The sequence below is a fragment of the Pantoea sp. B270 genome (assembly GCF_018726825.1).
Taxonomy (GTDB): Bacteria; Pseudomonadota; Gammaproteobacteria; order Enterobacterales; family Enterobacteriaceae; genus Pantoea; species Pantoea dispersa.
Genome location: NZ_JAHCSX010000003.1, coordinates 402,385 through 632,130 on the forward strand (window position 1 = coordinate 402,385; position 229,746 = coordinate 632,130).

General features: G+C 57.4%; 203 protein-coding genes, 4 tRNA genes, 1 other RNA gene, 3 pseudogenes and 1 riboswitch (1 of these 212 only partly in view). Of the genes and pseudogenes, 94 read left to right on the plus strand and 117 right to left on the minus strand.

Annotated features, from left to right (window positions below; translation table 11 throughout):
- Nucleotides 1-55 precede the first annotated feature (55 nt).
- The 4 genes from pepA (at nt 56) to KOL70_RS21350 (ending at nt 5,792) form a co-directional block, all read left to right on the plus strand.
- The gene (gene pepA, locus KOL70_RS21335; protein ID WP_021506719.1) at nt 56-1,567 is read left to right on the plus strand and encodes a leucyl aminopeptidase; all 1,512 of its coding nucleotides are present in this window, start codon (nt 56-58) and stop codon (nt 1,565-1,567) included.
- Nucleotides 1,568-1,902: 335 nt separating this feature from the next.
- Nucleotides 1,903-2,361: a DNA polymerase III subunit chi gene (locus KOL70_RS21340; protein ID WP_058757215.1), complete on the plus strand. Its 459-nt coding sequence runs from the start codon at nt 1,903-1,905 to the stop codon at nt 2,359-2,361.
- Nucleotides 2,362-2,366: 5 nt separating this feature from the next.
- On the plus strand, nt 2,367-5,222 hold the full coding sequence (locus tag KOL70_RS21345) for a valine--tRNA ligase (RefSeq protein ID WP_058757216.1): 2,856 nt from the start codon (nt 2,367-2,369) through the stop codon (nt 5,220-5,222).
- 63 nt (nt 5,223-5,285) lie between these two features.
- Nucleotides 5,286-5,792 (plus strand): GNAT family N-acetyltransferase, encoded by a 507-nt coding sequence (locus KOL70_RS21350; RefSeq protein WP_370586218.1) that lies wholly within the window; start codon nt 5,286-5,288, stop codon nt 5,790-5,792.
- A 12-nt stretch (nt 5,793-5,804) separates the two neighbouring features.
- Here the strand turns inward: KOL70_RS21350 and KOL70_RS21355 are convergent, their stop codons facing one another.
- The 3 genes from KOL70_RS21355 to KOL70_RS21365 all read right to left on the minus strand — a co-directional run bounded on the left by KOL70_RS21355 (nt 5,805) and on the right by KOL70_RS21365 (nt 11,875).
- Entirely contained in the window at nt 5,805-7,235 is a 1,431-nt protein-coding gene (locus KOL70_RS21355) for a PLP-dependent aminotransferase family protein (protein WP_058757217.1), read from the minus strand.
- A 287-nt stretch (nt 7,236-7,522) separates the two neighbouring features.
- On the minus strand, nt 7,523-9,613 hold the full coding sequence (locus tag KOL70_RS21360) for a bifunctional diguanylate cyclase/phosphodiesterase (RefSeq protein WP_215481552.1): 2,091 nt from the start codon (nt 9,611-9,613) through the stop codon (nt 7,523-7,525).
- A gap of 162 nt (nt 9,614-9,775) precedes the next feature.
- Complete coding sequence (locus KOL70_RS21365; protein WP_215481553.1) at nt 9,776-11,875, minus strand: bifunctional diguanylate cyclase/phosphodiesterase; 2,100 nt, start codon at nt 11,873-11,875, stop codon at nt 9,776-9,778.
- Nucleotides 11,876-12,422: 547 nt separating this feature from the next.
- Between KOL70_RS21365 and KOL70_RS21370 the strand changes: the two genes are divergently transcribed.
- Genes KOL70_RS21370 through KOL70_RS21390 form a run of 5 tightly spaced genes read left to right on the plus strand, consistent with a single transcriptional unit; the run spans nt 12,423 to nt 17,631 of the window.
- Nucleotides 12,423-12,992: a spore coat protein U domain-containing protein gene (locus KOL70_RS21370; RefSeq protein WP_021509578.1), complete on the plus strand. Its 570-nt coding sequence runs from the start codon at nt 12,423-12,425 to the stop codon at nt 12,990-12,992.
- 22 nt (nt 12,993-13,014) lie between these two features.
- Nucleotides 13,015-13,518, plus strand: coding sequence for a spore coat U domain-containing protein (locus KOL70_RS21375; protein ID WP_021509579.1), 504 nt, complete (start codon nt 13,015-13,017; stop codon nt 13,516-13,518).
- 23 nt (nt 13,519-13,541) lie between these two features.
- Nucleotides 13,542-14,240: a molecular chaperone gene (locus KOL70_RS21380; RefSeq protein ID WP_215481554.1), complete on the plus strand. Its 699-nt coding sequence runs from the start codon at nt 13,542-13,544 to the stop codon at nt 14,238-14,240.
- Nucleotides 14,240-16,672 (plus strand): fimbria/pilus outer membrane usher protein, encoded by a 2,433-nt coding sequence (locus KOL70_RS21385; RefSeq protein WP_215481555.1) that lies wholly within the window; start codon nt 14,240-14,242, stop codon nt 16,670-16,672. The genes KOL70_RS21380 and KOL70_RS21385 overlap by 1 nt, the downstream gene beginning before the upstream one ends.
- A complete protein-coding gene (locus KOL70_RS21390) occupies nt 16,669-17,631 on the plus strand; it encodes a spore coat U domain-containing protein (RefSeq protein WP_215481556.1) in 963 nt (320 codons plus the stop codon). Before KOL70_RS21385 ends, KOL70_RS21390 begins: the two co-directional genes overlap by 4 nt.
- Nucleotides 17,632-18,579: 948 nt before the next feature.
- Here the strand turns inward: KOL70_RS21390 and KOL70_RS21395 are convergent.
- Nucleotides 18,580-19,902 carry an MFS transporter gene (locus tag KOL70_RS21395; RefSeq protein ID WP_021509584.1) on the minus strand — a complete coding sequence of 441 codons (1,323 nt, stop codon included), beginning with the start codon at nt 19,900-19,902 and terminating at the stop codon, nt 18,580-18,582.
- A gap of 401 nt (nt 19,903-20,303) precedes the next feature.
- Here KOL70_RS21395 and KOL70_RS21400 point away from each other — a divergent pair, with 401 nt between their 5' ends.
- The 5 genes from KOL70_RS21400 to KOL70_RS21420 all read left to right on the plus strand — a co-directional run bounded on the left by KOL70_RS21400 (nt 20,304) and on the right by KOL70_RS21420 (nt 30,133).
- The gene (locus tag KOL70_RS21400) at nt 20,304-22,148 is read left to right on the plus strand and encodes an Ig-like domain-containing protein (RefSeq protein ID WP_216864149.1); all 1,845 of its coding nucleotides are present in this window, start codon (nt 20,304-20,306) and stop codon (nt 22,146-22,148) included.
- A gap of 193 nt (nt 22,149-22,341) precedes the next feature.
- Entirely contained in the window at nt 22,342-25,761 is a 3,420-nt protein-coding gene (locus KOL70_RS21405; protein ID WP_215481557.1) for an Ig-like domain-containing protein, read from the plus strand.
- A gap of 12 nt (nt 25,762-25,773) precedes the next feature.
- Entirely contained in the window at nt 25,774-27,579 is a 1,806-nt protein-coding gene (locus tag KOL70_RS21410) for an Ig-like domain-containing protein (RefSeq protein ID WP_215481558.1), read from the plus strand.
- A gap of 196 nt (nt 27,580-27,775) precedes the next feature.
- Nucleotides 27,776-29,971, plus strand: coding sequence for an Ig-like domain-containing protein (locus KOL70_RS21415; RefSeq protein WP_215481559.1), 2,196 nt, complete (start codon nt 27,776-27,778; stop codon nt 29,969-29,971).
- 6 nt (nt 29,972-29,977) lie between these two features.
- The gene (locus KOL70_RS21420) at nt 29,978-30,133 is read left to right on the plus strand and encodes a hypothetical protein (protein WP_215481560.1); all 156 of its coding nucleotides are present in this window, start codon (nt 29,978-29,980) and stop codon (nt 30,131-30,133) included.
- Nucleotides 30,134-30,245: 112 nt separating this feature from the next.
- On the opposite strand, the gene exbD is transcribed toward KOL70_RS21420, so the two are convergent.
- The gene (gene exbD, locus KOL70_RS21425) at nt 30,246-30,668 is read right to left on the minus strand and encodes a TonB system transport protein ExbD (protein WP_021509588.1); all 423 of its coding nucleotides are present in this window, start codon (nt 30,666-30,668) and stop codon (nt 30,246-30,248) included.
- Nucleotides 30,669-30,673: 5 nt separating this feature from the next.
- Nucleotides 30,674-31,402, minus strand: coding sequence for a tol-pal system-associated acyl-CoA thioesterase (gene exbB, locus KOL70_RS21430; RefSeq protein ID WP_031280126.1), 729 nt, complete (start codon nt 31,400-31,402; stop codon nt 30,674-30,676).
- 701 nt (nt 31,403-32,103) lie between these two features.
- Between exbB and metC the strand changes: the two genes are divergently transcribed.
- Together metC and KOL70_RS21440 are read left to right on the plus strand one after the other, a co-directional pair.
- Nucleotides 32,104-33,294: a cystathionine beta-lyase gene (gene metC / locus KOL70_RS21435; RefSeq protein WP_021509590.1), complete on the plus strand. Its 1,191-nt coding sequence runs from the start codon at nt 32,104-32,106 to the stop codon at nt 33,292-33,294.
- A 105-nt stretch (nt 33,295-33,399) separates the two neighbouring features.
- Nucleotides 33,400-34,059 carry a DedA family protein gene (locus tag KOL70_RS21440; RefSeq protein WP_021509591.1) on the plus strand — a complete coding sequence of 220 codons (660 nt, stop codon included), beginning with the start codon at nt 33,400-33,402 and terminating at the stop codon, nt 34,057-34,059.
- A gap of 21 nt (nt 34,060-34,080) precedes the next feature.
- On the opposite strand, the gene KOL70_RS21445 is transcribed toward KOL70_RS21440, so the two are convergent.
- Nucleotides 34,081-34,998 (minus strand): AraC family transcriptional regulator, encoded by a 918-nt coding sequence (locus KOL70_RS21445; protein WP_058771382.1) that lies wholly within the window; start codon nt 34,996-34,998, stop codon nt 34,081-34,083.
- Between the two features lie 205 nt (nt 34,999-35,203).
- Here KOL70_RS21445 and dkgA point away from each other — a divergent pair, with 205 nt between their 5' ends.
- Nucleotides 35,204-36,031, plus strand: coding sequence for a 2,5-didehydrogluconate reductase DkgA (gene dkgA / locus KOL70_RS21450; protein WP_021509593.1), 828 nt, complete (start codon nt 35,204-35,206; stop codon nt 36,029-36,031).
- A 422-nt stretch (nt 36,032-36,453) separates the two neighbouring features.
- Here the strand turns inward: dkgA and ftsP are convergent, their stop codons facing one another.
- The 3 genes from ftsP to parC form a co-directional block, all read right to left on the minus strand.
- A complete protein-coding gene (gene ftsP / locus KOL70_RS21455; RefSeq protein WP_031280127.1) occupies nt 36,454-37,881 on the minus strand; it encodes a cell division protein FtsP in 1,428 nt (475 codons plus the stop codon).
- 267 nt (nt 37,882-38,148) lie between these two features.
- Nucleotides 38,149-38,886 (minus strand): 1-acylglycerol-3-phosphate O-acyltransferase, encoded by a 738-nt coding sequence (locus KOL70_RS21460; RefSeq protein ID WP_215481561.1) that lies wholly within the window; start codon nt 38,884-38,886, stop codon nt 38,149-38,151.
- A gap of 38 nt (nt 38,887-38,924) precedes the next feature.
- The gene (gene parC, locus KOL70_RS21465) at nt 38,925-41,198 is read right to left on the minus strand and encodes a DNA topoisomerase IV subunit A (protein WP_021509596.1); all 2,274 of its coding nucleotides are present in this window, start codon (nt 41,196-41,198) and stop codon (nt 38,925-38,927) included.
- A 408-nt stretch (nt 41,199-41,606) separates the two neighbouring features.
- Between parC and KOL70_RS21470 the strand changes: the two genes are divergently transcribed.
- The 6 genes from KOL70_RS21470 to KOL70_RS21495 all read left to right on the plus strand — a co-directional run bounded on the left by KOL70_RS21470 (nt 41,607) and on the right by KOL70_RS21495 (nt 46,920).
- Nucleotides 41,607-43,166: a transcription antiterminator gene (locus KOL70_RS21470; RefSeq protein WP_031280128.1), complete on the plus strand. Its 1,560-nt coding sequence runs from the start codon at nt 41,607-41,609 to the stop codon at nt 43,164-43,166.
- A 17-nt stretch (nt 43,167-43,183) separates the two neighbouring features.
- Entirely contained in the window at nt 43,184-43,654 is a 471-nt protein-coding gene (locus KOL70_RS21475; RefSeq protein WP_010618474.1) for a PTS sugar transporter subunit IIA, read from the plus strand.
- A 23-nt stretch (nt 43,655-43,677) separates the two neighbouring features.
- On the plus strand, nt 43,678-43,992 hold the full coding sequence (locus KOL70_RS21480; RefSeq protein ID WP_021313325.1) for a PTS fructose transporter subunit IIB: 315 nt from the start codon (nt 43,678-43,680) through the stop codon (nt 43,990-43,992).
- Nucleotides 43,993-44,003: 11 nt separating this feature from the next.
- Nucleotides 44,004-45,095 carry a PTS fructose transporter subunit IIC gene (locus KOL70_RS21485; RefSeq protein ID WP_021509598.1) on the plus strand — a complete coding sequence of 364 codons (1,092 nt, stop codon included), beginning with the start codon at nt 44,004-44,006 and terminating at the stop codon, nt 45,093-45,095.
- A gap of 9 nt (nt 45,096-45,104) precedes the next feature.
- A complete protein-coding gene (locus KOL70_RS21490) occupies nt 45,105-45,956 on the plus strand; it encodes a class II fructose-bisphosphate aldolase (protein ID WP_021509599.1) in 852 nt (283 codons plus the stop codon).
- 100 nt (nt 45,957-46,056) lie between these two features.
- Complete coding sequence (locus tag KOL70_RS21495) at nt 46,057-46,920, plus strand: ketose-bisphosphate aldolase (RefSeq protein ID WP_021509600.1); 864 nt, start codon at nt 46,057-46,059, stop codon at nt 46,918-46,920.
- A 169-nt stretch (nt 46,921-47,089) separates the two neighbouring features.
- On the opposite strand, the gene KOL70_RS21500 is transcribed toward KOL70_RS21495, so the two are convergent.
- Nucleotides 47,090-47,854 carry a transporter substrate-binding domain-containing protein gene (locus tag KOL70_RS21500; protein ID WP_031280129.1) on the minus strand — a complete coding sequence of 255 codons (765 nt, stop codon included), beginning with the start codon at nt 47,852-47,854 and terminating at the stop codon, nt 47,090-47,092.
- A 162-nt stretch (nt 47,855-48,016) separates the two neighbouring features.
- Here KOL70_RS21500 and KOL70_RS21505 point away from each other — a divergent pair, with 162 nt between their 5' ends.
- Both KOL70_RS21505 and KOL70_RS21510 read left to right on the plus strand, forming a co-directional pair.
- Nucleotides 48,017-48,598 (plus strand): NAD(P)H-dependent oxidoreductase, encoded by a 582-nt coding sequence (locus tag KOL70_RS21505; RefSeq protein ID WP_010618479.1) that lies wholly within the window; start codon nt 48,017-48,019, stop codon nt 48,596-48,598.
- Between the two features lie 36 nt (nt 48,599-48,634).
- Nucleotides 48,635-48,943: a putative quinol monooxygenase gene (locus tag KOL70_RS21510; protein ID WP_021509602.1), complete on the plus strand. Its 309-nt coding sequence runs from the start codon at nt 48,635-48,637 to the stop codon at nt 48,941-48,943.
- A 72-nt stretch (nt 48,944-49,015) separates the two neighbouring features.
- On the opposite strand, the gene KOL70_RS21515 is transcribed toward KOL70_RS21510, so the two are convergent.
- From KOL70_RS21515 to nudF, 9 genes are all read right to left on the minus strand, one after another.
- Nucleotides 49,016-52,144: an Ig-like domain-containing protein gene (locus KOL70_RS21515; protein ID WP_215481562.1), complete on the minus strand. Its 3,129-nt coding sequence runs from the start codon at nt 52,142-52,144 to the stop codon at nt 49,016-49,018.
- A gap of 205 nt (nt 52,145-52,349) precedes the next feature.
- Nucleotides 52,350-53,228, minus strand: coding sequence for an OmpA family protein (locus KOL70_RS21520; protein ID WP_216864150.1), 879 nt, complete (start codon nt 53,226-53,228; stop codon nt 52,350-52,352).
- 47 nt (nt 53,229-53,275) lie between these two features.
- The gene (locus tag KOL70_RS21525; protein WP_215481563.1) at nt 53,276-55,399 is read right to left on the minus strand and encodes an Ig-like domain-containing protein; all 2,124 of its coding nucleotides are present in this window, start codon (nt 55,397-55,399) and stop codon (nt 53,276-53,278) included.
- 258 nt (nt 55,400-55,657) lie between these two features.
- Entirely contained in the window at nt 55,658-56,557 is a 900-nt protein-coding gene (locus KOL70_RS21530) for a LysR substrate-binding domain-containing protein (RefSeq protein WP_058776526.1), read from the minus strand.
- Nucleotides 56,558-56,828: 271 nt separating this feature from the next.
- Nucleotides 56,829-58,724 (minus strand): DNA topoisomerase IV subunit B, encoded by a 1,896-nt coding sequence (gene parE / locus KOL70_RS21535; RefSeq protein WP_211725064.1) that lies wholly within the window; start codon nt 58,722-58,724, stop codon nt 56,829-56,831.
- 46 nt (nt 58,725-58,770) lie between these two features.
- On the minus strand, nt 58,771-59,352 hold the full coding sequence (gene yqiA / locus KOL70_RS21540; protein WP_215481564.1) for an esterase YqiA: 582 nt from the start codon (nt 59,350-59,352) through the stop codon (nt 58,771-58,773).
- A 3-nt stretch (nt 59,353-59,355) separates the two neighbouring features.
- The gene (cpdA, locus tag KOL70_RS21545; protein WP_031280131.1) at nt 59,356-60,183 is read right to left on the minus strand and encodes a 3',5'-cyclic-AMP phosphodiesterase; all 828 of its coding nucleotides are present in this window, start codon (nt 60,181-60,183) and stop codon (nt 59,356-59,358) included.
- Between the two features lie 64 nt (nt 60,184-60,247).
- Nucleotides 60,248-60,673 (minus strand): DUF1249 family protein, encoded by a 426-nt coding sequence (locus KOL70_RS21550; RefSeq protein WP_021509611.1) that lies wholly within the window; start codon nt 60,671-60,673, stop codon nt 60,248-60,250.
- On the minus strand, nt 60,670-61,305 hold the full coding sequence (gene nudF / locus KOL70_RS21555) for an ADP-ribose diphosphatase (RefSeq protein WP_021509612.1): 636 nt from the start codon (nt 61,303-61,305) through the stop codon (nt 60,670-60,672). The genes KOL70_RS21550 and nudF overlap by 4 nt, the downstream gene beginning before the upstream one ends.
- Nucleotides 61,306-61,518: 213 nt before the next feature.
- Between nudF and tolC the strand changes: the two genes are divergently transcribed.
- From tolC to KOL70_RS21570, 3 genes are all read left to right on the plus strand, one after another.
- Nucleotides 61,519-62,991, plus strand: coding sequence for an outer membrane channel protein TolC (tolC, locus tag KOL70_RS21560; RefSeq protein ID WP_058776524.1), 1,473 nt, complete (start codon nt 61,519-61,521; stop codon nt 62,989-62,991).
- Between the two features lie 141 nt (nt 62,992-63,132).
- Entirely contained in the window at nt 63,133-63,807 is a 675-nt protein-coding gene (locus KOL70_RS21565; RefSeq protein ID WP_021509614.1) for a DUF1190 family protein, read from the plus strand.
- Nucleotides 63,808-63,815: 8 nt separating this feature from the next.
- A complete protein-coding gene (locus tag KOL70_RS21570) occupies nt 63,816-64,979 on the plus strand; it encodes a glutathionylspermidine synthase family protein (RefSeq protein WP_215481565.1) in 1,164 nt (387 codons plus the stop codon).
- 35 nt (nt 64,980-65,014) lie between these two features.
- On the opposite strand, the gene ygiD is transcribed toward KOL70_RS21570, so the two are convergent.
- Entirely contained in the window at nt 65,015-65,785 is a 771-nt protein-coding gene (gene ygiD / locus KOL70_RS21575; RefSeq protein WP_371824682.1) for a 4,5-DOPA dioxygenase extradiol, read from the minus strand.
- 210 nt (nt 65,786-65,995) lie between these two features.
- Here ygiD and zupT point away from each other — a divergent pair, with 210 nt between their 5' ends.
- Together zupT and KOL70_RS21585 are read left to right on the plus strand one after the other, a co-directional pair.
- Nucleotides 65,996-66,763 (plus strand): zinc transporter ZupT, encoded by a 768-nt coding sequence (zupT, locus tag KOL70_RS21580; RefSeq protein WP_021509618.1) that lies wholly within the window; start codon nt 65,996-65,998, stop codon nt 66,761-66,763.
- Between the two features lie 144 nt (nt 66,764-66,907).
- Nucleotides 66,908-67,291, plus strand: coding sequence for a cell wall hydrolase (locus KOL70_RS21585; protein ID WP_021509619.1), 384 nt, complete (start codon nt 66,908-66,910; stop codon nt 67,289-67,291).
- Nucleotides 67,292-67,344: 53 nt separating this feature from the next.
- Here the strand turns inward: KOL70_RS21585 and ribB are convergent, their stop codons facing one another.
- A complete protein-coding gene (gene ribB / locus KOL70_RS21590; protein ID WP_010618704.1) occupies nt 67,345-68,001 on the minus strand; it encodes a 3,4-dihydroxy-2-butanone-4-phosphate synthase in 657 nt (218 codons plus the stop codon).
- Between the two features lie 109 nt (nt 68,002-68,110).
- Nucleotides 68,111-68,260, minus strand: a riboswitch (FMN riboswitch).
- Nucleotides 68,261-68,431: 171 nt separating this feature from the next.
- On the opposite strand from ribB, the gene KOL70_RS21595 reads away from it, so the two are divergent.
- Complete coding sequence (locus KOL70_RS21595) at nt 68,432-68,737, plus strand: accessory factor UbiK family protein (protein WP_010618705.1); 306 nt, start codon at nt 68,432-68,434, stop codon at nt 68,735-68,737.
- A gap of 39 nt (nt 68,738-68,776) precedes the next feature.
- Here KOL70_RS21595 and hldE read toward each other — a convergent pair whose 3' ends face one another.
- The 3 genes from hldE to KOL70_RS21610 all read right to left on the minus strand — a co-directional run bounded on the left by hldE (nt 68,777) and on the right by KOL70_RS21610 (nt 74,471).
- Nucleotides 68,777-70,201, minus strand: coding sequence for a bifunctional D-glycero-beta-D-manno-heptose-7-phosphate kinase/D-glycero-beta-D-manno-heptose 1-phosphate adenylyltransferase HldE (hldE, locus tag KOL70_RS21600; RefSeq protein ID WP_021509620.1), 1,425 nt, complete (start codon nt 70,199-70,201; stop codon nt 68,777-68,779).
- Between the two features lie 67 nt (nt 70,202-70,268).
- Complete coding sequence (gene glnE / locus KOL70_RS21605; protein WP_215481567.1) at nt 70,269-73,127, minus strand: bifunctional [glutamate--ammonia ligase]-adenylyl-L-tyrosine phosphorylase/[glutamate--ammonia-ligase] adenylyltransferase; 2,859 nt, start codon at nt 73,125-73,127, stop codon at nt 70,269-70,271.
- 33 nt (nt 73,128-73,160) lie between these two features.
- On the minus strand, nt 73,161-74,471 hold the full coding sequence (locus KOL70_RS21610; RefSeq protein WP_215481568.1) for an inorganic triphosphatase: 1,311 nt from the start codon (nt 74,469-74,471) through the stop codon (nt 73,161-73,163).
- Nucleotides 74,472-74,676: 205 nt separating this feature from the next.
- On the opposite strand from KOL70_RS21610, the gene KOL70_RS21615 reads away from it, so the two are divergent.
- Both KOL70_RS21615 and KOL70_RS21620 read left to right on the plus strand, forming a co-directional pair.
- A complete protein-coding gene (locus tag KOL70_RS21615) occupies nt 74,677-75,300 on the plus strand; it encodes a TIGR04211 family SH3 domain-containing protein (RefSeq protein ID WP_215481569.1) in 624 nt (207 codons plus the stop codon).
- Between the two features lie 141 nt (nt 75,301-75,441).
- Entirely contained in the window at nt 75,442-76,674 is a 1,233-nt protein-coding gene (locus KOL70_RS21620; RefSeq protein ID WP_021509623.1) for a multifunctional CCA addition/repair protein, read from the plus strand.
- Nucleotides 76,675-76,692: 18 nt separating this feature from the next.
- Here the strand turns inward: KOL70_RS21620 and bacA are convergent, their stop codons facing one another.
- Together bacA and folB are read right to left on the minus strand one after the other, a co-directional pair.
- Nucleotides 76,693-77,511, minus strand: a complete 819-nt coding sequence (gene bacA / locus KOL70_RS21625) for an undecaprenyl-diphosphate phosphatase (RefSeq protein WP_031280132.1) — start codon at nt 77,509-77,511, stop codon at nt 76,693-76,695.
- Between the two features lie 191 nt (nt 77,512-77,702).
- A complete protein-coding gene (folB, locus tag KOL70_RS21630; protein WP_021509625.1) occupies nt 77,703-78,062 on the minus strand; it encodes a bifunctional dihydroneopterin aldolase/7,8-dihydroneopterin epimerase in 360 nt (119 codons plus the stop codon).
- Between the two features lie 107 nt (nt 78,063-78,169).
- Between folB and plsY the strand changes: the two genes are divergently transcribed.
- Entirely contained in the window at nt 78,170-78,769 is a 600-nt protein-coding gene (plsY, locus tag KOL70_RS21635; RefSeq protein WP_021509626.1) for a glycerol-3-phosphate 1-O-acyltransferase PlsY, read from the plus strand.
- Between the two features lie 30 nt (nt 78,770-78,799).
- On the opposite strand, the gene tsaD is transcribed toward plsY, so the two are convergent.
- Nucleotides 78,800-79,813 (minus strand): tRNA (adenosine(37)-N6)-threonylcarbamoyltransferase complex transferase subunit TsaD, encoded by a 1,014-nt coding sequence (gene tsaD, locus KOL70_RS21640; RefSeq protein ID WP_031280133.1) that lies wholly within the window; start codon nt 79,811-79,813, stop codon nt 78,800-78,802.
- A 281-nt stretch (nt 79,814-80,094) separates the two neighbouring features.
- Between tsaD and rpsU the strand changes: the two genes are divergently transcribed.
- The 3 genes from rpsU to rpoD all read left to right on the plus strand — a co-directional run bounded on the left by rpsU (nt 80,095) and on the right by rpoD (nt 84,398).
- Nucleotides 80,095-80,310, plus strand: a complete 216-nt coding sequence (rpsU, locus tag KOL70_RS21645; RefSeq protein WP_001144069.1) for a 30S ribosomal protein S21 — start codon at nt 80,095-80,097, stop codon at nt 80,308-80,310.
- Between the two features lie 119 nt (nt 80,311-80,429).
- On the plus strand, nt 80,430-82,175 hold the full coding sequence (dnaG, locus tag KOL70_RS21650) for a DNA primase (protein WP_021509629.1): 1,746 nt from the start codon (nt 80,430-80,432) through the stop codon (nt 82,173-82,175).
- 378 nt (nt 82,176-82,553) lie between these two features.
- Entirely contained in the window at nt 82,554-84,398 is a 1,845-nt protein-coding gene (gene rpoD / locus KOL70_RS21655) for an RNA polymerase sigma factor RpoD (protein WP_058759769.1), read from the plus strand.
- A 48-nt stretch (nt 84,399-84,446) separates the two neighbouring features.
- Here rpoD and KOL70_RS21660 read toward each other — a convergent pair whose 3' ends face one another.
- The 3 genes from KOL70_RS21660 to KOL70_RS21670 all read right to left on the minus strand — a co-directional run bounded on the left by KOL70_RS21660 (nt 84,447) and on the right by KOL70_RS21670 (nt 86,393).
- Nucleotides 84,447-85,205 carry a substrate-binding domain-containing protein gene (locus KOL70_RS21660; protein WP_215481570.1) on the minus strand — a complete coding sequence of 253 codons (759 nt, stop codon included), beginning with the start codon at nt 85,203-85,205 and terminating at the stop codon, nt 84,447-84,449.
- Between the two features lie 88 nt (nt 85,206-85,293).
- A complete protein-coding gene (mug, locus tag KOL70_RS21665) occupies nt 85,294-85,809 on the minus strand; it encodes a G/U mismatch-specific DNA glycosylase (protein WP_152390417.1) in 516 nt (171 codons plus the stop codon).
- Complete coding sequence (locus KOL70_RS21670) at nt 85,806-86,393, minus strand: TetR/AcrR family transcriptional regulator (protein WP_021509633.1); 588 nt, start codon at nt 86,391-86,393, stop codon at nt 85,806-85,808. Before KOL70_RS21670 ends, mug begins: the two co-directional genes overlap by 4 nt.
- 134 nt (nt 86,394-86,527) lie before the next feature.
- Between KOL70_RS21670 and KOL70_RS21675 the strand changes: the two genes are divergently transcribed.
- Both KOL70_RS21675 and KOL70_RS21680 read left to right on the plus strand, forming a co-directional pair.
- Nucleotides 86,528-87,310, plus strand: a complete 783-nt coding sequence (locus tag KOL70_RS21675; protein WP_215481571.1) for an SDR family oxidoreductase — start codon at nt 86,528-86,530, stop codon at nt 87,308-87,310.
- Between the two features lie 199 nt (nt 87,311-87,509).
- A tRNA-Ile gene (locus KOL70_RS21680) sits at nt 87,510-87,585 on the plus strand.
- A gap of 521 nt (nt 87,586-88,106) precedes the next feature.
- Here KOL70_RS21680 and KOL70_RS21685 read toward each other — a convergent pair.
- Both KOL70_RS21685 and KOL70_RS21690 read right to left on the minus strand, forming a co-directional pair.
- Nucleotides 88,107-88,325: an ogr/Delta-like zinc finger family protein gene (locus KOL70_RS21685; RefSeq protein ID WP_166720171.1), complete on the minus strand. Its 219-nt coding sequence runs from the start codon at nt 88,323-88,325 to the stop codon at nt 88,107-88,109.
- Between the two features lie 67 nt (nt 88,326-88,392).
- Nucleotides 88,393-88,863, minus strand: a pseudogene (locus tag KOL70_RS21690) (contractile injection system protein, VgrG/Pvc8 family); the annotation flags it as partial.
- Between the two features lie 278 nt (nt 88,864-89,141).
- Between KOL70_RS21690 and KOL70_RS21695 the strand changes: the two are divergent.
- On the plus strand, nt 89,142-89,435 hold the full coding sequence (locus KOL70_RS21695; RefSeq protein ID WP_215481572.1) for a hypothetical protein: 294 nt from the start codon (nt 89,142-89,144) through the stop codon (nt 89,433-89,435).
- Between the two features lie 462 nt (nt 89,436-89,897).
- On the opposite strand, the gene KOL70_RS21700 is transcribed toward KOL70_RS21695, so the two are convergent.
- Complete coding sequence (locus KOL70_RS21700; protein ID WP_215481573.1) at nt 89,898-90,524, minus strand: recombinase family protein; 627 nt, start codon at nt 90,522-90,524, stop codon at nt 89,898-89,900.
- A gap of 60 nt (nt 90,525-90,584) precedes the next feature.
- Between KOL70_RS21700 and KOL70_RS21705 the strand changes: the two genes are divergently transcribed.
- Nucleotides 90,585-91,094, plus strand: a complete 510-nt coding sequence (locus tag KOL70_RS21705; RefSeq protein WP_215481574.1) for a phage tail protein — start codon at nt 90,585-90,587, stop codon at nt 91,092-91,094.
- Nucleotides 91,094-91,684, plus strand: a complete 591-nt coding sequence (locus tag KOL70_RS21710; protein ID WP_215481575.1) for a tail fiber assembly protein — start codon at nt 91,094-91,096, stop codon at nt 91,682-91,684. Before KOL70_RS21705 ends, KOL70_RS21710 begins: the two co-directional genes overlap by 1 nt.
- A 31-nt stretch (nt 91,685-91,715) precedes the next feature.
- On the opposite strand, the gene KOL70_RS21715 is transcribed toward KOL70_RS21710, so the two are convergent.
- From KOL70_RS21715 to KOL70_RS21740, 6 genes and pseudogenes are all read right to left on the minus strand, one after another.
- Nucleotides 91,716-92,108 carry a tail fiber assembly protein gene (locus KOL70_RS21715; protein WP_215481576.1) on the minus strand — a complete coding sequence of 131 codons (393 nt, stop codon included), beginning with the start codon at nt 92,106-92,108 and terminating at the stop codon, nt 91,716-91,718.
- Complete coding sequence (locus KOL70_RS21720; protein ID WP_215481577.1) at nt 92,108-93,340, minus strand: phage tail protein; 1,233 nt, start codon at nt 93,338-93,340, stop codon at nt 92,108-92,110. The genes KOL70_RS21715 and KOL70_RS21720 overlap by 1 nt, the downstream gene beginning before the upstream one ends.
- On the minus strand, nt 93,337-93,948 hold the full coding sequence (locus KOL70_RS21725) for a phage tail protein I (RefSeq protein ID WP_215481578.1): 612 nt from the start codon (nt 93,946-93,948) through the stop codon (nt 93,337-93,339). The genes KOL70_RS21720 and KOL70_RS21725 overlap by 4 nt, the downstream gene beginning before the upstream one ends.
- Nucleotides 93,945-94,457 (minus strand): annotated as a pseudogene (locus tag KOL70_RS21730) (baseplate J/gp47 family protein); the annotation flags it as partial. The pseudogene KOL70_RS21730 and the gene KOL70_RS21725, both read right to left, overlap by 4 nt.
- Complete coding sequence (locus KOL70_RS21735) at nt 94,426-95,439, minus strand: phage major capsid protein, P2 family (RefSeq protein ID WP_215481579.1); 1,014 nt, start codon at nt 95,437-95,439, stop codon at nt 94,426-94,428. The pseudogene KOL70_RS21730 and the gene KOL70_RS21735, both read right to left, overlap by 32 nt.
- Nucleotides 95,440-95,456: 17 nt before the next feature.
- Nucleotides 95,457-96,311: a GPO family capsid scaffolding protein gene (locus tag KOL70_RS21740; RefSeq protein WP_215481580.1), complete on the minus strand. Its 855-nt coding sequence runs from the start codon at nt 96,309-96,311 to the stop codon at nt 95,457-95,459.
- 143 nt (nt 96,312-96,454) lie between these two features.
- On the opposite strand from KOL70_RS21740, the gene KOL70_RS21745 reads away from it, so the two are divergent.
- Nucleotides 96,455-98,221: a terminase ATPase subunit family protein gene (locus tag KOL70_RS21745; protein ID WP_215481581.1), complete on the plus strand. Its 1,767-nt coding sequence runs from the start codon at nt 96,455-96,457 to the stop codon at nt 98,219-98,221.
- The gene (locus tag KOL70_RS21750) at nt 98,222-99,256 is read left to right on the plus strand and encodes a phage portal protein (protein ID WP_215481582.1); all 1,035 of its coding nucleotides are present in this window, start codon (nt 98,222-98,224) and stop codon (nt 99,254-99,256) included. It begins immediately after the preceding gene.
- 60 nt (nt 99,257-99,316) lie between these two features.
- On the opposite strand, the gene KOL70_RS21755 is transcribed toward KOL70_RS21750, so the two are convergent.
- The 11 genes and pseudogenes from KOL70_RS21755 to KOL70_RS21805 form a co-directional block, all read right to left on the minus strand.
- Complete coding sequence (locus tag KOL70_RS21755; protein ID WP_215481583.1) at nt 99,317-101,509, minus strand: S8 family peptidase; 2,193 nt, start codon at nt 101,507-101,509, stop codon at nt 99,317-99,319.
- A complete protein-coding gene (locus KOL70_RS21760; protein WP_215481584.1) occupies nt 101,502-102,584 on the minus strand; it encodes an AAA family ATPase in 1,083 nt (360 codons plus the stop codon). The genes KOL70_RS21755 and KOL70_RS21760 overlap by 8 nt, the downstream gene beginning before the upstream one ends.
- Before the next feature lie 361 nt (nt 102,585-102,945).
- The gene (locus KOL70_RS21765) at nt 102,946-103,134 is read right to left on the minus strand and encodes a hypothetical protein (protein WP_215481585.1); all 189 of its coding nucleotides are present in this window, start codon (nt 103,132-103,134) and stop codon (nt 102,946-102,948) included.
- 101 nt (nt 103,135-103,235) lie between these two features.
- Nucleotides 103,236-105,245 (minus strand): annotated as a pseudogene (locus KOL70_RS21770) (replication endonuclease).
- Complete coding sequence (locus tag KOL70_RS21775; RefSeq protein WP_215481586.1) at nt 105,238-105,555, minus strand: DUF5405 family protein; 318 nt, start codon at nt 105,553-105,555, stop codon at nt 105,238-105,240. The pseudogene KOL70_RS21770 and the gene KOL70_RS21775 overlap by 8 nt, the downstream one beginning before the upstream one ends.
- Nucleotides 105,552-105,779: a TraR/DksA family transcriptional regulator gene (locus KOL70_RS21780; RefSeq protein ID WP_215481587.1), complete on the minus strand. Its 228-nt coding sequence runs from the start codon at nt 105,777-105,779 to the stop codon at nt 105,552-105,554. The genes KOL70_RS21775 and KOL70_RS21780 overlap by 4 nt, the downstream gene beginning before the upstream one ends.
- On the minus strand, nt 105,779-106,009 hold the full coding sequence (locus tag KOL70_RS21785) for a DUF2732 family protein (protein ID WP_215481588.1): 231 nt from the start codon (nt 106,007-106,009) through the stop codon (nt 105,779-105,781). Before KOL70_RS21785 ends, KOL70_RS21780 begins: the two co-directional genes overlap by 1 nt.
- A 68-nt stretch (nt 106,010-106,077) precedes the next feature.
- Nucleotides 106,078-106,416, minus strand: coding sequence for a DUF5347 family protein (locus tag KOL70_RS21790; protein WP_215481589.1), 339 nt, complete (start codon nt 106,414-106,416; stop codon nt 106,078-106,080).
- A complete protein-coding gene (locus KOL70_RS21795; protein ID WP_215481590.1) occupies nt 106,380-106,571 on the minus strand; it encodes a phage filamentation protein Fil family protein in 192 nt (63 codons plus the stop codon). Before KOL70_RS21795 ends, KOL70_RS21790 begins: the two co-directional genes overlap by 37 nt.
- Before the next feature lie 2 nt (nt 106,572-106,573).
- The gene (locus tag KOL70_RS21800; protein WP_215481591.1) at nt 106,574-107,083 is read right to left on the minus strand and encodes a phage regulatory CII family protein; all 510 of its coding nucleotides are present in this window, start codon (nt 107,081-107,083) and stop codon (nt 106,574-106,576) included.
- Nucleotides 107,084-107,117: 34 nt separating this feature from the next.
- Nucleotides 107,118-107,354, minus strand: coding sequence for a hypothetical protein (locus KOL70_RS21805; RefSeq protein ID WP_061720369.1), 237 nt, complete (start codon nt 107,352-107,354; stop codon nt 107,118-107,120).
- Between the two features lie 90 nt (nt 107,355-107,444).
- Between KOL70_RS21805 and KOL70_RS21810 the strand changes: the two genes are divergently transcribed.
- From KOL70_RS21810 to KOL70_RS21840, 7 genes are all read left to right on the plus strand, one after another.
- Nucleotides 107,445-108,065, plus strand: a complete 621-nt coding sequence (locus KOL70_RS21810) for a phage repressor protein CI (RefSeq protein WP_215481592.1) — start codon at nt 107,445-107,447, stop codon at nt 108,063-108,065.
- Between the two features lie 8 nt (nt 108,066-108,073).
- Complete coding sequence (locus tag KOL70_RS21815) at nt 108,074-109,087, plus strand: tyrosine-type recombinase/integrase (RefSeq protein ID WP_215481593.1); 1,014 nt, start codon at nt 108,074-108,076, stop codon at nt 109,085-109,087.
- A 108-nt stretch (nt 109,088-109,195) separates the two neighbouring features.
- The gene (locus KOL70_RS21820) at nt 109,196-110,302 is read left to right on the plus strand and encodes an AAA family ATPase (RefSeq protein WP_215481594.1); all 1,107 of its coding nucleotides are present in this window, start codon (nt 109,196-109,198) and stop codon (nt 110,300-110,302) included.
- A gap of 2 nt (nt 110,303-110,304) precedes the next feature.
- Entirely contained in the window at nt 110,305-111,048 is a 744-nt protein-coding gene (locus KOL70_RS21825) for a DUF4435 domain-containing protein (RefSeq protein ID WP_215481595.1), read from the plus strand.
- Nucleotides 111,049-111,745: 697 nt separating this feature from the next.
- On the plus strand, nt 111,746-113,050 hold the full coding sequence (gene yjjJ, locus KOL70_RS21830; protein WP_215481596.1) for a type II toxin-antitoxin system HipA family toxin YjjJ: 1,305 nt from the start codon (nt 111,746-111,748) through the stop codon (nt 113,048-113,050).
- Nucleotides 113,051-113,177: 127 nt separating this feature from the next.
- A complete protein-coding gene (locus tag KOL70_RS21835) occupies nt 113,178-113,711 on the plus strand; it encodes a TetR/AcrR family transcriptional regulator (protein ID WP_215481597.1) in 534 nt (177 codons plus the stop codon).
- Nucleotides 113,708-114,853, plus strand: coding sequence for an MFS transporter (locus KOL70_RS21840; RefSeq protein ID WP_215481598.1), 1,146 nt, complete (start codon nt 113,708-113,710; stop codon nt 114,851-114,853). The genes KOL70_RS21835 and KOL70_RS21840 overlap by 4 nt, the downstream gene beginning before the upstream one ends.
- Here the strand turns inward: KOL70_RS21840 and KOL70_RS21845 are convergent.
- From KOL70_RS21845 to KOL70_RS21855, 3 genes are read right to left on the minus strand one after another with little or no spacing between them, the layout of a single operon-like run.
- Entirely contained in the window at nt 114,850-116,697 is a 1,848-nt protein-coding gene (locus KOL70_RS21845; protein WP_215481599.1) for a TolC family protein, read from the minus strand. The genes KOL70_RS21840 and KOL70_RS21845 overlap by 4 nt on opposite strands.
- Nucleotides 116,698-116,702: 5 nt before the next feature.
- Nucleotides 116,703-117,944 carry an HlyD family type I secretion periplasmic adaptor subunit gene (locus KOL70_RS21850; protein ID WP_215481600.1) on the minus strand — a complete coding sequence of 414 codons (1,242 nt, stop codon included), beginning with the start codon at nt 117,942-117,944 and terminating at the stop codon, nt 116,703-116,705.
- Nucleotides 117,941-120,253: a type I secretion system permease/ATPase gene (locus tag KOL70_RS21855; RefSeq protein ID WP_021509682.1), complete on the minus strand. Its 2,313-nt coding sequence runs from the start codon at nt 120,251-120,253 to the stop codon at nt 117,941-117,943. Before KOL70_RS21855 ends, KOL70_RS21850 begins: the two co-directional genes overlap by 4 nt.
- Before the next feature lie 269 nt (nt 120,254-120,522).
- On the opposite strand from KOL70_RS21855, the gene ddlA reads away from it, so the two are divergent.
- A complete protein-coding gene (ddlA, locus tag KOL70_RS21860) occupies nt 120,523-121,617 on the plus strand; it encodes a D-alanine--D-alanine ligase (RefSeq protein ID WP_021509683.1) in 1,095 nt (364 codons plus the stop codon).
- Between the two features lie 16 nt (nt 121,618-121,633).
- Here ddlA and KOL70_RS21865 read toward each other — a convergent pair whose 3' ends face one another.
- The 4 genes from KOL70_RS21865 to KOL70_RS21880 form a co-directional block, all read right to left on the minus strand.
- Nucleotides 121,634-123,058, minus strand: coding sequence for a GGDEF domain-containing protein (locus KOL70_RS21865; protein ID WP_058771312.1), 1,425 nt, complete (start codon nt 123,056-123,058; stop codon nt 121,634-121,636).
- Between the two features lie 292 nt (nt 123,059-123,350).
- A complete protein-coding gene (locus KOL70_RS21870; RefSeq protein WP_136545726.1) occupies nt 123,351-124,820 on the minus strand; it encodes a SulP family inorganic anion transporter in 1,470 nt (489 codons plus the stop codon).
- Between the two features lie 2 nt (nt 124,821-124,822).
- Nucleotides 124,823-125,464, minus strand: a complete 642-nt coding sequence (locus tag KOL70_RS21875) for a carbonic anhydrase (RefSeq protein WP_104188443.1) — start codon at nt 125,462-125,464, stop codon at nt 124,823-124,825.
- Nucleotides 125,465-126,044: 580 nt separating this feature from the next.
- Nucleotides 126,045-126,854 (minus strand): 5'-nucleotidase, lipoprotein e(P4) family, encoded by an 810-nt coding sequence (locus KOL70_RS21880; protein ID WP_058771313.1) that lies wholly within the window; start codon nt 126,852-126,854, stop codon nt 126,045-126,047.
- Between the two features lie 109 nt (nt 126,855-126,963).
- On the opposite strand from KOL70_RS21880, the gene KOL70_RS21885 reads away from it, so the two are divergent.
- Nucleotides 126,964-127,674 (plus strand): polyphenol oxidase family protein, encoded by a 711-nt coding sequence (locus KOL70_RS21885; RefSeq protein ID WP_058776402.1) that lies wholly within the window; start codon nt 126,964-126,966, stop codon nt 127,672-127,674.
- Between the two features lie 31 nt (nt 127,675-127,705).
- On the opposite strand, the gene KOL70_RS21890 is transcribed toward KOL70_RS21885, so the two are convergent.
- The 4 genes from KOL70_RS21890 to KOL70_RS21905 all read right to left on the minus strand — a co-directional run bounded on the left by KOL70_RS21890 (nt 127,706) and on the right by KOL70_RS21905 (nt 131,781).
- Nucleotides 127,706-129,025: a gluconate:H+ symporter gene (locus tag KOL70_RS21890; RefSeq protein ID WP_058771315.1), complete on the minus strand. Its 1,320-nt coding sequence runs from the start codon at nt 129,023-129,025 to the stop codon at nt 127,706-127,708.
- 79 nt (nt 129,026-129,104) lie between these two features.
- Complete coding sequence (idnO, locus tag KOL70_RS21895) at nt 129,105-129,869, minus strand: gluconate 5-dehydrogenase (protein WP_211725558.1); 765 nt, start codon at nt 129,867-129,869, stop codon at nt 129,105-129,107.
- A 9-nt stretch (nt 129,870-129,878) separates the two neighbouring features.
- Nucleotides 129,879-130,910 carry an L-idonate 5-dehydrogenase gene (gene idnD, locus KOL70_RS21900; RefSeq protein ID WP_211725559.1) on the minus strand — a complete coding sequence of 344 codons (1,032 nt, stop codon included), beginning with the start codon at nt 130,908-130,910 and terminating at the stop codon, nt 129,879-129,881.
- 169 nt (nt 130,911-131,079) lie between these two features.
- Nucleotides 131,080-131,781: a response regulator transcription factor gene (locus KOL70_RS21905; RefSeq protein ID WP_058759838.1), complete on the minus strand. Its 702-nt coding sequence runs from the start codon at nt 131,779-131,781 to the stop codon at nt 131,080-131,082.
- 499 nt (nt 131,782-132,280) lie between these two features.
- On the opposite strand from KOL70_RS21905, the gene KOL70_RS21910 reads away from it, so the two are divergent.
- From KOL70_RS21910 to KOL70_RS21920, 3 genes are all read left to right on the plus strand, one after another.
- Nucleotides 132,281-135,958: an ATP-binding protein gene (locus KOL70_RS21910; RefSeq protein WP_215481601.1), complete on the plus strand. Its 3,678-nt coding sequence runs from the start codon at nt 132,281-132,283 to the stop codon at nt 135,956-135,958.
- 99 nt (nt 135,959-136,057) lie between these two features.
- Nucleotides 136,058-136,681, plus strand: a complete 624-nt coding sequence (locus KOL70_RS21915; RefSeq protein WP_021509694.1) for a response regulator transcription factor — start codon at nt 136,058-136,060, stop codon at nt 136,679-136,681.
- A gap of 318 nt (nt 136,682-136,999) precedes the next feature.
- Nucleotides 137,000-139,006: an NADPH-dependent 2,4-dienoyl-CoA reductase gene (locus KOL70_RS21920; RefSeq protein ID WP_215481602.1), complete on the plus strand. Its 2,007-nt coding sequence runs from the start codon at nt 137,000-137,002 to the stop codon at nt 139,004-139,006.
- Here the strand turns inward: KOL70_RS21920 and rlmG are convergent, their stop codons facing one another.
- Nucleotides 139,007-140,125, minus strand: coding sequence for a 23S rRNA (guanine(1835)-N(2))-methyltransferase RlmG (gene rlmG / locus KOL70_RS21925; RefSeq protein ID WP_058771320.1), 1,119 nt, complete (start codon nt 140,123-140,125; stop codon nt 139,007-139,009).
- An 81-nt stretch (nt 140,126-140,206) separates the two neighbouring features.
- On the opposite strand from rlmG, the gene KOL70_RS21930 reads away from it, so the two are divergent.
- Nucleotides 140,207-140,707: a M48 family metallopeptidase gene (locus tag KOL70_RS21930; protein ID WP_021509697.1), complete on the plus strand. Its 501-nt coding sequence runs from the start codon at nt 140,207-140,209 to the stop codon at nt 140,705-140,707.
- Here the strand turns inward: KOL70_RS21930 and KOL70_RS21935 are convergent.
- Nucleotides 140,704-142,392 carry a chloride channel protein gene (locus tag KOL70_RS21935; protein WP_215481603.1) on the minus strand — a complete coding sequence of 563 codons (1,689 nt, stop codon included), beginning with the start codon at nt 142,390-142,392 and terminating at the stop codon, nt 140,704-140,706. The two genes, KOL70_RS21930 and KOL70_RS21935, sit on opposite strands and share 4 nt — an antisense overlap.
- A gap of 137 nt (nt 142,393-142,529) precedes the next feature.
- Here KOL70_RS21935 and KOL70_RS21940 point away from each other — a divergent pair, with 137 nt between their 5' ends.
- The 3 genes from KOL70_RS21940 to sstT all read left to right on the plus strand — a co-directional run bounded on the left by KOL70_RS21940 (nt 142,530) and on the right by sstT (nt 146,206).
- Nucleotides 142,530-143,516: a Gfo/Idh/MocA family protein gene (locus KOL70_RS21940; RefSeq protein ID WP_058776398.1), complete on the plus strand. Its 987-nt coding sequence runs from the start codon at nt 142,530-142,532 to the stop codon at nt 143,514-143,516.
- A gap of 254 nt (nt 143,517-143,770) precedes the next feature.
- Nucleotides 143,771-144,742 carry a TerC family protein gene (locus tag KOL70_RS21945; RefSeq protein ID WP_021509700.1) on the plus strand — a complete coding sequence of 324 codons (972 nt, stop codon included), beginning with the start codon at nt 143,771-143,773 and terminating at the stop codon, nt 144,740-144,742.
- A 228-nt stretch (nt 144,743-144,970) separates the two neighbouring features.
- Complete coding sequence (sstT, locus tag KOL70_RS21950) at nt 144,971-146,206, plus strand: serine/threonine transporter SstT (RefSeq protein ID WP_031280144.1); 1,236 nt, start codon at nt 144,971-144,973, stop codon at nt 146,204-146,206.
- A gap of 46 nt (nt 146,207-146,252) precedes the next feature.
- Here the strand turns inward: sstT and KOL70_RS21955 are convergent, their stop codons facing one another.
- Together KOL70_RS21955 and KOL70_RS21960 are read right to left on the minus strand one after the other, a co-directional pair.
- Nucleotides 146,253-147,743: a UxaA family hydrolase gene (locus tag KOL70_RS21955; RefSeq protein ID WP_215481604.1), complete on the minus strand. Its 1,491-nt coding sequence runs from the start codon at nt 147,741-147,743 to the stop codon at nt 146,253-146,255.
- 4 nt (nt 147,744-147,747) lie between these two features.
- Nucleotides 147,748-149,196: a tagaturonate reductase gene (locus KOL70_RS21960; protein ID WP_215481605.1), complete on the minus strand. Its 1,449-nt coding sequence runs from the start codon at nt 149,194-149,196 to the stop codon at nt 147,748-147,750.
- 298 nt (nt 149,197-149,494) lie between these two features.
- Here KOL70_RS21960 and exuR point away from each other — a divergent pair, with 298 nt between their 5' ends.
- From exuR to KOL70_RS22005, 9 genes are all read left to right on the plus strand, one after another.
- Nucleotides 149,495-150,247 (plus strand): transcriptional regulator ExuR, encoded by a 753-nt coding sequence (exuR, locus tag KOL70_RS21965; RefSeq protein ID WP_058759846.1) that lies wholly within the window; start codon nt 149,495-149,497, stop codon nt 150,245-150,247.
- 335 nt (nt 150,248-150,582) lie between these two features.
- Nucleotides 150,583-151,257, plus strand: a complete 675-nt coding sequence (locus KOL70_RS21970) for a DedA family protein (RefSeq protein WP_021509705.1) — start codon at nt 150,583-150,585, stop codon at nt 151,255-151,257.
- Entirely contained in the window at nt 151,257-151,625 is a 369-nt protein-coding gene (gene mzrA, locus KOL70_RS21975) for an EnvZ/OmpR regulon moderator MzrA (protein ID WP_031280145.1), read from the plus strand. The genes KOL70_RS21970 and mzrA overlap by 1 nt, the downstream gene beginning before the upstream one ends.
- Nucleotides 151,626-151,798: 173 nt before the next feature.
- A complete protein-coding gene (locus tag KOL70_RS21980) occupies nt 151,799-152,173 on the plus strand; it encodes a DUF1090 domain-containing protein (protein WP_136546454.1) in 375 nt (124 codons plus the stop codon).
- A gap of 34 nt (nt 152,174-152,207) precedes the next feature.
- On the plus strand, nt 152,208-152,513 hold the full coding sequence (locus tag KOL70_RS21985; protein WP_021509708.1) for a YqjD family protein: 306 nt from the start codon (nt 152,208-152,210) through the stop codon (nt 152,511-152,513).
- Nucleotide 152,514: 1 nt separating this feature from the next.
- Complete coding sequence (locus KOL70_RS21990; RefSeq protein WP_021312955.1) at nt 152,515-152,910, plus strand: phage holin family protein; 396 nt, start codon at nt 152,515-152,517, stop codon at nt 152,908-152,910.
- Nucleotides 152,907-153,251 carry a YqjK-like family protein gene (locus tag KOL70_RS21995; protein WP_254185903.1) on the plus strand — a complete coding sequence of 115 codons (345 nt, stop codon included), beginning with the start codon at nt 152,907-152,909 and terminating at the stop codon, nt 153,249-153,251. Before KOL70_RS21990 ends, KOL70_RS21995 begins: the two co-directional genes overlap by 4 nt.
- A 145-nt stretch (nt 153,252-153,396) precedes the next feature.
- Entirely contained in the window at nt 153,397-153,807 is a 411-nt protein-coding gene (locus KOL70_RS22000) for a DoxX family protein (RefSeq protein WP_010618799.1), read from the plus strand.
- Between the two features lie 80 nt (nt 153,808-153,887).
- Entirely contained in the window at nt 153,888-154,862 is a 975-nt protein-coding gene (locus tag KOL70_RS22005; RefSeq protein WP_215481606.1) for a glutathione S-transferase family protein, read from the plus strand.
- 74 nt (nt 154,863-154,936) lie between these two features.
- Here the strand turns inward: KOL70_RS22005 and mdtI are convergent, their stop codons facing one another.
- From mdtI to rsmI, 4 genes are all read right to left on the minus strand, one after another.
- On the minus strand, nt 154,937-155,266 hold the full coding sequence (gene mdtI, locus KOL70_RS22010) for a multidrug/spermidine efflux SMR transporter subunit MdtI (protein ID WP_021509711.1): 330 nt from the start codon (nt 155,264-155,266) through the stop codon (nt 154,937-154,939).
- A complete protein-coding gene (mdtJ, locus tag KOL70_RS22015) occupies nt 155,253-155,603 on the minus strand; it encodes a multidrug/spermidine efflux SMR transporter subunit MdtJ (RefSeq protein WP_215481607.1) in 351 nt (116 codons plus the stop codon). The genes mdtI and mdtJ overlap by 14 nt, the downstream gene beginning before the upstream one ends.
- 558 nt (nt 155,604-156,161) lie before the next feature.
- An RNA gene (gene rnpB, locus KOL70_RS22020) (RNase P RNA component class A) lies at nt 156,162-156,538 on the minus strand.
- 33 nt (nt 156,539-156,571) lie between these two features.
- Entirely contained in the window at nt 156,572-157,435 is an 864-nt protein-coding gene (rsmI, locus tag KOL70_RS22025) for a 16S rRNA (cytidine(1402)-2'-O)-methyltransferase (RefSeq protein ID WP_058759850.1), read from the minus strand.
- A gap of 62 nt (nt 157,436-157,497) precedes the next feature.
- Between rsmI and KOL70_RS22030 the strand changes: the two genes are divergently transcribed.
- From KOL70_RS22030 to dolP, 4 genes are read left to right on the plus strand one after another with little or no spacing between them, the layout of a single operon-like run.
- Nucleotides 157,498-159,543, plus strand: coding sequence for a penicillin-binding protein activator (locus KOL70_RS22030; RefSeq protein WP_215481608.1), 2,046 nt, complete (start codon nt 157,498-157,500; stop codon nt 159,541-159,543).
- Nucleotides 159,501-159,896: a YraN family protein gene (locus KOL70_RS22035; protein ID WP_021509715.1), complete on the plus strand. Its 396-nt coding sequence runs from the start codon at nt 159,501-159,503 to the stop codon at nt 159,894-159,896. The genes KOL70_RS22030 and KOL70_RS22035 overlap by 43 nt, the downstream gene beginning before the upstream one ends.
- A gap of 14 nt (nt 159,897-159,910) precedes the next feature.
- Entirely contained in the window at nt 159,911-160,498 is a 588-nt protein-coding gene (gene diaA, locus KOL70_RS22040) for a DnaA initiator-associating protein DiaA (RefSeq protein WP_021509716.1), read from the plus strand.
- Nucleotides 160,499-160,512: 14 nt separating this feature from the next.
- Nucleotides 160,513-161,085: a division/outer membrane stress-associated lipid-binding lipoprotein gene (dolP, locus tag KOL70_RS22045; protein ID WP_021509717.1), complete on the plus strand. Its 573-nt coding sequence runs from the start codon at nt 160,513-160,515 to the stop codon at nt 161,083-161,085.
- 30 nt (nt 161,086-161,115) lie between these two features.
- Here dolP and KOL70_RS22050 read toward each other — a convergent pair whose 3' ends face one another.
- Entirely contained in the window at nt 161,116-161,817 is a 702-nt protein-coding gene (locus tag KOL70_RS22050; RefSeq protein ID WP_031280148.1) for a pirin family protein, read from the minus strand.
- Between the two features lie 129 nt (nt 161,818-161,946).
- Between KOL70_RS22050 and KOL70_RS22055 the strand changes: the two genes are divergently transcribed.
- Nucleotides 161,947-162,846, plus strand: a complete 900-nt coding sequence (locus tag KOL70_RS22055; RefSeq protein ID WP_021509719.1) for a LysR family transcriptional regulator — start codon at nt 161,947-161,949, stop codon at nt 162,844-162,846.
- Nucleotides 162,847-163,052: 206 nt separating this feature from the next.
- Here the strand turns inward: KOL70_RS22055 and KOL70_RS22060 are convergent, their stop codons facing one another.
- The 11 genes from KOL70_RS22060 to pmbA all read right to left on the minus strand — a co-directional run bounded on the left by KOL70_RS22060 (nt 163,053) and on the right by pmbA (nt 172,591).
- On the minus strand, nt 163,053-164,963 hold the full coding sequence (locus tag KOL70_RS22060) for a transcription antiterminator (protein WP_058781130.1): 1,911 nt from the start codon (nt 164,961-164,963) through the stop codon (nt 163,053-163,055).
- Nucleotides 164,964-164,987: 24 nt separating this feature from the next.
- Entirely contained in the window at nt 164,988-165,725 is a 738-nt protein-coding gene (locus KOL70_RS22065; RefSeq protein WP_021509721.1) for a KDGP aldolase family protein, read from the minus strand.
- Nucleotides 165,722-166,843 (minus strand): DgaE family pyridoxal phosphate-dependent ammonia lyase, encoded by a 1,122-nt coding sequence (locus tag KOL70_RS22070; RefSeq protein ID WP_058781129.1) that lies wholly within the window; start codon nt 166,841-166,843, stop codon nt 165,722-165,724. The genes KOL70_RS22065 and KOL70_RS22070 overlap by 4 nt, the downstream gene beginning before the upstream one ends.
- Nucleotides 166,827-167,960 carry an amidohydrolase/deacetylase family metallohydrolase gene (locus KOL70_RS22075; RefSeq protein ID WP_215481609.1) on the minus strand — a complete coding sequence of 378 codons (1,134 nt, stop codon included), beginning with the start codon at nt 167,958-167,960 and terminating at the stop codon, nt 166,827-166,829. Before KOL70_RS22075 ends, KOL70_RS22070 begins: the two co-directional genes overlap by 17 nt.
- 92 nt (nt 167,961-168,052) lie before the next feature.
- On the minus strand, nt 168,053-168,700 hold the full coding sequence (locus tag KOL70_RS22080; protein WP_021509724.1) for a DUF4310 family protein: 648 nt from the start codon (nt 168,698-168,700) through the stop codon (nt 168,053-168,055).
- Between the two features lie 12 nt (nt 168,701-168,712).
- Complete coding sequence (locus tag KOL70_RS22085; RefSeq protein WP_021509725.1) at nt 168,713-169,489, minus strand: DUF4311 domain-containing protein; 777 nt, start codon at nt 169,487-169,489, stop codon at nt 168,713-168,715.
- 25 nt (nt 169,490-169,514) lie between these two features.
- The gene (locus tag KOL70_RS22090) at nt 169,515-169,811 is read right to left on the minus strand and encodes a DUF4312 family protein (RefSeq protein ID WP_021509726.1); all 297 of its coding nucleotides are present in this window, start codon (nt 169,809-169,811) and stop codon (nt 169,515-169,517) included.
- A 2-nt stretch (nt 169,812-169,813) separates the two neighbouring features.
- Nucleotides 169,814-170,170 carry an SFCGS family glycine-rich protein gene (locus KOL70_RS22095; RefSeq protein ID WP_021509727.1) on the minus strand — a complete coding sequence of 119 codons (357 nt, stop codon included), beginning with the start codon at nt 170,168-170,170 and terminating at the stop codon, nt 169,814-169,816.
- A gap of 19 nt (nt 170,171-170,189) precedes the next feature.
- Complete coding sequence (locus tag KOL70_RS22100; protein ID WP_010617110.1) at nt 170,190-170,528, minus strand: glycine dehydrogenase; 339 nt, start codon at nt 170,526-170,528, stop codon at nt 170,190-170,192.
- Nucleotides 170,529-170,791: 263 nt separating this feature from the next.
- Nucleotides 170,792-171,178, minus strand: coding sequence for a cytochrome b562 (cybC, locus tag KOL70_RS22105; protein ID WP_021509728.1), 387 nt, complete (start codon nt 171,176-171,178; stop codon nt 170,792-170,794).
- 72 nt (nt 171,179-171,250) lie between these two features.
- Nucleotides 171,251-172,591 carry a metalloprotease PmbA gene (pmbA, locus tag KOL70_RS22110; RefSeq protein ID WP_058775743.1) on the minus strand — a complete coding sequence of 447 codons (1,341 nt, stop codon included), beginning with the start codon at nt 172,589-172,591 and terminating at the stop codon, nt 171,251-171,253.
- A gap of 115 nt (nt 172,592-172,706) precedes the next feature.
- Here pmbA and yjgA point away from each other — a divergent pair, with 115 nt between their 5' ends.
- Entirely contained in the window at nt 172,707-173,249 is a 543-nt protein-coding gene (yjgA, locus tag KOL70_RS22115) for a ribosome biogenesis factor YjgA (protein WP_058759857.1), read from the plus strand.
- A 216-nt stretch (nt 173,250-173,465) separates the two neighbouring features.
- Here the strand turns inward: yjgA and mpl are convergent, their stop codons facing one another.
- Complete coding sequence (gene mpl / locus KOL70_RS22120; RefSeq protein ID WP_215481610.1) at nt 173,466-174,821, minus strand: UDP-N-acetylmuramate:L-alanyl-gamma-D-glutamyl-meso-diaminopimelate ligase; 1,356 nt, start codon at nt 174,819-174,821, stop codon at nt 173,466-173,468.
- 168 nt (nt 174,822-174,989) lie between these two features.
- Here mpl and fbp point away from each other — a divergent pair, with 168 nt between their 5' ends.
- Nucleotides 174,990-175,997, plus strand: coding sequence for a class 1 fructose-bisphosphatase (fbp, locus tag KOL70_RS22125; RefSeq protein ID WP_021509731.1), 1,008 nt, complete (start codon nt 174,990-174,992; stop codon nt 175,995-175,997).
- 212 nt (nt 175,998-176,209) lie between these two features.
- On the opposite strand, the gene KOL70_RS22130 is transcribed toward fbp, so the two are convergent.
- Nucleotides 176,210-177,769 (minus strand): methyl-accepting chemotaxis protein, encoded by a 1,560-nt coding sequence (locus KOL70_RS22130; RefSeq protein ID WP_058759892.1) that lies wholly within the window; start codon nt 177,767-177,769, stop codon nt 176,210-176,212.
- 172 nt (nt 177,770-177,941) lie between these two features.
- Between KOL70_RS22130 and KOL70_RS22135 the strand changes: the two genes are divergently transcribed.
- The 3 genes from KOL70_RS22135 (at nt 177,942) to ppa (ending at nt 179,503) form a co-directional block, all read left to right on the plus strand.
- A complete protein-coding gene (locus KOL70_RS22135; protein WP_215481611.1) occupies nt 177,942-178,355 on the plus strand; it encodes a lysozyme inhibitor LprI family protein in 414 nt (137 codons plus the stop codon).
- Between the two features lie 67 nt (nt 178,356-178,422).
- Entirely contained in the window at nt 178,423-178,872 is a 450-nt protein-coding gene (locus KOL70_RS22140) for a DUF441 domain-containing protein (protein ID WP_021509736.1), read from the plus strand.
- Between the two features lie 100 nt (nt 178,873-178,972).
- Nucleotides 178,973-179,503 carry an inorganic diphosphatase gene (ppa, locus tag KOL70_RS22145; protein ID WP_021509737.1) on the plus strand — a complete coding sequence of 177 codons (531 nt, stop codon included), beginning with the start codon at nt 178,973-178,975 and terminating at the stop codon, nt 179,501-179,503.
- An 80-nt stretch (nt 179,504-179,583) separates the two neighbouring features.
- On the opposite strand, the gene KOL70_RS22150 is transcribed toward ppa, so the two are convergent.
- Genes KOL70_RS22150 through KOL70_RS22160 form a run of 3 tightly spaced genes read right to left on the minus strand, consistent with a single transcriptional unit; the run spans nt 179,584 to nt 185,446 of the window.
- Nucleotides 179,584-179,937: a gamma-glutamylcyclotransferase gene (locus KOL70_RS22150; protein ID WP_031280151.1), complete on the minus strand. Its 354-nt coding sequence runs from the start codon at nt 179,935-179,937 to the stop codon at nt 179,584-179,586.
- A gap of 2 nt (nt 179,938-179,939) precedes the next feature.
- The gene (locus tag KOL70_RS22155) at nt 179,940-183,710 is read right to left on the minus strand and encodes a translocation/assembly module TamB domain-containing protein (RefSeq protein ID WP_215481612.1); all 3,771 of its coding nucleotides are present in this window, start codon (nt 183,708-183,710) and stop codon (nt 179,940-179,942) included.
- A complete protein-coding gene (locus KOL70_RS22160; RefSeq protein WP_031280152.1) occupies nt 183,707-185,446 on the minus strand; it encodes an autotransporter assembly complex family protein in 1,740 nt (579 codons plus the stop codon). The genes KOL70_RS22155 and KOL70_RS22160 overlap by 4 nt, the downstream gene beginning before the upstream one ends.
- A gap of 454 nt (nt 185,447-185,900) precedes the next feature.
- Between KOL70_RS22160 and KOL70_RS22165 the strand changes: the two genes are divergently transcribed.
- Nucleotides 185,901-187,244 (plus strand): hemolysin family protein, encoded by a 1,344-nt coding sequence (locus tag KOL70_RS22165; protein ID WP_021509741.1) that lies wholly within the window; start codon nt 185,901-185,903, stop codon nt 187,242-187,244.
- Between the two features lie 56 nt (nt 187,245-187,300).
- Here KOL70_RS22165 and KOL70_RS22170 read toward each other — a convergent pair whose 3' ends face one another.
- A complete protein-coding gene (locus tag KOL70_RS22170; protein ID WP_031280153.1) occupies nt 187,301-187,507 on the minus strand; it encodes a DUF1107 domain-containing protein in 207 nt (68 codons plus the stop codon).
- Between the two features lie 313 nt (nt 187,508-187,820).
- On the opposite strand from KOL70_RS22170, the gene KOL70_RS22175 reads away from it, so the two are divergent.
- A complete protein-coding gene (locus KOL70_RS22175) occupies nt 187,821-188,378 on the plus strand; it encodes a YtfJ family protein (RefSeq protein ID WP_058759862.1) in 558 nt (185 codons plus the stop codon).
- A gap of 31 nt (nt 188,379-188,409) precedes the next feature.
- Here the strand turns inward: KOL70_RS22175 and cysQ are convergent, their stop codons facing one another.
- The gene (gene cysQ / locus KOL70_RS22180) at nt 188,410-189,156 is read right to left on the minus strand and encodes a 3'(2'),5'-bisphosphate nucleotidase CysQ (RefSeq protein WP_021509744.1); all 747 of its coding nucleotides are present in this window, start codon (nt 189,154-189,156) and stop codon (nt 188,410-188,412) included.
- Nucleotides 189,157-189,436: 280 nt separating this feature from the next.
- On the opposite strand from cysQ, the gene KOL70_RS22185 reads away from it, so the two are divergent.
- Nucleotides 189,437-191,395: a bifunctional 2',3'-cyclic-nucleotide 2'-phosphodiesterase/3'-nucleotidase gene (locus tag KOL70_RS22185; protein ID WP_104188203.1), complete on the plus strand. Its 1,959-nt coding sequence runs from the start codon at nt 189,437-189,439 to the stop codon at nt 191,393-191,395.
- Between the two features lie 35 nt (nt 191,396-191,430).
- Here KOL70_RS22185 and fklB read toward each other — a convergent pair whose 3' ends face one another.
- Entirely contained in the window at nt 191,431-192,051 is a 621-nt protein-coding gene (gene fklB, locus KOL70_RS22190; RefSeq protein ID WP_021509746.1) for an FKBP-type peptidyl-prolyl cis-trans isomerase, read from the minus strand.
- Between the two features lie 184 nt (nt 192,052-192,235).
- Here fklB and KOL70_RS22195 point away from each other — a divergent pair, with 184 nt between their 5' ends.
- A complete protein-coding gene (locus KOL70_RS22195; protein WP_150360361.1) occupies nt 192,236-192,895 on the plus strand; it encodes an OapA family protein in 660 nt (219 codons plus the stop codon).
- Nucleotides 192,896-192,950: 55 nt separating this feature from the next.
- On the opposite strand, the gene rplI is transcribed toward KOL70_RS22195, so the two are convergent.
- Genes rplI through rpsF form a run of 4 tightly spaced genes read right to left on the minus strand, consistent with a single transcriptional unit; the run spans nt 192,951 to nt 194,391 of the window.
- Entirely contained in the window at nt 192,951-193,400 is a 450-nt protein-coding gene (rplI, locus tag KOL70_RS22200; RefSeq protein WP_021509748.1) for a 50S ribosomal protein L9, read from the minus strand.
- A 39-nt stretch (nt 193,401-193,439) separates the two neighbouring features.
- Nucleotides 193,440-193,667 (minus strand): 30S ribosomal protein S18, encoded by a 228-nt coding sequence (rpsR, locus tag KOL70_RS22205; RefSeq protein WP_000135199.1) that lies wholly within the window; start codon nt 193,665-193,667, stop codon nt 193,440-193,442.
- Between the two features lie 4 nt (nt 193,668-193,671).
- Nucleotides 193,672-193,989 carry a primosomal replication protein N gene (priB, locus tag KOL70_RS22210; RefSeq protein ID WP_031280155.1) on the minus strand — a complete coding sequence of 106 codons (318 nt, stop codon included), beginning with the start codon at nt 193,987-193,989 and terminating at the stop codon, nt 193,672-193,674.
- A 6-nt stretch (nt 193,990-193,995) separates the two neighbouring features.
- A complete protein-coding gene (rpsF, locus tag KOL70_RS22215) occupies nt 193,996-194,391 on the minus strand; it encodes a 30S ribosomal protein S6 (RefSeq protein ID WP_021509750.1) in 396 nt (131 codons plus the stop codon).
- A gap of 386 nt (nt 194,392-194,777) precedes the next feature.
- Between rpsF and KOL70_RS22220 the strand changes: the two genes are divergently transcribed.
- A complete protein-coding gene (locus KOL70_RS22220; protein ID WP_021509751.1) occupies nt 194,778-194,984 on the plus strand; it encodes a hypothetical protein in 207 nt (68 codons plus the stop codon).
- A gap of 51 nt (nt 194,985-195,035) precedes the next feature.
- Here KOL70_RS22220 and yjfP read toward each other — a convergent pair whose 3' ends face one another.
- Entirely contained in the window at nt 195,036-195,785 is a 750-nt protein-coding gene (yjfP, locus tag KOL70_RS22225) for an esterase (protein ID WP_021509752.1), read from the minus strand.
- A gap of 159 nt (nt 195,786-195,944) precedes the next feature.
- Here yjfP and KOL70_RS22230 point away from each other — a divergent pair, with 159 nt between their 5' ends.
- Complete coding sequence (locus tag KOL70_RS22230; protein ID WP_215481613.1) at nt 195,945-197,876, plus strand: methyl-accepting chemotaxis protein; 1,932 nt, start codon at nt 195,945-195,947, stop codon at nt 197,874-197,876.
- Between the two features lie 55 nt (nt 197,877-197,931).
- Nucleotides 197,932-198,258 (plus strand): biofilm peroxide resistance protein BsmA, encoded by a 327-nt coding sequence (gene bsmA, locus KOL70_RS22235; protein ID WP_215481614.1) that lies wholly within the window; start codon nt 197,932-197,934, stop codon nt 198,256-198,258.
- Here the strand turns inward: bsmA and KOL70_RS22240 are convergent.
- The 15 genes from KOL70_RS22240 to nnr all read right to left on the minus strand — a co-directional run bounded on the left by KOL70_RS22240 (nt 198,232) and on the right by nnr (nt 216,252).
- Nucleotides 198,232-199,860 carry an isovaleryl-CoA dehydrogenase gene (locus tag KOL70_RS22240; RefSeq protein WP_058771338.1) on the minus strand — a complete coding sequence of 543 codons (1,629 nt, stop codon included), beginning with the start codon at nt 199,858-199,860 and terminating at the stop codon, nt 198,232-198,234. The genes bsmA and KOL70_RS22240 overlap by 27 nt on opposite strands.
- Before the next feature lie 95 nt (nt 199,861-199,955).
- On the minus strand, nt 199,956-200,690 hold the full coding sequence (gene rlmB, locus KOL70_RS22245) for a 23S rRNA (guanosine(2251)-2'-O)-methyltransferase RlmB (protein ID WP_021509756.1): 735 nt from the start codon (nt 200,688-200,690) through the stop codon (nt 199,956-199,958).
- Between the two features lie 138 nt (nt 200,691-200,828).
- Entirely contained in the window at nt 200,829-203,267 is a 2,439-nt protein-coding gene (gene rnr, locus KOL70_RS22250; RefSeq protein ID WP_058771339.1) for a ribonuclease R, read from the minus strand.
- A 16-nt stretch (nt 203,268-203,283) separates the two neighbouring features.
- Nucleotides 203,284-203,727 (minus strand): nitric oxide-sensing transcriptional repressor NsrR, encoded by a 444-nt coding sequence (gene nsrR / locus KOL70_RS22255; RefSeq protein WP_021509758.1) that lies wholly within the window; start codon nt 203,725-203,727, stop codon nt 203,284-203,286.
- A 195-nt stretch (nt 203,728-203,922) separates the two neighbouring features.
- Nucleotides 203,923-205,221, minus strand: a complete 1,299-nt coding sequence (locus KOL70_RS22260; protein ID WP_058759868.1) for an adenylosuccinate synthase — start codon at nt 205,219-205,221, stop codon at nt 203,923-203,925.
- Nucleotides 205,222-205,396: 175 nt separating this feature from the next.
- On the minus strand, nt 205,397-205,597 hold the full coding sequence (locus KOL70_RS22265; protein ID WP_031280157.1) for a DUF2065 family protein: 201 nt from the start codon (nt 205,595-205,597) through the stop codon (nt 205,397-205,399).
- A 57-nt stretch (nt 205,598-205,654) separates the two neighbouring features.
- The gene (gene hflC / locus KOL70_RS22270; RefSeq protein WP_021509761.1) at nt 205,655-206,659 is read right to left on the minus strand and encodes a protease modulator HflC; all 1,005 of its coding nucleotides are present in this window, start codon (nt 206,657-206,659) and stop codon (nt 205,655-205,657) included.
- A 3-nt stretch (nt 206,660-206,662) separates the two neighbouring features.
- The gene (gene hflK, locus KOL70_RS22275) at nt 206,663-207,898 is read right to left on the minus strand and encodes an FtsH protease activity modulator HflK (protein WP_021509762.1); all 1,236 of its coding nucleotides are present in this window, start codon (nt 207,896-207,898) and stop codon (nt 206,663-206,665) included.
- 79 nt (nt 207,899-207,977) lie between these two features.
- Nucleotides 207,978-209,258 carry a ribosome rescue GTPase HflX gene (gene hflX / locus KOL70_RS22280; RefSeq protein WP_021509763.1) on the minus strand — a complete coding sequence of 427 codons (1,281 nt, stop codon included), beginning with the start codon at nt 209,256-209,258 and terminating at the stop codon, nt 207,978-207,980.
- Between the two features lie 80 nt (nt 209,259-209,338).
- On the minus strand, nt 209,339-209,653 hold the full coding sequence (gene hfq / locus KOL70_RS22285) for an RNA chaperone Hfq (RefSeq protein WP_010618006.1): 315 nt from the start codon (nt 209,651-209,653) through the stop codon (nt 209,339-209,341).
- 110 nt (nt 209,654-209,763) lie between these two features.
- Complete coding sequence (gene miaA, locus KOL70_RS22290; RefSeq protein WP_031280158.1) at nt 209,764-210,705, minus strand: tRNA (adenosine(37)-N6)-dimethylallyltransferase MiaA; 942 nt, start codon at nt 210,703-210,705, stop codon at nt 209,764-209,766.
- Complete coding sequence (gene mutL / locus KOL70_RS22295; protein WP_215481615.1) at nt 210,698-212,557, minus strand: DNA mismatch repair endonuclease MutL; 1,860 nt, start codon at nt 212,555-212,557, stop codon at nt 210,698-210,700. Before mutL ends, miaA begins: the two co-directional genes overlap by 8 nt.
- A 42-nt stretch (nt 212,558-212,599) precedes the next feature.
- The gene (gene amiB, locus KOL70_RS22300; protein WP_371824683.1) at nt 212,600-214,255 is read right to left on the minus strand and encodes an N-acetylmuramoyl-L-alanine amidase AmiB; all 1,656 of its coding nucleotides are present in this window, start codon (nt 214,253-214,255) and stop codon (nt 212,600-212,602) included.
- The gene (tsaE, locus tag KOL70_RS22305; RefSeq protein WP_059012451.1) at nt 214,255-214,731 is read right to left on the minus strand and encodes a tRNA (adenosine(37)-N6)-threonylcarbamoyltransferase complex ATPase subunit type 1 TsaE; all 477 of its coding nucleotides are present in this window, start codon (nt 214,729-214,731) and stop codon (nt 214,255-214,257) included. The genes amiB and tsaE overlap by 1 nt, the downstream gene beginning before the upstream one ends.
- Before the next feature lie 3 nt (nt 214,732-214,734).
- Nucleotides 214,735-216,252 (minus strand): bifunctional ADP-dependent NAD(P)H-hydrate dehydratase/NAD(P)H-hydrate epimerase, encoded by a 1,518-nt coding sequence (gene nnr, locus KOL70_RS22310; protein ID WP_072217103.1) that lies wholly within the window; start codon nt 216,250-216,252, stop codon nt 214,735-214,737.
- On the opposite strand from nnr, the gene queG reads away from it, so the two are divergent.
- On the plus strand, nt 216,251-217,390 hold the full coding sequence (gene queG / locus KOL70_RS22315; RefSeq protein ID WP_058775751.1) for a tRNA epoxyqueuosine(34) reductase QueG: 1,140 nt from the start codon (nt 216,251-216,253) through the stop codon (nt 217,388-217,390). The two genes, nnr and queG, sit on opposite strands and share 2 nt — an antisense overlap.
- A 431-nt stretch (nt 217,391-217,821) precedes the next feature.
- Here queG and KOL70_RS22320 read toward each other — a convergent pair.
- From KOL70_RS22320 to orn, 4 genes are all read right to left on the minus strand, one after another.
- A tRNA-Gly gene (locus tag KOL70_RS22320) sits at nt 217,822-217,897 on the minus strand.
- A 199-nt stretch (nt 217,898-218,096) separates the two neighbouring features.
- Nucleotides 218,097-218,172: transfer RNA gene (locus tag KOL70_RS22325), tRNA-Gly, on the minus strand.
- Nucleotides 218,173-218,263: 91 nt separating this feature from the next.
- Nucleotides 218,264-218,339, minus strand: a tRNA-Gly gene (locus KOL70_RS22330).
- Nucleotides 218,340-218,575: 236 nt separating this feature from the next.
- A complete protein-coding gene (orn, locus tag KOL70_RS22335; protein WP_058759872.1) occupies nt 218,576-219,124 on the minus strand; it encodes an oligoribonuclease in 549 nt (182 codons plus the stop codon).
- A 102-nt stretch (nt 219,125-219,226) separates the two neighbouring features.
- Between orn and rsgA the strand changes: the two genes are divergently transcribed.
- The 3 genes from rsgA (at nt 219,227) to mscM (ending at nt 224,619) form a co-directional block, all read left to right on the plus strand.
- Nucleotides 219,227-220,276, plus strand: coding sequence for a small ribosomal subunit biogenesis GTPase RsgA (rsgA, locus tag KOL70_RS22340; RefSeq protein WP_031279822.1), 1,050 nt, complete (start codon nt 219,227-219,229; stop codon nt 220,274-220,276).
- A 93-nt stretch (nt 220,277-220,369) separates the two neighbouring features.
- A complete protein-coding gene (gene asd / locus KOL70_RS22345; protein WP_021508134.1) occupies nt 220,370-221,266 on the plus strand; it encodes an archaetidylserine decarboxylase in 897 nt (298 codons plus the stop codon).
- 17 nt (nt 221,267-221,283) lie between these two features.
- Complete coding sequence (gene mscM, locus KOL70_RS22350; RefSeq protein WP_215481616.1) at nt 221,284-224,619, plus strand: miniconductance mechanosensitive channel MscM; 3,336 nt, start codon at nt 221,284-221,286, stop codon at nt 224,617-224,619.
- Nucleotides 224,620-224,665: 46 nt separating this feature from the next.
- Here mscM and mdh read toward each other — a convergent pair whose 3' ends face one another.
- Nucleotides 224,666-225,601 carry a malate dehydrogenase gene (mdh, locus tag KOL70_RS22355; RefSeq protein ID WP_132464060.1) on the minus strand — a complete coding sequence of 312 codons (936 nt, stop codon included), beginning with the start codon at nt 225,599-225,601 and terminating at the stop codon, nt 224,666-224,668.
- Between the two features lie 420 nt (nt 225,602-226,021).
- On the opposite strand from mdh, the gene argR reads away from it, so the two are divergent.
- From argR to yhcN (KOL70_RS22375), 4 genes are all read left to right on the plus strand, one after another.
- Nucleotides 226,022-226,492 (plus strand): transcriptional regulator ArgR, encoded by a 471-nt coding sequence (gene argR, locus KOL70_RS22360; protein ID WP_021508137.1) that lies wholly within the window; start codon nt 226,022-226,024, stop codon nt 226,490-226,492.
- Nucleotides 226,493-226,984: 492 nt separating this feature from the next.
- The gene (yhcN, locus tag KOL70_RS22365) at nt 226,985-227,248 is read left to right on the plus strand and encodes a peroxide/acid stress response protein YhcN (RefSeq protein ID WP_021508138.1); all 264 of its coding nucleotides are present in this window, start codon (nt 226,985-226,987) and stop codon (nt 227,246-227,248) included.
- 90 nt (nt 227,249-227,338) lie between these two features.
- Nucleotides 227,339-227,605 carry a YdgH/BhsA/McbA-like domain containing protein gene (locus KOL70_RS22370; protein WP_021508139.1) on the plus strand — a complete coding sequence of 89 codons (267 nt, stop codon included), beginning with the start codon at nt 227,339-227,341 and terminating at the stop codon, nt 227,603-227,605.
- A 103-nt stretch (nt 227,606-227,708) separates the two neighbouring features.
- Nucleotides 227,709-227,975 (plus strand): peroxide/acid stress response protein YhcN, encoded by a 267-nt coding sequence (gene yhcN, locus KOL70_RS22375; RefSeq protein ID WP_021508140.1) that lies wholly within the window; start codon nt 227,709-227,711, stop codon nt 227,973-227,975.
- Between the two features lie 59 nt (nt 227,976-228,034).
- Here the strand turns inward: yhcN (KOL70_RS22375) and KOL70_RS22380 are convergent, their stop codons facing one another.
- On the minus strand, nt 228,035-228,304 hold the full coding sequence (locus KOL70_RS22380; protein ID WP_021508141.1) for a hypothetical protein: 270 nt from the start codon (nt 228,302-228,304) through the stop codon (nt 228,035-228,037).
- Between the two features lie 15 nt (nt 228,305-228,319).
- Nucleotides 228,320-229,746, minus strand: the 3' portion of a protein-coding gene (locus KOL70_RS22385) for an NAD-dependent succinate-semialdehyde dehydrogenase (protein WP_215481617.1). It continues 28 nt past the right edge of the window; only the last 1,427 of its 1,455 coding nucleotides appear in the window; the start codon falls outside the window, past its right edge; it ends in the stop codon at nt 228,320-228,322.

The window sequence follows — 229,746 nt, forward strand, 5'->3', positions numbered from 1 at the left end:
CGCGCTACATTCTAACGACAGCTAAGGCCGTTGTCTTTAAGATTCAGGAGAGTGCATGGAGTTCAGTGTAAAAAGCGGTAGCCCGGAAAAACAGCGCAGCGCCTGCATTGTGGTTGGCGTTTTCGAACCGCGTCGTCTGTCACCGATTGCCGAGCAGCTGGATAAGATCAGCGATGGCTACATCAGCGCGCTGCTGCGCCGCGGTGAGCTGGAGGGCAAAGTGGGCCAGACGCTGCTGCTGCACCATGTGCCAAATATTCTGTCCGAACGTATCCTGCTGATCGGCTGTGGTAAAGAGCGTGAGCTGGATGAGCGCCAGTACAAACAGGTGATTCAGAAAACCATCAATACCCTGAACGACACCGGTTCAATGGAAGCGGTGTGCTTCCTGACCGAATTGCACGTTAAAGGGCGCAATACCTACTGGAAAGTGCGCCAGGCGGTAGAAACCTCTAAAGAGGCGCTGTACAACTTCGACCAGCTGAAAAGCAACAAAGTTGAGCCGCGCCGTCCGCTGCGCAAGCTGGTGTTCAACGTGCCGACCCGCCGTGAGCTGACCAGCGGTGAGCGCGCTATTCAGCACGGTCTGGCCGTTGCCGCCGGCGTCAAAGCGGCGAAAGACCTGAGCAATATGCCGCCGAATATTTGTAACGCCGCGTATCTGGCATCGCAGGCACGTCAGCTGGCCGATGCGTACAGCAAAAACGTTACCACCCGCGTGATTGGCGAACAGCAGATGAAAGAGCTGGGCATGAACGCCTATCTGGCGGTCGGTGCCGGTTCGCACAATGAGTCGCTGATGTCGGTGATTGAGTACAAAGGCAGCAGCGACGCCGATGCGCGCCCTATCGTGCTGGTAGGTAAAGGGCTGACCTTTGACTCCGGCGGCATCTCCATCAAACCTGCCGAGGCGATGGATGAGATGAAATATGACATGTGCGGCGCGGCGTCGGTGTACGGCGTGATGCGCATGGTGGCGGAGCTGAATCTGCCGCTGAACGTGGTCGGCGTGCTGGTGGGCTGTGAAAACATGCCGGACGGGCGCGCGATGCGTCCGGGCGACGTGCTGACCACCATGTCCGGCCAGACGGTTGAAGTGCTGAATACCGATGCCGAGGGCCGTCTGGTGCTGTGCGATGCGCTGACCTACGTTGAGCGCTTCGATCCGGAAGTGGTGATTGACGTCGCTACCCTGACCGGCGCCTGCGTGATCGCGCTGGGCCATCACGTCAGCGGGTTGATGTCGAACCACAATCCGCTGGCGCACGAGCTGATCAGCGCATCAGAGCAGTCGGGCGACCGCGCTTGGCGTCTGCCGATGGCCGATGAGTATCAGGAGCAACTGGAATCTAACTTTGCCGATATGGCCAACATCGGTGGCCGTCCGGGCGGCGCAATTACCGCCGCCTGCTTCCTGGCACGCTTTGCGCGCAAATTTAACTGGGCGCATTTGGATATCGCCGGCACCGCCTGGCGCTCCGGTAAAGCCAAAGGCGCGACCGGCCGTCCGGTGCCGCTGCTGTCGCAGTTCCTGCTGAACCGCGCTGGCCTGAACGGCGACGATTAAGAGCCGGGGCGAATGCTGCAACGGTGCGTATGGATGCGTTTGGTACCCTGCGGCCATTGAAACGGTGCGCATGAATGCGCACCCTACGGGTGTGATGGTGCGTATAAATGCGTTAAATACCGTGCGGCCATTGGAACGGTGCGCATGAATGCGCACCCTACGGGTGTAATGATACGTATCACTGCGCACCCTACGGTGTAGGGTCGCCGTTCACGGCGACCTGATTATCAGCCGCACGGTTTACAGGGTCGCCATTGATGGCGACCTTATTATTGGACGCCGCAATCTTACTGTCGCACAATGCGCCCCACTGTCATTGATGGAAATAACCTGCCATGAAAAACGCCACCTTCTTCGTCATGGAGTCTGAAAGCGCCAGCGACGGCTTAAGCGCCATCGAAGCGCTGGTGTGCGAGTTGGCCGCCAGCCGCTGGCGAGACGGTAAGCGCATCCTGATTGCCTGCGAAGATGAACAGCAGGCCAATCGGCTGGATGAAGCACTGTGGCAGCGTCCGGCCAACGCCTTTGTGCCGCACAACCTGGCCGGCGAAGGCCCGCGCTATGGCGCGCCGGTTGAGCTGGCCTGGCCGCAGCGACGCGGCAGTGCGCCGCGCGATCTGCTGATCAGCCTGCTACCGCAGTTCGCAGATTTTGCTACCGGTTTCCATGAAGTGATAGACTTCGTACCTTATGAAGAATCCCTGAAACAACTGGCGCGCGACCGCTATAAAGCGTATCGCAGCGTTGGTTTCCAATTGAATACGGCGACGCCACCCCCGCCGCAAACGACATAGCAGATATGGAAAAGACATATAACCCGCAAGATATCGAGCAGCCGCTCTACGAGCACTGGGAACAGCAGGGCTACTTCAAACCGAATGGCGATACCAGCCAGGAAAGCTTTTGCATCATGATCCCGCCGCCGAACGTCACCGGTAGCTTGCATATGGGTCACGCCTTCCAGCAAACCATCATGGATACCATGATCCGCTACCAGCGCATGCAGGGTAAAAACACCCTGTGGCAGGCAGGTACGGACCACGCCGGTATCGCCACGCAGATGGTGGTTGAGCGCAAGATCGCCGCTGAAGAGGGCAAAACGCGTCAGGATTACGGTCGTGACGCCTTTATCGAAAAAATCTGGCAGTGGAAGGCTGAATCCGGCGGCACCATCACCCGCCAGATGCGTCGCCTTGGCAACTCGGTTGACTGGGAGCGCGAGCGCTTCACCATGGATGAAGGCCTGTCCAACGCGGTGAAAGAAGTCTTCGTCCGTCTGTACAAAGAAAACCTGATCTACCGTGGCAAGCGCCTGGTGAACTGGGATCCGAAACTGCGCACGGCGATCTCTGACCTCGAAGTGGAAAACCGCGAGAGCAAAGGCTCAATGTGGCACATTCGCTATCCGCTGGCGGACGGCGTGAAAACTGCCGAAGGCAAAGATTACCTGGTGGTGGCCACTACCCGTCCGGAAACCCTGCTGGGCGATACCGGCGTGGCGGTCAACCCGGAAGATCCACGTTATAAAGATCTGATCGGCAAAGAGGTGATCCTGCCGCTGGTGAACCGTCGTATTCCGATCGTCGGCGACGAACACGCCGATATGGAGAAAGGCACCGGCTGCGTGAAGATCACCCCGGCGCACGACTTCAACGACTACGAAGTGGGCCGTCGTCACAAGCTGCCGATGATCAACATCCTGACCTTTGATGGCGACATCCGCGAGCGTGCGGAAGTGTTCGACACCAACGGTGAAGTCAGCGATGCCTGTTCCGATGAAATTCCGCCGCAGTTCCAGAAGATGGAGCGTTTTGCCGCGCGTAAAGCGATTGTCGCCGCCGTTGACGAGCTCGGCCTGCTCGACGAAATCAAACCACACGATCTGACGGTGCCGTACGGCGACCGCGGCGGCGTGGTGATCGAGCCGATGCTGACCGATCAGTGGTACGTGCGCACGGCCCCGCTGGCGAAAGTCGCGGTGGAAGCGGTAGAAAACGGCGACATTCAGTTTGTGCCGAAGCAGTACGAAAACATGTACTTCTCGTGGATGCGCGACATCCAGGACTGGTGCATCTCGCGTCAGCTGTGGTGGGGCCACCGCATTCCGGCCTGGTACGATAACAACGGTAACGTCTATGTTGGCCGCAGCGAAGAAGAAGTGCGTCAGGAAAACAATCTGGCCGCCGACGTGACGCTGCGCCAGGATGACGACGTGCTCGACACCTGGTTCTCTTCCGGCCTGTGGACATTCTCTACGCTGGGCTGGCCGGAGAACACCGAAGCGCTGCGCACCTTCCATCCTACCAGCGTGCTGGTGAGCGGCTTCGACATCATCTTCTTCTGGATTGCGCGCATGATCATGCTGACCATGCACTTCATCAAAGATGAGAACGGCAAGCCGCAGGTACCGTTTAAAACCGTCTACATGACCGGTTTGATCCGCGATGAAGAAGGCCAGAAGATGTCCAAGTCGAAAGGCAACGTCATCGATCCGCTGGATATGGTGGACGGTATTTCGCTGGAAGATCTGCTGGAGAAACGCACCGGCAATATGATGCAGCCGCAGCTGGCTGAGAAGATTCGCAAACGCACCGAGAAGCAGTTCCCGGACGGTATCGTGCCTTCCGGCACCGATGCGCTGCGCTTCACCCTCGCCGCGCTGGCGTCCACCGGTCGTGACATCAACTGGGATATGAAGCGCCTGGAAGGCTACCGCAACTTCTGTAACAAGCTGTGGAACGCAAGCCGCTTCGTGCTGATGAACACCGAAGATCAGGATTGCGGCCAGAACGGCGGCGAGCTGAAGCTGTCGCTGGCGGATCGCTGGATCCTGACGGAATTCAACAGCACCGTGAAAGCGTACCGCGAAGCGCTGGATAGCTATCGCTTTGATATCGCAGCTAACATTCTGTACGACTTCACCTGGAACCAGTTCTGTGACTGGTACCTGGAGCTGACCAAGCCGGTGATGAACAGCGGCAGCGAAGCGGAGCTGCGCGGCACGCGCAACACGCTGGTGACGGTGCTGGAAGCGTTGCTGCGCCTGGCACATCCGATCATCCCATTCATTACCGAGACCATCTGGCAGCGCGTGAAAGTGCTGAAGAACATCGATCACGATACCATCATGCTGCAGCCGTTCCCGCAGTATGACGCGGCGAAGGAAGACGCGGAAGCGAAGGCCGATATCGAGTGGATGAAGCAGGCGATTGTGGCGGTGCGTAATATCCGTGCCGAAATGAACATCGCGCCAAGCAAGCCGCTCGACGTGCTGCTGCGCGACTGCTCGCCGGCGGCGCAGCGTCGTGTTGAAGAGAACCGCAACTTCCTGTCGCGCCTGGCGCGTCTGGAAAGCCTGACCATTCTGCCAGCCGGCGAGAAAGGTCCGGTCTCGGTAACCAAGATTGTTGATGGCGCGGAGCTGCTGATCCCGATGGCAGATCTGGTCAACAAGGAAGCCGAGCTGGAGCGTCTGGCGAAAGAGCTGGTGAAGCTGGATGTCGAGATCGAGAAGATTCAGACCAAACTGGCTAACGAAGGCTTTGTATCGCGCGCACCGGAAGCGGTGGTAGCGAAAGAGCGCGAGCGCGTAGCCGAGCTGGAGCAATCAAAAGCAAAACTGATTGAACAGCAGGGCGTGATTGCGGCATTGTAAGCGCTTCAGTCCTGACGCTTAATCGAAGCCGGGCACTGCCCGGCTTTTTTCTATCGGAAGATTATGATGACCACCGCCACGCCACTTAACCTGCAGGTGCGCCCGATTGTCGCCGCAGATAATCCGCGGATTGCGCAGGTGATCCGCGATGTCTCCGCCGAGTTCGGCCTGACGGCGGATAAAGGTTATACCGTGTCCGACCCGCAGCTCGATCGGTTGTTTGAACTTTACAGTGCGGCAGACAGCGCTTACTGGATCGTGGAGCATGAAGGTCAGGTGGTCGGCGGCGGCGGCGTGGCGCCACTGGCCTGCAGCGCACCGGATATCTGTGAGTTGCAGAAGATGTATTTCCTGCCGTCGGTGCGCGGACTGGGGTTAGCGCGCGAACTGGCGCTGCGCGCAATGGATTTTGCCCGCCAGCGCGGGTTCCGGCGCTGCTACCTGGAGACCACCGGCAGCCTGACGCGTGCCATTAAACTCTATCAGTCGCTGGGCTTTGAACAGATTGCGGACGCGATGGGCTGTACCGGCCACGTGGATTGCGAAGTGAGAATGCTGCGGGTGTTGTGAGGGAAAAACCACTCACTTCTCTACCGCAACGCCCTGCGCCAGCTGACCAATTAACGCCCCCAGCGTCTCTACCGCCGCCTCGGCGCGTGCATCCCATGGCCAGGCGGTGTTGAAACGGAAGCAGTGGCTGAAACTCTCGCTGCTGGAAAACAGCTGGCCCGGCGCAATACTGATGCCCTGCTGTAGCGCCAGATGATACAGCTGCGTGGCGTTAATCTGCTCCGGCAAGGTAATCCACAAAAAGTAGCCACCGGGCGTATCGCTGATATGCGCCTCGGCAGGCAGCACGCGGCGCAGCGCCTGCTGTGCCAGCTGTTTGCGCTTCGCCAGCGTCTGACGCAGCTTTTTCAGATGCGTATCGTAGCTGCGGGTGCTGAGAAAATCCGCCAGCGCCAGCTGCATCGGCGCGCTGGTCGAGAGCGTACTCATCATCTGAATACGCTGCACGCGCTGCGCGTAGCGCCCCGCCGCGACCCAGCCCACGCGAAAACCCGCCACCAGATTTTTCGAAAAGCTGCCGCAGTGCAGCACGTAACCCTCGCGGTCGAACGCTCTGGCCGGCAACGGCTTATCGTGGCCGTGATACAGGTCGCTATAAACATCATCCTCTATCATCGCCACCTGATAACGCGTCAGCAGTGCCACCAGCTGCTGTTTGCGCTCGGCGCTAAGCGTGAAGCCGAGCGGATTCTGCCGGTTGGTCATCAGCCAGCAGGCTTTCACCGGCCAGCGCTGCAGCGCCTGCTCCAGCTCATCCAGATCGATGCCCTGCTCCACATCGCTGGCAATAGCAATCGCGTTCAGCTTAAGCCGTTCAATCGCCTGCAACGCGCCGTAAAATGAAGGGTTTTCGATCACCACCCAGTCGCCCGGTTCGGTCACCGCCTGCAGGCTGAGATTCAGCGCTTCCATTGCACCGTTAGTAATGACGATGTCATCCGGCGACAGCGTAATGCCCTGCTGCGCATAACGCTGGGCGAGGATTTTTCGCAGCGCTTCATTACCGGGCGGCAGATTATTCAGGGCATCGGTGGGTTTAAGATTGTGCGAGACCTTCACCAGCGAGCGCATCAGCTGGCGCTGGGGAAACAGTTCCGGATCGGGGAAGGCAGAACCAAACGGCATGATGGCCGGATCGCGCGTCGCCTGCAGCACATCAAACACGAAGCTGTTGGTATCGGCCTGGTCGGTTTTAGCGATTGCCTGCGTCGGCAAACGCGGACGGCTCTCCGCCGCGCGCGGTGCCACGTAGTAGCCCGACTGCGGCTTCGACACAATCCAGCCCTGGCTCTCCAGCACCTCGTAAGCGTGCATCACCGTCATCAGGCTTAACCCGCTCTGCTCCGCCTGCTGGCGCAGCGACGGCAGCTTTTCACCCGGCGGCCAGATGCGTGCTTCGATTTGCGTACGTAGCTGATCTACCAGCTGCTGGTATTTGGCCATGGCGCCTCCGCTGCGGAAATGTCGCGCGCCAGTTTACATGGATTGGTTCGGAGAGGATATCGCGTCCTCAGAGACATTCAGAACTGATGTTGCATCGTACGACTGGAAGCTGAGCGAAGGTGTCGGGGATGCTGCGGCTTTTTTGTTGGGTGGGGTGTGGTCTGGCCCTCACCCCGGCCCTCTCCCGCACGCGGGAGAGGGAGAAAAGACACACAGCGTGCACGTGGGAGAGAGAAAAGACATACCGCACGCGGGAGAGAGGAGCTCCTGGCGGCAGAAACCAGCCCCTACTCCGCCGTCAGCGCCGCGGGTTTGTCTTTAACAAAATCCGGTAACTCGCTGATGCGCTCTGGCGGTAGCGGTTTGCCCAGCAGGAAACCCTGCAGGGTGTCGCAGCCGAGCCCGGTGAGGAAAGCCTGCTGATCCTGGGTTTCCACGCCTTCGGCCACCACTTTGAGATCCAGCGATTGCGCCAGCGCGACGATGGCGGAGACGATGGTGGCATCTTCCGACTTGGCCTGCAGCTCGTTAACAAAGGCACGGTCGATTTTCAGCTCGCTGGCCGGTAAGCGCTTGAGATACAGCAGGCTGGAGTAGCCGGTGCCGAAGTCATCAATTGAGGCTTTTACCCCCATGCTGGTCAGCTCGGTGAGGATGCGCACGCTCTCTTCCGGATCGCGCATCGCCGTGGTTTCGGTGACTTCCAGCGTCAGCAACTCCGCCGGGATCTGGTGCTGTTCCAGCGCCTGCGTCACGGTGTCGACCAGGTTGCACTGCTCAAACTGCAAGGCAGAGAGGTTCACCGCCACCGACCAGTGCGGATGGCCCTGCTGGTGCCAGATGTGCAGCTGGCGACAGGCCTCGTTGATCACCCAGTTGCCGATATTAATGATCATGCCGGTCTTCTCGGCGATGGGTAAAAACTTGTCCGGCGTCAGCAGGCCGCGCGTCGGGTGCTGCCAGCGCAGCAACGCTTCGAAGCCAATGATCGGCCCGCTCGGCGCACAGTACTTAGGCTGATAGAACAGACGCAGTTCGTTGCTATCCAGCGCCTGCCACAGATCGTTATTAAGCTGCAGCTGCGACTGCGCCAGCGTGTTCATGGACGGCTGGAAGAAGTTATAGCCGTTACGGCCGTTGTTTTTGGTGTGGTACATCGCGGCGTCGGCGTTAAACATCAGCTCGCGCTCATCCTTGCCGTCACCAGGATAAACGGCGATGCCGATACTCAGCGACACCATCAGCTCGTAGCGTGACACGCTAAACGGGCGATCCACGGCTTTTACCAGCGCATCCGCCACCGCTGCGGCATCATTGGGATCGCCGATCTCAATCAGCAGCACAAACTCGTCACCGCCCAGCCGCGCCAGCGTGTAGTGCCCTTTCATCTGGTCGGTCATGCGTTCGGTTACCGCAATCAGCAGGTTATCGCCGACGTGGTGACCAAAGGCATCGTTGACCGCTTTGAAACCGTCGAGATCCATAAACATCAGCGCAAAGTGCGAGCGCTCGCGGTTGGCCTTGTTGATCGCCTGCTCGAGGCGATCTTCCAGCAGGATGCGGTTCGGCAGTCGCGTCAGGTTATCGTGCAGCGCCAGCTGCGCCAGCTCGCGGTTGGCCTCTGCCAGCGAGCGCGCGAGGATCGAGGTGCGCGCCTGCATACGCGCGTCGAGCATCGAAACCAGCAGCGTAATACCGAGAATCGCCAGCGTCACCACCGTGACCAGCATCGCCAGCCAGTCGCTGTTCACACCGTGATGGGTGGCGTGACTGTGCATCGGGAAGTTCGCCGCTGCCATGCCGGTATAGTGCATACCGGCAATGGCACAGCCCATCACCACGGCCGCCCCGACGCGCAGTAGCGTAACGCGGCCATGTCCTTCGCGCAGGTTGAACGCCAGCCACAGCGCGGCACCGGAAGCCACCAGCGCAATCAGCACCGAAACCGCAATCCAGCCCCAGTTCCAGCTGATGCCCGGCTCAAACATCAGCGCCGCCATGCCGGTGTAGTGCATCGCCACCACGCCGGAACCCAGTACCAGCGCGCCGCCCAGCAGCCGTCGCCACGGCAAGTCGCCGGACGAGCACACCAGCCATAGGGCAAAGATGGAGGCGAGAATCGCCACCACCATTGAGGCGGCGGTGAGCAGCGGATCGTAGCTCATCACCATATCCAGGCTCATCGACAGCATGCCGATAAAGTGCATGGCCCAGATGCCCACGCCCATGGCGAAACCGCCGCCCAGCAGCCAGACCAGCGCCACCCGTCCGGTGGAGGAAGCGACGCGCCCCGCCATATCCAGCGCGGTAAACGAGGCCAGCATCGCTACCAGTATCGAAACGATAACGGTAAACGCATCGTACGAAGTCACTAACATAGTGATTTCCCATATAAAAAAGCTGTGTTAAGTCAGCTGTGGTGTTGTTGAAATGAAAAAGAAAATGTTGGTTTTATAATTGAAATTATCGGCAGACCGGCTGCCGATATGAGTCACTGAACGATGAAAGCTTCCGATGTGAAGGAGAACAAAAATTGCTGGTCAGGCGCCGGTGAGCGGCAGCACGTTATCAGGAAAGTGCGGCGCAATCTGCGTTGATGCAGTGAATTCGCCGATGCGCTCCGCCGGCGTTGGTTTCCCCAGCAGATACCCCTGCAGCGTGTCAAAGCCGAGACCGGTCAGCAGGCGCTGCTGCTCTTCGGTCTCCACGCCCTCCGCCACCATGCGCAGGTTAAGGCTTTGCGCCAGCGTCAGCATGGCGGTCACCACGGTTGCATCCTCACTGTCGGCACGCAGGCTGTTAATAAAGGCGCGATCAATCTTTAGTTCGCTGGCCTCAAGATGCTTGAGATGCAGCAGATTGGCGTAGCCAATGCCAAAGTTGTCGATGGCCACTTTGACGCCAAGCCGCTGCAGTTCGGCGATGCGCTGCTGGCTGAACTGCGGATCTCGCATGGCGATGTTTTCCGTGATTTCCAGCATCAGCGCGCCTTCCGGCAGCTGGTAGCGCTGCAGCGTCTGGCGCAGCGTGTCGATCAGATCGCGCTGATGAAACTGCAGTGCGGACAGGTTAACCGAGACGCTCCAGTCGCGGTTGCCCTCGTCCTGCCACTGCCGCAGCTGGCGGCAGGCTTCGTTGATCACCCAGTTGCCGAGCGCCACAATCTGGCCAGTTTTCTCGGCGCGCGCCAGAAACATATCCGGCATCAGCAAGCCGCGGCGCGGATGCTGCCAGCGCAGTAACGCCTCAAAACCCATCAGAATGGTCCCGCCCGCGCGAAACTTCGGCTGGTAGAACAGGCGCATCTCCTGGCACTCCAGCGCGTTCCATAAATCGTTGGCCAGCGCCAGCTGATGCTGCGCCACCGCGCTCATCACCGGTTCAAACAGGCTCCAGCCGTTACGCCCGCTGTGCTTGGTGTGGTACATGGCCGAGTCCGCGTTGAACATCATCTCCTGCGGGCTGCGGCCATGCTGCGGGAAGATCACAATACCGATGCTGAGCGAGACGCGCAGCGAGTAACGATCCAGCTCAAACGGTGCATCAATGCTGTGCACCAGCCGCTGCGCCAGCGCTTCAGCCTGCGTTGCCGCGTACTGCGGACACAGCATGACAAACTCATCGCCGCCGAGGCGCGCCAGCAAAATGTCCGCTTCCAGCTGGGTGCGCAGCCGTTCCGCCACGGCAACCAGCAAACGATCGCCGACGTGATGCCCCCAGGTATCGTTCACCGCTTTGAAGCCGTCGAGATCCATAAACATCAGGGCAAAGGGCTGGTCATACAGCGTCGCGTGTTTGATTTGCGTGCTGAGCTGCTGGTCCAGCATGACGCGATTGGGCAGTGCAGTGAGATTATCGTGCAGCGCCAGCTGGCGCAGCTCGCTGTTGGCGCGCCGCAGCCGGGCGGCAAGACGCGCCGCGCGCAGCTGGGCGTCCAGCATCGAGATCAGCAGCGTCAGACCGAGAATGGTGAGCGTGATGATGGTTACCCACACCGCCAGCCCCTCCTGCCCCATGCCGTGGTGCTGCATGCTGCCGGGCGCGCTGAACTGCGCGGCCGCCATGCCGGTGTAGTGCATGCCGGCAATCGCCACCCCCATCGCCAGCGCCGCGCAGGCGCGCATCAGCAGCAGGCTCTCGCCATGGCGCAGATGGAATGCCAGCCACAGCGCGGCACCGGATGCGCCGTAGGCAATCAGTACCGACAACGCCACCAGGCGCAAATCCCAGTGAATGGCGGGTTCGATCAGCAGCGCCAGCATGCCGAGATAGTGCATGGCAACCACGCCGCTGCCGAGGATCACCGTGCCACGCAGCAGCCGGCGGCGCGTCAGATGGCTGCCCTGCAGGCCCTGCGCAAAGGCGAAGATGCTGGTGAGAATTGCCATCAGCAGCGAGAAGGCGGTGAGCGGAATGTCATAGCGCATGGTCATCGGCATCATCATCGCCAGCATGCCAATGAAGTGCATCGCCCAGATGCCAATGCCCATCGCCGTACCGCCGGCCACCAGCCACAGTTTCGCCAGCAGGCCGCGCGACACGGCGACGCGCCCGGCGGTATCCAGCGCCGTAAACGCCGCGATAAACGCCACAATCAGCGAAACGGAAACCAGAACGCTATCCCAGGTAACCAGCAACATGTGCGCTCCTCAACTCAACCCGCGGCGGCGCAGGTGCGGTATCGTCAATTAACAACAGAAAAAGTGGAAACATCAATGAGAGGCAGCTAATGACCACCCGCGCTGTGGCGACACGAAAACAGATCCATAAATAACTGGAGGTATTGCACGGCTATTTTTTATTCTCATCGTCTGTCGCGGCCGGGAAAAGTAATGATATCTGATTAATGCATGAACATAGCATTGAACCTGAAGTCGCGGTAGAGGGGGAAAACACTTGCCGTTTGGTTTTTTTAACGGGCCGCCAGCCCTTGTTATGACTGCGTTATCGGCGAAAAGGGAGAATTGATTAGCGAAAATTCTCCGGTGCGTTGTACAAGCGGCAAAAGGGTGTTCTATAGTAAATAAAACTGATATAAATCACTAACTCAGCCTTTAAGAATTTTCTTAGGTGGCAGGGCATTAAGTTCGTTTGCCGATCGCGGCGTCTTGTTATTTACGGGTTCGTTTCATTAATAAATCACCAGGCGAAAAAGCACTGACCTTGGATAATCAGTAAGGATTGATTATGAAACTCAAGCTTTTTCTTTTGGCTACCAGCCTGAGCGCCGCGCTCGCCCCTGCAACGGTTTTTGCTGCCACCACAACGGGAACCATCAATGCCACATTGACGCTCACCACCGGCTGTCTGGTGAACGGTCAGTCCGCCACCAGCGGGGTTAACTTCGGTACCCTGAACTTCGGTAGCAGCGCTGCAACCTTTGATACCTTAAACGCCACCCTGGTGGGTGCATCCGGGAACGGCATTTTTGTCCGCTGCACCACCGGCCAGACCTTCAATGTGCAGGTCACCAGCAGTAATCCGGCACCGGCCACCATTTACGGTACGGTGAGCGGCCAGCCGCGTTACCTGATCCTCGGCTCCAACAATACGCAGGGCATTGCTTACACGCTGTACAGCGACGCCGCGTTTACCACCGCCATCGCCAACAACACCAACATTGCCGCCAGCGGCACCACCGATCCGACGCTCGGCACCAACTATGCCATTTACGGTCGGGTAGTCGGCGGCGGCTTTAACCCACTGATTCCGGCCGGTACCTACACCGATACCATTAACGTGGCGGTGAACTACTGACGCCAGCGGTGGGGTAAGAAGGATGGTCTGGCTGCTGCGCGCTGGCAGCCTGGCCCTGCTGATAGGGAGCGTCCCGGCCTGGAGTTTGCCGACGGCCACCTTCCAGGTCTCTGCGTCAGTGGTGGCAGGCTGCGTGATTTCCGGTACCAATACCGGCGTGTTTGGCACGCTGAATTTTGGTACCCAGTCGGGCGTGGCGAGCAGCAGCGTCAGCGCCAGCTACGTGCAAAGCACCACCCTCACCCTCGCCTGCACGCCGGGTACCGCCCTCAGCATGAGCATCAATGGCGGCAGCAATTACACCAGCAGCCGCAATCTCAAACACACCAGTAACACCGATACCGTGGCCTACAGCCTGTATACCAACGCAGCGCACACCACGGCGATTCCGGTTAACTCGCCGGTGGCGCTGAGTTACAGCAACGCCAATAACATCGTGCTGCCGATTTATGGCCTGTTAACCCTGCCCGGCCCGACGCGCGCCGGGACCTATACCGATACGTTAACCGTCACCCTGAGCTGGTGACGGCAGCATAAAAAGGATGAAAGATGATAAGCCTGCGCGCCCTGCTTCTGTGGTTTCTTCTGGCCCTGTCGCCCGCCAGCTTCGCGGCCAACTCGCTGATGATCTGGCCGATCGATCCCGCCATCAATCCGCAGGAAAAAGCCAGTGAACTGTGGCTGGAGAATCGCGGTAACGCCACCACCATCATGCAGGTGCGCATCTTCAACTGGCAGCAGATTGACGGCCAGGAGCAGTATCAAACGCAGCAGCAGGTGGTCGCCAGCCCGCCGATGGTGCGGCTGGAGCCGGGGCAGAAGCAGCTGGTGCGTCTGATTCGCCAGAGCGCGCCGCCCGCGGGCGTGGAGCAAGCCTATCGCGTGGTGCTGGATGAGATCCCGACGCCGCGCTCGCCGGGCGAGAATCAGGCCGGGCTGACGTTTCAGATGCGCTACTCGGTGCCGCTGTTTGTCTATGGCGATGGCCTGACGCGCGATAGCGCCAAAGCCGATCTCAGCTGGCGTCAGGTCAGCCGCGACGGCAAACGCTGGCTGGAGCTGACCAATCGCGGCAACGGCCACGCGCGCCTGAGCAACGTCACCGTCGGCGGTCGCGCGCTCGGCAACGGCCTGTTTGGCTATGTGCTGGCTAACAGCAGCCACCGCTGGCCGCTGAACAGCCCTGTGAGCGGTGAACTCGCGGCCGAGGTGAATAAAACTCACTGGCGCAGCGCTGCCGCGCGCTGATGAAACTGACGCCGCCTCCCTGCGCGCTGGCGGTGACCAGCGTGCTGTGTTTTTCCCCGCTGAGCAGCGCAGAGACTTTCTCTGAGCTGCCACCGCCGCCTGCCGTCAGCCACAGCGCCAGCGGCCAGCAATACATGCTGGAACTGGTGGTGAACCAGCGCGAACGGGGCGAGATTGTGCCGGTCGAGCGGCGCGACGGTGAGTTCTGGCTGCGCAGCGGCGATCTGCAGCGCGCCGGCATTCCGGCGGCGAAGCTGGCTGGCGAACAGGTCGCTCCCGGTCAGTTGGGGGAGGTTAAAGTGGAATACGATGAACGCCGTCAGCGCCTGCTGCTGACGGTACCGCCCGCCTGGCTGCCAGAGCAGACGCTCGGTCAGCCGCAAAACGGTCCGCGCTATCCCGGCCAGGCCAGCAACGGCGCGCTGCTCAACTACGACTTCTACGCTACGCGCACCGACAACGCCGGTTCGCGCCTCTCCAGCTGGAACGAGCTGCGCCTGTTCGGTCCGGCCGGCCAGTTCTCCAGTAACGGTGTCTATATTCAGCAGCTTGCGGGCGATACCAGCGGCCAGCAGCAGGGTTACATTCGCTACGACACCTGGTACAGCAACGAGAACGAGAACGCCGCGCTGAGCTGGCGCGCCGGCGATCTGATTACGGATGCGCTGGGCTGGAGCAACAGCGTGCGCCTTGGCGGCGTGCAGATCGCGCGTGACTTCAGCGTGCGACCGGATCTGGTCACCTACCCGCTGCCGGCCTTTAGCGGCCAGGCGGCGGTGCCGTCGTCAGTCGATCTGTTTATCAATGGCTATCGCAGCGCGCAGGCCAACGTTCAGCCGGGGCCGTGGTCGCTGACCAATGTGCCGTTCGTTAACGGGGCGGGCGATGCGGTGATCACCACCACCGACGCGGTCGGTCGTCAGGTGACGACAACGCTGCCGTTCTACGTCTCCAGCAGCCTGTTGAAAACCGGCCTGTCCGATTACGCCTTCTCCGCCGGGGCGATTCGCGAGAACTACGGCATCAAAAACTTTGATTACGGCGCAGCGGCGGCCAGCGGATCCTATCGTTACGGCCTGCGCGACTGGCTGACGCTGGAATCGCATGCCGAAGGCAGCAGCGACGTGGCGATGGGCGGTGCCGGCGCGCTGGTGAAGCTGGGCAGCCTGGGCGTCATCAACGCCGCGCTGGCGCAGAGCCAGCTGGACGGCAGGCCCGGCACCCAGTACAGCTGGGGTTACCAGTACAACAACAGCTGGTTCAGCCTCGGCACCCAGCACACGCTGCGCAGCGCGGATTTCGGCAACCTGGCGCTGGTCGGCAGCCGCGGCGACAGCGCCAATACCAGCTATTCGCTCGCCAGACGCAGCGCGCAGTACACCGCCAGCCTGTCGCTCAGCCAGTACGGCAGCCTCGGTCTGGCGTATCTGGACATCGCCGGCGGCAGCGGCGATCGCACCCGCCTGTGGAATTTATCGTGGAGTAAAAACCTGTGGGGCAACAGCAGTCTGTACATCTCCGCCAGCCGCGACCAGCAACAGGGCGACTGGAGCGGCGCGATTTCGCTGGTGATTCCGTTTGGCGAACAGAGCAGCGCATCGATCAGCGTCGAGCGCGATCAGCAGGGACAAAGCAATCAGCGCCTGTACGTGTCGCGCGCCATGCCGAGCGACGGCGGTTTTGCTTACGATGCGTCATGGGCGCATCAGGGCGGCGACAGCGGCGATTATCGTCAGGGCAGCCTGCGCTATCGCAACAACAAGATCGATACTTCCGCTGGCTTTTACGGCGACGATGACAACACCACGCAGTGGGCTGATTTCACCGGCTCGCTGGTGCTGATGGACAACCATGTGTTCGCCGCCAACAACATCAACGATGCCTTTGTGGTAGTGAAAACCCGCTATCCGGACGTGACGGTGCGCTACGAAAACCAGACGATGGGCCGCACCGATGACGCTGGCTATTTGCTAGTGCCGTCCATCAGCAGCTATTACGGCGCGAAGTACGATATCGATACCCTCGATCTGCCGGCTGACATGACCGCGCCGAGAGTGGAGCAGCGCTTCGCGGTGAAGCGCAAAAGTGGCTATCTGCTGAATTTCCCGGTGGAGCGCCTGCGCGCCGCCAGCGTGATCCTGCACGACAGCAACGGCCAGCCGCTGCCGGTCTCCAGCCAGGTGTTGCGCCGCGATCGCGCCACCGAATATGTCGGCTGGGACGGCCTCGTGTGGATGGAAGATCTCAGCGCCAGCAACCCGATGCGCGTGGTGACGCCGGACGGCCGCCAGTGCGAGACCACGCTGGCTATTGCTGAGGGGCAGCCTAAAGCGCTGCAGACTTACGGTCCACTCACATGCCCGCTGCCACCTGCCGCGCCCGGTATGGCAGTGAATGCCGCCAACAACTCACAGTCAGGGATCTCGCCATGAGGAAATTTCTGTTCTTGCTGCTGTGGCTGCTGCCGGCCAGCAGCTACGCGCTCTGTTCGCTTTCGGCCCCCAGCGCCAGCTTTGGCACGCAAACCACGTTTTACGTGCAGTCGACGGCGGTCAATACTTCCAGTAACACCAACGTTAACTGCGGCACCGGCACGCTCAACCTGCTGGGCAGCGATTACGTCGCCTATGCGTTTACCACCGCCAACTACCTGAGCGGCACGCGCGCCACCATGAAGGCATCGGCCAGCGGCACCGATAACGTGCCGATTCAGCTGTGCATCGACAGCGCTTGTGCCACCGAACTGCGCCAGGGCGGCAGCTATCGCTGGAACTCTTCCGCGCTGCTGGCGCTCGGCAACAGCCTCAATTTTGTCATTCCACTCTATTTCCGCACCGTGCCTGGCCAGGTGATTGCCGCCGGCAGTTACACCACCACCATCACGCTGACGGTGAGTTATAATGTGTGTGCCGGGTTAAATGTGGCCGGCGTGTGCGTCGGCACGGTGCAGAGCAGCAGCGGGACGGCGATGCCGATCACCGTGAATATGGTCATCACCAACGACTGCACCACGATTACGGCGCCGAACGTCAGCTTCGGCAGTGCACCGCTGGTCGGTAGTTTTTCTACTGTGCAGCAGACGATTAACGTGGTGTGTTCAAAGGGCAGCACGTATACGGTGGGACTGAGTAATGGCAGCTATTACAGCGGCACCACGCGCCAGATGGCGAGCGGCACTAACCGGCTGGCGTACGATATCTATAAAGGCACCACCAACACCAATCGCTGGGGCCCGAGCGGCAGCGACCGCTGGAGCAGCGCGACCTCGACATCGCTCAACGCGGATACCGTGACGCGCAACTTTACCTATACGGCGCAGATTCTGACTACGCAGAATACGCCCGCAGCGGGCAATTACAGCGATAGCGTGGTGGTGGATGTGGCGTTTTAGCGGGTGGGTAAGGAGTGGGTGATTCCCTCATCCCCCGCCTTCTCCCGCCAGCGGGAGAAGGGGCCGATCGCGCGGGCGTTGAGGTGAAGTGCAGGTCTGTGAAACCGCACCGAACGGTTCCCTCTCCCGCGTGCGGGAGAGGGTCAGGGTGAGGGCCAGCGCGCAGAGCAGGAGCATGCTTGCCCCCTCATCCCCCGCCTTCTCCCGCCAGCGGGAGAAGGGACCGATTGAGCGGGGGTTGAGGTAAAGCGCAGGTCTGCAAACCGCACTGAACGGTTCCCTCTCCCGCGTGCGGGAGAGGGTCAGTGTGAGGGCCAGCGCGCAGAGCAGGAGCAGGCTTGCCCCCTCATCCCCCGCCTTCTCCCGCCAGCGGGAGAAGGAGCCGACCGGGTGGATGTTTAGGTGAAGCGCAGGTTTGCGAAACCGCACCGAGCGGTTCCCTCTCCCGCGTGCGGGAGAGGGTCAGGGTGAGGGCCAGCGCGCAGAGCAGGAGCAGGCTTGCCCCCTCATCCCCCGCCTTCTCCCGCCAGCGGGAGAAGGGGCCGAACGAGCGGGTGTTGAGGTGAAGTGCAGGTTGGTGAAACCGCACCGAGCGGTTCCCTTTCCCGCGTGCGGGAGAGGGTTAGGGTGAGGGCCAGCGCGCAGAGCAGGAGCAGGCTTGCCCCCTCATCCCCCGCCTTCTCCCGCCAGCGGGAGAAGGAGCCGACCGGGTGGATGTTTAGGTGAAGCGCAGGTTTGCGAAACCGCACCGAGCGGTTCCCTCTCCCGCGTGCGGGAGAGGGTCAGGGTGAGGGCCAGCGGGAGAAGGAGCCAACCAAGCGAGTGTTGAGGTGAAGTGCAGGTCTGCAAACCCGCACCGAGCGGTTCCCTCTCCCGCGTGCGGGAGAGGGTTAGGGTGAGGGCAAGTGGGAGAAAGTTAAAGTGAGGCCCAGCGCATACCAACTCGAACTACAGCGACGCGCCCACTACCGTTGCGCTGTGCCGCGCCTGGTACTGTTTCACCATGCGGCCAATCAGCAGCGTGCCCACCAGGCCGCACACTGCGGCAAACGACAGCCAGACGCCCGGCATCGCTTTATCGCCTGTAGCATGAATCAGATAGCTCGAAATCGCCGGCGTAAAACCACCAAACAGCGCGGTCGCCAGGCTGTAGGCCAGCGAAAAGCCCGAAGCGCGCACTTCAGCCGGCATGATCTCCGCCAGATATACCACCATCGCGCCGTTATAGCTGGCGTACAGGAACGATAACCACAGCTCCGCTTCCACCAGGTGCGCAAAGGTCGGCGATCCCACCAGCCCGTGCAGCACCGGCCAGGTTGTCAGGATCATCAACACGGTAAAGGTAATCAGCAGCGGCCGCCGCCCAACGCGGTCCGACAGCGCGCCCATCACCGGCAGCCAGAACAGGTTAGAGATGCCGACAAACAGCGTAACGAGGAAGCTCTGCTTGTCACTCATCATCAGCACGGTTTTACCAAAGGTCGGGGTGAACGCGGTAATCATGTAGAACATCACCGTGGTGGTGACCACCATCAGCATGCCGGCCAGCACCAGCGCCCAGTTCTGTCCCACGGAACGCACAATCTGGCCCATCGACGGGTGCGATTTGCGCTGGCTGAAGGCTTCGGTCTCTTCCAGCATGCGGCGAATCCAGAACAGGAACGGCACAATCAGACAACCGACCACAAACGGAATACGCCAGCCCCATTCGGTCACCGCGTCCTTCGCCAGCAGATGATTAAGCCCCAGCCCCAGCAGCGCGGCAAAGATTACCGCTACCTGCTGACTGCCCGACTGCCAGCTGACGTAAAAGCCTTTACGGCCTTTGGGAGCCACTTCAGACAGATAAACCGAGACGCCGCCCAGCTCCACGCCCGCCGAGAAACCCTGCAGCAGGCGACCCAGCAGAATCAGAATCGGAGCCGCCGCGCCCAGCGTGGCGTAGCCTGGTACCAGCGCGATAGTCAGCGTACCGAGCGCCATCAGGCCGAGCGTCAGCAGCAGCCCTTTACGCCGGCCGTGATGGTCAATGTAGGCCCCCAGTATAATCGCCCCGAGCGGACGCATCAGGAAGCCGGCGCCAAAGGTCATCAGCGTCAGCATCAGCGAGGCAAACGGATCGTCGCCCGGGAAAAAGGTTTTTGCAATGGCGGTGGCGTAGTAGCCAAACACCATAAAATCGTACATCTCAAGGAAGTTACCGCTGGTAACGCTAAAGATGGTTTTGGCACCGCCCTGCGATGACTTTTGTAAAGCGTGACTTGAGCTCATATCGTCCTTCCTGGTTTTTCTCCTGTTTTAGCCTGCCGGCGCGTGAATAGATGTGATCCTGTTCACCATTGCACTTTACAAAAGTACAAACAAAGGTAACAAATAGTTAACACGGCCGGTCCGATCAGCTTATGAGGAAAGTTAATAATTCTGGGCTTTCCAGGTGACAGGTGCAGCACAGACTATCGACTTTACTAGTGACATAAATTCAGCGATATCAAACCTCAACAAGCAATATCATGAGCCATATCCCACTCTTTTTAATGCGCTTTTCATTAGCAGAACTTATTAAGATCAGTCTTAGAAACGAGACGATTCTGGTACATGCCGCCATCCCCTCCCCCGTTATGCTGGGCAGGTAACGGTAATCACGCCGTTGATGATTTTGGTGGAGAATACTTATGCTAACACCTCTCAGCTTTGACCCCTTTTCATCCATTAATACCTTGCGAGTGGGCACACCTTATCCGCTGCTGAGCGGCAGCCTGCCGGCGCAGGCCGGTGAAATCATTGAATTCATTATCAACGATCACCGCTACAGCACGCCGATTGCCGCCGACGGCAGCTGGTCATTTCAGCCGCCGTTCTCGCTGAGCGAAGGCAGCCACGACATGGTGGCGTGCATCGGCGACAGCGGTGAGCCGCATCCGTTCTCTGTTGACGTCGCACTCTCGGTGCCGGACAAACCGGCGATCACCGCGCTGTTTGACGACGTCGGCAGCGAAACCGGCCCGGTCGGGCGCGGTCACACCATTGATGACACCACACCCAAAGTGCAGGGCTATGCGCTGCCGGGCAGCACGGTGCGGCTGTACGATCACGACAGGCTGATTGGCAGCACCGTGGCCAGTAAAAGCGGCGAATGGTCGCTGGAGCCGCTGCTGGGCGCGGGCGGGCATCAGCTAACCGTCACCGCGACCGACGAGTTTGGCCGCGTCAGCGAACCCTCTAACCACTTCGACGTCACCGTGGTTGAGAGCGGACCGGTGCCGCCGACCATCAGCTACGCGATTGACGATGTCGGCACCGTACAGGGCCAGCTCGCCAGCGGTTCCACCACCGACGACTTCTCGCCGCTGATCGTGGGCCGCGCGGAGCCGAACAGCATCGTTTATCTGTTCGCGCAGAACGATCACGGCGGCATCGGCTATAAAGGCAGCGTTAAAACCGATGCCAACGGCGACTGGGTAATTCAGTCACGCGCGATGATCAGCGGTGACGGCATCTACACCTTCTATGCCTCCTACGAGAACAGCAAAGACGACTACCGCCCGGATTTCAGCCTTAATATGTCGGCGCTGGAGAATCTGCGTCCGGCTATCGACTGTGCGCGTGACGATACCGGCGCCCATACCGGCCAGGTGTACCATCGCGGCACCACCGACGATAAAACGCCGGTGCTGGAAGGTCGCGGTGCGCCGGGCAGCATCGTTGAGATTGAGTACAACCTGAGTAACAGCGGCTGGCACAGCGCGGGCAGCGTGACGGTCGATGCGCAGGGCAACTGGCAGTTCGCCGGCTTCGAACTGACCTATTTTGGCGAATGGGGTTTCCGCTCGCGCGGCGTGGCCGATGGTAAAGCCAGCGCGTGGAGCGATAAGTTTGAACTGCTGGTGATCCCCGGCGCGCCGCTGGAACCGACTATCGACTACGCCTGGGACAACGCGGGCCCGCTGCAGGGGCCGGTTTATCAGCACGACTCAACCGATGACACCACGCCAACGCTGCACGGCAGCGGCACGCCGGGCCAGGTGATTGAGATCGAATATGGCGTGCAGGGTGAAGGCTTGCGCCACGCCGGCAGCGTGCTGGTCGATGCCGACGGCAAGTGGAGCTTCACCTCGCCGTATCTGCATCAGCCTGGCGTGTGGGAATATCAGGCGCGCGCCTCGACCGGTGAGATGAAGAGCAACTGGAGCAGCAAATTCGTGCTCGACGTCAGCCCTGACGCCGCGTTCGATCAGCAGGCGCAGGATGAAGCCCAGCCGGACGCGCTGACGCTGCACCAGTTACTGAGCGAAGGCGGCAAAGGCCTGTTCATTGAGGATGACAGCACCCAGCTGCTGGTGAACGGCAAGCCGGGCGACAGCGTACAGCTGCAGGATATCCTGCCGGCAGGCGAAGCGGTCGATGGCTGGACGCAGCAGACCGGCACCCTGACCATCGCCGGTACGCAATACCACGTCTGGAGTCACGGCGACGCCGAACTACTGGTGCAGGACGGCGTGCAATTACAACTGGTGTAACCCCCGATGCCGTGCGCGTAGCACGGCATCACCCTGCCCTCTTTTCCCGGCTTTTCACCCGTTCGGACTTTTCTCCCTTCGGGACAGGTCTCATACAGCGTTTTACGTCATCTATTACAAAATGCGCACTTTATAACAAGGCGCAGCGGGCTTTGCTGCAATAAACCCAACGTAAAACACAGGAATAATCTCCATGGATCTGTTTGATTTTAAAGAGGTGAAGTACCTCGAGCGCGACACCAACACCCCAACGTTTTTCGGTAAAATCGATTCAGAAGTGGGTAAAGGCGGCCAGGTAATGATTACGCTTGGCGACAGGAATTTCTTTGTCGACATCAACCCGCAGGACGGCAGCTGGAAGTGGACGCCACCGGAAGCGCTGACCGACGGCGAATACAGCCTCTCCTTTATGACCATCGATACCGCCGGTAACCTCAGTACGCCGTCACAGCGCACGCTGATCGTTGACACCACGCCGCCGGCCGCACCGACGCTGCTCAACCTGTACGACGATCAGGGCGCCATTACCGGCAGCTTTGACGCCGGTAAAATGACCGATGACCGCCGCCCGACCCTGACCGGTATCGCCGAAAAAGGCACCGTGGTGTATCTGAAAGAGGGCAACACCGTGATCGGCAGCGCCAAAGCTGACGAGAAAACCGGTCTGTGGACCCTGGAGCCGACGGTGGATCTGGCGGATGGTCGTCACAACCTGACGCTGGTGGCTGCGGAAACCTTCGCCGGTAAGGTGCGTGAGGGCAAAGTATCCGATGAGTTTAACATTACCATCGGAAAAGACGGCGACGTGCCGAGCGATCCGGGCGGCGTGGCCAAAATCATTGAGGCTATCGATAATGCTGGCAGCCTGACCGGCTCACTGAAAAGCGGCGGCATCACCGATGACACCACGCCAGAGCTGCGCGGCAGCGCGCCGGAAGGCAGCGTGGTGCGCATTCAGTACCGCAACGATAAAGGTGAATGGATCGATGGCGGCAATGCGGTAATGAACGGCACCAGCTGGAGCTGGACGCCAAACCCGGCGCTGGGTGCCGGTAACTGGGAATTCCGCGCCAACGCCGGCAGCGGCTGGACCGACGAATTTAAGCTGGATATCGATCTCGCACCGGCGGCAAAAACGGAAATCACTCACGCTTACGATGACTTTGGCCCGTTCACCGGCACGCTGGGCAACGGCGCGATTACCGATGACCGTACGCCAAACCTGCACGGCCGCGCCGAATCTAACAGCCTGGTATATATTCACTATCGCAACGTGCTGGGCGCATGGGAACTGCTGGACAGCGTGACTGCCGGCGCCGATGGCCGCTGGGAGTATGAGACTGACCGCCTTTCTCCAGGGACGTATGAGTTCCAGGCGGGAACGTCTGGCACACGTGATACGAACGGTAAACCGTTTGGGCTGCAGATTGTGGCGCCGGGCAGCGTCGCCCCAGAAATATCTATGGCCTGGGATGATGTGGGCAAAATCACCGGTGAGGTGAAATCGGGCGGGCTGACCAATGATACTCAGCCGGAGCTGCGCGGCAGTGCCGAGGCGAATGCGGTTGTGCAGGTTGAGTACTCACGCGACGGCAAAACCTGGCATAGCGGGTCAACGGTTGCGGATGCGAATGGTCGCTGGTCGTTTACGCCCAAGGAAGAGCTGGAATATGGTAACTGGGATTTCAGGGCGAAAACCACTAATGGCAATAGCTACAGTGCAAATTATTCGTTAAATATTATTGACAGTGAAACCATTACTCATGTTTACAACTTTGAAGACATTACCCCTGTCAATATCACGAAAAATGTGAATTACGGAAATCTGACATTTATCTATAAAAAGCATGATAATGTCACTACAGCAATAGAAGATCATGAGCGCTGGGGCGGGTTTTTCGTCATCCGAAAAGATAGCAATGTTAATGAATTTGTCCAGAAAGTAAATTTCCAGGAGAAAATAAATTACTTTGAACTCACCGCGCTTGATTGGGAAAGTACCAAGTCATATATCAGTTTCTTTGATGAGAATGGGAAAGAACTTGGACGAGTTTATCCCCATGGTGAAAGAAGTAATACCAGAGAGATATTGCAATTTAGTTCGGGCAACTCAGAGATCAGCTATGCTGAGATTCATATTATAGGTTCACTTACTGCGTATGGTATTGATAACATTATTACTCAAAGATACTCTAATATAAATGTTAGCGATCTCAACCATGGGTTCGAAACTTTCGACACGCTTACAGCAGGTAAAAAGTATGCACTGAACAAAGATGAAACAATAGGTAGTGGACTGATATTTAGAACCTTTTCAGGCTCTGAAGCAGAAGTGTATGAAAATGCAGCAATAAATAGTCATAACTCATTGTATTTAAAAAACAACTCTCATTATCAAATTGATTTCGATAAAACCGATAAGATATCCTTTGATTACAATCATATATTCCATCCTGAGCGTCATAAAATAAAAATATTTTCCACAACAGGAGAATTACTATTCGAAGGTCCATTGAAAGCCACAGATAACACATATGAAAAATTCGAATATATAGCTCAGCCCGGAAAAATGATATCAAAAATTGACTTCATTGTCGGAGATGACTCCGGACCTGAAAATACTAATGATGGAGGGTTCACCATTGATCACATTGCCTGGGGCCTCAATATTGGCTCTGGCCTGGAGTCATTTGACAAATACGACATTGACTTCAAATTCGACATGACGCGGGTTAACGTTTTACTGGGTGGCGTCAGTTTTTCTGGAAAAGCGCATGAGGGTGTAGTTTCAAATATAGGAGCCTCCAGAGTTTTTAATGGCCATGGTGAACATCGTGCATTTGTATTAGGCGATAACTCCACTTACACGTATGACTTTGGCAGCACAGAAAAGATCGAGTTTGCGCTAAGCACTGTTCACTCAGCCAATCAGCATGAGATTATTGTTTATTCAACTACCGGCGAAATTCTCTACCGTGAAATGATTGCACCCGTAGGTTACCGTACTAATACAGCTCCTGACACCTATCAGTTTATTGCACCACCGGGTAAAAAGATCGGTCATATCGATTTGGTGCTGGGCCAGGAAACCACAACGGATGACAATGATGCCGGCTTTACCATTGATGACATCAAGTGGGGCGAATACGTTCATCCGGAGGTCAACACCAACGGCGGCAAACTGTATCTGTTTGACGAAAACGACCTCTATGACCCGATCCAGGTTTTCGACGCCGATAATCAGCTCTATCAGCTGCTGGTCAACAGCGAAGATCAGACGGTGATTTTTGCCGACCAGGTGGAGGACGGCAGCAAAACCAGCGTGATTCAGATGGACAACGCCGGCAATAACGCCCTGACGCTGAGCCTGCAGGATGTGCTCAGGCACGGCAGTGAGAACCTGGCGATTGATGATGCCACTAAGCAAATTATCGTCAACGGCAATCAGGGCGATACCGTGCGCCTCGAAGACATCCTGCCGGAGGGCAGTGAGCAAAACGGCTGGGCCGAGCAGGCTGGAACCGTGACCATTGCCGGCACCCAGTACCACGTCTGGAGCAACGGCGACGCTGAGCTGCTGGTGCAGGACGGCGTGAAAACCGAGCTGGTGTAAGGGAGAGCCATCATGAACCAGATTCTTAACGCCACTTACCGCTACACCGACGACCCGCGCCGCGGCTACAGCGGCACCAGTCCGCAGGCGCGCAACGGCTTTGCGGAAATCGTCATCGACGGCAACAAGCCGTACACAGTCATTGTCGGCCCGGACGGCCGCTGGAGCTGGACGCCGCCCGCCGACTGGACACCAGGCGAACACGTCGTGTCGGTGCGCATGATTGATGCCGCCGGCAACATCGGTGACCCCGCCCAGTTCATTCAGGTGGTCGACTACACGGCGCCGGACGCGCCGCGCCTGCTCAATATGTACGATGACCAGGGCGACATCACCGGCAGCTTCGACGCCGGACGCATGACCGACGACCGCCGCCCGACCCTGACCGGCGTCGCGGAAAAGGGCACCGTGGTGTACCTCAAAGAGGGCGACACGGTGATTGGCAGCGCGCAGGCCGACGCCATCACCGGTATCTGGACGCTGGAGCCGGACGCCGACCTGAGCGACGGCACCCATCAGCTGACGCTGGTGGCGGTCGAAACCTTCAACGGCAAGCTGCGCGAGGGCGAACCGTCTGCGCCGTTTGAGCTGCTGATTGGCCGCGACGGCGCTGCCGCCACGGTGATTTCCCACGCGGTGGATGATGCCGGCCCGGTCACCGGTTCGCTGCTGAGCGGCGCGCTCACCGACGACGCCACGCCGCAGCTGCACGGCAGCGCCCCGGCGGGCAGCACGGTTTTCGTGCAGTACCGTAACGCCAGCGGCGAATGGGTCGACGGCGGCGCGGCGCAGATGGACGGCTCCCGCTGGAGCTGGACGCCACCGGCTGAGCTGGAAGCGGGCAGCTGGGAGTTTCGCGCCGGTCAGGAAGGCAGCTGGAGCGACAGCTTTACGCTCGACATCGCCTTCGCCGGCAGCGACGCGCTGCACGCCACGCTGACCCACGCCACTGACGACTTTGGCCCGGTCACCGGCACGCTGCTGAGCGGCGCGCTCACCGATGACACCACGCCAACCCTTAGCGGGCGCGGCGAAGCCAACAGCACCGTGGTGGTGCGCTACGGTGCCTTCGGCGAGTTCACCCATTCAGCAGTGGTAACGGTGGGCGCGGACAGCAACTGGAGCTTCACGCCGCCGGCGCTGGAGTACGGCGTCTGGTCGTTTGCCGCGCAGGCGCAGGGCGACAGCCAGTGGAGCGATACGTTTGAGCTGGTCCTGATGCCGGGCGGCCAGCACACGCCAGAAATCCTCCGCGTGTATGACGACGTGGCGCTGTATATCGGCGAAGTCAGCAACGGCGGCATCACTAATGACCGCCAGCCGGAGCTGAGCGGCGTCGCCGAGGCCAACAGCGTGCTCAACGTCTACGACGGCAGCACGCTGATCGGCAGCGTGCAGGTCGGCGCAGACGGCAACTGGCGCTTTATCACGCCAGAGCTCAGCGATGACTCGCACAGCCTCAGCGTCAGCTACGGCGCTTACGACGCTGGCCTGCCGGCGTACAGCATCGTCGTGGACGCCACGCCGCCGGGCGAGGTGGAAATCAACGCGCTCGCCCCGCTCGGCCTGACGCTCAGTGACGTGGTGGAAGCCGGTCAGCAGGGCCTGTTCATTGACGACGGCAAAACCCAGATGCGGGTCAGCGGCCAGGCTGGCGACAGCGTGCAGCTCAGCGACATCCTGCCGGAAGGCGAAACGGTCAGTGGCTGGACGCAGCATGCCGGCACCGTCACCATCGCTGGCAGCCAGTACCACGTGTTCAGCCACGGCGACGCGGAACTGCTGGTGCAGGACGGCGTGAAAATCGAGCTGGTGTAATCCCCCGATGCCGTGCGCGCAGCACGGCATAATCCTGCCCTTTACCCCTGTTTTTAATCCGTTCGGATTTTTCTCCCTTCGGGACGTATCTCATACGGCGTGTTACATCATCTATTACAAAATGCGCTCTCTGTAACAAGGCGCAGCGGCCCTCGCTGCGGTGGACCCGACGTAAAAAAACACAGGAATAATCTCCATGGAACTGTTCAATTATGAAGAGGTGAAATACCTCGAGCGCGACACCAACACCCCCACGTTTTTTGGCTATGCAAATTCAGAAATCGGTAAGGGCGGCACCATGCTGATTACCGTCGGCAAAGAGACCTTTACGGTAGATATCGACCCTGCCAACGGCTACTGGAGCTGGACACCTGCAACGCCGCTGGAGGATGGTTACTACAACATGTCTTTCCAGTCGGTTGATAAGGCCGGCAACGTCAGTACGCCCAGTCTGCGTACGCTGATTGTTGATACCACGCCGCCAGCAGCGCCGACGCTGCTGAACATGTACGACGATCAGGGTGACATCACCGGCAGCTTCGATTCTGGCAAGATGACCGACGACCGCCGCCCCACCCTGACCGGTATCGCGGAAAAAGGCGTGATTGTTTATCTGAAAGAAGGCAATACGGTTATCGGCAGCGCGAAGGCGGATGAAAATACCGGGATGTGGAAGATCGAGCCGGAGGTTGACCTTACCGACGGCCAGCATGATTTGACGCTGGTGGCGAATGAAACCTTTGCCGGTAAGGTGCGCGAGGGTGAGGTTTCGGATGCTTTTAGTATCATCATCGGAAAAGATGGCTCAACCCCGCCCGATCCCGGCGCCATTCTGGAAATCACTCACGCAATAGATAATGTCGGCAATGCAACTGGCGAATTGAAAAGTGGCGGACTGACTGATGACACCACACCAGAGCTTTGCGGTAACGCACCAGCAGGTAGCACGGTGAGAATCCAGTATCGAAATGATAAAGGCGAATGGATCGATGCAGGCAACGCAGTGATGGACGGTAGCCGCTGGGGCTGGACACCGAATCCGGCGCTGAGTGCAGGTACCTGGGAGTTCCGAGCCAATGATAGTAGCGGCTGGACTGACGAGTTCATACTTAATATTGATCTATCGGCATCAACTCGCACTGAGATTACTCATGCTTACGATGATTTTGGTCCGTCTACCGGTATGCTCGGTTCTGGTGCGATTACAGACGATACTACTCCTACTTTATACGGCCGTGCCGAAGCTAATAATATTGTCTATATACACTACCGCAACCTAACCGGCATGTGGGACTTATTGGGTAGCGTAATAACTAAAGCAGATGGAACATGGACTTATGAAAGTAAAAATTTGACAGAAGGCCTTTATGAATTCCAGTCAGGGACTTCCGCCACATATACTCCCTCTGGTAAAACCTTCGAATTGCAGATTATAACATCTGGCACAATAGTGCCGAAAATTATATCTGTTTGGGATGATGAGGGAACATCAACAGGCATAATCCGTAATGGCGGGGAAACCGATGACCGAACTCCCACTCTTTCTGGCGTTGCGGAAGCAAACAGTACTGTGGTTATCAAATATACAGACGGTAAGGACACATTTACAGTTTCTGTCTTCTCAAACGACAAAGGCGACTGGAATTATACCCCTCCACCGCTTAAATTCGGCTCGTGGGCGTTTACGGTCTCGACGATAGATAGCGATAAAACCAGCGATAGCTATGTTATAAATATACAGCAATACAATTACGTTAATAGCGGTTGTAATTTTGAGGGTTTACCATCATCTTTAGGAAGCCACATACCTAAACCTTATCCTAGTGTAGGGGTTGGCAGTCAATTTAACTTATACAGCAAATATAATTTCAAAAGTGATTTTGCTATGAAGCCTTTAGCCGGAGTTGTACAACTATCAAACCACTATTATTATGTCGGCAATCAAGCTTACACGGGCAATAATCTTATAATGAGAGAAAACTCTAAAGCAGAGTTCACTGTCCCACCATCGAAAATTTTAGAATTGAACGTTATAGGTGGAAATAAAGGCTATTACATAATAAATTTTTATGACAAAGATAATAACATCATACATTCAGAAAAAGTTTCCGTACCAGAAGGGGTATTGCACCATAAGTTCTCTATCGATGAAGGGTTATTTACTAAGTTTGATATTGAGGTGCGTGACTTAGGAGGATTGTATTTAGATAATTTTATATGGCAAAAAGCCGTTCCGATTGTTAATACAACGATTAATCAGATTGATGAACAACATGACGATGCCATCAATAGTTTATTACAAATTGATCCAGATGAAATCCTTGAGCAAGGACAACAGGATCAGTTTATCGATGATGGTAAGACGCAGTTAATGATTGATAATCATGCCTGAGAAACAGTGCAGCTTAGCGACATCCTGCCGGAAGGCGAAGCGGTCAGCGGCTGGACGCAGCAAACCGGCACCGTGACCATCGCTGGCAACCAGTACCATGTGTTCAGCCACGGCGACGCGGAACTGCTGGTGCAGGACGGCGTAACGGTGAATCTGGTTTAACCGCAGTTTGCCACCGCATAATGACATGGCGGCCTGCTCGGGCCGCCATAATAAAAAAGGTCGTCATGAATGACGACCCTACAGATATGGTGCTGGTATTACGCCGGTGAAACTATTTCTTCACCGTCTCCATGCCCATCAAACCAATCTTCAGATAACCCGCTTCACGCAGCTGATCCATCACCGACATCAGCGTTTCATAATCGACTGATTTATCCGCCTGGAAGAAGATGGTGGTCTCTTTGTTACCTTCGGTTTGCGCAGTGAGCGCGTTCACCAGCGTCTCTTTGGTCACCGCATCGTTACCGATGTAGATCTGTTTATCCGCTTTGATCGACAGATAAACCGGCTTCTCCGGACGCGGCTGCGGCGCGCTGGTGGAGGCAGGCAGATTGACGCGTACATCCACCGTGGCGAGCGGCGCAGCGACCATGAAGATGATCAGCAGCACCAGCATGACATCGATAAACGGCGTCACGTTGATTTCGTGCATTTCGCCATCGCCGACCGCATCATCGTTTAAACGCATCGCCATAATACTTATCCTACGCGCAGTTTCTGGGCCGCCGCCGGACGGTTAACTTCTTTTGCGGTATCGACGTTGCCGAGGTCCAGATCGCGGCTCTGCAGCAGCAGCACCTGCGCCGCCACGTCGCCCAGTGAGGCTTTGTAGCTGGCGATCATGCGGGCGAAGACGTTGTAGATCACCACCGCCGGGATTGCCGCCACCAGGCCAATCGCTGTCGCCAGCAGCGCTTCCGCGATGCCCGGTGCCACCACCGCGAGGTTGGTGGTCTGGGTTTTCGCGATACCGATAAAGCTGTTCATGATGCCCCACACGGTGCCGAACAGACCGATAAATGGCGCGACGGAACCGATGGTGGCGAGGAAGCCGTTACCGCGACCGGCGTGGCGGCTGAAGCCCGCGACGCGACGCTCAAGGCGGAAGCTGGTGCGCTCTTTGATGCCGTCGAGGTCTTCGCTGCCGGCAGAGAGTTCCAGTTCGTTACGCGTGTCGGCGAGCAGCACGGCGCTGTGGCTGTTGGCTTTGAAGTTTTCGGCAGCGCGATACGCGTCATTCAGTGAGCGCGCTTCGCCCAGCGCCAGCTGTTCGCGCTTCAGGCGACGTTTCGCCCCGCTCAGCTCCGCGTATTTGCCAAAGAAAATCGCCCAGGTAACGACCGAGGCCAGCAACAGGCCGATCATCACAATTTTTACCACGATATCGGCATGCTGATACATGCCCCAAACGGAGAGGTCCGTTTGCATCAAGTCACTGGCTACCACGCTGCGTCTCCGACTTCTGTTGCACCGTTCACGATTGAAGCGCGGATCATAGCAAAAAAACCGACCGAAGTGATAGTGGTTCTCATTACTATTTACAAAGCTGTAACCCGCTGAATTGATACGGCGCAATGTTTAGCGCGATAAATCGCGCCGCTACGGTTTGGTGCGGTCTTTGGGATGGAACAGCAGGCACGGTTGCGCGATGAATTGTGCGGCTACGGTTCGGTGCGGTTTGCGGAATGGAGCAGCAGGCACGATTGCGCGATAAATCGCGCCGCTACGGTTGGGTGCGGCTTGCGGAATGGAGCAACAGGCACGGTTGCGCGATAAATCGCGCCGCTACGGTTTGGTGCGGTTTGCGGAATGGAGCAACAGGCACGGTTGCGCGATGAATCGCGCCGCTACGGTTGGGTGCGGTCTGTGGGATGGAGCAACAGGCACGGTTGCGCGATAAATCGCGCCGCTACGATGCGGTGCGACTTGTGGCATTAAGCAAAAATACCGCACGGGTTGTAGCGGCGCAATTTATTGCGCTTTGTTTTTCCGCCGCGTAATAAAAGCCGCAATCAGCCTCTTTCCGCGATTGTGCTGGCGTCACTCTGATATTCGGCAAACGGGCTCAACCCCGCGCCGCGATTCGTGGTAAGTTGAATGCTTTGTGAGACGTGTCAGGAAAGGCAGTGATGGCAACGAAAAAAATTGATACCCGGCTTGTCACCGCGGGACGCAGCAAACGTTACACTCAGGGCTCGGTTAACAGCGTCATTCAGCGCGCATCCTCACTGGTTTTTGACTCCGTCGCGGACAAACAACGCGCCACCGCCGGACGCGCCAGCGGTGAACTGTTTTATGGCCGGCGCGGCACCCTCACCCATTTTTCCTTCCAGGATGCGATGACCGAACTGGAAGGCGGCGCCGGCTGCGTGCTCTATCCGTGCGGTGCGGCCGCGGTCGCCAATGCCATCCTCGCGTTTGTCACCAGCGGCGATCACATTCTGGTCAGCGGCGCGGTGTACGAACCCACCCAGGATTTCTGCACCAAAATTCTCGCGAAGCTTAACGTCACTACCACCTGGTTCGATCACTGCATCGGCAGTGAAATCGGCGAACTGGTGCAGCCGAACACCCGCGTGGTGTTCCTCGAATCACCAGCTTCCATCACCATGGAAGTGCAGGATATTCCGGCGATTGTCGCGGCGGTGCGCGCCAAAGCACCAGACGCGGTGATCATGATTGATAATACCTGGGCGGCGGGCGTGCTGTTTAACGCGCTGGAGCATGGTATCGACATTTCTATCCAGGCCGGCACTAAATACATCATCGGCCACAGCGATGCGATGATCGGCACTGCGGTCGCCAACGAACGCTGCTGGGCGCAGCTGCGCGAAAACTCCTACCTGATGGGCCAGATGGTGGATGCAGACACCGCGTACATGGCCAGCCGCGGCCTGCGCACGCTGGCTACGCGTCTGCGTCAGCACGAAGAGAGCGGCCTGCGCGTGGCCGAGTGGCTGGCGGCGCAGCCGGAAGTGGCGCGCGTCAACCATCCGGCGCTGGCGCAGTGCAAAGGCCACGAGTTCTGGCGGCGCGACTTCAGCGGCAGCAGCGGGCTGTTCTCATTCATCCTGCATGAAAAACTCACCCCGGCGCAGCTGGCAAATTATCTCGATCGCTTCCACCATTTCAGTATGGCCTACTCGTGGGGCGGCTTTGAATCGCTGATTCTGGCGAACCAGCCGGAAGAGCTGGCAGCAATTCGTCCGGCGGGCGGCGTGGATTTTGACGGCACGCTGGTGCGTCTGCATATCGGGCTCGAGCACGTTGACGATCTGCTGGATGACCTGAAAGCCGGTTTTGCCCGCCTGAAAGCGTAAAAAGATAAACCAAACTTAAACCATCCGGTGCGGCGTAGCGGAGATCAACGATTACGCTGTCCCGGACGGTTAAAATACAAGCCTTGTGACTCGATGGGATAGCTGATGGGTGTTTTACATGAGATTGTCCAGGCGCTGTGGCATCAGGATTTTGCCGCGCTGGCCAATCCGGATGTAGTGTGGATTGTCTACGGCGTGATGTTTCTGACGCTGTTCCTGGAAAACGGTTTGCTGCCTGCCTCGTTCCTGCCCGGCGACAGCCTGCTGCTGCTGGCAGGTGCGATGATCGCCAAAGGCGTGATGGATTTTGTGCCGACCATGGTGATTCTGACCACCGCCGCCAGCCTCGGCTGCTGGCTAAGCTATCTGCAGGGGCGCTGGCTTGGTAATACTAAAATCGTCAAAAGCTGGCTGATGCATTTGCCAGCGCAGTACCATCAGCGCGCCTGGCACCTGTTCAACCGCCACGGCCTGATGGCACTGCTGGTTGGCCGCTTTCTGGCCTTCGTGCGCACGCTGCTGCCGACCATGGCGGGCATTTCGGGTTTGCAGAACGGGCGTTTTCAGTTCTTCAACTGGCTGAGCGGCGCGCTGTGGGTCGGAATTGTGGTAGCGATGGGCTACGGCATCAGCCAGGTGCCGTTTATCAAGCGCCACGAAGATCAGGTGATGGCGATCCTGATGGTGCTGCCTATTGTGCTGCTGTTTCTCGGCCTCGGCGGCAGCATTGTGGTGATCTGGAAAAAGCGGCGCCAGAAAGCCTGACCTCTGTGAAGCGCCGCCGTTTCAGGCGGCGTCAAACGGCTGCAGCGCCCCGGTCTGGCGCGCGCGGCTCGCCTCTTCTCCCGGCGTCACGCCAAAGTACCGTTTAAACTCCCGCGAAAACTGTGACGGGCTTTCATAGCCGACGCGCACGGCGGCGGCGCTGGCCTTCAGCCCATCCTGCAGCATCATTAATCGCGCCTGATGCAGACGGTAACGCTTGAGATACTGCAGCGGCGAGGTCTGGGTCACCGCCTTAAAATTATGGTGAAACGCCGAGACGCTCATGTTGACCTCTGCCGCCAGCATTTCCACGCTCAGGCTTTCAGCAAAGTGGTTCTCAATGCGGCGCAGCGCCCGGGCCACCTGGCTGAACTGCGTCTGGCGATTCACCAGCGACAGCAGCGCGCCGCCAATCGGCCCGGTCAGTACGTAATAGATGATTTCACGCACCAGCTGCGGGCCGAGCACGCGGGCGTCACGCGGTTTATCCATCACATCCAGCAGCCGTTCTGCGGCGCACAGCATCTCCTCGCTCAGGAACGCAGAGTGAATGCCGGAGGTTTGCGGCTGCGGCTGAAACTGCTCGTCATCGCCAATGCTTAACAGCAGATCCTGCAAACTGGCCGGATCCACGGTGAGACTCATGCCGGCCAGCGGCTGCTGCGGCGTGGCGTCAGTTTCGCACTCCACCGGCAGCGTGACCGTGAGCATCAGATATTTGGTGGCGTCGTAGCGAAACACCGTGCTGCCGAGGTAGCCGGTTTTGTGTCCCTGAAACAGGATCACGATGCCCGCCGGATACAACATCGGCGTGCGCGGCAGCGGTTCCTCAGCGTAGATCAACCGTACGTTTTCCACCGCACACAGCGGCTTTTGTGGCTCGCGCATCAGTGTGATCACGCGCTGGGCCAGCTGGCGGCAAAGGGCATCGTTCGGCATGGCACTCTCTCGGGCAGCAAAAAACGCAGTGTGCCGCATTGCTGCATAAAGCTCCAGATGGCTGGAGAATCAGGCAAGATTTTTGCAGGATTGCACCGGGCGAAAGTGCCGTTCGGTTGCCACAATGATCCTCAGGTCAGGTTTGTTGACTAGACTTAAGCACATCGTTTCTACGGTAAGTCACTGCAACCGAAAAGGAGTCACTATGGCAGAGCAACCCCGGATTAAACTGCACGACGGCAACATGATGCCGCAACTCGGCCTTGGCGTCTGGCAGGCCAGCATTGATGAAGCGCGCAATGCGGTGCTGGAAGCGCTGAAGGTCGGTTATCGCTCCATCGATACCGCCGCCGCGTATAAAAATGAAGAGGCGATTGGCCAGGCGCTGCAGGAAACCGACGTGGCGCGCGATGAGATCTTTATCACCACCAAACTGTGGAATGATGACCAGCAGAATGTTGAACAGGCGATGGAGACCAGCCTGAAGAAGCTGCAGCTGGAGCAAGTGGATCTCTATCTGATGCACTGGCCGTGCCCGCAGAAAGATCACTACGTGGATGCGTGGAAGAAAATGGTGGAACTGCAGCAGCAGGGCCTGGCGAAAAGTATCGGCGTGTGTAACTTCCATGAGGCGCACCTCAAGCGGCTGATTGATGAAACCGGCGTGTCGCCGGTGGTAAATCAGATTGAACTGCATCCGATGCTGCAGCAACGCACGCTGCATGCATGGAACGCGCTGCATCAGATTCAGACCGAGTCGTGGAGCCCGCTGGCGCAGGGCGGCGAAGGCGTGTTTGATCAGGAGATCATTCGCGAGCTGGCGAAGAAGTACAGTAAGACGCCGGCGCAGATTGTGATTCGCTGGCATCTGGACAGCGGCCTGGTAGTGATTCCGAAATCGGTGACGCCGGCGCGCATTCAGGAGAACTTCCAGGTGTTTGATTTCCGGCTGGATAAGTCAGAAGTGAGCGAGATCGCGAAGCTGGATAAAGGCAAGCGGCTGGGACCGGATCCGGAAGAGTTTAATGGGTGACGTGTGACGAGGGTGTCGTGGATGAGTGGTGCGGTTTGCCCCCTCACCCCGGCCCTCTCCCGCACGCGGGAGAGGGAGATGTCCGCGCAAATCTGAAGCGGTGTGCCAGTGGGTAACACTGTGCGACCAGGCACCCTCACCCCGGCCCTCTCCCGCACGCGGGAGAGGGAGTTGTCCGCGCAAATCTAAAGCGGTATGCCAGTGTGTAATACTGTGCAACCAAGTCCCCCTCACCCCGGCCCTCTCCCGCATGCGGGAGAGGGAGGTGTCCGCGCAAATCTGAAGCGGTGTGCCAGTGGGGAATATTGCACAAAACGGTCCCCTCTCCCGCTGGCGGGAGAGGGTTAGGGTGAGGGAACAGCAACGCTCCTCGTCCCCGGTTCTCTCCCGCGCGGGTTAGGGTGAGGGAAAAGAAACGCACCTCACCCGACCGGATTCACCACCATCTGCCCTGCCGTGCCGCGATCGGCGAGCTCCAGCGTCTGGCTATAATAGACAAACGGGAAATGCTCTGACGAACTCTGCGGGAAACTCACCAGCAGTTCGACATCGCCGTCCACCCAGACCGTATCTTTCCAGCCGCGATCTTCTCCCATCGACTGCGCGCCGTTGACGCTCTTAATCAGGAACATCACGCCCTGAATATGCAGCGACTGCGGTCGGTCGGCGTGAATGATCCAGCGCTCAAAGGTGCCCTGCTGCACCGTCGTATCGATGCGATTCATGTCCCACAGCACACCGTTAATCCCCGGCGTGCCGTCGCCGAGGCGGAATTCACGCGTGCGCACCGCCACGCCATCGAGAATCTGATCCGCCAGCAGGCGCATCGGCAGGTTGTCGGTCACCAGCGGCAGCAGGCCGGTTGGACGCAGCGTTAGCACCAGCGTATTGGTCAGAATCGATGAGGGCTCAAACAGCCCGCGCAGACGATCCATAATGCCTGCCGCCGTGCCTGCGGTGATCGACACTTCATCGCCCTGCGACATGTCCACCAGCACTTCGCGACGTTCACCCGGCGCGAGCGACAGCGTTTGCACCGCTACCGGCGCGGGCAGGAAGCCCTGATCGCTGGCGATCACCGTAAACGGCCGGTTGTCGCTAAAGCTGAGATCGAAACGGCGTGCATTGGCCGCATTCAGCAGGCGCAAACGCACCCAGCCGCGCGACACTTCGACATACGGGTTTTGCACGCCGTTAACCAGCAGCGTATCGCCGAGAAACCCGCCGTCCGACGGTGGGTTATAAACCGGCGTGGCAAAGTTATCGAGGCGCTTGTCCTGAATAATCAGCGGAAAATCATCGACGCCGTAATGCTTCGGCAGCGGCAGCGCTTTGCTGATGTCATCTTCGATCAGCCACATGCCTGCCAGGCCGTTATAGACGTGCGGCGCCATGCGATTCGGCGTGTTGGCGTGATACCACAGCGTGGCTGCGCCCTGACGAATCGGCAGCACCGGTGCCCAGTCTACGCCAGCGGACATCATGCGCGGCGCACCGCCCATCAGCGCGCCCGGCACCTGCAAACCGCTGACTGTCATCGCCACCGGTTCATTTAGGCGGTTGCTGTAGATCAGTTTGACATCATCGCCGCTGTAAACGCGCACCGTCGGGCCAAGGTACAGGCCGTTAATGCCCCATACCGGCACTTTGTTGCTGTTGCCGTTGAAGGACCAGTGGCTGCGCTGCAGCGTAAGGAACAGCGGCTGACCGCGGCGTGATTCGATCAGCGGCGGCACCGGCAAAGGCACATCGCCCAGTGGCGCGGCGGCGCGGGCGGCGTAAGGCATAACGCTGGAAGCCAGCGCCATACCGGCAGAAAGCTGAATAAACTGACGTCTGCTGCAAGACATAAAACTTCAGACCTTTTGAGCGTGGCGTGAAGACGCCGTGTCCATGTTGTTATTTTTAATCGTGTTGTGAAGCGCCCGACTGGCGCGGCTGTGTGTCCGGGTCAGGTCAATGCGCATCCGGGACCCGGTGCGCATGAATGCGCACCCTACAAGCGGCGGGGCCCGGTGCGCATGAATGCGCATCCTACAAATGGCGGGATCCGCAGCAAATCAATGCACCCGACAGATCGAGCCATTGCGCGCTGCGGGTGAGCCATTTTTTGCCGGCTAGATTTTACCGTTTTTTTCGCGTTCGGCGACTTCAGCGTTCAACTCTTCCAGCTTAGCAGACATTAATTCACGGCAGTGGGTCGCCAGTTTACGTACCGACGTGGTTTCAAACTGCGTGGTATCCACTGGCGGCAGCATTTCCACGATCACTAAGCCATTGTTCCAGCGATTCAGTTTGATTTTGCCGTGGGTGTTAGAGACCACCACCGGGATGATCGGCACGCCCGCCGCCACCGCCGCATGGAACGCACCGGTCTTGAACGGCAGCAGACCGCGTCCGCGACTGCGCGTCCCTTCCGGGAACATCCAGAAGGAAATTTTCTTCTTTTTGAACTGCGCCACCAGCTCGCCGATGGTGCCGTGCGCTTTGGCGCGGTTATCGCGGTCGATCAGCAGGTTACCGGTCAGCCAGTAAAGCTGGCCGAAGAACGGGATCCACAGCAGGCTTTTCTTGCCCACCGTGACCGTGGTCGGCTGCACGATATTGGCAGCGGTGATCATGTCGTAGTTGTTCTGATGGTTAGCGATGTAAATCGCGTTGCCGTAGCTTTCGGCATTCGCCGGTTTACGCAGTTCGACTTTGACGCCAAACACCGTCGACAGACGACCAAACATGTGACCAAAGGTCGCCACGTGGCGCGGATTACGCGGTGAAAACAGACACCAGATGCTGCCAAACACACAAACCAGAATCGAATAAATCACAACGATCAACGTGCGTAAAATTAGTAACATAGCTTCCTCAAATGTGGCAGTCCTTCGCCTTTTCAGTCTTACTCTTCGCTATTCGCGTCACTTTTTGGCCGCGCTGGCGCATTCACTTCCACGCTATCGATCCGCTGCAGTCCGCGCGATACGCTACCGCGACGGCCGCGCTCAGCACGCACTTTCTGCAGATCTTCATCACGCATGATCAGCTTACGCTTGCCGACATAGATAGTGATGGAACTGCCCGGCGGCAGAATCAGCAGCCACTGCAGCTTGTCCACGCCCGCGGCGGCGTCCGCGGACGGAATCGAGATAATTTTGTTGCCCTTGCCTTTCGACATCTGGGGCAGATCGGCCACCGGGAACATCAGCATCCGCCCCGCCTGGGTGATGGCCAGCAACATGTCGTCGCCAGAGTGCACCGCCAGCGGCGTCATCACTTTGGCGTTTTCCGGCAGCGTCAGCAGCGCTTTACCGGCGCGGTTGCGCGACACCAGATCGGCAAAGGTACAGATGAAGCCGTAGCCGGCATCGGAGGCCATCAGCAGCTTCTGATCGTCCGCTTCCATCAGCACCTGCTCAATCACCGCGCCCGGCGGTGGCGTCAGCTTACCGGTGAGCGGCTCGCCCTGCCCGCGCGCCGACGGCAGCGAGGTCGGATCCAGCGTATAGCTGCGGCCGGTGGAGTCAATAAACGCCACCGGCTGGTTGCTCTTGCCGCGCGCGGCGGCACGGTAGCTGTCACCCGCTTTGTAGCTTAATCCCGCCGGATCGATATCGTGACCTTTGGCGCTGCGCACCCAGCCCATCTGCGACAGCACAATGGTGACCGGCTCAGCGCTCACCAGCTCGTTCTCGCTCAGCGCTTTCGCTTCTTCACGTTCATGCAGCGGCGAGCGGCGATCGTCGCCGTAGGTCTGGCTATCGGCCAGCAGTTCTTTCTTCAGCAGGTTACTCATTTTGCGATCAGAGGCGAGGATCGCCTGCAGCTGATCGCGCTCTTTTTCCAGCTCGGCCTGTTCACCGCGAATCTTCATCTCTTCCAGTTTGGCGAGATGGCGCAGTTTCAGCTCCAGAATCGCTTCGGCCTGGGTTTCGCTGATGTCAAAGCGCGACATCAGCACCGGCTTCGGCTCATCCTCGCTGCGGATGATGTGAATCACCTCATCAATATTGAGGAACGCCACCAGCAAACCTTCGAGGATATGCAGACGACGCAGCACGCGTTCCAGGCGATGATTGAGACGGCGTGTCACGGTATCGCGGCGGTACACCAGCCATTCCGAAAGGATCTCCAGCAGGTTTTTCACCGCCGGACGGTTATCCAGCCCGATCATGTTGAGGTTAACGCGGTAGCTCTTCTCCAGATCGGTAGTGGCAAACAGGTGGTTCATTACCTGATCGAGATCCACCCGATTGGAGCGCGGCACAATCACCAGCCGCGTCGGGTTTTCGTGATCCGATTCATCGCGCAGATCCTCCACCATCGGCAGCTTTTTATTGCGCATCTGGCTGGCGATCTGCTCCAGCACGCGCGCACCCGACACCTGATGCGGCAGCGCGGTGATCACCACCTCGCCATCCTCTTTTTTCCACACCGCACGCTGGCGGATTGAACCACGGCCGTTCTGGTAGATCTTGCGGATCTCGTCGCGTGGCGTGATGATCTCGGCTTCGGTCGGGAAGTCCGGCCCCTGCACGATCTCCAGCAGCTCATCCAGCGTGGTGTTGGGTTTGTCGATCAGGCGCACCGCGGCTTCGGCCACTTCGCGCAGGTTGTGCGGCGGAATGTCGGTCGCCATACCCACGGCGATGCCGGTGGTGCCGTTGAGCAGGATGTTCGGCAGGCGCGCCGGCAGCATTTTCGGCTCCTGCAGCGTGCCGTCGAAGTTCGGGATGTAATCCACCGTGCCCTGCCCCAGCTCGCTGAGCAGCACTTCGGCATATTTCGACAGGCGCGATTCTGTGTAACGCATCGCGGCAAAGGATTTCGGATCGTCCGGCGCACCCCAGTTGCCCTGACCATCCACCAGCGGATAACGGTAGGAGAACGGCTGCGCCATCAGCACCATGGCTTCATAGCAGGCGCTGTCGCCGTGCGGATGGTATTTACCCAGCACGTCACCCACGGTACGCGCCGATTTCTTGAATTTTGCGCTGGCGTTAAGCCCCAGCTCGGACATGGCATAAACAATGCGGCGCTGCACCGGCTTGAGACCGTCACCGATGTACGGCAGCGCACGGTCCATGATCACGTACATGGAGTAGTTCAGGTACGCGTTTTCAGTAAACTTGTGCAGGGCAAGACGCTCTGCGCCATCCTGTGTCATTTCACTCATTAAGCTGGCATCCTCACTTCGTGGCCCGCAACGGCGGGTCATCCGGCGGTCATTTGGCGAGGATAGTACCTTATTCGCGGGATTTAGTCACAGGGAAGCCGTTGAGGACAGAAAGAATCTCCCGGCTTTAAATAACGTGACGCCGGTTGAAAAAATAAAAAGGATTGAGAGCATCATCACACTTATTTAGCGCATTATTGTGTGAGCAGACTCGCATTTAATTTCCCGTCAACGCGGTGTATTAATGCTGTCCGCCTGACGGGACAACATTTAGTATTGTTGCTGCCGCCATCCTTTTCTAAATTCATACTCCATACGACACACCTTTTTCGCGACGGCTTGCTGGCAATGAAATAAATGCCACAAGGAAAAATCCCATTAGGTTTTACCAAAATAAAGGGTGACCGAATGCAAATACTGACTTCGCGACAACACCGGTTAGTGAAATTGCTGTTGCAACAGGCGGCGCCGCAGCCGATTGGTCAGCTGGCGTTACAGCTCGGCGTCTCCGGGAAGACCATTCAGCGCGACCTGCAGTGGCTGGAGAGCTGGCTCAGCAACTGGGCGCTGACGCTGGAGAAAACCCCTGGCCGCGGCGTGCGGCTGCGGGTTGAGGATATGCAGCAGCGTTTGCAGCTGGAGCAGCAGCTGAACGGCGATGAGGCCGGCGACGCGCTCAGCCATAACAGCCGGCGGATAAAAATCGCCTCCCAGCTCCTGAGCGATGCGCCGCGCGCCACGTCAATCAGCAAGCTGTCCGAGCGCTACTTTATCAGCCACGCCTCGATTGTGAACGACCTGAAAGTGATTGAAGAGTGGCTGCAGCCGCTGGGGTTAACGCTGCAGCGCGGCCCGGGCGGCACGCACATAGAGGGCCATGAGCAGGCGCTGCGTCAGGCGATGGTGTCGCTGATCAACGATGTGATACAGCAACAGGTCGCCGGTACGCCGCTGCTGCCGCGGCTCGATCCCGGCAGCCAGCAGGCGCTGGTGCACTATTTTGGCGAAGAGGATGTGGCTTTTGTGCAGACGCTGCTGCAACAGATGGAGCAGCAGCTGAGTTATCCGCTGGGCGATGCCTGGTATCTCAATCTGTGCACGCACATCCTGATCATGATGCACCGCATGGCGCAGGGCAACACGCTGGCGCTGGACATTCTCACCACCGCGCACGATCTGGATCAGTCGATTCTCACCATTGCCCGGCAGATGGTAGTGCGCATTGAGCAGCGCATCGGCTGTGCGTTGCCGGCCGATGAAGTCGGTTTTATTTATCAATATATCGTCTCCTCCGGCATTGTGGTGGAAGAGCGTGGCGATCAGGTGACGCTGCATAATCAATTTTCCACTGCCGAGTCGGTTAAAATAACCTGCGAATTAATTGATCGTTTCTCGGCGTTTATTCAGCAGGATTTATCTCAGGACCGTTTATTATTTGACGGTTTACTGGTGCATATAAAGCCATTATTAAACCGGCTTAAATATCATATTCATATTCGCAATCCGCTGCTGGATGATATTAAACAGGATATGAAAGAGATATTTTCTCTGACTCAGCAGGCAATGCAACTGACCGCGCGCACCTACGCTCTGTCGCCGGTGGCTGAGGATGAGATTGGTTATCTGTGCGTCCATTTCCAGGCGGCACTGGAGCGGCAGATCGCCCACAAACGCATCCTGGTGGTGTGCTCCAGCGGCGTGGGCACCTCGCACCTGCTGAAGAGCCGCATATTACGCGCCTTTCCGGACTGGGAAATTGCTGGCGTGGTGTCAGCCAGCAATCAGGCGGCGTTTTGTCAGCACCACGCGGTGGATTTGGTGATCACCACCATCCACCTCGACGCCGGTGCCATTCCGGCCGTGTATGTCAGCGCTTTTTTTAATGATGACGATATCCGGCGGGTCACTGACGCCATGATTGGCAGCCAGCTGCCCAACGGCACGCCCTGCGCGTTGGCCGCACACTGATTGAATGAGGAGCAACCATGGACATTTCCCGCATTCTGACGCCGCGCCGCGTTAACCTGGCGCTCAGCGCCACCAGTAAAGAAGAGGCGATCAACGAACTCACCGATCTGCTGGTGAGCGACGGCGCCATCAGCGATCGCGCCGCGTTTATTGCCGATGTCTGGCTGCGTGAAGCGGAAGGCTCGACCGGCTTCGAAAACCATATCGCGATTCCGCACGGCAAATCGTCGGCGGTTAAACAAACTACGCTCGCCATCGGCCGCACCCAGCAGGACATTCCGTGGGAAACGCTGGATGGCAGCCAGGTGCGCTGCATCATCCTGTTCGCCGTGCGGCTGGAAGATCAGAACACCACCCATATTCGCCTGTTGTCGCAGGTGGCCAGCGCGCTGGCCGATGATGAGGTGATAGCCCGACTGCTGGCGGAGAATGACCCCGGCAATATCATCCGGCTGTTTAGTCAGTACGCCGAAACCGACCTCTGTTAACACCCAACACCTTGAGGTGCCACATGAATATCGTCTGTGTAGCGGCCTGCACCGCAGGCATCGCGCATACCTACATTGCGCGCGAAAAACTGATTAAGGGGGCTCACGCGCTGGGCCACACCATCCACGTCGAAACCCAGGGCACCATCGGCACTGAAACGCCGCTGACGCGTGAGCAGATTGACGCCGCTGACGTGGTGATCCTCGCGGTTGACGTCAAGATCAACGGCGAAGAGCGCTTTCAGGGCAAACCCATCGTGCGAGTGAAAACCGAAGTGGTGATCAAGTCACCGGTGAAATTCCTCGAAAAAGTGGCGGATTCACTGGCGCGCGCCTGAGGAGATCGATCATGAGCGATCACAAACGTCAGTACGGCCAGGAGATCAAAGGCCACCTGCTTACCGGCATCTCATGGATGATCCCGCTGATCGTCGCCGCCGGCATCTGCATTGCGCTCGGCCAGGTGATTGGCGGGCCGGACGTCGGCAAGCAGACCGGCAGCATTGCGTGGATGCTGAACCAGATCGGCGGCTGGGGCATGGGGCTGATTGTGCCGCTGATCAGCGCCGCCATCGCCTACTCAATTGCCGATCGTCCCGGCTTTGCGCCTGGCCTGATCGTCGGCTTTATCTGTGGCCAGATCGGCACCGGCTTTATCGGCGGGATTCTGGGCGGTTTCCTCGTCGGCTATATCGTGCTGCTGCTACGCCGGGTGATCAGGCTGCCGCAGTCGATGCAGGGGCTAATGCCGATCATGGTACTGCCGCTGCTCAGCACCATCATCGCCGGGCTGCTGATGATGACCTTTATCGGCCAGCCGATCGTCTGGCTGCAAAAGACGCTGATTCATCTGCTGGAGTCCATGCAGGGCGGCTCCAAATTCGTGATGGGCGCCATCCTCGGCGCGATGGCCACCTTCGACTTTGGCGGGCCGATCAATAAAACCATGTCGCTGTTCGCCGACGGCATGCTGGTCGACGGCATTTACGGTCCGGAAGCGGTGAAATTTGTCGGCTCCATCATTCCGCCGTTCGGCATCACCCTCTCTTATCTGCTGACGCGCCACAAATACACCAAAGCAGAGAAAGAGGCGCTGAAAGCCGCCTTCCCGATGGGCATCTGCATGATTACCGAAGGTGTGATTCCGATTGCGGCACGCGACCTGCTGCGCGTGGTGGCCAGCTGCGTGGTGGCCTCAGCGCTGGCCGGCGGACTGATTATGGTGTGGGGCGTGGAAGCGCCGGTGCCGCACGGTGGCATGTTCGTGGTGCCGCTGTTCACCAAACCGTGGCTGTTCTGCCTGGCGCTCGGCATTGGCACCGTGGTGTGCGGCGTGATGCTGTCGGTGATGAAAAAACCGGTCACGCAGCAGGATGAAGAGTTCGATGACGTGGAAGCACCCGGCGTCCGCGATGAAGAGATCAAATTCACTCTGGAATAAGGAGCCCGCATGTTTGCCATGATGAATGACCTGATTCAGGACGCCTACCAGCACAAGTACGCGGTGCTGGCGATCAACTGCTTCAACCTCGAAACCGCCCGCGCGGCGATTCAGGCGGCGGAACAGCAGCGCGCGCCGCTGATCCTCAACGTGTATCAGGGACACAGCGCGCATTTTCCGCCGGCGGTGGCGGCGCCGCTGGTACAGGCGCTGGCCGCTCAGGCCGCAGTGCCGGTAGCGCTGGCGCTCGACCACGGCAAAGCTTTTCCGCTGATTGGTCAGGCGTTTCGCGCCGGCTTTACCGGGCTGATGATTGACGCATCGGCCGAACCGCTGGCGGACAATATTCGTCAGACCGCAGCGGTAGTAAAGATGGCGCATACCGCTGGCGTGTGCGTTGAAGGCGAGCTGGGGCATATCGCCGATGCGCCCACATATGAACTGGCCGATGCCGCCGTGAAAATGACGCGGGTAGAAGACGTGCTGCCGTTTATTGAGCAGACCGGCATCGATCTGCTGGCGATTTCGGTCGGTACCGCGCACGGGCTTTATCCGCCGGGCGTAAAGCCGAAGATCGACTTCGAGCGACTGCAGCAGCTGCACGCGGTGACGACGCGGCCGCTGGCGCTGCACGGCGGCTCGGGCACCCCGGCGGAGGATATACGCCGCGTCAGCGCCTGTGGCGTCGCCAAGATCAACGTCGGCGCTGCGGTGTTCGACGCCGGTAAGCACGCGGTGCAGCAGGCGCTGCGCCAGCATCCGCAGGCCGAGCTGGCAGATGTGCTGGCGCTGATGGAATCCGCCTGTCGCGAAGTGGTTATTGAATATCTGAGCTGGTCAGGGTCGGCAAACCGCTACTGACGCCCCGATCGCAGCGCAATCTCCACCGGTTTCTTTTTATCCCTCATCGGGTCGGCGCGTGCGCCGGCTCTGGTAAAACTCACGCTAAGGAAACATAAACATGTTGATTTCAATGAAAGAGATGCTGGCCCCGACCCGTGAACATCGCTTCGCCATCGGCGCATTTAACGTCGCTGACAGCTGCTTTATCCGGGCCGTGGTGGAAGAAGCCGAAGCCACTAATACGCCCGCCATTATTTCTATCCATCCGAGCGAACTGGAATTTGTCACTGATGAATTTTTTGGCTACGTGCGCGAGCGCACCTTAAAAAGCCGCGTGCCGTTTACTATTCACCTCGATCACGGCGCTTCGATTGCGCAGGTGCTGCGCGCTATTCAGTGCGGCTTTACCTCGGTGATGATTGACGGCTCGCTGCTGCCGTACGAAGAGAATGTGGCGCTGACCAAAGAGGTGGTGAAGCTGGCGCACGCGGTGGGCGTGTCGGTGGAAGGCGAGCTCGGCACCATCGGCGATACCGGCACCACGGTGGAAGGCGGCGTGAGCAAGGTGATCTACACCGAACCGGCGCAGGCGGAAGATTTTGTGCAGCGCACCGGCGTCGATACGCTGGCGGTGGCGATTGGCACCGCGCACGGTATCTATCCCAAAGATATGAAACCGGAGCTGCAGATGCACATTCTGAAGGATATCTCTCAACGCGTAGATATTCCGCTGGTGCTGCACGGCGGTTCGGCCAATCCGGACGCGGAGATTGCCGAGGCGGTGACGCTGGGCGTGGGCAAGATCAATATCTCCAGCGACATGAAGTTCGCCTATTTCGCCAGACTGCGCGAGATCCTCGCGCGGGAGAGCTGGTGGGATCCGAATGTGATTTATCCGGACGCCATCGCCGCCGCGAAAGCGGTGATTCGCTACAAGATGAATCTGTTTGGCGGGCTAGGTAAAGCCGGGTTGTATCGTTGATTTCAAAATAATAAATAGGGCCGCTACGCAAGTGCAGGATGTCAGTTGCACATGCCGTAGCGGCGCGATTTATCACACGTATTCACCCGCCGCACTGCTGCTGATTGCGCAATAAATTGCGCCGCTACGGGACGGTAACGCCTGTCGTAATACCCTTTATCGCTAACGATTACTTCACTACGCCCAGCCACTGTCTGGCGATCTGCGCATATTCGCCGGTGGCAGTGCTGAGGTGCAGCCACTGATCGACATACAGCTTCCAGCTCATATCATCACGCGGGATCATGTAAGCCTTCTCGCCATACTGCATCGGCTGTTGCGGATTGATGGCACACAGCGACGGATAGTGCTGCTGCTGGAACAGCGCTTCGGAAGCATCGGTAATCATTACGTCGGCTTTGTTATTCATCAGCTGCTGGAAAATGCCGGTATTCTCCGCCAGTTGCAGGCTGGCCTGCGGCAGATGACTGTGCACAAACGCTTCGTTGGTGCCACCGGCCGGCTCGATTACCCGCACCTGCGGCTGGTTGATCTGCTCAACCGTCTGGTACTTCGCTTTATCCGCGCAGCGCACCAGCGGAATCTTGCCATCGACGCCCAGCGGCTGGGCGAACCAGGCGATCTGCTGGCGCTTAAGCGTCACGGAGACACCGCCCAGCGCGATATCACACTGCTTCGCCACGAAATCCTCGCTCAGGGTTTTCCACGTGGTTGGTACCCACTGCACCTTTGCGCCGAGGCTGGCGGCCAGCGACTGCGCCATGCTGATATCCAGCCCTTCATACTGGCCGTCGCTGTGCAAAAAGGTGTAAGGCTTGTAATCGCCGGTGGTGCAGACCTTCAGGATTTTGCTCTGGCGAACTTCATCAAGGTGGGATTGCGCCTGAGCCGCGCCGGCCATCAGAAGTAAAGCACTCAGTATCACAGTTTTCATGGTGTGTTCTTTTTAAGTGGATGTTGGTTTGCGTGCGGATTGTTGCATAAGTGACGGCATTATTGCTTTAAGAGCAAAAGTCTTGTGATCAATCACGCATTTTTTTGCCCCGCGCGCGCGCGTAGAGTGGGCGGCATCTACGAGAAACGGAGCGAATTATCCATGAGCAAGATTTTGATTATTGACGGCGGCAAGACCTTTGCCCATTCCAAAGGCGAACTGAACCATACCCTGACCGAGGTGGCGGCCAGCCAGCTGCGCGATCTGGGCCATGAGGTTCAGGTGACCGTTGCCGATAGCGACTACAACGTGGCAGACGAAGTGCAGAAATATCTCGACAGCGACGTGGTGATTTATCAGATGCCGGGCTGGTGGATGGGCGAGCCGTGGACGGTGAAAAAGTACATCGATGAGGTGTTTACTCTGGGCCACGGTGCGTTGTACGCCAGCGATGGCCGTTCGCGCAGCGATGCCAGCAAAAAATACGGTTCCGGTGGCCTGATTCAGGGCAAAAAATACATGCTGTCGCTGACCTGGAACGCGCCGCTGGAAGCCTTTACCGATCCCGACCAGTTCTTTGAAGGCGTCGGCGTGGATGGCCTGTACCTGCACTTCCATAAAGCCAATCAGTTCCTCGGTATGGAAAGTCTGCCGACCTTTATCTGTAACGACGTGATTAAACAGCCGGACGTGCCGCGTGATATCGCACGTTATCGGACTCATCTCAGCCAGATCTTTGCTTAACTGTAAGCACACCGGGAAAAAACAGAAGGAAGCGTTATGTTAACTGTGGTTGCAGAAATTTGCGTTAAGCCGGGCCGCCGTCAGCAGGTACTGGAGGCGATTAATAAACTGATCCCTGTCGTGCTGGAAGAAGAGGGTTGCCATCAGTACGATGCGCTGGTCGATCACCAGGCGCAGGTGCCGTGGAAGCAGAACTCGCCAGACTCGATCTTTATGCTTGAGCAGTGGGAATCGCTGCGCCATCTGGAGCAGCATCAGCAGATGCCGCACATGGATGCGCACCGCGCCACCATCAAAGATGACGTGGTGGACGTGAAAATTCTGGTGCTGGAACCGACCGCCTGATTTTCTCCGATACAGGCATTAAAAAAGCCCCGGTTTTGCGACCGGGGCTTTTGTTTAGCAGCTAATCAATGATCAGTGCTGTTCGTTGTGCAGGTTCTGCACCAGCAGTTCCGCATCACCGTTGCTGTAGACGTTGTACTCGGTGCCGCCGACGGTGACGGTACCGGTCGCCTGCTGCCAGGAGCTGGCATCTTCACCGGCTGGCAGGATGTCTTCCAGCGTCAGCGCCTCGCCCTGTTTAGCGTTCACTACCAGCTGTGACTTGCCGTTGTCGATGAACAGTGAATCCTGACCCTGCGTCATGATGTCGTTCAGCGACATGCTCATCAGCCCTTCTACATCCGTGGCACCCGCAGCGAAGATCGAGTTGATCTCTGGCGGCGGCGGCGGGGTGACGTCGACGTTGGTCTTAACGGTATGGTCGATGACCAGTTCGTTTCCGGCTGCATCGCGAACCGTGACGTTAAAGGCATAATCGCCTTCTGCCAGTTTGTCTGACTCATAGCGCCACACGCCGTTTTCTACCACGGTAGAACCGATCAGCTGGGTACGCGCTTCGTCGCCCCAAATCATCACGATAGTACCGTCTTCTGAGCCCTTACCTCTGAAGATCAGCGTGTCATCGTTGGTGTCCGGCCGTACAGGAATTTCAGTGCCGGTTTTATCAGCGAAGACGCCTTCGAAGTTAGCCTTGTCGCCGCCTTCTACTGGCACCGGCTTAGTGGTATCAACGTCAAAGTTGATGGCGGCTTCTTTATCGCCTTTCACACCGGACTGGCTCACTGGCTGTACTTCAACTTTATGGTTGCCCTCGCCCAGTTCTGGCAGCTCATAGCTCCACTCGCCGTTTACGACGTCAACCACGATCGGCTCCAGATCGTCGATGTAAATGATGACCTGCGACAGATCCGGTGACGTGCCCTTCAGCGTTGGCTGTTTGTCATCGGTGACCGTGCCATTTTCGATCTCACCCTGGATAGGACCGACGTTATCCTCCAGTATGTACGAGCCTTCCATTGAGCCTGGCTTTTTGGTGTCGATGATCAGATCGATAGGATCGGATGGCTGCGATTCGTTGCCGGCCGGATCGGTGATCTCGATGATAACCTGATAGTTACCGTCATCGATTGGGTTCTCAGGTTTCACTTCCCACTTGCCATCTTCGCCCACGATACCGGTACCAATCACCACCGGATTACCTTTACCGTCATCAATGATGACTTCCACTTTGTCGCCCGGGTTACCGCCTTCGCCGCCGAAACCTGGACGGTTGTCATCAATGGGCTTACCTGGTTCAACCGGACCGGTGTTATCACCTTCGTTATCGACAATCGTTGGTGGTTGCGGCTGATCCGGAGGCGTAATATCGATAATAACGTTGATTGGATCTGAGGTCGGTGACTCTTTGCCGGTGGATGGATCTTTAGCGATCAGTTCAATATCGTGTGAACCTTCTGCCAGCTCTGGTAATTCAATTTCCCATTTACCATCTTTAACGACAGTTGAAGCCACCGGCTCTTTTTCGCCGTCAACAATCACGTAAATGATGTCGCCGTCGTTGCCTTCACCGCGCAGCACTGGCGTGGTGTCGTTAGTTGAATCGCCTGGCTGCAGCACGCGCTCTTCATCACCGTTGTTGGCGACCATCTCATCCACTACCGGTGCCGGCAGGATATTGCTGTCGATAACCAGTTTGAACGGATCGGTTTTCTCAGAAACGGTGCCGCCTTTGCTGATGGAATCCACAACCAGCGAGTGCTCACCTTCACCCAGCTCAACGTCCAGTTTCCACTCACCGCGATTGTCCGCCTTGGTAGAACCGATCAGTTTGTCGCCGTCCCATACGCGCACAATCACGCCAGCATCTGCTTTACCCGACAGGGTTGGGGTTTTGTCATCGGTGATGTCACCTGACTTCAGCGGACCGGTAACGCGTCCTTCATTATCCAACACCTCGCTGAGTGATGGCGTGCCCGGCACAGAGGAATCCAGCGTCAGCGCGAAGTTGTCAGAACGCGGGCTCTCGGCGCCGAAGCGGTCAGTGTAGCTGGCGCTAAACACGTGGGTGCCATCGGTGGTCAGTTCCGGCGTGAAGCTCCAGCGGCCATCGGCACCGGCTTTTACGCTGCCAATCACGTTGGAGCGAATATCGTAGATTTTTACCAGGCTGTCCGGCTGAGCAACACCGTACAAAGTTGGGGTTTTGTCATTGGTGTAGTTGCCTGGCGTCAGATAGCTATCCGCGCTGCCTTCATTATCGATCACGCGCATAATCTGCGGCGCTTCTGGTGCAGAGGTGTCGATATTGCGGATAAGCTGAGTTGATGGTCCCCAGCTACCCGCACGGTCCAGATAACGAATGCCAGCAACGTGCAAACCCTCTTTCATTTCCGGCGAGTCAAACTGCCATTTGCCGCTGGCATCAGCACGGGTAGTGTAAACTGTATCATCAATAACGATCTGTACTAATGCATTGGGTTCAGCATTATCAGCACTTAACGAGATAATGTTTTTATTGATGGTTTTAATGGCTTTACCCGGAAACGGATCCGCGTCCATAGTGGTTGATTCTGCTGGCGTTACAGATACGGCTTCGTTCACCGCCTGAGTGACCACACCGTCAGCAATCGTCAGGTTGAAAGCATCAGAGATCGGGCTTTCATGACCAACTGTATCCTTCGCCATCACGGTCAGTTGGTGCTCGCCGTCTGCCAGCTCCGGCGTGATGCTCCATGCGCCCATTTTGTCTGCTACCACTGAACCGATCTCTTTACCGTTATCGTACAGGGTAACAATGGTGCCAGGCTCTGCCACACCAGACAGCGCCGGCGTTTTATCGCTGGTGGCTTCAGCCGGCGTCAGGTAGTGATCTTCCGCCGCAGCGTCATCAATCACGCGCCAGATTTCCGGTTTTGCCGGAGGCGTCGTATCCATATCAAGAATGAAGATACGCGGTGGGCTCGGGTTAGTCGCTTTATCAATCGATACCAGCTGAATGACATGGGTGCCGTCTAACCAGCTGGTTTTCGGGTCGAATGACCATTTACCGTCCTCGCTGATATCAACCATGTGCACTTCACCATCGATTGTAATCTCCAGCTTTCCGCCGTTGGCACCTCTTACTTCTTTATCAATCCATTTATAAAACTGATCTTTGGTCGAGATAACGCTCGCGCTCTCTGCTGCTGTAATATTAGCCATGATGTGTATTCCTTTTGCGTTAAATAATGTTTCGGGATTTCCAGCCGAATACAGGCTTAATTTCGCTTCTTATGCCTGAAGACAATACGAGAAACGTCTTAATCGATTAAGTTATATGAACCATTAATAACTTTATCGAGGCACAACGCCTCACACCTCATCAATATGAGATGTGAGAATGCGTTGCTAAAGTAATTAAATCAGATCACTTATTTTCTACACTGATAATAACCCGGCGCTCGCTGGCATAGCATGCTTTCTGCTCCTGCAGGCTGCCTGAACAGTTAGTATCAACCTGAGACTCACCCATGCTCTGCGCGGTGATATTGGCCGCATTTATTCCCTGAGCAATCAGCAGTGCTTTCACCGCCTCAGCGCGACGCTGGCCCAGCGCCATATTGCTGCTGTCGCTGCCAATCGGATCGGTAAAGCCGGTGACGATGATGTGGCGTTGAGCAGCATTTTCCTTTTTCAGCATGCTGGCAAAACTGCTGAGTGCTTCGCGCCCCTGTGCGGAGATGTCGTTGCTGTTGGCGCTGCCGAAACGGAACAGCAGGTCAGATGAAAACGCATAGTTATCATAAGCTTCAGTCGTTCCTTCCTGACAGCGCTGCACCGACGATGCGCGCGACAGCAGATGAGCCTGACGTTTGGTGCTCAGTAATTCCTGCTGTGCCTGCTGCTGGCTGACCACCAGCGGACGACCGCTGTCATCGAGGTTAGCGCGAATGTAGTAGGTTTTACCGGCAGCCAGTTTATCAGTCCACGATTGCGCGCGTTTACCCTGATAATCTGGCGCGTCGTTGACATAACTGCCCAGCGAATGCGTTCCCGGCGCAACACAAAACACCGTATAGCCACCGGCCAGTAACGACGTATGGAATTCACCGTCGACATAAATATTCGCCGGTTTTTCCCCGGTTAATGAAGCCGGACGATAATAAACCACCCGCGCCTGCTCTGCCGATACCGGCGATAAACTACGCCATGCGGCACCAAATGAATTTTGCGCCTGGGTTGAAAAAGTCGTTAATACTGGCGTACACACCAGTGAAGCTAAAAGTAATTTTTTTGCAATTTTCATTTAAGTTTCACAGGTGCAAAAAATTGCACCTGTATGCTCCAGATAAATTAGAATTGTTCGATTTCGTTCTGTAAGAACAGCGCATCTGATTGGGAATTATTTTCAGCTATCACACCACTCTGGCTTTCCTGATTATTCCAGTCATTAAACGCATCGTTATTAAGCTGCAGTAATTCCGCATTAATCGGTTGCGGCTGATCGTCGGCCTCATTGAACAGCTCATGATTGTCCAGCGAAAGCAGAGCGGAAATATCAAGACCGGCCAGCTCAAGCGCATTAATCTCCGGCGGCGGCGGTGGAATGGTGTCGACTTCCACTTCATAAATGTCCGTTTTGCCGGTCACTTCGCCATCGCTGGAGAACACGCCGCGCAGTTGATAAACATCATCCGCCAGATCCGGCGTCGTCAGCTCCCATTTGCCGTCAGCCCCAATCGTGGTAGTGAAGCTGTAGCTGTTCTCGAGACCGACAATGTAGATGGTTACCAGTTCGCCCGGCACGCCTTTACCGGCCACAATGATGCTCGGATCGTTCATCGCGCCGCCGTTTTCGATTGGCGTACGCACGCCGGCGTCGTTGTTGTCTTTAAAGATATGCTCAATCATGCCAGAAACCGGAACGTCCGGATCGGGCAGGCCGTCGACAGGATCAGGATCGCCCGGCTCTTGCGTGTCGCCTTCAAACCCAATCGTGACCTTTTCTGAGGCCGGCGATTCGTTACCGGCCGGATCGCGCACCACGATTTCCAGCTCGTGCTCGCCCGGTTTCAGATTGTTTTCTGGCGTGAAGGTCCACTTGCCGTCTTCTACAATCACCGAACCAATGGGCTTGCCGTTGTCGATAATGACCACGATATCGCCATCTTCACCGGTACCTTCCAGCGTCGGACGCAGATCTTTTGTGGTGGAACCGTCTTCCAGCGGATTACCTTCGCTGTCTTTAATCACACCGATGCCCGGATTTTCCGGCGCCACGGTGTCCACATCAACGATGAACGGATCGGATGGCAGTGATTTGTTACCCACCTGATCGACCACCACGATGCTCAGCTCGTGTCGCCCATCCTGTAGCGCCGGAGCCGTAAAGGTCCAGTTACCCTCGGCGTCCACCTTTGCGGTGCCCAGCTTCACGCCATCGTTCCAGATTTCTACCGTCGAGCCCGCTTCAGCTTTACCGGTCAGCGTTGGCGTATTGTCTTTCGTCACGCCGCCTTTTTCGATCAGCACCGGCGGATCCTGCATATCGTCCATCACGCTGCCAATAGTGCCTTTGGCTGGCGCCGTCAGATCGATGATGAATTCCCACGGATCGCTCTCTTCACCCACCACGCCATCGGCGTTACGCTCGGCGGTAACGATGCTGTGATTGCCTGCAGCCAGCGGTTTTTCCGGCGTAAAGGTCCAGTTACCCTCGTCATCCACCAGCACTTCACCCAGCAGCGTCTCACCATCCCATATTTCAATGGTATTGCCCGGCGTACCGGTGCCGTTGAAGGTAGGCATGGTGTCGTCGGTGCGGCCGCCGTTTGCTACCGAACCGGTTACGTCGCCGATATCATCAATCACATCGCTGATCGTGGGCTTGCTGATATCGCCGCCGCCGCTGCCACCGCCGCCTTCACCTTTGCCGCTGTGGCTGCCGTCGTTATTGTCGTAGTGGTGTTTCGCCGCGACATAGCCGAGGCCTGCCGCTGCCGCGATAGCCGCCAGGCCACCCAGTGCAATCAGCGCCGGCGACCATTCAAAGCCGCTGGCCAGTGCGTAGCCGGAATTATCATCAACGCTGCCTTCACCCAGCGCCAGCGCTGTGGTTTCGCCGTCGGCCAGCGCGGCCGCTTCGTGGTCGGCATTGCCGTCCGTCGCGACGTAAGCGTGCATTTCGCCGTCTTCCGCTTTACCCACTAAGGTGCCGGATTTAGCGAAGAAATCTTCGATAATCAGATCCGGCTTGCTGGCGTCTGAGCCTTCCAGCATCACCAGCAGGTTTTTCCCTGCGCGTTTAACGGTGATGTTTTCAGGCGCGGTGCCGTCCTGGTTCTGCGTCAGCAGATATTTACCGTTGGTAATTGCCTGAATCTTCACTGCTTTGCCGTCTTTACCGGCGCGCAGCACTTCCGCTTTGGTTATGGTTTTCTTATCGATAACCGCCACACTTACGGGTGAAACGTTCATGATTCTTCCTTCCGTCGATTAATTTTGACTGCGCGTTTGCAGGCAAGCGCCGCAATCTCCCTGGCTCTGCCCACGGGTGGGCTCAAAGTTGCGACATAATCCGGAAAGAGATAAATCCGAGACATAAGAAATGTCCCGTTAGGAAAAAATTCTTAAATGGGCGGCCGAAAGATAGCTAAATCATTAACCGATTGAATTAAAGCGTTTTTATCGATGAGGGCAGAACATAACAGGAAAGGTTATTCAAACAGAACAGGACTATAACAGATGATTTTCCTGAATTTTTTCCCGTAAAAAATCCAGAAAACAGGTGATGCGGGAACTGAGCGACTGGTTGCGATAGTACACCGCGTGAATCGGCAGGCGCAGTTCGCGCGTGTCATTTTCCAGCACCTGCACCAGCCGGCCGCTGGCGCGATCCTCGCGGCTGACAAAATCCGATAGCCGCACAATGCCCTGGCCGGCCAGCGCCAGCTGGCGCAGGGTTTCGCCGCTCGACGCGCACAGCGTGGGTTTGATGCGCAAAAACTCGCCTTCACGCTGCCATACCGGCCAGACATTGTGCGCGTCCAGCTGGCTGAATCCCAGCAGCTGGTGCGTCAGCAGATCTTCCACGCTCTGTGGCGCGCCGGCTTTTTCCAGATAGGCCGGACTGGCCAGCAGGCGAATCGCGCTGCTGCCCAGCACGCGGGCGCGCAGCGTCGAATCGCGCAGTTCACCAATGCGAATAGCGATATCGGTTTGCTGCTCAAGCAGGTCGATAACAATGTCATCGGTGTTCAGCTCCAGCTGAATTTGCGGATAGCGCGCGCAAAATTCGGCAACCAGCGGCACGATAACATGCAGGGTAAATGGCGTATTGGCGTTGACGCGCAACCGTCCGGAAGGAATGTCGCGCCGCTGCGCGATATGCTCTTCGGCCTGCTCCACCGACGCGAGGATTTGCCGCGCGTGATCGAGAAAAATCAGCCCCTCTTCGGTCAGCGCCAGGCGACGCGTGGTGCGGTGCAGCAACGTGGTTTGCAGTTTGCTTTCGAGGCGGCTCAGCGCCCGGCTGATGCCGGAGCTGGTTTGATCCAGCTGTTCCGCTGCGGCGGTAATCGAACCGGTGTCCACCACCGCGACCCAGGCGCGTAACTCTTCCAGTGTGATTTTCACTCTTCCTACCTCAGCGCATTGCTACTTCGAGACCGGCCTTAGCCTCGTTCTCACGGCTGCTGAGGTAGATTGCTCCACGTTCAGCAGCGGCAGGATACCACAATGCAGCAAAACGCAGGGATTATCGCTGACCCGGGTCAGCAGGCGGCCTGGTTGTGCTGCGCACAGCGCGGTTTTTATTAACGGGCATGCGGCGATGGGACAGTTCGGGACGGGCAGCGATGGCACGGTTGCAGGCATAAAAAAGGGACGCCGCAGCGTCCCGTTTGCATCACACTTCGAGGTCGGCGAGGTCGCCTTTTTCCTGTAGCCAGTTGCGGCGGTCTTCCGAGCGTTTCTTCGCCAGCAGCATGTCCATCATCCGTAACGTCTGCTCGACGTCTTCTTCGTCGACCGTCAGTTGCACCAGACGACGGGTGTTAGGATCGAGCGTGGTTTCGCGCAGCTGCAGCGGGTTCATCTCACCCAGACCTTTAAAGCGCTGCACGTTCGGCTTGCCTTTTTTCCGCTTCAGCTGCTCCAGCACACCCTCTTTTTCGTCTTCATCAAGCGCGTAATACACCTCTTTACCGAGGTCGATGCGGTACAGCGGCGGCATCGCCACATAGACGTGGCCCTGCTGCACCAGCGAGCGGAAGTGCCTCACAAACAGCGCGCACAGCAGCGTGGCAATGTGCAGGCCGTCGGAGTCGGCATCCGCGAGGATACAGATTTTGCCGTAGCGCAGCTGGCTGAGATCTTCACTGTCCGGATCGATACCGATCGCCACCGAAATATCGTGCACTTCCTGCGACGCCAGCACTTCGTCCGACGACACTTCCCAGGTGTTGAGGATCTTGCCTTTCAGCGGCATGATCGCCTGATATTCGCGGTCGCGCGCCTGCTTGGCGGAGCCGCCCGCAGAATCCCCTTCCACCAGGAACAGCTCGGTTTTACTCAGATCCTGCGCGGTACAGTCGGCCAGCTTGCCCGGCAGCGCCGGTCCGCTGGTCAGCTTTTTACGCACCACCTTTTTCGCCGCGCGCATACGACGCTGTGCGCTGGAGATCGCCAGCTCGGCCAGCATTTCGGCAGCCTGCACGTTCTGGTTGAGCCACAGGCTGAAGGCATCTTTCACTACCGCTGAGACAAACGCCGCGCACTGGCGTGAGGAGAGACGCTCTTTGGTCTGTCCGGCAAACTGCGGATCCTGCATTTTAACCGACAGCACGTAGGCGCAGCGATCCCAGATATCCTCCGCCGACAGCTTCACGCCGCGCGGCAGAATATTGCGGTATTCACAGAATTCGCGCATCGCGTCGAGCAAGCCCTGACGCAGGCCGTTAACGTGCGTTCCGCCCTGCATGGTTGGGATCAGGTTGACGTAGCTTTCGGTCAGCAGCTCTCCGCCCTCCGGCAGCCACAGCAGCGCCCAGTCGACCGCCTCCACATCACCGGCAAAGCTGCCGACAAACGGTTTTTCCGGCAGCGTTGGCAGGCCGTTCACCGCTTCGCTCAGGTAATCCGTCAGGCCATCCTGATACAGCCAGGTTTGCTCGGTATCGTTCACCTTGTCTTTAAAGACAATTTCAACGCCCGGGCACAGCACCGCTTTGGCTTTCAGCAGATGCTTGAGGCGGGAGACCGAGAAGCGCGGGCTGTCGAAGAAGCTTTCGTCTGGCCAGAAGTGAACGCTGGTGCCGGTGTTACGTTTGCCTACCGTACCAATCACCGCCAGATCCTGCACTTTATCGCCGTTTTCGAAGGCGATCTGGTAAATCTCACCGTTGCGACGCACCGTGACTTCCACACGCTTCGACAGGGCGTTCACCACCGAAATCCCCACGCCGTGCAGGCCGCCGGAGAACTGGTAGTTTTTGTTGGAGAATTTACCGCCGGCGTGCAGGCGACAGAGAATCAGTTCGACCGCTGGCACGCCCTCTTCCGGGTGGATATCGACGGGCATACCACGGCCATCATCGATCACTTCCAGCGACTGATCGGCGTGCAGGATGACTTCCACGCGTTTGGCGTGACCGGCCAGCGCCTCATCGACGCTGTTATCGATCACTTCCTGGCCCAGATGGTTAGGGCGTGTGGTATCGGTGTACATGCCCGGACGGCGACGTACCGGTTCGAGGCCGGTTAAAACCTCAATGGCGTCAGCATTATAGCTAGATTGGCTCATCGTAACAGTCTGATTAGCAATAGGAAAATGGGCCCATCCCGCAGCATCAGGGAGTATTCAGTCCCAGAAAATCAATCATCTGCGCAAAATGGCGTTCGAATCCGATATAGGCATGATTGCCGCCCTCTTCTACCGTCTGACGGCACGCGCTGTAGTAATCCAGCGCCTGGCGATAGTCGAGCACTTCATCGCCGGTTTGTTGCAGCAGCCAGAGTAGATCGGGCGCTTCCAGAGGGTCAATCTGCATCACTTTCAGATCGTAAATGTGGCGAGACTCTAACACATATTGCTGGCCGGTGTAGGGATTCCGGTTTTCACCCAGATAATCCACCAGCAGTTCAAACGGCCGCACCGCCGGATTCACCACCACCGCCGGCAGCATGAAACACTGCGACAGCCAGGTGGCAAAATAGCCACCGAGCGATGACCCCACCAGCCCGAGCGGTTCCCCGGCATACTGCATCACCATCTCTTCCAGCAGCGCGGCAGCCTCAGCGGGAAAAGTCGGCAACTGCGGCACCAGCACCTCAATGTGCGGATGCTGCGCCTGACACCACTGCTGTAACTGCGTCGCTTTAGCCGACTGCGGTGAGCTGTTGAATCCGTGCAGATAAATCAGCGCCGCCATGGTTTAGTAGCCCTCGGAATCCAGATCCGGACGGAATAGATCGCTCTGCAGACGATTCACTTCGGTGTGCAGCGTGCCATCCGCCTGCAGCGTCAGCCAGCGCCAGCCGGGCGCCACGGTATCAATGGTGAAGTTGGTGCAGTGCGGTTTAAACTGGACGCAGGTCGAAGGCGATGCCAGTACGCGGCGGCCGTGCCAGTCGAGATCCAGCTCCTGATGAATGTGGCCGCACACCAGGTGGCGCGCCAGCGGGAAGTTTTGCAGCACCGCATCCAGCTGATGCGGATTGCGCAGGCTGTGCTGGTCAAGCCAGGTACAGCCAGAGGCCAGCGGATGATGGTGCAGCAGCACCAGCGTGTAGCGATCGGGGAACTGACGCAGCGTGCGGTCCAGCCACTCCAGCTGATAGTCGCTCAGCATGCCGTGCGGCACGCCAAAAACCTGGCTGTCCAGCAGCACCAGCTGCCAGTGCTCGCCGAGCAGCACATGCTTGTCCGCGGCGATGCCGGCCTGCGCCAGCGTATCCACCATCGCCGGCTGAAAATCGTGATTGCCCGGCAGCCAGACGCACGGCTTCGGCAGACGCGCAATGCCCGCAACAAAATGCTGATAAGCTTCGACGGTGTGATCCTGGGCGAGATCGCCAGTGGCGATAATCAGATCGTAATCGCGCTGTTGCGCCGCGATGGCGTCCAGCACCGCATCAAAACTCGACCAGGTATTCACTCCAAGCAGCGATTGATGTTTTCCCGCGAAAAGATGGGTATCCGTAATTTGTAAAATCCTGATATCGGACCCATTTGCCGCAGGAAGAGTTAGCAGGCTATCCAAAGCGTTTCCTTTCTCTCCACGCTATCGTTGCGTTATATACCCGTGCGGATTCAGGGTATCGCTATCAGCACACCGGCACGGCCATCGCGCCGTGCGCCAGGCAGTACCGCAACCAGTCGGCAAGGAACTGGTTAATCTGATGTTTTTCATCGCGCTGATGCAATTTTTTATTAGGATAATCATAGCGCGCTTTGAAGCGATAGATCTGCTGAGTGGAACACACTTCAGCCACCATCGCATCATGGTAGAGCCGCACCGACATGGACGGCAGGCTCCAGTAGCTCACTGCGGGTGCCACCTGGCGGATCTCCACCAGCGTGGTATAGCGCGTCGACTCTTCAATAGTCAGCTGATAACTGGCGCCGTTCACCTGATACATCACCGACGCACCTGCCTCGTCACTGCGCGGCAGCAGGCGGCGCAGCTGAGCGAAATTGGTTTCGCACAGACGCATCATTTCGGGGAAATCAGGGGTATAGCGCTGTTTCATGTTGGCTTCCACTCTTCTCTTAGTTTCTCATGGTGCAACGCCAGCCATTGCAGAGCGATGACAGATGCCGCGTTATCAATAATCCCCTCTTCCACCCAGCGATAAGCCTGTTCGCGGCTTACCACATGCACAAGAATATCCTCATTCTCTTCCTCCAGCCCGTGATTTCCCTCTGCCTGGCTGGCATCCACTTCGCCCACCAGCACCGACAAACGCTCAGAGGTTCCGCCGGGGCTGGCTAAGTAATTCACTATCGGTTTGACGCGGCCAACCTTGAGGCCAGCCTCTTCGACCGCTTCACGACGCACCACATCTTCCGGCGTTTCACCCGGTTCAATGATGCCGGCCACCATCTCCAGCAGCCAGGGCGTGGCGCTGGAATCATAGGCCGGGATGCGGATCTGTTCGATCAGCACTACTTCGTCGCGCAGGGGATCATAGGGTAGCAGCACGGCAGCGTGTCCGCGCTCAAAAACTTCGCGCACCACTTCACCGCTCATGTCGCCATTGAAACGGCGGTGGCGGAAGCGGTAACTGACGATGGAAAAAAAACCATCGTAGCGAGTATCGCGTGCAATAATTTCTACATCGTTTTTTGTGAAAGTCACAGGGGATTTTTTTTCACCCGCCATCATCTGGTTCCTTATGCAGATTGGGATGGAGCGAAGAAAAGCCAACCCTTGTGCTCCGTCCGAGTGGTTCTTTCTGAATTATTTACGTAAATTAGGGGGAGAAGGCACGTTCAGCCAACTTATCTCTGACGCCGCCTCTGTAGAATCGGCGATTATTTTTTGGCTTACCTGCAGCACACTCTCTGTGCATTTGCTGCAACACAAGGAATGCAAATGAAAAAACTGCTCCCACTTTTTATTGGACTGAGCCTGGGCGGTTTCAGCCTTGCCAGCCAGGCAGAAAACCTGTTGCAGGTCTACCAGCAGGCGCGCCTCAGCAACCCGGATCTGCGTGCTTCAGCCGCCGATCGCGACGCTGCTTTTGAGAAAATTAACGAAGCGCGTAGCCCGTTGCTGCCGCAGTTGGGTCTGGGTGCAGATTATACCTATAACAGCGGCTATCGCGACAACAGCGGTCTCCATTCCAACACGACCAGCGCCTCGCTGCAATTAACGCAGACGATTTTCGACATGTCGAAATGGCGTGCGCTGACGCTGCAGGAAAAAACGGCCGGCATTCAGGACGTTACTTATCAGGTAGCGCAGCAGGATCTGATCCTGAACACCGCAACCGCCTATTTCAACGTGCTGAAGGCCATTGATACGCTTTCTTACACTGAAGCGCAGAAACAGTCGATCTACCGCGAGCTGGATCAGACCACTCAGCGTTTTAACGTCGGTCTGGTGGCCATCACCGATGTGCAGAACGCCCGTGCTCAATACGACAGCGTGCTGGCCAACGAAGTGACCGCGCGTAACGACCTGGATAACGCGGTGGAATCGCTGCGTCAGATCACCGGTATGGATTATCTGTCGCTGGCGTCACTGAATATCGATCGTTTCAAAACGGCGCGTCCGGAAGCGGTGTCCAGTCTGCTGAAACAGGCTGAGAGCCGTAACCTCAACCTGCTGTCTGCCCGTTTGAGCCAGGACCTGGCGCGTGAGCAGATTCGCTCCGCCGAGTCTGGCCACATGCCGACGCTGGATCTGACCGCTTCTACCGGTCTGTCGAACAGCAAATACGGCGGCAGCCGCGCTAATCAGAGCGCCGGTACCACTGATTCAATCACCGGCTCCAACCAGGTTGGCCTGAGCTTCTCACTGCCTCTGTACAGCGGCGGTTCAGTGACCTCGCAGGTGAAACAGGCGCAGTATAACTTTGTCGCCGCCAGCGAGCAGCTGGAAGGCGCGCATCGTAGCGCGATCCAGACCGTTCGTTCTTCGTTCAATAACGTGAACGCTTCGATCAGCAGCATCGACGCTTACAAACAGTCGGTTATCTCGGCGCAGAGCTCATTAGATGCCTCGGAAGCCGGTTATCAGGTGGGTACGCGTACCATCGTTGATGTGTTAGACGCGACCACCACGCTGTTTAACGCTAAACAGCAGCTGTCGAATGCGCGTTACAGCTACCTGATCAACCAGCTGAACATCAAATATGCGCTGGGCACGCTGAACGAGCAGGATCTGCAGCAGCTGAACAGCACGCTGGGCAAAGAAGTGACGACCTCGCCAGAAGTGGTCGCGCCGGAAAACAGCCAGCAGGCCGCGCGCGTGGATAACGGCCCGAAAGCGACCTCCGCTTCCGCCGCCGCTCAGGCCCGTCCGGCCGCGGCACGTAACAGTGCCAATCCTTTCGCTAATTAAGCCTTCAAGGGGCCGCTTGCGGCCCCTTTCGCATTCAAACGTATAACAACGTAAAGATCCCCTTGCCACCCGGCTTCCCGCTTCATTTTCCACCACTCATCACCTATCCTAAGCCCCACCTTTGGGCACAGGATGAAGATAATGAAACGGACAAAAAATATTCGTCATGCCGCTTTCCGTAAAAGCTGGCAGGCACGCCATTTAACGCCGGTCGCACTGGCGGTCACCGCCGTGTTTATGCTGGCAGGCTGCGAACAGAGCGATGAAACGGTTTCGATGTACCAGAACGCCGATGATTGTGCGAAAGCCAATCCGGGCCAGAGCGCCCAGTGCACCACCGCTTACAACAACGCGCTGAAAGAGGCTGAACGCACCGCGCCAAAATACGCCACGCGTGAAGATTGCGTCGCGGAATTCGGTGAAAACCAGTGTCAGCAAACCCCGGCACAGGCGGGCGTCGGTACCACGGCGAACAACGCTGAAGCGCAGCAGAGCGGCAGCTTCTGGATGCCTCTGATGGCCGGTTACATGATGGGTCGTCTGATGGGCGGCGGTGCCGGCTTTGCGCAGCAGCCGCTGTTCTCGCCAAAAACCCCTAACAGCCCTGCTAACGGCCAGTTTGTTGATGCTTCCGGTAAGAACTACGGTGCGGCCACCTCGGGCCGGACGGTAAACGTGCCGAAAACCGCGCTGGCGCCGAAACCGGCCACTACGTCCACCATCACCCGTGGCGGCTTTGGTGAGACGGTAGCCAAACAGAACACCATGCAGCGCAGCAGTGCCACCAGCACCGGCAGCCGCTCGCTGGGAGGCTAAGCCCGCGCATGCAACGTATTGCTATCAGCGAACGTCCGAACTGGCGCGAAAAGGCGACCGAGTACGGCTTTCAGTTTCACACCATGTATGGCGAACCCTACTGGTGCGAAGACGCTTATTACCAGTTTACGCTGGCGCAAATTGAACAGCTGGAAGCGGCCACCGCTGAACTGCACCAGATGTGCCTGCAGGCGGTCGAAAAAGTGGTGAACAGCGAAGCGCTGCTCACCCGTTTCTGCATTCCGAAACACACCTGGGATTTTGTGCGCGAATCCTGGCAGCAGCGTCAGCCGTCGCTCTATTCACGTCTCGATCTGGCGTGGGATGGCACAGGCGAGATCAAGCTGCTGGAGAACAACGCCGATACGCCAACCTCGCTGTACGAAGCGGCGTTTTTCCAATGGATCTGGCTGGAGGATCAGCTCAACGCCGGCAACCTGCCGCAGGGCAGCGATCAATTCAACAGCCTGCAGGAGCAGTTGATTGAGCGCTTCGCCACGCTGCACCAGCAGCACGGTTTTAACTGGCTGCACTTTGCCTGCTGTCGCGATACGGAAGAGGATCGCGCCACGGTACAGTATCTGCAGGATTGCGCCACTGAAGCCGGTCTGCCGAGTGAATTTCTCTACATTGATGAGATCGGGCTGGGCGAAAAAGGTCAGTTTACCGATCAGCACGATCAGGTGATCAGCAACCTGTTCAAGCTCTATCCGTGGGAATTCATGCTGCGCGAGATGTTCTCGACCAAGCTGGCCGATGCCGGCGTGCGCTGGCTGGAGCCGGCGTGGAAAAGCATTATCTCCAACAAAGCGCTGTTACCGCTGTTGTGGGAGATGTTCCCCAACCATCCTAACCTGCTGCCCGCCTGGTTTGCCGATGATGCCAGCGCGCCGCAGATGGAAAAATATGTGGTGAAACCGCTGTTTTCCCGCGAAGGTGCCAATATCACCATCGTGGAAAACGGTCAGGAAATCGCGCGCGCCGACGGCCCTTATGGCGAAGAGGGTATGATCGTCCAGCAGTTCTGGCCGCTGCCGAAATTTGGCGACAGCTACACGCTGATTGGCAGCTGGCTGATTGACGATCAGCCTGCCGGTATCGGTCTGCGGGAGGATCGAGCGCTGATCACGCAGGATCTGTCACGTTTCTATCCGCACACCTTTATTGAGTAACGCACGTGCCGCCCGGTCTGCGGGCGGCACAGGTGTCAGCCAACCTGCACTGACAGCATACTGATCGAACCCATCTCCATGCCTTCCACCGGGATGCTCACCGCCTCACCTTCAGCTCGCGCGCCGAGAATATACAGCAGCGGCAGATAATGCTCCGGCGTCGGGTTAGCCAGCTGCGCGCCTTCATGCTGCTGATAATTCACCAGCGGATGCTGCGTCGCCTCACCCTCGTAGCCCAGATTATCGCGCACAAACTGGTTGAAGCTCTCCGCCCACGGATAAGCGCTTTCCGCGCCCTGCCAGCGAATCATGCGCAGGTTATGCACCACGTTGCCGCTGGCCACCAGCATCACGCCTTCGTCACGCAGCGCCGCCAGTTTACGTCCCAGCGCAAAATGCCACGCCACCGGCTGGGTGCCATCAATACTGAGCTGAATCAGCGGAATGTCCGCCTGTGGATACATCTTCGCCAGCACGCCCCACGAGCCGTGATCAAAGCCCCACTGCTGATCGGCCTGCACTGCTACCGGCGCCAGCAGATCGATAACGCGCTGTGCCAGCGCAGGCGAACCCGGCGCCGGATAGCGTACGTCGAACAGCGCCTGCGGGAAGCCACCAAAATCATGGATGGTGCGCGGATTGCTCATCGCAGTCACCGCCGTGCCGCGCGTGTACCAGTGCGCCGAGATGGCGAGAATAGCGCGCGGACGCGGCAGGGTTTCGCCCAGCTGTTGCCATACGCGGGTATAGCGGTTGTCTTCTAATACGTTCATCGGGCTGCCGTGGCCGAGAAACAGAGCGGGCATGCGGGTCATTATTCATCCTCTGGCGTCGGGATCGCGTTAATGACTGTCACGATACGCGCTTTCGCCAGGGGAAAAACGCTGATAAGCGTGATGATGTTTATCAGCAAATTTGAACAAGATTTTGCCGACATAACTTTACGCTAAATAACTCGATATTTTATGGGGTTAACTATATTGTAACTGGTAATCATTATCATTAAGGAGCCCATCATGTCAGTACCTTTGCTGCTAACCATCCTGGCTGGCGGTGCCACTTTCGTCGGCGCGATTTTTGGCGTGCTCGGTCAGAAGCCGTCGAACCGCGTACTGGCCTTTGCGCTCGGCTTTGCCGCCGGCATCATGTTGCTGATTTCCCTGATGGAGATGCTGCCTGCCGCGCTGCATGCGGAAGGCATGTCGCCGGTGCTTGGCTACGGCATGTTCATGCTCGGCTTACTGGGTTATTTCGCCATGGATCGCCTGCTGCCGCACCAGCATCCGCAGGATCTGATGGCGGTCAATCGCCGCCCCACTAACCTGAAACGTACCGCGATCCTGCTGACGCTCGGTATCAGCCTGCATAACTTTCCCGAAGGCATTGCCACCTTTGTCACCGCCAGCAGCGATATGGAGCTGGGGCTGGGCATCGCACTGGCCGTCGCGATCCACAATATTCCGGAAGGGCTGGCGGTGGCCGGACCGATGTACGCCGCCACCGGCTCGAAAGCCAAAGCGCTGTTCTGGGCCTGCCTGTCCGGCATGGCGGAGATTCTTGGTGGCATCATCGCCTTTCTGCTGCTGGGGCCGGCGGTCTCACCGGTGATGATTGCGGCGATTATGGCGGCGGTGGCGGGCATTATGGTGGCGCTGTCCGTGGATGAACTGATGCCGCTGGCGCGCGAAATCGACCCGCATAACAATCCCAGCTACGGCGTACTGTGCGGCATGACGGTGATGGGCCTGAGCCTGACGTTGCTGCAAACCAGCGGGGTAGGCTGACGCGAGATTCGTCTCATTCATCACCACTTAGACCTTAACTATCAAAGAGTTAGTCTTGTTAAGGCGTAGTCGAGACGGGTCTTGTTAACACCCGACGGCGGGCTCATTACACTCCACGCGACTCTTAGAAAGCAGTGGAGTGTTATGTTAATTCAGGGAGCCATTTTATGCCTGGCGATGAATATCTATCATGAAGCGCGCGGCGAACCGGTGAAGGGACAAATTGCTGTCGGCACTGTCACCATGAACCGGGCTAACTGGGACGTCAAAGAGATCTGTCCGGTGGTGTACGCACCCAAACAGTTCTCCTGGACGTCTCTGCACAAACATCCCCATCGCCATCCGCCGCAGCATGACAAAAGCTGGCAGCGCGCGCAGCGCCTGGCCCAGCGGATTGTCGAGGGTAAGCTGGCGGATGTGACAAAGGGCGCGACCTTCTTTCATGCACACAGCGCCAGACCCGCGTGGCGCCACGCCTTCCAGCGTACCGTGGTGATAGGCAATCACGTTTTTTACGCCAGCCGTTAATCATAAAAAAAGGCCGGATGCATCACATCCGGCCTTATTTATTTCACGTCGGCTTAGCTGGCCTGACGGGTTTCATGCTGGCGGCGCCAGGCCACCAGGTCTTCAATGGTCACCACCGGCATGGCGTGCTGCTTCGCAAACGCAATCACTTCCGGCGCGTGCGCCATGCTGCCGTCATCATTGGTCAGTTCGCACAGCACACCCGCAGGTTTGAAGCCCGCCAGCGTCACCAGATCGAGCGTCGCTTCGGTGTGGCCGCCGCGCGCCAGCACGCCGCCGTCGCGCGCGCGCAGCGGGAATACGTGGCCGGGACGATTCAGATCGGACGGTTTAGCGTCATCGGCAATCGCCGCCCGGATGGTGGTAATACGGTCGGAGGCCGATACGCCGGTCGTCACGCCGCTGGCCGCTTCAATAGTCACGGTGAAACCGGTGCCGTAAGAGCTGGTGTTGTTCTCTACCATCATCGGCAGATCCAGCTGCTGGCGGCGCGCTTCGTTAATGCACAGGCAGACAATGCCGCTGCCGTGACGAATGCTCAGCGCCATCTGTTCCACGGTCATGGTTTCGGCGGCGAAGATCATATCGCCTTCGTTTTCGCGATTTTCATCGTCCAGCACCATCACGCCGCGCCCGTTGCGCAGCGCATCGATGGCGCGTTCTACACGCTGTTCCGGCGTGCCAAATTCAGAAAGAAGCGTCTGATTCATGGTAAAAAAACCTTATTAATAAAATATGAGTTACCAGAACCAGGGCGAGCTTAGGAGTGCGTAGAAAACACATGGCAATAACGTGACGCGGGCGCAGCCCGGCTGATGTCGTTACCCTCTCCCATCCGGACTTTAACCGTCGGCCCCGGAATTACACCGGATCTGCTGACCTTTCACTGTACAGCGAAAGCGCTCGCGGGCTTTCAGCCGAAGCTGATTTACCGCCGGTGGGGAATTTCGCCCCGCCCTGAGAATAAGCGAAATTACTATAGCGCCAATCACCTGGTCGGGCAATCAACAAAAGTGCAAATGCTTTTGCACTTCATGCGTTGCGGATTTCGGGTTTAACCTTTTCGTTTCTGGCATTACACTTAATGCTTGATGAGTCGGAACACGCGCTGTTATCAGCCACCGTAACCAGGAAACAACCATGATCGACACGAAAAAAATTGAACAACTGGCGCGCCAGGTGCACGAAGCGATGCCAAAAGGTATTCGCGACTTTGGCGACGATGTGGAAAAGAAAATTCGTCAGGTATTGCAGGCGCAGTTAACCCGCATGGATCTGGTTAATCGTGAAGAGTTTGACGTGCAGACCCAGGTTTTGCTGCGCACGCGTGAAAAACTGGCGGCGCTGGAGCAGCGTCTGGCGAAGCTGGAGAGTGAAAGTCCGGCGGCCCCGGCTCCGGCGGTGATCACGCCAGATCCGGCAGGCAAAATCGATACGCCTCAGTAAGGTTTACGCGGCGGGAGTTCGCTCCCGCCGGCTACGTGTTTACTGATTGCGAATGGTTTTGATGATGTTGGTGGTGGAGATACCGTCTTCAAAGTTGAGCACACGCACGTCACCGCCGTTGGCCCACACCTCTTTACTGCCCGCGATATCTTCCGGCTTATAATCACCGCCTTTCACCAGCAGATCCGGCAGCACTTCGGCAATCAGCCGCTGTGGCGTATCCTCTTCAAACAGCACCACCCAGTCTACGGCCTCCAGCGCACCCAGCACGATCATGCGGTTTTCCTGCGGGTTCACCGGGCGGGTTTCGCCCTTAAGACGTTTGGTGGAAGCATCGCTGTTGACCGCCACGATCAGGCGATCGCCCAGTTTGCGCGCGTTGGCCAGATAAGAGACATGGCCGGCATGCAGAATGTCGAACACGCCGTTGGTCATCACTACTTTCTCACCGCGCTGGCGCGCCTGCGCCACCGCCACTTTTAGCTCGGCTTCGGTCATTACGCCAAAGCCGCTGTCCGGCCGCGCGTGGATCGCATTCTCCAGCTCCACGGTACTGACGGTTGAAGTCCCGAGCTTGCCGACCACCACGCCAGCCGCAGCATTGGCGAGGAAGCAGGCATCTTCCAGACTTTCACCGGCAGCCAGCACTGCGGCCAGCACGCCGATCACCGTATCGCCGGCACCGGTCACGTCATACACCTCCTGCGCCTGAGTGGGCAGATGCAGCGGCGCTTTGCCCGGCTGCAGCAGGGTCATCCCATTTTCCGAACGCGTCACCAGCAGCGCGGAGAGATCGTAATCGGCAATCAGCTGCATACCGCGGCTGACAATCTCCTCTTCGCTTTTGCACTTGCCGACCACCGCTTCGAACTCGGACAGGTTGGGCGTCAGCAGCGTCGCGCCGCGATAGCGTTCAAAATCGGTACCTTTCGGGTCGATCAGTACCGGCACCTGCGCCGCACGCGCCAGCTGAATCATGGTCTGCACGCTGCTCAGCGCGCCTTTGGCATAATCAGACAGCACCAGCGCGCCCGCCTGTGCCAGCGACTGACGCAGGCGATCGTGAATCGGCTGCGGATCGACCTGCTCAAAGCCCTCTTCAAAGTCGAGGCGAATCAGCTGCTGGTTGCGCGACAGCACGCGCAGTTTGGTGATGGTCGGATGGCTGTCGAGGGCGACAAAATCGCACTCAACCTTCACCTGCGCCAGCGTTTCGCGCAGCACGCGCGCAGCGTCATCTGCACCGGTCAGGCCGATAAGGCGCGAGTCCGCACCGAGTGCAGCGATATTCATCGCCACGTTGGCCGCGCCGCCCGGACGCTCTTCAATGGTATCCACTTTAACCACCGGCACCGGGGCTTCCGGTGAGATCCGGCTGGTCGGGCCGTACCAGTAGCGGTCTAACATCACATCGCCGACAACCAGCACAGCGGCCTTGCCAAACGCGGGCAGTGTTACTTTCATGCAGAGACTCCAGACTTCAACGTTCAGTCAAAATAATGCGCGGATAATAGCATAGAAGCCGCCAGGCTCACTGCTCCGTGTCATCCGCGTCGCTCGCGGCCAGCCAACGCTGCCAGCTGGCGTGCACCACGGCGCGTTCGTCAGCGAACGATGCCGGATCGACATGACCCGGCAGTTCCTGCAGCGCCAGATGGTGCAGCGCATCGCGCAGCGTGACGTAAGCGTACGTCAGCGCCTGCGCTTCCTCATCAGCCATGATGCCGTGGCGCGCCATCAGTTCGAAAATGCGCACGTTATCCGACCAGCGCGTCAGCGCCGGCTGGCTGGCGGCGTAACCTAAGACCAGATACTGCGCAATGAATTCAATATCGGTGATACCGCCCTCATCGGTTTTAATCTCCCAGCGGCCTTTGTGCTTGTTACTGAGGTGCGCGCGCATTTTTTCACGCATTTCGCGCACCTCGGTTTGCAGCTTCGCGCCTTCACGCGGCAGGCACAAAATACCACGCCGGATCGCATCGAAGCGCTCACACAGCGCCGGTTCGCCAAACACGATGCGCGCGCGCACCAGCGCCTGATGTTCCCACGTCCAGGCCTCATGGCGCTGGTAGTCGTCAAAGGCAGCAAAAGTGCTGACCAGCATCCCGGCCGCGCCAGAGGGGCGCAGGCGCGCATCCACCTCATACAAAATGCCGGACGAGGTGCGGGTGCTGAACAGATGCATGACGCGCTGGGCGAGACGCAGGTAAAACTGGCGCCCGTCGATAACGCGTTCACCGTCGGTTTCGGCATCGTCCGGACAGTCATGCAGAAACACCAGATCGAGATCCGAGCTGTAACCCAGTTCCCAGCCGCCCAGTTTGCCGTAGCCGACCACGGCAAAGCCGCGCTCGCTGTCGCTGGTGAGGTGCGAAGGACGGCCATAGCGCTGCACCATCATCTGCCACGCCTGCTGCACCACCGATTCAATGATCGCTTCCGCCAGCCAGGTTAAGTGATCGCTCACTTTCATCACCGGCAGGGTTCCGGCGATGTCGGCGGCGGCGATACGCAGATGCTGTGCCTGCTTGAACTGGCGCAGCGCTTCCAGCTGCTGCTCTTCATCATCGGTGGGAATGCGCAGCAGATACTGGCGCAGTTCGTCACGATAGGCATCGGTGGCGGTGGGCTGATACAGCGTGGCCGGATCGAGCAGTTCATCCAACAGCAGCGGATAGCGCGCCAGCTGGCTGGCAATCATCGGCGAAGCGCCACACAGGCGAATCAGATGGCGCAGCGCGCCGTGATACTCGGTCAGCAACTCGAGATAGGTGCTGCGCGTTAATACGCCAAGCAGCAGCGGCGTCAGGCGTGCCAGCACCACATCGGCGTCGTCACGCGCGCACACTTCGCTTAGCAGGCGCGGCATTAATTGATCGAGCGCCAGCCGGCCGCGCGGGCCGATGGTGCGGCGACTGACATCCTGACGGAAATCATTCAGCGCCCGATACAGCGCATGGCGCTGTTCCGCCTGCAGCTGCGGTACCACCGGCAGCAAATCGCTCTCTTCCAGCGCGTCCTGCCACAGGCTGGCGAACTCCGCCAGCTGCGGCTGATCGTCGACATCCGGCGCATCATCGCCTATCAGCTCGTCAAAAATGTGGCGCACGCCGGCCATGTGCTGTTCCAGCTGTGCCAGCAGCGTCGCCCAGTCCGCCATGCCCATCGCCCAGGCCAGGCGCTGGCGGTCGAGCGGATTTTCCGGCAGCGTCTGCGTCTGTTCATCGTTGATGCTCTGCAGCAGATTCTCCAGCCGGCGTAAAAACAGGTAGGCGGCGCGCAGATGGTCAACCTGCTCCGGCGTTAATAGCGCCAGCTCACCAATGGCCTGTAGCGTCGGCAGCAGCGAACGCAGCTGAAGTGAGCGCTCACGTCCACCACGAATCAGCTGGAACACCTGAACGATGAATTCGGTTTCGCGAATGCCGCCGGCGCCGAGTTTGATGTTGTCCTTCAGGCCGCGCCGCCGTACTTCGCGGGCAATCATGCCTTTCATGTTACGCAGCGACTGGATCACGCTGAAATCGATGTAGCGGCGATAGACAAACGGGCGCAGCATTTGCTGCAGCTCCTGGCTCCAGTGGCCGCCGTCGTCGCCCATCAGGCGCGCTTTCACCATCGCGTAGCGCTCCCAGTCACGGCCCTGCTCCTGATAGTAATCCTCCAGCGCGGCAAAGCTCAGCACCAGCGGGCCGCTGTCGCCGAACGGGCGCAGGCGCATATCCACGCGATAAACAAAGCCATCGACGGTAGGTTGATCCAGCACCTTAATCAGCCGCTGCCCCATGCGGGTAAAGAACTGCGCGTTGTCGAGCTCGCGCCGGCCGCCGTGGGTGACGCCGTTTTCCGGCCAGGCAAAGATCAGGTCAATATCAGAAGAGAAGTTGAGTTCACCGCCGCCCAGCTTGCCCATACCCAGAATCAGCATCGGCTGGGCTTCGCCGGCGGCGTTGCACGGCGTGCCGAAATCGCGGCAGCAATCCTGCCACACCCAGTCGCGCGCGGCGGTAATCAGCACTTCCGCCAGCGTGCTGAGCTGCGTCAGGCTCTGCCCGGTGCTGGCCTGCTCCAGCGCCTGCATCCACGCGATACGCACCAGCATATGGCGGCGGAACAGGCGCAGTTCGCGCATCAGGGAGGCTTCGTTATCCACCGGCTGCAACGCCGCTGCCAGCCAGGCCGCATAGTGCTGCCACTCTTCGGGCTGCGGCGGTTGCTGCTGCAGCTGTTGCCACCACGCCGGATGCTGCTGCAGGTTGTCTACGATAAAGTCACTAAAGGTCAGTGCGCCAGCCTGCTGCGGCGTGATCGCCGTCAGCGGCAGGCCCAGACGTTCTGCCACGCTGGCGAGCTGCGCCTGCATCAGCGTCGGTAACGGTAACGACATCTTCCCTCCCTGATGATTGATGGTGCCGTAGCCTTAGCGTTTCGCACCGTTATTCAGCCAGAACGGCGGTTGACGGATCGCTAGATTGACCAGCTGAATCAGACCGCGCTCCTGTTTTTCACGAATGGCGTGCTGCAACTCCTGCCAGCTCGCCAGCCACTGGCTGACCTCTTCAGCCGGATACGCCCCCGCCAGCAGATGCACCGCCAGCAACTGGCGGTTCAGGCGCGTGGCTTTGTCCTGAAATTCATTAAACAGCTGCACGTCGACGAAGGTTTCACGCAGATCCGCGCCGATGCGCCCCAGCATGATGTCGCTGAAGCGTTTAAACGATCCCTGCAGCTTACTTTTGCTCTTCTCGTCCAGCCACGGCTGCCACTGCGACTCCACCAGCCAGTGAGTAAGTGCTAACTGGGCTTCGACCGAGGTCGGTGAGAAGCAGACGGTTTCCGCGCTGGTCTCGCTGTCCGCCAGCAGCTCTTCCAGTCGGGTCAGCTTCTGACGCAGTTCGCTATTGGCCTTGCGTGGCACCAGCGTGCCAAACAGGGAAAACGCCTGACGCAGCGTTTCCAGCGCTTCAATTACCCGTGCCCGGGCGTCTTCGTTACCGCGCAGCCAGACCTCTTCGTGGTACTGCCAGTGGCCGAGCGCCGCGCTCATGGCATGAACCATGCCCTGCTCCACCGTGGCTTTGGCGGCAATTTTCTGCAGCGGCAGCGCGCGCAATGGTCGCGGCGCGTTGCCCTGCGCCAGCTGATAACCGCGTGCCGCTTTGCTCAGGCTGCCAAGGCGCAGGCCGCCCGTAGCGATCAGCGCGCTGGCGAAGGTCAGCATATTGCTGCGCGCTCCACGCTTAAGCTCCAGCTCCACTTCATACAGCGGCTCGCTCAGCTCCCCTGCGGCAACGCTGCCGCAATCGAAAGCCACTTCAATTTCGCTGTCGCCAACGCTCACCAGCCAGGTTTCACGCTGGAAATGGGTGCTGAACAGCGGCTGCAAACGCGGCTGAAGCGCGGCAATATCGGTCCCCTGCGGCCAGATCTCTGCCGGCAGGCGGGCAATGTCCAGCTGCGGTTCGCTGAGGTCGACATTGTATTCCGGACGCTGATGCAGGCCGCCCAGCGTTTTGCCGGCGGTTTTCAGCGTCATTTCATAGCGCTGATCCACGCCGCGAATCCGCAGGCCCATATCCCAGCGGCGCAGCTGGTTGTCATCGGTTTCGTAATAGATGTTGGTCAGCTCACGCGCGGCGTGGTGCTGATGTGGCCAGGCGGCAAGCGTCTGCACCAGTTTTTCGGCGGCTTGCGGGGTGGCAATGAACTTTAATTCGATTTCGATGGTCATAATTTTTTATTCAATACGCTGCTGGCACTTACGAGTTTAATCTGGCGAAGAGTAATGCACCGCAAGCCTGCTGTCTCTGCTTTCTTGTGCTTTTACGACCCTTTTCGCACCGCATTGAGACCAGGATAGTTCTCATTCAGATTTATGCGAAGCGACTCCAGACTGTGCCGGTAAATTTACGCCCATCATGAAAAAACGATATCGAATGAAAAAAATCACACTTGCCGCTCTCTCTTTGCTGGCTTTCAGCGCCATCGCACCGGCCCACGCGGCCGATGAAAAACGTTATATCTCCGACGAATTATCCACCTGGGTACGCAGCGGCCCTGGCGATCAGTATCGCCTGGTTGGCAAGCTGAATGCCGGGGAAGAAGTCATACTGCTGCAAACCAATAATGACTCGCAGTACGCGCAAATCCGCGATGCAGAAGGCAAAACTAACTGGATTCCGCTGTCGCAGCTCAGTGCCTCTCCCAGCCTGCGCACCCGCGTGCCGCAGCTGGAGCAGCAGGTCAAAGAGCTGACCGACAAACTGGCGAACATTGATAACAGCTGGAATCAGCGTACGTCAGAGATGCAGAACAAGGTGGCCAACAGCGACGGCACCATCAACGGCCTGAAAGAAGAGAACCAGAAACTGCGCAACGAACTGATTGTGGCGCAGAAGAAGGTCAGCGCCGCTAACGTTCAGCTGGATGACAAACAGCGCACCATCATCATGCAGTGGTTTATGTATGGCGGCGGCGTGCTCGGCGTCGGTCTGCTGCTCGGTCTGCTGCTGCCGCACATGGTGCCGCGCCGCAAGAAAAACGATCGCTGGATGAATTAAAGCCGCCACGCCATTTGTGGTTTGCCTGGAGGGGATCGTAAGATGCCCCTTTTGGCATGCCCGCTTTTTCGCCAAAGTATGCAACAATAACGTAACAAGCGTGCGCGGCACGCAAAAGTGGATTGCCTCTGGAGTGGTTGAGTGAAGACGTTTCTGGTCGGTGGCGCAGTGCGTGATGCCTTACTGCGTTTGCCGGTAAAAGATAGAGATTGGGTGGTGGTGGGCGCAACGCCCGACAGCATGCTGGCGCAGGGCTATCAGCAGGTGGGCCGGGATTTTCCGGTTTTTTTACATCCTGAAAGCCGCGAAGAGTATGCGCTGGCGCGCACCGAACGCAAAAGCGGCAACGGTTATACCGGCTTCGTGACCCAGTTCGCGCCGGACGTGACGCTGGAGCAGGATTTACAGCGTCGCGATCTGACCATCAATGCCATCGCGCAGGCCGCTGACGGCACGCTGATCGACCCTTATCATGGCCAGCAGGATTTGCAGCAGCGCACCCTGCGTCACGTGTCGGCAGCCTTTAATGAAGATCCGCTGCGCGTGCTGCGCGTGGCGCGTTTTGCTGCCCGTTTCGCCCATCTCAATTTCCGCGTGGCACCTGAAACCCAGGCGCTGATGCGCGAGATGGCGCACAGCGGTGAACTGGCGCACCTCACCGCAGAGCGGGTGTGGAAAGAGACGGAAAAAGCGCTGCTGACGCGCAATCCACAGGTCTATTTCCAGCTGCTGCGCGACTGCGATGCATTGCAGGTGCTGTTCCCGGAAATCGACAACCTGTACGGCATTCCGGCCCCCGTTAAGTGGCATCCGGAGATCGATACCGGCGTCCACGCGCTGATGACGCTGACCATGGCCGCAGCGCTCTCCGACCAGCTTGACGTGCGTTTCGCCACGCTGTTCCACGATGTGGGTAAAGCGCTGACGCCACCAGAGAAGTGGCCGAGCCATCATGGCCACGGCCCGGCCGGTGTACCGATTGTTGAAGCGCTGTGCCAGCGGCTGCGTGTGCCGAATCAGGTGCGCGACCTGGCCCTGGTGGTGACGGAGTTTCACGATGTGGTGCACACCATTGAACGCCAGCCGGCTGACGCGCTGGTGGCGCTGTTTGACCGCATCGACGCCTGGCGCAAGCCCGATCGCGTGGAAAAGATGGCATTGACCAGCGAAGCCGATGCACGCGGGCGTACGACGCTGGAGAGCATGGCTTATCCGCAGGGCGATTATCTGCGGCGCGCGTTTGCGCTGGCGCAGGCGGTGCCCACCAAAGCGGTGGTCGAGGCCGGTTTCACAGGCGCGGCGGTGCGGGAAGAGCTGACGCGTCGGCGCGTGCTGGCGTTGCAGGAAGGGTTAATCGACGCGCGGCCAGCGTAACCGGCCGCGCCTCGCGCATTACATAAAGATGGCGTAAACCGCTGCCGCGACGATAAAGCGGTAGATGGCAAACGACACAAACGAGATACGTTTGATCAGCTCAAGGAACACTTTGATCGCCAGCAGCGCGACAATAAAGGCGGTCACGAAGCCCACGGCAAACATCGGGAAATCCTGCATCGTCAGGAAGCCCATGCTCTTGTAGAGATCGAGTCCGGTAGCACCGATCATCATCGGTACCGCGAGGATGAAGGAAAACTCGGACGCCGCATAGCGGCTGACGCCCATCAGCATACCGCCGGAGATGGTGGCACCGGAACGCGAGAAGCCCGGCCACAGCGCCAGACACTGGAAGCAGCCAATCATAAACGCCTGGCGATAGGTGATGTCATCAATGCCCACCGCTTTCGGCTGCTTTGGCTTGAGATATTCCGCCGCCAGCAGCAGCACGCCGCCCACCACCAGCGCGTACATTACGTTGATCGGGTTAAACAGGGTTTTAATCTGGTCATGCAGCACCAGGCCAATCACCACCGCCGGCACCATACCCAGCAGGATGTGAATCAGCGTCAGTTTTCCGCTGCCGACGCCTTCGTGGCGCTCCTGGCCGAAGTGAATGCCGATCAGGCCAAACAGCCGGCGCCAGAACATCACGACTACGGCGAGGATTGAGCCCAGCTGGATCACCACTTCAAAGGTTTCCGCCTTCTCACCCTCGAACCCCAGCAAATGGCCAACAATAATCATGTGGCCTGTGGATGAGACCGGCAGGAACTCCGTAAGGCCTTCCACAACCCCCAGGATTGCAGCTACCCATAGCTGATGAATGTCTGCCATCAAATTTTACCCTCTATCCGTTTTAAACAGTAAAAAGGCGGTCGCGCACCGCTACCGCCTGAAATTATGCCTGCACCTTGCTGAAGGAAACCTTAAGGATTTCGGTCACTTCCCCTTCATCAGCGCAGCGGCCTCCACTGAGACACACCATAATTTGGTTTGGTTTCATTGTGATGGCAATCACGCAGGATTTATTTAGGAATAGTCCCGCGCTCAATTCTCACGCCCACGCTCGCCGCCTGGGCGACAGCCCCCGGTTTACCTACCTTCACGCGTACGCCAGGCGTTTTGAAACGATTCATCAACAGATCGGCGATTTCTTCCGCCACCCGTTCGACCAGCGCAAAACGCTGCCCCTGCAGATGACTGAGGATCGCTTCGGTGACATCGGCGTAGCTCAGACAGTGGTTCACATCGTCGCTCACCGCCGCCTGACGGTTGTCCCACGCCATTTCGACATCGAGCACCAGCTTCTGCTGCATGCCCTGTTCCCAGTCGTAAACGCCAATGGTGGTGAACACGGTGAGTTGTTCTATAAATACGATATCCATGATGTCACTCTCTGTTTTTGGCTTAGCCGGATACCACTTCCGGCGGATTATGCGTATTATCCACGCTTATCGAGAACAAAACGACCCAAAAGGAACGGTACGAAGCTATGAGTGCTATCGCGCTTGGTATGATTATTTTCGCGTATCTTTGCGGCTCGATTTCCAGTGCGATCCTGGTTTGTAAACTCGCTGGTTTACCCGATCCCCGCAGCGCAGGCTCTGGCAATCCAGGCGCCACCAACGTGTTACGTATTGGCGGTAAAGCCGCCGCTGCTGCGGTACTGATTTTCGACGTGGCGAAGGGAATGGTGCCGGTATGGATCGCCTGGTGGCTGCACGTCACGCCGATGTATCTTGGTCTCACGGCCATCGCCGCCTGCCTCGGCCATATCTATCCGGTGTTTTTCCGCTTTCGCGGCGGCAAAGGTGTGGCCACCGCGTTTGGGGCCATCGCGCCGATTGGCTGGGATTTGACCGGCCTGATGACCGGCACCTGGCTGCTGACGGTGCTGCTCAGCGGCTACTCATCGCTGGGCGCGATCGTCAGCGCGTTAATTGCCCCGTTTTATGTCTGGTGGTTTAAGCCGCAGTTCACCTTCCCGGTGTCGATGCTGTCATGCCTGATTTTGCTGCGCCATCACGACAATATTCAGCGCCTGTGGCGCGGTCAGGAAAACCGCGTGTGGAAGCGTAAAAAGAAGAAATAAAAAAACCGGCGCGCAGCCGGTTTTTTATCATCAGATGGCCGGTAATTCCGCCAGCGGCCAGCGTGGCCGCACGCTGACGCCCAGCTCACCGCGCGTGCCGCCTTTCAGCCGCACCATGCCGGCATAGGCAATCATCGCGCCGTTGTCGGTGCAGAACTCCGGACGGGCATAAAACACCTCGCCGCCGCGCGCGCTCATCATGGTTGCCATGCGTTCGCGCAGCGTGCGGTTGGCGCTCACGCCGCCGGCAATCACCAGGCGTTTGAAGCCGGTCTGCTCCAGCGCACGCTTGCATTTGATCATCAGCGTATCCACTACCGCATCTTCAAAGGCGCGGGCGATATCGGCACGCGCCTGTTCATCACCGTCGTGTTCGCGAATGGTATTCGCCGCGAAGGTTTTCAGGCCGGAGAAGCTGAAGTCCAGCCCCGGACGATCGGTCATCGGACGCGGGAACTTAAAGCGATCCGGCGTGCCCTGCTGTGCCATGCGCGACAGCATCGGGCCGCCCGGATAATCCAGCCCCAGCAGCTTGGCGGTTTTATCGAACGCTTCCCCGGCGGCATCGTCAATCGATTCACCCAGCAGCGTATATTCACCAATGCCGGTGACGCTGATAAGCTGCGTGTGGCCGCCGGAGACCAGCAGTGCCACGAACGGGAATGCCGGTGGGTTGTCTTCCAGCATCGGCGCCAGCAGATGGCCTTCCATGTGATGCACCGGCACCGCCGGCACGTTCCAGGCGAACGCCAGCGCGCGACCAATGGTGGCGCCAACCAGCAGCGCACCGACCAGGCCGGGACCGGCGGTGTACGCCACGGCGTCAATCTCTCCGGCCTGTAAGCCCGCCTGTTTCAGCGCGGCCTGGATCAGCGGCACGGTTTTCCGCACGTGATCGCGCGAGGCCAGTTCCGGCACCACGCCACCGTAATCGGCATGTAATTTCACCTGGCTATATAATTGATTCGCCAGCAGACCGGACGCATCGTCATAAATCGCGATGCCGGTTTCATCGCAGGACGTTTCAATACCCAGAACTCGCATAGCTTTATCACCCTCTTCTTGCGGCGCGCAGTGTAGCACAGGCCGGCTGACGCCTGCGCCCTTCCGCACGTGAAAAAGTGTTTTTCTGTCGCGCAAAGAGTGCGCTATACTCCACGGCCTGAAAAAACCGGCAGCCGCACAGGCAAACGCTCCTGTTGGTTCTAAATTGTCCATGGTGCTTTACAAGCCAGCCGCGCCTGGAGTAAAATGCTGCACCATTTTGAAAAGTGCTGGCGCCGCAGTCAGCAGCAAAAACCGAATTTTATCGAGGTGAGAGTTACATGCCGGTAATTAAAGTACGTGAAAACGAGCCATTCGACGTAGCACTGCGTCGCTTCAAGCGTTCCTGCGAGAAAGCAGGCGTTCTGGCTGAAGTTCGTCGTCGTGAGTTCTATGAAAAACCAACGACTGAACGTAAGCGCGCTAAAGCGTCTGCTGTTAAGCGTCACGCCAAGAAACTGGCTCGCGAAAACGCACGCCGCACTCGTCTGTACTAATTTCTTTTCGGAAGTTCGCTTCCGCCGCGTGTTAAACGCAGACAGAGTCAAGTAAGAGGCCGTGCTTTCCGAAAGGAAGCGCGGCTTGTTGCCGTTTATGAGCTGAAAAACCGGGGCTTATGGCTGGACGAATTCCACGCGTATTTATCAATGATTTACTTGCCCGCACGGACATCGTGGATCTTATCGATGCCCGCGTTAAGCTGAAAAAGCAGGGTAAGAACTATCACGCGTGCTGTCCTTTCCATAACGAAAAAACCCCCTCTTTCACCGTAAGCGGTGAAAAGCAGTTCTACTACTGCTTTGGCTGTGGTGCCAAAGGCAACGCCATCGACTTCCTGATGAATCACGATCGCCTGGATTTCGTCGAAAGCGTTGAGGAGCTTGCCACGCAGCACGGCTTAGAAGTGCCGTACGAAGCGGGCAACGGTCCGAGCCCGATGGAGCGTCACCAGCGCCAGAGCCTGTATCAGCTGCTGGAAGGTTTAGACAGCTTTTATCAGCAGAGCCTGCGCAATCCGCAGGCGAAATCAGCACAACAGTATCTCGCCACACGCGGGCTGAGCCAGCAGGTGATCGATCACTTTGCTATTGGCTATGCGCCAGCCGGCTGGGACAACGTGCTGAAGCGTTTCGGTCAGCAGAAAGAAGATCGTGAATCGCTGATGGAAGCGGGCATGCTGGTCAGCAATGACAGCGGTCGTACCTACGATCGTTTCCGCGATCGCGTGATGTTTCCGATTCGCGACAAGCGCGGACGCGTGATTGGTTTTGGTGGCCGCGTGCTGGGCAACGATACGCCCAAGTACCTGAACTCACCGGAAACACCGATTTTCCATAAAGGCCGCCAGTTATACGGCCTGTATGAAGCGCAAAAAAATCATCCGCAACCGGCACGTCTGCTGGTGGTGGAAGGCTATATGGACGTGGTTGCGCTGGCGCAGTTCGGCATTGATTATGCTGTCGCCTCGCTGGGCACCTCGACCACAGCGGAACATATCCAGCTTTTGTTCCGCTCGACCGATAACGTGATCTGCTGCTACGACGGCGACCGCGCCGGTCGTGAAGCCGCATGGCGTGCACTGGAAACCGCATTGCCTTACATGAATGACGGTCGTCAGCTACGCTTTATGTTTTTGCCCGACGGCGAAGACCCGGATACCCTGGTGCGTAAAGAGGGCAAAGCAGCGTTCGAAGCACGGATGGAGCAGGCTATGCCGCTCTCCACGTTTCTGTTCGACAGCCTGATGCCGCAGGTGGATCTGAGTACGCGCGACGGCCGTACCAAGCTGGCGACGCTGGCGCTGCCGCTGATCAGCCAGATTCCGGGTGAAACGCTGCGGATTTATATGCGTCAGACGCTGGGTAATAAACTCGGCATTCTGGACGATAACCAGTTAGACAAGCTGATGCCGAAGCAGGCGGAAAGCGGTACCGCGCCGGTGGCGCCGCCGATGAAACGCACCACCATGCGCGTGCTGATTGCGTTGCTGGTGCAGAATCCGCAATTTGCCGCCATCGTGCCTGCGCTGGACGGGCTGGAGCAGTCTAAATTAGCGGGATTGCCGCTGTTTGTGGAGTTAGTCCGCCGTTGTACTGAGAATCCTGGCCTGACCACCGGACAGCTACTAGAGTTATATCGCGGGACAGAATTTAGCCAGCCCCTTGAAACACTGGCCACCTGGAACCACATGATCGTAGATGACGAAGCGGAAGAAGTGTTCCAGGACTCGCTGGCAAGCATCTATGATGCTGCGCTGGAGCAGCGCCTCGAAGCACTGATTGCGCGCGACCGGACGGAAGGCCTGAGCGCCGCCGAACGCCGTGAATTCTGGGCATTAAGCCAGGCATTAGCCAAAAAATAAGATTTTACCGGGTCAGAATGATGAAGGCTGATAACGCCGCCGTTCTTGCCTGATGTTTCTGGTTTATGGACGCTGTAAGCGAAGCCGGAAGCAATGCATAAATACCAGAGGCGTTAACGTCGCTGTCAGTTTCAAGGCTGCCAGCGCGCAGCAACCGGAGCGTACTGGCGTACGTGAGGATTGGAAGCACTGCCAGCATTGAAAATGGCAAGTAAGTTAGCGCCGGACAGAATATTAAGCGGCTTAAGTGCCGATTTACGATGGGCCAAAGCCCTGGCCGCGTTGAAGGCAGCGGCAAAAATACAACGCCTTCACTGTTATAGTTGGCTCGCTGCCGACCGACACCAATCTAATTAACAGAAGTGTGGATACCGTCTTATGGAGCAAAACCCGCAGTCACAGCTTAAGCTGCTTGTCACCCGTGGTAAGGAGCAGGGCTATCTGACCTATGCTGAGGTCAATGACCATCTGCCGGAAGATATCGTCGACTCCGATCAGATCGAAGACATCATCCAAATGATCAACGATATGGGTATTCAGGTGGTGGAAGAAGCCCCTGATGCCGATGATCTGATGCTGAATGAAAACAGCACCGATACTGACGAAGATGCCGCGGAAGCTGCCGCTCAGGTATTATCCAGCGTTGAATCTGAAATTGGCCGTACCACCGACCCGGTACGCATGTACATGCGTGAAATGGGTACCGTTGAACTGCTGACGCGTGAAGGCGAAATCGACATCGCCAAGCGTATCGAAGACGGTATCAACCAGGTGCAATGCTCTGTCGCCGAATACCCGGAAGCAATCACCTACCTGCTCGATCAGTACGATCGCGTTGAAGCGGGCGAGTCACGCCTGTCTGACCTGATCACCGGTTTCGTCGATCCGAACGCCGAGGAAGATCTGGCGCCAACCGCGACCCACGTCGGTTCTGAGCTGTCAGAAGAAGACCGCGACGACGACGAAGAGGAAGACGAAGAGAGCGACGACGACAGCTCCGACGACGATAACTCTATCGATCCGGAACTGGCGCGCGAGAAGTTTAACGACCTGCGTACGCAGTACGAAACTACGCGCAACGTGATCAAAGCCAAAGGCCGCAGCCATGCGGACGCCGTGGCCGAGATTAATAATCTCTCTGAAGTGTTCAAACAGTTCCGCCTGGTACCGAAGCAGTTCGATTACCTGGTGAACAACATGCGTGAAATGATGGAGCGCGTGCGCACGCAAGAGCGCCTGATCATGAAGCTGTGTGTTGAACTGTGCAAAATGCCGAAGAAAAACTTCATCACCCTGTTTACCGGTAATGAAACCAGTGAGAGCTGGTTCAAAGCGGCACTGGCCATGAATAAGCCGTGGTCAGAAAAACTGCAGGAAGTGGAAGAAGATGTCATGCGTTCGCTGCAGAAACTGCTGCAGATCGAAGAAGAGACCGGCCTGACCATTGAGCAGGTGAAAGACATCAACCGTCGGATGTCGATCGGCGAAGCCAAAGCGCGTCGTGCGAAGAAAGAGATGGTTGAGGCTAACCTGCGTCTGGTGATCTCCATCGCCAAGAAGTACACCAACCGTGGCCTGCAGTTCCTCGACCTGATTCAGGAAGGCAACATCGGTCTGATGAAAGCGGTGGATAAGTTTGAATATCGCCGTGGCTATAAGTTCTCAACTTACGCCACCTGGTGGATCCGTCAGGCTATCACCCGTTCCATCGCCGACCAGGCGCGTACCATCCGTATTCCGGTGCATATGATTGAGACCATTAACAAACTCAACCGTATTTCGCGCCAGATGCTGCAGGAGATGGGCCGCGAGCCAACGCCGGAAGAGCTGGCTGAGCGCATGCTGATGCCGGAAGATAAAATCCGTAAGGTGCTGAAAATCGCTAAAGAGCCGATCTCCATGGAGACGCCGATTGGTGATGATGAAGATTCGCATCTGGGCGACTTTATCGAAGACACTACGCTGGAGCTGCCGCTGGATTCCGCGACCTCGGAAAGCCTGCGTTCTGCCACCCACGATGTGCTGGCTGGCCTGACCGCGCGTGAAGCCAAAGTCCTGCGTATGCGTTTCGGTATCGATATGAACACCGACCACACGCTGGAAGAGGTGGGCAAACAGTTTGACGTAACGCGTGAGCGTATCCGTCAGATTGAAGCCAAAGCGCTGCGTAAACTGCGCCATCCGAGCCGCTCGGAAGTGCTGCGTAGCTTCCTCGACGATTAATCGTCCTGGTCAGTAAAAACCCCGGCTAGCCGGGGTTTTTTATTGTCTTCAGTATGGCGTCAGCCCTTTCTCCTGCATCACGCTGCGCGCCTTGTCGCTCTGCAGGTATTTCACGAACTTCGCCGCGGCCTGCTGCTGGCTGCTGCGCGTGATCACCGCACCGTACAGCGTATCCTGCTGTGCCGCCGGCGGAATCAGTCCCACGATAGTAATGCCTTTCACCGCCTTCAGCTCGCTGTTCTGCTGGAAGCCCAGCTCGGCTTTGCCCTGCGCGACCGCCTCACCCACCGGCGTGGCCGGAATCACGGTGATTTTCGCCGCCGTTTTCGGGCCCAGTTGCAGCTTATCCAGCATCTTGCTCTGAATATACTTGCCGCTGGCGCTGTCAGACACAGCGATACTTGAGGCAGAGGTCAGCACCTGTTTGAACTTCGCGACGGTACTGATATCCGGCGGCGTGGTGCCCTGCTTCACCGCCATGGCGATGTAAGAGTGCGCCAGCACCTGATGGCTGGCGCTATCCACCCATTTCGCCTGCTCCAGCGGCTTGATGGCGTAATCCACCATCACCAGCACATCCGCGCTTTCATGGCGTTTGAGGCGATTCGGAATCGCCTGTGGCGTATCACCCATCGACGGCGCCGCTTCCAGCTCAATGCTGTCACCGCTCTGCTGCTGATAATCCTGCTTCAGGCTTTCAATCACCGGGTACATACCGCCGGAACTGAATACCTTCAGCGTTGCGGCCTGGACGCCCGGTTGCGCCGCCAGCAGCAGTGCCGCCAGAACCATGGTGCGTTGCTTCATCTCCCTGCTCCTTTTTTTGCGTGGAGCATCCGGTTTAGCCAGAAACAAAACGATGAACAACGTTATTACCTGATGAAACAGAGCCAGCTCACGCCTTATTCTGTAACCAATCATGAAGCTGGCGATAAGCGGCGACCATCTCCTCCAGCGAAGCGCGGTTTAATCCGCTGGGATTAGGTAGCACCCATAAGCGGGTTTCGCCCAGCAACTGCGGCTGCTCGCCCCACGCCACGTTGCGCTGACGAAATGCCTTCTGAAACGCATCCTTACCCAGCACCGCCAGCGCGCGCGGCTGATAGCGCAGCACCTTTTCCTGCAGACGCGCGCCGCCGTCACGCAGCTCCGCGCCCGCCAGCTCGCTGGCCTGAATGGTGGGGCGCTCAACCAGCATGGTGATTCCGCAGCCGGTCTCCAGCAGCCGCTGTTCCTGCTCCGGCAGCAACTGCTCGCGGGTAAATCCGGCCTGATGAATCACCTTCCAGAAGCGGTTGCCGGGATGCGCAAAGTGAAAGCCGGTATGCGCCGAGGATTTGCCCGGATTGATGCCGCAAAACAGCACCTGCAAATCGGGCGCGATGATGTCGCGGATGTCGTGATCGCTCATGCTGTCACCAGCCCGGCGCGCAGTTTGACTGCCTGACGCGTCACCTCCAGCATCTGGCGCGCTTCCGCCTCGTCAGTACAGGCGCGCGCCAGCGCCAGCGCACCGACCATTTCGGCCTGCATGCTGCTGGCGATGCTCTCCGCCTGCGCATGTCCCAGCTGCTGCAGCGCCTGTACCAGCTGACGCCGCACCGCTTCGCGCTTCGCTGAAAACAGCGCCCGCGCATCCGGCGGTAAATGCGCCACTTCGCTGACCAGCGCCGGTATCGGGCAGCCCTCGCCCGGCGCGCCACAGTGCTGGTCCGACAGATAGCGGTCGATCCACTGGTTCAGCCGTTCGGCCGGATCCTCAATCGCCAGCACGGCGGCAAAACGCTGCGCCGAGTCGGCAAACATCTCGCTAATCACCGCTTCGACCAGCGCTTCACGCGAGGCAAAGTGCGCATAAAACCCACCGTGCGTCAGGCCAACGCGCTTCATCAGCGCTGCCACGCCAATGCCTTCGGTGCCGCATTCGCGCATCACTACCGCCGCTTCTTCCAGAATGCGCTGCCGCGTGCGCGCCTTATGGCTTAGCTTTTCCATCGGTTGTTACCCTGCTCATCGTTAATGGCAATCAGTGTAATTATTACGATCGTCATATTCCAGCTTGACGATGGATATGATGGTCGTCATATTATCAGCACCAATATGACGACCATCATACAGAGGGCTTTTCCATGTCACACCAACTGGCTTTAATCACCGGCGCCTCCAGCGGTATCGGCGCAACTTACGCTAAACAGCTGGCCGCACGCGGCAACGACCTGATTCTGGTGGCGCGCGATGCTGCACGTCTGAGCGCACTGGCGCAGTCGCTGCGTGAGGCGCACGGCGTTGAAGTCAGCGTGCTGGCTGCAGATCTGACGCGCCATGAGGATCTGGCGCGTATTGATAGCGAGCTGCGGAACAATACGCGTATTACTACGCTGATCAACAATGCGGGCATGACGGTGGAAGGCGAGTTTATCGACGCCAGCATCGACCAGACGCAAACCATGCTGGCACTGAATGTGGTGGCGCTGACGCAGCTCTCTCACACGGCTGCGCAGGTTTTCCGCAGCCGCAACGCGGGCACCATCGTGAACGTGGCGTCGGTACTGGCGCTGGTTAACGAGCAGGCAAACGGGGCCTACAATGCGACGAAAGCTTTTGTGCTCTCGCTGACGCGGAATATGCAGCGTGAGCTGGCGGGCCATAACGTACGCGTGCAGGCACTGCTGCCGGGCCTGACGCGCACCGAGATCTTTCAGCGCACCGGGCGCTCGGTGGATGACCTGCCGGCAGAGATGGTGATGGAGGTAGACGATTTAGTCGCCGCCGCGCTGCGCGGTCTTGATGACGGCGAAGCGATCACTATCCCTTCGGTAGAAGATATGGGCCTGTGGCAAAGCTTTGAGCAGGCGCGCGGCGCCATCCTGCCGTTTGTCTCGCTGAATAAGCCCGCCACGCGCTATCGCTGAACCTGCGCATCCTGAGACAAGGCAGCAGCAAGCCTTGTCTCAAAAACGCGACAGCAGTGGGCGCTTATTGCGCGCATCTGTCAGGGTTGCGGGATTTTTTGCTGTGAGATCAAGGACTCAGTGATTGCGGGAATTTTCACCAACCGATTGCGCAACGCTGGATCGCCCCACCGAGATACTTTATAATCCCCGCTCCGCTGGCCCCTTAGCTCAGTGGTTAGAGCAGGCGACTCATAATCGCTTGGTCGCTGGTTCAAACCCAGCAGGGGCCACCAAATTTTAGCTTTAAAATCAGCAAGTTAAACCACCTTCCATGGTGGTTTTTTTATTTGTTCTATGAGTCGTTGGCAGCAAAATGGCAGCAGAGTTTCCGGCTAATCTCCACATAAAGGTGCGATCATGAAAAGACTTCTACTGGCGCTGATTATGTTGCCAGCGCTAAGCGCATTAGCATCTCCAATACCTGACTACGTAGAAAAGACACTCAAAACTTTCCAATATGATAACTACGTTCTGCGAAATGGCATCCTTGTACTCAGCATAACAAAACCCGAAGTTAACAACGAAACAGCCCTTCGTTTTTTCTCGAGCATCTGTGACACCATATTCCTTCATCCGTGGGACGAAAAAACTATAACGTCTATGCGTATCTGGAATTCGAGACAAGATCAGGGTTTTGAGTTCAAAGGAGGGGGAAGGAATGCAAACAGGTGGGGCAATTGAATTCTGATGAAACTAAAGCATTTATTGAAGCTCGAATTATTAAATTATAGGCCCGACAATGCGGGCCCATATCTTACAGCCATAAACCGCCCTGCTGATTTCTGTCGGGGTGCGGTGGTACCGGCTTTACCTTGCCGGGACTCATGATAATCTCTGAGACAGTTTCATGGGATTTGAACGTGCAGCTGCAGTTTATGTTCTGGCACTGGTTGTATCGCTCTTTAGTGGTTTTTGAGACCTGGAAACTACTTCTTGTGTGGGCCGCGTTCCCGCACAGAGGACAATTCATCATTTATATACACCTCACACAACCTCATTTTGGATGAATCATACACGCAAAAACCCATTTGAGATACTTATCATCCCATATCTAATGATTCAATTTTCACTTCCAATTCGATACTGGTTGTATACCCGCTGTCTGTACTCAGGCTATGCGTCAGGGTCGTGATAATCCATTCAGCCGTATCGATAGCCTGCTTAAACCCACTGACTTTCACCGGCATTTCTGTGTAGAGATCTGCGCGCCCCCGCGCCAGCTGCAGCGAGAAAGACGCCACGCCACGCTGCAGCCGTTCCCACTGCATTTTGGCGGCGCGCTCTGCGTTGCTCCGGTTGGCATAGGTCCGGCTCAGCACCAGCACGTTTTCATCCGTTCCGATCAGATAATCCCCCTGCTTCGCTTCCGGCTCCTTTTTTCTGGCCGTGGCTTTGCGCCGGCGCTTCACCTTCGCTTCCGGCTTTTTTTCCGGCTCGCGGGTGTGCAGCCAGCTGGCGATCACGCCGGTGTAGGCGTCGCGGTCAGCCAAGGTAAAGCGATGGCCATGCCCTCGTTGATTTCCTCAACGCGCACGCCGTGATGATAATCCTGTGCCATGTGGCGGTTCTCCTGTTAAGGGGTTCCGCTATGGTCGTGCCTCATTGCAGATGGCGCATCTGAGTAGTGTTGTGTGAGGGCTCACACAATTATCCGCGACTCCGGAGTAACTGCCGTACCCGCTGGTACAAATTAAGAATGGACCGATTCAGGGATTATTCCCCCTGAATCCGATTGATAACCCTCTTCAATACTTTAACTATGAGGGAAATGTTAAACGGGAGAATAACGATGAAACTGGCCCCGAAACATTACCGCCTGTTGTCCCTACTGCAGGAAAGAGGCTCGGTTCCCGCGCGTATCAGGCCTGTTATTCGGGAAGAACTGGTGGCAATGGGCCTCGCTGAATATTTTCACGGTGAGGAGTGGCTCAGGGAAAAGGAACGCTACAGGCTGACGAAGCAGGGCCGGGAATTACTTGAGAAACACGATAAAGGGATTGAGCAGGAAAAGCAGCGTGCCGCCGGTGAGTCACGGCCATTTCGTCCTGGAAGGCCGCGAAAGGACAGCAACCGCTTCCCTTGACGCTTCCAGTCTACAAACTAGCCTTGATAGGGCATTCTAATAAGATCGACGTTTTCGTTACCCCATTTTATCCGCGCGCTGGCGCGGTTTTTTTTGCCCAGTAAATCAGTTCGACAGTGTTTAGTCTTGTCATATCAGCTCGCCCGCAAATCATGCAATGGGGTATTTGTCAGCGAAACATCTCACCTGCCGTAACCCGATATCCTGCGTAGTGTACCCTCTCAAAACATTGCATCACCTTGACGATGCCGTTAAACCGGTTATATTTATCTACCTGAATAAGAAATTGTGTTTTCATTTTAGTTTGCTGCCGCGCCCTCCAGCGCGGTTTTTTTTGCCCCTGAAATAATCACATTACTGACAGTTAAGTTCTTTATCTTCGCGATTCAAACAAATCATTATCCATTTGTGCAGTAATGGTATTCTCTCACAGCGATTTATCCTGTCGCGAATTTCACTTCTTTATTTTTCCGCCCGACATACCTGGTCAGGTTGCGGCGTTTTTTTATCTGTAATGCTTTCGTCCTTAAGCTCTCTTAGTCTTGCCGCCGGAATATAGCGGTATAGTGTTTTGACTGACACTTCCAGCACCAGTGAAACCTGCAGCATTGTTGCCCCCTGAACCAGCATCCGCTCAGCCCTGGCTGTCACGTCCGCTGTCATCACCCGCCGGCGGCCCCCAACGCGCCCTTTTTCCCGCGCAGCTGCCAGCCCAGCGCGGGTTCGCTCTACGATCAGCTCGCGTTCCATTTCCGCAAGCGCCCCCATCACGTGAAAGAAAAAGCGCCCCATCGCCGTGCTGGTATCAATGCTGTCGGTCAGGCTGCGGAAATTAACGCCGCGTTCACGCAGTTCTTCCGTCAGCATTACCAGATGACGCATGCTGCGCCCGAGCCTGTCCAGCTTCCAGACAACCAGCGTGTCCCCGGCCTGCAGGCAACGCAGCGCCTTTTTCAGTCCGGGGCGATCACGGGTTTTTCCGCTGATCCTGTCCTCGAAAATCAGCTCACAATCTGCGCTCTGAAGCGCAATCCGCTGTAAATCCGTGTTCTGGTCATTTGTTGACACCCTGATGTAGCCAATCAGCACGCTGCAATCTCCGCAAATGGTCGTGAGTGTGCCAGTCCGGGCCATCACGGGGCCAGGCCATTGATTCGCTTAAACCTCGGTTTGGGCGAAGGCGCACCCGTTATCGGATCGCCGTTCCCGTGGCCGCACGCCAAAATGCCCAATGAGCTGTTTCCTTCAATGGCCGGCATGGTCTTTCTGAAAAGTAACGGGGCCAGTTTCAGCGACACGCTTTACCCGAAACTCGCGCTGGCTTATCCGGGGCTGAAGCTCGCGGATCTGCGTGGTGAATTTATTCGCGGATGGGATGATGCACGCGGTGTCGATACAGGTCGTGCCATTCTCTCTGCCCAGGGCGATGCCATACGTAATATTACTGGACAGGTAATGGGCTCGAATTATTACGCTTATCGTGGTTCATCATCAGGTGTTTTCTTCGATGTGGCACTGGCTGCGGGAACAGTACTGACACCGCAGAGTGGAAGCCAGAACGGTATGACTTCTGCTATGGATGTATCCAGACAGGTTCCAACTGCCGCTGAAAATCGCCCACGAAATGTGGCATTTAATTACATCGTGAGGGCTGCATAATGGCTAAGGTCACGCTTGATAATAATGGACTGGCAAAAACGGCCGGCACATTGACGATCTATAATTTCGACGCGGTGAGTGGCGAGTTTACCGGCTCCAGTGATGAGTTTCTGGCGCAGGGTGTGGGACTGCCCGCTAGCGCATGCATCATCGCGCCGCCTGCTACTGAGGCCGGGTTTGTGCCTGTTAACCATGATGGCAACTGGCAGGTTGTTGCCGACCATCGCGGCGAAACGGTTTATTCCATCACTGACGGTACGGCAATCCTGATTGATGCGTTAGGTGACTATCCGGCAGGAATCACCCTGCTGGAACCGGCAACAGCCTGGGATAAATGGGATGGCGAAAAATGGGTAACAGACCTTGCGGCAGAGAAAGCGGCTGTTATCAGGGAGGCCGGAGAACGGCAGGCCGCGTTGATTTCTGAGGCGAATACCATCACGCAGGCATGGCAAACACAGCTGCGTCTGGAGATGATCACCGATACGGATAAAGCGTCACTCGTTGCATGGATGAAATACATACAGGACGTGCAGGCAGTGAATGTTGAGGAAGCGCCGGCCATCACCTGGCCGCCTAAACCCCAGTAACAAACAAGCCCGCTGCAATGCGGGCTTTATCTCAGGCGGGCTTTTGAGGCCAGTCAATATCCGGGGCTTTCGTAGTATCAATCCGGTTCAGCATGACGCGATATTCCTTCCACTCATTGAGGCGGGCGATTTCCTCCTGCGTTGCTTTGCCGATGTCCACCGCATCCTGCAATGGTGCCATTAACCGGCTGGCTTCTTCCATTTCAACAGCCTGCCGGCTTGCAGCAAGGAAAACGGGATCCTCAGCCTCAATCACTGGCGCAGAGAACACGCCATCGCGATAGAGGTAATTAACGTCCGGCGGTGTCTCAAGCGCGCTGATATCAACCCAAACCAGCGAAGGGTGATAGAGCTTTTCCGGCTTAACATCCAGTGAAACGATCTCCGCGACGCGCTGCTCTTCAATGCGGGCATACGTTTTCATCAGCTGTACTCCTCAAGATAAATCACGCCATGACAGCCAAAATTACCAACAAACGGGTTTGAACGGGTTGCCCCACCGCCACCAGATCCGAACCCTTCCTGACGGCCCGTAGTTGCTTTTTCTCCTGAGCGGATGCCGCCTCCCCAGTAGCTGACACCTCCATCCCCGGATCCACCCCGGTAAACGTTTGTGGTGTCGGAAATCAGACCAGGCGCATCACTGCCATCACCGCCCTGAATATTCAGCTCCCCGCCAACTGCCAGTCCGCCTTTGCCGCCATCGCTGCCTGTTGAGGGAGATGTCCCGTTTCCAGCGGTCAGAACGGCGTTGAATGTGGAACTGGTCGGCGTCACCGTGTCGTCACCTCCGCGCCCAACTACCCCTGCATACGTTTTCGTGTCATCGACGTCTAGCCAGGCGATCACTGTGCCACCGGCCCCGCCACCTCCACCACGCGATGTAAAGTTTGAACCCCATGCGAGAAAGCCGTATCCACGCGCGCCACCGCCCGTGAGGATAATCTTGATGCGCTTTGTGCCCTTAGTGGGCTTATAGGAGATGCTGCCCGGCGTTGTGAAAAATCTCCGGTCAATAAACCTGCCGGAAAACTTTTCTGTTAAACCGAGGTTTTTAAGAACATCAGGCAGCAGCCCCGCATCGGCCATTTCTTTTAACGCGTTGCCGATTAAAGGGTATTGAGTATGCGGATTGGCGCTCTTGACGTGGTTTTCCATCACGCCATCAGCGTAAGCCTTCACCTCGATTACGGCATTATCAACATATTGCCGGGTTGCCAGTACCACAGCCGGGTCTACCTTAAGCGTTACCGCGTCAGTGCTGCTGACAATGATCATCATGCGCAGGCGCTGCGTGCGCCCGCTGCCCTCCTGCAGCTGCGGCTTATAGGTTTCCGCCGTGTTGCAAACCGCAATCAGCGTGCCGTCAGCGTCAAACAGGCCCATTTCCCTGATCCAGAATCCGCCTTCCGTCTCCGGGATGACCTGCTCGGCAATAATCTGGCTGCTGTTGTTCTCGTCCACGGTCAGCGAGTTAAGCGCCGCGCGGCGCACCTCATTAACCAGCTTTGTCTGGCTGGCGTTCGGGGCTGGCAGCGCGCCGCCGCCGTCACCGACGGCCATCTGCGTGATGTTCAGTTTGGTGCCGAGTGATACGGCGTTGGCAATCTTCGCCGCGCCGAGATTGGTCACAATTGCATAAAATTTCTGTGTCATGGTCCCACTTCCAGCAGGTCAATTACGTGAACCGCCGCGCCGGCATACGCCGGGCCGCTGACGGAGATAATGTCGGGGGTGTAGGGGTAAACGGTAAGATCGTCGCCGTCGTAGCTGGCCGCGCCCGTACAGAACCGGCCCGCGCTCTGCAGGTTAATGGACATGCCGAGCATATGGCGGCTGCAGGGCTTCGCGTCGCTGATAAGTCGTTCCAGCTCCTGATAGGTTTCTTCCGTAATGCCCTGGTCTTCCACGCCGATATCAAGGCGAAACGTCCCGGGCGCGTCGTCGCTCTGCCACCACTCAATGACGCGGATCAGGAAGCCGAACGGCTCCACCACGCGGCGCACCGCGCTGATGGTTCCCTTGTGCTGATGGATGTAAAAAGCATCCTGCACCACCTTGCGCTTGACGCTCTCCGCCCAGCCCTCGTCCCAGCGGTCCACCGAAAACGACCAGGCAAGATAGGGAAGAAAACTCACCGGGCAGGTGAGCGGATTCCACAGTTCGCGCAGCGGCACGTTCAGCCCGGAAATGTCCGCGCAGGCCTCCGCCAGACGTCGCTCCAGTGTGGCCGAGCCGGGCGGCATCAGACTGCTGTTGCTCATGACTCCACCCCGTCAACGGCCACTGACACGTCGGTGCCGGTGCAGTTGCCGGCCTGAGTGCGGTCCATAATGATGTCCTCTGCCGGCTCGATCATTTCCACCCAGTCCACGCCAGCCACGCGCAGCACCGCGCCGTAAGACTCCCGGCGCACGCTGCGGCCCAGCTTTTTCTGTTCGGTAAGGTAGGCGGCAAGCCTCTCGTTTGCCGCCTCAAGGCACGGTCCGGCGGCCACGCCGTCGAACAGGTGCAGCTTCGCCTTAACGCTGTAATCGTGAATGGTTGCCGCCTGCGTGGTCACGCGGTCCGCCACCGGACGCACGCTTTCGGCGTTCAGCGCGGCGTTCACTGTAGCCAGTAAGTCAGCTGTTGCCGTGCCGTTGTCCTCGCGGCTTAGCACTGTGATCAACACCTCCGCCGGCGCCGGGCTGGTTGCGGACACGTCCAGCACCCGCCCGTCGGCGCTTTTCGCGTGAAACTCATACGCGCCCGTCGGCCCGGCCACGGATATCCTCAATCACGTACGCCTCGTTAACTGATTCAAAGTTCTCAATGCGGTCGCGTTTCGGGTTATCGATAACCGAGCGGCGGCGGGTTTCCTCCTGCCAGTAAATGGACAGGTTGTCCAGGCGGGTGATCAGCACCGCTTTTGCCGGGAAGAACGGCGCGCGCACCGCCTGCAGGCCACCCATGCGTTTCTGGCTGATAATCAGATCGGCGGCAAGCTTGTTGGTGTTGTCCTGCTCGTTGTTTACCAGCGGGAAATATTTATCGGACAGCAGCTCGCGTCCGCAGATCACCACAAGACCGTCGTCGTCCTGGAAAATCGGGTCGATCAGTTCGTTTACGGCGTCCATCACCAGCGCGTCGAGGTTGAGATACACGCCGCCCTTGCCGACCTTCACCGGCGCGGCGGTTGTTTCGCCGTCCTTTGTGATACTGCCCATCACGTTATCCGCTGCGTCTTCGCGCAGCTTCTGCAGCCAGCCTTTGTTAACGTCCTGCAGCATGGGGTTTTCGGTGCGGTTGGAGGTTTTAGCGCGCTTAACGCCGTTAAAGCCGATGGTGATTCGGTCCAGCGCCTGCCGCTTCACGATGGCGTTGCGGATACGGGTCTGGAAGTCCTGAAACTTCGCCCACATGTCCAGCTTCGCGTAGTTCAGCGCGGTATCAAAGTTGGTCTGCTCGCACTTATATTCCGTGCCGATCATTTCCGTTGGATCGACCGGCTCGCGGTCTTTTGTGCTGGTATCAGTGGTGCCGGCAATGGAGCCGCCAACGCCCAGCCCCAGCAGCTGGCCGGACTGTTCAGTGACTGGCACCACGTTAATCAGCGTCAGGAAGGCGGCTGACTGCTGAATGGTATCTTCCAGCGTCTGCGCTACAGACGGCTCGACATTAAATTTGCTCGACAGCTCCTCGACCGGCACACCGTTGAGTTTTGCCAGCTGCGTCAGGTAAGCGTTAAACGCAAAACGGGTATTCTTTTTCATGGGGGTTTGCTGCTCCTTTAGCAATTGGTCAGGTGTTCGGCTGGCGCAGTGCCACCCGGCGTGCGTGGGCGAAAATCTTTGCGCCCGTCTTCGCTTTCCAGCTGCTGCTTCAGCTCGCTGAACGCGTCGCGCTGTGCTTTCAAATCTTCCAGCTGTTCGTTCAGGCTGATTTCCAGCTGGCTCAGACGTTCCGCCTGCTCGCCCAGCGTCTTATCGGTGCGGACGCCATATGCCTGCTGTTCGCTGGCGATCAGTTCCACAGCCTGATGCACGTCGTTAAAGCGCGCGCTATCGGTCTGCTGCTGCTTGCTGAACATGGCTTTGACGCGGGCAAACAGCGCGGGCTTTTCGTCCGGCGCGTCTTCCAGCTCGATCGCGGTTTCGGTCGCGGCGGTAAAAAGGTTGTCAGGGTGCTGCTTGCGGTTTGCGAGCGGGTTATGCGCCGCCTTTGCGCTGAACTGCAGCATTTCGGTGCCGAGGCTTGCCGGATCGTCAGTGGCGGCCAGGCCGACCAGATACGCCTTGCCGGTGTCGGCAAACTTGGTGCTGACCTCCATAGAGGTGAAAAGCTTCTGTCCTTTTTTCACCAGTTCAACCAGTGAGTCCGTCGGCATGATGTCGGCATAGAGCGCCATCTTCCCGGCCAGCTGCCCGGCGCTGATTTCTTCTGCAACCAGCGCGGACACCGTGCCGTAGCGGTTAAAGGTGTTGTCCGGCGAATACGCCTTGATGTGCTCCAGATTGATACTCGCGGTGTATACCGCCGGATCGTAACTGGCGGCCATCTGTACCAGCCATTCACGGGAAATTTCGCGTCCGTCCGTGGTGGCACCTTCCACCCCGATACGAAAACGCTTTGCAGTCACTGTCATGAGCCAGGCTCCGTTGGTTTTAAACGTCTGAGAGCCTTATGTTTGCGGCGGGAGGGGTATCGAAACAACGCGGGGACGTTGTGCGGCTCACCACACAATGAGGGGCAGCGGAAAAGGCACCGGCGGGGCCGTATTTTGAGGCCATGACAACGACACTCGCCCCAGAAGACCTCGATCCCCGCAGGCAGGCTATGCTCCTGTACTTTCAGGGATACCGTATCGCCCGCATTGCTGAAATGCTGGGAGAGAAACCCGCAACCGTTCACAGCTGGAAAAAGCGCGATAAGTGGGGCGACTACGGCCCGCTCGATCAGATGCAGCTGACCACCGCCGCACGCTACTGCCAGCTGGTCATGAAGGAGACGAAAGAAGGGAAAGACTACAAGGAGATTGACCTGCTGGCGCGCCAGTCCGAGCGCCACGCCCGTATCGGCAAGTTTAACAACGGCGGGAATGAAGCGGACCTGAACCCGAAAGTGGCGAACCGCAACAGCGGGCCACGAAAACCGCCGGAAAAGAACCTGTTCAGCGACGAGCAGATCGAGAAGCTGCAGGAGATTTTTCACGGCTCAATGTTCGGCTACCAGCGCCAGTGGTGGGACGCCGGCAACAAGCACCGCATCCGCAACGTGCTGAAGTCGCGCCAGATCGGCGCCACCTTCTACTTTGCCCGCGAGGCGCTGATCGATGCGCTGACCACCGGGCGCAACCAGATTTTCCTGTCAGCCAGTAAGGCGCAGGCGCACGTATTCAAACAGTACATCATCGAGTTCGCTAAAGAGGTGGACGTAGAGCTGAAGGGCGACCCGATGACGCTCGCCAACGGCGCGGGCCTGTACTTCCTCGGCACCAACGCCCGCACCGCGCAGAGCTACCACGGCAACCTGTATCTGGACGAATATTTCTGGATCCCGAAATTTCAGGAGCTGCGCAAGGTGGCGTCCGGCATGGCGCTGCACAGGAAGTGGCGCCAGACCTACTTTTCCACGCCGTCCAGCCTTACGCACAGCGCCTATCCGTTCTGGTCCGGCGCGCTATTTAACCGGGGCCGCGCCAAAGCCGATCGCGTGGACATCGACCTGACCCACGCGAGCCTGTCGCCGGGCCGCTTCTGCGACGACGGCCAATTCCGCCAGATCGTCACGGTAGAGGACGCCGTGCGCGGCGGCTGTAACCTGTTCGACCTCGACCAGCTGCGGCTGGAGTACAGCCCGCCGGAATACCAGAACCTGCTGATGTGCGAATTCGTGGACGACCTGGCGTCCGTATTCCCGCTGCAGCTGCTGCAAAAGTGCATGGTGGACAGCTGGGAGGTGTGGTCCGACTTTGAGGCGCTGGCGCTGCGTCCGTTTGGCTGGCGCGAGGTGTGGATCGGGTACGACCCGGCAAAGGGCACGCAGAACGGCGACAGCGCCGGCTGCGTGGTGATCGCGCCGCCAGCCGTGTCCGGCGGCAAGTTCCGCATTCTGGAGCGCCACCAGTGGCGCGGAATGGACTTCCGCGCGCAGGCGGAGTCCATCAAAAAACTGACGCAGCAGTATAACGTCACCTATATCGGCATCGACTCCACCGGCGTTGGTCTCGGCGTGTACGAGAACGTGAAGATGTTTTTCCCCGCAGTAAAAGAGTTCGTTTACAACCCGAACGTGAAAAACGCCCTTGTACTGAAAGCGTTCGACATCATCAGCGGCGGCCGGCTGGAGTTTGACGCCGGCCACCTCGACATCGCGCAGTCATTCATGGCAATCCGCCGCGCCACCACGGCCAGCGGCAACCGCCCCACTTACGAAGCCAGCCGCAGCGAAGAAGCCAGCCACGCGGATTTAGCCTGGGCAACCATGCACGCGCTGGCGAACGAACCGCTGCAGGGCGAATCCGCCAACAGCCGAAACATCATGGAGATTTTTTAAATGAGTAAACGCAGGAACCGCACGCGCACCCAGCCCGTGCAGCAAAATAATATGGCAGGCGGCACCACGGCGGAAGCGTTCACCTTTGGCGATCCGGTACCGGTTCTGGACCGCCGCGAGCTGCTGGATTACGTGGAGTGTGTGATAACCGATCGCTGGTATGAACCGCCGGTGAGCTTTGACGGGCTGGCGCGCACGTTCCGCGCCGCTGTACATCACAGCTCGCCGATCAATGTGAAGCGCAACATTCTGACCAGCACCTTCATCCCTCATCCGCGACTGAGTCAGCAGGCATTCAGCCGCTTCATTCAGGACTATCTGGTGTTCGGTAATGCCTACCTGGAGAAGCGCACTAACCGTCTCGGCGGCGTGCTGTCGCTTGAGCCGGCGCTGGCAAAATTTACCCGTCGCGGCACCGACCTGGACACCTACTGGTTCGCGCAGTACGGCCTGAACACGCAGCCGTACCAGTTCGCAACCGGCAGCGTCTTTCACCTAATGGAGCCGGACCTGAATCAGGAAATCTACGGACTGCCGGAATACCTGTCCGCCATTCCATCCACGCTGCTTAACGAGTCGGCGACGCTGTTTCGCCGCAAGTATTACCTCAACGGCAGTCACGCCGGTTTTATCATGTATATGACCGACGCGGCGCAGAATCAGGAGGACGTGGACAATATCCGTAAAGCGATGAAAAGCGCGAAGGGGCCGGGCAACTTCCGCAACCTGTTCATGTACTCGCCGAACGGGAAGAAGGACGGGATTCAGATCATCCCGCTATCAGAGGTGGCGGCCAAAGATGAGTTCCTGAATATCAAGAACGTCAGCCGCGACGACATGATGGCCGCGCACCGCGTACCGCCGCAGATGATGGGGATTATCCCGAACAACACAGGCGGATTCGGTGACGTTGAAAAGGCCAGTCGCGTGTTTGTGCGAAACGAACTGATGCCGTTGCAAAAGCGATTTGAAGAACTTAACAGCTGGCTGGGTGAGGAAGTGATCAGATTTGACGATTATAATTTAAATATATGATGATATTTAATGCCGCCAATAATATCGATATTTATTGGCGGCTTATTACAACGCTGTGTGTTAGGCTCGCAAAATGATCTGCTGCTGAACTTGAATAGGCTGTAGTGTCTGATATTTTTGCCTGATTAAATTATACAAGTTTGGCATTTCTTCAGCAGATAAAGTAACAATTAAAACATATGGTAGCTCATCAAGGTCTTCCAGATTAACTGGCATTCCACAGTCGCGACCATAGTAGATTATATCAAAACAAGGAGCAGTCAATTCCTCGGGTTTAAATTTATGTTCACTTCGCAAAGTGGTTTCCCATTTATGCGCATCAATTCGCTGTTCACTTTCGTCGGCGTACACATTTTTTAAATTAAAAAGAGGGAATGTTAAACCAACTCCATCCGCAGTGCTTTTCCTCATAGTAACCTCCAGACCACTTCTGGTATAGTTCAATGGGTGTTCAGCATCAACTGGACTGGAGAAACAGAAAGTTGCTCTGAGGTTAACGCATCCATTAACAGGTACATCAGGGAAGGGAACGATCGCCCTCATATATTGAGAAGGTTTCAATACCCCTTGATATATAACCTTTACCTCATCATCGCTACAATAAATTATGTTGTCAAGTTGATTAGGAAATCTACCCCAGCCCACTTCAGAACGATTCAAGTCATTAGATTCAGCATGATGAATCAAAAGCGCTTTTGCTGTTAAAGGATTGATATCATATTTCAAAGAAGAGCAAAGGGCTATTGCCTGGCGTAATACAAGAGGCGCTGCAAAACTAGTGCCTCCTGTATGAGCTATTCCTTGAACCATAGGGCTAAACACTCTGAAAGGTTCATTGTCATCACCTCCAAATGCTACGCCATCGGGTTTAATATAACCGGGACTGCGGCCTGGCCCCACGCAACTGTAGGAGCACCTGCTCCAGCCATCGCCTAAAGAAGTTGCCGCTCCGACAGACAAACCGTTAACCAAATCAGACGGAGGCTGAATTCTATTTAAGTTATCTGGTAAATGCCCGTCATTACCTACTGCAACCGTGCATAACGTTTGACCATCCGCGAAAATCTCTTCCAGTGTGGATGTCCACACATGCACATCATCATCATCAACGGGTAATCTAGGCCCCAAACTTAAATTGACATAATCATATTTCTTTTCTTCTAAAACATTTTTTATTCTTATAAGTACGTCAAAAAGGTCAACATCGGTGCTATCGATTTTATTATCTAGCACGCGATAATGATCAATGTTGCAATAAGGGATTGGAAGCTGTTGCGCATCTTCAGGTATTGTACCAAAGAGCACCGTTGACGTAACATCTTGACCATGAGAAAGAAGTTGTGCGTTAGTGTTTCCATTGCCATTGAAAACATATTCTGTAACCCAAGGACTAAAATCATCAATGCCCAAGCCGCCATCAAAAATCGCAACTTTCACTGCAGAATTTAAAGCGCTTTGTGCAGGTAACTCTAAGTCATCAGACTTAGTAACGGAACGGGCAATGACAGGCTCGCTAACCCTTAACTTAGGAAGCTCTCTTAATGTCCTAAGGAAAGAAAAGTTAGCAATTTCTAAGGCCTCTTTTCTGTTAGCTTTTATAGGTAGGAATGTCAGTCCTTTAACTTTTATGCTTCTTTGTTTATCTACCTCTGCACCTTTTTGTACAGCAAAATTCTCAAAGTCCTCTAAAATAGTGGATTCATTATCAGGTGTATGTAATGCCACTTCGATGCTCATAACATCATCGCTATTGATAGTCTTTATTTTATCACTTACTTTAAATAAAGAAATGCTTTCAAGGGTTATGAAATCATTTTTCTGCCCCTGACTAAGCGTGTCTTTATTGACAGCATTTAAAAAGGACTCAAAGGATTCTTTGCGTCCAGAAACATAAATGGAAGCTGTAGTATATTCATTCCTTCTTCCTCTTTTCTTTATGTCCTTACGCGGTGTTATCTTTACGGCCTTGCTCCCAATACTTTGCAGTTTGAACTTATTAAAAAGCGAAACAGGAAAGTAAGATTTAGCTAAAAATGCCGGGTGGAGTACGAATTTTGCTACTGCCTTACCATCTGCTAACGCAGCAGGGGGAATTTCCTCAATGTCTGAAATCAATTTATTAAGCTGACTCAAAATGACAGGTTTGTTTTCAGCATAAGTATATGGTTTGTTCTTGCTGCCTCCGCGTCTTTTTAGCTGAACAGCGTCAGTTAGTGTCTCACCATAGCCCAGAAGCATATTTTTATCATTCATGATTGTCATCCTCAATCTTCAAAACTTTCCGTACATGTGATCTAGGCACACCTAAATCTAATGATATTTTTCTTTGAGATATTTTGTTATTAAATAATGATTTAATAACTTCATCTAGTGATTCTTCACCTATCAATTCATCTATAAGCGCTGTGCTCAGTGGCAAACCCTCAATAATAGAATTTCTCTTTGCCTGATTAATCGACCTTTCTATCACGGCGTAAGAAACCTTTCCGATTTTATCTGCTATGTAACCCGATAAGGTTTCACTTACTTCTTTAGCCTTGAGAAATTTTTTTATAAGATCTTTCGACGGATAATCAAATTCAATCACACGGTCGAAACGTCTCCATGCAGCTGGGTCAAGAAGCTCTGAGTGGTTGGTAGCTGCTATTAGCACTGAAGTTTGAGGCCATTCATCGATAGCTTGCAACAAAACAGTTACTAGTCTTTTTAGCTCACCAACATCAGTTGCATCGTCTCTCTTTTTTGCGATAGCGTCAAATTCATCTAATAGCAGTACGCAGGGAAAAGATGATGCATAATTTAGTACCGCTTTGATATTATTTCCGGTTTTACCTAAATAACTGCTCATCACACTTGCAAGGTCTAGTGTGAGGAGAGGCATATCTAAACGATTTGCAAGCCATTTTGCTGCCAAAGTCTTCCCTACCCCAGGAGGCCCCCCCATTAACAAGGAGCTCGATGGGCTTAAGCCTTCCTGGTGCAAACGTTCTTTCATTTCCCATTCGACAACGAATCTGTTCAGTTGCTTCTCTGTATTGATAGGCCAAACAGGATCGATAGCTAGTTCTACAGGATATGCTTCTAACAGTAACTGTTGTCTAGTATCGGCATCAACAGGTGGAACTTTTGGAATAATTGACTTAGCCCTTTCAATCCCAATTGCACTCGATGTTTGGCCCAGCAGGTTCTCAAGCTGGGATGCAAGTTCAGGAGAATCTTTTTTGAGTTTTTTTGTCATCATCCGAACGCGCATCAGTAAGCTGTCTCGCTTACCTGTAAGGGCATCACTTACAACTTCTATGAGCATTTCATTAGTTACATTAATCATCAAACCACCTACACAGCATTGCGAGACCAATTTGTGCATTATCATACACCAAAATCAGTGTCTGAAGCGCCATGAGAACATATGAAAGTTAATAATAAGACCAATTCCTATTTTTTTGTGACCGGCTTGCTTGTAAGAGAGCTGTAGTGTCGCAAATTCAGGGTATTATCTATATGCACTAGCGCGCGCTCGTACCCCCGCCACGCCTGCCCGCTTTGCGCAGTGGTTTTCATGCACTGCACGACATAAGCAAAAGCCCGCCAGAACAGGCGGGCCGAGAGAGATGTGATCCTTTTTGGATCATGCGAATTCATGCAGCGTAGACATGCACGCTCGCAGTGGCTATCAGGACCACACATTCCTACTCTAATTGTTGCATTGACCGACTGTATTCGTGATTACGTAACCGCGCCATAAGCTCATCAGTTAGCTCTGCAACCCACTCAATTGCCATGCTCTTTTCCAGCTCTGTGCAGTCACTCACAGCAACAAGTTTCAAAAACAAATCAATGCGCTGGAGCTTCACTGACTCCAAAAGAAAATCCTGCATGTTGCCTCCCACCCAACAATTAACTGTATATACATACAGTATAGAAAACTCACATTAATGTGAAACTCTTTTTTATCTTTCAATGGGATTGCTCCAGATTGTCACCGGTCCAATTTAGCCTCCTGAAGCCTTCCGTTCTGGTAAAAAAGCCGTCGCCTCGCCCCCGCATTTAGGCTGCATCCTCTGAAAAGGAGGCTAATTTCTTCCTCGTGCCCCTCAAAACCACGGGCTTTCAACTCCAGCTCTAATCGTCGGCGCTCCGGCCCCGTACAGTTATTGACAGAACTCCAAGGGGCGGCGATGCCGCCAGAAGGACCAGCCTCCGCTGATGCGTCGGCTAATTTGGCAACGGCTTCCCACTTCACCAGACGCGTGAATACTTCAGAATTTTGATAGTAAGGCGAGTAGATGCCTTGAACGCGCTGCACGTCCTCCGCGTATTCGTTGCCCATTTCGGTAATCTCGTAGCAAAGGCGGATCACCAAGTCATCACGTGCGACCAGCGGACCACCCTGCGCCATGGTGTAAGACGCCCAGCAGCTGGCAACTGAAGCAGACGCCAGCACGGCGTCCATCTTCTCGTTTGGCAGGCGCGTATCGCCGAGACGGCGCAACTCGCGCCAAACAGTGACCGGCGCGCCGCCAATCTGCTGAAACTGGCGGATGCGCCAGCGAGACGCCCACGCGCAAACGGCTTTCGCCATATCACGCATGTTTGAGCCGGTTTCATCATCCTTTTCGCCGTCCATTGCGAAGCCGTCGATATTTTTGGAGATGTATTTTGCGATGTAACCCGTGGCGCTGCCTTTGGTGGGATCAATAGGCTCAGCGTGAAAACGCGCTTTGCGCGCCTGCGGCGTGCTCAGTTCGTCCGCGTCTTCTTTGCTGGCGTGCTCACGCATGATTTGCTGCACGCGCTCGCGATGTTCCGGCAGCATAAACAGCAGCATGTGCCAGTGAGGCGTGCCGTCGTGATGAGGCTCCACCACGCGAAAGCCGTATACATGGATTTCTTCGCGAGACAGTGCGGCGCGGATGCGCGCCCAAACGCGACAGAGATAGCGCTGCGTATCGCGCGGGCTTGAGCCGTTCCATTTGGTAATGAAACCGCCCTGGCTATAAACGGAGTGATAACGCGACGGCGCGGTGATCGTATAAAAGTCCCCTACGCAGCCGGTTTCGTTGGCGATGTCTTCAAAGCCACGCATTCTGGTCATCAACTCGCGGCGGCGCATGGCCGGGTTCGCGGTGCTGCGGTTGACCATCTCATCCATCGCGACACGATCACCGGTCTCTTTGTTCATCAGGTCGTAGCGTTTGAAGAATTCGCGATTACGTTTCTTCTGCTCAACCCATTCCGCCAGCGTGCCGCGTGAAACGTAAGGTGAAGCTGATTTTTGCACCTGCCCTACAGCGATTGCCATGTGCTCGCGCTGGAGATCGCGCATCTGCTTAAGACGGCCGCGCCACCACTCTGGCGCCATCATGCGCAATAGACCGGATTGCGCCTTGCGCAGACTCAGCTCACCTTTGCAGGCTTTGAACTCCGCCCAATATGGCGGCTGCGTGCCGGTCAATGCGGCCAGCTCAGCAACGTAGCGATAAGCAATGCAGGTTACGGTCTGCTCGTCCGCTTCCTGCGGCAATGAGGTTTTGTCGACAAACTCAGCCAGGCTGAGTGAAAGATAGGAGGCAACTTTCTAAGCCAGATCGCGCACGTCCTGCCGGTCAAGCGTGGGCAGACGATCAAGCTGCTTTATGAACGGCAGTTCATGTTGAGCGGCTTCATCAAGACGATAGCGACGACGAACCAGCTGCAGGCGTGGCAATACGTTCTGGCCGATAGTCTGGCGCAGAAATGCATTGGCCCGACGGCGGCCATTATTAGCTGAGAGGATTTTGCTGTAACGATCGGCAAAGTAACCGGCCAGATAGTCCGGCATGTTTTGCAGATACTGGCTGCGCCAGTTGTGGTCCTCTGGATTCACATTCCAGAGACGGCGCTCAGAAAGGGACATATCCGCCGGAGCGGACATGCCAAAGACTTCACGCCGCTGCTGATTTACGGCGTGATATTCACCAGTAAGGAGATCAGGAAGGCTTTCAGACATGCGCGGCCTGAAGTTCACCCAGCTCTTGCACTGCAGCCTCGACTAACTCAGCAATGCGGCGAGTTTCCGCCACAAAGGCCGCAGTTGTTTTCATCTGGTCGTGCAACACATGGCGACCAATGACATCAGCAGCCAAATCGCGCATGAGGAGCACTGCCGACTCATATACGGCCATGGTTTGCGGCACGCGTTGACGAACGCCATCAATCTCTAACCAGCTGAATTTCTCCAGCACCAACTGTTGCGGCTTGCCCGGCTCACTGGATTTCAACGCACGCACTGCATAGCGATCATCAACCTGGACTCTCAAAGCGCGGCCCCTTTGTAATGCACGCTTTTCAGTTCGCTAATCTCTTTGCAGGTAACGCATAGCTCGACACCCGGCAACGCACGGCGACGCGCTTCTGGAATAGCTGCGTCGCATGCCAGGCAGAAAAACTCACTTGCACCTGCAGGACGGTGAATAGCCGTTGCCAGATTGCGCGCCAGTTCTTCCTGGACGCGCTGCTGAACCAGATCCATTGAGTCGGCCATTAGAACGCCACCTCGATTTGCGCCTGTAGCTTTTCAATTTCTTGCTGTAGCAGCTCAGCAGCTTCAACGCATGACATCTCATCACGGCGAATAATCCAAGCCAGCATATTAAGGCGAGAGATCATTAATTCCGCACGGTTTTGACGCTCCTCTTTACGTGCGTAATTAAGCATCATATCGAGCTCAATATACGAATTAGTTTGTTTATTTTGAGATGAATTATTCAGCATCTATTCTTTCCTTTTTTTAGGCAAAGTGAATCCCGGCGGGTTTACGCCATTTAATTTCTTTGGGTTAACTAATTTGGAAGCGTTAGCTTCTTGGGAAATAAACTCACGACTGCGCGAAAGTGATTCATTGCACCTATCAGCGCGGTAATTTCGTCACTCGTCAATTCACTGTATTCAACGTTGTGACGTTCTTTATTGATGTTTGCCAAAAAGAAAATGGCGCTCATCGCCCGGTTATTTTTTTCGTACTGTGGATCACGAGTATTACGCATATCATTAATAAACCGTTTTAACTCATTACCGCAATCGCCGTACATCATGGTACGAAGTGCGGCAATATGATTAAGCGCACTAACTCTCTGCCCGGCGCTCATCTGGACAGTGATGCTTTCAGCTTTGTAAGCCATGTCGCTTTTTTCCTATTGCCAGTTAAACCTGCCAGCAATTCGGCTTGAGAGTTTGCCGGGTGCCAGCGCCTGCCATTTTCAGCTGCAATCCAGCCGTGACCGAATGCGAGTGAAGGGCTTTGCCGTTTTAGAAGCGGCGCCACTGAAAACGCCATAATTAAACAACCCCTATCGATGCGCCGATCCCGCTTAACACATCTGCAGTGCCAGCCATTGCAGGGTTTGAATGCACGCGTGTTTGAACAGCTATCGCAGCTAACGTCAGACAACGAATGCCGGCATTAACGTTCTGCACAAATCCACGCCGACAGGCCGAGGTAAATTTCTTCTGACTCACAACGCCCGCGGCTAACTGCCCGACTTCGGCGGTAGCTTTGAGGACATAAGCCGGTAAGTTCTCCTGAGCGATTTCATTTACCGGCACGCATGGCAGGCATTGCAGTTGAGCCAATGCGCCATCAACCAGCGTTGAGTCTTCCGTCAGGTCGGTCAGGATCAGCATTTCACGAACGGTAAGCTGATGGACCTGATCCGGGTTTAGCTTGTTACGGATAGTTTGCGGATTAAGACCCGCCTTTTTAGCCAGCTGGATGATGTTGTGCTTTGCGGAAAACGCGCGGCATGCTTCATCAAAATGGCAATGTGTGGAGACACTGAAATCAAACATGCTTAATACCTCACGTTATCCCAATATGGATGTATCAAGCCTGCATTGTGATTTCATGACCGGCTGCTGCTTCGATAATTAGGGCAAGCATGTTGATCTCGATGAGGCCGTTAACCCCATCCTTATTCCTGATAGGTAAGCGGTTTTCGCGGTACATCTGGCGAACAGTTCCTTTCTTGTAACCTGTGCGACGACAGAACTCTTCGACAGTAATGTACGGTTCTGAAATCACGAGATTGATTGATGGGCGCATTGAAAGTTTACGGGTCATGATGCAGTATTCCTCGGTTTAGGTATTAGATATCACTATTAAACGCTATTCATCTCATCACAGACCGAAGAATAGGATCACAAATCGGATATGTCAACGAAAGAAAACACAAATCGCCATGATGCGAAAGTGGTTCGTGAAGCGGTAGAAAGTAACCGTGGGGGTAAAGACGCGATCCTTCGCTTAGTTGAAGCCTACGGATTCAGCAGCCGTCAGGCGCTATGCACCCATTTGGGCGTTTCGCAAAGCACGCTAGCTAATCGTTCAGCCCGCGATACCTTCCCCGCTGACTGGGTGATCATCTGCCATATGGAAACAGGAGCATCGCTAACCTGGCTTACTACAGGTAAAGGTGCACGCTTTATGGAAGTAGAGGAATCTCGTGTTGTGATTGCGACACACAAAAAAATCTCAAATGGGATTTTAGAGGCCATGGATGATTTCATTCTGGATAAAGCATCACTACCCGAAGGCTTAAACGCCCCGTTTGTGATCAACGCAGACAGAAGCACTTATTTGGTTGATACCTATGAAGGCGAGATCGTCGATGGGTTATGGCTTATCGAGATTGATAAGTTAGTCAGCATCCGAGAACTGGTACGTTTTCCCGGTGGAAGAATACGTGTGGAGAATGGGAAATCGTCATTTGAATGCCAATCAAGTGACATAGTGGTTTTAGGCAAAGTGATCACCCGAACCGAATACCTTTAAGGCATGCAATGGCGATAAACAAATTACCGAACGGGAAATGGCAGGCACAGGTTTTCCCAAACGGCCGTGACGGCAAAAGGATTCGCCGCCAGTTTGCGACGAAGGGCGAAGCACAATCCTATGAGAAATTTGTAAAAGAGCAGGCTCAAGATAAGCCCTGGTTGGGAGAGAAAGCAGATAAGCGGCGGGTGATTGAGCTGGTTGAACTGTGGTTCAACACGCATGGCATTACGTTGGCGGATGGCGAGAAGCGGCGAACCACAATGGCGTTCGCTTGCGAGGCGATGGGAAACCCACTCGCAACCGAGTTTAACGCGAAAATTTTTGCGTCTTATCGCGAGCAGCGGTTAAGCGGAAAGATCACCCGCTCTACTCGAGTGAAGACGGTTACGCCGCGCACCGTTAATTTAGAGCTGGCATATTTTAGGGCGATGTTTAACGAGCTACGCCGGTTAGATGAATGGACCGCACCCAACCCGTTAGAGAACGTGCGCGAGTTTAAAATCAGTGAATCGGAGATGGCGTATCTCACCATTGAGGAAATTAGAACCCTCCTCGCCGAATGTGAGAATAGCCGATCTAAAGATCTGACGACAATTGTGAAAATCTGCCTGGCAACTGGCGCACGATGGAGTGAAGCCGAAGGCTTGAAAGGCAACCAAATCCGCGCCGGTCAGATCATCTACGTGAAAACTAAAGGCAAGAAAAACCGAGCGGTGCCAATAACTGAAAAATTACAGGCTGAACTGCCATCCAGCAGGAAAGCACAGGTGCTCTTTAAACCTTGTTACTCAGCCTTTAGGAAGGCCATGCAACGCGCTGGCATCGAGACACCTGCTGGGCAGCTTACGCACGTCTTACGACATACCTTCGCGTCTCACTTCATGATGAACGGCGGCAATATTCTCGTACTTCAGCGGATTTTAGGGCACACGGATATTAAAGTGACAATGCGGTATGCGCACTTTGCACCTGACCATTTATCCGAGGCGATGCTTTTGAATCCCTTAAATGGTATATAATTTACTCATTGCTTTTGCTAAGAAAACACCTTTTAATAACAGTCAATGAAAAAACTCTAACCCCTCAATAAACTTAAATTAAATCCCAAGTCGCAATAAGGATATAAAGTGAAACTAGAATCGATAAGCGTAAGTGGTTTCTTTGGAAAATCAGAATTTGTGCATTATGACTTTCATGATGATTTGAATATAATTACAGGCCGAAATGGTTCAGGCAAAACAACAATATTGAAGCTAGCTTGGATGATAATGAGTGGAAACATATATTGGGCGCTAAAAGAAGTTAACTTCAAGGCATGTAAACTAGTAACTAGTGAGTATACTTGTACTGTTACTAAAACTGCAAACATGTATTGCCGCATTGAATTAGAAACAATCTCAGGTGATAGCTATTTATTTGAGGATGACGGTCCTAATGGAGAGTATGATTATCAAGAATCATCAGAAGACCAAGCTGCACCACATTTGATTGCATTTGGCAGCTCAATATTCTTTCCTACATTTAGGCGTATTGAAGGTGGATTCTCATTGGATTTACCACGCAGGACTAAGTCTAGAGCGGGAAATAGACCAGTAGATGATATTGATGATGCTTTGACTTCTCTTTCAAAAAAAATGTCAAATGATGAACATTTATTCGTAGCAGCAATATCAAGCCAGGATATTAACACCCTTCTTTTCCAAAAATTCGCCTCACTTTCAGAAGAAATAAACACTTTCCAGGCAGATATATCGCGAAGTGTCATTGAAAAAATTAAGCAACATCAAAACTCATCAACGAGCTCAAGAGATGCAGAGATACTTTTAGCCGAGACAAGAGAAGAAATTGAAAAAATAGAAACGTTCCGAACTGAATCAATGAGACCTCTGGACGCTGTCAGAATGCTTGTTAAGAAGCTTTTCCAACATGCTGGTATAACATTTGATAGGCGTCTTAGTTTTGGCGACGCCGCCGAGGCCGTAAAAAGTGATGTGTTATCAGCTGGTGAAAAACAAATGTTAAGCTTCATTTGCTATAACGCCTTCCATCAAGATGCAATAATATTTATAGATGAGCCTGAACTTAGCTTGCATGTAGATTGGCAAAGGCAGTTATATAAAATACTTAAGAAACAAAACCCTTCAAATCAATTCATCTTTGCAACGCATTCCCCTTTTATTTATGGAAAATACCCAGATAAAGAGGTTGCTGTGGGTGTGGACCGGGGGGAATAAAAATGTGTTCATCTAAGGCCAGACCTACTGTAGATGAGTTATATGCATTACTTAAAAATACAACAATACCTACAATTCTCGTAGAAGGTAAAGATGATATCGTTTTCTACAGAAGAATTGAAAATGATCTAGAAGATATCGGGATTGATATGCTTCCTGCTGGCAATAAGTGGGCGGTTTTAGAATTACGAGAAAGAATCAAGAGCGAGCCAATTAATGCACCAATAGCTTTTGTAGTTGACAAAGATTTATGGGTTTATTTTGGATGTGATGATGACCTGAACGATGTAATCACTACTGATGGATATTCTATTGAGAATGATATTTTCATTGATGGTGAACTTCTTGGATTAATGTCTAACGAGGAAATAGGCAAGTTCAATGATGAATTAAGAAAGTTTTCTCATTGGTATGCTCTAACATTGACAAGATCACAACAAGGCTTAGACGTTTCGTTTAGAGAAACTCTATACCGTGTTCTTAATGATAGCGATTTTTACAATACTGCGACTCAGCTTTTAGAAAATGAACTCTACCCTGAAGAATTCTTTGAATTGGTGTATAGCCAATATGGAAAACTGTTGAGGGGGAAATCATTATTTGCATTAATTGTCCGTCAATTATCACGTCCCGATAGAAGAACTAAGTTTGGGGTGAATCAACTTATGGAGGTTGGTGCAGCTAGAAGGGGTGAACGTTATGTCATGATTAGAGATAAAATCCGTCAGGCAATAACTACACCTTAATAAAACTATTTATCTCAATGTATCTTCCCACTAACAATAATGTTAAATTTTAGTGGTGGGCAGTGCCAGTAAAGCTTAATCGCTCGATTGAATTTTGGCAGCAAAGTGGCAGCAGAGCGCAACGCTATGTGCCACTTTTCATCACTATTCGGCTTAGAGAAAACATAAAAATCAGTAACTTACTGATTTTACTCACTTCAAATTGGGACTCATAATCGCTTGTTTGGTAGTTCAAGCTTAGCGAAGGTCGCCAATTACTTATTTACTTAGGTCACCATTTAGAGAGATGACTTTGTTATTTAGATTCCAATAATGGCGATAAAATGGCGGTGCTTTTTCCAGATACTGTTTAAAATTCACTGCCCCTGCCCGCTTTGACTTAATAATATTAGTCTTACCAGCCTTCCAGACCCCTGCTTCCTCACGCTGCTATTGTGTTAACAACCGCCTCTTAAAGACAACGACATCAGAAGCCGCCTCGCTAACACAACATGCACCCTCTGCCACAGAACCACAGAACCACAGAACCACAGAACCACAGAACCACAGAACCACAGAACCACAGAACCACAGAACCACAGAACCACACATTTTGCACACCAGTCACAACACATCCCAGTGACTACCAGCCACTTACCTGCTAGATTATCTATTCAAAAATCTATTCATTTATCTATTCACAAAGCGATTCAACACTATGTCTACGCATGCAGAAACCCTACGCCAGCTTCTAAATAGCGGGCCGATAAAAGGAAGGCAACTCATTGAAAAAATGGGTATAAGCCAGCCTACGCTTTCCCGTGCAATTAGAGAACTGGGTGATGACATCGTCAAAATCGGGGCGGGTCCATCTATTCAATATGCCCTGCGGGATACGTTTCGCGGATTCCGCTCGGCCCCGATTTACCGTGTGACCGATGAAGGGCAAATCAAACCTCTCGGCGAGCTGATTCCGGTTCGTCCGGAAGGGTTTGTGATGGTGCAGGCGGACCACAAAAGCTTTCACAGTGACGGGCTGCCGTGGTGGCTGTTTGACATGCGACCACAGGGCTATCTCGGCAGAGCGTATGCCTCGACTTATGCCAGCGGGCTCGGTCTGCCAGCGAATCCCGAACAATGGGCAGATGCAGATGTCGTCAGAGCGCTGCTGGCGCAAGGTCATGATGCGATCGGCAACCTGCTGATCGGCGAGCAGGCGCGCAGCCGTTTCCTGGAAATGCCCGAACCGACTCCCGTGGAGCGCGCGACGGCGTATCCCGAACTGGCAAGGGCCGCAGGCGCTGGTGAGGTGCCAGGCTCATCTGCGGGTGGCGAGCAGCCCAAATTCTGCACCTATACCGAACGCGGTCATGTGCTGGTGAAATTCACCGCAGCAGATGACAACCAAGTCAGCGAACGCTGGCGCGATCTGCTGATGGCTGAGCATCTGGCCCTGAAGGTGCTGGGTGTTAAGACCGACATGTTTGATATTGCAGGGCAGCGCTTCCTCGAAATCCCCCGCTTTGATCGGGTGGGCAAAATGGGCCGTATCGGCGTGTTTTCGCTGCGGGCGCTTGATGCGGAGTTCGTCGGCAATGCCAGTGCAAGCTGGCCGGTCCTCGTCGACCAGCTTGTAGCGGAAAAGTGTGTCCATTCTGAGGCCGCTAATAGCACGACCCGGCTTTGGGCATTCGGCATGCTGATCGGCAATACCGACATGCACGCCGGTAACCTGTCATTCATCAGTCGCCATGGCCGTCCTTATCACCTCGCGCCGGCTTATGACATTCTGCCGATGGGCTTTGCGCCCAGAGCGGGCGGCGCCATCGTGAATACGCTGCGGCCAGCGTCACTGCCGGAAGTGGTCAGCAGCGATACATGGCGGGAAGCGCTGGCTTTGGCGGAGGAATTTTTGTCGCTGACGAATAGTTGCGATGGCTTCTCCGATCGTTTTGCGCCCTGCCTCGCCGCGTTACAACAGCATCTGGATGAGGCCCGAGCACGCATCGCCCGACTCGGCTAAGCGCGTTTCCTGATTGATAATTCCTTCAAAGCTGCATCCTCGAAACAGGCGGTGATTAACCGCCTCGCACCCGATTTTTGCCCCCGCAACTTTGCAAAAGTAAAACGATCGGTTTACTTTTTAAGGTATGCGTAAAAAACAACACATCCTGAACGCTGCCGAGCGGCTGTTCTACAACAACGGTTTTCATGCCACCAGCACCGATTACATTTGCCGTGAGGCGAAGGTCTCCACGCGTACGCTCTATCAGCACTTTCCGTCGCGCGAGCGGTTAACTGCCGCGGTGATGACCGCGCGCCAGCAGCGCTTTGCCGATTTATTGTCACAGCCAGACGATCCGGCAGCCATCAGCCAGCTGTTTTCAGTGCTGGAACAGTGGATGCGGGCGGAAGGATCGCTCGGCTGCTTTTTTGCCAAAGCGTACGGAGAGTATGCGGAACAGGATGCTGAGCTGGCGGCGCAGGCGCTGGATTATCGCTACTGGCAGCGCGGCTACATCCGTGCCTGCCTGGCGCACTCGCACAGAAATTCGCCGTCAGCGCTGGCCGATGCCATCTGGATACTGTTTGAAGGGGCGATTATGGCCGGGTTGATTGACGGTCCGCAGGCCGCGGTCACTGCGCGTCTGGCGGCTGAGCAACTGATGGCGAGTGCGTCATGAAAACCTCACTCCGCCTGACGCTGAGCGGCTTTATGCTGATCGCCGTGACCTACGGACTGGCGCGTTTTACGTGGGGAATGATGATGCCGCAGGTGGCGCAACAGATCAGCTTCAGCCCGCGCGCATCGGGCATGCTGGCCGCCTGCAGCTATCTGGCTTACTGCCTGGCTACGCCCGGCGCCACGCTGCTGCTGGCGCGCTGGGGCGTGCGCAGCACCGCCATGCTGGCAGCGCTGACGGCCATGCTCGGCTTACTGCTGCTGGCCGCTGCCGGCAGCGCATGGCTGATTGCCGGTGGGCTGTTTATCGCCGGTCTCGGTGCAGGACTGGCTTCCCCAGCGCTCGCCAGTGCCGTGAGCCGGCAAATTGACGCGTCGCGGCAAACCGCCGCTAACACGTTCATTAACGCCGGCACCGGCGCGGGCATAATTGTGTCAGTACCCATTTTTATGCTGATGCCCGGCGGCTGGCGCGCGGCCTGCTGCTGTTTTGCCGCGCTGGCGTTAATCAGCCTGTTGCTGGCACGCTATTGTCTGCCCGCCGGTCGTGCCGATCCACAGAGATCGCCGGTTGGCTGGCGCGATCGGCTGCACAATCGTGCGCTGCAGCGGGTGATCATCATCGCTTTTCTTAGCGGTGTCGCCAGCGCGGCGTGGTGGTGTTTTGGACCGGATGTGTTACGCCAGCACAGCCACCTGAACGAAGGCCAGGCCAGTATGCTGTGGCTGGTTAGCGGCGCGGCCGGCATTCTCGGCGCGCTGACCGGCCCGCTGGCACGCTGCATCGGTATGCGTCAGGTGTACTGGCTGGCGCAGCTGGCGATGGCCGTACCGCTGCTGTTGCTGGCGGTGCTCACCCACTTTAGCTACTGGCTGGTACCGGCGGCGGCACTGTGCGGTGCGGGATACGTCACGCTGTCGGGTATTCTGTTGGTCGCGGGTGCCGCTGCCACGCCACAGAATGCGGCCTCTGGCGTGGCGGCGGCGTTTCTGACGCTGGCGATTGGGCAAATTGGCGGGGCGATACTCTTTGCGCAGCTCTACAGCAGCAGCGCCGCTACGGCACTGCTGCTGTTCGCTGCCATCCCGTTTGCGCTGCTATTTCTGGTACCGGCTAACCCGCCACAGCGCGCTGACGCTTAACGTCCGGTGGTGAGCCAGCGGCTGAGGATGCCGGCGCTGGAGTAGCCGCGAATGATCGCCGCGTAGCTGTCAAAGCGATTGCTCACTTCGCTCACCTGGTTGTTATACAGATCGCTCTCGGCGCTCAGGACATCCAGCAGCGAGCGGCGTCCGAGGTGATACCACTGATCGAAAAAGTCTTTGCGGATGCGGTCAGACTCGACAATTAAACTTTTATACAGCGCGGCGCGATCGGCCATGGAGTGCGCATCCTGGCTGGCGGCGCGCACGCGATTCTCCAGATCGCGCCGCTGCTCCTGCACCTGCTGACGACTGGCTTCGGCGCGTTTAATCGCCGCAATCTCCTGCGCGTTAGTTGAACCACCGCGGAACAGGCCCCAGCTAACGTTGATGCCGGTTTGCCACGCCTGCTGGCGACCGAGCTGATCCTCACGCGTACTTTTGCTTACCGTCCAGTTGAGTTTTGGCAGGCCGGAAGCTTTAATCGCTTCCGCTTCTTTAAACGCCGCTCGCGTTTCCGCGCTGGCGCGCAGGATCAGCGGATGATAATCCAGGCTGGCCAGCTGGCGGTTGAGATCGCCAAAATTCATCGCCCAGCGATCGCTGGCTGGCAGCGTCACGCGACTGTTGCCCATCAGGCGGTTCAGCGTGATTTCGACATCGCGCGCGCGCGACTCGGCATTCTCCAGATAACTCTGCGCCTGCAGCAATCGGCCTTTGGCCTGCGTCAGTTCGCTGCGACGACCGGTATCTGACTGCACAATGCCGCTCAGCATGGTGGTCAGTTCGGTCATGCGCGCCACGTACTGCTGGCTGATGGCAATGATCCGCTGCTGCTTGTTCCACTCAATCAGCGCGTTGCTGACCTGCATCGCCAGCTCTTCACGCTGCGCCTGCGCCGCCTGCTGCGCCGAGGTCACGCGCTCTTCGCGGCTCTCGATGGTGCGACTGGTCTGACCGAAATCAATCAGGTTGGTCGCCATTGATACGCCGAGCGCCGGCACGTTGCTCTGACCGTCATAGCTTTTTACCCCGCCACCAAACTCTTTGGTGGCCGAACTGGCGCTGACATCCAGCTGCGGCCAGCGCTGCCCTTTCGCCTCATCCACACTGGCGGCGGCGGCATCGGTCTGTGCCACGGACGATTTCAGCGCCGGGCTGATGCGCCAGGTGATACGTGCGGCCGAGAGGAATTTCTGCCGCAGCTCGGATTCAACCACGGTTTCATCCACCGCGCCGCTCAGGCTGACCGGGGAACGCGCCACGGCGGCATCGGCGGCGGTGGTTCGGGTTTCCGCTACCGGCGGACTGACATAGCTGAACTCGCTCTGTGCTTTTACTTCTGCTTCATTCACCGGCACCGGCGCAGGCTGCTGTGGGTTGAAAGTGCGTACCGATTTCAGCAGCGGATTCGTCTGCCTGGGTTCCGGCTGGCGCTGCTCCTCCGTCAGAAAACCGCCGCCCTGTACCGGCTGCACCGGCGGTGGTGCAATCGGCGCTGCTGGCGCTGGTGCCGGTGCCGGTGCCGGTGCCGGCTGAGCGCGTGACGTGGCGACCGGTGGCGCAACCGGCGCGACCTGAGGTTGCGAAAACATCGGTTGCGGTGCCGGCGCGGTTGCAAAGCGCTGGGCCGGCGCAACGGGCACGCGCTGTACCGGCACGCTGCGTACCGGTGCCGCAGCGGGGGCGGCCGGGCGATGTCCGCTCATCTCGGCAAACATCATCAGTTCACTGGTCGAATCGGCCATTACGCTGATGGCCGGGGCCATCATGACCGTAATGCAACCGGCAAGCAAAGAGAGGCGCCGCGCCGCTGCGCGACGGTGCATATTATTATTTTTCATGGTTATTAACGCTCGCGGAAGGCTTCTTTCGCCTTAAGTACCGGCTTCAGCAGGTAATCAAGGATGGTTTTCTCGCCGGTGCGGATTTCCACCGTGGCCACCATGCCGGGAATGATCGGCAGATCTTTGTTGCCTGCGTGCAGCGTGCTTTTATCGGTGAGGATCAACACGCGGTAATAAGTGTCATCCGGGCGGCCGGAAGCGGCTTTCTGATCATCTTTCAGCGTATCCGGACTGATGTATTCCACGTGGCCATCCAGTCCGCCGTAGATGGCGAAGTCGTAGGCGGTGATTTTCACTTTGGCCGGCAGCCCCGGACGCAGGAAGGCGACATTAGAAGGACGGATTTTGCCCTCCACCAGCAGTTGCTCTTCCAGCGGCACGATTTCCAGGATGTGCTCACCGGGCTGAATCACGCCGCCGATGGTGTTAACGCGCACGTTTTTCACCGTGCCGCGCACCGGTGCGGTAATGGTGGTGCGCTCGACCACGTCCGCGCGGCCAATCAGATTTTCGCTTACCTGGCTGAGTTCCAGCTCCAGTCGTGCCAGTTCGGTGTTGGCATCAGACTGGTAACGGTTACGCCGCTCAACAATCTGCGCCTGGATGTCGTTCGCCTGGCGCTGCATACGCAGCAGCTCGACCTCAGACAGCAATCCTTTCGCCGCCAGCGGCTCCGCCAGGCGAATTTCACGCATCGACAGGGCATAGCTGCGCTGCAGTGAGTTAATACTGTCGTTCAGCGCGCGCTTGCGTGATTCATAGGCTTTGGTCTCCTGCGCAACCACGGCAGGATCGCTCTGCACCTGCTCGTCAAACGTCAATGGCTGCGCGTAGGCTTCGGCACGCAAACGCGCAATGCTGCCCTTCAGACCAATCACCTTGCTCAGCGCCTCGCGATAGCTTGATTGCGCACGCGTCGGATCGATTTTCAGCAGGACGTCGCCCCGGTTGACCACCGTGCCTTCACGCACGTTCATTTCGGCGAGAATGCCGCCTTCCAGACTCTGAATCACCTGCTCGCGGCTGCGGGAAATCACTTTTCCGTCGCCTTTGGTGATCTCCTCCACCCGCGCATAGTTTGCCCAGGTGAGACCGATGCCAATCACCGCGATGATGATCCACATCACCAGTTTCGATCCCGGCGTGGTTTGCGACAGCAGGGAAGCCTGCACGTCATTCATGAATTCGGCATCCGCAGCGGAGAGATTTTTGCTGCGGCTGCGCCATGGCATTAACTTGATCATACTGCGGCCTCCTCTGCCGCGGCGACGGCGGGCTCTGACGTTGCCGAAGCATCGTTAGCCGGCGCAGGTGCGCGCGCCGCCTGCTCTACCGCCTGACGCGGCGGCTGGCGGGTTTTACCTTTACCTTCCAGCGCGGCCAGCACCTGCTCTTTCGGGCCATCCGCGACAATTTTTCCTTCCTCAACCACGATGATGCGGTCGACCAGCGCCAGAATTGACGGACGATGCGTCACGACGATCAGCGTGTGGCCTTCGCTGGCGCGACGCAGATGGGCGAGGAACTGGCTTTCGGTCATGCTGTCCATGGCGCTGGTCGGTTCATCCATCAGCAGCACTTTGGGCCGCGTCAGCAGAGTTCGCGCCAGCGATACTAACTGACGCTGACCGCCCGACAGCCCTTCACCACCCTCGCCGACCGACAGGTTGATGCCGCTTGGATGGCGCGCCGCCACGTGATCGAGACCGGTCAGATTCAGCACGCGCAGCAGTTCATTCGCGGTGGCATCCGGCCGGCCAATCATCACGTTCTCGCGCAGCGTGCCGTAGAACAGGCGCGCATCCTGGCTGACGAAGCCCACCGCTTTGCGCCAGTCGGCCGGATCGATCTGGTTAACATCGAGTCCATCAGCGGAGATCTGCCCTTTCACCGGCTGATACAGACGCGCCATCACGCGTAACAGCGTTGATTTACCGCTGCCGATGCGGCCAAGAATCGCCACGCGCTCACCGGCCTTGATGGTCAGCGAGATGTCTTTGAGGATTTCCGGATTGGGCTTCATCGGCGGTGCCGGATAAGAGAAGCTGACATTGCTCAGCGAGATCTCGCCGGTCAGCGGTGGATCGGTCAGATAAGTTTTGCTGCTGTCGCGATCGACCGGCATCTCCATCAACTTATTCAGCGAGGTCAGCGCCGCTTTGGCCTGCTGATAACGCACCGCCAGACCAATCACCTGACCCAGCGGGCCGGTGGCGCGGCTGGCCAGCATCACGGTGGCGATCATCGCACCCATGGTGAAGGTGCCAGCGTTGATCAGATAAACCCCGGCAACCACCAGCATCACGGTCTGAAACTGCTGCAGAAAGGTCACCACGCCGGTTGCCAGCGTCGAATAGCGTTTTGACTTCATTGAGTTAGCCGACTGCAGCGCGCTGAAGTTCTCCCAGCGGCGCTGCATATGCGCTTCACCGCCCACGGCTTTCAGCGTTTCCATGCCTTCAACCGACTCGATCAGCACGCCCTGTTTCAGCGACGCATCGCGCAGGTTCTCCTTCATGATGCGCGCCAGCGGCCACTGGATCGCGGCGCTGACGATGATGATCAGCGGGATCATCATCAACGGAATAATCGCCAGCGGACCGCTGATAAAGAAGATCACGCCGACGAACATCAGGATAAACGGCAGATCCGAAATCGCCGCCAGCGTCGCCGAGGCAACAAAATCGCGCACCGATTCGTATTCACGGATCTGGTTGGCGAAAGTGCCTGATGAGGCCGGTTTGTGCTCCATCTGGATCGACAGCGCCTGACGGAACAGCATGCTGCCCAGCACCAGATCGGCCTTTTTGCCCGCCATGTCCAGCAGATGTGCCCGCACAAAGCGGGTAATAGCTTCGAAGATCATGGCGATGGTGACGCCAATCGCCAGCGACCACAGCGTAACAAACGCCTGGTTCGGCACCACGCGATCGTAGACGTTCATGGTGAAGAAGATGCTGGAGAGTGCCAGCACGTTGATCAGCACGGCGGCAATAGCGGCGCTGCGGTAGTAACGGCGGTAGCGCCACAGGGTGCTGAACAGCCAGTGACCTTTGACCTCCGGCAGCATTTCGCTGGCGCGCTCATCCAGTACCGCCGCCGGTTTCGCCATTACCGCAAAGCCGGCGTAAATCTCGTTGAGCTCCGCCAGGCTCATCTCCACCGCTTTATCACTCACCTCCGGCATGATCAGCTGGAAGCGCAGCTCGCGCTGATTCTCCTCATTGGTGTGAATGCGCCGCGACAGCACAATGCAGCCGCCGCCGTTCTGCCGCAGCAGAATCATCGGCATCAGCTGCTCCGGCAGATCCTGCAGGCGGCGTTCAACCATGCCGCCAGTAATGCCAGCGTTCTCCAGAGCGGTCATCGCCTGCGACGGCGACAGCAGCGTCGCTTTTGGCAGGCCGGCGACCAGCGCCTCTTCACTCTTCTCGCGTTTGTAGTGTTTGCAAATCCACGCCACGCTTTTTAACAGCGTGTCATCCACGGTGGTTTCGATACGAGCAACAGAACGCGCATCCTGCTCCACGGCATTCTGCTTCTGGTCCATCATTTCCCGACTCCTGTAAACCTGACAAAAAACGGTGGACGCATCGTCCACCGCAGACTTTTCTTTGAATTGGGAAAATTCTGACAGAAGGCAGCTTTCAGGCCGTCCAGGACTTGTCTCAAACGGTGGAGAATATTTGTGAATAAAGTGGGCAAAGCCCGATTGAATGCGGTCTGGCGACCGATCGATTGCAGAATAATCGCGGCGCTGTTGAGCGCTGTCCTGGGCGTGTTATCTTAGCTGCTCGCTTTACTGCAACCGGACAAAGAGCAATGGCAAAACAGCGGGTAGGTATCGTATTTGGCGGCAAGTCGGCCGAACATGAAGTGTCGTTACAGTCGGCCAAAAATATTCTTGAGGCGATCGATAAAAACAAATACGACGTGGTGCTGCTGGGGATCGACAAACAGGGCGAGTGGCATCTCAATGATGCTTCAGGCTTTCTGCTCAACGCCGACAATCCGGCGCTGATTGCCCTGAACCGCTCCGGTGAAAACGTGGCGCTGGTGCCCGGCAGCCGCGCGGAACAGCTGATTACGCGTCAGCAGGCGCAGCCGCTGTCGCAGCTGGATGTCATCTTCCCGATTGTGCACGGCACGCTGGGCGAAGATGGCTCGCTGCAGGGACTGCTGCGCATGGCCAATCTGCCGTTTGTCGGGTCGGACGTACTGGGCTCCGCGGTCAGCATGGACAAAGATTTCACCAAACGCCTGCTGCGCGATGCCGGCCTGAAAGTGGCACCGTGGCTGAGCGTCACCCAGACGCAGCGCGCGGCGCTGGATGTGCAGGCGGTGATCGCGCGCTTTGGCCTGCCGCTGTTTATCAAGCCAGCCAATCAGGGTTCATCCGTTGGGGTGAGCAAAGTGACGCAGCCGGACGAATTCGACGCGGCGCTGGATCTGGCGTTCCGCTTTGACCGCAAAGTCCTGATTGAACAGGGCATCAGCGGCCGTGAGATTGAGTGCGCGGTGCTGGGTAACGAGGCGCCAGAAGCCAGCCCGTGCGGTGAAATTGTGGTGCACGACGCCTTCTACTCGTACGACACCAAATATATCAGCGAGAGCGGCGCGCAGGTGGTGGTACCGGCTGACATCAGTGCGGAAGCCAGCGAGGCCATTCGGGCAGTAGCGATTACCGCGTTCCAGGCGCTGGAGTGCTTTGGCATGGCGCGCGTTGATGTATTCCTCACCGAAACCGGCGACATTATTGTCAACGAAGTGAATACCTTACCCGGCTTCACCAACATCAGCATGTATCCCAAACTGTGGCAGGCGGCCGGCCTGAGCTACAGCGATCTGATTACCCGCCTGATTGAGCTGGCGCAGCAGCGTCATCAGCAATCCAGCCAGCTGAAAAGCAGCGTGTAACCTGCGATGGCGTGGCTCAGGCCACGTCATGCGCCATGCTGCGCGGCGCGATTGCCGGTGAGGTCTGATTGCGGCCGTTGCGCTTGGCAACGTAAAGGTGTTTATCAGCCGCTGACACCAGCCGGTTGATTACCCCCGGCCATTCACGTTCGTTAACCGCACCGCCGCGCGCCAGGCCGAGGCTGACCGTCACGGTCACGGTGTTGCCCTGAATCCAGAACTTCTCTTTCACCATTGCCTGACGAATCACTTCGGCCAGCTGAAACAGCTGGCTGTGAGTGTAATCAAACACCACCACCACGAACTCTTCGCCGCCAAAGCGGCACACCAGGCCACGACTGCCGACTACGTGCTGAATACGGCGCGCAATTTCCTCCAGCACGCCATCGCCGGCATCATGGCCGAAATTGTCATTAATGGCTTTGAAGTAGTCGACATCCAGCATAATCACGCCGGCTTCACGCTGCAGGGAAAACGGCTGCTGGCGCAGGTTCTCATACAGGCCGGAGCGCGACAAAAGCTGGGTGAGGAAATCATAATTGGCGCGCAATGCCAGACGATGGTTAAGCTGGCGAATGGCGTCCATGCTCACCGCCACCAGCAGCGGGCTGAGCGCTACGGTGGCCACACCGAGCCGTGCAGAAGTGAGATGGCTGATGGGCAGCAGCGAATCATCGCCCTGAATATTCATCACGCCGTGCGAGACCAGCACGATCTCGGTGATGCCGGTGAACAGAATCACCAGGCTGGTGATCGGAATCGGCAGAACAATGGCACACCAGATCAGCGCCGGCACCGGGAAGGTCAGACTTCCCGCGCCACCAATCAGCGCCCCCACCGTGAGAGACAGCGCCACGGCGAGCAGCGGCAGCAGCCTGGCCGGATGAATCAGCGTCCGCAGCGGCACGCTGCGCAGCGGACGCGTCAGCATCACCGGCAGCAGCATCAGCGAGGTGGAGAACTGCTCGCTGAACCAGTCGGCCCACGCCACCACAAAGCGCGCGTTGAAGTCGATATCCTGCGCCCACGCCCCCCAGGTGGCACACGCTGCCGCGCCGAGCAGGCACGCCGGAAAGATGCGCATGGCGTTGAACACCTGGCTGTTTGCGGTTGGCGATTGCAGATGCTTAATCAGCATGCTGACTGACACCAGAATAAACAGGATATTGGCAAAATTAATCGTCACCGCTGGCAGTGCCCAGCCGGAAAAGACCGTATCGTTGAAAATCATGGCGGCAAAACACACCAGATAACTGGAGGTGGTATGTAAAAACGGGTTGCGCACCATCAACCCGGCGATGAGGGCATTCACCGGCCAGAACAGGGAAAACTCTTCGGGAATACGCAGGTGGCTGCCAATAAAGCAGAAGAACAGCGTAATAAGACACAGCGAAAGAGCATTCTTTTTAACATTATTCTCTTCAAACAGCTTAACGCGCATACGTCTGAACCCTGTAACCTAAAATCGCTGCCATCCGTCGCTGGCATCAGCAATCATTTAACCTGAAAAATCCGTGCGATAATTCGCTAATTAACCCGGTATTCGTCGCCCTGCTCTGCGACTGAGCGGCGCTCACTCTGCCATGAAAGCCAGAGACGAGCTACCGGCCCCGCCGGTAGCAAGTGAAACAGGCAGGCGCAGTGAGCGGCAATTATGCCGTATAAATAAAAAAATCGGATATCCGGGATATCCGATTCTGGCGAAAAAAACTGCATGACTGCGCGCGGGAACGTTATTTCACCGCCACCGGCCACTGGCTCAGCCGGATGCCGCGCTCACCGGCGCTATCCCCGAAATCCTGCAGCACCGCTTTAACGTCCGGATCCATATACTCGGCGTTATCGTGATCGACAATCACCACGCTATTTTCCGGGATCTCCGCCAGCAGCCCCTGCAACTTCGGGTTGTGCATAAAGGTCAGGTTTTGCTGAAAGCGCAGCACGTAATGGTCGTCATAGCGGGTAAGTTGCAGCGCGTTGCGGTGGCTTTGGTAGATGCTGCACAGAATCTGCGTCGCGATACCGATACCAATCCCGGCCAGCATGCCAAACACAATGATGCCGCCGATGGTGGCGAGAAACGGCACGTACTGCTGCGCGCCCATGCGAATCTGTTCGACGAACAGGCGCGGCGTTGCCAGCTTGTAGCCGGTATACAGCAGCACCGCGGCCAGGCTGGCGAGCGGAATTGCGTTAAGCAGGGCGCTGAACCACAAGCCACAAATCAGCAGCAGCACGCCGTGCAGCAGAATCGACAGTTTGGTTTGGGCACCCACGCTGACGTTGACCGAACTGCGCACAATCACCGCGGTAATAGGCATCGCACCGAGCAAGCCGGCGGTCAGGTTACCGATGCCCTGCGCGAACATCTCTTTATTCGGTGACGGCGCCGGGTGCTGCGGACGCAGTTTTTTCAGCGCCTCCTGGCTGAGCAGCGTTTCAAGGCTGGCCACCAGCGCCAGCGTAATCGCTACCACCCACACCGACGGATTCTGCCACGCCAGCCAGTCTGGGGTTTCCAGCTCCGCCACCAGCGCCGACATACTGTCGAACGCCGGCAGAACGATACGCGGCAGGCCTTCGCCGAGGCTGGGAAACAGGCGATCGCCCAACACCGTGGCGAGGCAGCCAAACAGCACCGCCACCAGCGGGCCGGGGATCCAGCTCAGCGCTTTAACCGCTTTGATCGCGGGCGTGGTCCACAGCCACAGAATTAGCAGCCCGCTACCGGCCACCAGCATCGCGCTGAGCGAAAACGAAAACTCCCCGCTGACCAGCGACTGCAGACCGGCATCGCTCGCTGCGCCCAGCGCCACCGGAATCTGCTGCATAATCAATAGCAGGCCAATGGCCGCCAGCATCCCTTTGATGACGCTGCCTGGCACCAGTGAGATAAAACGACCGGCGCGCAGCAGGCCGAGCATGCACTGCAGCACGCCAGCCAGAATCAGCGCGGTGAGAAATGCGGAAAAGCTGCCGAGCGTCTGGATTGACGCCACAACAATGGTCACCAGCCCCGCCGCCGGGCCACTCACGGCAAAGCGCGAGGGACTGAGCGCGGTAACCAGCAGACCGCCGATCACCCCGGTGAGCAGACCGGCAAAGGGCGGCAGACCGCTGGCCTGCGCGATGCCCAGACACAGTGGCAGCGCCACCAGAAACACCACCAGACCAGCAGGAATATCCTGACGAAGCGTTTGCAGATTCATGATGAGGGTTCCTCTGACGATTGCTGGATTAACTCTTTCAGATGGCCGGACTGCAGGTCATACACGCAGCCAAATACATCCAGCTGCTGTCCGGCCTGCCAGGCCTGTTGCACCGGCTCGCAGCGCACCAGCTGGCTAAACTGGGCGATGACATTGGCTTCAATCAGCCGGTTAAGCTTGCTGCTCTCCTCTTCCTGCGCGGGACTGGCGTGATAGGCCACCAGCCCGTGCTGCAATGCGCGCCGCAGCGCGGCAATGCGCCTGGCGAGCGCCGAATCCTCCTGCGCTAACGGGCTGGCAGGCAGACCCAGCGCCGCCTGCACGCCGCCGCAGCCGTAGTGACCGCACAGCACAATGCGCTCGACGCCGAGATAAAAAATCGCGTACTGCAGCACGCTGATAAAGTTGTCATCATCGGGTAGTACCATATTGGCGATATTGCGGTGCACGAATAGCTCGCCCGGATGCGAGCCGGTCAGCACTTCTGCCGGTACGCGACTGTCGGAACAGCCAATCCACAGGGAGTGGGGTTTCTGCTGATGCAGATATTGTTCAAAGTAATCTGGATTACGCTCGCGGCGCTGGAGTGCCCAACTGCGATTTTTCGCTAATAAGGGTTTAAGGGTCGTCACAATTATCTTCTCTCTGTATCCGCAAATAGCGCTTCCGGGCAAATAAATGCATGGCGCAGCACGGTTTTAGCATTCAGTGGCAGGTGAATACGGCGCTTTCTCACAGAAATTGGTTATAGACGCTTATGAATTGATTTGCACCAGGAATATTTCAGTCAGGCAGAAGCAGCGACCTTATGTAAAATAAGTGTCAGCAAATGTCATGGCAAAGTAAGTTAATGCAAGTGACGCAATCAGGGAGGGTTCCATTAAAAATTAATATAATCAGCTTATTAAAATTAATTTTTAAAACGCATTTCGGATGCACTGACAAATATATACACGTAAAACTTTTGCGCCTTTACGCTGGTATGGTGGATTACACTCTGCTCGCTGAGAAAAATCCTAATTACTAAATTTATGAATAGTGATATTCGCTGGTTTTAACGTTATTCGCGATGATATTTCACTGAAGGCGGCGGAAGGATTAAGTAAGAGATCGGGAAAATGATAAGCAGAATAATAATTACAAAGAAACGTAAATATCACTGGCGCTAACCGCCTGCGATAAGCGCCCGCCAGGGCAGGCGCTATTTCGCTTGACGAATTATTTACCGTTCCAGGCTTTCATGCGGGATTCACGCACCTGCAGCTGCTGTTCCGGGGTTAACTTATTGTAGTTTTCAGCCATGCCGCTCTCCCAGTCGCCGTACAGTGGATTTGGCAGCACAATGAACTGGGTGCCAAAACGCTGATGGTTGAGCGTGACAAACTGCTGGCGCTGCGCGTTACCCTGATGCCAGGTGGCGCCGCCGAAGTCATTCAGGTTATCGCCGATATACAGCACCACGTTGTAGCCAGCATTTTTAATTGCGTCGAAACGCGCCTGTTTATTGGAGTTACCGGTGCTGAGACGCACGGTTTTGTCGCTTACGCCGCTGAAGCCCAGCTTGTTGAGATTATCGACCGTAGCCGCGTAGTCTTTCTGATCGCGGTTCGAGACGTAGAACATGGTGCCGCCGTGGCTATTCACGTAGTTGGCAAATTCGACGGCACCGGGCACCGCGGTCGCCTGACGCGCCTGCGTCCACGCTGACCAGGTTTTACCGGAGAACGGCTGGCCATTTTTTGCCTGCCACGCGCTGTAAGCGCTGTTATCGATCATGGTTTCATCCAGATCAACAATCACCGCTTTGGGTTTGCCGGTGAGCGAAGGAGCGTTATCAAACGCCATGCGTGCCGTGTTGAACGCCTGCCAGCTCAGCGCCTGATACTCGCCAGACTGCTGGAACCAGTTGACTGCCAGCACCGACTGCTGACCAAGTTGCTGCTGAGCCTGCTGTTTTTGCGGTTGGGCACAGCCGGTGAGGGTCAGGGCAATCAAGCCTGCCGCGGCCAGCCAGGAGGTGTTTTTCATCATGTCGTCCTTAAGTGATTATGGTCAGTTTTTGTAAAGCTTTAAAAATGTAGCAGTTAACGTAAGCTGTGGGCAGAGGAAAACCGGGGTCAGGTCACAGGAGACACTTATGGATAATCGCGGGCCGCGCTCGGCGCTGCTGGAGAGTCAACGCTGGCTGGAGTATGCCTTTCAGCCTGCCGGTCAGCCGGCACCGGCCGCTGCGGCGTACGGACAGCAGCGGCACAGCGCAAAAGTGGTGCTGGCCGGACAAAACCGGCCGCCGAAAAGTTGTGAATCCGATGGGGTGATCAGTGACGATCATCAGCCGGTTGCGGTTTACACCGCTGACTGTCTGCCGGTGCTGTTTGCCGATGTGAAAACGCATCAGGTGGCGGCGGTGCATGCCGGCTTGCAGGGTACGCTCGGCGGCGTGCTGAGCAGTGCCCTCGATCAGCTGCTGGCGGGTGGCGCGACGCCGGCATCCCTGCTGGTGGCGATCGGTCCGGCAATCGGCCCGTGCTGCTATGAGCTGGGCGTTGATCGCATCGCACAGATGCAGCAGCGCCCGGACCTGCCGGCGCTAAGCTGGTCACAGCAACAGCCGCATAATCCGCAGGCAATCCGACCTCAGGCGCGGGCGCATCATCAGGGAGTATGGTTTGATTTGCCTCAGCTGGCGCAGGACCTGCTGTTACAGCGCGGCATCCCGGCGGCGCAGATTGATCGCGTGGCGGTGTGTACTTATTGCATGGCAGAGGCGGGTTCGAGCTATCGCTATAACACCCATTTTGACAGCGGCTATCAGTCACGTTTCTCGTGGATTCGCCGCCGCGCGTAAGCACGCTTCACCTCCCTGTGAAGCGCGGGCCTTAGTGAATGATGGCGTTGAGCGCCAGCACACCGGCGAGGCCGAGGATGGAGATCAGCGTTTCCATTACCGTCCAGGTTTTCAGGGTTTCAACCACGCTCAGGTTGAAATAGCCTTTGAACAGCCAGAAACCCGGATCGTTCACGTGCGAAGCGATCACGCTGCCTGAACCAACCGCCAGCACCATCAGCGCCGGATCGGTATGGGTAGCGGCAATGATCGGTGTCACGATGCCGGCGGTGGTGATCGCCGCGACGGTGGCCGATCCCAGCGCGATGCGCAGCATTGCCGCCACCGTCCAGCACATCAGCAGCGGTGACAGCGACGATCCTTTCATCAGATCGGCGATGTAATTACCGACACCGCTATCCACCAGCACCTGCTTAAAGGCGCCGCCGCCGGCAATGATAAAGACGATCATGGCGATGGCGGCAATCGAATCGCCACACATATCCATCACCTGCTCCATTTTGCGCCCGTTGCGCAGACCGAGGGTGAACACCGCAATTACCACGGCGATAAACAGCGCCACCGCCGGGTTGCCGATAAATTCAAAGAACTGGCGCAGCGCATTCTCTTTCGGCATCGTCAGTTCGCAGACTGCCGCAATCGCCATCAGCACCACCGGAATCACTGCAGCAAAGATGCTGATAAAGAAGCCCGGCATCTCCTCTTCGGTGAAAATTTTAGGGTTATACAGCCCTTCCGGCGGCGACTTTTCGAAGCTTTTGAGGAATTTTGAGAAGATCGGGCCGGCAATGATCACCGTCGGGATGGTAATGATTAAGCCGTACAGCAGCGTGGTGCCGAGATTCGCACCAAAAATAGTGGCAATGGCGGTTGGGCCGGGATGCGGCGGCAGGAAGCAGTGCGTCACCGACAGCGCTGCCACCATCGGCACGCCGACGTACAGCAGCGGCAGTCCGGCCGCCGCAACGATGGTGAACACCAGCGGCAGCAACAGTACGAAGCCGACTTCGTAGAACATCGCCAGACCGACGATCAGTCCGGTGACCACCAGCGCCCACTGCAGCCGCTGTTTACCGAACGCGGCAATCAGCGTGGTGGCCACCCGCTGGGCAGCGCCGGTATCGGACACCAGCCGCCCGAGCATGGCACCAAAGCCGAGGATCATCGCCAGGCCGCCGAGCGTGGAACCAATGCCTTTCTGAATCGAGGCCATCACATTGAGCGGCGTCATGCCTTCGGCGATACCTACCACCGCCGAGACAAACACCAACGCAATGAAGCCATTGACCTTGAAGACAATCATCAGAACCAGCAGCAGTATCACACCCAGCACAATTATGGTTATTGGCATTTTTTATTATCCTTAGGAAGACAGAGGGGTGTTTAAGGTTTAGGCGCGCGCCGGCAATTACGCCAGCCGCGCCACGGCATTACACGGCGACGCGCATACCGCCATCAACAAACAGCAGATGGCCATTGACGAAATCAGATGCGCCCGACGCCAGGAACACCGCCGCGCCAATCAGCTCTTCCGGCTTGCCCCAGCGTGCGGCCGGCGTACGTTTGGTCAGCCAGCCGGTGAAGGCCGGATCGTCAGCCAGCGTCTGGGTCATCTCGGTGACGAAATAGCCCGGTGCAATGGCGTTAACCTGAATATTGTGGCGCGCCAGCTCCACGCACATGCCGCGCGTCAGCATAGTGACCGCGCCCTTGGAGGCGGCATATGGCGTGATGGTGTCGCGCCCCAGTTCGCTCTGCATCGAGCCGATGTTGATGATTTTTCCGCGCTGACGCTGCACCATTCTTTTCGCCACGGTTTGTGACACCAGAAACACCGCTGTCTGGTTGACGGCAATCACGTCGTTCCAGTCCTGCTCGGGAAACTCAAGAAACGGCCGGCGGCGCTGAATGCCGGCATTGTTCACCAGGATATCAATCGCGCCCCACTGACTTTCAATCTCCGCCACCGCCTGCTGAACCTGCGCCGACTGCGTGACGTCAAAGGCCTTCGCCCGCGCGTGATAACCCAGCTCGCGCAGTTTCGCCGCGCCCTGCTCTGCGCCGCCCTCGGTGGTGGCGTTGATGATCACTTCCGCGCCCGCCTCCGCCAGACCGCGCGCCAGCAGAAAACCGATGCCGCGCGCCGAACCGGTGAGCAGCACACGCTTGCCCGCCAGGGAAAATAGCTGACTCATACTGACTCCTTAAAACGTTAACTGGACTTTCGCCGCCCGGGTTTTATCACCGGCAAACTGCAGCGCCGCGTCGATATCCTGTAAGTCATACTCGCCGCTGAACAGCGGCAGCGGATTGACCACGCCGCCTGCCAGCCAGTCAACCGCCGTGTTGAATTCGTGGGTGAAACGGAAAGAACCGACCAGATTGATCTCTTTGGCGATCAGCGTCATCAGCGGGAAATCCGGAATCGTACCGCCCATGCCAACCTGTACCAGCGTGCCTTTGGCGCATACCACGTCGAGACAGCGCTGCAGCGAAGACGGATGGCCGGAAGCCTCGAAAGCGACATCGAAGAAGCCTTTATCTGCAAGGTAAGGCGTGAAATCACCGTCAGCCGCGTGGATCACGCCGGTCGCGCCCATCTGCTGCGCCAGGCTGAGCGAGCGTTCGCTGATATCGCTGCAAATAATCTCCGCGGCTCCGCGGGCTTTGGCAGCGGCGGCAATCAGACAGCCAATCGGCCCGACGCCGGAAATGAACACGGTTTTACCGCTCAGATCGCCCGCCTGCTGCGTGGCGTGGATGCACACGGCCAGCGGTTCAGCAAACACCATTACGCTGTCATCAGCCTCCTGCGGAAACGGCACACACTGCGCGCTATCGACCACTTTGTATTGCGTGAAGCCGCCATCCACATGTGGCAGATACATGGCGCTGCCGAAAAAGCGCATTGAGGTGCACTGATTTTGCTGCTCGCGCAGGCAGTATTTACAGCTGCCGCACGGCTTTGAGGGATTGACCGCCACTTTTTGATTGGGCTGGAGCTGCGGATCGTCGCTCTCCACCACGTAGCCGATCACTTCATGGCCGAGGATCATCGGCATCTTCACTTCAAAGCTGCCGACTTTACCTTCCTGATAGTAGTGCAGATCGGACCCGCAGATGCCGCCGCGCGTGATGCGCACCAGCGTGCCGGTGCCGTCCCACTGCACCTGCTGCTGTGCGACGCTGACCTGTTTTTTGCCGGTAATGACGCAGGATTGCGTTTCAATGTTCATTCTAGCCCCTTCAGTTCTGTAGCAATGGGGGCTATCACAGCGGGATACGGCCGGCGAAACTGTGACGAACATCACTCAAAACGATGTTACAAAACGGCTGTTACCGGGAACGTGATGCAGAGAGGCGGAAAAGCAGACGGCGGCCATCCCTGACCGCCTTAAAGAAAGATTAGCTGCCCGACATCAGGTCGTGGCTGTATTTGAACAATTCCGAATCCGAGCGCAGGCCGAGCTTTTTCAGCGCCGATTGCTTTTGTCCGCTCACGGTTTTGCGGCTGCGTTTAAACTTCACGGCAATTTGCGACACGCTAAGTCCATCCAGAAAACAGCGCACCACTTCTACTTCGCGCGGACTGAGGGTTTTGACCTTCTCGTACATATTGCCTTTGCTGGAGAGATCGAGGTTTTCGTTGATGGCGTCTTCATTCATCACGTAGAGGTTTTCCACCTCGTACGCCACTTCCTGCGACAGGAATAGCCGCCCCTGCGCCACCTGGCGAATCGCCTGCACGATCTCCTGCATATTGTGGCTTTTTCCAATAAAGCCCTTAACGCCGGCGCTCAGCACCATTTTGACAATCGCCGGACTCTCCATGGACGATGAGATCAAAATCTTTTGCTGCGGATAGTGATTTCGCAGCTGTTTCACCAGGGCCAGGCCATCCAGTTCCCGCTCGCCCAGCAAAAAATCCAGCACCAGCACATCCACCGTGGTGCTGCGCAGCTGACTAAACAGTTCATTACTTGAAGACCAGGTCCCGACCAGATGAATATCGGGTTCGTGTTTCAGGCATAACTCGAAAACGGTACGAACCATCGGGTGATCATCAAGGACAGCGACACGCACCTGTTTATTATGTGCATATACCATTCTTTTATTCCTTTATTACAGTCTCAATTTTGTCCAGTACTGATAACCACACCAGTGAAAATGACCTGAAAGTATGCGCTGACCGCTGCCGGGAAAATCGCTTGCAACGGTTTAAACCAAACGTCACCAGGTTAACAAAAATTAGAATTTTGCTTACGCGTTTAACTTATTACCGCTAATTAAAAGGTAGTTTTACCGGATGAATGGACAGCAGCGGTGAGCGGCCCCGGAAAAACTGCGAAAATTCTGACGTAACTCTGTGAAATGACCACATAAGAATTGTCTTGAAAGGTCATTTTATGGATAAACCGTTGAAATATTTGAAATCAAAGCAAAAGCAATATCTAAAAAAATCATGAATGTTAATAATAAGTTAAACATTCGAGAATGGTCGCAAAATATCCTTAATGCGGCATTAGATCAGGCAGGCGGGAAAAATCTCTTTATACTCCTTTTCCCTTATCGGCATTAATGACTTTATTTTCTTCAGGAACGCACGGTGTTTAATCCTGTTAATTTCATCCGTCTGGCGGGCGTGGTCCTGTTTATTTTTTTTGGCGGCGCGCTGCAGGCGCAGGTCAAACCATTGCAGCTTTTAGCGCGTTACGATACCGCCCAGCCCGCGCTGCAGCTGGCGGAGCCCATCTCGTCTGCCTTTCGAAATAAAGTAATTAAAGTCGCGGTGGCCGGTAAAGCACAGCCACCGATATATATGGATACCGATACGCGCCGCTTCGAAGGCCTGAGCGCCGACTACCTGTCGCTGATTCAAAGCATGCTGGAGACCAGCATTGAGCTTTATCACTTCCCCAGTCATAGCGCCGCGCAGCAGGCGGTACTGCAAGGCGAAATGCATATGCTGGCGATTTACGTCGCCCAGCCGTCGTCACAGTCGCAGCCGCTGCTGGCCAGCGCCCCGTGGATGCTGGATTACAGCGTGATGGGACTAAAGACCGACAGCGACCTTTTTCTCAATAACGGCATGCCCGAGCAAATCGCCTGGTCAGGCACGCCGCTGCAGCGCCAGTATCTGGAAGAGACATACGAAAACGCGCAGCTGGTGCGTTTCCCGGGCTACTATGATGCCGTCGCCGCCACCGTTTATGGTCAGACGGCGCGCGTCTGGGGAAATGCGGCGACGCTGACGCACCTCAACCGCTATCTGTTTGCCAACGCGCTCACTATTCTGGCCGATGAGCATACGATTCCGCTCAACGTCGGTTTCGGCATCAGTCCGCTGTATCCTGCGCTGGCCGACGCCATCAACCAGGCGCTGCCGCAGATTCCGCTTTCTATCCGCATGCAGATTGCCAAACGCTGGCAACTCGATCCCCATCATGTACTGCAACGTAATCCGCTGGCGCTGACCGCCGACGAAGAGCAGTGGCTGCAAAACAACATTCACATCGAGACCACCTTGCCGCTGGCGCAGGCACCGCTCAGCAGCCGGACGCCAGCAGAACAGTTTCGCGGTATGGCGCCGGACGTGCTGGAGCTGATCACCAGCCAGACCGGCCTGAATTTTGTAGCGCACGCCAGTCATGAACACCCCGGCGGACGTCCTTTGCCAAAGCTGTTTCCGCTGGAAATTCTGGAGCCACAGTTCGAAGCACAACCGGCTCTGATTACGCGTCCGTGGCTGGTATCGCATTGGGTGATCATTCGCAATCAGCAGCCGGGAAACATTATGGCGCGCGACACCTTTCCGTTTGGTTCGGCGCTGATGCTAAAAAATTCGCTAATGAAAAGCTGGCTGCAGGAGCACTATCCGCACCTGTCGGTCAGCGATACCGATCGTCCGCTGGATGCGCTGCGCCAGCTGCTGGCGCGCAAGGTCGATGCGGTGATCGTGCCGAAAATTTTTGCCGACTACCATCTGCGCAACCATTTTGGCAGCGGGCTGATCGTCGAGGGTACACTGGGCGCCGATCCCGCGCGCTTTGTGATGCGCGTTGAGCCCGGCAATGAGACGCTGATCAGTATTCTCGATAAAGCGCTGCTGGCCATCCCACCGGAAACCCTGTTTAAGCTGATGGCGCAGTGGCGTCAGGCGGAACCGCCGTTTCTCAGCGGCTCGTGGCAGAACTATAAGCAAACGATTCTGCTGATTGTTTCGGTATCGCTGGGATTGATTCTGCTGATCCTGCTGTGGAACCACCATCTGCGCAAAGTGATTCAGCAGCGTATGCAGGCTGAGAATGCGCTGAAAAATCAGCTCAATTTTACCCACACGCTGTTTAATGACTCGCCGGTGGCGATGTACATTCGCGATAAGCAAACGCGGCTGGTGGATTGTAATAATGCCTATCTGCGCTTTTTGCACATCAAACGCGACGAGGTGATTGGCAAACGACTGTCGGACGTGTTCAACACCAATAACGCCAGCATTCACACTATCGAAGATGGTTACCAGCAGACGCTGCTGGATGGTGAAGCGGTAATGCGCGACGTCCAGCTGATGTTTGGCCAGCAGGCCTTCCATCTGTACCACTGGACGCTGCCGTTTCGCGATCGGCTGGGGGAAGTTGCCGGGGTGATCGGCGGCTGGGTCGATGTTACCGAGCGTAACGCGCTGCTGCAGGAGCTGCAGCTGGCCAAGGACACCGCAGACAAAGCCAACCGCTCCAAAAGTGAGTTTCTCGCCAGCATGAGTCATGAGATCCGCACGCCGCTGCACGCCATCATTGGTCTGCTGGAGCTGGAAACCCGCTCGCAGCCGTGTGAGACGCTGTCCGAAAATATTCGCGTCGCCTACAGCTCGGCGCGCGCGCTGCTGTCGCTGATCGGCGATATCCTCGATCTGTCGAAGATCGAATCAGGCCAGTATCAACCCACGCCGGAAACCGTCTATCTGCCGGATGTGATCGATCAGGCGGTGACGCTGTTCCGCAACAAGGCCGAAAGCAAAGGGATCGATCTGCGCGTAGAAATGGACATCGCGGCCTACTGGGTACAAACCGATCCGCTGATGATCAACCAGATCCTGTCTAACCTGTTGAGTAACGCCATTAAATTTATCGATCGCGGCAGCGTAACCGTGGTGCTGATGCAGGGGATTGGCCAGGAAGAAGAAGGTTGTGAGTTCGTCATAGAAGTGAGTGATGACGGCTGCGGCATGACCGAGGAGCAGCAGCAGGCGATCTTTGAGCCGTTTGTCCAGGTCGGTGAACGTCAGCAGCAGCAGATTGGCACCGGTCTTGGCCTGAGCATCTGCCGCAATCTGGCAGAGCTGCTGGATGGCGAACTGATTGTGGAGAGTACGCCAGGTGAAGGATCGGTGTTCTCCTTCTACTTCCGCGCGCCGGCCGGCGAACCGCGCGATCAAACCCAACCGCATCTGTCACAGCCGCTGGTCACCGACAAGCTGTCGGTGCTGGTGATTGATGATCATGCGCCTAATCGCCTGCTGCTGGGTAAACAGCTGGAGCTGGCGGGCCATCAGGTGGTGGTGAGCGAAAGTGCCGTCGAAGCGCTGAAGCTGTGGCAGCAGGATCCGCTGCGTTTTGACCTGATCATTACCGACTGCAATATGCCCGGCATGAACGGATTTGAATTTGCCCAGGCGCTGCGCCAGCATGAACGCCACCATCATCTGCCGCCGATCACGCTATACGGCCTGACCGCCTCCGCCGAGCAGCACATCATGCAGCGCTGCCTGCAGGCTGGCATGAACGACTGTCTGTTTAAGCCGCTGAATCTGGATACGCTGCTGGCACAAATCACCCACTGTCCGCGCCGCACGCCAAACGCGCCTGACAGCGAGGCTGCCGCCGGCGTGACCGGGCAACCTGCTGCTGACATCCCCGCTGCCGCGCTGCCGGCCCCTGTGGCGGTTCCGACTTTTGCGCCGCTGCTGATGCAACTGGCTGAGCGCGATCCTGCCAGCTGCATCACCCTGCTGGAAAGTATTCGCACCAGCCACGATGAATTGCTGGCGGCGCTGCAGCAAACCACTGATGCTCACGCGCTGTCACAGCTTGGCCATAAGCTGAAAGGCGGTGCCAGCATTCTTAATGCCAGCGCGCTGATGGAGCTGGGGCGCAAGCTGGAGAAACACCAGCAGGAAGGGCACGATGTCGCGCAACTGATTGCCGCCATCGCGTGCGAGATAAATACCGTCAATGAAACATTAATTATCTTTGAACAATATCGGCTGAAAAATCAGCAGGTTTTATAAAAACATAATCTTATCAAGACATTTCTCGGTTCGCCGGGATAAGCCGCCAGACATAATGTCCGCCAGCGCCATCATATCGGTGTCGTAAAAGGGAGATCTATGTTTAATGCAAAAATTCTCATCGTTGATGAGCATCGCCTTGTTGCGGCTGGGGTGCAGGCTTTATTATTAATGAATGGCTTTAATTGTGTCACTACAGCAAACACAATTAATGATGGTATTGACGATGTTATTCATCAGCACATCGACATCCTGATTTTAGATCCTGATTTCAAAGAAAAAAATGGCATCGCCTTTTTACGCGATATTGTAAAATCTAAAACCTGGATGAAAGTCATTCTGCTCAGTCAGAGCAGTAACAATCACCTGCTTATACAATCGCTTAGTCAGGGCGCTAACGGCTTCGTGTCGAAATACGATCCGATTCAGACGCTGATCGCCGCCATTGGCTGCGTATTTAACAACGTAAATTATCTGCCCGGCGATATTCTTGACCGGCGCCAGCGCTATGTGAATGAACAGGATATGCTGTCGCGCCTGACCGAGCGGGAAACGCTTATTTTACGTCAACTGGCGCAGGGAAAATCCAATAAAATCATTGCCTGTGAATTAGGATTAAATAACAAAACCATCAGTACTTATAAAACTAAAATTTTTCAAAAGCTCGAATCAAAGAATCTGGTCGATATTATCGAACTGGCACGGCGAAATGGTGCCTGCTGAAGCCAAAATCAAGACCAGTCTTGCGGATTAATTCGACTGAGGCATGGCATCATCACCTCGTCCTCACCCGGGATTGTTATAGAGATTGAGTCATACAGGAATTTATAACCACAGAGCTAATTTATTAGCCCAATCTTCATGCCATTACAGGGCGCGCAGGTTTCTTCCCGTGCCTGGCGAAAGTGGTCCGATACTTTCGTCTGCGACTTGCCGCCCTGCTTTTTTTTGATGTTTCTCACAGGCTGAGCGCCGCAAATTTCCAGCCCGCACTTTTCCCGCTAGAGTTCACTCATCCGACCACTCACTGAGTAAGTGATCATGACTGAGCGTTATCCGCATCTGTTTGCCCCGCTGGATCTGGGCTTTACGCAACTGAAAAATCGTTTCCTGATGGGCTCAATGCACACCGGTCTGGAAGAGCATGCCGATGGCGCACAGCGCCTCGCCGCCTTTTACGCCGAGCGCGCCCGGGAAGGCGTTGCGCTGATTGTGACCGGCGGCATCGCGCCCAATGCGCAGGGCGTGGTGGCGCAGGGCGGAGCCATGCTGACGGACGAAACGCAGTGCGGCTGGCACCGCCAGATAACCGATGCGGTACATGCACAGGGGGGCAAAATTGCGCTGCAGATCCTGCACGCCGGACGCTACAGCTATCAGCGCGATCTGGTGGCGCCCTCGGCGCTACAGGCGCCCATTAACCCGTTTACACCGCAGGCACTGAGCGAAGCGCAGATTGAACAAACCATCGCGGATTTCGCGCGCTGCGCCCGGCTGGCGCAGCAGGCCGGTTACGACGGTGTCGAAATCATGGGTTCCGAAGGCTACCTGATTAATCAGTTCCTGGTCGCCCATACCAATCAGCGCGACGACGGCTGGGGCGGTGATGTGGCGCGGCGGCAGCGCTTTGCACTGGAAGTGACGCAGGCGGTGCGCGCCGCCGTCGGTGATGCCTTTATTATTATTTTTCGCCTGTCGATGCTCGACCTGGTGAATAACGGCAGCTCGCTGCAGGAGACGCTGCAGCTTGCCACGGCGCTGGAGCAGCGCGGCGTGACGCTGTTCAACAGCGGCATTGGCTGGCATGAAGCCCGCATTCCCACCATTGCCACCTGCGTGCCGCGTGCCGGTTTCGCCTGGGTCACGCAGCATCTGCGCCAGCACGTCAGCGTACCGGTTATCGCTACCAACCGTATTAATCATCCCCAGGTGGCGGAAGAGATTGTGCGCGACGGTATTGCCGACATGGTGTCGATGGCGCGGCCATTTCTTGCCGATGCCGCGTTTGTCAGCAAAGCGCAGGCGGGCCAGCCCGACGCCATCAATACCTGCATCGCCTGTAATCAGGCCTGTCTCGATCAAATCTTTGCCGGCAAGGTCACTTCCTGCCTGGTCAATCCGCGCGCCTGTCACGAAACGCTGATGCCGGTCATCACCGCCGCGCAGCCAAAACGCCTGGCGGTGGTGGGTGCCGGTCCGGCCGGAATGGCGTTCGCGCTGCAGGCGGCGCAGCGCGGCCATCACGTCACCCTGTACGAAGCCGATGCGCAGATTGGCGGCCAGTTTAATATCGCCCGCCAGATCCCCGGCAAGGCGGAGTTCAGCGAAACGCTGCGCTATTTCCGCCATCAGCTGGCAGCCGCAGGCGTTGACCTGTGCCTGAATCATCGCGTCAGCGCCGACGAACTGGAACAGGCGGATGAAGTTATCATCGCGACCGGCATCACACCGCGCCAGCTGGCGATTCCGGGCATCGATCACCCCAGCGTGCTGAGCTATCTCGAGGTGATACGCGACAAAAAACCGGTTGGCCAGCGCGTGGCGATTATCGGTGCCGGCGGCATTGGTTTTGACACCGCGGAGTTTCTGCTGCAGCACGCCGATCGCGAGGAAGACTTCTACCAAAGCTGGGGCATTGATCGCAGCCTGCAGGCGCGCGGCGGTTTAATACGTCCACAGCCGGCTCCTGCCGACCGCCAGATCTGGCTGCTGCAGCGTAAATCCGGCAAACCGGGCGCCGGGCTGGCGAAAACCACCGGCTGGATCCATCGCGCCAGCCTGCAGGCGCACGGCGTGCAGATGTGGGGCGATGTCGAGTATCTGAAGATTGATAATGACGGGCTGCACCTGCGCCATCAGGGGGAAGCGCTGACGCTGGCGGTAGATAACATCGTGATTTGCGCCGGTCAGGAACCGCTGCGTACGCTGGCGCAGGCGCTGACCGCACGCGGCAAAGCCGTGCGGCTGATCGGCGGCGCCGACGTCGCGCAGGAGCTGGATGCACGGCGCGCCATTGCTCAGGCCACTGAGCTGGCGCTCAGCCTGTGATTAACGCAGCTTGACCGAACGCAGCACCACAAATTTGGCGTTAGAGGCCACCAGCTCGCAGTTGCCAAACAGCTTCTTCATTTTCTGATGATAGCCAAGGTGGCGGTTGCCGACGATGCGCAGCTCGCCGCCATACTGCAGGCAGCGTTTGGCGTCACGCAGCATCTGCCACGCCAGGTGGTCGGTCACCGCGTGCTGCTGATGGAACGGCGGATTGCACAGCACCGCATGCAGCCGGTCCGACGGAAAACCGCTCAGCACGTTGTTAACCCGAAACTGGCAGCGTGCCAGATCCTGTGGCCGGTTCAGCTCAACGTTAAGCTGGCTGGAAGCCACCGCCATGTAAGATTCATCGACGAACAGCACCTCGGCCTGCGGATTCTGTTCCAGCGCCTGCAGGCCAATCACGCCGTTACCGCAGCCGAGATCGACGATTTCGCCCTCAATATCGTGCGGCAGGTGTTGCAGAAAGAAGCGCGCGCCAATATCCAGCGCCGCGCGGGCGAACACATTGGCGTGATTGTGGATGTGATACGGCGTCTCGTCGAGCGGCCACACGGTGGTCGCCGGCACGTCCGCCAGCGCCGGGGCGCTGAAATGGCTGTAAATCAGACGCGCTTTTTTCCACGCCAGCGAGGTTTTGCTCTCACCGAGAATGCGTTCAAACAGCTGCAGCGTGGAATTATGGATATCTTTGGCTTTACCGGCCGCCAGAATCAGGGTATCCGGCGTGACGACCGTCCGCAACGCGCGCAGCTGGTGCTCAAGCAGCGCCAGCGCTTTGGGCAGCTTAATCAGTACCGCCGCCGGGGCAGCCGGCAACGGCGCCAGGCTATCAAGAAAGTGTACCGACGCTTCATCCAGACCGTTGAGACGCAGATTCTGCCGGGCGGCCTGCTGGCTGAGCCACGAGTCGCTGACGTGCCAGATTTCCCGATCGTTCAGCCCGCAGGTCAGCGCGCCAAAGCTGTCATTGAATACCAGCACCGGGCCTGCCGGCAGCGCCTGCTGCAGCAAATATTCATCTGCGGCGTCCCACGCCTGTAGCGGGCTCTCTTCGCGCATCGGCGGGAAGCGCTGAAGCGTCAGCGTGCGATCGGTCAGTTCAAGTTGGCTCATGGAATCTCCGGCGTGGTACACTTTGCGCGATTTTCGCCCTGAAAAGGGGGCGCAGTATACTGTCTTTCGTCGGGAATCCCAATGTCATTAATCTATCTGCAGGGTTACCCTGAAAACATCCTCGAACAGGTGCAAGTGCTGATTGATAATCAGCGATTAGCCGCCTTTTTGCAGCAGCGCTATCCCGATACGCACGACGTCGTCAGCGACCGCGCGCTTTATGACTACACGCAGGCGCTGAAAAACCGCTATATGCGCAGCGCACCGCCGGTGAGCAAGGTCATCTGGGATAATAAAATCAAAGTGATGAAGCATGCACTTGGCCTGCATACCGCCATTTCCCGCGTACAGGGCGGTAACCTGAAAGCCAAGGCTGAGATTCGCATCTCGACCTTTTTCCGCCTCGCGCCGGAACCCTTTCTGCGCATGATCGTGGTGCACGAACTGGCGCACCTGAAAGAGAAAGATCACAGCAAAGCCTTTTATCAGCTGTGCTGCCACATGGAGCCGGACTACCACCAGCTGGAGTTCGACGCGCGCCTGTGGATGACCGAGCAGGCGCTGCGCGGCAACGCGGCCTAAAGAAACTCCTGCGCTTTCTGAATCAGACTGGTTTTGGTCAATGCCCCGAGGAAGCGACGCTCCTGCGCATTATTCAGCACCGGTAAACGCTCCAGCGTCACGCGCGCAAACGCCTCCCAGCCTTCACGCATGCTCTGGTGCTGGTAAATGCAGGGGAAATTATCATCCATCACGCTGCTGACCGGCGAATCCAGCGTGATCTCCTGTGCCAGCACTTTGCGCGAAATGTCATGAATTGATACTACGCCGAGAAACTGCCCGGCCTGATTAATGACGTAGACGTAGCGCTCGCGCTTGAGTGAACTCACCGCCAGCGCCTGCCCGACCGATTCCGCCGGCTGCAGCGCCGCGCCGGGGATGATCAGTTGATCAACCCGCATATTATCAAAATCATATTTCGCTTCTGAACGATTAAGGTGATGGCTTACCACCGGATAGGTGCTGGCGGACTGCAGCCGGTAGACCAGCATTGACGCCAGCACCGAGGCGATCATCAGTGGGAACAGCAGGCTGCTGTTGAGCGTCATCTCCAGTACCATCAGCATCGCCATCAGCGGCGCCTGACTGACCGCCGCCAGCACCGCCGCCATGCCCACCGCCGCATACAGCAGCGTATTGCCCACCGGCAGATGCAGCAGCACGCCAGTCTGCGCCAGCGCCACGCCGAGCAGCGCACCAATCAATAATGAGGGCGTGAACAGGCCGCCTACCGCGTTGGAGCCGACCGAGAGCGTGGTCGCCAGCATTTTCAGCACCAGCAGGCCGAGCAAACCCGCCAGCAGATAATTTCCTTCAATGATTTTCACGATCACTTCATAGCCGTTACCGAGGATATCGGTGGAGATCAGCGCCAGTAAGCCAACCGCAAAGCCGCCTGCGCCCAGCCTGAGCGGCAGCGAGCGCACGTGGCTGAACAACGCTTTGCTGCGCGCAATCAGCTTAATCAATAGCCAGCCCGCCACACCCGCAGCAAAACCAATGATTACCGTCATCAGCAGGCTGGTGAGATCCATTTGAAACAGCGTGTCGGAGAGCGGATAGAGCGCACTGCGAAAGCCCAGTGACCACATGGTCATCACCGCCACTGCCGAGGCGATAATCAGCGGAATCAGCCGCTGTAGCGCAGAGATACCAAACGCAATTTCCGCGACAAAAATCGCCGACGCCAGCGGGGCGTGATACACCGACGACAGACCGGCGGCCGCCGCCATCGCGACGATGTCACTGTTGCGCATATTGAGGGACGCTGGCAGCCAGCGCCCCAGCAGGCTGCCGCTCAGCGCCGACAGCTGCACCATCGGCCCCTCTTTACCAATCGACGCCCCGCTGCCGATACTGGCAATCGACGACAGCGCGCGAAACAGCGAGGTTTTGGTGGGCACCGCATCCAGCCGCGCGTTAATCACTTCAAGGTAATCGGTTTTCACCGTCTCCTGCTGCTCAATCGCCACCGCGTAGCGCAGGAACCAGCCGGCCAGCAGCCCGCCCGCCCCCACCAGTAGCGGCCAGAAGATCCACGGCCAGACGTGCATCGCGACCGTGATTTCGCTGTCGCTGTGAAACAGCAAATGATTGATGAGATCGATGATGCCGCGAAACGCCAGCGTGACCAGCGAGGCCACCAGGCCCACCGGAATGGCGATCAGCAGTGTGGTCCAGTTCAGTGCGTGTTTGCTTCCGCTCACCCGGCGTCCCCGCATGTCGGTTAAAAAAGGGTTTGGCATCATCATATTGGAATGCGGATCGCAGGATCAAATTTCGCCTGCCTGCGCCGCCAGGGAACATGCTACTCTGCCGCTTTCAGAGTGCAGGAGAGCCAGCCGTGATACGTTTTGCCATTGTGGGAACCAACTGGATCACCCGCCAGTTTATCGACGCCGCGCATGAGAGCGGCAAAATGAAACTGAGCGCCGTCTATTCACGCAGTCAGCAGCAGGCCGACGCCTTTGTCGCGGATTATCCCTGTCCGCTGACCTTTACCTCACTGGAGGCGCTGGCGGCAAGTGCGGAAATCGACGCGGTGTATATCGCCAGCCCCAATGCGCTGCACTGTGAGCAGGCACTGCTGTTCATGTCGCACGGCAAACACGTCATCTGCGAAAAACCGCTGGCCTCTAACCTGCGTGAAGCTGAGGCGATGATTGCCTGTGCGCGTCAGCATCAGGTGGTGCTGTTTGAGGCGTTCAAAACCGCCAGTCTGCCGACGTTCCTGCGCCTGCAACAGGCGCTGCCGCAGCTGGGCACGCTGCGCAAAGCGCTGTTCAACTACTGTCAGTACTCGTCACGCTATCAGCGCTATCTCGACGGTGAGAACCCGAATACCTTTAACCCGCGCTGGTCCAACGGTTCGATCATGGATATTGGCTACTACTGCCTCGCGGCTGCCGTTACCCTGTGGGGTGCGCCGCAGCAGGTGAAAGCTGAGGCCTCGCTGCTGGCAAGTGGCGTCGATGCGCACGGCGTGGTAGTGCTGGACTACGGCGATTTCGACGTCACGCTGCTGCACTCAAAAGTCAGTGATTCCCTGATTCCCAGCGAAATCCAGGGCGAAGCCGGCTCGCTGGTGATAGAGAAAATTTCCGAGTGCCAGCAGCTGCGCCTGATTCCGCGCGGTGGCGAGAGCCAGAACCTGACGCAGCCACAGCACATCAATACTATGCTGTATGAAGCAGAGACCTTCGCCCGGCTGGTGGAAACGCGCCAGGTGGAGCACCCTGCGCTGGAGGTGTCACGCATTACCGCCCGGTTGCTGACAGAGATTCGTCGCCAGACCGGCGTGGTGTTTCCGGCGGATCGGAAAGAAGTGTAAATATTGCAAAATATTACAGCTCCCCCATTGAATCTGCTCGCGCTTGCACGTATGTTGGCGGCAGCAAAGGGGAGTAACTTGTAAGCTGACCGATCGTCATTACGATGCGTAGCGCATCCGGTCGTCAGGCAACCCGGAATTGATTCTGTGTTGTAAGTGAGACCTTGCCGGAAGGCGAGGTTTGCTTGCAGCTCTATAAAGCGGCTGACGTCTTCTGACTCAGCCGTTTTTCATTTTCAGGACAGGATACGACTATGCACTCTGTAGGCACACCGTTACTCTGGGGCAGCTTCGCTGTCGTCGTGCTCATCATGCTGGCGATCGATCTCTTCTTACAGGGACGACGCGGCGCACAAACCATGTCATTCAAACAGGCTGCCGTCTGGTCGCTGGTGTGGATCTCCGTTTCTCTGCTGTTTGCCGCCGCGTTCTGGTGGTATCTCGACGGTAGCGCCGGGCGCGAAGTGGCAACCGCGCAAACCCTGGCTTTCCTGACGGGTTACGTACTGGAAAAAGCGCTGGCGGTCGATAACGTCTTCGTCTGGCTGATGCTGTTCAGCTACTTCGCCATTCCGTCTAATCTTCAGCGCCGCGTGCTGATTTACGGCGTGCTGGGCGCGATTGTGCTGCGTACCATCATGATCTTTGCTGGCAGCTGGCTGGTCACACAGTTCAGCTGGATCCTCTACATCTTCGGCGCTTTCCTGCTGTTTACCGGCATCAAAATGGCCTTCGCTAAAGAGGGCGATGACGCTGCCGTCGGCGATAAGCCGGTGGTGCGCTGGCTGCGTAAGCATCTGCGCATGACCGATGAACTGCACGGCGAAAAGTTCTTCACCCGCAAAAACGGCGTGCTGTTTGCCACACCGCTGCTGCTGGTGCTGATTATGGTGGAGCTGAGCGATGTTATTTTCGCTGTCGACAGTATTCCGGCTATTTTTGCCGTCACTACCGACCCGTTCATCGTGCTGACCTCTAACCTGTTCGCCATCCTTGGCCTGCGCGCTATGTACTTCCTGCTGGCCAACGTGGCAGAGCGCTTCTCGATGCTGAAGTACGGTCTGGCGATCGTGCTGGTGTTTATCGGTATCAAGATGCTGATCGTCGAGTTCTACCACATTCCGGTGGCGATCTCGCTGACGGTGGTCGGCGTGATTCTCGGCGGTACGCTGCTGATTAACGCCTGGGTAAACCACAGAAACGACCAGAAAGGCATCTCACGATAATCTTCTGCAGGGGCGCTAATCGCCCCTGCTTTGTTTCGCCAGCGCCAACCTTCGCGTTTCATATCTCTGTCACACTTCCCGTCATCAGCAGATCAAAAAACCGATCTGGCGCTCACCGGCAGAATTATCTCTTTTCTCGTCAGCTCTTTTCCTTATACTCCGCCGGGCAAACCGTTTGGCGCGGAGCAACCGCGCACAACACTCATACCGCGATAAAAAGACCGTAATATGCTAAATAATCTTCTTCGACCGCTGGGTGCGCTGTTCTCAGGAAGCCTGGTAAAACAAATCATGATCGGCCTGATTGCCGGCGTGGCGCTGGCGTGGCTTTCACGCGATGCCGCGCTGGCCGTCGGCCTGCTGGGTGAACTGTTCGTGCGCGCGCTGAAAGCCGTGGCACCGCTGCTGGTGCTGGTGCTGGTGATCTCTTCGATTGCCAACCATCAGCAGGGGCAAAAAACCAATATTCGCCCGATCATTATGCTGTACCTGCTCAGTACCTTCTTCGCGGCGGTGGTCGCGGTGATTTTCAGCCATCTGTTCCCGCAGACGCTGTCGATGGACGTCGGCGCGACCGAAATTACCCCGCCGTCCGGCATCACCGAAGTGCTGCACGGCCTGCTGATGAGCATGGTCGCTAATCCGATTGAAGCGCTGATGAACGCCAACTACATTGGCATTCTGGTGTGGGCGATTGGTCTTGGCCTGGCGTTTCGTCATGCCAGCCCAAGCAGCAAAGCCTTCCTGAATGACGCGTCGAATGCCGCGACCTGGGTGGTGCGCTGTGTGATTCGCTGCGCGCCGCTGGGCATTTTTGGCCTGGTGGCATCGATTCTGGCCTCAACCGGCTTCGGCGCGCTGTGGCAATATGCCCACCTGCTGACGTTGCTGATTGGCTGCATGCTGATTATGGCGCTGGTGGTCAACCCGATGCTGGTATTTCAGAAAATCCGTCGCAATCCTTATCCGCTGGTGTTTACCTGCCTGCGCGAAAGCGGCGTAACGGCGTTCTTTACCCGCAGCTCGGCCGCGAATATTCCGGTCAACATGGCGCTGGCCAAACGCCTGAATCTGGATGAAGACACTTATTCGGTCTCGATTCCGCTGGGCGCGACCATCAGCATGGCGGGCGCGTCAATCACCATTACCGTACTGACGCTGGCTGCTGTGCACACGCTGGGCATTGCCGTGGACGTACCCACCGCTATTCTGCTGAGCCTTGTCGCCTCGCTGTGTGCCTGTGGCGCGTCCGGTGTGGCGGGCGGTTCGCTGCTGCTGATTCCGGTTGCCTGCAACATGTTTGGCATTCCTAACGATCTGGCGATGCAGGTGGTTGCCGTCGGTTTTATCATCGGCGTACTGCAGGATTCCGCCGAAACCGCACTCAACTCCTCGACCGACATTCTGTTTACCGCCGCCGTATGTCAGGCGGAAGCGGAACGTCAGCCGCGTACCGCCGGTTAACCCGTGTCGCGGCACCCACCGGTGCCGCGCTTTAACCGCTGCCGCTTTAAAGCGTCACGCCACTCTTGAAGATCGCCAGCTCGCGGAAATCATTAGCTTCATTGCGCGCCGGCTGGCCGTTCGCAATCGCCACAATAGTCTCAACAAACTCCGCCAGCAGCGCCTCCATGCTGGTGCCCTCCAGCAGCCGTCCGGCATTGAAATCAATCCAGTGCGGCTTTTTCTCCGCCAGCGGCGTATTGGTGGCGATTTTCACGGTGGGCACAAAGCCGCCATACGGCGTGCCGCGTCCGGTGGTAAACAGCACCATATGGCAGCCGGCTCCGGCCAGCGCGCTGGTGGCGACCGCATCGTTACCGGGCGCGCTGAGCAAATTGAGCCCCGGCGTGCGCAGCCGCTCACCGTATTTCAGCACATCCACCACCTGACTCTGCCCGGCTTTTTGCGTACAGCCCAGCGACTTCTCCTCCAGCGTGGTGATGCCGCCCGCCTTGTTGCCCGGCGATGGATTTTCATAAATCGGCTGCTGATGATCGATAAAGTAGCGCTTGAAGTCGTTAATCATCGCCACCGTTTTGTCGAAAATCGCCGCATCACGGCAGCGGCTCATCAGGATGCGCTCGGCACCAAACATCTCCGGCACTTCGGTCAGCACCGTGGTGCCGCCGTTGGCGATCATCTGATCAGAGAAACAGCCGAGCAGCGGATTGGCGGTGATGCCGGAAAAGCCGTCCGAGCCACCGCATTCGAGACCAAACTTCAGCTCGCTCAGTTTGCCCGGCTGGCGACGGTCGTGACGCATCACGTTGTACAGCGCATGCAACCGCTGCAGGCCGGCTTCCACTTCATCATCCTGCTGCTGACACTCCATAAACTGCACACGTTCGCTGTCAAAGCTGCCCAGCGTGTCGCGAAAGATATCGACCTGATTGTTTTCGCAGCCGAGTCCAATCACCAGCACCGCGCCGGCATTGGGATGACGCACCATATTTTGCAGCATGGTGCGGGTATTTTCGTGATCCTGCCCCAGCTGTGAACAGCCGAAGGGATGGCTGAACAGGTGCACGCCGTCGATGCCGGCCGCGTCGTCACTCTCCCGGAGGAAGCGTGACACAATCTGCCGGGCGATGCCGTTCACGCAGCCGACGGTCGGCAAAATCCACAGCTCGTTACGAATGCCAACCTCACCCGTGGCGCGACGATAGATCTGTACCTCACGATCCGCCGCCTGCGGTGGCAGCGTAAGGTGTTCCGGCTGATAGTGATAGTCATCGACATCGCTCAGATTGGTGCGCGCGTTGCTGGAGTGAATCAGCTCGCCGACGGCGATCGGCTGAGTGGCATGGGCAATCGGCAACCCATATTTAATCACCTGCTCGCCACTGTTGAGCGGTTGCAGCGCAAACTTGTGGCCGCGCCCGATATCCTGCTGCAGCGTAATCCGCTGTTCTGCGACGATAACCTGGGTGCCGGCCGCCAGATCCTGCAGCGCGACGGCGACGTTGTCGCGTGAATGTATTTTGATTGCCTGTTGCATCGCGTTATCTCAGTTGGCTAAGGGCCGTCCGCATGCCGTGGACGAGAATGTTGTTTAGCTGCTGGCTGACCGCCGTAACCAGACCGGGCCGCTGGGTTAAATCTTCGCCCCAGTGCTGCGCGTCGCTCAGTACGTCGCTCACCAGCTGCTGCGGGGTGAGTTGATCGGTGAGGACCGCCGGCCACAGCCGGGCAAAACGCTGCAGCCAGTGCGCGTCATCCTGCAGCGGCCACTGCCGATCATCCTGCTGGCCGCGATAAAACGCCAGCAGCGCGGCAAAGGCAAAGATGAGGCGCGGCGGCCAATCGCCACCCTGCTGCTGCGCCTGCAACAGCGTTGGCAGCAGGCGCGTGCGGAATTTGGTCATGCCGTTGAGCGCAATCGCCAGCAGCGCATGGTGAATAAACGGATTGCGAAAGCGGCGCTGCACCGCATCGGCAAAGGCGTGCAGCTCGGCGCGCGGCAAATTCAGCGTCGGAATCACCTCTTCGCGCAGCAGCGCATCGACAAAAGCGGCCAGCTGCGCATCGTTCATGGCCTCACCCACGCTCGCCAGCCCGGCCTGAAACGCCACCGGCACCAGTGCAGTGTGCGCCCCGTTAAGGATCGCCACCTTCTGCGCTTTGTACGGCGTGATGTCATCCACCCGCCTGACGGCAGGCGCCAGCGCCGTCAGCTGCAGCTCATGCATCAGCGCATCCGGTCCCTGAAGCACCAGCTGGTAATAGCGCTCCCCGGCCACCAGATAGCGGTCGTCATAGCCCAGTTGGGCTGCAATCTGTGCGCCATCCGGCGGATAGCCGCTGACAATGCGATCCACCAGCGTGTTGTAAAAGGCGCAGTGCTGCGTCACCCACTGCATAAAGGCCGCTGGCAGCCGCCACTGCTGGCAGTAACGCAGCACTAACGCGCGCAGCGTATCGCCGTTATGGTCGATCAGCTCACACGGCACGATCAGCCAGCCTTTATCGGCGGCACCGGCAAAGTGCTGATAACGCGCCCACAAAAGCTGCGTCAGTTTGCCGGGAAACGACAACGCAGGTTGATCCTCCAGCCGATCCTGTTCGGCATACGCGATGCCGGCCTCGGTGGTGTTGGAGAACACAAAACGCATCTGCGGCGCGCGTGCCAGAGCCAGGAATTCATCGAACTGCTGATAAGGCTGGATTTCACGATTAAGGCTGCGGATCAGCCGGGTTTCACTGAGCGGTTGCCCCGCTTCATTCAGGCCGCGCAGCAGCGTGGTGTAGAGGCCATCCTGCTGATTGAGCGTCTCCGTCTGCATCCGGTTGCGCGGTCGCACCACCACCACGCCGGCATCGGTGCCCTGATGTTCATTGAGCCAGTCGAGCTGCCAGTCGATAAAGGCACGCAAAAAGTTGCCTTCGCCGAACTGGATCACGCGTTCGCTATAGCGTGCGCCGGGGAAATCGCGGCGGTTGAGTCGCAACATGTCGCTTCCTTGAAGATGAAATCGGTCAGCTAATGCGCAAAAGTTATCATACCAATTTCAGCGACAGGGAGATTTGTTTGCCAACTGCGTCACATTATCCATCATTGCCATACGGCGAAAGCCGGCGTGCCGCTTATTTCCATCAACTTAAATATATGTATATTCTATCAATTAAAGATAAAACCTGAGCAGGCGCACAGGTTCTTAACTTACCAGATGGTATAACAGCTTCAGCGCTTTGCGACATCGCAGGGTAAGTGGTATAACAACTTACCGTCTTTCACAGAACCGAAAAATCATGGACCTGAACGAATCCCGCCGCCTCTACCAGCAACTCGCCAGCGAACTCAAGCAGCGCATCGAAGCGGGCAGTTATGCCGTGGGGGCAAAGTTACCGGCAGAGCGGATGATTGCGGAGGCGCACCAGGTGAGCCGCACCGTGGTGCGGGAAGCGATCATCATGCTGGAGGTGGAAGGCTACGTCGAGGTGCGCAAAGGGTCCGGCATTCATGTGATCAGCGACCAGCCACAACCGCGCGACAGCGCCGCCGATCAGCTGGAGTTTGCCAGCTATGGCCCCTTTGAACTGTTGCAGGCGCGCCAGCTGATTGAGAGCAATGTCGCCGAATTTGCCGCCACGCAGATCCGTCCACAGGACATCGTGGCGCTACTGGCAATTCAGGAAAAAGCCCGGCAGGAAGATCATGCGCGCGATTCGACATGGGATATGGAGTTTCACGTGCGCATTGCCCAGGCCACCCAAAACAGCGCGCTGGCTGCTATCGTAGAGAAAATGTGGCGGCACCGGCTGCATAATCCTTACTGGCTCAAGCTGCACGAGCACATTGACGCACGCCATATCACCAGCTGGTGCGACGATCACGACCAGATTTTAAAAGCGCTGATGCGCAAAGATCCCGCCGCCAGCAAACTGGCGATGTGGCAGCATCTGGAAAATACTAAACAGATGCTGTTCGACGCCACCGCCGATGATTTCGAGTTCAACGTTGACCGCTACATGTTTGCAGAAAATCCGGTGATCCTGCCCTGAAGCCGCAATGGCAGAAACGCTGCATTTTCAGGCTAAAAAGTCAGTTAATCTGCAATAGTGTCAGCTCGTGTAAAGCTCCTTTTGACCATCTGCGTCAAAAGGTAAAACTCCTGTGCGACCGCGACTTTACACTGTCTGAATCCCGCGATTTTTGTTACAGTTATCGCCCTTTTCTTACCCTTTGCGACAGGGCTATAAAAAGTCGCTGATTTAACAATCAATTCTGGATGGATCCGGAAATCCTGCTCAGGTGGCATACCTAAAATGTATAACTTTACCCGCCTGCGCCTAAGCCCCTCACGGGCACGTTTAACAATGATGTTCAGGAATGATTGATGGATATTTTGCAAGCATTGCTGCATGCCCTGTGGCAGCAGGATTACGAAATGCTCTCCGACCCCACGCTGGTGTGGGCGATTTATGGCGTGTTGTTCATGATTCTGTTTCTCGAAAATGGCCTGCTGCCCGCCGCGTTTCTGCCCGGTGATAGTCTGCTGATTCTGGTCGGCGTGCTGATCGCGAAAGGCACCATGAGCTTCCCGCTGACCCTGCTGGTGCTGACCACCGGCGCCAGCCTCGGCTGCTGGGTCAGTTACATTCAGGGCCGCTGGCTTGGTAATACGCCGACGGTGCAGAAATGGCTCTCCCATCTGCCCGCGCAGTATCATCAGCGCGCCCACAGTCTGTTCCATCGCCACGGCTTGTCTGCGCTGCTGATTGGCCGCTTTATCGCCTTTGTCCGTACCCTGCTGCCGACCATTGCCGGCCTCTCTGGCCTGAGCAATGCCCGCTTCCAGTTCTTTAACTGGATGAGCGGCTTCCTGTGGGTGCTGATTCTTACCGTGCTCGGCTTTGCGCTGGGGAAAACCCCCATTTTCCGCCGCTATGAAGATGAGCTGATGTTCTGCCTGATGCTGCTGCCGCTGGTGCTGCTGGTCATCGGTCTGGTGGGTTCACTGGTAGTGCTGTGGCGTAAACGTCAGGCGGGTCAGAACGGGAAGTCACAGTAATGACAGGGTTGCGTAATTTCCCCAGGCGTTTACTCCCCTGGCTGTGCGCTGGCGTGCTGGCGCTGCTGGCTATCGGCATTGTGCCCAAACTGATGCAGCATGAAACGGTGGTGAAGATCCGCGTGGCACACAGCGGCACCAATCTGCCGGACGGCTTTTATCTCTACCAGCAGCTTTCAGCGCAGGGCGTGCGGATTAAAAGTATTACCTCGGCAGGCGATGCGCTGGTCATTCATTTTGAGAATGAAGAGCAGAGCCTGGCGGCGCAGAAAGTACTGCGCCGCCTGCTGCCACAGGGCTTTGTCGTGGCGGCGGGTCCGCAGGCGTCACAGCAGGTGGTGGACGCTAATCGCCCCACCTATAGCTGATCCCCGCCGTCGGATTCACCGCCCGGCGGCACCTCAATCCTCGCTATCCCCGCGTGTTTTTTGAATTTTTTCGTCTGCTGTCTATTCTTAAGTAAGCGCGAGCAGACGACAAGCTGGGATGCCCCTCCTGTCCGGTTTGCGACAGGTCGTCAACAATGGAAGGTAAAAACCTGATGAAACAACAACTACTGCTGGGTGCGATTCTTTTCTCTCTCTCGGGTTCACTGCTGGCAGCGGAATCGCTGTGTCAGCAAAAACAGCAGGATATTCAGCGCGAAATTGAGATGGCGAAACAGCACGACAACCAGCGCCGGGTCACGGGACTGGAACGCGCGCTGACTGAAGTCCGCGCCAACTGCACTGACGAGAAACTGAAATCCGCTCACGCTGAACGCATTGAAGCCCAGCAGCATAAAGTGGCTGAGCGCGAGCGCGAACTGCAGCAGGATCGCCAGGAAGGCAAAGACCAGGAGAAGATCGGTAAGCGCGAACGGAAGCTGGAAGAGGCACGCCAGGAGCTGAAAAAGCTGCAGGCCGAGCCTTATTAATCGGACTTAAATAAATGATGTAATGGAGAACACCATGGCTAAAGACACCACATCTGAACATCTGCGTGCGGAACTGAAAAACCTTGCCGACACCCTGGAAGAAGTGCTGAGCAGCTCGGCTGATAAGTCGAAAAGCGAGCTGGATAAACTGCGTCACAAAGCACGCGGTGCCATTGAGAGTTCACGCGAGCGGCTGGGCGAATCCGGCGAACGCATCGCGCAGACCACGCGTGAAGCGGCGGAGAAAGCGGACGTCTACGTGCGTGAAAATCCGTGGCACGGCGTGGGTATCGGCGCAGCAGTGGGCGTGCTGATCGGCATCCTGATTTCACGTCGTTGATATGAGCGAGAATCAGAGCCACGGCCCAGGCAAAGGGGTCTTCAATGTAGGTCAGCGCGTGGTGACAACGCTGGTTGGCATGGTCGAGACACGCGTGCGGCTGGCCGTTGCCGAGCTGGAAGAGGAAAAGGCCAATCTGATCCAGATGCTGATCATGATAGGCCTGACCATGCTGTTTACCGCTTTCGGATTGATGAGCCTGATGGTGCTGATTATCTGGGCGGTGGATGCGCAGTACCGGCTGATGGCGATTGCCATCACTACCGGCGTGCTATTCGCGCTGGCGCTGATTTTTGGTTTATGGACGTTGCGTAAATCCCGGCAGTCCACGCTGTTGCGCCATACGCGCAAAGAGCTGGACACCGATCGCACCTTACTCGAGGAGCATCGCTCATGAGTCAGCGTGAACGTGAAGCACGCATTCATGAATTGCTTAATCAGGTACAGCAGCAGCGGCTGGATCTCAGCGCTGCCCGCCGCGACTGGCTGGAAAGCACCGCGCAGTACGATCGCGGCTGGCTGACGTTTCTCAGCCTGCGCCGCTATCTGGCGATTGGCAGCAGCGCGCTGGCCATCTGGTCGATCCGCAGCCCCAACCGTATCATGCGCTGGGCCAAACGCGGACTCGGCCTGTGGAGCACCTGGCGCATGATCAAATCGGCGATGCCGCACGCTAACTTCCTCACCTTAAACCGGATCGAAAAGGTTCGGTTTTCCTCCTTCAGAATTCCTGAATAACATCGACAGTTTATCTCGCTTACAACTATTGCTGCGCGCGACTATCATCTCCCTCCATCAGCCCGACGAACTGTTTAACGCGGTTTAGCGGGAAAATAACCCGGCAGGCCAACAACCTGCGCCAAAAACCTTGTTGGAGTAAATGATGAAAAAATTCGAAGACTCAGGCCTGCTGCTGGCACGCGTATTAATGACCATCCTGTTTATTACTGCCGGCTGGGGCAAAATCACCGCCTATGCAGGCACCGCACAGTACATGCAGGCGATGGGCGTGCCGGGCTTCCTGCTGCCGCTGGTGATTCTGCTGGAACTGGGCGGCGGCCTGGCGATTCTGTTCGGCTTCCTGACGCGCTTCACCGCGCTGTTCACCGCCGGCTTCACGCTGCTGACCGCGTTCCTGTTCCACAGCAACTTTGCGGAAGGCGTTAACCAGCTGATGTTCATGAAAAACCTGTCCATCGCCGGTGGTTTCCTGGTGCTGGGTCTGGTAGGTCCGGGCGCCTACAGCATTGACCGTCTGATTCGTCAGCGCTTTATGCCAGCAACCGCACGCTAAGCACACAAGCCGTGCAACAGCACATATACTGAATAGCAGGGGCGGGGATTTTCCTCGCCCCGTTTTTTTATGGAGGGCTTATGGGACAACTGATTGACGGTGTCTGGCATGACACCTGGTACGATACGAAGTCAACCGGTGGCCGCTTCAAACGCACAGAAGCAGTCTGGCGTAACTGGATCACGGCAGACGGCAGCGCCGGACCAACCGGGAAAGCCGGCTTTGCCGCCGAGCGCGATCGTTACCATTTATACGTTTCGCTGGCCTGCCCGTGGGCGCATCGCACCCTGCTGATGCGTCAGCTGAAGGGATTAGAAGAGATGATTTCGGTGTCAGTGGTGCACCCGCTGATGCTGGAGAACGGCTGGACCTTCGACGATGATTTCCCCGCCGCGACCGGCGATTCGCTGTATCAGAACGAATTCCTCTATCAGCTCTATCTGCATGCCGATCCGCAGTACAGCGGTCGCGTGACCGTGCCGGTGCTGTGGGATAAAAAGCAGCACACTATTGTCAGTAATGAATCCGCCGATATCATCCGTATGTTCAACAGCGCCTTCGACGCGCAGGGCGCTCGCGCCGGCGATTACTACCCGCCCGAGCTGCGTGACAAGATCGACGAACTCAACGGCTGGATTTATGACACCGTCAATAACGGCGTCTACAAAAGCGGATTTGCCACGTCACAGTCGGCTTATGATGAAGCCGTAACCGCGCTGTTCCATGCGCTGGCACGGCTGGAGCAGATTCTGGGTCAGCATCGCTATCTGACCGGCGATCGCCTCACCGAAGCCGATCTGCGCCTGTGGACCACGCTGGTGCGCTTTGACCCGGTCTACGTGACCCACTTTAAGTGCGATCGTCATCGCATCAGCGATTACCGTAACCTGAACGGCTTACTGCGCGATATTTATCAGATGCCGGGCATTGCCGATACGGTGAACCTGCCGCACATCCGCCATCACTACTACTGTAGCCACAAGACCATCAATCCGAACGGCGTTATTTCGCTGGGACCGGCTTTTGACTGGGATGAGCCGCACGGCCGCGGTTAAGCGCTGACTGGCTTACGCATGCCTGCCCTTCTCTCCCACTATTGGGAAAGGAAGGCAGGCAGTATTGCGCTGCCTCAGGCAAATTTGATCAACACCATCCCGGCCAGCAGCAGTGCCACGCCCAGCCAGCCGCGGGTGTTCAGGCGTTGTCCGAACAGGATCCAGCCTGCCGCTACGGTAGCCACCAGACCGAAACCGCCCCACAAGGCGTAGGCCACCGAGAGATCGATCCCCTTCACTGCCTGCGACAGGGCGCTAAATGCCGCCAGGACAGCCACCAGCGATACCACGCCATACAGCGGACGGCGGAAGCCGTTGGCGTATTTCAGCGCGATGTTCGCCACAATTTCCAGCACGATGGCCAGCGCCAGCCAGGCCAGATGCACGACGTTAAGCGTGGTCATGACGCAGCTCCTCACGGCTGAATGTCCCCGCTTTGATCAGCGCGATACCCGCGATCAGCGTGATCAAACCCGCCGCCTTCATCACCGACAGCGCCTCGTCAAACAGCATCACGCTGAACAGGGTGATAAACAGAATACCGACGCCTTCCCACATGGCATAAGCCACGCCAAGGGCAATACGTTTAACGGCAAAGGTGAGGAAGATGTATGACAGGGCGATCATCAACAGCATAAAAATATAGCCGACGCTACCGCCATTGACGCTGGCCCATTTCATTGACACGGTGCCCGTAATTTCGGCAGCAATCGCTAACGCTAATAAAATCCAGTACAGCATGATTTCTCTCCTGTGAGAAATAAACGCCATCCACGCGCAAACCGCAGCGTGATAGCTGAAAAAGACAAAAAGCTAAGAAGGAGAGAAAAAACTACAGCGCGAAGCGCCAGTGCCGATCGCTCAGTGAGCAGGAGAAAACGCAGATGGGTGAAGAGGTTAATGCGTAAAGTGTAACGAAATGGTTATCCATAATTTTACAACTTATCCACGTTGTTGCTTTTCCCGGTGTGGATGAAAAATTGTCCTCAGTAGTTGAACACGCGCCTATTCTGGCACAGGGAAAAGAATATTTTTGCGGATTTGCGTTTCTTTACGCAGGGAAATGGGAGTTTTGTGTGGTTTTCTGGCTTCGTGCGGTTTTCTGCCCTCACCCTAACCCTCTCCCACGGGGAGAGGGAATAGTTTGCTGCGGTCTTGCAGGGCGAGCACTCAACTCGCCACACGCACAATCGGTCCCTTCTCCCGCCTGCGGGAGAAGGTTAGGATGAGGGACAGCACGCACCACACCCCCAAAAACAAAACGCCCGCAGATTCTCACCTGCGGGCGCTCATTAAAAAAGTCGAAACTGACCGATAAGCCGGGTTCTGTCGTGGACAGTCATTCATCTAGGCCAGCAATCGCTCACTGGCTCAAGCAGCCTACCCGGGTTCAGTACGGGCCGTACCATGTGAACCCCTATTTGGCCTTGCTCCGGGTGGAGTTTACCGTGCCACGGACTGTTGCCAGCCGCGCGGTGCGCTCTTACCGCACCCTTTCACCCTTACCTGATCCCATTACTGGGCCATCGGCGGTTTACTCTCTGTTGCACTGGTCGTAGGCTTGCGCCCCCCAGGCGTTACCTGGCACCCTGCCCTATGGAGCCCGGACTTTCCTCCCCTCTGCCCGTCTCCCCCGAAAGGGACGACGACAAAGCGGCGACTGTCTGGTCAGCTTCGGCGCGGGATAATAGGCGATCCGCCCGCGTTTGTCACGCCTCTTGCTGCTCCAGCGCATACTTGTACAGGGCGTTTTTCTTAACTCCATGAATTTCCGCCGTCAGCGCCGCCGCCTTTTTCAGCGGCAGCTCAGCCTGCAGCAGCGCCAGCGTGCGCAGCGCCTCTGCCGGCAGCGTCTCTTCATCCGCCTTATGGCCTTCGACAATCAGCACCATCTCGCCCTTGCGGCGATTCTCATCCGCCTGCACCCACGCCAGCAATTCCCCCACCGGCGCACCGTACAATGACTCCCAGGTTTTGGTCAGCTCTCGTGCCAGCACCACGTAGCGCGCCGCGCCCCATACGCTGACCATATCCTGTAGCGTATCCAGCACGCGATGTGTCGATTCGTAGAAAATCAGCGTGCGCGGCTCGTCACTCAGTGCACGCAGCGCATCGCAACGTCCTTTACTTTTGGCCGGCAGAAACCCTTCGTAACAGAAACGATCGGACGGTAATCCCGCCGCGCTCAATGCTGTGATCGCCGCGCAGGCACCGGGCAACGGCACCACACGCACCCCGGCCTCGCGGCAACGACGCACCAGATGGTAGCCCGGATCGTTGATTAACGGCGTGCCCGCATCGGAAACCAGCGCAATGCTCTGGCCCTCCTGCAGCTTCGCTAACAGCACGTCGGCCTTCTGCTGTTCGTTATGGTCGTGAAGTGCGAACAGTCGCGCATTGATGGCGAAATGTTGTAGCAACAGCCCGGTATGACGTGTATCTTCCGCAGCGACCAGATCGACGCTCGCAAGCACCGTCAGCGCACGCTGCGTGATATCACCCAGGTTACCGATCGGGGTAGGAACGATATAGAGCGTGCTGGCAGAAATCTCTGCCCGATCGAGTTGTTTCATTGTTTCATCCGAATTGCCGATTTAATATTGAGCATCTTGAAAAAAACATCACTGGATACAGTATGCTTCCTTCGAAAGTCGTACGTCATAAAGCAGGACGCCTGGTCCCTGTTTTGCTCGCGGGCCTGATTCTGGCCGCCTGTAGCGGCCAGGGACCGCAGCAAACCTCAAGCGTAAACGTGCAGGGTCCTGCCACGGGCCGCTCTGACTATTATCTGCAGCAGGTGCAGCAAAGCAGCGATGATAGCAAGACCGACTGGCAATTACTTGCCATCCGTGCCCTGCTGAAGGAAGGAAAGTATCCGCAGGCGCAAAATCAGCTCGGTCAGCTGCCACAGCAGCTCTCTGACGTACAACAGCAGGAATTGCTGCTGCTGCGCGCCCAGCTGCAGATTGCCCAGCAGGATTTCAACGGTGCTCAGCAGCTGCTGGGACAGATAAAAGCCGCTGACCTGTCGCAGGATCAGCAGGTGCGCTACTACGCGCTGCAGATTGCCGCTGCGCAAAATCGTCCGTCGCTCGCGCTGCTGCGCGCCTATATTGCTCAGGAACCGCTGCTGAAAGGCGCCGATCACCAGAGCAATATTGACGCCACCTGGCAGGCGCTGACCCAGCTTACCCAGGATCAGCTCAACAGCGTGGTGATCAACGCCGACGAAAATACGCTGCAGGGCTGGCTCGACCTGCTGAATACCTGGCACGCCAACAGCCAGGATGCCCAGATGCTGAAAGCCGCCATTAGCGACTGGCAGACGCGCTATCCGCAAAACCCCGGCGCGAAAACCCTGCCGACCCAGCTCAGCCAGGTGCAGAACTTCACTAAAGCCTCGACCAGCACTATCGCGCTGCTGCTGCCGCTTAATGGTCAGGCGCAGGTGTTCGCCAGTGCCATCCAGAAAGGCTTTAACGATGCGAAAAACGGTGTGCTGACTGCGCCGGCAGCCCCTGCCGCACCGGTCAGCAGCGATGCCAGCGCCTCCACGCAGCAGCCCGCCAGCACGACAACGCCAGCTAATGGCGATGCCAACGCGGTAGTCAGTCCGGCGGCCGCGGCCATCACGCCGTCAGACAGCGCACAGCCGCAGCAGCCCGCCGCACAGCCAGCCGTCGCGCAGCCCGCCAGCAGCGCCCAGGTGAAAGTGTATGACACCAGCAGCCAGCCGATTGCTCAGGTGATGCAGCAGGCGCAGCAGGATGGTGCCACCCTGGTGGTGGGTCCGCTGCTGAAAAATAACGTGGAACAGGTCGCCAACAGCCAGACACCGCTGAACGTGCTGGCGCTCAACGAGCCAGAGCAGATCCAGAACCATCCGAATATTTGCTATTTTGCGCTTTCTCCTGAAGACGAAGCGCGCGATGCCGCGCACCATATCTGGGATCAGGGCAAACGCCAGCCGTTGCTGCTGATGCCGCGCAGCAGCTATGGCGACCGCGTGGGCAAAGCGTTTGCGCAGGAGTGGCAGAAGCTGGGCGGCGCAACCGTGCTGCAGCAGCGTTTCGGCGGCGTGGGCGAGCTGAAACAGGGCATCAACAGCGGCGCCGGTATTGCACTGAGCGGCACACCACTGACGGTGCAGCCGGACCAGCCGCAGGGCGTGGCGGTCGCCGGTCTGACGATTCCGGCACCGCAGACCAGCGCTCCGGCACCTGAGAGCGCCAGCAGCAGCGGCAGCGTTGATGCGGTTTACATTATTGCCACTCAGGACGAACTGCAGCTGATCAAGCCGATGATTGCCATGCGCACCAGCAGCCGCAATAACATCGCCCTGTATGCCAGCTCGCGCAGTGCGCAGGCCGGTGCCGGTCCGGACTTCCGGCTGGAGATGGATGGCCTGCAGTTCAGCGATATTCCGCTGCTGTCCGGTGCCAATCCAGGCCTGATGCAGCAGGCGGCGCGCAGTTTTAACAACGACTATTCGCTGGTACGCCTCTACGCGATGGGCATTGATGCCTGGACGCTGGCGAACCAGTTTAACCAGATGCGTCAGGTACCGGGCTTCGCCATTGATGGCAACACCGGCAAGCTGAGCGCCGACACGGATTGCGTGATCAACAGGAAGTTGGCATGGAACCAGTATCGTCAGGGACAAATCGTTCCGGTGCAGTAAACCGCCAGCGCCTCGGCGCTGAGCAGGAGCAGCAGGCGCGTCGCTACCTTGAGCGCGCCGGACTGCAGTGGGAAGCCAGCAATGTGCGCTGCCGCAGCGGGGAAATCGACCTGATTATGCGCGACGCGGATTGCTGGGTGTTTGTTGAAGTGCGCTATCGGCGCGATGCACGTTTTGGCGGCGCGGCTGCCAGCGTGACGCGCCAGAAACAACAAAAGCTGCTGCGTACCGCTGCGCTGTGGTTGCTGGCACGCGGCGGCAGTTTTGATACGGTGAATTGCCGTTTTGACATCATCGCCATCACCGGGCGCGAACTGGTGTGGCTGGCCGATGCCTTTCGTGCGGATGGATAGAACCAGGTGGTCTTGTGCAGGACAGAATTAAAGCGTGTTTTACCGAAAGTATTCAGACGCAAATCGCCGCAGCCGAAGCGCTGCCAGATGCGATTTCCCGCGCCGCGATGACGCTGGTGCAGTCATTGCTTAACGGCAACAAAATCCTCAGCTGCGGTAACGGCGCTTCGGCGGCTAACGCCCAGCATTTTGCCGCCAGCATGATTAACCGTTTTGAGACTGAGCGTCCCAGCCTGCCGGCGCTGGCGCTGAGTGCGGACAATGTGATGCTGACGGCAATCGGTAACGACCGTCTGCACGACGAAATTTATGCCAAGCAGGTTCGTGCGCTTGGACAGGCCGGCGACGTTCTGCTGGCCATCTCCACCCGTGGCAACACCCGCGATATTGTTAAAGCGGTGGAAGCTGCGGTTACCCGCGATATGACTATCGTCGCGCTGACCGGCCATGACGGCGGTGAGCTGGCGGGCCTGCTCGGTCCGCACGATGTGGAAATTCGCATTCCGTCACATCGCAGCGCACGCATTCAGGAGATGCATATGCTGACGCTGAACTGCCTGTGCGATTTGATTGATAACACCTTGTTCCCACACCAGGAATGACTGAAGGAGCTCAAATGAAAGCATTGAACGCTATCGCCATTCTGTTAACCGCCATGCTGCTGCAGGGCTGCGTGGCGGTTGTCGCCGGCGGCGCTGCGGTCGCCACCAAAACCGCCACCGACCCGCGTACCGTGGGCACGCAGGTTGATGACGGCACGCTGGAGCTGCGCGTCACTAACGCGCTGGCAAAAGATGAGCAGATCAAAAATCAGGCGCGCGTGGTCGTGACCGCGTATCAGGGCAAAGTACTGCTGACCGGTCAGGCACCGTCAGCCGATCTCGCCAGCCGGGCGAAACAGATCGCCATGGGCGTTGATGGCGCGACAGAGGTGTATAACGAGATTCGCACCGGGCAGAAAGTGAGCCTCGGCACGTCTTCATCGGATACGTGGATCACCACCAAAATCCGCTCGCAGCTGCTGGGCAGCGATCAGGTGAAATCGTCCAACGTGAAAGTCACCACTGAGAACGGGGAAGTGTTCCTGCTGGGTCTGGTAACGCAGGAAGAAGCGAAGGCAGCAGCGGATATCGCCAGCCGTGTCAGCGGTGTGAAGCACGTCACCACCGCCTTCACCATTCTGAAATAATGCCACAGGCGGCCAGCAGGGCCGCCTTTTTTATACCGGAATATCAATCACCAGCGCACGCAGCGGCGTTTCCGCCTGCAGCGTAATCTGCGCCTCTTCACTGACAAACGCCCCATCGCCACAGCGCAGCTGCTCCTGATGCGCACTGCTGGCCCGTACCTCAAGCGCACCGTGAATCGACTGCAAATAGGCGCGCGGTCCGTGCAGCGCCAGACTGTACTGCTCGCCTGGTGCCAGCGTGACCTGATGTACCCACACCTGCTGGCGCAGCTGCAAACTGCCGTCCGCGCCATCCGGTGACGCAATCAGCACATGGGTTTGCTGCGGCAGCGCGCGTTTTTGCAGCAGCGGATTTTCCCGTTCCGGACAGGCGGCCAGCCACAGCTGCATGCGCGTCAGCGGGCGATCCTTGCTGATATTGTGTTCGCTGTAATTGACGCCCTGGCGGGCCGACAGCAGCATCGCTTCGCCCTCGCGCGCCACCAGGTGATTGCCTTCGCTGTCGCGGTATTCGGCTTCACCCTGCAGCACCAGGTTGAGCACATCCACCTGCGGATAGGTGCGCGGCTGAAATGCCGCACCGGGTGCCAGCACTTCCTGATTCAGCACGCGCAGCGAGGCGTAGCCCATCAGCTGGGGATCAAAATAGTGGCCAAATGAGAAGCTATAGCGCGCCTGCAACCAACCGAAATCGGCCTGGCCACATGCGGACGCGCAGCGGGTTGTCATCATGCTTTACCTCCGACGCACTGCGGTGAGAATCCACCACAGGCTTTATACGTCAATGGTAAAAGGCTGGACGCCGGATTGTTAGCCAGTTAATCTGCCTGGCATATTCAAATTTACTGACAGAGAGTCGGCATGGCTAAAGAGCGCGCGTTAACCCTGGAAGCTTTACGTGTGATGGATGCTATTGACCGTCGCGGCAGCTTCGCCGCGGCGGCCGACGAGCTGGGACGCGTGCCATCGGCGCTGAGTTACACCATGCAGAAGCTGGAAGAGGAGCTGGATGTGGTGCTGTTTGACCGCTCCGGCCATCGCACCAAATTCACCAACGTCGGGCGAATGCTGCTGGAACGCGGCCGCGTGCTGCTGGAAGCCGCCGATAAACTCACCACCGATGCCGAAGCGCTGGCGCGCGGCTGGGAAACCCATCTGACCATCGTGGCCGAAGCGCTGATCCCGACCGAGCTGCTGTTCCCGCTGGTAGAGAAGCTGGCCGAGAAAGCCAATACGCAGATTTCGCTGGTCACTGAAGTGCTGGCGGGCGCGTGGGAGCGACTGGAGCAGGGCCGCGCCGACATCGTGATCGCGCCGGATTTGCATTTTCGCGCCTCCACCGAGATCAACACACGCAAGCTGTACAGCATTATGAGCGTGTATGTTGCCAGTCCGGATCACCCGATTCATCAGGAAGCCGAGCCGCTGTCCGAGGTCACGCGCGTTAAGTATCGCGGCATCGCTGTGGCGGACACCGCGCGCGAACGTCCGGTATTGACGGTGCAGCTGCTGGACAAACAGCAGCGCCTGACGGTAAGCAGCATGGATGATAAACGCCGCGCGCTGCTGGCCGGTCTCGGCGTAGCGACCATGCCCTATCCGATGGTAGAGAAAGATATCGCCGAAGGCCGCCTGCGCGTCGTCAGCGCCGAGTACACCCGTGAGGTGGATATTATTATGGCGTGGCGCCGCGATAGCATGGGTGAAGCCAAAGCCTGGTGCCTGCGTGAGATTCCGAAACTGCTGGCGAAACGCGGCTGATTTCTGGTGCTGGCGGCCTTTCGCCCTCACCGCCGCCCTCTCCCGCACGCGGGAGAGGGAGCCGTCCGGGCATGGTTTGAGGGCCAGAATTCAGTCAATCCACCGGGCGCTGAGGATCAGCGCCTGAACTCACACGCCGCTGGATCGGTCCCCTCGCCCGCTTGCGGGAGAGGGTTAGGGTGAGGGACAAACCGCACCCATCCCCATCACAACCGGCTCAGACAATCCATCGCCACTGCTTTAAAGCTGACGAAATCAGCGCAGTCGCGCAGTCTTGTCACCGCCCTTTCGCGCAGGAAGGTGACAAACAGATCGTAAATCGCCATCGCCTCCTCGTATTCACTCTTACTGATCGCCAGCAGGAAAATCACTGAGGCCGTCTCATCGCCCCAGCTTACGCCGTGCGGTGCCAGCACGGTATAAACCACGGTTTTTTTAGCCAGTAATCCCAGCGAGTGTGGCAGCGCAATCCCTTCGCCCAGCATGGTACTGACAATCGCTTCACGCTCTTCAACCGAAGGATAAAAATCAGCATCGACATAGCCCTCCGCTTCGAGCCGATCGCACAACAGGCGGAACAGCGCCGACTGGCTCATTGGCCGGTCGAGCACCATGAAATGCTGCGCGTCGAAGTACTTCTCCAGCATGTAAGGCCGGGTACGGTCCACCAGCACCAGCTTGCCGAGCTGTTCCAGCTGAAACTCCGTAGGGAACGGCGACATCATCACTACCGGCTTGTTCTTCTCGCTGAGCCGCGCGGTAGAAATGACAAAATCTTCATCAATGTGCGCACGCACCTCGTAGTCACGCTGCGACAGCCGCGCCGTCACTACCAGCTGCGGGTATTTGCGCAGCAGCAGCGCCTCGATCATGCGCAGCGTGGAGTTGCCGCTGTCGCAAACCAGCAACACCTGCGGGTGTCGCTGATAGCCGACATCGTAATGTCGCTCCAGCCCGACGCCGATGTGCAGCACCAGAAAGCCAATCTCGTTTTCGCTGATGGTATACGGCGTGTATTTGCCCCAGCTGGTGACGGCCGCCAGCGTCACATCGTAGGCCATCGGATAGTGCTGCTTGATGTTACTCAGCAGCGGATTGGGAATGTGGATTTGATAGCGCACGCGGGTGATCATGGTTTTGATGTGCGTGAGCAGATCGGCGCGCAGCTGCTCATCCTGCTGCAGCCGGTAGTTGTAATGGGTGTTGATGTAGTTAAGCAGGTAATCCACCAGCGCATCCGCGTCATCCGCATTGATGGTGCTGGGGGCCAGCGCCTGAATCTGCCGCGCCGCAATGTTAACGCGCAGCCAGTTCTCTTCCGCCTGCGAGATGCCTTTACCCACCAGCGGACGCATCAGATTAACCAGATCGTGCGCCGCCTCGCGTATCTCCTCGCCGACATCCTCCGCGCCGGGATCGCTGAGCGGGAAGCCTTCGCTGATGCGGCGCACCGCCACCGCGCAGTAAATCAGCAGGTAGCGCTCGCCTTCATCGCTCAGCCGGATGGCGTGCTGCGTGAAGCACTCCGCCAGCAGCGGCTGCAGCTGCGCCAGCATGCCGCTGTGCAGCGCCTCGACCGTCAGCAGCGGGCTGTCGGGTGTCTGCTGGTCGATTTGCCACAGCAGATCGGTCAGGCAGGTGCGAATCGCCGCCTCGCTGCCAAACAGTTTCATACCGTAGCGCGGCTTGGTTTCGATGTTGAGATGATAGCGGCCCAGCCACTCGCGCACTTCCGCCATATCGCTCTGCAGCGTGGCGCGGCTGACGAACCACTCTTCCGACAGATCTTCCAGCTTGAGCGAATACGCGGCGGTGAGAAAGCGGCTCAGCAAATAGCGCACCCGATCCTGCGAGGTGCGCGGCACCCGCAGCGGTGCCGCACTCTCCTGCTGCAGGCGGCCGAAGCGCACCGCGTCGTCGATTTTTAGCTGATAGCCCGCGCCGCGCGCCAGCACGAACTGAGCGCCGTGCTGTTCCAGCAGCGCATTGAGCGCGGTGATGTCGGTGCGCACCGTGCGCGTTGAAACGGAAAAACGCCGCGCCAGCTCATCCTGTGGCAGCGTTTCGCTTTGCAGCGCCGCGAAGAGTTGAGCTAAACGCTGATTGGGAAATCTCACGGAGCCTCACCTGTTACTCATTTGTTACAGCAGTTTCTTGCACGTTGCCAGAAGCTGACGCACATCGTCAATGCGCGTGTCGCCGCTGGCGCTATCAATAATTGAGCTGTAAACGTGCGGGATGACTTTACTGACCCCGGCCTCCAGAGCAATCCGCACAATCTCTTCGAAATTACTGAGATCGATACCGCCGGTCGGCTCCAGCCAGAAATCATGGTGCGCACAGGCGTCCGCCACCGCGCGATACTCCTCCACCGCTTTCAGGCCGCCCATCGGGAAATACTTCACCGAACTGCCGCCCATATCCTGCAGCATGGCGATCGCCGTGGCGATCGGCACAATGCCGTCCGCCGCCTGCGAACTGCGCGGACCGGTGGAGATTTTCACCTTGCCCGGCGTGCCGGTTGGTGAAACCAGACCGTTCACGATGGTGTGTGGCTGTCCGAGCAGCGCGCGGCTGGTGGCCACGCCGGTAAAGACCTGATTAACGTGCTGCGGCTGCAGTTCCGCCGAGATTTCACTGACCATCGCCGACTGATTCGGGTCGCCCGCACCCAGCCCGACCGACAGCGCATTATCAATCAGCGCCGCGTACTCGCGCATATCGGCAATCGCGGCCTCATTCGAGGCGTAGTTTTTCGACAGAACGCCGACCAGCACATGCCCTTCTGCCGCCTGCCAGATCGCCTGCGCATTCTGCTTTGAACCAGCCAGCACGTTGAGGCACAGACGGCCCTGATAGAAATTGGGGTTGAGATTCATGCGCGTTTTCCTCCGCTGAGCAGCGCCTGGATGCGGCTAAAGATAATGTGCAGCTGTTCCGCGCTGACACTGCGCACATCCACTTCGATAATGCCTTCGTTGGCTTTATAGCCGCGGAAATAGATGGCGATGTCGCCGTTTTTCAGCGCCTGCACCAGCTCGCCGGTTGGCCAGCCCGTCACCACTTCATCAAATTTGATCTCAGCGCGGGCGATGTCACGACCGGCGGCATCCCACACCACGCGTGCGCTGACGCCGTTCAGCGTGTTGAGGTTATCGATAAAGGGCGTCATCTTCGCCACCATGTCGGCGCCGCTGGTTTTGCTCTGCAGCAGGTAGTTTTCAATCGCCTGAGTCAGACCGAGAATGCCCTCTTTGCCGACTTTCATCGCGCGGCCAATACCGTTGCTCTGGCGTTTTACCCATTCGACGTACTGGCTGCGGCCGATCACCAGGCCGCTGGTTGGCCCTTCAATGGCTTTGGCACCGCTGTAGATCACCAGGTCGGCCCCCATCTGGTAATAGCACTGCAAATCCTCTTCGGCCGCCGCATCGACAATCAGCGGAATACCGTGTTTGCGCGCGACCACCGCCGCCTGTTCGACGCTGAGATGGCTTTTCTGCACACAGTGATGCGACTTGACGTACAGCAGCGCAGCGGTGGTCGGCGTGATGGCCGCCGCCAGCTGTTCTGGCGAGCACTCATTGCTGTAACCGGCTTCAATCAGGCGTCCGCCGCCCAGCGCCACCATGCTGCCCACCGGCGCGCCGTAGTTTACGTTATGGCCTTTCGGCACCACGATGTCGTGCGGCACGCTGAGCGGCGCGGCGTGCAGGTTATCCAGCAGCCAGTCGTTATCTTTAACGATCACCGCCGCTACGCACTGGGCAATACCGGCCGAGGCGCAGGACACCACCACCGCGTTTTCGACTTCCAGCAGGCGCGCGATATAGGCACCGGTTTTGTTGACCAGATCTTTGATCTCAAAGTAGTGATTAAGGCCGTAGCTGACAGTATCCACCACGTCGGCGGACGGCGTCGATACGCCGAGAATGGTCATACGGCCGGAGGCGTTGATCACCTGTTTCAGGTCATATTTCTCATAAATCGAAGACATGATGCGCTTTCCCTTCCTCAGTCAGATGCCACTGGCCCGCGATCACCACGGCCAGCGGCAGCAAATGTTGCTCACCCGTGACCCGTTCGCCTTCAGCATCGACGAACGGGCGGGCTTCCTCTTTGACGGTAAAAATTGTCAGATCGGCGTCATAACCGGCGGTAAGATGCCCTTTACCGGCCAGATGCAGACCCGCTGCGGCATTAACGGTGACGCAGGCGATCACCTGCGGCAGCGTCATGCCGATGGAGAAAAATTTCGACATCACGTGCGCCAGGCTGTGCACCGGGCCGTTGATGCGGTTGCGACAATAGATATCGGAGCTGATGGTGTCCGGCAGAATGCCCTGGGCAATCGCCTCGCGCGCCACCGCAAAACTGAAGCTGGCGCTGCCGTGGCCGATATCCAGCTTCACGCCGCGCGCGATCGCCTGCTTAACCGCCGCTTTCAGCTCGCCCTGCGGTGACAGAATGCGGTTCGGCTTGCCGTTGAAGCAGTGAGTGATGATGTCGCCGGAAGTGAGCAGCGCGGCGATCTCTTCCAGCACCGGCGGGTTGTTACCGATATGCACCATCAGCGGCAGATTGCCCGCCGCCTGCTGAATGGCTTTGGCGCGCACCAGCGGCTGAATGCCGTTGTCGCCGACCACGCTGCTGCTCATGCGTGCCTTCAGGCCGACAATAAAGTCCGGGCGACGCTGTACCGCCTGCACCACCGCTTCGCCATCAATCTGCGCCATGTCGGCCAGTTCGTTCTGCGTGACGATGCCGGTGCGCGAGATGTTGATCAGCGCGCGCACTTCGGTCTTCGCGCTGCGCGTCAGCTGATAAAAGTCGTCGATGTGATCGGCACCGGTGCTGCCCGCATCCACCACGGTGGTGACGCCCTGCGCCACGCCAATCGCGTCGGCTTCGTCGTGGTAAATCGGCGATTTGGGATAGCAGTGTACGTGGCTGTCAATCCAGCCCGCGCTGACGTAGTAGCGGCCGCCGAGATCGCGCTCCTGTTGCGCTGCGCCGTCCACCTTACCGACCGCCGCGATTTTGCCGGCGTTAATCGCGATATCCACCAGCTGTTCATCACACAGACGCGCGCGGCGCAGAATCAGATCAAACATAAAACCCCCATTTACAGAGCGCACATGCCGTAGCGGCGCAATTTATTGCGCGATAAATCGCGCCGCTACGGGATTGTGCAGCCATTTCGCGCTTACAGCGAAACCGGGAAGATAGCGCCGAGCACCATGGCACCGAGAATCGCGCCGCCGGTAATCGGCTTGTTCCACAGGTAAAACAGCAGCGCACCGACCAGCGAACCGAGGCCGATCGGAATCGACGCCGCCATAGCAGACAGAATAATCAGTGGACCAAGGAAGCGACCGGAGGCATTCCCGGCGCCCATCATTACGTCCGCGCCGTAGGTGGAATCGCTCTGGTTGATGGTGAATTTACGCGCGAGGATAATCACGTAGCCAATCGCCACGCCAATCACCAGCCCGGTTGCCAGCGAGGCGGCAAAGTTCGCCACCGGAAACACGATACCGGCTCCCAGCAGCAGAGCCGGTACACCGAGGCCGACGCCGGTCTGAATCGCGCCGCCGATATCCAGAATCCCCACCAGCGAGCCTTCAATGATGCGCGCAAACAGGAAGCTGGCACCAAACGCCGCCACCGCGCCGTACACGCCGGTTTCCATGCCGGAGCGCAGCATCGAAACGAATGCCACTTCGTTAAAAGCACCGATGCCGTACAGGTAGTACATGTGCGTCCCGGCGAATACGCCGGAGGAGAGCAGGCCGACAAACAGCGGGAAAGACCAGTCGGCGTACCAGAACCCTTTGTTTTCGTTCTCGTTCATGCTGAAGGCTCCTTATTTGCCGCTCAGGCTGTTGTGGATCATGTCGAGCCAGCCAGGGATGCCGAGCTGGAAGGATTGCAGCAGTTTCACATCGAAGCCACGGAAGAAGCCGCTCAGCACAAACAGCAGGACAATCGCAGCCATCATCACTTTGGTGACTTTGTTCCAGCCGCTCTCTTCCACGCCTTTACCGATCAGAATGCCCAGCACCAGACCCGGCACGGCGTTACCCATGATCAACTGCGCCAGACCACCAAAAATGGTTGCCCAGAAGCCCGATTTCTTACCGGCATCTATCGCCGCCAGCCAGAAGATCACCGGCATCACCGTGTTCACCAGCAGATTTGCCGCCGGCACCAGCACTTTTACTGCGGTCACCTGCAGCGCAGCCGGTACGGCAGAAGCGGTACTGTTCAGGAACGCCACCACGATCATGCCGATGATGCCGCAGGCAATCGCCATGCGTTTCGGGTTATGCAGCGTTTCCGCGACGTTGCGGTTCTTTACCATCAGTGCGGCCGCGCCCCAGTTCGGCAGAATGCGGTGATCCACATCCTGCGTGAAGGAGCCCGCGGCAACGGAGGATGCCCAGGCGTTAAAGAAGAAGCCGAGACCAAAGGAGAAGTGCGAAGCCGGATCGCCCTCGCAGGAGTTGAGCTCGCCCAGCGTACGGAAGGCACCCATCCCCTGCGTGACAGGCGCGTGGAACATGCGCGCCGCGCCCGCTCCAACGCCCACGCCGACTAATCCACCTATGATCAACGACTTAAACAAAATGATTAAAAACATATTGTTACCCTTGTTGTCGTTATTCTTACGTTGCTGTGAAGGTCACGCTCTCGGTGTCGATCACAGTGACGCTGACGGTAATTTCCAGCTCCACGCTGTAATTCCGCCGTTCACGCGCGAGGAAGAAGAACAGAAATTTCTCCTTCCGCACGCTCTCCTGCGCGCGCAGCACCCGCACATCGAGCGGTTCAATGCGCAACAGAATTTTCTGGCTGGTGCGCAGCACCTGCTGCTGCACCTTGCTGAGCGCATCGGCGAAGGCTTTTGCTTTGCTGTCGCCTTTGCCCTGCACCGTGACCTGCGTCTCATACTGTTGTTTCATGCTTAGCTGCCGTGTTTTTTATTCCAGGCCTGCACCAGACGCTCACCCAGCTCTTCTTTATCCATGAAGCCAAAACCGAGCACGGTGGCGCCTTCGTTGATGGCGGTTACCCCTTCGTCAACCGAACGCATGCCGTGTTTGGCTTTGTAGCCGTACTTGTTCTGCGCGGTGATGGCACCGGCGCCGCCGCTGCCGCAGAAGGAGATGCCGAAATCAGCGTTTTCCGCCTTCATCACATCGCCCAGTTTCATATCCGCCGCCACGCCCGGCACCACTACTGCCCGGCCGCCGGCTTTTTCCACGCCAGCTGCCACTTTCTGTCCTTTACCCAGACGATCGCCAATCACTACCGTTACCATATTCCGTTCCTCTCTCAATTCATGCTTCGTTCGATTTCGCCACTTCGATATGCACCGACAGCAGCCAGGCTTCTTCGACAGGCAAATTGCCAAACAGATCCACCACCTGCTGCGCCAGCGCCATGGTCTCAGGCGAGATGTCCTCAAACAGTTCGGCTTCGACGTCCGGCAGCGCCTCTCCGGTGAGAGAGCGAGCCGCCATGGCGCGGACATGTGAGGCCAGCATTTGCTGTTGCACCGCATTGGCTGCAATGTGGTGCGCGGCATACAGCGCCGCGATTTGATTCATCACCTTATCCGCCAGCGCTTGGATTGCCTCCGGCGTGCTCGGTTTCAGCGGGACAGCATCACTCCTCACCTTGTTACTCCTGTTTACAGCGGACAATGTCAGATAATTCGCGTTGAGAAGAAATTACGCTGTCCGCCTGGCGGTGTGGAGACGCAACATTTCCACCTCAAAGTGGAAATCCCACGGGCGACTGTGCGCCAGATCGCATGATGCACGAACTATGCGAGATCGCTCACGAAATGCGTGAAATGAGGTAAAAAACGGGATAAAAACGGTGGAATGACGCGAAGCCGCGGCAGGAATAAGGCCAGCCTGCAGGCTGGCCCGGTTTATCAGCGGAATTTCTTATGGTTGGCGTTACGGATATCTTCCAGTTTCTTCGCTTCGGTTTTCGCCTCGTCCAGCTTGTTGGCCTGCGCCAGCTGGTCGACAACGTCGATCTGGGCAATCAGTGAGTCCAGACCGGCGTGGTAATCCTTGATCTGTGCGCTGTCAGCGCCCTGACCTTCCAGTTTTTCCGGCGTGGATTTTTTTGCATCCTGCGCAGCGGCACGCATCTTGCCCAGTGCAGCGTGCATTTCCTGGGCATCAGAGGTTTTCTTAACGACACTTAGCCCGTCTTTCAGAGTATCCATATCCTGCTCCAGGTCAGCCGCGAACAGGCTGGCTGAAGAGAACAGCAACGACAAAGACAACATAGCAATCACATGCTTACGCATAACGTTTTCCTTTAATTATTATCAGGCGAAAAAAAAGCAGCCGCTGTGGGCTGCTTTCATCAAGCGATGTCTTTATTGTCCGGCGATTTTCATCTCCGGCAGCAGCACCGATCCGCATTGTATATTGCTGCGCGTTTCAATGTCGTTACCGACCGTTACCATATTGAGCCACATATCTTTGAGGTTACCCGCAATTGTGATCTCGCTCACAGGGTATTGAATTTCACCGTTTTCAACCCAGAAGCCAGCCGCACCGCGCGAGTAGTCGCCGGTCATGGCGCTGACGCTGGAACCCATCATTTCGGTAACGATCAAACCGCGTCCCATCTGCTTCACCAGATCGTCAAAGCTGTGGCCCTGACCGGCGATGCGCCAGTTATGAATGCCGCCCGCGTGACCGGTACTTTGCAGGCCGAGCTTACGCGCCGAATAGCTGGTCAGCAGCCAGTTCTGCAGCACGCCATCTTTCACGATTTCGCGCGCTTCGGTGCGTACGCCTTCGCTGTCGAACGGCGTCGAGGCCAGCCCTTTCAGCAGGTGCGGCTTCTCTTCAATCGTCAGCCACGACGGCAGAATCTGCTGGCCCAGCGCGTCGAGCAGGAAGGTGGATTTACGGTAAACGCTGCTGCCGCTGATCATACCCACCAGATGGCCGAACAGGCCGGTGGCCACTTCCGGCGCGAACAGCACCGGCGCTTTCATGGTCGGCAGCTTACGTGGCGAAAGACGTGCCAGCACGCGGCGTGCGCACTCCGCGCCCACCCAGTCGGCGCTTTGCAGATCGCCCATCGCGCGGCCAATGGTGTAGGCGTAGTCGCGCTCCATGTCACCGTTGTGCTCAGCAATGACGCAACTCGACAGCGAATGCCGGCTCGAGCAGTAGCTCTGCAGCATGCCGTGACTGTTACCAAAGACTTTGATACCGACGTGGCTGTTAAAGCTGCCCCCCTCGGTATTGGTGATGCGCTTATCAGCCTGCAGCGCGGCCTGCTCGGCCTGCGCGGCCAGCTCGATGGCGCGATCGGCGTCGATCTCCCACGGGTGATAGAGATCGAGATCCGGCGCCTCAAACGCCAGCAGATCGCGCTCGGCCGGCGCAGCACAGGGATCGGGCGAGGTGTAGCGCGCGATATCGATCGCCGCCTGCACGGTGCGTTTAATCGCGTCCGGGCTGAGATCGGTCGAGGAAGCACTGCCTTTGCGGTTTTGGTGATAGACGGTGATGCCAAGCGCGCCATCGCTGTTGAATTCGACGTTTTCCACTTCGCCGTAGCGGGTACTGACACCGATTCCGGTGGTTTTGGTGACCGCCACTTCTGCTCCGTCGGTGCTGGCTTGCGCCAGTTCCAGCGCCTGCGCGACAGCCTGTTCCAACACTTTACGTTGTTCTGCAACCTGAGTAGATACGTTCATCGACCTGCCGTCTAATCTTAAGTATGAATTTATTGAGTCTATCAGACTCAGAGAACAATTTCGCAGTCGCCCGATAAACTGGTAGGATTAGCCTCTTTTTTTAGGGAGCCAACAGATGACGAAGCAGCCCGAAGACTGGCTCGACGATGTGCCGGATAATCAGGAAGAAGAAGACGAAGAGATTATCTGGGTCAGTAAAAGTGAAATTAAACGCGACGCCGAGGAGCTGAAACGCCTGGGCGCCGAGTTAGTGGATTTAGGGAAAAACTCCCTGGATAAGATCCCGCTTGATGAACAGCTGCGTGACGCCATTGAACTGGCGCAGCGCATTAAGAAGGAAGGCCGCCGCCGCCAGCTGCAGCTGATTGGTAAAATGCTGCGTCAGCGCGACGAAGAGCCAATCCGCCTGGCGCTGGATAAGCTGAAGAACCGCCACAACCAGCAGGTTGCGCTGTTCCATAAGCTGGAGCAGCTGCGCGATCGGCTGATCGAGCAGGGTGATGATGCGGTGGCGGAAGTGCTGAATCTCTATCCGCACGCCGACCGTCAGCAGCTGCGCAGTATGATCCGCAACGCGCAGAAAGAGAAAGCCGCCAGTAAGCCGCCAAAAGCCGCCCGCCAGATTTTCCAGTACCTGCGCGAGCTGGCTGAAGCGTAAGTCCGCTGCGGACGGTTTCCCTGCCCTCACCCTAACCCTCTCCCGCAAGCGGGAGAGGGAATGTAAAGCGCAGTGCTGGGGTAGCTGAAGCAGAGTGCTGAGGTAGCTGAGGACGAGCGCTGGATGTGACGTCCGCACCGGACGGCCCCTTCTCCCGCTTGCGGGAGAAGGCTGGGATGAGGGCAGATCGCCTCTCGGCCCTGAACCGGCCACGCATTACTTACCTAACCGCTCCAGCAGTTTCTGATGAATCCCGCCAAAGCCGCCGTTGCTCATCACCAGAATCGAATCACCCGGCTGCGCCGCTTTAGCCACCATCTCCACCAGCGTATCAATGTCCGCGCTCCAGTGCGCCGGCTGAATGCAGGCGTCCGCAACGTCCGCGACCTGCCACGGAATGTGGTGCGGCTGGAACAGGAACACCTCATCGGCACGCCCTAACGAAGGGGCCAGTTCGTTCTTGCTCACGCCCATCTTCATGGTATTAGAGCGCGGCTCAAGCACCGCCAGAATGCGTGCGGTGCCGCCGACTTTACTGCGCAGCGCCGCCAGCGTAGCGAGAATCGCCGTTGGGTGATGGGCAAAATCGTCATATACCTTAATCGCGTTCACTTCGCCGCGTAGCTCGAGGCGACGACGCGCGTTAATGAAGCTGTTCAGCGCCTCACCGGCATCGCACGGCTTCACGCCAACATGACGTGCGGCGGCAATCGCCATCAGGCCGTTGTGCATGTTATGTTCGCCGACCAGCGCCCAGTTCACTTCCGCCACTTTCTCGCCGTCGAGCCAGGCTTCCCAGCGCGAGGCATCCGGCACCAGCTTCTTCGCCTGCCAGCGGCCGTTGTCGCCCACGCTCTCCTGCTCGCTCCAGCAGCCCATCGCCATCACCTGCTTAATATTGTGATCGTGTTCCGGCAGCAGGATCTTGCCCTGACCCGGCACGATGCGCACCAGATGGTGGAACTGCTTCTGGATCGCCCGCAGATCGTCGAAGATGTCGGCATGATCGAACTCAAGATTGTTGAGGATCAGGGTGCGCGGGCAGTAGTGTACAAACTTGGAACGCTTGTCGAAAAACGCGCAGTCGTACTCATCCGCCTCGATGACGAAGAATGGACTTTTTCCTAATTTTGCCGATACGTCGAAGTTACCCGGCACCCCACCAATAATAAAGCCCGGTTCCAGGCCGCAGGCCTCGAGAATCCACGCTGCCATGCCGGCTGTGGTGGTTTTGCCATGGGTACCGGCCACCGCCAGCACCCAGCGATCGCGCAGCACGAAATCATGCAGCCATTGCGGTCCGGAGAGGTAAGGAATGTTGCGTTCCAGCACCGCTTCCACGCACGGGTTGCCGCGCGTCATGGCGTTGCCGATGATTACCAGGTCCGGTTCCGGGTCCAGCTGCGAGGCGTCGTAACCTTCAGTTAATTCAATGCCTTGCTGTTGCAGCAGCGTGCTCATCGGCGGATAGACATTGGCATCTGAACCGGTCACTTCGTATCCGAGCGAGCGGGCCAGCATCGCCAGTCCGCCCATAAAAGTGCCACAAATCCCAAGGATGTGAATGCGCATAAAAAGATCCATTACTCAAAAGTTCGGCGCACAGTGTAACGCCGAGTCCGGAGGGAAGAAACGGATTAGGACTATGGTTTTTGAAGTTCAATCGGCTAAACTGCGTACGCATACGTTGGTAGCTTGTTACAGCTGCTGCCACTCCATCGTAGATTCAGGGAATGTGTTATGAAAACGTTAGGCGAATTCATCGTCGAGAAGCAACACGACTTTCCTCACGCCACAGGTGAACTGACGGCGCTGATTTCCTCCATCAAGCTGGGCGCAAAAATCATCCACCGCGACATCAACAAAGCGGGTCTGGTGGATATTCTTGGTGCCAGCGGCGTAGAGAACGTGCAGGGTGAGCAGCAGATGAAGCTGGATCTGTTCGCTAACGAAAAGCTGAAAGCGGCACTGAAGGCGCGCGGTGTGGTCGCGGGGATTGCTTCCGAAGAAGAAGATGAGTTTGTCATCTTTGAAGGTTCGGAGAACGGTAAGTATGTAGTACTGATGGACCCGCTGGATGGTTCTTCGAACATCGACGTTAACGTTTCCGTCGGCACCATTTTCTCAATTTATCATCGTATTAGCGAGCCAGGCACGCCGATCACTGAAGCCGATTTCATGCAACCGGGCCACAAGCAGGTTGCCGCAGGTTACGTGGTGTACGGTTCCTCAACCATGATGGTGTACACTACTGGCGTGGGCGTTCATGCCTTCACTTACGATCCGTCGCTCGGTGTGTTCTGCCTGAGCCACGAACGCATGACCTTCCCGGAAAAAGGCTACACCTACTCGATCAACGAAGGGAATTACATCCGCTTCCCGCAGGGCGTGAAAAAGTACCTGAAGTTCTGCCAGGAAGAAGATGTATCAACGAAGCGCCCTTACACCTCGCGCTACATCGGTTCGCTGGTGGCGGATTTCCACCGCAACCTGCTGAAAGGCGGCATTTATCTCTATCCCAGCACCGCCAGCCACCCGAAAGGCAAGCTGCGCCTGCTGTATGAGTGCAACCCGATGGCCTTCCTCGCCGAACAGGCGGGCGGTAAAGCCAGCGACGGTAAAAACCGTATCCTCGATATTCAGCCGGAAACGCTGCACCAGCGCTGCCCGTTCTTCTGCGGTAATGATGCGATGGTCGACGACGTGGAACGCTTCATGCGTGAGTTCCCGGACGAACATCAGGCGTAATGTCAGCGGGCATTTAAAATGCCTGCGCGTGTGATGCCTGTCAGTAAATGATTTCGGTCGCCATTAATGGCGACCCTACAGGTTGATGGCACGGTTTATGTTGGGTGCGCATTTATGCGCACCGCGTAAATTACCGCGTTATCTTCTCCCGCGTCGCCATCCATCAGGGCGAACGCAGGCAACGTTACCGGTCATCCCTGACCCCACCCTGATTATGCTGTCGCCACGCGGAACTGTGCCATAGATGCCTGCAACTGCTGCGACTGCGCTTCCAGCGACTGCGTAGCGGCGCTGGCCTGCTCCACCAGCGCGGCGTTTTGCTGCGCGGCTTCATCCATCTGCGTCACGGCCTGGTTAACCTGTTCAATACCGCGGCTCTGCTCTTCCGAGGCGATGGAGATCTCCTTCATCAGCGCGGTGACCCGCATTACTTCGCTGGAGATCTCATCCATGGTTTCGCCGGCGCGCGTGGCCATGTCGCTGCCCTCTTTGACCCGCGTCTGTGATTCGCTGATCAACTCACGAATCTCTTTGGCGGCGCTGGCGCTGCGCCCGGCCAGGGTGCGCACTTCGTTGGCAACCACGGCAAAACCGCGCCCCTGCTCACCGGCACGCGCCGCTTCCACCGAGGCGTTGAGCGCCAGGATGTTGGTCTGGAACGCTATACCGTCGATCACGCTGAGAATATCGGCGATCCGATCGGAGCTGTGGGTGATCTCACGCATTTTCTCCATCACGTAGCACACCACTTCCGCGCCGCGATCGGCGGTATCGGACACGCTACTGGCCAGCTGATTGGCCTGCTGCGCGTTGCTGGCGTTAAGCCGGACGGTGGCCGTGAGCTGCTCCATGCTGGCGGCAGTCTGCTCCAGCGAGGCCGCCGACTCCTCCGTGCGCTGCGACAGATGCACCGTGCCCGCGGACAGCTCGCGGCTGCCGACGTCTATCTGCAGGCTGGCTTCACGCACCTGGCTGACCGAGTTGCGCAGCGCCAGCTGCATTCCCGTCAGCGCCTGGTTCAGACGGCCGATTTCGTTATTGGCCGCTGCCGGCAGCGGCTGCGACAGATCGCCGGCTGCAATCTGCTCCAGATGCTGGATTGCCCCGTCCAGCGGACGCAATAGCGCGCGGCGCAGCAGCAGCCAGGCCAGTGCAATCAGCAACAGGGTCAGTGCGACGGCGACGCCAATCATGATCTTCATCTGCAGTTCATTGTGCGCCGCTGCCGCCAGACGTGCGGCAGAGACTTCGTCGGCATACAGGCTGAAGTCGTTCACTGCCTTCGAATAGTTAGCCGCCAGCTGCGACAGGTTGCCTTCCAGCACCTGGTAATACTCATCGGTATACTGCTTTTGCAGCGCATCCATCATGGGTGCCATGGCACCTTTCTGATACGCGTTGAACGCGGCCGCGACCGCATCGGCGAGGCTTTTGCCCTGCGCGGTGACGGTACCGGCATCAATAAACGCGGTCAGATGGCGTTGCGAGCTGGCGACATCCGCCTGCGCCTGTTTGGTGACGGTCGCGCCCTCGTCCAGCAGGCCGATTTCGATTTTGCGCACCGCCAGCGCGGCGCTGGCGCGGGCACGCATCAGATCGGCGTTGCTCTGATACAGGCTGTTGAGTTCAATGCCCTGAATACGGTTGATGGCGTCAAGTGACTGGTTGCCGGAATTGATGGCGTAGATGCCCATACCGCTCACTGCCAGCAGCAGCAGCGTCATAAAGGCCAGAAGAGAGAGTAAAGCCGTGCGTATAGATAGCTGTGTGATCATGATAATTCCCGTGCGCTTTAAAAAAGGGAGAATCCAGTAGCCCTAAAACGGAGAGATTATCGGCAGTGACCGGGGGAAACTTTATCCTTCATTGATGGTCAACCTGATTACGATCATCTACGCTTCAGATTTCCTGAAGTTCGTAGCGCTAAAAGCAAGGAATGTAACGATGAAAAAATGGCTTCCGCTCGCCTGTCTGTTCGCGTCCAGCGTGGCAATGGCACAGCAAAACCCTATCGATCAGCAGCTCAATCAATGCCTGAATAAAGAGTCCAGCACCGCCGGCATGTCGCAGTGCTACAGCTCGGCCAATAAGGCGTGGGACAAAGAGATGAATGCGCAATATAGCCAGCTGATGAAGAAATTAACCGGTGAGCCCAAAGACAAACTGCGCAATGCGCAGCGCGCCTGGCTGGCCTACCGTGATAGCTGGATCGATGCCAGCCGTAGCTATTTCCTCAGCAGTCAGGGCTCCATGGCGGCGCTGTCAGTGGGCGCGCAGGGCGTCAGTCTGGTGCGCAACCAGGCGCTGATGCTGCAATCAATCAACAAAGGCAGTTGCGCCAATCCCGATGATTGTTGATAAATGGGGGCGTTAAACACGCTTAGCGCTGGCCACGGTCAGCGCGCCCATTATTCACGGAGAAACCATGGCTGCCTACGCCTCGACCCTCATACTTATCTGCCTCGCCATCCTGAGCTACTTCGTCCACAACAGCGCCGTCACCATTTCGATTCTCATCCTGCTGGTAATTAAGCTCACGCCGCTGGCACAGTTCTTTCCCTACGTCGAAAAGCAGGGCATCCAGATTGGTATCATTATTCTCACCGTGGCCGTCATGGCACCGCTGGCAAGCGGCACGCTGCCAGCCTCGTCGCTGCTGAAATCCTTTGCTAACTGGCAATCCATTGTGGCGATTATCGTTGGTGTGTTTGTTGCCTGGCTCGGCGGTCGCGGCGTCAGTTTAATGAGCGTGCAGCCGTCGGTGATTGGCGGGTTGCTGATTGGCACGGTGATTGGTGTGGCGTTCTTTCGCGGCGTGCCGGTCGGGCCGCTCATCGCCGCAGGGATTGTGTCGCTGTTTGTCACCACCAAGTAGCCTGCTGGACCATTCCGAAACGCCAAAAAGGGGGCATACTTTCAGAGTCAGTTGGCTATAATAGCCGTCACTCAACTTACGACTAATGAAGGAAAGCCAGATGAGTTTGAACCAGGTGCCTGCAGGTAAAGATCTGCCAGAAGATATCTATGTCGTCATCGAGATCCCTGCCAACGCCGATCCGATCAAATATGAAGTGGACAAAGAGTCTGGCGCCCTGTTTGTAGACCGTTTCATGTCTACCGCCATGTTCTATCCGTGCAACTACGGTTACATCAACCACACGCTGTCTCTGGATGGTGACCCGGTTGACGTACTGGTGCCAACCCCGTATCCGCTGCAGCCAGGTTCAGTGATCCGCTGCCGTCCGGTGGGCGTGCTGAAAATGACCGACGAATCAGGTGAAGATGCCAAACTGGTAGCGGTTCCGCACACCAAGCTGAGCAAAGAGTACGATCACATTAAAGATGTGAACGACCTGCCAGAACTGCTGAAAGCGCAGATCACCCACTTCTTTGAGCACTACAAAGATCTGGAAAAAGGCAAATGGGTGAAGGTTGACGGCTGGGACAACGCGGAAGCGGCTAAAGCTGAAATCATCTCCTCTTTCGAGCGCGCACAGAAGAAGTAAGTTTTCTGTCAGCGCTGTCGCATCGCTATGTATGGCGATCGGCAGATAAAAAAACACCGCCCACTGGGCGGTGTTTTTATTTACGCTTCTGCGGCGTCATCGCGCCGTAACCAGTCGCCACTCGCGATGCGGGTGCGACCGGCAATCGAACGCTGATACACGTACAGCCAGGCGCTGCCGTAGGGCGTCTGGATCAGCTGGCGCTTATACTCGCCGTTCTTACTGCGCAAGGCATCCAGCTCGCCGAGGGTGCTGGCGTCGATGCGATACACTTCGCAGTACACCGTGCCGTCCCCCTCAACCACGCCCGGATAGTGACCGAGATTGTAGAGCGCAAACCCTTCAATCTGATGGTCGCCGAGCCATTGCGCATTGGTCATCCAATGACTATTTCCCTGTTTGCGCCGTAAACTGCCGTAGACAATTATTCGCATTGCTAAAACTCAAACTGATAGAGCAAATCCAGTGCCTGATCGAGACCCGACACGGCTTCCAAATAGAGTTTGGGCATCAGGCGATAACGCAAAGTGAGCGTCGCCAGTGAATCAAATATGCCAACACCGTATTTTACCTGCAGACCCGGCAGCACATAACCACTCACCTGCACCTGCTGGCTGTCGCCGACACCGGTGGTATCAAGCGCAAGGTTACTGACGCCGAAGGTCTCGCCGATTTTACCCATAACCTGACCACTTTGTGCAACCCCCAGTCCAACCAGCGCCGAGGTTAAGGCGTTGCTGTCGCCATCGCTGCTGAGTCCCTGACCGCGTAACAGGTAAGACAGCGCCTCCTGCTGCGACATTGCCGGGTCGGAGAAGACCTCCACCTTCGGCTCGTCGGCCAGCCCGGTGACGCGCAGACCGGCTGTCACATCATCCTCGGTGGCTTCCGGGTTACGAATCGCCTCCAGGTTGACGTACGGCTGATCCGGCGGACCGGCGAACTGCAGCTCGCCTTTACGCACAATCAGATCCTGACCATACGCGTGGAAACGGCCAGAAGGAATATTGATTTGTCCGTTTAAGCCCAGGCCGGTTTTATCCTGCACCAGTTTGAGATCGCCGTTGAGGCGCGCTTTCAGGCCAAAGGCCGAGAGGCGCACATCGTTGCCGACGTGGATCACCAGATTGCTGTTGATTGGGATCGCGGCGGTTTTCGGCTGAATCGGCTTGAGGTTCTCATCCAGCATCACCTCATCCGACGACACGCCGGTAGCGCTCTCCGGCACTTCCTGCACCGTGATGCGCGCCCACGGAATATCAACCTTGCCGTCAAGATTGAACGCCGCCGGTGTGGCTTCAAACGCCAGGTCCGGCGAAACGTCCATTCGTACCATCGGCGGAACGGTAACACTAATACGGCTGCCCTGCGCAGTAACGCGCGCGCGCCAGTTATCCAGCTGGCTCCAGTCCGCGTTGCCGCCCAGATTGAGATTACCCTGCTGCGTCTGGATCAGGCCGTTGAGAGTGGAACTCATGCCGTTAAACACCAGGTTGAGATTGGCCGAAGTGAGATCGACCGGCATAAAGCTGCCGTCCACATCAACATCGCTCAGCCCCAGCTGACCAAAGATCTGCGGCTGCTGCAGCGTGCCGCCGAGACGCAGATTGCTGTTGAGGTTGCCTTTGATCTTCTCGCCCTGCATCAGCGCCGGGTTGAGCATCGCCAGTGAAATGTTGCTGATGCCGATGTTGCCTGACAGCTGGCGGCGATTCTCCGGATCGGCGATTTGCACGTTGCCGCTCAGCTGACCGTTATTCACGATGTGAATCAGCCAGTCGAGCTGCGCGCGTCCGTTACGCAGCGCCGCATTCAGGTTGAGCGTGTCGAAGGCGATCGGCAGGTTATTCCCCTGCACATCCTGCACCACTTTTACGCCGTTTCCTTTAAGCGACACCGTGCCGGTCGGCAGCGCGCCGTCGGCGGTCCAGTTCACGCGCGCATCACCGCTGAATACGCCGTTCAGCTGGGTGGCATCGGTAAGGAACGGCTTGATCATCGCCAGATCAAAGCGGTTCAGCACCACGTGCGCATGGCCGCTGGCTCCGGCCTCGATCGGCTCCGGCACGCACAGCTGCGCGTTGGGGTTTTGCCAGCAGTGCGGCCCGATGGTGGCGCTCTGTTTGCTGTTCAGGTAGTCAATCGTCATCGCGCGCGTCAGGCGCCATTCGCCCACCGGCGTGTCAAAACGCGTATTGTTGAGATTGCCCTGCCAGCGCTGCGTCTGGCGATCAAAGCTACCGTTGAGCGCCAGCTGGCCGGAGACCGGCTCGCCCTGCACGTTGAGTTTCAGCTGGTGCTGCTTCTCGTTACCGTCGGCGTTGAGCGTCAGCAGGCTGACCTTAAGCGCGTCCTGCTGTAACTGCTCCACGCGCAGCTGCAGTTTACCGGCGACCTGATCGCTGGATTTCACATCGCTCCTCAGCGTGACACGGCGGATCTGCAGCTGCTGCCAGCGCAGGCCGCTGGCGGTAAGATCGGCCAGCAGCTGGGGCGCCTGCAGCGTACCGCGCGCCTTGATGGTGCCTTTGGCTACGCCGCCGAGGCCCGGCAGCGCGTTATCCAGATGCGGTGCATCGACACTGGCGTCCAGATTTAGCGCGTCGCCCAGTTCGCCTTTCACGTCGAGATGGTTGCGCCCCAGCGCGATGTCAATGCCGGGGATTTTCCACTGATTGTAACTGTTGCCGGTCAGCGAGCCTTCGGCGCTCACCGCGTTCTGTTTCACATTGCCCTTCAGCGCCAGCTGCGGCACGCTGAGCTGCCAGCTACCGCCGTACAGGCTGCCGCGCGTGGTGATTTTACCGTCGAGCTTCGCCGGCCAGTCAGGATACTGTTTAGCGGTATTGATGCCCGCCAGCGTCAGTTCGCTGCGCCAGCTGATGGCTTTGCTCCAGTCCACCAGCGCGCTGAGGTCAATGTTGCCTTGCAGCGCCGCCACGCGAAGTTTATCCAGGCTGAACTGCTGCACGTTGCCTTTACCGTCCAGCGTAATGGTGGCCGGCGGCACCGCTTCGCCCTTCACCGCGGTGCGCAGCGACATCACGTAGTCGGTGGCTTTACCGCTGAACTGGTAGTCGAGATTATCCGCCTGATACTGCACCGGACCGGTCAGCGGCCAGCGCAGCTGCGGGCTGGTGAGTTTGAGCGACAGCGGCAGACCGGCGACCGCCGGCTGTGCGGCGGCGTCCAACTGGGCACGCACCGGCCCCGAGAGGTTCAGGCCCAGCTTCAGCTCGTCGCGCATTGCCCCGGCGAGGTTCAGTTTGATCTTCTCGCCTTTAATCGGATCGAGATTCAGCGAGCCGTTGAGCACAAAATTAACCGGCCAGTTATCCGCCAGCCGGGCATCGCCGCTGGCGTTAATCTGCCCCTGCGGCGAGTCGACGTCAAAGGTCTCCAGCTGCACATGCCGATCGGTAGTTTTGGCCTTCAGCAGCAGACGCGTAATCGCCACGTCCGTATCGCCAGTGATGCGCAACTGCTCACCCAACAGCTGCTGCACGTCGATGTCGAGCGGCAGCTGGAAATCCGGCAGTGCCGGCAGCAGCGGCTCGGCAAACATCGCCTGCAGCGTTTCGCCCAGCGGTTTCTCATCCGGCTGCGGCTGCTGCACTTTAGGCTGCACCACCTGTTCGTCCGCCACTTTCGCCGCCTTCGGCAGCGCGATCAGCAGGCTCTGGATATGGGTGGGATTGAGCGTCAGCGCGCGATCCTGCCACTGCAGGCCGCTGGTGAAGTCGAGCAGCGAAATGGCGGTGTCATCGACTTTGACGTTAATGTTATGCAGGCTGACCCGGCTCAGCGTAATCGGGTATGGCGTGCTGAGATTGCTGCTGCCGCTCTCTTCTTCCGGCGGCGGCGCACTGGCGGGCGTCATTTTTTTGCTGTCGACCACCACGCTGACGTCCTGCAGCGCGATATCGTTCACGCACACCGAGGAGTGCAGCAGGCAGTTGAGGTTGAGCGCCAGATGGAAGCGCCCGGCATCCACGCTGACGCCCGGCATCTGGTATTTCACGCCGCTCAGCGTCAGATCGCGCCAGCCGCCTTCCACCTTGTTAATCGACAGGCCCGGCACCCAGCGATCGGCACCTTTAAACAACAGATGCAATCCGGGCGTGGTGCCCACCAGAAACGCCACGCTGGCCAACAGCACCAGCACGAAAATACCGATACCGATCAGGACCTTTTTCCACAGCTTCATAGTTCAGGCCCCAGTCCTACATAAAATTGCAATCCATGCTCCTTGTCGTCACCAATCGGGCGCGCGATATCAAACTTGATCGGCCCTACCGGAGAAGACCAGCGCACGCCGAAGCCTGCACCGGTTTTAACATTACTCTGCTTGATGTCGTTGACCGCTTCGCCGGAGTCGACGAATACCGCGCCCCACCATTTGCCGGAGACGTTGTACTGATACTCGAGCGAGCCGGTGGCCAGTTTTGAGGCACCGGTGAGTTTGCCTTCGTCATCGCGCGGCGAGATATCTTTGTATTTGTAACCGCGAATGCTGCGGTCACCGCCGGCGAAGAAGCGCAGATCGGGCGGCACTTTTTCGAAATCGTTGGTTTCAATCCAGCCAAGGTTACCGCGCGCCACAAAGCGATGCTTCTCGCCCAGCGTGCGGATCCACACGTTCTGCGCCTGCAGGATCAGGAAGTCGACGTCTGAACCCCAGGTGGTGTCCGACACGTCTACCGAGTAGCGCTGTGAATCGCCCCAGGTCGGCATCAGGCCGCCGCGCGAACGGGTGCGGTTCAGGCTGACGCCCGGATAGAGCAGCATGGTGGTGTTGGTGACGCTGCCCTGAGTAAAGTGGTCGAGACTCCAGCGCAGGTTAACCGCGCGCTGCCAGCCGGAGCTGCTGTCCCAGTTACGCGACATCGCCAGCGTGGTGGTGTCCGATTTGGTGTCGTTGAGATCGGTGCGTTTCAGGCCGCCGGAGAAGGTGTAGTACTGCTCCAGCGGACTTTTCAGCAGCGGCACTTTATAGCTGAGATCAAGCTGCTGCTCCGGCGCGGAGATATAGGCGCTGGAGGTCAGGCTGTGGCCGCTGTCGTTGATCCACGGCTTTTTCCACGTACCTTTCAGCCGCGGTCCGACGTCCGTCGAGTAACCGACACCAGCTTCGATGGTGTTCTCCACGCGCGGCGACACGGCGGCGCTGAGCGGCAGCACTTTGGTCTGGCGCCCTTTATCGAACTCAGGTGCCACGACGACAGAATTAAACCAGCCGGTGGCGGAGAGGCGACGATTGAGTTCGGCCAAATCGCGTGAGCTGTAGGGATCGCCCTTTTTGAACGGCACCAGGTTGCGCAGATAGGCTTCATTGATTTGCGAGCCCTCAAAGCTGACATCGCCGAAGCGATAGCGCGGGCCGCTGTCGTAGTCGATATCCCAGAACGCTAAGCGCCGTTCTACCGAGACACCAAGCTGGCTCTGCTTAAAGTCACCGTCGAAGTAACCATTACGCAGCGCCAGGCTGGAGAAGCCGTTTTTAAATTTATCGTAGTCGCCGTGATTGAGCTGGCTGCCGACTTTCGGCCGGCCCTGCTTCACCCACGCCTGATAATCAGGATCGTCTTTTGCGGCGCCTTCCACCACGATGGTGCTGCCGCCAATCTTCACCGGCTCACCGGCGGTGACGCGGGCAATCAGCACCGGACGGCCACCCTGCGGCGGTGCCGGGCGTGATTCAAAGTCGATCTGCGGCTCGTAATAGCCTAGCGCGCGCAGGCCTTCTTTGATCGCGGCAGCCACGCGCGCCTGGAAACGGCCGTCGTTCGACACCTCGTCACTGCCGATAGTGGACAAGCGCGCCCTGACGTTTTTCTGTAACTCCCCGGTCAGGCCTTCCAGCTGCAGTCGCACTTTGGCTGCCTCAACAGCAGGTGCGGCAAGCAGCAGGCTGGCCAAGCAATAAGCATGAAATCGCGGCACGCGTACTCCTGTTAATAATGCCTGCCCCTATTCCGCAGGGGCGTTAACTCTGGTGGAAAGGGTATCACCACACCTTGCATACCCATCAGCATAGCCGCTCTTTTTTGCGAGCGGCTGCGTAAAAACGGCCGCTAAGCCAAATCGACTGCTATTGTCGGTAAATGTGCGTACCGATACAACAACGAAGCCGTGCTTCTGCGCACCACCAGCCGCCACTCGGATTAATCCGAGCCGGCCAATCACGCCGCTGGCGGCAGCAATAGCGCTGCTGCTATAATCAGCGACCAGCAGGCCTCGCCTGCACGCATTTCTGCCCCGACGTTAACGTGACTTTGTCGAACTGGCGCAGACATTTTTGGCACGGATAGCCCTGTTTGACGGGTAAGTACCGGATGTACGCCTCTTCGCGCTGCCCAGGCCAAAAATGACAAGTGATTAACCCAACGGATCTTTTATGCTTGATAGCCTGCTTGTCATTCTTTTACTGATCGTAATCAGTTCATTTTTTTCTCTGTCGGAGATCTCGCTGGCGGCTGCCCGCAAGATCAAACTGAAACTGCTGGCCGATGAAGGCAACATCAACGCGCAGCGCGTGCTGAAGATGCAGGAACAGCCTGGCATGTTCTTCACCGTGGTACAGATTGGCCTCAACGCCGTCGCGATTCTCGGCGGTATCGTCGGCGATGCGGCGTTTTCGCCCGCCTTCAGCAGCCTGTTCAATCGCTTTATGGAGCCGGAACTGGCGGATCAGCTCAGCTTTATCTGCTCCTTCACCATCGTCACCAGCCTGTTTATTCTGTTTGCCGACCTGACGCCAAAACGCGTCGGCATGATCGCGCCGGAAGCCATCGCGCTGCGCATCATCAATCCGATGCGCTTCTGCCTGCTGGTTTTCCGCCCGCTGGTATGGCTGTTCAATGGCCTGGCCAACGTGTTCTTTCGCATCTTTAAGCTGCCGATGGTGCGTAAAGATGACATCACCTCGGATGACATTTACGCGGTGGTAGAAGCGGGCGCGCTGGCCGGCGTGCTGCGTAAGCAGGAGCACGAGCTGATCGAGAACGTGTTTGAGCTGGAATCACGCACAGTGCCTTCGTCCATGACCTCGCGTGAAAATATCGTGTGGTTCGATCTGCACGAAGACGAAACCAGCCTGAAAACCAAAATCGCGCAACACCCGCATTCGAAGTTTCTGGTGTGCGACGGCGATATCGACCATATCGTTGGTTACGTTGATTCCAAAGAGCTGCTGCTGCGCGTGCTGGGCAACCAAAGCATGACGCTCAACAGCGGCGTGCAGATTCGTTCGGCGCTGATTGTGCCGGATACACTGACGCTGTCAGAGGCGCTGGAGAGTTTTAAAACCGCCGGCGAAGACTTCGCGGTGATCATGAACGAATATGCGCTGGTGGTCGGGATTATCACGCTTAATGACGTGATGACCACGCTGATGGGCGATCTGGTCGGTCAGGGGCTGGAAGAGCAGATTGTGGCGCGCGACGAGAACTCCTGGCTGGTGGAAGGCGGTACGCCGATTGATGACGTGATGCGCGTGCTGGATATCGACGAGTTCCCGCAGTCCGGCAACTACGAGACCATCGGCGGCTTTATGATGTATATGCTGCGTAAGATCCCCAAACGCACCGATTTCGTCAAATTCTCTGGCTACAAATTCGAGGTGGTGGATATCGACAGCTACCGCATCGACCAGCTGCTGGTGACGCGCATTGATGACCGCCCGCCGGTGCTGAATGTGTCGAAGAGTACGCTGGATGAGTCTGAAGGGCCTGCCGCGTAGCAGTGATCGTGCGGTTACAGAAAGATTCAGGGCGCCAGCGGCGCCCTTTCTTTTGCTTAGTTGTACTCGGCTTGCAGCCGCAGCACCTGGCGGTTGATTTCTGACATCACGCTAAGGTGCTGTTTATCCTTGACGCGCGGCAACATGACTTTGCCTTTGTCGAACTCAAACGCGCCAACATCCTTGATGTACAACCTTCCTTTAAATAGCGTCTTTACATATTTCGCAATTTGCAGCGGATTATAGCGCTGGAAGATCTTCATGCTGTTTAACTCCTGAACAGATGTAATACGCTTCGCCGTTGCCAAATTCGGTACGAGCCCTTGAAGCGCAAATGAGGCATAACTATAGAACATGATTCCTTGCCGATGTTCCGAAAAAATGGATTTTTTACTGAATTGACACATCATTACAGAGAACTCTGTCATAACGATCACAAAATCCAGTATAAACCTTCATTGGTTAAGGAATTGTGGCATGGGTTACAAAGCTGCTATCTCATCGCGACAGGCGCATCATCCACGCCTAATATTGCAAAAACATGAATAACTGGTCGGATCACTAAGGAGCATTACCATGCGTTTGGCACATTCCGTGATAGCCCTGGCGCTGCTGCTGCCCAGCCTTGCCTCAGCCCACGCGTTTAAGGTTGGCGAGCGCGTACCGGCAGTCGGTGTTAACGACAAAGGAGAACTGCTGTATCAGCAGGAGAAGTTTCGCTACCAGCCCTGGAACAGCGCCCAGCTGAGTGGCAAAGTGCGGGTCATCCTGCATATTGCCGGACGCTCGTCAGCCAAAGAACAGAACGCCGCGCTGATTGAAGCCATCAAAGCCGCCCAGCTGCCGCACGACCGCTATCAAACCACCACGGTGGTTAATACCGATGATGCCATTCCCGGCACCGGGATGTTTGTGCGCAGCAGCATTGAGAGCAATAAACAGCAGTATCCGTGGTCACAGTTTATTGTCGACAGCAACGGCAACGCGCGCAAGGCGTGGCAGCTGGAGAAAGGCGGTTCGGCGATTGTGATTCTGGATAAGACCGGCCATGTGCGTTACGCCAAGGACGGTCCGCTGACGCAGGATGAAGTGCAGCAGGCGATGAAACTGATCCATCAGCTGCTGCAGGCGTGATCGCGCCACAGCGGGTGGCGCGCATAGCGTATCAGAACAGCGAGACGCGGAAGCCCGGATTCAGGAACGACTCGCGCGGGGCGTAGTCGAGGGTTTTGCCCTGCCAGTCATGTACGTGCGCGCCAGCGGCAATGGCTACCGCATGGCCGGCACCGGTATCCCAGATATTGGTCGGCCCGAAGCGCGGATAGAGCTGCGCCTTGCCCTCTGCCACCAGGCAGAACTTGAGCGAGGAGCCAATAGCGGTGGTCTGATGCTCGCCCAGCTGGGTCAGATACTCTTTCAGCTCTTCGTCTTTATCGGCGTGCGAACGGCTCACCACCACCAGCAGCGGTCGCGCTTCACGCACGTGGATCTGCGTGGTGTGGCCGCCCTCTTCTTTCCACGCTTTGCCTTCGGCCGCAGAATACATCACCCCCAGCGCCGGCGCGTACACCACGCCCAGCACCGGTTTGCCGTGCTCAATCAGCGCGATATTGACCGTGAACTCGCCGTTACGCTTGATGAACTCTTTGGTGCCGTCGAGCGGATCGACCAGCCAGTATTGCTGCCAGTGCTGACGCACATCCCAGCCGGGTGGATCCTCTTCCGACAGCACCGGCACGTCAGGCGTCAGGGCCGCTAAGCCCTGCACGATAACCTGATGTGCCGCCAGATCGGCCGCCGTGACCGGTGAATCATCCGATTTACGCGTCACGTCCAGCGGTTGTGCGCCATCGTAGACCTGCATAATGGCATCGCCCGCGCTGCGCGCCAGCTGGCAAATTTTATCTAACATTGTTCACCTCATTTCGGCTGATGCTGCCGCTGAACCCCGGCAGCCCGTCTCCAGATATTTTAGCAGGTGCGCTGTGACAGCCGCAGCTAAGCGTATTCGCTTTGATTATCAATATCATAGTTCGCTCGTGACGGCTATGGCGCAATGCTGAATGGCAGGCACTCCGTCAGCTTGCCCAGGAAAGAGGCAAAATCCAGAGCCTCATCACAAATTGAAATGATAATTCGTCATGGTTTTACATTATTTTGAGAGGCCCATTAAAGCGAACAAGGAGCAAGCCATGTTCAAAGCGAGCATGTCGTTACTGGCACTGTGCGTTGCAGCCGCCACGGTGCAGGCTGCCACGGTGGATTTACGCATTCTGGAAACCACCGATCTGCACAGCAACATGATGGATTTCGATTACTACAAAGACACGCCGACCGAAAAGTTTGGTCTGGTGCGCACCGCCACGCTCATCCAGCAGGCGCGCGGCGAAGTAGCAAACAGCGTGCTGGTGGATAACGGCGACATTATTCAGGGCAGCCCGCTGGGTGATTACATGGCGGCCAAAGGCCTGCAGCCGGGAGAAATCCATCCGGTGTATAAAGCCCTTAATACGCTGGATTATGCGGTAGGCAATCTGGGTAACCACGAATTTAACTACGGCCTGCCCTATCTGCAGCAGGCGATTGCCGGGGCACGTTTTCCCTACATCAATGCCAACGTTATCGATGAAACCAGTGGCAAGCCGCTGTTTACCCCCTATTTAATTAAAGAAACCACGGTAAAAGACCGCGACGGCAAGCCGCATACGCTGAAAATCGGCTATATCGGCTTCGTACCACCGCAGATTATGGTGTGGGATCGCAACAATCTGCAGGGTAAAGTGCGCGTTGATGACATCACCGAGACAGCGAAGCGCTATGTGCCGGAAATGCGCGCAAAAGGTGCTGAAATAATCATCGCTATTCCGCACTCCGGTCTGAGCAGTGAGCCGTACCATGCCATGGCGGAAAACTCGGTGTATTACCTCAGTCAGGTGCCAGGTATCAATGCCATCATGTTCGGCCATGCGCACGCGGTGTTTCCCGGCAAAGAGTTTGCGGAGATTAAAGGCGCGGATATCGCTCAGGGCACGCTTAACGGCGTACCGGCGGTAATGCCCGGCATGTGGGGCGATCATCTCGGCGTAGTTGACCTGGTGCTGAAAAATGACAGCGGCAACTGGCAGGTGACCCTGGGTAAAGCCGAAGCGCGGCCAGTTTACGATGCGGTGGCGAAAAAATCGCTGGCGGCGGAAGATGCCGATCTGGTGAAAGTGCTGGCCGACGATCATCGCGCTACGCGTGAGTTTGTGGCAAAACCGATCGGCAAGTCGGCGGATGTGATGTACAGCTATCTGTCGCTGGTGCAGGACGATCCCACCGTGCAGATCGTCAATAATGCGCAGCGTGCTTACGTCGAACGCTTCATTCAGGGCGATCCCGATCTGGGCCGCTTACCGGTGCTCTCGGCAGCGGCCCCGTTCAAGGCCGGCGGCCGTAAGAACGATCCGGCCAGCTACGTTGAAGTGGAAAAAGGCGATCTTACCTTCCGTAATGCCGCCGATCTCTATCTCTACCCGAATACGCTGGTGGTGATGAAAGTCAGCGGCGCGCAGGTGAAAGAGTGGCTGGAGTGCTCGGCAGCGCAGTTTAATCAGATCGACGTGCATCGTCGTCAGCCGCAGTCGCTGATCAACTGGGATTTCCGCACCTACAATTTTGATGTAATTGACGGCGTGCAGTATCAGATCGATGTAACGCAACCGGCGCGCTACGACGCCGAATGCCAACTGATTAACCCGGCGGCATCACGTATTCAGGATCTGCGCTGGCAGGGCAAACCGATCGACCCCAAAGCGACCTTCCTCGTTGCCACCAATAATTACCGTGCCTGGGGCGGGAAATTTGCCGGTACCGGTGAGCAGTATGTTGCGTTTGCTTCGCCGGATGAGAACCGCTCGGTGGTGGCCGCCTACATCAGCAGCGAAACCCGCGCCCACGGCGCGGTGCAGCCACAGGCCGATCACAACTGGCGGCTGGCACCGATCGCCAGCGCAACGCCGCTGGATATTCGCTTTGAGACCGCGCCGGGCGCAAAAGCCACGCAGTTTATTGAGAAGTATGCTGATTATCCGATGAAAGCCGTCGGCAGTGATGAAACGGGCTTTGCCATCTGGCAGGTAGATCTACAGAAGCAGGCAGAGAAGAAGTAGTGACCGCGGGCGCCAGATATGGCGCCCGCTGTTTATTACAGGATTTCCAGCAGCTCGACTTCGAAAATCAGGGTGCTGAATGGCGGGATAGAGGCACCCGCGCCGCGCTCGCCGTAAGCGAGATTGTGCGGAATGGCCAGCTCCCACTTCGAACCAACCGGCATCAGGGTCAGCGCTTCAATCCAGCCGGCAATCACGCCGCTGACCGGGAATTCAGCCGGTTCGCCACGGGCAACGGAGCTATCAAACACGGTGCCGTCAATCAGCTTACCGGTGTAGTGCACGCGTACGCGATCCTGACGTGATGGGATCGGACCATCGCCCTGGGTGATGACGCTGAACTGCAGGCCGGATTCGGTGCTGCTCACACCTTCACGCTGTGCATTCTGCTCGAGGAACTGCTGACCTTCGGCCGCCATGGCTTCGACGCGCTCACGACGTACGCCTTCGGCACGCTCGTGGACTTCACGCAGCGCACGGTGTACCACGTCAACCGGAACTGCCGGTGAGTTCCCTTCCAGCGCGTCGCGCAGGCCCGCAAGCAGCGCTTCTGGCTGCAGACCCTGCAGTCCAGACTCTTGCAGCTGCTGACCAACCTGTAAACCGATACCGTAACTTGCTTGTGATTCGACGCTGTCAAATGAAGGGGTCGTCATCTTGTTTCCTTAATCCCGGAGAAAATAGAACCGGCAGCATAACAGCGCAGGCGGCTGGCGTAAAATCTCGCGCGCCGCGGATGACATTTCCCGGGGAAAGAGAAACAATATGCAGGTCAAATTTTTCAATGCTGGCAGGCACTTCGCGCCCGCTTTGCCCATACTATAGAACAAGAGAGCATCCATGGGCCAAATCGCCCCACGACGTCGCAGGACGCGCGCACCGCGTACCTTATTTTCCCGGTTGCAACGCTGGCTGCCTGACAGGCGCGTCACGACCGCCAGCGAGGAGGAGGAAAGAATGGCTTCTGAAACCCCGTCGCGTATACCCGCTGTGCTGCAGCGCATCTGGCATCTGCTGGATAACGTACGCTGGATGGATCCGCTGCCGCCGCTGCACCGACGCGGTATCGTTATTGCCCTGCTGGTGATGCTGCTGGCGTTTCTCTGGCCTGCCAGCACGCCGCAGTATCCGGTGGAACGTCCGGCAGAGAGCAGCGGCAAAGAGGTGCCGATGCAGGCGGAAATCTACGATAACAATGCGCAGCCGCCGCAGAATACGACGCCGAAAAGTGATGCCCAGGGCGAATGGCACAGCTATACCGTGGCCTCGGGCCAGACGCTGGCACAGCTGTTCCGTGACAACAATCTGCCAGTCAATGATGTGTTTGCCATGGCGCGGGTGGAAGGCGATGGGCAGCCGCTGAGCGCGCTGCAGAGTGGTCAGCAGGTGAAGATTCGTCAGAACGCGCAGGGCGTGGTGACCGGCTTAACGGTCGAGAGCAGTAACGGTCCGGTGTTGTTTACCCGCCAGCCGGACGGCAGCTTTATCCGCGCACAGTAAGCGACAGAAACAAAAACGCCGGCACAAGGCCGGCGCTTTCAAACTAAGTAAAAAATTACTCAGCTACTACATTCACAACCAGTTTCGCGAATACTTCGCTGTGAACCTGGAAGTCAACTTCGTGCTCACCGGTGGTGCGCAGAACGCCGTTTGGCAGGCGAACTTCGCTCTTCGCCACTTCAACGCCAGCTGCAGTAACTGCATCAGCGATGTCGCGGGTACCGATGGAACCGAACAGTTTACCTTCGTCGCCTGCTTTAGACGCGAGAGTAACGGTGCCCAGTGCATTGATTTTCTCTGCACGTGCGTTAGCAGCAGCCAGAACGTCAGCCAGTTTGGCTTCCAGTTCAGCGCGACGCGCTTCGAAGAACTCAACGTTTTTCTTTGTAGCAGGAACAGCTTTACCCTGTGGAACCAGGAAGTTACGAGCGTAGCCCGCTTTAACGTTAACCTGATCACCCAGGCTGCCCAGGTTTGCTACTTTATCAAGCAGAATAACTTGCATTACCTTATCCTCTTAAAGTCGTTAATGGACAGTTGCCGATTACTGATGACGATCAGTGTACGGCAGCAGAGACAGGTAACGCGCGCGCTTGATAGCACGAGCCAGCTGACGCTGGTATTTTGCACGAGTACCGGTGATACGGCTTGGAACAATCTTGCCGCTTTCAGTGATGTAGTTTTTCAGCGTTGCGATATCTTTATAATCGATCTCTTGAACGCCTTCCGCGGTGAAACGGCAGAACTTGCGACGACGGAAATAACGTGCCATTTGGCTAGTCTCCAGAATCTATCAATTCAATCTGCTCGGCATGTAACACAAGTTTGCTCTGGCCATTGCGTGCCTGATGGCAGCTAATAAAACCTTCGAGTGTGAGTTGCGTGCCGACCGTTATATGTTGAGTAATCGCCTGATGGGCGCTGCCGCTGATAATCACCGGCATCTGACACCAGGCTTGCCGGTGAAACCCGGCTTCCTCCTGCACAGAACGATGCTCAAGCACGAACTGGCAGTGAGGAATCCCTGACGGACTGACTTTTCGAACTGGCGTCTTGCACACGGTGCCAGACAGGCGCAGCCGATTGGCCGTCATCGTGGATTACTCTTCAGAATCCCCAGCATCTGAGTCTTCTGCCGATTCGTTAGCGAAGTCTTCGCGGCGCTCACGACGCTCGTCTTTCGCTTTAACCATCGGAGAAGCTTCAGTTACCGCGTGCTTAACGCGCATAACCATGCTGCGGATAACGGCGTCGTTGAAGCGGAAGTTAGTTTCCAGCTCGTCGATCACTTCCTGCGGTGCTTCTACGTTCAGCAGAACGTAGTGTGCTTTGTGCAGTTTGTTGATCGGGTAAGCCAGCTGACGGCGACCCCAGTCTTCCAGACGGTGGATCGTGCCCTGTGCACCAGTGATAGCACCAGTGTAACGCTCGATCATGCCCGGAACCTGCTCGCTCTGGTCAGGATGGACCATAAATACGATTTCGTAATGACGCATCGATAGCTCCTTACGGATTATTCAGCCTCCTGTCAGGGTCAGCTGCGGCCCACGGAAGCAAGGAACGTTATAGGTTGCGAATCACCCAAAAGATGAAACACACCTCTGAATGCAGCTGAAAAATTGACGCGTAATCATACTGACCTCGCCGGGGAAACTCAAGCGCACAATTCATCAAATTGTCGCTGTCGTGCCAGGCGGGGACACCTTTTGTGCTAAGGATTGAGATTCAGCAGGTTAGTCAGAGATTGTTCAAAATCCCTGAACGAGGCGTTCAGCACGACGATCTGGCGTCGTACTGGTGAAGAACTAAACTCTCTACAGGCGCAACGGTTTGGCTTAATCAGCGCGCCTGAGAGTGAAATCCCTGGAGTGAGGAGTCGATTATGAAAGCTGTCATTATCGCCACTTTACTGGGTCTCTTCCTGTCTACCCCCGCTCTTGCCAGCTCCGCTGACCAGGCGCTGCAGATGAGAAGTAACAGCAGCAAAGCGGCTTCAGGCTATGTCTACGTTAACCGGCTGGATGCGCCAGGCGGTAACCCGGTCAGCGCGAACACCAGCGCCGCCGACCGCTTGTCGTCACAACTGTAGTCCGGCCTGTTATCCCGGGCTGGCGTGCTCCGCGCCGCCAGCCCGTTCCGTTTACAAATGATGTTTAAAGAAACTGACCAGCGCGGTGAGCGCTGGCGGCGTGATTTTGTGCCCGATCTGCTTTTCCGCCAGAAAGGTGAGCCGGCTGTCGAGCTGCGCCTCGCGCAACGCCTTCTCCAGCCGTACCGTTTCGGCAAACGGTACGACTTCATCCGCTTCACCGTGCCATAACAGCAGCGGCCGGTTAGCCAGCTGCGCCAGCTGCTGACAGGGATCGTAGGCTGCCAGCGGGGCCAGCCGCGCCTGTAACGCCGCTTTTTGCTCTGGCGTATGCGCCACCAGCGGCGGGAACAGCGTCTGACTGAGCTGCATGAAGTAGCCGGAGCCCATCAGACAGGCAACGCTGTGCAGGTGTGGATAGCGTGCCATCGCGCCCAACGCGGTCATCCCGCCCATTGAGGCGCCGGCAATAGCGAAACGCTCATCCGCCACCCAATCGTTGTCGCGCAGCGCCGCTTCCAGCAGCGGCACTTCATCGATGTTCTGGCGCAAAATCTCCCAGAAGTGCGTCATGCGCGCGTCGGTATCACCGTTGTAGCGTGCGCCGTGCATCTCTGCATCCGGCATCACCACGCGGAAACCGGCCTGCGCCAGCGCCACGGCAAAGTAGCTGTACACCTCTTTCGACGAGGTAAATCCGTGATAAAACAGGATGGTGGGTAAGCGCGCCAGCCGCTGTCCGGCCGGTGCCGCGTGAATACACTCAATGCCCGCAAGGTTCTCCGTTGCCAACTCAATCATACCGTCTCCGTTGAGAATGATTATCACTGGTCTCAGTGTACGTGCTGCCGGCCAAAACGCGAACCACATCACATTTATTTCGATTAATTTCTGCCCTAAACATTTACCGCATTTTGCCGTTGATCCTGTACCCCTCCAGTTATTTATTAAAGGTACTTTATGAAGCGTCTCTCTCTCAGCGCCATGAGTCTCGGAATTAAGCTGTCTGTATTGACGTCTTTCAGTGTGGCAATCGTGCTGTTTGCCCTGACGTTAACGCTCAGCCATAACGCCGCGCGCCAGCTGGAGCAGCTGGCTGTCGACGATATGCAAAACCAGGTGCTCGGCATTAATGAAATGGCCACGATGTTTAACGCGACCTTATCGGAAGAAGTGGCGAACTATACCCGGCTGTTTCAGAGCTTTTTACCCAAGCGATTCAGCCGTGACGACAGCTCACGCATTCAGGTGGGATCGTTCAGCACGCCGACGCTGCGTGCCGGGCTGAAAACCCTCAACCTCGATCAGATCGCCGTGGACGATTTTCTCGATCGTACCGGTGCAGTCTCCACCATCTTTGTGCGCGACGGCGAGGATTACATTCGCATCGCGACCTCACTAAAGAAAGAGGATGGCAGTCGCGCGGTGGGCACCCAGCTTGATCGCAGCAGCGCGGCGTGGCGCAGCGTGAATAGGGGCGAAGTGTATCGCGGCCTGGCGACGCTGTTCGGCCATCGCTATATCACGCAATACCAGCCGGTGCAGGACGACAGCGGCGCAGTCATCGCCATTCTGTTTGTTGGCGTGCAGATTGATAAACAGTACGCGCTGATGCGGGAGAAAGTGCTGGCGCGACGTCTCGGTGACAGCGGCAGCTTCTTCGTGCTGAACGGCACGCCGGGCAGCGCACAGGGCCAGTATCTGTTTGCCCGTCAGTCAGAAGGCAAGCTGCCGGACTGGGATCGCAGCGTACAGCAGCAGATCCTGACGCAGCCGCACGGCCTGCTGGAGATCGCGCATCAGGGCGAAACCCGCCTGCTGGCATGGCAGCAACTGCCGGGCTGGAACTGGATTATCGCCGGTGAAGTCAGCCGCGCCAGCCTGCTGGCACCGATCACCCACAGCCGCAATCTGTTCATGCTGATTGGCCTGGCGCTGGTACTTGCCTTTGCCATTGGCTTTGTGCTGTATAGCCGGCGCGCCATTACCCGGCCGCTGCAGCAGGTGATCCATCTGGCCGAGCAGTACGCGGCGGGTAATCTGCAGGCGCACCTCGACTCAGCGCGCCGCGACGAGATCGGCCAGCTGGTGAACGCGATTAACGGCATTGGCGACGGTCTGGAGAAAGTGGTAGGCCAGGTACGCGCCGCCGCGCGTGAGATCAGCGACGGCACCGACACCATTGCGGCCAGCAGTTCCAGCATCAGCGAGCAGATTGGCCGCCAGGCGAGTAGCGTCGAAGAGACCTCGGCCAGCATGGAGCAGTTTGGCGCAACCGTGGCGCAAACCGCCGCTAATGTGCGTCAGGCGATGGCGCTGGTCGGTGAAGCCGCCAGCACCGTCAGCCAGGGCGGCAGCACCGTGGCGCGCTCGGTAGAGACCATGGCGGAGATTCGCATTGCCTCGCAGAGCATCGCCGACATTACCCACGTGATCGAGTCGATTGCCTTCCAGACCAATATTCTGGCGCTCAACGCTGCGGTTGAGGCGGCGCGCGCCGGTGAGCACGGCAAAGGCTTCGCGGTCGTCGCTGCGGAAGTGCGTGCACTGGCGCAGCGCAGCGCCAATGCGGCGAAGGAGATTGACGGGCTGATCGCCAGTTCGATCGACAAAGTGGCCGCCGGCCATACGCTCTCGGAACAAACGCGTGACGCCATGAGCCATATTGTCAGCCATATCGAACAGGTCAAAACCCTGATGGGGGAAATCAATATCGCCGCTCAGGAGCAGGCCGCGGGCATTGGTCAGGTCAATCTGGCGATGAACCACATCAGCCATGCGACCCATCAGAGCAGCGACATGATTAACCAGTCCGAGCACACGGCGCAGCACCTGAGTCAGAAAGGCCATCATCTGACCCAGCTGGTGAGTATTTTCCGCCTCAACGACTGATGAGCCGGGGCAGATGGCTTACACTTGAGTCATCTGCCTGTTTTCCGGAGCCACCATGCGTACGCTTATTCTGCTGCTGGGCCTGCTGCTGAGCGGCTGTGCCACACTGCACACCACGCCACAACCCCCGCCAGCGCCCACTACTCAGGCGCAGGAGATCACCCGCGCGCAAAGCTATGGCCTGCCGAAGCTTGGCACCGTCAGCGCCCATTCACGCGGCTCGCCGGATGATGTGCAGCGTGCGATCGCTGCACGCGCCAATCAGAGCGGTGCGGTTTACTATCAGATCCTGATGGTCGATGAGACCACCATGCCTGGCTTCTGGTATGCCACCGCCATTCTGTACGGCGCGCCCTCAGGCGGCAGTGGCACGCTGCAGTAAGCGTGCGCTCAGATCATCACTCAGCGCCTGTGCCGGGCGCGATGAGAGATAACGCGCACACCAGCTGTCCGCCAGTGGCGGTTCTGCCGCTTTCAGCAGCACCGCGGCACTCGCCAGCCGAATCAGCATGTCGCTGACCTGCCGTCCCTGCTCTTCGCGCAGGTTGCCGAGCTGCAGCCGCAGCTGACGCCAGCAGCGATCGAAGTGGCGATTGCTGCCCTTCACCGCATCAAACTCATCCTGCAGCATACTAAGCACCTCCGCGTGCCGTCCCAGTACACGCAACACATCCAGGCACATCACGTTACCTGAGCCCTCCCAGATGCTGTTCACCGGCATCTCGCGATACAGGCGCGGCAGTTCACTCTCTTCGCAGTAGCCAATGCCGCCCAGCACCTCCATGGCTTCAGCTACAAACGGCATACCGGCTTTGCAGATCACGAACTTGGCCGCCGGGGTGAACAGGCGTGCATACAGCCGTTCATGCGCGCTGGCCGGCGTTGACCAGGCACGCGCCAGACGCAGCAGCAGCGCGGTTTGTCCCTCCAGCTGCAGTGCCTGCTGCGCCAGCACCGCACGCATCAGCGGCTGATCGCTAAGGCTTTTGCCCATCACCTGACGCTGACCGGCGTGATGCAGCGCAATCGCCAGCGCGCGTCGCATCTGGCCATGGCTGCCGAGCGCGCAGTCAAAGCGCGTCATACCGCCCATTTTCAGGATCAGCCGCACGCCATCGCCCTCCTCACCCATCAACCAGCCGAAGGCATCCTGAAACTCCACTTCGGCACTGGCATTGGCGCGGTTGCCCAGCTTGTCTTTCAGACGTTCAAGACGAATGGCGTTGCGCGTGCCGTCCGGCAGCAGGCGCGGCAGAAAGAAGCAGCTCAGCCCGGCGGCGGTCTGCGCCAGAATCAGGTGCGCGTCGCTTTGCGGCACCGAGAAGAACCATTTGTGGCCGGTGATGCGCCAGGGTTCGCCCGGCGCACGCGTGCCAGGCGGTTCGGCGCGTGTGGTGTTGCTCAGCACATCGGTGCCGCCCTGCTTTTCCGTCATGCCCATGCCAATCAGCAGGCCGCGCTTCTGGCTGCCGGGCAGATGATGCGCATCATACCGATCGCTCAGCAACCGATCGTGCCAGTCGGCGTAGGGAGCGGGCAGATGGGTTTGCAGCAGCGGGATCGCGGCGTGAGTCATGGTTACCGGGCAGAGTGAACCGGCTTCCACCTGCGCATGCAGAATGAAACGCGCCGCGCGCGCCACCATGGCGCTGCCCTGCACGTCAGGCTGCCAGCTCAGGTTATGTAAACGGCTGGCGCACACGCCCTGCATCAGCAGATGCCAGGCAGGATGAAAGCGCACCTCGTCGAGTCGCTCACCGCGCGCGTCGTAACGCAGCAGCTCCGGCGGCTGTGCATTGGCCAGGCGACCTAATTCCAGTGACTCCGCACTGCCGAGCTGCAGGCCAACGGACGCCAGCCATTCGCGGTCCCAGCCGGCGCCTTCACGCACCACCGCCTCGCACAGCGCGCTGTCGCCGGTGAAGAGATTGCTGTTGCTGAGCGGAGATGGTTGATTGAATACGCTGTGAGTGGTCCAGGCCATGGCACTCTCCTCTCCTGTTGCCCGTACTGATGTGGCTATAAGTATGGAGAGGATGTGCAGTTATGCCTGGTACAGCTGAGGTTTTGCGGCGGCGATCACGCCTGGCGCTGACGCACCGCTTCGAACAGACAAACGCCGGTGGCCACCGAAACGTTGAGGGAAGAGACGCTGCCGGCCATCGGGATGCTGATCAGCTCATCGCAGTGTTCGCGCGTCAGGCGGCGCATGCCTTCTCCTTCCGCACCCATCACCAGCGCCATCGCGCCGGTCATTTTGCTCTGATACAGCGTGTGGTCTGCTTCACCGGCCGTGCCGACGATCCAGACGTTGTACTCCTGCAGCAGACGCATGGTGCGCGCCAGATTGGTGACGCGAATCAGCGGCACGTTTTCCGCCGCCCCGCTGGCGACTTTTTTCGCCGTGGCGTTGAGCGGTGCCGAACGGTCTTTCGGCACGATCACCGCATGCACACCCGCCGCATCGGCGCTGCGCAGGCAGGCGCCCAGGTTATGCGGATCGGTGACGCCATCCAGAATCAGCAGGAACGGCTGATCCAGTGAGGCCAGCAGATCCGGCAGATCGCCTTCCTGATAGTTTTTACCCGGCTTAACGCGCGCCACGATACCCTGGTGCACGCCGCCTTCGACCTGGCCGTCGAGCCACTGGCGGTTGGCCAGCTGAATCACAATTCCCTGAGCTTCCAGTGCGGCGATCAGCGGCTGCAGGCGGCGGTCATCGCGGCCTTTAAGGATAAAGACTTCCTGAAAACGCTGGGGATCACGCTCCAGCAGCGCCTGCACGGCGTGAATGCCAAAAATTATTTCACTCATTACTTTGCTCAAGGTTGGATGTATATCGTTGAATACAGAACATTAATCAGGCTGCACTTTGGGGCGCAGCCTGCGAAACAGGGTTGAGTAAGGTGCGTCAGCGCTGACGCACCTGGCCGCTGGCGGGTGAAGAGGCCATCAGGCTTCGCTGGCCTTCTTCTTCACTGCGCGCTTCGCCTTGGTTGCGGCGGCGATTTTACGGGTTTTTTCGGAGACTTTTTTGCTTTTTTTCTCGCTTTTATTCGCCGCAGGCGGCTGCTTCTCACCGCGGAAAGCGGCGTCCGGCTCAAAGTTGCCCTTGCGACCCGCATCGCGACGCCGCTTCGCCGGTGGTTTGCCGCCACGCTTCTCACGCTCGCGCGCGGTTTTTCCTTCACCGCGCGGTACGCGTTTGCTGGAGATCAGCGCGAAATCGATCTTGCGCTCATCCATGTGCACCGCGTCAACGCGCACTTCCACCGCATCACCCAGACGGTAAGTGCGACCGCCGGATTCGCCAATCAGACGCTGGCCCACCGGATCGAAGCGGTAGTAATCATTGTCCAGCGTGGAGACGTGCACCAGGCCATCAATGAACAGATCGTTGAGGCGAACAAAGAAGCCAAAGCCGGTCACGCTGGAGATCACGCCGTTGAATACGTTACCCACCTGATCCTGCATAAAGTCGCACTTCAGCCAGTCGGCCACATCGCGCGTCGCTTCGTCGGCACGGCGTTCGGTCATCGAACAGTGCTGACCCAGCTGCAGCATCTGCTGCATATCGTAGTGATAACCACCGGTTGGCGTGGTGTTGCCTTTTACCGTGCCCTGCTCTTTAGCCAGCAGGTACTTGATGGCACGGTGCAGCAGCAGATCCGGATAACGACGGATCGGCGAGGTAAAGTGCGCATACGACGCCAGCGCCAGGCCAAAGTGACCGCGGTTTTCCGGATCGTACACCGCCTGCTTCATCGAACGCAGCAGCATGGTTTGCAGCATTTCAGCATCCGGACGGTCGGCAATCTGCGTCAGCAGATCGGCATAATCGATCGGCTGCGGTTTCGACCCACCCGGCAGGCTAAGGCCCAGCTCGCCCAGCACGGTACGGAAGCTGGTGATGCTGTCTTCGCTCGGGCGATCGTGATCGCGGAACAGCGCCGGCTCCTGATGTTTCTCAACGAAACGCGCGGAGGCGATGTTGGCCAGAATCATGCACTCTTCAATCAGCTTGTGCGCATCGTTACGTACGGTGCGCTCCACGCGCTCAATGCGGCGCTCAGCGTTGAAGATGAATTTGGCTTCGTCGGTTTCAAACGAGATGCCACCGCGCTGTTCGCGGGCGGTTTCCAGCACCTCATACATGCGGTGCAGCTCTTCGAGGTGCTTCACCTGCGCCGCATACTGTTCACGCAGCTCCGGGTTGCCCTGCAGAATGCTCCACACTTTGTTGTAGGTCAGACGCGCATGTGAGTTCATCACCGCTTCGTAATGTTTGAAGCCGGTGAGTTTACCGCTGGCCGAGATGGTCATCTCGCACACCATGCACAGGCGATCCACCTGCGGATTGAGTGAGCACAGGCCGTTCGAGAGGATCTCCGGCAGCATCGGTATCACCTGCGACGGGAAGTAGACCGAGGTGCCACGCTGCTGCGCTTCGTTATCCAGCGCGGTGCCGGGACGCACGTAATAGCTGACGTCGGCAATTGCCACCCACAGGCGCCAGCCGCCGCCGCGTTTTTTCTCGCAGTAAACGGCGTCATCGAAGTCACGCGCGTCTTCACCGTCGATGGTCACCAGCGGCAGTTCACGCAGGTCGACGCGGCCTTTTTTCGCCGATTCCGGTACCTGCTCTTTCAGTCTGGAAATCTCTTTCTCAACTTCTTCCGGCCATGAGTGGGGAATTTCATGGGTGCGCAGCGCCATATCCACGGCCAGACCGGTGCCCATGTTGTCGCCGAGAATTTCTGTAATTTTGCCGATAGCTTTGCTGCGGCGCGTCGCGCGCTGCACGATTTCCACCACAACCACCGATCCCATGCGTGCATTCAGCGTCTCTTCCGCCGGGATCAGAATGTCAAAGCTCAGACGGCTGTCGTCCGGTACCACAAAGCCGGTGCCGGCATCGGTGAAGTAGCGGCCAACAATCTGGCTGTTGCGCGGTTCCAGCACGCGGACCACGCGCGCTTCACGCCGCCCTTTGCGGTCGGAGCCGCCCGGCTGGGCGAGTATGACATCACCGTGCAGGCAGAACTTCATCTGCTCCGCCGAGAGGTAGAAGTCATCTTTCTGACCATCAACGCGCAGGAAGCCGTAGCCATCGCGATGGCCAATCACTTTGCCGCGCAGTAAATCCAGACGCTCCGGCAGGGCGTAGCACTGGCGACGGGTGAACACCAGCTGGCCGTCACGCTCCATGGCGCGCAGGCGGCGACGCAGCGCTTCAAGCTGATCTTCGCTGGTGATGTTTAACTCTTCGGCGATCTCTTCGCGGCTCGCCGGCTTTTCACGCTTTTCTAATAGCGCGAGGATAAATTCCCGACTGGGAATAGGATTTTCGTACTTTTCAGCTTCTCTATCCTGAAAGGGATCTTTTGACATTACGGTTCCTCCGATGTCATTTATGTGGAATTGCCACCGGCGGTTCGGACAATAAGATGTGGTAAAGCGAATCGTTGTTTTGCACCAGGTCGGCGAGCGTATATTTATCCAGTTCCTGCAGGAATAGCTGGACCGCATTATTCAGCGCGCTACGCAGGCGACAGGCGGGATTTATCGCACACTCTTTACAGTTTACCAGCTGCAAAGGCTCCATTTTTCTCACGACATCGCCAATGACGATTTTTTCCGGGTCCATGCCTAAACGAATTCCGCCGTTTTTACCGCGTGTCGCGGCAACAAAGCCGGCCCGGCTCAGTTGATTGATGATTTTAACCATATGGTTACGCGATACCCCGTAGGTATCGGTGACTTCGGTAATGTTGGTCTGCTGACCTTGCGGCAATGTCGCCATGTAAATCAGGGCGCGCAGACCGAAATCGGTAAAACTTGTTAGCTGCACATGTACCTCAGTGAATCATCGATATTGTTGTTATAACGCCCGTGAGCGCTTCGATTAACATTGATGATAAACCAGTGTGGAAAACCCGGAGCGCTTTTTTCCTGCAACTCCCGAAACCAGCAGGAAAAAATGAAGTGAGCGGAGTCAAAGAGCAGATAAACGAAGGCCGGACAGTGTCCGGCCTGCAAAACGTGATTAAGCGTCGAACGGATCGCGCAGAATCATGGTCTCACTACGGTCGGGACCGGTTGAAATAATATCAATCGGCACGCCAGTCACTTCTTCAACACGTTTGATGTAATCACGTGCTGCCTGCGGCAGGCCTTCCAGTGTTTTAACACCAAAGGTGTTTTCACTCCAGCCCGGCAGAGTTTCATAAATCGGCTCGATGCCTTCCCAGCCTTCTGCCGCCAGCGGCGTGGTGGTCATCTCGCGGCCATCCGGCATACGGTAACCGACGCAGATTTTCACCTCTTTCAGGCCATCCAGCACGTCCAGTTTGGTCATGCAGAAGCCGGACAGGGAGTTGATCTGCACCGCGCGGCGCACTGCAACCGCATCCAGCCAGCCGGTACGACGACGACGGCCGGTGGTGGCACCAAACTCGTTACCTTTCTCACACAGGAACTCGCCGGTTTCATCAAACAGTTCGGTCGGGAATGGACCGGCACCGACGCGGGTGGAGTAAGCTTTGACGATGCCCAGCACGTAATCCACGTAACGTGGACCGATACCTGAACCGGTCGCCACGCCACCGGCAGTGGTGTTGGACGAAGTCACGTACGGATACGTACCGTGGTCGATATCCAGCAGCGTACCCTGTGCGCCTTCGAACATGATCAGATCGCCACGCTTACGCGCGCCGTCCAGCAGTTCAGACACGTCAACGACCATGCCGGTCAGGATGTCGGCCACCGCCAGTACATCGCTCAGCACTTTATCGTAGTCTACTGCATCTTCTTTGTAGTAGTTCACCAGCTGGAAGTTGTAGAAATCAACGATCTCTTTCAGCTTCACGGCGAAGGTTTCTTTGTTGAACAGGTCGCTGACGCGCAGACCGCGACGGGCAACTTTATCTTCGTAGGCTGGGCCGATACCACGACCGGTGGTACCGATAGCTTTGGCACCGCGCGCTTTTTCACGCGCCAGGTCCATCGCCACATGGTATTGCAGAATCAGCGGACAAGCTTCAGAGATCAGCAGACGTTCACGTACCGGCACACCGCGCGCTTCCAGACCGTTCATCTCTTTCATCAGGGCTTCAGGCGACAGCACAACACCATTACCAATGATGCTGGTGACGTTTTCACGCAGGATGCCAGAGGGAATTAAGTGGAGGACGGTTTTCTCACCGTTGATGACAAGTGTATGGCCTGCATTGTGGCCACCCTGGTAACGCACAACATATTTCGCGCGTTCAGTCAGAAGGTCTACGATCTTACCTTTACCTTCATCACCCCATTGGGTGCCCAGTACGACGACGTTCTTACCCATTTTCTAAAATCACCGATTGCTTAAAAATGGATTCTACCATCGGATTTTCACTCTTTCAGCACTTTTAGCATACGATTGCGCTGTTTTTTGCCTGAGTTTTGATCACTACAACATGTTGGGGGCAATGCTCTGCAGCAGACACAATTTAGCCGTGCGGCAGCGCGCAAATTTTTGCTCAGCCATTCGCGTGCGTGCTCAGCATGGCGTAAATCACCACGCCCGCCACCACCAGCCCGCCGCCAAAACGGTGCAGTATACGGTCCGGTAACTGCGTCATCGCCAGAATCATGCGACGCCACAGACGCGGCAGCAGCATCGGTCCTAATCCCTCCAGCACCAGCACCAAAGCCAGCGCCATCCAGACGGTTGTGTTCATTCTGTTTTCCCAAAAAAAAGGCCGACATCAGTGTCGGCCTCAAGGTTATAACAGTTATTAACGCGAGACGTTAGTTGGCGCCTTCATATAGCGGAAGAAATCGCTATCCGGGCTCAGCACCATCACGTCCTGATTGTCCGCGAAGCTGTTCTCATAGGCACGCAGGCTGCGGATAAAGGCATAGAAATCAGGATCCTGGCTGAAGGCGTCAGCGAACAGCTTGGCCGCTTCACCATCCCCTTCACCACGGCTGATCAGCGCCTGACGCTGCGCTTCTGCCAGCGTACGGGTTACCTGATAATCGGCCTGAGCGCGCAGTTTTTCCGCCTCTTCCTGACCCTGTGAACGCTGACTACGTGCTACCGCTTCACGCTCGGCGCGCATACGGTTGTAGATCGCGTCCGACACTTCGGTCGGCAGGTTGATCTGCTTGATGCGCACGTCGACCACCTGAATACCCAGCGCCGCCATACTGTTCGGGTTTGGCGCCGGCTCATTGCTGTTGGTCTCACGCTCAACGCGGGCAGCCGCGCTGGCAATCGCATCGTCAGCGGCTGGCGTCTGCACTTCGTCGTCATTGCCGGCACTGCCGGTGTTCAGCGCATCGCGTACGTCGGTAGTCAGACGGCCACGCGAGTCGGTGACGATATCTTTCACATCAAGACGGCCCATTTCTGAACGCAGACGGTCGCTGAACTTACGTTTCAGCAGTACTTCCGCCTGAGATACATCGCCACCGCCGGTCGCGAGGTAGTAACGGCTGAAATCGCTGATGCGCCACTTGATGTAAGAGTCCACAATCAGGTCTTTCTTCTCTTTGGTGACGAAACGATCGGCCTGGTTATCCATGGTCTGGATGCGCGCATCCAGCGACTTCACGGTTTCAATAAACGGAATCTTGAAGTGCAGACCCGGTGCGTACACCTGCGGCTTGTTCTCATCATCACGCAGCACTTTACCAAAGCGCAGCACGATACCGCGCTGGCCTTCCTGCACCACGAACAGTGAGGCGTACAGCACCACCAGAACAACAATAATTACGGCGATGATTGGCTTACGCATCGATTACTCCCTCCCTTCGCGCTGGGTATCGTTACGCAGCGCATTGGCGCGACGCTGATCCATGATGCTGTCCGGACTGTAGGATGAAGTGTCGCCGCGGCCGGCATTGCTGCCCGGTGACGACGGTAACTTCATCAGATTGGCATTGTTCTGACCGCTCTGGCCGCCTGCCTGGCCGCCGCGCATCAGCTGATCCAGCGGCAGCACCATCAGGCTGTTGCCACGGTCGTTAACCAGCACTTTGCGGGTATGGCTGAGCACGCGCTCCATGCTTTCAATGTAGAGACGTTCTTTGGTGATCTGCGGTGCGGCTTTGTACTCCGGGAGCAGACGCGCGAACCGCGCCACTTCACCCTGCGCTTCCAGCACGGTACGCTCTTTGTAGGCTCGCGCCTCTTCAAGAATACGCTGCGCCTGGCCGTTAGCACGCGGCTGCACTTCGTTGGCGTACGCTTCAGCTTCACGCACGTACTGCTCGCGGTTTTCGCGGGCGGCAATCGCATCGTCAAACGCGGCTTTGACCTCTTCCGGTGGACGCGCCGCCTGGAAGTTGACGTCAAGCAGCGTAATACCCATGTTGTAAGGACGAATGGTTTCGTCGATTTCACGCTGGGTATCGCTACGCACGACGGTACGGCCTTCGGTGAGGATACGGTCCATGGTCGAGCGGCCAATCACGCCGCGCAGCGCGCTGTCAGTAGCCTGACGCAGGCTGTCATCGGCACTGGTTACCGCATACAGGTAGCGCTCCGGATCGGTCACGCGGTACTGCACGTTCATCTCCACGCGCACCACGTTCTCGTCCGAAGTCAGCATCACGCCAGACGCCGCCAGCTCACGCACCGCTTCGACGTTGACGGCCCGCACCTGATCGATAAAGGTCGGTTTCCAGTTGAGGCCAGGCTCAACCAGATGGCTGAATTTGCCGAAACGCGTCACGACCCCGCGTTCCGCTTCTTTAATGGTGTAGAAACCACTGGCTGCCCAGATGACCACTGCCGCCACGGCGACAATGCCAACCAGTTTGCCACCGCTGCCGCCGCTGCGCTGGCCGTTATCGCTCTGTTTGCCACCGCCCAGTCCGCCGAGTTTTTTACTCAGCTTACGGAAGATATCATCCAGATCAGGAGGTCCCTGATCGCGACCTCCTTTATTTCCCCCAGAGTTGCCGCCTTGGTTATTGCTGCTTCCCCACGGGTCGCGGTCCTGTCCGTTATTTCCGGGCTGATTCCACGCCATGTCTCTACTCCATTTATTGTATATAAGTTTACCCTGCCACGTGCCGGGCACGTCTTGGGGTAAATGAGTTGGGCAACGGTCAAACAATATAACTGGCGAGCTGCGGTTCCTGCTTGCACAAGCGACGCCAGTCAACAATTGGCATTCGCACCTGCAAACCTACGCAGCCATCTTCTTCATTCCACTCTTTTTCAATCGCCTGCAGCTGATAGAAGCGGCTGCGCAGGCGGCCCGCTTCCGGCGGCAGACGTAAATCATACTGCGCCACTTCACCGGCTAAGCGCTCGGACAGCGCCTGCCACAGCAGCGGCAAACCGGCACCGCTCTGCGCCGACAGCCACACGCGCGTCGGCCGGTTCTCTTCGTCACGATCGATACGCGGCTCAAAGCCATCCAGCATATCGATCTTGTTCATCACCAGCAGCACCGGAATCTCATCGGCTTCAATCTCTGCCAGCACTTCGTTTACGGCATCAATGTTGTCATTGACGCGTAAATCCGCGGCGTCAATCACGTGCAGCAGCAGCGACGCCTGACGGGTTTCCTGCAGGGTGGCTTTAAACGCCGCCACTAAGTCATGCGGCAGGTGACGGATAAAGCCTACCGTATCCGCCAGCACCACTTCGCCGACATCGGCCACGTTGAGGCGGCGCAGCGTCGGGTCCAGCGTGGCGAACAGCTGGTCGGCAGCATACACATTGGCTGAAGTAATGGCGTTGAACAGAGTGGATTTGCCGGCGTTGGTGTAGCCCACCAGGGAGACGGTCGGCACATCGGCTTTCGCGCGCGCCTGACGTCCCTGCTCACGCTGTTTTTCCACGCGTTCAAGGCGGGACAGAATCTGGCTGATGCGGCCGCGCAGTAAACGACGGTCGGTTTCCAGCTGGGTTTCACCCGGTCCACGCAGGCCGATACCGCCTTTCTGCCGCTCAAGGTGAGTCCATCCGCGCACCAGACGGGTGGCAAGATGGCGTAACTGTGCCAGCTCGACCTGCAATTTCCCTTCATGGGTGCGGGCGCGCTGGGCAAAAATATCGAGAATTAAGCCGGTGCGATCGATTACGCGACATTCGCACAGCCGCTCAAGATTACGTTCCTGAGCAGGGGATAAGGCATGATCGAATAAAACGACCGATGCTCCACTCGCTTTCACCGCATCGGCAATTTCAACTGCCTTTCCTTCACCGACAAAATATTTGGGATGTGGCGCTTTACGGCTGCCGGTAATCACTTGCAGCGCATCGACGCCCGCAGAAGAGACAAGAGTTTCAAACTCCTGCAAATCTTCCAGCTCTTTGTCTTGGGAGAACCAGATGTGTACCAGTACGGCCTGCTCACCGGCATCATAACGGTCAAACAAGCTATAACCTCGCTAAAATAAAATAACCAGGACGGGAAAACGCACTCGCTCCCCAGCCCTGGCTTTACGGCCGTGCAGAATTACTCTGCGTTATCGCCGTCTTGTTGTGGCTGCGACTGAGCGCCCTGGTTGCTTCCGCCATGGTGGTAGTTACTGCCACCGCTGCCGCCCGCGTTGTTGCTATGGTGCGAAACCGGACGAGAAGGAACCACTGTAGAGATGGCGTGCTTATACACCATCTGGCTTACCGTGTTTTTCAACAGAATGACGAACTGATCAAAGGATTCAATTTGTCCCTGCAGCTTAATACCATTCACCAAATAGATCGAAACCGGTACACGTTCACGACGCAATGCGTTCAAAAACGGGTCTTGTAATGATTGCCCCTTAGCCATTCTATCTTTTCCTTATATGCTTGTTGTTTGTTACTTTGTGAACCGTGGTTCAGAAAAACTGCGTAAAAATTTGCGCACGATAACGGACCAATTGTACACAATCATCCCTGCTACGCACTAACAACCTGAAGCACCGCATTACGCGCTAATTCTGGCGCGTCACTGTCTAACCAGTGGACGTCGGGCCAGCCACGTAACCAGGTCATCTGGCGTTTAGCGAGCTGCCGGGTGGCGCAAATTCCCCGATAAACCATTTCGTCGTAATCGATTTCGCCAGACAGATAAGACCACATCTGACGGTAACCAACACAGCGAATGGAAGGCATGTCCGTATGCAAATCACCTCGTGCAAACAGTGCCCGAGCCTCCGCTTCAAAACCTGACGCTAACATCTGGTCGTAACGCAACGCGATGCGCTGGTGTAACAGTTCACGGCTCGCCGGGGCGATAGCAAACTGGTACACATCGTAGGGTAACGCTTCACCGGCCGTTTTTGTCAGTTCCGTTAAAGTTTTACCCGAAATAAAAAAAACTTCCAGTGCTCGCGAAAGTCTCTGCGGATCATTCGGATGAATACGACTACCGGCGACCGGATCGATTTCACACAGCTGGCGGTGCAGGGCTTCCCAGCCTTTTTCCGCCGCCATTTGCTCTATTCGCTGACGCACTTCCGGATCGGCCGAGGGCAGCGGCGACAATCCTTCCAGCAACGCTTTGAAGTAAAGCATGGTTCCACCAACAAGCAGCGGAATCTTACCTTTTTGGGTAATCTCCGCCATTTCTGCCAGCGCATCGCGACGAAACTCAGCAGCGGAATAGCTCTCCGCCGGGTCGCGAATGTCCAGCAAGCGATGGGGTGCCTGCGCCAACTCCTGTGCCGACGGTTTCGCCGTGCCAATATCCATCCCGCGATAGATTAAGGCAGAGTCAACGCTAATAAGTTCCACCGGAAGTTGCTGACGCAGCGCAATGGCTAATGCCGTCTTACCGGAGGCGGTCGGCCCCATCAAAAAAATTGCCTTTGGCCGGCTAGCCTGGTTCAGTTCACTCATGCTTCAACGCGTTTAGCGCGCTCTCAATCTCAAGGGTCTGTATCAGACCTGAAGGCGGCGATTTCAGCAGATGCGGACAGAGCCGTTCGAGCTCTGCCAGCAGCGTGATCGCCTGCGAGTGATTCCAGTGAGGTTCTGCCGCATCGTCGCGTCGCGCCAGCCACTGGGCCAGTGCGGAAGCAGAAACCTCTTGCTGCCGGGCGAGATAGCCTAACAGGTCTGGAATCAAGATTTGTAAATTTTGTGTTCGTAACGGTAAAGGGACAGCGCGCAGCGTCACATGCTGTCCTTCCCGTTGTAAATCAATGCCCATCTGGCTTAACAGCGTCGCCTGGGCATCAATCACGCTTAACTCTTCGTGAGCGATTTTCAGCCGTACCGGGATCAGCAGCGGCTGCGGTTTGAGCCCCTCATCGCCGGGTTGCAACTGGGCCTGTTTGAGCCAGCGCGCCGCCACGCTTAATGACAGCAGCTGCAATGTCTCCCCGCGCTCCAGCAGCGCATAGCGCTCGCGTACCACGCTGAGCACCCGGCCAAAACTTTGCATATGGGCGGCCAGCGGCGCTTCACGCGCGGGTGCCGGGCGTGGCGCGGGCGCGGGTTCAGCGGCCGGTGCGCGTGGCGTCTCCGCCGCCGGTGTTTTTATCAGCTGCTGATAAACCGCCCCTTCACGCGCGCGATAGCCCGGCTCTTTGGGCTGCCACTGGCCGCCCGTGCCGCCGGATGCCGCGCTGCCACCGCTGCGCGCGCCGGTTGCCGGCTGGGCAAAGTGATTCGCTCCGGCGGCCTGGCGGTTCTCAGGCTGCCACTGCGGCGGCGGCTCTTCGGCATGGGCCAGCGGCAATTCGGCGCTGCGACTGGCCTGCAGCACGCTCATCACGCCCTGCCAGATAAAGTCATGCACCAGACGCGACTGATGAAAACGCACCTCATGCTTCGCGGGATGCACGTTGACATCCACCTGGTGCGGGTCAATCTCCAGATACAGCACATAGGCTGGCTGCTGATCTTCACCGAGCTGGGTTTGATAGGCCTGGCGGATGGCGTGATTAATCAGCTTGTCGCGCATCATGCGACCGTTAACGTAGCAGTACTGCAGGTCGGTAACCTGACGCGCCCCCGCCGGATCGGCCACCCAGCCGCGCAGCGCCAGCTCGTCGTGCTGCCAGTCAATGCGCAGCGCGTGCTGCATGAAAGGCGTTCCGCAGATGGCACCCAGACGCCGCTCGCGCTGCGCCTCCTGCGTCACGCCGCGATACTGACGCACCAGCTTGCCGTTGTGCGTCAGCGAAATGGCAACGTCGAAACGCGCCAGCGCAATGCGGCGAATCACCTCATCAATGTGGGTGAACTCGGTCTTTTCGGTGCGCATGAATTTACGGCGGGCAGGCGTGTTGTAGAACAGATCGAGCACTTCCAGCGAGGTTCCCACCGGGTGGGCGGCGGGTTTGACCGTCACCGCCATATCGCGCCCTTCGGCATAGGCCTGCCAGGCTTCCTGCTGATCGGCGGTGCGCGACGTCAGCGTCAGGCGCGACACCGAGCTGATACTCGCCAGCGCTTCACCGCGAAAGCCGAGGCTGACAATCGCCTCCAGATCATCCAGCGAGGCGATTTTGCTGGTGGCGTGGCGGGCCAGCGCCATCGCCAGTTCATCTCTGGCAATGCCGCAGCCGTTGTCGCGGATGCGGATCAGCTTTGCCCCGCCCTTCTCAATATCCACCTCAATGCGCGTCGCTCCGGCATCAAGGCTGTTTTCCACCAGCTCTTTTACGACCGAGGCCGGGCGCTCAACCACTTCGCCAGCGGCAATCTGGTTCGCCAGCTGAGGCGGTAAAATCTGTATTGGCATGGTGGTGATCCTTATCAGGTATGGGCTGCGCGCAGCCCCTCATCAGGATTGTGGAATCTTTAAATTTTGCCCCAGCATCACGTTGCTCGACTTCATGTTATTTGCCTGCATGATGGCTTTCGGGCTGACGCCGTACTTCGCGGCAATCGCCGTCAGCGAATCACCGCGCACCACTTTGTGCCGCGCCGGACGGCTGGCCGCGCTGCTGACGCCGGAACCGGCCGGCACTTTCAGCCGCTGGCCGACCCACACCACATCGCGCTTCAGGTTATTCAGCTCGCGCAGCGTCGCCATGCTGACACCGTATCGCGCGGCAATGCCGGACAGCGTCTCGCCGCGCGTCACGGTATGGCGCTGGGTAGCACCGGTATACTGCACGGTGCCGGTCGCCGGGTTGCTGGCGACGCTAACCGCTGGTGCGCGATCCAGCGGCCGGTTTTCCTCCTTTGGGACCGATTGCAGCGGATGCGCGAGGAAATAGTTACGCAGTCCTTTGTAAATCGACTGGGCAATCTTTTCCTGATACGCGCTGCTGCCAAGCAGCCGCTCCTCCCCGGCGTTACTGATAAAGCCGGTTTCAACCAGTAAAGAAGGGATGTCCGGCGAACGCAGCACGCCGAGGCTGGCATGTTCCGGCAGACGCTTGTGCAACGGCGTTACGCCGCGCAGCTGCTGCAGCACTTTAACCGCCACGTCATAGCCGACGCGCTGTGAATGGCCAAACTGCAGATCCAGCACCGCCTGGCTCAGGTAGGGATCGGCCTGACTGTTCGCCAGCAGATCGCCCGCGCCGCCCAGCAGCTCAGACTGTTTCTCTTTCTGCTCCAGCCAGTTAGCCATTTCGCTGTTGGCGCGACGGTTGGACAGCACCCAAACCGAAGCCCCGGTGGCAGAGTGATTCGGTGCGGCGTCGGCGTGAATCGATACCAGCAGGTTAGCGTTCTCTTTACGCGCCACCTCGGAACGGCCCATCACCGAAATAAAGTAGTCGCCGTTACGCGTCAGCACCGGTTTAAACATCGGGTCCTGATCCATCAGCGCTTTGAGCTTCCGCGCGATGGCGATGGTGACATTCTTTTCATGTAAGCCGTGCTGGCCCGACGCGCCAGGATCCTGACCGCCGTGTCCGGCATCAATCGCCACGATCACCGCATCATTACGGCTGACAGCACCGCCCGGACGCACCGTGGTGTTGCTGCTGGTCACCGCCGTCACCGGATTGGCGTTGAACGGATTGCCCTGGCTGGTCGTAGCGCTGTCGCTCTGGCGCGCACGCGTCACCGGTGCCGCCGCGGTGCTGCGTCTGGCAGGCTGGGTGCCGCTGATGGTGAAGACCACGCGGTACTGATTGCCGTCGCGCTGCGTACTGGCGCGCGTTTTCGCCGCCTGGGTCAGCTCAAACACCAGCCGGATGCTTTGCTTATCCTTCGGCTGGCTATTACGAATCCGTTTAACGATGTTTTCGCCGCTAAAGTTGAGCGGCAGCCCCTGAATATTGCCGCTCTGGCGAATATCCAGCACCACCCGGTTCGGGTTGTGCAGCGGAAAGAAGCCATACACCGGCTGGCCGTTGAAGCTCAGGGTCACCGTCGCCTGGCTGTCGCCGTTATCGACTTTGATATCCGATAGTGTCGCGGCCAGCGCCGACGAGGAGAACAGACACAGCAGGGCGAGCATCATCCCGGTAACGCGTGACATCATGCCGGTTCCCTGCCCTGCTGAAACTGCTGCAGCAGCGTATCGCCCAGCGGCGAATGCGCGCTGATTTCCGCTGCGCGCGCGCTGGCAACGTAGCTTAGCGTCAGTGCCAGATCCGGCTCTGGCAGCACACCCGCGCCCTGCTGCGGCCACTCAACCAGGCACAGCGCGTCGCCGCTGAAGTAGTCACGGATGCCCATAAACTCCAGCTCTTCCGGGTCGGCGAGGCGATAGAGATCGAAATGGTACAGACTGCGGTCGCCCAGCTGATAGGGCTCAACCAGCGTATAGGTTGGACTTTTGACGTTGCCCTGATGGCCAAGCGCCTGCAAAAAGCCGCGGCTGAAGGTGGTTTTACCGGCACCCAGATCGCCATACAGATAGATCACCACCGCGCTGCTGCAAACGCGGGCCAGTTGCGCACCCAGATTCAGGGTTGCCGCCTCATCGGGCAAAGGAATAACACAGGTCTTCATGCTTTATTGTTGGATCATCTCTGGATTAACAAACTGCCACAGCAGTGCGAACAAATCAGTGGCTAACATGCCGCGCGTCCCGCGCTGTCGCGCTACCGCATCCGCCGCGGCACCGTGCGCGACACAGCCCGCACAGGCGGCGTCAAACAGCGTGGCCTGCTGGCCCAACAGGGCGGCGATAATACCGCTCAGCACATCGCCCATACCGCCGGACGCCATGCCTGCATTGCCGACATCCGCAATCGCCATGTCGCCCGTCGCGCTGGCAATTACCGTACCAGCACCTTTCAGCACCACCACGCCGCCGTAGCGGTTTGCCAGGGTCTGCGCGGCGTGTAAGCGGTCACTCTCAATCTCTGCGGTTTTCACCCCGAGCAGGCGTGCTGCCTCGCCGGGATGCGGCGTAATGATGCGATTCTGACGGTTATCTGCATTGATTGCCAGCAGGTTAAGCGCATCAGCATCCCAAAGCATCGGCTTTTCACTCAGTGCCACCTTTTTCAGTGCCTTCTGAGCCCATTCACGCTGGCCAAGACCGGGGCCGATGGCGATGACATCCGCCCACGCCAGCGCGTCGTCCAGCCGCGCGTCGCTCAGGGCATCCACCATCAGCTCCGGTCGTGCGCTGAGAATCGGACCAATATTATCTTCATGCGTTAACACCCGCACAAGCCCGGCACCGCTGCGCAGCGCCGCTTCGCCGGTCATGCGGATCGCGCCGGCCGTGCCGCTGTCGCCACCAACCACCAGCAAACGGCCGTGATCGCCTTTGTGCGAGGTGGCTTTACGCGGCTTCAGCCAGCGCGGTAAATCCGCTGCAGCGTAGCGATGAATCGGCGCCGGCTCGCCAGCCAGAAACGCGTCCAGACCAAGCGTCGCGCAATGCAGCACGCCGACGTGGTCACGCGCTTTGCCGGTGAGCTGACCGGGCTTCAGCGCAATCATACTTAACGTACAGTCCGCCACGACCGCCGCCCCTGGCGTGGTGCCGGTCGCCGCCACCAGCCCGGAAGGGATATCGACGGCAAACACCGGCGCGGCGTGCGCATTGATCTGTTCGATCAGCGACTGATAAGGCGCGGCAGGCGCGCGATTCAGCCCGGTGCCCAGCAGCGCATCAACAATTACGTCGATGTGTTCCGGCCAGGCAGCGTCGGCGGCATGAATCACGCCGCCCGCCGCCAGCCAGCCGTCGCGCGCCTGCTGTGCTTCTTCCGGCAGCGGACGTTCGCTGTCACAGGCCAGCAGCGTCACGCTTAGCCCGGCGGCCTGCGCCAGCCGCGCCACCACGTAGCCATCGCCGCCGTTATTACCGTGGCCGCATAAAATCAGCCAGTGCTGCGCCTGCGGCCACTGCTGGCGAATCCGTTCATAACTGGCCTGCCCGGCGCGCTGCATCAGTTCATACAGCGTCAGGCCCAGGCTATCGGCGGCGTCGCACTCCAGTTGCGGCATGGCCTGCGCAGGCCAGACAGAGTGTGGTAAACTGCGTGCGTTTGCTTCAATTGCCTGGTCTCTCATGTCATACCCTCTCGATCTTCAACAGCTCGCTCAACAGATTAAACAGTGGGGGCGCGAACTCGGCTTTCAGCAGGTGGGTATTTGCGATACCGACCTGAGCGCCGAAGAGCCGAAACTGCAGCAGTGGCTGGAGAAACAGTATCACGGCGAGATGGACTGGATGGCGCGTCACGGCATGATGCGCGCCCGTCCGCATGAACTGCTGCCCGGCACGCTGCGCGTGATCAGCGTACGCATGAACTATCTTCCGGCCAAAGCCGCGTTTGCCAGCACGTTAAAAAACCCGCAGCTGGGTTATGTCAGCCGCTACGCGCTGGGCCGCGATTACCACAAAGTATTGCGCAATCGACTGAAAAAGCTCGGAGAAAAAATCCAGGCCCACTGCGGCGAACTCAATTTTCGTCCGTTTGTCGACTCCGCGCCAATTCTGGAGCGGCCGATTGCCGTCAAAGCCGGACTCGGCTGGACCGGCAAACATTCGCTGGTGCTGAATCGCGAAGCCGGCTCGTGGTTTTTCCTCGGCGAACTGCTGATTGATCTACCGCTGCCGGTGGATGAGCCGCAGCAAGAGCAGTGCGGCCGCTGCGTCGCCTGCATGACCATCTGCCCGACCGGCGCCATCGTCGAACCTTATGTCGTCGATGCGCGCCGCTGCATCTCCTATCTCACCATTGAACTGGAAGGCGCCATTCCCGAAGCGCTGCGTCCGCTGATCGGCAACCGCATTTACGGCTGTGACGACTGCCAGCTGATCTGCCCGTGGAACCGCTATGGTCAGCTGACCGATGAAGAGGATTTTTCGCCGCGCGCGGTGCTGCACGCGCCGCAGCTGGTCGAACTGTTCGGCTGGGATGAAGCCCGTTTTCTGCGCGTCACGGAAGGCTCTGCCATTCGCCGCATCGGCCATCTGCGCTGGCTGCGTAACGTAGCTGTGGCGCTGGGTAATGCGCCCTGGGCACCCGAGAATCTCACGGCATTAGAACAGCGGCGCGGTGAACATCCGCTGCTGGATGAGCACATTGACTGGGCGATCACGCAGCAGCGGCAAAAGCGCGCGGCGCAGGCGGTAGAGGTGCAATCGGCACAGCAGCAGCGGCTGGTGCGCGCCGTCGAGAAAGGGTTACCGCGTGATGCATGATTGAGCAATCGCGCAGGATATTATGCTTTTCCACATGCTGTGAATAAAATTATTTCCCCGAATAGTGACGTGGATCGTTATTTCGTCTAAAAGGGGCATTCACAGTCTGAAATATCATTTACCCAATAAAAAACATAGGGTTAGATAATTACTGTAAACATTTACGTCGGGTTTTGTGCGCAGGGGCTTGTCCAGAGCTTGTGGATAACTCTGTTCAAAACGGTTTTGCAGATAGGGTAAAACGCCGTCAGCACGTTGCGGGCGCATTGTGGATAACCTGTAAGATTACTGCAACAGACGCAGACATCCTGGGCACTCACGCGGCGTGCAAAATTTCCAGATAACAAACGGAACCGCACAGGTAAAACGACTGCAGCAGTTGTATGTCTGATTGTGCCCGGGGGCAAATAACTTTAGTGAATATGAAAATCTGGAGCGGGAAACGAGACTCGAACTCGCGACCCCGACCTTGGCAAGGTCGTGCTCTACCAACTGAGCTATTCCCGCATAATCTTCGTATTTTAGTCTGCCACGGCGTTGGCTGCCTTCGCTCACCCAGGTCACTTACTCGTGTAAGCTCCCAGGGATTCGCTCAGTTGCCGCCTTGTTGCATACTCAAATACTCGATTATGTACCGGCATTCTTAAGTCACAACAACCGCAAAAAGACTAAATCCGTGATTTGGATGGCGTACTGCAACAGAGACTGGAGCGGGAAACGAGACTCGAACTCGCGACCCCGACCTTGGCAAGGTCGTGCTCTACCAACTGAGCTATTCCCGCATAATCGTCGTCTTTCATTGCGCTGCGGCGTTAACGGCCTGGACGCGGCTGAAATCCTTGATTCTGATGCATTACTTTTTACTGCACGTTCTGGAGCGGGAAACGAGACTCGAACTCGCGACCCCGACCTTGGCAAGGTCGTGCTCTACCAACTGAGCTATTCCCGCATCATTGTCTTTCAATCTGCTGCGGCGTTGACCGCTTTAGCGCAACTGAACTACCTGATTCAGAACATTTGTTACTTTTACTGCTCCGTACCTGCTGTAAATTCTTCACCGGTACGGGGTGCGCATTATACGAGAAATCCTTCCCGCCGCAAGCGTTGCAAAGCAAAATTTTGCGCTTTGCGCGCGTTTGCTGTTTTAATCGGCAAACTGCTGCTTTCCTGCGCACCCGCGTTGATTTACAGCTGCAGGAAGTGCTCGCGGTAGTAGGCCAGCTCGGCAATGGACTCACGAATGTCGTCCAGCGCCTGATGCGTACCGGCCTTTTTAAAGCCTGGCAGAATCTCTGGCTTCCAGCGGCGCGCCAGCTCTTTCAGCGTGCTGACATCGAGATAGCGGTAGTGGAAATAGGCTTCCAGCGCCGGCATGTACTTAAACAGGAAGCGGCGATCCTGACCAATGCTGTTGCCGCAAATCGGTGAGGTGTTGGCCGGAACCCACTGCTGCAGAAACGCAATCGTCGCCTGCTCCGCCGCACGATCGTCATGCTGGCTGGCCTTCACGCGCGCAACCAGGCCGCTATTGGTGTGGGTGCGCACGTTCCAGTCATCCATCAGCGCCAGCTGCGCATCGGACTGATGCACCGCCAGTACCGGACCTTCGGCCAGAATATTAAGGTTGGCGTCCGTTACAATGGTGGCGATCTCAATAATGCGATCGCGCTCCGGATCCAGTCCGGTCATTTCCAGGTCGATCCAAATCAGATTGTTTTCATTTCCCGCTGTCATGCATTTCCCGCCTGTTGCCAAAGTCGTCATTAGCCTGAATTAAGGTGTATCATAGACGTTTTGCCCAGCGGGGCGAAGCCTGGCGAAAGCGTGAGAGGATGCGTGAGCAAAAATAAATTGTCGAAGGGTCAACAACGTCGCGTCAGCGCCAACCATCAGCGTCGTCTGCAGCAACGGAACGAAAAGCCGGAACCGGACGACAGCCTGTTTGGTGAAGCCTCTGAAGGCGTAGTGATCAGCCGCTTTGGCATGCACGCGGATGTGGAAGACAGCGCCGGCGAGGTGCATCGCTGTAATATCCGCCGCACTATTCGCTCGCTGGTCACCGGTGACCGCGTAGTGTGGCGCGCCGCCGGCGAAAACGGTGGCAAAGGTATTGTTGAAGCCGTACACCCGCGCCAGACGGTGCTGACGCGTCCGGACTTCTATGACGGCGTGAAACCGATCGCCGCTAACATTGATCAGATCATAATTGTGTCGGCGATCCTGCCAGAGCTGTCGCTGAACATTATCGATCGCTATCTGGTGGCCAGCGAAACGCTCGGCGTGGAGCCGCTGCTGGTACTGAATAAAACCGATCTGCTGGATGACGACGCGCGGGCGTTTGTCGATGAGCAGATGGATATCTATCGCCACATTGGCTATCGCGTACTGATGGTGTCGAGCCGCGCCAAAGATGGACTGAAGGATCTGGAAGCAGCGCTCACCGGCCGGGTCAGCATTTTTGCCGGCCAGTCGGGCGTGGGTAAATCCAGCCTGCTGAACAACCTGCTCGGCCTTGACCTGGCAGGCGATGAGATCCTGACCAATGATGTGTCGGACGTGTCCGGCCTCGGCCAGCACACCACCACCGCCTCACGGCTGTATCACTTCCCGCACGGCGGCGATGTCATCGATTCGCCTGGCGTGCGCGAGTTCGGTTTGTGGCATCTGGAGCCGGAACAAATTACCCAGGGATTTGTCGAATTTCGTGAATTTCTCGGCGGTTGCAAGTTCCGTGACTGCAAGCACGACAACGACCCAGGCTGCGCCATCCGCGAAGCGGTAGAGAACGGGATCATCGACATTTCACGCTTCGATAACTACCACCGTATTCTGGAGAGCATGGCGCAGGTAAAAACGCGTAAAAACTTTTCCGCCAGCGAAGATTAACGGGTACAACGGCACATTCGCCAACTGACCGGGGCGCTGCTACAATCCGCCCCCTTTTGTGTAAACCAAACGTTATTAAGCCAGGAGGCAACGGTGTTTGATCGTTTTAAACTCGGCCTGAATCACATTCTGCCTAAAAAAGCGCTGACCGAACTCGCCGGTTGGGGCGCCAGCCGCCGCGCTGGCTGGCTGACCAAAGCGGTCATCGACATTTTTGTCTGGTTCTACAAAGTGGATATGGCGGAAGCCAGCAAGCCGCACACCGGCAGCTACCGCACCTTTAATGACTTCTTTGTACGCCCGTTAAAAGAGGGTGCGCGCCCTATCGATCCGGACGCTTCGCTGCTGGCCTTGCCAGCGGATGGCGCCATCAGCCAGCTGGGCCGTATTGCTGGCGATCAGATCTTCCAGGCCAAAGGCCACACCTACTCGCTGCAGGCGCTGCTGGCCGGCAATGACGACTTGGCGGAAAAATTTGTCGACGGTGAGTTCGTTACCACGTACCTCGCGCCGCGCGACTACCACCGCGTGCACATGCCGTGTAACGGCATCCTGCGCGAAATGATCTACGTGCCGGGCGATCTCTACTCGGTTAACCCGCTGACCGCGCGCAACATCCCGAACCTGTTTGCCCGTAACGAACGCGTGATCTGTGTATTCGATACCGATCACGGCCCGATGGTGCAGATCCTCGTGGGCGCCACCATCGTCGGCAGCATCGAAACCGTCTGGGCCGGCACCGTGACGCCGCCGCGCGAAGGGGTGATCAAACGCTGGCGCTACCCATCGGCCGATCATGATGGCGCGGTCGTGCTGCTGAAAGGTCAGGAGATGGGCCGCTTTAAGCTGGGCTCGACGGTGATCAACCTGTTTGCGCCGAACCGCGTTAAGCTGGCTGAAAGCCTTGAAGCCGAAAGCAAAACCCGCCTGGGTCAGCCGCTGGCTATCGCCCTGCCGCAGCCCGGCGACAGCGCTCCGCTCATCGACTAATTCCGGGAAACACCGCCGTGCGCGCCTCTCTTTTTCTGCTGCTGAGCCTGGTGCTCAGCAGCACCGCCTTTGCCGCCACCGTTCCACCCGCCAGCCAGCTGAAACAGGATCTGGAAACGGCGAAATCCGCGAAAAGCTCGCCCAGCCAGGCCGAACAGGTGCAGGCGCTGGAAGCAGCAATTAACTTCCTGTCCGAACGCGACGACTCGCTGGAACGGGCGAAACAGTATCAGCAGGTAATCGATGATTTCCCGCGGCTGGCGCGCGAGCTGCGTCAGCAAATCGCCACGCTGACTGACAGCAGCAAGCCAGTGCGCAGCAACATGAGCAATGCCGAGCTGGATCAGGAGATCCTGCAGGTTAGCAGCCAGCTGCTGGAGGAGAGCCGCCAGGCGCAGCAGGAGCAGGATCGCGCCCGCGAAATCAGCGATTCTCTGTCGCAGCTGCCGCAGCAGCAGACCGATGCGCGGCGCGCCATGACCGAAAGCGAACGGCGCGCACAGGGCGTGGCGGCTGCCGCTACCCCGCTGGCGCAGGCGCAGATTTATGCGCGTCAGACCGAGAGCGCTGCCAGTAAAGCGCGGGTCGATGAGCTGGAGCTGGCGCAGCTGTCGGCCAATAACCGTCAGGAGCTGGCGCGCATGCGCGCGGAAGTGCATCAGCGCAAAGCCACCCAGCTGGATAACTATCTGCAGGCGCTGCGCAATCAGCTCAACAACCAGCGTCAGCGCGAAGCCGAACTGGCGCTGGAGCGCACCGAACAGCTGGCGGAAAACAGCGGCGATCTGCCGGCCTCCATCAGCGATCAGTTCCGCGTTAACCGCGAGCTCTCCGCCGATCTGAATCAGCAGGCGCAGCGTATGGATCTGGTGGCCTCGCAGCAGCGTCTCGCCACCAATCAGACATTGCAGGTGCGCCAGGCGCTGAGCACGCTGCGCGAGCAGTCACAGTGGCTGGGCGTGTCAAATCTGCTGGGTGAAGCGCTGCGCGCGCAGGTGGCGCGCCTGCCGGAGATGCCGAAATCCCAGCAGATCGACAGTGAAATGGGCCAGCTGCGCGTGCAGCGGCTGCATTATGAAGACCTGCTGGAGCGCCAGCAGGCGCTGCGCAAAGAGAAACAGGCGGACGGCACGCCGTTCACCAGTGAACAGACGCGCATTCTGGATGCCCAGCTGAAAACCCAGCGTGAACTGCTGAACTCACTGATTTCCGGCTGCGACACGCTGATTCTGGAAATCACCAAGCTGAAGGTTTCCAATACGCAGCTGCAGGACGCGCTGAGTGAAGTCAAAGAGGCGACGCACCGCTATCTGTTCTGGACCGCCGACGTCAGCCCGGTTGGCCTGAAATATCCGCTGGACGTGGCCACCGATCTGACGCGCCTGCTGTCGCTGGACACGCTGGGCCAGCTGGGCAAAGCGCTGGCGATGATGTTCACTAACCGCGAAACGGTGCTGCCGATCATCGGCGCCATTCTGCTGGTGGGCTTTAGCATCAGCACGCGTCGTCACTACAACGCCTTTATGGCGCGCGCAGCCAGCCGCGTGGGGAAAGTGACGCAGGACCGCTTCAGCCTGACGCTGCGCACCGTCTTCTGGTCGATTCTGGTCGCGGTGCCGCTGCCGGTGCTGTGGGCCGCGCTCGGCTTTGGCCTGCAGCACGCCTGGCCTTACCCGTTTGCCGTGGCGATTGGCGATGGCATCACTGCCACCCTGCCACTGCTGTGGGCATTCATGATCAGCGCGGCGTTTGCCCGTCCTGACGGCCTGTTTGTCGTGCACTTTCGCTGGCCGCAGGCGCGGGTCGCGCGCGCCATGCGTTATTACTCGCTGACGGTCGGCCTGATCGTACCGCTGATTATGCTGCTGATTGCTTTCGCCAACCTCGACGATCCGCAGTTCTCCGCCACGCTGGGGCGCCTGTGCTTTATTCTGATCTGCGGGGCGCTGAGCATTGTCACCGTCAGTCTGAAACGCGCCGGTATCCCGCTCTATTTGGATAAAGAGGGCAACGGCGACAACTTCGTTAACCGGATTCTGTGGAACCTGATGATCGCCATTCCGCTGGTGGCGGCGCTGGCCTCCTGCATTGGCTATCTGGCCACCGCGCAGGCGCTGCTGGCGCGTCTGGAAACCTCGGTCGGCATCTGGTTCTTCCTGCTGGTGATTTACCACATCATTCGCCGCTGGATGCTGATTCAGCGCCGCCGCATCGCCTTTGACCGCGCGCGCCAGCGTCGTGCCGATATGCTGGCCAACCGCGCGCGCAGCGAAGAGGAAAAAGAGCAGCAGTCTGCCGTCAGCACCGATACCGTGGAAGTCGAAGAGCCGATTATCGATCTGGATGCGATCAGCGCGCAGTCGCTGCGGCTGGTCCGCTCGATTCTGACGCTGATTGCGCTGGTGTCGGTGATTGTGCTGTGGTCTGAGATCCACTCCGCGTTCAGTTTCCTCGACAACATTCCGCTGTGGGATGCCAGCACCACGGTGCAGGGCGTCGAGAGCGTACAGCCCATTACGCTGGGTGCCGTGCTGATCGCCATCCTGATCTTTATCATCACCACCCAGCTGGTGCGCAATATGCCGGCGCTGCTGGAGCTGGCGCTGCTGCAACACCTCAGCCTGTCGCCCGGTACCGGTTACGCCATTACCACCCTGACCAAATACGCGCTGATGCTGGTCGGCGGTCTGATTGGCTTCTCGATTATTGGCGTGGAGTGGTCAAAACTGCAGTGGCTGGTAGCGGCGCTGGGTCTGGGGCTGGGCTTTGGGATGCAGGAGATCTTTGCCAACTTTATCTCCGGCCTGATCATCCTGTTTGAGAAACCGATTCGTATCGGCGATACCGTGACCATTCGCGATTTGACCGGCAGCATCACCCGCATCAATACGCGCGCCACCACCATTACCGACTGGGACCGCAAAGAGATTATTGTGCCGAACAAGGCCTTTATCACCGAGCAGTTCGTCAACTGGTCGCTGTCGGATTCGGTGACGCGCGTGGTGCTGACCATTCCGGCACCGGCCCACGTTAACAGCGAAGAGGTGACAACCATCCTGAAGCAGGCGGCCGATCGCTGCACCTACGTGCTGGATATGCCGGCGCCGGATGTGTTCCTGGTGGATCTGCAGCAGGGCATTCAGCTGTTTGAGCTGCGCGTGCACGCGGCGGAGATGGGCCATCGTATGCCGCTGCGTCATGAGCTGCATCAGCTGATTCTGCGCGGCTTTGAAGAGCATGGCATTGAGATGCCGTTCCCGCCGTTCCAGATTCGCATGGAAACGCTGGGGCGCAAAACGCCGGCCAGCAACGGTTCGACTGCCAGCCGGACTTTCAAATCCGGTGGCCTGTAAAACAAAACGCCCGGCATACGCCGGGCGTTTTTTCTTTACGCGCGAGTTACTTCACAAACTCTTCGCCCTGCGCGATATCTTTTTTCAGCGTCTCCAGCATGCCGTTAAGCGCCTGCTGTTCGAAATCACTGAGCGGCCCGAGCGGACGGCGTTCGGCGATACCGTTTTTGCCCAGCAGCAGCGGCTGCGAGAAGAAGCGCGCGTACTCGCCGTCGCCTTCCACATAGGCGCATTCAACGACATTGGCTTCGCCCTGCAGTGCACGAATCAGCGACAGGCCAAAGCGCGCAGCCGCCTGGCCCATCGACAGCGTCGCCGAGCCGCCACCGGCTTTGGCTTCCACCACTTCGGTACCGGCATTCTGAATACGTTTCGTCAGGTCGGCGATCTCCTGCTCGCTGAAGCTGACGCCTTTAACCTGCGACAGCAGCGGCAGAATGGTCACGCCTGAATGCCCGCCGACCACCGGCACTTCAATCTCCGTAGGCTGTTTGCCCTTCAGGGCAGCGACAAAGGTGTTGGCGCGAATCACATCCAGCGTCGAGACGCCAAACAGCCGGTTTTTATCGTACACCCCGGCTTTTTTCAGCACTTCGGCGGCAATCGCCACCGTGGTATTTACCGGGTTAGTGATGACGCCAATCAGCGCTTTTGGCGCAGAGGTTGCCACCTGTTCAATCAGGTTACGCACGATACCGGCGTTGACGTTAAACAGATCGGCGCGGTCCATGCCAGGTTTGCGTGCCACACCGGCCGAGATCAGCACCACATCAGCGCCGTGCAGAGCCGGCGTGGCATCTTCGCCACTGAACCCTTCAACTTTCACGGCGGTAGGAATGTGGCTGAGATCAACCGCGACGCCTGGCGTCACCGGGGCAATGTCATACAGTGAGAGGGCTGAACCTGCGGGTAATTGGGTCTTGAGCAGCAGAGCGAGTGCCTGGCCAATACCACCAGCTGCACCGAGAACGGCAACTTTCATCCTGAACTCCTTATTAAGGTGGGGCAGAGATATGCCGGAAATCCATCAGGTTACGAGTTTAATCAACTTCTCAGGCGATAGCGACACACCTGTCGCGCAATAACATTACGCCGCAATCGGCTCCCGAGACATCTCCACTTCAGAAGTCGCCTGAATGATCCAGTCGCAGCCAGAAGACTATGGACGGCAATGATCATCGTTTTGTTGTTACCACTTCAATAATATAACAACTTTGCAACCTTCGCTTTGCGCGCCAGCGCGCGATTTTGGTGCAGGATAAAACTCTGTTATCATGCCCGCCCCACACGCGCATGCCGTGAATTCACGCATCCGCTTATTGCATAAAAATTCATCTAAATGCATAATAATTTATCTGCGACGGGCCTGTTGCCTGCTGCAACCCTCTTTTATTGGTAGCTTATGCGAAACCCATCTAAACAAGACGATCTGATAAAGGCGTTCAAAGCCTTACTGAAAGAAGAAAAGTTCAGCTCTCAGGGCGAAATTGTCCAGGCGCTGCAGGAAGACGGCTTCGGCAACATCAACCAGTCAAAAGTTTCTCGTATGCTGACCAAGTTTGGCGCGGTGCGCACGCGTAACGCCAAAATGGAGATGGTGTACTGCCTGCCAGCCGAACTGGGCGTGCCTACCACCACCAGCCCGCTGAAGAATCTGGTGCTGGATATCGACTATAACGATGCGCTGGTAGTGATTCATACCAGCCCGGGCGCGGCCCAGCTGATCGCCCGCCTGCTCGACTCCCTCGGCAAAGCCGAAGGCATTCTCGGCACCATCGCCGGTGACGACACCATTTTTATTACACCAGCGCGCGCCTTTACGGTGAAGCAGCTGTATGACGCCGTGCTGGTGTTATTCGAACAGGAACTATAAAACCCTGTCTGTTACCGGCGGTTCACCTGCCGGTAACCTTGCCCGCCCGCCCGCGTTTCTCCCGCTGTTTTATCGCCAACACCTTACAAAATAACCGCTTAGCCATATTCCGCCGGGTTCTCAATGCGCGAAAGTATTGGTACGACCTTTTCGCCTGCTTAACCCTTTGCGCTATTTTACGCTGCTTTACAATTAGTGATCAGCGGTTATCTCTTGCTTTTAGCGCACAGCCAGCTTGATCAACCACATTGTTTCGCACAAAAAGATAATTTGATGCAGATCATTGTTTTTGCATGGAAATACACCCTCCTGGTTAAGATCCAGGCGGTTTTAATAACTTTGCGTTATAAAAATGTGCCATAAGGATAAAGAATTACAACCAATCATTATTAGCGGGATATTAATTTCATGGGTGATTAGATCTATACTTCTTTTCGTGATGCAAATCACACGAAATCAAAAAGAGAAAAACAGAAGACGAGGAAAAATACCATGAACGTTAAAACTACTATCGCCACCCTGAGTGTTCTATCTGCCCTGTCATTTGGTGCTTTCGCCGCAGATTCTATCAATGCCGAACAGGCAGCGAACCTGCAGCCGGTCGGCACCATCAGCGTCAGCGGCATTGGCGGCTCACCGATGGATATCCATCAGCAGCTGAACGCCAAAGCTGAAGCGCAAGGTGCTAAAGCCTATCGCGTTGTTGAGGCTTATAACGACAACAGCTACCACGCAACCGCGGAACTTTATAAATAAGTTTGCCGGAACAAGATGCAGTGTGAACGGCGACCCGTTTGAGAGGCGTTTGCCTCTCAGGTTGCCCACCCCATTTCAGGAGAGTGAATCATGAAAACCAAATTATCTATTGCTGTACTGAGTCTGGCTTCCGTTCTGTCTTTTGGCGCCAGTGCTGCCACCCTGGTAACCAACACCCAGGCTGAAAATCTGCAGCCGCTGAATCAGACCATTAGCGTGAGCGGCGTCGACGGCGACCAGACCAATATCCGTCAGGAACTGTCCCAGAAAGCCGATGCTCAGGGTGCCAGCCATTACCGCATCATTGAGAACAATCAGGACAACACCTTCCACGTGACGGCTGAACTGTACAAATAAACTTTAACTATCGATCCGGCGTTATGCAGTTGCCGGTAGAAGATCGACGACCCGCTTACCCTCTTCGTGCCGCAGGTTGTTGATTCTAATGAGGAGACGAATTATGAAAATCAAAACAACCATCGCAACCGCTACGCTGCTTTCTCTGTTCGCTTTTGGCGCTTCAGCTGCCCAACTGGTAACGGATGAATCCGCGCAGAATCTGCAATCTACCGGCCAGACCATTACCGTTAGCGGAACAGGCGGCTCACCTATGGATTACCGCGCTCAGCTTTCTCAGAAAGCCGATGAGCAGGGTGCCAGCGCGTATAAAGTGATTGAAGCGCGCACCGGTGACAGCTATCACCTGACTGCAGAGCTGTACAAATAATTCCTCGTCAATTCTGACGAACCCTTTGGCCCCGCCTGCCGGGGCCCTTTTTGGTTGTGCTACTGAACATTAAAGCGGAGCTGGCCTTCCAGCTCCTCTTCTGCCTCATCGAATAGCAATATCAGCGCACCATAGCGGCGTTTCTGCCCTTTCCCCAGATTGATGAACGCAATTTCCAGCGGCAGCGGGATCTGCTCGCCGATGATCATTTCCCACAGATCGTCCAGATCGTGAATGGTGCGATCCGCCAGCGCGAAACGTTCGCAAAACTGACGGTAGAAATGAGCCTGATCGACGATTTCATTGAAGTCGAAACGCTCGGTTCTCATGGTGACATCCTCTCGCTACGCCAGACCGCCGAGGTGCAGCGCTTTGACTTCCAGATACTCTTCCATGCCCAGCACCGATCCTTCGCGTCCCAGTCCGGACTCTTTCACGCCGCCAAACGGCGCCAGCTCGGTCGAGACCGCACACTCGTTGATCCCAATCATGCCGGCTTCCAGCGCCGCCGAAACGCGGAACACGCGCTGCAGATTCTGCGTATAGAAGTAAGCCGCCAGACCGTATTCGGTATTATTGGCGCGCGCGATCACCTCAGCTTCATCGTCAAAGCGGAAGCAGGCGGCCACCGGACCGAAGGTCTCTTCCTGCGCCAGCTGCATCTCTTCATGCGCATCGGCAATCACCGTCGGCTGCCAGAAGTTACCGCCCAGCGGATGGCGCTCGCCGCCCACCAGCAGTTTCCCACCTTTGCTCAGCGCATCTTTGACATGCTCTTCCACTTTCTCCACCGCGGACGGCTCAATCAGCGGCCCGACCACCACGCCCGGCTCCACGCCGTTGCCCACTTTCAGTTTGCCCACCGCCTCAGCCAGCTGATGCACAAAGCGGTCGTATATTGCGTTGTGGATATAGAAGCGGTTAACGCTGACGCACACCTGGCCGGCGTTGCGGAATTTGTTGGCGATAGCCCCCTGCACCGCCGCGTCGATATCGGCATCGTCAAACACGATATAGGGCGCGTTGCCGCCCAGCTCCATCGAGACTTTCTTCATGGTTTCGGCCGCGTTCCGCATCAGCGTTTTCCCCACTGCGGTGGAACCGGTAAAGGAGATTTTACGCACCGCGCGGGAAGCCATAATGGCGTCGCTGATGGCGTGCGTGTCGCCGGCTACCGCGTTCAGCACGCCGTCCGGCACGCCCGCCTTTTGTGCCAGCGCCACCAGCGCAAAGGCGCTGAGCGGGGTGTTATTGGCCGGCTTGATGATGCCGGTGCAGCCGGCCGCCAGCGCCGGGCCGAGTTTGCGCGTCAGCATCGCCATCGGGAAATTCCACGGCGTGATGGCAGCGACCACGCCAATCGGCTCGCGCGTCGCCAGAATGCGTGAACCGGCTTTGGCCGGCGGGATAATTTCGCCGTTGGCGCGCTTCGCCTGCTCGGCAAACCATTGAATAAAGCTGGCGGCGTACTCTACTTCCCCCTCGGCTTCCTTTAGCGGTTTGCCCTGCTCGGCGGTCATCAGCTGGCCCAGCCAGCTTTTGTGCTCAATGATCAGCTGGTACCAGCGATAAAGGATTTCGCTGCGCTGTTTGGCGGTTTTGTCGCGCCACGCCGGAAAAGCGCGCTGTGCGGCGGCAATCGCCTGTTCGGTTTCAGCCTTGCCGGCTTTCGCCACCTGCGCCAGTACCTCGCCGGTGGCCGGATTGGTGACATCAAAGGTGCTGCTGGCGGTGTGCCACTGGCCGTCAGCGAAGTAGCCAGTGTTGAACA

Excerpts from the sequence above, each read along its gene's own strand:
- KOL70_RS21695 (WP_215481572.1), top strand. The coding sequence starts at position 89,142 with ATGAAACTGGCCCCGAAACATTACCGCCTGTTGTCCCTACTGCAGGAA.
- yjfP (WP_021509752.1), bottom strand. The coding sequence starts at position 195,785 with ATGATTGAGTTGGCAACGGAGAACCTTGCGGGCATTGAGTGTATTCAC.
- KOL70_RS21550 (WP_021509611.1), bottom strand. The coding sequence starts at position 60,673 with ATGAAACAGCGCTATACCCCTGATTTCCCCGAAATGATGCGTCTGTGC.
- KOL70_RS22135 (WP_215481611.1), top strand. The coding sequence starts at position 177,942 with ATGAAAAAATGGCTTCCGCTCGCCTGTCTGTTCGCGTCCAGCGTGGCA.
- dolP (WP_021509717.1), top strand. The coding sequence starts at position 160,513 with ATGAAAGCATTGAACGCTATCGCCATTCTGTTAACCGCCATGCTGCTG.
- rpsR (WP_000135199.1), bottom strand. The coding sequence starts at position 193,667 with ATGGCACGTTATTTCCGTCGTCGCAAGTTCTGCCGTTTCACCGCGGAA.
- fbp (WP_021509731.1), top strand. The coding sequence starts at position 174,990 with ATGAAAACGTTAGGCGAATTCATCGTCGAGAAGCAACACGACTTTCCT.
- KOL70_RS21725 (WP_215481578.1), bottom strand. The coding sequence starts at position 93,948 with ATGAGCAACAGCAGTCTGATGCCGCCCGGCTCGGCCACACTGGAGCGA.
- KOL70_RS21385 (WP_215481555.1), top strand. The coding sequence starts at position 14,240 with ATGAAACTGACGCCGCCTCCCTGCGCGCTGGCGGTGACCAGCGTGCTG.
- KOL70_RS22380 (WP_021508141.1), bottom strand. The coding sequence starts at position 228,304 with ATGAGAACCGAGCGTTTCGACTTCAATGAAATCGTCGATCAGGCTCAT.
- tolC (WP_058776524.1), top strand. The coding sequence starts at position 61,519 with ATGAAAAAACTGCTCCCACTTTTTATTGGACTGAGCCTGGGCGGTTTC.
- KOL70_RS22070 (WP_058781129.1), bottom strand. The coding sequence starts at position 166,843 with ATGTCTTCGATTTATGAGAAATATGACCTGAAACAGGTGATCAACGCC.
- KOL70_RS22030 (WP_215481608.1), top strand. The coding sequence starts at position 157,498 with ATGCTTCCTTCGAAAGTCGTACGTCATAAAGCAGGACGCCTGGTCCCT.
- rpoD (WP_058759769.1), top strand. The coding sequence starts at position 82,554 with ATGGAGCAAAACCCGCAGTCACAGCTTAAGCTGCTTGTCACCCGTGGT.
- rlmB (WP_021509756.1), bottom strand. The coding sequence starts at position 200,690 with ATGAGTGAAATAATTTTTGGCATTCACGCCGTGCAGGCGCTGCTGGAG.
- KOL70_RS21840 (WP_215481598.1), top strand. The coding sequence starts at position 113,708 with ATGAAAACCTCACTCCGCCTGACGCTGAGCGGCTTTATGCTGATCGCC.
- KOL70_RS21490 (WP_021509599.1), top strand. The coding sequence starts at position 45,105 with ATGTTTGCCATGATGAATGACCTGATTCAGGACGCCTACCAGCACAAG.
- KOL70_RS21990 (WP_021312955.1), top strand. The coding sequence starts at position 152,515 with ATGAGCGAGAATCAGAGCCACGGCCCAGGCAAAGGGGTCTTCAATGTA.
- KOL70_RS21675 (WP_215481571.1), top strand. The coding sequence starts at position 86,528 with ATGTCACACCAACTGGCTTTAATCACCGGCGCCTCCAGCGGTATCGGC.
- rlmG (WP_058771320.1), bottom strand. The coding sequence starts at position 140,125 with ATGAGCCAACTTGAACTGACCGATCGCACGCTGACGCTTCAGCGCTTC.
- KOL70_RS22195 (WP_150360361.1), top strand. The coding sequence starts at position 192,236 with ATGGGCCAAATCGCCCCACGACGTCGCAGGACGCGCGCACCGCGTACC.
- KOL70_RS22095 (WP_021509727.1), bottom strand. The coding sequence starts at position 170,170 with ATGGTAACGGTAGTGATTGGCGATCGTCTGGGTAAAGGACAGAAAGTG.
- ftsP (WP_031280127.1), bottom strand. The coding sequence starts at position 37,881 with ATGTCTTGCAGCAGACGTCAGTTTATTCAGCTTTCTGCCGGTATGGCG.
- KOL70_RS21945 (WP_021509700.1), top strand. The coding sequence starts at position 143,771 with ATGCACTCTGTAGGCACACCGTTACTCTGGGGCAGCTTCGCTGTCGTC.
- KOL70_RS21475 (WP_010618474.1), top strand. The coding sequence starts at position 43,184 with ATGGACATTTCCCGCATTCTGACGCCGCGCCGCGTTAACCTGGCGCTC.
- KOL70_RS22230 (WP_215481613.1), top strand. The coding sequence starts at position 195,945 with ATGAAGCGTCTCTCTCTCAGCGCCATGAGTCTCGGAATTAAGCTGTCT.
- KOL70_RS21880 (WP_058771313.1), bottom strand. The coding sequence starts at position 126,854 with ATGAAAAACACCTCCTGGCTGGCCGCGGCAGGCTTGATTGCCCTGACC.
- orn (WP_058759872.1), bottom strand. The coding sequence starts at position 219,124 with ATGACAGCGGGAAATGAAAACAATCTGATTTGGATCGACCTGGAAATG.
- KOL70_RS21720 (WP_215481577.1), bottom strand. The coding sequence starts at position 93,340 with ATGACACAGAAATTTTATGCAATTGTGACCAATCTCGGCGCGGCGAAG.
- KOL70_RS21685 (WP_166720171.1), bottom strand. The coding sequence starts at position 88,325 with ATGATGAATTGTCCTCTGTGCGGGAACGCGGCCCACACAAGAAGTAGT.
- dkgA (WP_021509593.1), top strand. The coding sequence starts at position 35,204 with ATGGCAGAGCAACCCCGGATTAAACTGCACGACGGCAACATGATGCCG.
- KOL70_RS22155 (WP_215481612.1), bottom strand. The coding sequence starts at position 183,710 with ATGAAGCTGTGGAAAAAGGTCCTGATCGGTATCGGTATTTTCGTGCTG.
- hfq (WP_010618006.1), bottom strand. The coding sequence starts at position 209,653 with ATGGCTAAGGGGCAATCATTACAAGACCCGTTTTTGAACGCATTGCGT.
- exbB (WP_031280126.1), bottom strand. The coding sequence starts at position 31,402 with ATGCAAACGGACCTCTCCGTTTGGGGCATGTATCAGCATGCCGATATC.
- mdtI (WP_021509711.1), bottom strand. The coding sequence starts at position 155,266 with ATGACCACGCTTAACGTCGTGCATCTGGCCTGGCTGGCGCTGGCCATC.
- KOL70_RS21345 (WP_058757216.1), top strand. The coding sequence starts at position 2,367 with ATGGAAAAGACATATAACCCGCAAGATATCGAGCAGCCGCTCTACGAG.
- rplI (WP_021509748.1), bottom strand. The coding sequence starts at position 193,400 with ATGCAAGTTATTCTGCTTGATAAAGTAGCAAACCTGGGCAGCCTGGGT.
- tsaE (WP_059012451.1), bottom strand. The coding sequence starts at position 214,731 with ATGAAGACCTGTGTTATTCCTTTGCCCGATGAGGCGGCAACCCTGAAT.
- pmbA (WP_058775743.1), bottom strand. The coding sequence starts at position 172,591 with ATGAACGTATCTACTCAGGTTGCAGAACAACGTAAAGTGTTGGAACAG.
- exuR (WP_058759846.1), top strand. The coding sequence starts at position 149,495 with ATGGACCTGAACGAATCCCGCCGCCTCTACCAGCAACTCGCCAGCGAA.
- KOL70_RS21495 (WP_021509600.1), top strand. The coding sequence starts at position 46,057 with ATGTTGATTTCAATGAAAGAGATGCTGGCCCCGACCCGTGAACATCGC.
- nnr (WP_072217103.1), bottom strand. The coding sequence starts at position 216,252 with ATGAGAGACCAGGCAATTGAAGCAAACGCACGCAGTTTACCACACTCT.
- hflC (WP_021509761.1), bottom strand. The coding sequence starts at position 206,659 with ATGCGTAAGCCAATCATCGCCGTAATTATTGTTGTTCTGGTGGTGCTG.
- zupT (WP_021509618.1), top strand. The coding sequence starts at position 65,996 with ATGTCAGTACCTTTGCTGCTAACCATCCTGGCTGGCGGTGCCACTTTC.
- KOL70_RS21715 (WP_215481576.1), bottom strand. The coding sequence starts at position 92,108 with ATGAAAACGTATGCCCGCATTGAAGAGCAGCGCGTCGCGGAGATCGTT.
- KOL70_RS21595 (WP_010618705.1), top strand. The coding sequence starts at position 68,432 with ATGATCGACACGAAAAAAATTGAACAACTGGCGCGCCAGGTGCACGAA.
- KOL70_RS21985 (WP_021509708.1), top strand. The coding sequence starts at position 152,208 with ATGGCTAAAGACACCACATCTGAACATCTGCGTGCGGAACTGAAAAAC.
- idnD (WP_211725559.1), bottom strand. The coding sequence starts at position 130,910 with ATGAACATTGAAACGCAATCCTGCGTCATTACCGGCAAAAAACAGGTC.
- KOL70_RS22055 (WP_021509719.1), top strand. The coding sequence starts at position 161,947 with ATGGCTAAAGAGCGCGCGTTAACCCTGGAAGCTTTACGTGTGATGGAT.
- mpl (WP_215481610.1), bottom strand. The coding sequence starts at position 174,821 with ATGCGCATTCACATCCTTGGGATTTGTGGCACTTTTATGGGCGGACTG.
- KOL70_RS21795 (WP_215481590.1), bottom strand. The coding sequence starts at position 106,571 with ATGGCGTTTTCAGTGGCGCCGCTTCTAAAACGGCAAAGCCCTTCACTC.
- KOL70_RS22090 (WP_021509726.1), bottom strand. The coding sequence starts at position 169,811 with ATGAAACAACAGTATGAGACGCAGGTCACGGTGCAGGGCAAAGGCGAC.
- KOL70_RS22065 (WP_021509721.1), bottom strand. The coding sequence starts at position 165,725 with ATGAATCTCAACCCCAATTTCTATCAGGGCCGTCTGTGCCTCAACGTG.
- yhcN (WP_021508138.1), top strand. The coding sequence starts at position 226,985 with ATGAACGTTAAAACTACTATCGCCACCCTGAGTGTTCTATCTGCCCTG.
- nudF (WP_021509612.1), bottom strand. The coding sequence starts at position 61,305 with ATGGCGGGTGAAAAAAAATCCCCTGTGACTTTCACAAAAAACGATGTA.
- fklB (WP_021509746.1), bottom strand. The coding sequence starts at position 192,051 with ATGACGACCCCTTCATTTGACAGCGTCGAATCACAAGCAAGTTACGGT.
- KOL70_RS21670 (WP_021509633.1), bottom strand. The coding sequence starts at position 86,393 with ATGGAAAAGCTAAGCCATAAGGCGCGCACGCGGCAGCGCATTCTGGAA.
- KOL70_RS21615 (WP_215481569.1), top strand. The coding sequence starts at position 74,677 with ATGAAAAAAATCACACTTGCCGCTCTCTCTTTGCTGGCTTTCAGCGCC.
- exbD (WP_021509588.1), bottom strand. The coding sequence starts at position 30,668 with ATGGCGATGCGTTTAAACGATGATGCGGTCGGCGATGGCGAAATGCAC.
- KOL70_RS21785 (WP_215481588.1), bottom strand. The coding sequence starts at position 106,009 with ATGCTGAATAATTCATCTCAAAATAAACAAACTAATTCGTATATTGAG.
- KOL70_RS21845 (WP_215481599.1), bottom strand. The coding sequence starts at position 116,697 with ATGAAAAATAATAATATGCACCGTCGCGCAGCGGCGCGGCGCCTCTCT.
- KOL70_RS21740 (WP_215481580.1), bottom strand. The coding sequence starts at position 96,311 with ATGACAGTGACTGCAAAGCGTTTTCGTATCGGGGTGGAAGGTGCCACC.
- KOL70_RS21585 (WP_021509619.1), top strand. The coding sequence starts at position 66,908 with ATGTTAATTCAGGGAGCCATTTTATGCCTGGCGATGAATATCTATCAT.
- yqiA (WP_215481564.1), bottom strand. The coding sequence starts at position 59,352 with ATGGCGGCGCTGATTTATCTGCACGGATTCAACAGCTCACCGCAGTCG.
- KOL70_RS21460 (WP_215481561.1), bottom strand. The coding sequence starts at position 38,886 with ATGTTACTAATTTTACGCACGTTGATCGTTGTGATTTATTCGATTCTG.
- KOL70_RS21340 (WP_058757215.1), top strand. The coding sequence starts at position 1,903 with ATGAAAAACGCCACCTTCTTCGTCATGGAGTCTGAAAGCGCCAGCGAC.
- KOL70_RS21960 (WP_215481605.1), bottom strand. The coding sequence starts at position 149,196 with ATGTTGCGACTCAACCGCCGCGATTTCCCCGGCGCACGCTATAGCGAA.
- KOL70_RS21905 (WP_058759838.1), bottom strand. The coding sequence starts at position 131,781 with ATGGTATATGCACATAATAAACAGGTGCGTGTCGCTGTCCTTGATGAT.
- KOL70_RS21485 (WP_021509598.1), top strand. The coding sequence starts at position 44,004 with ATGAGCGATCACAAACGTCAGTACGGCCAGGAGATCAAAGGCCACCTG.
- KOL70_RS21890 (WP_058771315.1), bottom strand. The coding sequence starts at position 129,025 with ATGCCAATAACCATAATTGTGCTGGGTGTGATACTGCTGCTGGTTCTG.
- KOL70_RS21750 (WP_215481582.1), top strand. The coding sequence starts at position 98,222 with ATGAGTAAACGCAGGAACCGCACGCGCACCCAGCCCGTGCAGCAAAAT.
- ribB (WP_010618704.1), bottom strand. The coding sequence starts at position 68,001 with ATGAATCAGACGCTTCTTTCTGAATTTGGCACGCCGGAACAGCGTGTA.
- cysQ (WP_021509744.1), bottom strand. The coding sequence starts at position 189,156 with ATGTTAGATAAAATTTGCCAGCTGGCGCGCAGCGCGGGCGATGCCATT.
- KOL70_RS21765 (WP_215481585.1), bottom strand. The coding sequence starts at position 103,134 with ATGCAGGATTTTCTTTTGGAGTCAGTGAAGCTCCAGCGCATTGATTTG.
- KOL70_RS21445 (WP_058771382.1), bottom strand. The coding sequence starts at position 34,998 with ATGCCGAACGATGCCCTTTGCCGCCAGCTGGCCCAGCGCGTGATCACA.
- pepA (WP_021506719.1), top strand. The coding sequence starts at position 56 with ATGGAGTTCAGTGTAAAAAGCGGTAGCCCGGAAAAACAGCGCAGCGCC.
- KOL70_RS22150 (WP_031280151.1), bottom strand. The coding sequence starts at position 179,937 with ATGCGAATAATTGTCTACGGCAGTTTACGGCGCAAACAGGGAAATAGT.
- KOL70_RS21780 (WP_215481587.1), bottom strand. The coding sequence starts at position 105,779 with ATGGCCGACTCAATGGATCTGGTTCAGCAGCGCGTCCAGGAAGAACTG.
- KOL70_RS21920 (WP_215481602.1), top strand. The coding sequence starts at position 137,000 with ATGACTGAGCGTTATCCGCATCTGTTTGCCCCGCTGGATCTGGGCTTT.
- sstT (WP_031280144.1), top strand. The coding sequence starts at position 144,971 with ATGCTAAATAATCTTCTTCGACCGCTGGGTGCGCTGTTCTCAGGAAGC.
- KOL70_RS21395 (WP_021509584.1), bottom strand. The coding sequence starts at position 19,902 with ATGAGCTCAAGTCACGCTTTACAAAAGTCATCGCAGGGCGGTGCCAAA.
- KOL70_RS22265 (WP_031280157.1), bottom strand. The coding sequence starts at position 205,597 with ATGAACACAACCGTCTGGATGGCGCTGGCTTTGGTGCTGGTGCTGGAG.
- KOL70_RS21410 (WP_215481558.1), top strand. The coding sequence starts at position 25,774 with ATGAACCAGATTCTTAACGCCACTTACCGCTACACCGACGACCCGCGC.
- hflK (WP_021509762.1), bottom strand. The coding sequence starts at position 207,898 with ATGGCGTGGAATCAGCCCGGAAATAACGGACAGGACCGCGACCCGTGG.
- KOL70_RS21755 (WP_215481583.1), bottom strand. The coding sequence starts at position 101,509 with ATGAATGATAAAAATATGCTTCTGGGCTATGGTGAGACACTAACTGAC.
- idnO (WP_211725558.1), bottom strand. The coding sequence starts at position 129,869 with ATGAGTCAGCTATTTTCCCTGGCGGGCAAGCGTGTGCTGCTCACCGGT.
- KOL70_RS21390 (WP_215481556.1), top strand. The coding sequence starts at position 16,669 with ATGAGGAAATTTCTGTTCTTGCTGCTGTGGCTGCTGCCGGCCAGCAGC.
- KOL70_RS21440 (WP_021509591.1), top strand. The coding sequence starts at position 33,400 with ATGGGTGTTTTACATGAGATTGTCCAGGCGCTGTGGCATCAGGATTTT.
- KOL70_RS21570 (WP_215481565.1), top strand. The coding sequence starts at position 63,816 with ATGCAACGTATTGCTATCAGCGAACGTCCGAACTGGCGCGAAAAGGCG.
- KOL70_RS21815 (WP_215481593.1), top strand. The coding sequence starts at position 108,074 with ATGGCGATAAACAAATTACCGAACGGGAAATGGCAGGCACAGGTTTTC.
- mdh (WP_132464060.1), bottom strand. The coding sequence starts at position 225,601 with ATGAAAGTTGCCGTTCTCGGTGCAGCTGGTGGTATTGGCCAGGCACTC.
- ddlA (WP_021509683.1), top strand. The coding sequence starts at position 120,523 with ATGGCAAAACAGCGGGTAGGTATCGTATTTGGCGGCAAGTCGGCCGAA.
- KOL70_RS21735 (WP_215481579.1), bottom strand. The coding sequence starts at position 95,439 with ATGAAAAAGAATACCCGTTTTGCGTTTAACGCTTACCTGACGCAGCTG.
- KOL70_RS21500 (WP_031280129.1), bottom strand. The coding sequence starts at position 47,854 with ATGAAAACTGTGATACTGAGTGCTTTACTTCTGATGGCCGGCGCGGCT.
- mutL (WP_215481615.1), bottom strand. The coding sequence starts at position 212,557 with ATGCCAATACAGATTTTACCGCCTCAGCTGGCGAACCAGATTGCCGCT.
- miaA (WP_031280158.1), bottom strand. The coding sequence starts at position 210,705 with ATGAGTGAACTGAACCAGGCTAGCCGGCCAAAGGCAATTTTTTTGATG.
- yjjJ (WP_215481596.1), top strand. The coding sequence starts at position 111,746 with ATGTCTACGCATGCAGAAACCCTACGCCAGCTTCTAAATAGCGGGCCG.
- hldE (WP_021509620.1), bottom strand. The coding sequence starts at position 70,201 with ATGAAAGTAACACTGCCCGCGTTTGGCAAGGCCGCTGTGCTGGTTGTC.
- KOL70_RS21405 (WP_215481557.1), top strand. The coding sequence starts at position 22,342 with ATGGATCTGTTTGATTTTAAAGAGGTGAAGTACCTCGAGCGCGACACC.
- KOL70_RS21415 (WP_215481559.1), top strand. The coding sequence starts at position 27,776 with ATGGAACTGTTCAATTATGAAGAGGTGAAATACCTCGAGCGCGACACC.
- KOL70_RS21955 (WP_215481604.1), bottom strand. The coding sequence starts at position 147,743 with ATGCAACAGGCAATCAAAATACATTCACGCGACAACGTCGCCGTCGCG.
- mug (WP_152390417.1), bottom strand. The coding sequence starts at position 85,809 with ATGAGCGATCACGACATCCGCGACATCATCGCGCCCGATTTGCAGGTG.
- KOL70_RS21835 (WP_215481597.1), top strand. The coding sequence starts at position 113,178 with ATGCGTAAAAAACAACACATCCTGAACGCTGCCGAGCGGCTGTTCTAC.
- mdtJ (WP_215481607.1), bottom strand. The coding sequence starts at position 155,603 with ATGCTGTACTGGATTTTATTAGCGTTAGCGATTGCTGCCGAAATTACG.
- KOL70_RS21760 (WP_215481584.1), bottom strand. The coding sequence starts at position 102,584 with ATGATTAATGTAACTAATGAAATGCTCATAGAAGTTGTAAGTGATGCC.
- KOL70_RS22175 (WP_058759862.1), top strand. The coding sequence starts at position 187,821 with ATGCGTTTGGCACATTCCGTGATAGCCCTGGCGCTGCTGCTGCCCAGC.
- KOL70_RS22370 (WP_021508139.1), top strand. The coding sequence starts at position 227,339 with ATGAAAACCAAATTATCTATTGCTGTACTGAGTCTGGCTTCCGTTCTG.
- KOL70_RS22260 (WP_058759868.1), bottom strand. The coding sequence starts at position 205,221 with ATGGGTAAGAACGTCGTCGTACTGGGCACCCAATGGGGTGATGAAGGT.
- KOL70_RS21515 (WP_215481562.1), bottom strand. The coding sequence starts at position 52,144 with ATGGCTAATATTACAGCAGCAGAGAGCGCGAGCGTTATCTCGACCAAA.
- yhcN (WP_021508140.1), top strand. The coding sequence starts at position 227,709 with ATGAAAATCAAAACAACCATCGCAACCGCTACGCTGCTTTCTCTGTTC.
- KOL70_RS21350 (WP_370586218.1), top strand. The coding sequence starts at position 5,286 with ATGATGACCACCGCCACGCCACTTAACCTGCAGGTGCGCCCGATTGTC.
- KOL70_RS21365 (WP_215481553.1), bottom strand. The coding sequence starts at position 11,875 with ATGTTGCTGGTTACCTGGGATAGCGTTCTGGTTTCCGTTTCGCTGATT.
- KOL70_RS22075 (WP_215481609.1), bottom strand. The coding sequence starts at position 167,960 with ATGTTTGATCTGATTCTGCGCCGCGCGCGTCTGTGTGATGAACAGCTG.
- rnr (WP_058771339.1), bottom strand. The coding sequence starts at position 203,267 with ATGTCAAAAGATCCCTTTCAGGATAGAGAAGCTGAAAAGTACGAAAAT.
- rsmI (WP_058759850.1), bottom strand. The coding sequence starts at position 157,435 with ATGAAACAACTCGATCGGGCAGAGATTTCTGCCAGCACGCTCTATATC.
- KOL70_RS22185 (WP_104188203.1), top strand. The coding sequence starts at position 189,437 with ATGTTCAAAGCGAGCATGTCGTTACTGGCACTGTGCGTTGCAGCCGCC.
- KOL70_RS22080 (WP_021509724.1), bottom strand. The coding sequence starts at position 168,700 with ATGAACGAGAACGAAAACAAAGGGTTCTGGTACGCCGACTGGTCTTTC.
- bacA (WP_031280132.1), bottom strand. The coding sequence starts at position 77,511 with ATGGCAGACATTCATCAGCTATGGGTAGCTGCAATCCTGGGGGTTGTG.
- glnE (WP_215481567.1), bottom strand. The coding sequence starts at position 73,127 with ATGTCGTTACCGTTACCGACGCTGATGCAGGCGCAGCTCGCCAGCGTG.
- parC (WP_021509596.1), bottom strand. The coding sequence starts at position 41,198 with ATGAGTGAAATGACACAGGATGGCGCAGAGCGTCTTGCCCTGCACAAG.
- KOL70_RS21660 (WP_215481570.1), bottom strand. The coding sequence starts at position 85,205 with ATGAAGCAACGCACCATGGTTCTGGCGGCACTGCTGCTGGCGGCGCAA.
- bsmA (WP_215481614.1), top strand. The coding sequence starts at position 197,932 with ATGCGTACGCTTATTCTGCTGCTGGGCCTGCTGCTGAGCGGCTGTGCC.
- KOL70_RS21850 (WP_215481600.1), bottom strand. The coding sequence starts at position 117,944 with ATGATCAAGTTAATGCCATGGCGCAGCCGCAGCAAAAATCTCTCCGCT.
- KOL70_RS22170 (WP_031280153.1), bottom strand. The coding sequence starts at position 187,507 with ATGAAGATCTTCCAGCGCTATAATCCGCTGCAAATTGCGAAATATGTA.
- KOL70_RS21400 (WP_216864149.1), top strand. The coding sequence starts at position 20,304 with ATGCTAACACCTCTCAGCTTTGACCCCTTTTCATCCATTAATACCTTG.
- amiB (WP_371824683.1), bottom strand. The coding sequence starts at position 214,255 with ATGTCACGCGTTACCGGGATGATGCTCGCCCTGCTGTGTCTGTTCTCC.
- plsY (WP_021509626.1), top strand. The coding sequence starts at position 78,170 with ATGAGTGCTATCGCGCTTGGTATGATTATTTTCGCGTATCTTTGCGGC.
- KOL70_RS21470 (WP_031280128.1), top strand. The coding sequence starts at position 41,607 with ATGCAAATACTGACTTCGCGACAACACCGGTTAGTGAAATTGCTGTTG.
- KOL70_RS21790 (WP_215481589.1), bottom strand. The coding sequence starts at position 106,416 with ATGGCTTACAAAGCTGAAAGCATCACTGTCCAGATGAGCGCCGGGCAG.
- mzrA (WP_031280145.1), top strand. The coding sequence starts at position 151,257 with ATGACAGGGTTGCGTAATTTCCCCAGGCGTTTACTCCCCTGGCTGTGC.
- KOL70_RS21380 (WP_215481554.1), top strand. The coding sequence starts at position 13,542 with ATGATAAGCCTGCGCGCCCTGCTTCTGTGGTTTCTTCTGGCCCTGTCG.
- KOL70_RS21930 (WP_021509697.1), top strand. The coding sequence starts at position 140,207 with ATGTCATTAATCTATCTGCAGGGTTACCCTGAAAACATCCTCGAACAG.
- cybC (WP_021509728.1), bottom strand. The coding sequence starts at position 171,178 with ATGCGTAAGCATGTGATTGCTATGTTGTCTTTGTCGTTGCTGTTCTCT.
- KOL70_RS22165 (WP_021509741.1), top strand. The coding sequence starts at position 185,901 with ATGCTTGATAGCCTGCTTGTCATTCTTTTACTGATCGTAATCAGTTCA.
- rpsU (WP_001144069.1), top strand. The coding sequence starts at position 80,095 with ATGCCGGTAATTAAAGTACGTGAAAACGAGCCATTCGACGTAGCACTG.
- KOL70_RS22050 (WP_031280148.1), bottom strand. The coding sequence starts at position 161,817 with ATGATGACAACCCGCTGCGCGTCCGCATGTGGCCAGGCCGATTTCGGT.
- KOL70_RS22005 (WP_215481606.1), top strand. The coding sequence starts at position 153,888 with ATGGGACAACTGATTGACGGTGTCTGGCATGACACCTGGTACGATACG.
- KOL70_RS21370 (WP_021509578.1), top strand. The coding sequence starts at position 12,423 with ATGAAACTCAAGCTTTTTCTTTTGGCTACCAGCCTGAGCGCCGCGCTC.
- KOL70_RS21825 (WP_215481595.1), top strand. The coding sequence starts at position 110,305 with ATGTGTTCATCTAAGGCCAGACCTACTGTAGATGAGTTATATGCATTA.
- KOL70_RS21810 (WP_215481592.1), top strand. The coding sequence starts at position 107,445 with ATGTCAACGAAAGAAAACACAAATCGCCATGATGCGAAAGTGGTTCGT.
- KOL70_RS22220 (WP_021509751.1), top strand. The coding sequence starts at position 194,778 with ATGAAAGCTGTCATTATCGCCACTTTACTGGGTCTCTTCCTGTCTACC.
- KOL70_RS21480 (WP_021313325.1), top strand. The coding sequence starts at position 43,678 with ATGAATATCGTCTGTGTAGCGGCCTGCACCGCAGGCATCGCGCATACC.
- yjgA (WP_058759857.1), top strand. The coding sequence starts at position 172,707 with ATGACGAAGCAGCCCGAAGACTGGCTCGACGATGTGCCGGATAATCAG.
- priB (WP_031280155.1), bottom strand. The coding sequence starts at position 193,989 with ATGACGGCCAATCGGCTGCGCCTGTCTGGCACCGTGTGCAAGACGCCA.
- rpsF (WP_021509750.1), bottom strand. The coding sequence starts at position 194,391 with ATGCGTCATTACGAAATCGTATTTATGGTCCATCCTGACCAGAGCGAG.
- KOL70_RS21525 (WP_215481563.1), bottom strand. The coding sequence starts at position 55,399 with ATGAACGTTTCACCCGTAAGTGTGGCGGTTATCGATAAGAAAACCATA.
- KOL70_RS21970 (WP_021509705.1), top strand. The coding sequence starts at position 150,583 with ATGGATATTTTGCAAGCATTGCTGCATGCCCTGTGGCAGCAGGATTAC.
- KOL70_RS21885 (WP_058776402.1), top strand. The coding sequence starts at position 126,964 with ATGGATAATCGCGGGCCGCGCTCGGCGCTGCTGGAGAGTCAACGCTGG.
- KOL70_RS22085 (WP_021509725.1), bottom strand. The coding sequence starts at position 169,489 with ATGTTTTTAATCATTTTGTTTAAGTCGTTGATCATAGGTGGATTAGTC.
- parE (WP_211725064.1), bottom strand. The coding sequence starts at position 58,724 with ATGAGCCAATCTAGCTATAATGCTGACGCCATTGAGGTTTTAACCGGC.
- KOL70_RS21745 (WP_215481581.1), top strand. The coding sequence starts at position 96,455 with ATGACAACGACACTCGCCCCAGAAGACCTCGATCCCCGCAGGCAGGCT.
- KOL70_RS21915 (WP_021509694.1), top strand. The coding sequence starts at position 136,058 with ATGTTTAATGCAAAAATTCTCATCGTTGATGAGCATCGCCTTGTTGCG.
- ppa (WP_021509737.1), top strand. The coding sequence starts at position 178,973 with ATGAGTTTGAACCAGGTGCCTGCAGGTAAAGATCTGCCAGAAGATATC.
- KOL70_RS21610 (WP_215481568.1), bottom strand. The coding sequence starts at position 74,471 with ATGACCATCGAAATCGAATTAAAGTTCATTGCCACCCCGCAAGCCGCC.
- queG (WP_058775751.1), top strand. The coding sequence starts at position 216,251 with ATGTCATACCCTCTCGATCTTCAACAGCTCGCTCAACAGATTAAACAG.
- KOL70_RS21800 (WP_215481591.1), bottom strand. The coding sequence starts at position 107,083 with ATGTTTGATTTCAGTGTCTCCACACATTGCCATTTTGATGAAGCATGC.
- KOL70_RS22240 (WP_058771338.1), bottom strand. The coding sequence starts at position 199,860 with ATGGCCTGGACCACTCACAGCGTATTCAATCAACCATCTCCGCTCAGC.
- KOL70_RS21375 (WP_021509579.1), top strand. The coding sequence starts at position 13,015 with ATGGTCTGGCTGCTGCGCGCTGGCAGCCTGGCCCTGCTGATAGGGAGC.
- KOL70_RS22000 (WP_010618799.1), top strand. The coding sequence starts at position 153,397 with ATGAAAAAATTCGAAGACTCAGGCCTGCTGCTGGCACGCGTATTAATG.
- KOL70_RS21355 (WP_058757217.1), bottom strand. The coding sequence starts at position 7,235 with ATGGCCAAATACCAGCAGCTGGTAGATCAGCTACGTACGCAAATCGAA.
- KOL70_RS21520 (WP_216864150.1), bottom strand. The coding sequence starts at position 53,228 with ATGAAAATTGCAAAAAAATTACTTTTAGCTTCACTGGTGTGTACGCCA.
- KOL70_RS21865 (WP_058771312.1), bottom strand. The coding sequence starts at position 123,058 with ATGCGCGTTAAGCTGTTTGAAGAGAATAATGTTAAAAAGAATGCTCTT.
- KOL70_RS21565 (WP_021509614.1), top strand. The coding sequence starts at position 63,133 with ATGAAACGGACAAAAAATATTCGTCATGCCGCTTTCCGTAAAAGCTGG.
- KOL70_RS21995 (WP_254185903.1), top strand. The coding sequence starts at position 152,907 with ATGAGTCAGCGTGAACGTGAAGCACGCATTCATGAATTGCTTAATCAG.
- metC (WP_021509590.1), top strand. The coding sequence starts at position 32,104 with ATGGCAACGAAAAAAATTGATACCCGGCTTGTCACCGCGGGACGCAGC.
- dnaG (WP_021509629.1), top strand. The coding sequence starts at position 80,430 with ATGGCTGGACGAATTCCACGCGTATTTATCAATGATTTACTTGCCCGC.
- argR (WP_021508137.1), top strand. The coding sequence starts at position 226,022 with ATGCGAAACCCATCTAAACAAGACGATCTGATAAAGGCGTTCAAAGCC.
- KOL70_RS21360 (WP_215481552.1), bottom strand. The coding sequence starts at position 9,613 with ATGTTAGTGACTTCGTACGATGCGTTTACCGTTATCGTTTCGATACTG.
- ygiD (WP_371824682.1), bottom strand. The coding sequence starts at position 65,785 with ATGCCCGCTCTGTTTCTCGGCCACGGCAGCCCGATGAACGTATTAGAA.
- KOL70_RS21505 (WP_010618479.1), top strand. The coding sequence starts at position 48,017 with ATGAGCAAGATTTTGATTATTGACGGCGGCAAGACCTTTGCCCATTCC.
- KOL70_RS22140 (WP_021509736.1), top strand. The coding sequence starts at position 178,423 with ATGGCTGCCTACGCCTCGACCCTCATACTTATCTGCCTCGCCATCCTG.
- tsaD (WP_031280133.1), bottom strand. The coding sequence starts at position 79,813 with ATGCGAGTTCTGGGTATTGAAACGTCCTGCGATGAAACCGGCATCGCG.
- KOL70_RS21510 (WP_021509602.1), top strand. The coding sequence starts at position 48,635 with ATGTTAACTGTGGTTGCAGAAATTTGCGTTAAGCCGGGCCGCCGTCAG.
- KOL70_RS22035 (WP_021509715.1), top strand. The coding sequence starts at position 159,501 with ATGGAACCAGTATCGTCAGGGACAAATCGTTCCGGTGCAGTAAACCGC.
- KOL70_RS21710 (WP_215481575.1), top strand. The coding sequence starts at position 91,094 with ATGGCTAAGGTCACGCTTGATAATAATGGACTGGCAAAAACGGCCGGC.
- KOL70_RS21805 (WP_061720369.1), bottom strand. The coding sequence starts at position 107,354 with ATGACCCGTAAACTTTCAATGCGCCCATCAATCAATCTCGTGATTTCA.
- KOL70_RS21980 (WP_136546454.1), top strand. The coding sequence starts at position 151,799 with ATGAAACAACAACTACTGCTGGGTGCGATTCTTTTCTCTCTCTCGGGT.
- folB (WP_021509625.1), bottom strand. The coding sequence starts at position 78,062 with ATGGATATCGTATTTATAGAACAACTCACCGTGTTCACCACCATTGGC.
- KOL70_RS21855 (WP_021509682.1), bottom strand. The coding sequence starts at position 120,253 with ATGATGGACCAGAAGCAGAATGCCGTGGAGCAGGATGCGCGTTCTGTT.